The sequence below is a fragment of the Paraburkholderia caledonica genome (assembly GCF_000383275.1).
GTDB lineage: Bacteria > Pseudomonadota > Gammaproteobacteria > Burkholderiales > Burkholderiaceae > Paraburkholderia > Paraburkholderia caledonica.
The window spans coordinates 460,845-691,530 of sequence record NZ_KB911034.1 but is presented as its reverse complement, the minus strand read 5'-3'; the positions used below and the strand labels follow the sequence as shown (position 1 = coordinate 691,530).

Sequence of the window (230,686 nt, the reverse complement as noted above, 5' to 3'; positions counted from 1 at the left end):
ATCACGCTTTGCGGATGAATCAGCACGTCGATGCGCTCGCCCGGCAAGCCGAACAGCCAATGAGCCTCGATCACTTCGAGGCCCTTGTTCATCATCGTGGCGGAGTCGACCGAAATCTTGCGGCCCATGACCCAGTTAGGGTGCTTGCAGGCTTCTTCGGGTGTGACGCCAGCGAGCGTGGCGGGTTCGCGCGTACGGAACGGGCCGCCCGACGCGGTCAGAATGATCTTGGACACGCCGCCATGCAGCGCGGCTTCGCGCGGCAAGCACTGGAAAATAGCGTTGTGTTCGCTGTCGACAGGCAGCAGAACCGCGCCGTTGTCGTGGACCGCGTCCATGAAGATCGCGCCCGACATGACCAGCGCTTCCTTGTTGGCAAGCAGAATCCGTTTGCCGGCGCGCGCGGCGGCGAGGCTCGGCGCGAGGCCTGCCGCGCCCACGATGGCCGCCACGACTGTGTCGCAGCCGCTGGCCTTCGAAACGTCGACGAGCGCCTGAGCGCCGTAAGTCACTTCGGTCTTGCAGCCCGCCTCGCGCAACTTGGCCGCGACGCGCGCTGCCGTGTCGGCGTCGCCGACCACCGCGACTTCCGGCCGGAAGCGCAGGCATTGCTCGACGAGTTTGTCGCCGTTGCGGTGTGCAGTGAGCGCATAAACCGAAAAACGCTCCGGATGACGCGCGACGACGTCGAGCGTGCTGTCTCCAATCGAGCCCGTGGAACCGAGCAATGTCAGACGTTTTTGCATATCTCTTTCTCTAGCCGAGCAGCAGCATGGCAAGCGGCAGCACCGGCAACAATGCGTCGATGCGGTCGAGCACGCCACCGTGCCCCGGCAACAGGCCGCTCGAATCTTTCACGCCGGCCTGGCGCTTCATCATGGATTCAAAAAGGTCGCCCACCACGCTGAACACCACCAGCAGGGTCAGCGCAAGCAGCGCACGCGGGGCGCCCCAATGCGCCCACAAGCCGGAATACAGGGTCGGCTCGAACGCATGCAAAACGACCGCCGCCAGCGCGACAATCATGACGACGAGCCAGCCGCCGATCGCGCCCTCCCACGTCTTGCCCGGGCTGATGGCGGGCGCGAGCTTGTGCTTGCCGAACGCCTTCCCCGAGAAGTATGCGCCGATATCGGCGAGCCATACCAATAGCAGCAGTGACAGCACAAACGGCACACCCTGCATGCGCGCGGCGACGAGAGCATGCCAGCACGCGACGAATATCACAATCCCGGCGAGAAACAGGAAGTTACGCCACGCGCCCTGCGCGAGCGTCGGTTTGCGCAGCAGCACGAACGGGCCGGCGATCACCCAGAAAATGGCGGCCGCTTTGTAAAACGGCCGTGCATCGTCGACGCCGATGCCGAGACGCGTGCTGGCCACTAGCGCCACCGCCGCCACCAGCGCGTAAATGACGGGGCCCGCGCCGCCCAGCTTGAGCAGGCGCGCCCACTCCCACGCAGCGAAGACGACGACGAACGCAATCAGCGCGCCGAACGCGCCGACCGGCGCGAACAACGTGACGGGCAGGAACACCGCCAGGAGGACGACCGCCGTGATGACACGGGTTTTTAGCATGGAAGCGAATCGACGTTTTGCGATTGCGGCTCGAGTTGAGCACTGGTGCGGCCGAAACGGCGCTCGCGCTCAGCATATGACGCGATTGCGTGGCCGAGGGCGTCGGCGTCGAAATCCGGCCAGAAGATGTCGGTGAAGTAGAACTCGGTGTAAGCGAGCTGCCACAGCAGGAAATTGCTGACGCGCCGCTCGCCGCCCGTGCGGATGAAGAGATCGGGCTCGGGCGCATATGCCATGGACAGATGTTCGGCGAACGATTCCTCGTTCACCTCGACCGCCTTGCCTGCCAGCGCCGACTGCTCGGCGAGCTTGCGGGTGGCCTGCATAATGTCCCAGCGACCGCCGTAATTGGCTGCGATGGTCAGCGTGAGGCGCGTATTGCGCGCGGTCTTGGTCTCGGCGCGCCTGATCAGATCGCGGATGCGCGTATCGAAACGTTCGAGATCGCCGACCACCCGCAAACGGATGCCGTTCGCGTGCAGCTTGCCGATCTCGCGCTCGAGCGCGGTGACGAACAGGCGCATGAGGAACGACACTTCCTCGTTCGGCCGACGCCAGTTTTCGGAACTGAAGGCAAACAGCGTCAGATATTCGACGCCCTGACGGGCGCACGCCTCGACGGCTGCACGCACAGCGTCGACGCCGCGCGTATGACCGGCCACGCGCGGCAAGCGGCGCTGGGTGGCCCAACGGCCATTGCCGTCCATGATGATCGCGATGTGTCGCGGCACCGCAGCGACATCAGGCACGCGCACGGTTGAACTGGTGTAGGTCATGGCCGTCGGGACAATAACTGCAAATGAAGAAGTGCAAACCTTGAATTGGTGAATGCTCCCAGACCTGGCGCTGCATGACTGACATTTCGCGCCAGCCCCTGTAGGGGGCAGGAAAACCCGTGCCGGCTCCGTGTCTGCACGGAGCCGAGCAACATCACACCGTCATGATCTCTGCTTCTTTGGTCACGACGAGCTTGTCGATTTCAGCGACGAATTTGTCCGTCAGCTTCTGAATGTCGTCACCTGCACGGCGCTCGTCGTCTTCCGAAATTTCTTTGTCTTTGACGAGCTTTTTCAGTTGCTCGTTAGCGTCGCGGCGCAGATTTCGGACAGCGATCTTGGCCGTTTCGGCTTCGCTCTTGACCACTTTCGTCAGCTCGCGGCGGCGTTCTTCGGTCAGCGCGGGCATCGGTACGCGGATCACGTCGCCCTGCGTAGCCGGGTTCAGACCGAGGTCCGACTCGCGGATCGCCTTTTCGACGACTTGAACCATCTTCTTTTCCCACGGCTGAACGCCGATCGTGCGTGCGTCGATCAGCGTCAGGTTCGCGACCTGAGAAATAGGCACCGGCGAGCCGTAGTAGTCGCACTGGATGTGATCGAGCAGGCCCGTGTGCGCACGGCCCGTACGGATTTTCGACAGATCGTTCTTGAACGCGTCGATGGAACGCTGCATCTTTTGCTCAGCGCCCTTCCTGATATCAGCCACAGACATTTTTAAACCTCCGAACCTTCAAAACTGTGCGAGCCGGCCAGCACGCGCGATATGCGGCGGCCCGGGCCCGCGTCGAAGCCCACGTTATGTGAACGAGAGTTTACACGTGGACGAGGGTGCCCTCGTCCTCGCCGAGCACGATACGCTTGAGCGCGCCCGGCTTGACGATCGAAAACACGCGGATCGGCAGCTTCTGGTCGCGGCACAGCGCGAACGCGGTCGCGTCCATGACCTGCAGATTGCGGCCGATTGCCTCGTCGAAGCTGATCGTCGTGTAGCGCGTCGCGCTCGGATCTTTCTTCGGGTCGGCGGAGTAGACGCCGTCTACCTTGGTGGCTTTCAGCACGACTTCAGCGCCGATTTCCGAGCCGCGCAGCGCGGCGGCCGTGTCGGTCGTGAAGAACGGGTTGCCGGTTCCGGCCGCGAAAATCACGACTTTACCTTCTTCGAGCTGGCGAATCGCGCGCGGGCGGATATACGGCTCGACCACCTGGTCCATACGCAGCGCGGACTGCACACGCGCCTCGATGCCTGCATGCCGCATGGCGTCCTGCAGTGCCAGCGCGTTCATCATGGTGGCCAGCATGCCCATGTAGTCGGCCGTGGCGCGGTCCATACCGGCCGCGCCGCCTGCTACACCGCGAAAAATATTGCCGCCGCCGATCACCACGGCCAACTGCGTTCCAAGACGGACCACTTCGGCCACGTCCGCCACCATTCGTTCGATGGTCGCGCGATTGATGCCGAAGGCATCATCGCCCATCAGAGCTTCACCGGAGAGTTTGAGCAGAACGCGTTTGTAGGCAGTGGGCATAGGGGTATCCAGATCGCGCAGAACAGGGCAACAACAAGGGACTAATGTAGGGGTGAAATGCTGATTCGGGCAAGCGCCGCCAAATTGATCGACACATGAGGCTCGTCAATGGCGGCTGCACAGCGGGGGTCGACCCGCGCGCAGCCTTGCGGCGCTGCCGACCGCGGCACAGTCTTGCTCTGCCGCGGGTACAACGGTACTAGCTGAAGCTTAGGTGAAGCTTATTGTTGCTTTGCAGCAGCCACTTGAGCGGCGACTTCAGCAGCGAAGTCGTCCTGCTTCTTCTCAATGCCTTCGCCGACCACGAACAGCGCGAACTTCTGGACGCTCGCGTTGCCAGCCTTCAGCATCTGCTCGATCGTCTGCTTGTCGTTCTTAACGAACGTCTGGTTCAGCAGCGACACTTCCTTCAGGTACTTCTGCACGCTGCCGTCGACCATCTTGGCGACGATTTCAGCCGGCTTACCCGATTCGGCGGCCTTCTGCTCAGCGATGCTGCGTTCCTTGGCGATCAGATCCGCCGGCACGTCGTCCGACGACAGCGAGACCGGCTTCATTGCGGCGATGTGCATAGCCACGTCCTTGCCGACCTGCTCGTCTGCGCCCGCGTACTCGACCAGCACGCCGATGCGCGTGCCGTGCAGATACGCAGCCAGCTTGTTCGACGTCTCGAAACGCACAAAACGGCGGATCGACAGGTTTTCACCGATCTTGCCGACCAGCGCGAGACGCACTGCGTCGACGGTCTGGCCGTCGAGCGGCAGAGCCGACAACGCGGCGACGTCAGCCGGGTTTTGCGTTGCGACCAGCTCGGCGATCTTCTTCGAGAAAGCCAGGAAGTCGTCGTTCTTCGAGACGAAGTCGGTTTCGCAGTTCAGTTCGACCAGCGAACCCGCATTGCCGCCAATGAACGAGGCAACCACGCCTTCAGCCGTGACGCGCGATGCAGCCTTGCTCGCCTTGTTGCCCAGCTTCACGCGCAGCAGCTCTTCAGCGCGCGCCATGTCGCCGTCGGCTTCCGTCAGCGCTTTCTTGCATTCCATCATCGGCGCGTCGGTCTTTGCGCGCAGTTCTGCAACCATGCTTGCGGTAATTGCCGCCATCATTTGCTCCTTGAGTTCGATCTGTCACACGCCGCCCGGACTTCGATACCGGCGGCAAGAATTCGTTTCAGCGTTATGCGCATTTTTTACGGATAACGCGTCGGACACAGCCCCAGCCGGAGACAGCGCCCCACTACGGCGTCGCGGCTTAAAAAAAGGGGGCCTGTAGAAAGCCCCCTTTTTTGCCGGACACAGGGCAGCTTTACGCTTCCGCGTTGACCTCGACGAACTCGTCGCCGTCGTCGCCGCGTGCAGCCTGCACCACTTCGTTGACCGCATTGGCGCGGCCTTCGAGGATCGCGTCAGCCACGCCAGCCGCGTACAGAGCGACGGCCTTGCTGGCGTCGTCGTTACCCGGGATCACGTAGTCGATGCCTTCCGGCGAGTGGTTCGTATCGACCACTGCGATGACCGGCACGCCGAGCTTGTTAGCTTCGGTAACAGCGATCTTGTGATAGCCGACGTCGACCACGAAAATCGCGTCCGGAATGCCGCCCATGTCCTTCACGCCGCCAATCGACTTTTGCAGCTTGGCCATTTCGCGTTCGAACAGGAGCGCTTCCTTCTTGCTCATGCGTTCCGTTTCACCTGCTTCCAGCGCTGCTTCCATGTCCTTCAGGCGCTTGATCGAAACCTTCAGCGTCTTGAAGTTGGTCAGCATGCCGCCGAGCCAGCGTGCGTTGACGTACGGCATACCCGCGCGCTGCGCTTCCTGAGCGATCGTGTCGCGCGATTGACGCTTCGTGCCGACGAACAGGATCGTGCCGCGGTTTGCTGCCAGTTGACGCGCGTACTTCAGCGCGTCGTTGTACATCGGCAGGGTCTTTTCGAGGTTGATGATGTGAATCTTGTTGCGATGACCGAAAATGAAGGGGGCCATCTTCGGGTTCCAGAAGCGCGTTTGGTGACCGAAGTGGACACCGGCTTCCAGCATTTGACGCATGGTAACTGCCATGAAAATCTCCGCGAGGGTTGGGTCTTAAGCCGGCTGCCGTATCCGCCGCGCTGCCAGGTCAAGTCTTGCCTGGCTACGCGCCGCGGACACCCTGGGTGCGCCGGCTTGCGAGTCTGCTGCCCGGTACAGCTTTTCCCATGGCTCGGGCAGCCAGCGCCACGGGAAGCGTCGCTCACATCTGCCTGACACTGCTGACTGCCCAGACGGGTAGCCAGCGGCGACAAGAGAAGGACCGACTTAGCCAAAGATTATAGCATGCGACTATCGGCCGACTCAACCTGCCCGGTTGCCCGTCTTCGCTGCCGCCGGTTGCACCCGGACGCCTGCCGCCGCCTCGTGCCCTGCCGCGAGGCCATAAATGACGGGGCATCAATCCCGGCGCAAAAGCCGTCCGGCGACCGCCAAAACGCTGCGGCACCGGGAATATGGTGCGATAATCCCGGGATAAATCGCATTTCAGGCCCGACTCATGGCTATCACGCTAAAAAACGAACACGATATCGCGCAAATGCGCGTCGCCTGCAAACTGGCGAGCGAAGTGCTCGATTACATCACGCCGTTCGTCACCGCTGGCGTCACGACCGGCGAACTCGACCGCCTGTGTCACGAATACATGCTGAAGGAACAGGGCACGGTCCCCGCGCCGCTGAACTATCAGCCGCCCGGCTATCCGCCCTACCCCAAGGCCACCTGCATTTCTGTCAACGACGTGATCTGCCACGGCATTCCCGGCGACAAGACGCTCAAGAATGGCGACGCGCTGAACATCGACATCACGGTGATCAAGAACGGCTATTTTGGCGATACGAGCCGGATGTTCATCGTGGGCGAGGGTTCGATTCTTGCCAAACGGCTCGTTCAGACCACTTTCGAATGCATGTGGCTCGGCATCGACCAGGTGCGCCCGGGTGCGCATCTGGGTGACATCGGCTACGCAATCCAGAAACACGCCGAGGCGCAAGGCTACAGCGTGGTACGCGAGTATTGCGGCCACGGCATCGGCACGGTGTTCCATGAAGATCCGCAGATTCTGCACTATGGCCGTCCCGGCACAGGGCTCGAACTGCAAGCCGGCATGATTTTCACGATCGAGCCGATGATCAACGCCGGCCGCCGCGACATCCGCACCATGCCTGATCAGTGGACGGTCAAGACCAAAGACCGCAGCCTCTCGGCGCAATGGGAGCACACGGTGCTCGTGACGGAATCCGGCCACGACGTACTGACCGTTTCCGCCGGCACGCCCGCGCGCCCGCCGATGGTCGCCGCCACGGCCTGACCGATTTCGCTCCCCGACCTTCAGCCGCCCATGAGTAGTGTTCCAGCCGTCGCCCCGTCCCATGCCAAGTCGCTCAAGGCGGACTACAAAGTGGCCAAAGCCCAGTTGCTGGAACGCTTCAAGACCGCCACCAACGTGGAAGCGTTGATGGCGGCGCTTTCGCGCACCACCGACGACTCGCTGCGCGCCGCCTGGAACACCTGCGAACTGCCCTCGGATCTTGCGCTCCTCGCAGTGGGCGGTTATGGCCGTGGCGAACTCGCGCCGCACTCCGACATCGACATTCTGGTGCTGCTGCCCGATGCGCCGCTCGAGCACCTCGAAGCGCGTATCGAGCGTTTCATCAGCCTGGCATGGGATCTGGGACTGGAACTCGGCAGCAGCGTACGCAGCGTTTCGCAGTGTCTCGAAGAAGCCGCGAACGACGTGACCGTGCGCACGTCGCTGCTCGAAGCGCGGCGCATTACGGGCAGCGCGGCGCTGTTCGACGACTTCGCAAAGCGTTATCGCGAGGCGCTCGACCCGAAAGCGTTTTTCCAGGCCAAAGTACTGGAAATGCGCCAGCGCCACGCCAAATTTCAGGACACGCCTTACGCGCTCGAGCCGAACATCAAGGAAAGCCCGGGCGGGCTGCGGGATCTGCAGCTGATTCTATGGATCACCCAGGCGGCCGGGTTCGGCAGCAGTTGGCGCGAACTCGAAGCGCGCGGTCTCATTACAGAGCGCGAAGCGCAGGAACTGCGGCGCAACGAAGGCTTCCTGAAGTCGCTGCGCGCCCGGTTGCACGTCACCGCCGGCCGTCGTCAGGACATTCTGGTGTTCGACCTGCAAACTGCGGTGGCGGAAAGTTTCGGCTATAAGCCCACCGCCACCAAGCGCGCAAGCGAACAGCTGATGCGCCGCTATTACTGGGCCGCCAAGGCGGTCACGCAGCTTGCCACCATCCTGATCCAGAACATCGAGGCGCAGCTTTTCCCGAGCACGAGCGGCATTACCCGCGTGCTGTCGGACCGCTTCGTCGAAAAGCAGGGCATGCTCGAGATTGCGAGCGACGATGTGTTTCAGCGCGAGCCGAACGCGATTCTCGAAGCGTTCCTGCTGTACGAGCAGACGCCGGGTGTCAAAGGCCTGTCGGCGCGCACGCTGCGCGCCATCTACAACGCGCGCGAGGTGATGGACCAGCACTGGCGGCGCGATCCGGAAAACCGGCGGCTCTTCATGGACATCCTGAAGCAGCCGGCCGGCATCACGCACGCGTTGCGCCTGATGAACCAGACGAGCGTGCTCGGGCGCTATCTGCTCAACTTCCGGCGCATCGTCGGACAGATGCAGCACGACCTGTATCACGTCTACACGGTCGACCAGCACATTCTGATGGTGCTGCGCAATCTGCGGCGCTTCGCGGTCGCGGAACACGCGCATGAGTATCCGTTCTGCAGCCAGTTGATCGTCGGCTTCGACCGGCCATGGGTGCTGTACGTCGCGGCGCTGTTTCACGATATCGCCAAGGGCCGTGGCGGCGACCACTCCACGCTCGGCATGGCCGACGCGCGGCGTTTCTGCCGCAATCATGGCATCGAGGGCGAAGACGGCGACCTGGTGGTCTGGCTCGTGCAGCAGCACCTGACCATGAGCCAGGTCGCGCAGAAGCAGGACACGAGCGACCCGGAGGTCATCAAGCGTTTCGCCGAACTGGTCGGCAACGAACGCCGTTTGACCGCGCTGTATCTGCTGACCGTGGCCGACATCCGCGGGACCAGTCCTAAAGTCTGGAACACGTGGAAGGGCAAGCTGCTGGAAGACCTGTACCGCGCGACGCTCGCAGTGCTCGGCGGCGCGCGTCCGGACGCGCATTCGGAACTGGAGTCGCGTCAGGAAGAGGCGCTCGCGCTCCTGCGCCTCGAAACGGTGCCTGAAGGCGCGCAGAAAGCGCTGTGGGACAAGCTCGACGTCGGCTACTTCCTACGCCACGACGCGGCGGACATCGCATGGCAAACGCGCGTGCTCTACCGTTACGTCGAGACGCCCACGCCGATCGTTCGCGCCCGCCCCTCGCCGATCGGCGAAGCGCTTCAGGTGCTCGTGTATGTGAAGGACCAGCCGGATCTGTTCGCCGGCATTTGTGCGTATTTCGACCGCAACGGCCTGTCGGTGCTCGATGCCCGGGTCAGCACCACGCGTCACGGCTATGCGCTGGATAATTTCCTCGTCGCGCATACCGAAGAAGACGTGCATTATCGCGACATTGCCAATCTCGTCGAGCAGGAACTGACCGCGCGCCTAACCGGCGACGGCACCTGGCTCCCGGGGCCGTCGAAGGGCCGCTTGTCGCGGCTTTCGCGAACCTTCCCTGTTACACCGCGCGTCGATCTTCGGGCCGACGAGCGCGGCCAGTACTACATCCTGTCCGTGTCGGCGAACGACCGGCCAGGCCTTCTTTATTCGATCGCGCGCGTGCTGGCCGAACACCGGGTCGGCGTCGCGTCGGCGCGGATCAACACGCTCGGCGAACGCGTCGAGGACGTGTTTCTGCTGGACGGACACGGTCTGTCGGACAACCGCCTGCAAATTCAGGTCGAGACGGAACTGCTGCGCGCGATCGCAGTGTGAGATTTCATGCGAGACAAATTAACAGCCAAGCACCCGCGGCCGGCTTCGTCCGAACGCGCCCCTGTCCGTAGCGGCAGCACGTCGGCACGTAAGCCGACACGGCCGGCAGGACCGAAATCGTCAATGGCGGACCCGAGTGGCCCGCGAGGCGAAGGCGCGGGGACGTCGTCCGGTGGGAAGCGTCCGGCTGGCGCAGGCGCGCGCGGACCGCGTGCGCCCCGCCCGGAAGGCTCGTTCTCGCGCGAACGCGAAGCGGGCGGAGCCGGCGGCGCACGACGTGCGACGTCTGACCGGCCGCCGCGCAGCGAGAGTGCGGGCGCACCGGCGCGGCGTTTCGAAGGAAGCGGCGAGCGTGGTCCGCGGCGTGAGGGTGGTGAGCGCGCGCCGCGCAGGTTTGAAAATCGCGCGGCTGGCGACGAGCGGGCGCCGCGCGGCGCTGGCGGTGAACGCAGCGAGCGCGCACCGCGTCGGTTTGAGGATCGGACGGGTGGTGGCGAGCGTGCACCTCGTGGCCCTGGCGGTGAACGCGCGCCGCGCCGTTTTGAAAATCGCTCGGGCAGCACCGACCGTGCGCCCCGCCGCTTTGAAGACCGTGCTGGTAGCAGCGAGCGGCCGCCGCGTGGACCTGGTGCCGAACGCAGCGAACGCGCACCGCGCCGCTTTGAAGATCGCGCGGGCAGCACCGACCGTGCGCACCGCCGCTTCGAAGACCGTGCTGGTAACAGCGAACGGTCGCCCCGTGGCCCAAGTGCTGAACGCGGCGAACGCGCACCGCGCCGTTTCGAGGATCGCACGGGCGGCACTGACCGCGCGCCCCGCCGCTTTGAAGACCGTGCTGGTAGCAGCGAGCGGTCGCCCCGTGGCCCAAGTGCTGAACGCGGCGAACGCGCCCCACGCCGGTTCGAAGACCGCACCAGCAGCACCGACCGCGCGCCTCGCCGTTTCGAAGGAAACGCAGACCGCGGCGCCTCGCGCGGCTTCGACGGCGAACGCCGTCCGACCAGCGGCCCGCGGACGGGAGCAAGCCGTCCCGCGGAAGGCGGCCAGCGTGGCGAGCGTCCGACGCGTGGTGAACGCGACGCTTCCGACCGCCCCCGCTTCAGCGCAGACCGCGGCGCCTCGCAAGACCGCCGCGGCGGCGAGCGCAGCTTTGCCAAGCCCGTCAAGAGCGGCTATGGCGACCGCGCCGATCGTCCGGCCCGCGCAACTGGCGACGCACGAGGGGACCGGGGCGAACGAGGCGACCGCGCACCGGCTCGCCGCGAATTCGGTGACCGCGCCGCCCCGCGCACCGACCGTGCGGAACGCCCGGCACGCAGCTTCGACAAGGCGCCGGCGGCCGAACGCCGTTTCACCGACGAGCGCCCCGCGCGAGCCAGCAAGGCGCGCGGCGCCGCTCCGGCCGAACATCGCCCGCACGCTGAGGCTGCCCCGCGCACGCCGCGTCGGGATATCGAGGACGCGCCCGGCACCCTGCGCCTCTCCAAGCTCATGTCCGAACTGGGCCTGTGCTCGCGCCGCGAAGCCGACGAATGGATCGAGAAAGGCTGGGTGCTCGTCGACGGCGAGCGGATCGACACGTTAGGCACGAAGGTTCGCCCCGATCAGCGGGTCGAGATCGATCCTGCTGCCGAGGCCGTGCAAGCAAGCCAGGTCACCGTGCTGATCCATAAGACTGTCGGCTACGTGTCGGGCCAGGCGGAAGACGGCTACCAGCCGGCCATCACGCTCGTCACGCCGGAGAATCGCTGGGAGGGCGACCGCTCGGACATTCGCTTCTCGGTTGCGCATTTGCGGCAACTCGCGCCGGCCGGGCGTCTCGACATCGATTCGACAGGCTTGCTGGTGTTGACGCAGGACGGCCGCATCGCGAAGCAGCTGATCGGCGGCCATTCCGACATCGACAAGGAATATCTGGTGCGCGTCGCCTACGGCGAGCACACGGTCGACGTCGAAAGTCACTTCCCTCCGGAAAGCCTCGCGCTGTTGTGCCACGGTCTCTCGCTCGACGACGTTCCGCTCAAGCCGGCGCAAGTCAACTGGCAAAACGGTGAGCAGTTGCGCTTCGTGCTGCGCGAAGGAAAGAAGCGCCAGATTCGCCGGATGTGCGAACTGGTCGGCCTCGAGGTTCTTGGCCTGAAACGCGTGCGGATGGGCCGTGTGATGCTTGGCGCGCTACCGCCTGGCCAGTGGCGTTACCTCGCAGCGGACGAGTCGTTCTGACGTCATCCAGCAAGCTCAGAGGCTGCGAGATCGACCGCTTCGTGTGATCTTGAAGCGTAGCGAGCGCCGCAGCAGCCCAATAAAAAACCCACGCATTTGCGTGGGTTTTTTATTGTCAACGCGCGGCGCCGGCCAAGGGCCAAGGGCCAACGGCCAACGGGCCGCATCAATCGTCGCTATTCGGATCCATGTCCGGAAACAGCACTTCTGTAAAGCCAAACTTGGCGAAGTCGGTAATCCGCATTGGATACAGCTTGCCGATCAGGTGATCGCATTCGTGCTGTACGACGCGCGCATGAAAACCTTCGGCGACGCGGTCGATCGGCGTGCCGTACTGGTCGAAGCCGTGATACTTGATCATCGAAAAGCGGCTGACCGCGCCGCGCAGGCCCGGAACGGAAAGGCAACCCTCCCAGCCCTCTTCCATATCCAGCGAAACCGGCGTGATAGTCGGATTGATCAACACCGTTTCCGGCACCGGCGGTGCATCCGGATACCGTTCGTTGCTGCCGAACCCGAAGATCACCACCTGCAGATTGACGCCGATCTGCGGCGCGGCGAGCCCCGCTCCGTTCGCATGGTGCATGGTCTCGAACATGTCTTTCACGAGTTCATGCAATTGCGGCGTGTCGAAGTGATCGACCGGATCGGCAATGCGCAACAGGCGCGGATCGCCCATCTTGAGAATTTCGCGGATCATAACTGCCCCTCCAGGAGCTTACGCATACCATCTTCGTCGAGTACGGGAATGCCGAGTTCCTCGGCCTTCGCTAACTTGCTGCCTGCTTCGGCCCCCGCCACCACATAGTCTGTTTTCTTGGACACCGAGCCGGCCACTTTCGCGCCGGCCGCTTCGAGCATTTCCTTCGCCTCCTCGCGAGCGAGGTTCGGTAAGGTGCCCGTCAACACAACGGTCTTGCCGGCCAGCACGCCCTGCGGCGCCTTCGGCGCGGGCGGCCCTTCAGGCCACGTGACCTTGCCCGGCGCGCGCAGTTGCTCGATCACCGTGCGGTTATGCTCTTCGGCGAAAAACTGGTGAATGGATTCGGCGACGACCGGCCCGACGTCGTTGACCTCCAGCAATGCTTCCACCGAGGCCTCCATGATCGGATCAAGCGAGCCGAAGTGCTTCGCCAGATCTTTCGCCGTGGATTCGCCGACATGGCGGATGCCGAGCGCGTAAATAAAACGGGCAAGCGTAGTGTGCTTGGCCTTTTCGAGCGAGTCGAGCAGGTTCTGCGCGGACTTGTCTGCGAAACGGTCGAGCTCGGCGAGCGTCGAGAAGCCGAGGTTGAACAGATCGGCGGGCGTGCGCACCAGGTTCTGTTCTACCAGTTGGTCGATGATCTTCTCGCCCAGCCCGTCGATGTCCAACGCGCGCCGCTGCGCGAAGTGCCATAGCGCCTGCTTGCGCTGGGCCGGACAGAACAGACCGCCGGTGCAACGTGCAATCGCCTCGTCGGGTAGCCGCTCGATGTTCGAGCCGCACACCGGACAATGCGTAGGCATCACAAATTCATGCGCGTCAGGCGGGCGGCGGTCGATGAGCGCGCTCACCACTTCCGGAATGACATCGCCCGCGCGCCGCACGATCACCGTGTCGCCGATACGGATGTCCTTGCGACGCACTTCGTCTTCGTTATGCAGCGTGGCGTTCGTGACAGTCGCGCCGCCGACGAACACGGGCTCAAGGCGCGCCACGGGCGTGATCGCGCCGGTGCGCCCCACTTGCACGTCGATCGCGACCAGTTTGGTCAACGCTTCCTGCGCCGGGAACTTGTGCGCGAGAGCGAAACGGGGCGCACGCGACACGAAGCCGAGCGCGTCCTGCTCGTCGCGCCGGTTGACCTTGTACACGACGCCGTCGATGTCGTACGGTAACTTGTCGCGCTTCTCGCCGACCGCATGGAAAAACGCGAGCAGACCTTCGGCGCCCTTCACGACCGCGCGCTCCGCATTGACGGGCAAGCCGAGTTCCTTGTACCAGTCGAGCAGTTCGCTATGCGTCGCCGGCATCTCGACGCCTTCGAGCACGCCGATGCCATACGCAAAGAACGACAGCGGCCTTTGCGCGGTGATTTTCGAATCGAGCTGACGCAAGCTGCCCGCCGCGGCGTTGCGCGGATTGGCAAACTCCTTGTGACCCGCGGTGCGCTGACGTTCGTTCAGACGCTCGAAGTCGCGCTTGAACATCAGCACTTCGCCGCGCACGTCGAGTATGTGCGGCACGCGCTTGCCCTTCAGCTTGAGAGGAATAGAGCGGATCGTGCGGACGTTCTCCGTGACGTTCTCGCCAGTCGTGCCGTCGCCGCGCGTGGCGGCCTGCACGAAGACGCCGTCGACATAGCGCAGCGAGATCGCGAGGCCGTCGAACTTCAACTCGGCCGCGTAGTCGACCGGCACCGGCGGTTCCTTCGCATTGTTGCCGAGTGCGTCGCCCACGCGCTTGTCGAACGCTAGGATGTCTTCGTCTGCGAAACCGTTGTTCAGTGACAGCATGGGCTGGTCGTGAACGACCGGCTCGAACCCGCTTGCCGCCTCGCCACCAACGCGCTGCGTAGGCGAATCAGGGACGATCAGATCGGGATGCTCCGCCTCGATGCTCTCCAGTTCCTTGAACAGCTTGTCGTACTCCGCGTCCGGCAAGTCGGGCTGGTCGAGAACGTAGTACGCGTAATTGGCGCGTTCGAGTTCCGCGCGCAGCCACGCGGCCCGCTCGGCCGGGGCGCTGGTTGCTGGATCTGAGGCGGGAGTTCGAGCCATGCTGTAGGCGCTTCTTCAGTGAAATTGGACACTGGATTATCGCAGGAAGCGTGCCCCTTTACATCGGCCGAATGGCCAGCTTGCAGACCTGAGCGCGTGTATGCGAAAGTCGGCGGCGTCGCTCTTCAAAACGACAACGGCCGCGCATTGCGCGGCCGTTCGAGGCGTTTTGAAACGCGGCGGGTTATTGACTGAACAGACGCCGAGTGGCGGGCGATCCTGCCGGAATGCCGGCCTGTTCGAGCTTCGCGTAAAGCGTCATCAACTGCTTTTCGATTGCGAGCAAAGCGGTCTCCGGCAACGGGCGACGGCCGTCGTCCACCACCCGCCCGCCAATGCGCTCGGCCAGCGACTTCGCGTAGTCGCACATAAGGCGGAACGGCAAGATGTCTTCGTCGGCCACCGGCACGTCGAGCACCAGCGTGATCATCTGACCGCCCTTGTACGTGAGGTCGTCGCGCAGGAAGTTCGTGTCGCCGAATTGCAGCATGAACACCGGGCTCTGGCGCGCGTCGAGCTTGACGAAGCGCGTGCCGTCGCGCGAAAGCAGCAAGCCGTCTTGCGACGCCACCGCTTGCACGTAGTTGGCCGACCACGGCGCGCCGTCGGAGAGCACGTTGATCGACAACTGTGCGTCGCACTGCGCGGCGAAACCGTCGAGTTCACGCGCCATCGCGACTGTTTCGAGCATGTCGGGAAATTCCGGCGAGGCGTCGATTGCATCGGCGAACTGCTGTACACCCGTCACGAACTCGGAGAACTCAAGTTCGTTCAACGCACCGCTGCGATTGGCCAGCTGCGCGGCCGCGCGCAACTCTTCATAACGCGCGCCGTTTTGCAGCAACTCCCACGCGCCGCCCTCGAGTTTGCCTTCGATATGTACCGGCTTGCTGCCGGCGCGGCGCAGACGCTGCGCGAGCGGAATCACCTTGTCGCCCGCAACCGGTCCGTTCAGACGAATCGGCACGATGCAGTCGATGCGGCGATCGACGATAGCCGGCGGCGTGGACGAGATCGTCGTGGCAGCCGGCAGAATCGGCTCGATCTGTTCGTCCGCTTCGCGCGACGCGTTGCTCGCGGGTTGTTGACCCGCCGCCGCCGCGTCCTTGCCGGCGTCGGCACCGGAGCTCGCCTTTGCGCCACCCTCGGCCTCGGCATCATCGCCCTCCGACAGATAGCCATTCGGCGTGGTCGTCTCTGCCTGAATGTCGGCCGGCGTATCAAGCGGTGCCGCGCCTACCGGCGCGCCAAAAGTCGGTTCGACGCGGGCCGACGCCGTGTCGGCGGATGCCTCTGCGCCCACTACGGGCTCGCGACGCGTTGTGGGCCGAGCCGGTTCGATAAACGGGCTCTGTTCCTGATGGTCGTCGCGCGCGAAATTCTCCGCGGCGTCCGCGGGCATGGGCCGCGGCATCTTGCGGCGCACCTTGGCGCCCTGCCACGCGTTGTACACCACCACGCCCCCGACCACCACGGCACCCGCGCCGATCAAACCGAGTGTCAACTCGTCCATGCATGCTCCATCAGCAATTCTTTATCTGCGCGTCCTGACGCCCGCCCCACGTATCGCGCGGCGAGTGCCGCAGCGCTGAACGCGGGCGCCCGCGCTTCCTTGATTCAAACGAAAACTTAAACGATATTCTGGGCGAAACCCGCAGCCGTTTCCATGTCGACGGCAACGATGCGCGACACGCCCTGCTCCTGCATCGTCACGCCGATGAGTTGCTGCGCCATTTCCATCGCGATCTTGTTGTGCGAGATGAAAAGGAACTGGGTTTTGTCCGACATCGCGCGTACCAGATTGGCGAAACGTTCGGTGTTCGCGTCGTCTAGCGGCGCGTCCACTTCGTCGAGCAGACAGAACGGCGCCGGATTCAACTGGAACATCGCGAACACGAGCGCGGTTGCGGTCAGCGCTTTTTCGCCGCCCGACAACAGGTGGATCGTCGAATTTTTCTTGCCCGGAGGCTGCGCCATCACCTGTACGCCGGCGTCGAGAATCTCGTCGCCGGTCATGATCAGCTTCGCCTGGCCGCCGCCGAAGAGACGCGGGAACAGTTCGCCGAAATGACGGTTCACTTCGTCGAAGGTGCCTTGCAACAGCGTGCGCGTTTCCGCGTCGATCTTGCGGATTGCGTCTTCGAGCGTCTCGATCGCGCTCGTCAAATCGGCCGATTGCGAGTCGAGGAACGACTTGCGCTCGGTGGCCGCCTTGAGTTCGTCGAGCGCGGCCATGTTGACCGGACCAAGCGCGGTGATCGCGTTGTTGATGCGCGTGACTTCGCCCTGCAGATACGACGGCTTCATGTCCGGCGTGAGTTTGGCCTGCAGCTCCGCCTCGTCGACGCCCGCTGCCGCCAGTTGCTCGATGAACTGCTCGCCGTTCAGCCGCGCGGCCTGTTCTTTCAGTTGCAATTCGTTGATGCGGTCGCGCAGCGGTTGCAGCGCGCGCTCGGCGGTGAGACGCGTTTCGTCCGCGGCGCGCAGCTTCGCAGTCAGGTCGTCCAGTTCGAGACGCGCGGCGTGCAACGCCTCTTCCTTGACCGCGCGAATGTCGAGCGCGTCCTGCAAGCCCGTGTGAGCGGTCTGCTCGTTGATGGTTTCGAGTTCGGCGCGTGCATCTTCGAGCGACGCCTCGACCCGCTCGCTCTGCTCGTGCGCGACCTGAATGCTACGCTTCAATTCGTCGATGCGGTTCGCCATGTTGCGCGCGGCGAAGCGCGCGTCGGTCGCGGCGCGGTCAAGGTCGCGTGCCTCGCCGCGTGCAGCGGTAAGCGCTTCGTCGAGCGCCTCGAAAGCCAGTTGGTGATCTTCGAATCGCGCCTGCAATTCCGCGAGTTCGCCGTCGTAACGCTCGAAGTTCGCTTCGGATTCCGCACGCATCGCGCGCTGCTCTTCGATCTGTGCGTTGATCTCTTCGAGTTCTTCACGAATCTGCGTGCTGCGCTGCGTGTAACGCTCGTGCGCCTGCGTGAGTTTGAGCACGTCGAGTTGCAACGCGTGCACGCGCTGGGTCGCCCGCTCGGCCTGCTGACGCACGTCGGTCAGCGCCTGCGCCGCTTGCGTGTGCGCGGCTTCGGCGCGGATCGCGGCGGCCTTCGCTTCGTCGGCGAGCAGGGCTTGTGCGCGCACCTGACGCGCGAGATTTTCGATTTCCTGTTGACGGGCCAGCATGCCGGCCTGTTCCGAATCGGCGGCATACAACTGCACGCCGACGCGCGTCACCACGTGCCCCGCCTTCACGACGAACGAGCCGCCTTCGGGCAATTGCGAGCGCATGCTGAGCGCCTGCTGCAGATCGTCGGCGACGAACGCAAGGCCGAGCCAGTCGTTCAACACCGCGCGGATGCCCGCGTCGTCGATACGAACCAGCGACAGCAGCGGCCGAAGCGCGGACGACGCCGCGGCCGGCTGACCGGCGACGGGCGGTGCGTAAAACGCGAGCTTGGCGGGCGGCGCGTCGGTAGCGAACGCCTTGACCCAGTCGAGATTCGATACTTCCAGCGCGGCGAGCCGCTCGCGCAGCACGGCTTCGAGCGCGGCTTCCCAACCGGACTCGACGTGCAGCTTCTTCCAGAGTCGCGGCAGGCCGCCGAGTTCGTGCTTTTCGAGCCACGGCTGAATCTTGCCTTCGGTCTGGACGTTTTCCTGCAACTGCTTGAGCGCGGCAAGGCGTGCGTCGAGCTGATGAATCTGCGCGCTTTCCGCCTGCACGCGTTCCTGCGCGGCACGGCGCTCGGCGTCCAGACGCGGCAGGGTTTCCTGGGCATCGGCAAGACGCGTCTGCGCGTCGTGCAGAATCTCTTCGTGTTCCGCGAGTTGCATGCGCAGCTCTTCGAGCTGTGCTTCGTCGGGTGCGTCGAGGCCGCCTGCTTCCGCCTTCAGCCGCTCGTGACGCTGCTGCAACTGCTGCAATTGCTGATCGGCATTGCGCTGATGCGCGGCTTCGAGCTTGAGCGCCTGTTCGGTCTGCGCAATGCCGCCGCGCTCCGCATTCAGTTCGGCTTGCGCATCGCGCCAGCGCGCTTCGAGGGCGGGCATTGCGTCGTGCTTCGCGGCGGCTTCTTCTTCGGCGAGCGCCGCCTTTTCTTCGGCGACGGCGAGTTGCTCTTCGGCGTCTTCGAGATCGCCCTGCGCTTTTTCGGCTTGCGATTGCCACTGTTCACGCTGCGCGGTCAGCGCAGCGATTTGCGCCTGCACGCGGTTGCGCGATTCGACGATGAACTTGATTTCGGCTTCGAGCCGGCTCACTTCGGCGTTCGCTTCGTACAGCGCGCCTTGTGCGCCCTGCATCGCGTCGCTCGCCGAGTAATGCGCGACGCGCAGCGTTTCGAGTTGCGCTTCGACTTCGCGTAGCTTGGCTGTCTGCGCTTCGAGGTCGATTTGCGCCTGTTCGATGGCGCGCTGCTGACGTTCCTGCTCGCTGCCCGCCTCGTTCTTCCGCAGCAGCCACAACAGGCGTTGCTTCTCTTCGCCGTCGGTTTGCAGTTCCTTGTAGCGCGTGGCAACGACCGCTTGCGCTTCGAGCTTCTCGAGGTTCGTGCCCAGTTCCCGGACGATGTCCTCGACCCGCGTCAGATTCTCACGCGTGTCGTGCAGGCGGTTCTCCGTCTCGCGGCGGCGTTCCTTGTACTTGGAGACGCCCGCGGCTTCTTCGAGAAAGACGCGCAGTTCTTCGGGCTTCGCTTCGATCAGGCGCGCAATCATGCCTTGCCCGATGATCGCGTAGGCGCGCGGGCCAAGACCGGTGCCGAGGAAAATGTCCTGAATGTCGCGGCGACGCGCCGGCAGGTTGTTGATGTAGTAGCTAGATGTGCCGTCGCGCGTGAGCACGCGCTTCACGGCGATCTCGGCATACTGGCCCCACTGCCCGGCGGCACGCCCGTCGGCGTTGTCGAACACGAGTTCGACGCTGGCGCGGCTGCCCGGTTTGCGCGCAGTCGAGCCGTTGAAGATCACGTCCTGCATCGACTCGCCGCGCAGCTCCGAGGCGCGCGATTCGCCGAGCACCCAGCGCACAGCGTCGATGATGTTGGACTTGCCGCATCCGTTGGGTCCGACCACGCCGACTAGCTGGCCCGGAACCTGGAAATGCGTGGGATCGACGAATGACTTGAATCCAGCGAGTTTGATCGAGGTCAGACGCACGGCGATTTCGCTGTTTGAAAGGGAGAAAAAATAGGTGGCTCACGAAGGCCGCATGAGCCGTGTGCCGCTGCAGCGATGCGGCCCGCGCTCCTTGCCAGCCCTCGAGACATGGGCGCCGGCTGCACGCGCACTGCGCATGCGCCGGCTAATGAGGGGCAATCATACCATCGCGCGTGGGCGGTTCTTGCCGTCCTTAGGGTCGTCGCGCTGGTGGATGTCGGCCGAGCATGTGCTCGTGGCGCTCGTGGCGCCCGGGTCGTCGCCCGGGTCCTCGCCCGCATCCTGATTGGCGGGATCGGGCGGCATTGCCTTCGTCCGATGCATCCAGCTCGACAGCGCCGAAGCAAGCACGATGCACGCGCCGCCCGCCCATTCGCGCGGGCCGGGCGTCTCGCCGGCAAAGAGCCACGCGGACATTGCCGTGACCACGAGTTCGAACAGCATGATGATCGACGCCCGGTTGGCCGGCACGCGCGACAGCCCGTATTGCACGAGCATGTTGTTGGACGCGAGCAGAAAACCGAGGCCGAGCACCAGCCACGCGGCGGTAGCGAGATGTGCGCCGGTGGGCGGCGCGGGCATCGCTTCGAATAGCGACGCGCAAGCGCCGAAAATCGCCGCGCCGCCGAAGATGGTCGCGGTGCGCATCTCCGGTTTCATCTGCGGCAATACACGGCTGGTCTTCAGGATCAGCACGTTGCTCATTGCGAAACCCATGCCGCCCGCGAGGCCCGCCCATTCCGCGAGGTTGCCCGGCAGCGGAATGCCGAGTTGCGGCGACCACAGCATCGTCATCGCGCCGGCCAGCGACAGCGCGGCGAGACCCGCGCCGGCCCACGTCAGGCGTTCATGCAGGATGAAGTGCGCGAAGAGCGCCGTCCATGCAGGCGTCAGATAGAAGAGCAGAAGCACGCGCATCACCTGCCCGTGGATCGATCCCCACACGAAGCCAAGATTCGTGATGCCCGCGGCGAGTGCGAGCGCCGGCAGCAGCCAGTGCCAGCGCACGGTTTTCAGCGCCCGATGGCGCACCAGCAGCACGAACAGGCAACCGGCGCCGCTCGTGAGCGCGCTCGCGGCCGTGCCGGTCACGCCGAGCGCTGCGAGCATCCGCAGCGGATACCAGATCATTCCCCACACCGACGCACCCAGCATGATCGCGAGCGTCGGCCACCCTGTGCGAAGCCAGTTGGTCATGGCGACGCTCTCCGCGAGACGGTGCTGTTCGTGTCACGGACTGCGGCGTTTTCGCGCGCTCCTCGTCCGGACGTCTCCTCGATTGCTGCGTACATTGCTGCTCCTGCCTTGTTTCTGCGCGGACTGTTACGTTCCGCGTCGTTCCCGCTGCAGCGCATTAACTGCGCCGCCTGGCGGGTGGTGGTGCCCTGGTTGATGCCAGGTTACTTCTAGTTGAGGATTCGTTGGCGTCCGGTCGGCGTGGCCAATGCCCGCTTGCCGCAGGCTCAACCGTGGCCCACGCCCGCCAGCCGCCCAACGCCAGCCCTCGCGCACGCTATAATCCCCTGCTCGCCGCCGCTGCTATTTTCGCGCGGCGCGACCCAGCGCATGCGCCGTCGTGCATCTTTCCGCGCCCTCTTCGATCAGGCTCGATCCGCCCAGTGAATCCGCTACTCGACTCCCTCCAGCCCTATCCGTTCGAAAAGCTGCGCGCGCTTTTCAAAGACGTCGCGCCGGCCGCCGGCTTCCCGCATATCAGCTTCGGCATTGGCGAGCCGAAACATCCGACGCCCACGTTGATAACCGACGCCGTGATCGCTTCGCTCGGCGGTCTGTCCGCGTATCCGGCCACCGTAGGGTCGCTGCCGTTGCGCGAGTCGATCGCGAAGTGGGTTACGCAGCGCTACGGCCTGCCGCCGGTGGATCCCGCGACCCAGGTGCTGCCGGTCTCGGGTTCGCGCGAGGCGTTGTTTGCGCTCGCACAAACGGTCATCGACCCGAGGCGCAATGCGAAAGGCGAGCCTGCGATCGTACTCTGTCCGAACCCGTTCTACCAAATCTACGAAGGCGCGGCGATTCTCGCGGGCGCAGAGCCCTATTTCGTCAATAGCGACCCGGCGCGCAATTTCGCGTGCGATTACTCGGCGGTGCCGGCCGACGTGTGGGCTCGCACGCAACTGCTCTATGTCTGCTCGCCGGGCAACCCGACCGGCGCGGTGCTGACGCTCGAAGACTGGCGCGAACTCTTCGCGCTCTCGGACCGCCACGGCTTCGTGATCGCCTCCGACGAGTGCTACTCCGAGATCTATTTCGACGAAGCCAACGCGCCGCTCGGCGGCCTCGAAGCCGCGCACAAGCTCGGCCGCGGTTATGACAGACTCATCATGCTGTCGAGCCTGTCGAAGCGCTCGAATGTGCCCGGCATGCGCTCGGGCTTTGTCGCGGGCGACGCGGCGATCCTCAAGGACTTCCTGTTGTACCGGACGTACCACGGCGCGGCGTTGTCAACGGTGTTTCAAAGCGCGAGCATCGCAGCCTGGAACGACGAAGCGCACGTGCGCGAGAACCGCGCGAAATACGTGCAGAAGTTTTCCACAGTCACGCCGATGCTTGCCGCGGTGCTCGACGTGCGCCTGCCCGACGCCGCGTTCTATCTGTGGGCCGACGTCTCGCGCACCGGCCTCACGGACACGGAGTTCGCCCAGCGTCTTTACGCCGACTATAATGTGACGGTTCTGCCGGGCTCGTTCCTCGCGCGCACCGCGCATGGTGTGAACCCCGGCCGCAATTTCGTGCGCCTCGCGCTCGTCGCCGACGTCGACGAATGCACGCAGGGCGCGCAACGCATCGTCGATTTTTGCCGCGGGCTGGCGGGCTGAGTTTGCCGGGTTTCAGGCCGGCACGTCGTCAGATTCGTCGCGCGGCCTGCCGCTGATTGTTCCTGTTCCGTTTTCCCGGCGAACGCCTTGCGCACCGCCTCCCTTCTTCAGACTTCAACTCTTCAGAAAGCACGCATATGTCGCAACAACTTCAGCAAATCATCGACACCGCCTGGGACAACCGCGCCGATCTGTCGCCCAAAGCCGCGCCGGCCGACGTGCGTGAAGCCGTCGCCCACGCCATCGAGCAACTGGACAAGGGCGCGCTGCGCGTCGCCGAGAAGAAAGACGGCGAGTGGGTCGTCAATCAATGGCTGAAGAAAGCCGTGCTGCTGTCGTTCCGCCTCGAAGACAACGCGCCGATGCCCGCGGGCGGCTACAGCCAGTTCTACGACAAGGTGCCGTCGAAGTTCGCCAACTACACCGCTGAAGACTTCGCCGCCGGCGGCTTTCGCGTCGTGCCGCCCGCCATCGCGCGCCGCGGCTCGTTCATCGCGAAAAACGTCGTGCTGATGCCGTCGTACACCAACATCGGCGCCTATGTCGACGAAGGCTCGATGGTCGACACGTGGGCCACCGTCGGTTCCTGCGCGCAGATCGGCAAGAACGTGCACCTGTCGGGCGGCGTAGGCATCGGCGGCGTGCTGGAGCCGCTGCAGGCAAACCCGGTCATCATCGAAGACAACTGCTTTATCGGCGCGCGTTCGGAAGTGGTGGAAGGCGTGATCGTCGAAGAAAATTCGGTGATTTCGATGGGCGTGTACCTCGGCCAGAGCACCAAGATCTACGACCGCGAAACCGGCGAAGTCACATACGGCCGCATTCCGGCGGGCTCGGTCGTGGTGGCGGGCAATCTGCCGTCGAAGGACGGCTCGCACAGCCTCTATTGCGCCGTGATCGTCAAGAAGGTCGACGCAAAGACACGTGCGAAGGTCGGCCTGAATGAGCTCCTGCGAGGCGACTAATGGCGCGCGGCACCAAGACTGTCGTCTACGGAATTCCGAACTGCGACACCGTGAAGAAAGCGCGTGTGTGGCTCGAAGAGCACGGCGTGGAGTTCGAGTTTCATGACTTCAAGAAAGCCGGCGTGACCGAGCCGCTCGTGCAGGACTGGTTGAAAGACGTCAAGCTCGACGCATTGCTGAACCGCCGCGGCACGACGTGGCGCGGTCTGTCCGACGACATGAAGGCGGCGGCGGACACCCAGCCGGGCGCGATCGCGCTGATGATCCACAAGCCGTCGGTCATCAAGCGGCCCGTGCTGGTGATCAATGGGCGCGTGAAGTCGCTTGGTTTTTCGCCCGAAGAATATGCAACGCTGTTTGCGTGAGCATGGCGGCGTTCGCGTGAGCGCTCTGCCGCTTGCCCTGCCGCTGCATTGTGTTGCTTGAACGCGGCGTCGCCGCGTTGCGTCAAAGCTGTTGCCGGCTGCGGTGCGTCACCGCCAGCCGGCATTTTTTCATCCCAAAGTGGCTTGTATCGAATCCATGTCCGGCACCCTCGCCCTTACCGAACAACTGATCGCGCGCGCCTCCGTCACGCCCGACGATCAGCATTGCCAGCGCCTCCTGATCGAACGCCTGTCCGCGCTCGGCTTCGAGCACGAAACCATTGAATCCAACGGCGTGACGAACCTGTGGGCCGTCAAACGCGGCGTTGACGGCCGCGCGGGCAAGCTGCTCGCGTTTGCCGGTCACACCGACGTGGTGCCCACCGGCCCGCTGGAGCAATGGCAGTCCGCGCCGTTCGAACCGACGCATCGCGACGGCAAGCTGTACGGTCGCGGCGCAGCCGACATGAAAACCTCGATCGCCGGCTTCGTGGTCGCGAGCGAGGAGTTCGTCGCGGCGCACCCGCGGCATCGCGGCTCGATCGCGTTTCTGATCACGAGCGACGAAGAAGGCCCCGCCACCGACGGCACCGTCAAAGTCGTCGAGGCGCTGCAAGCTCGCGGCGAGCGCATGGACTATTGCATCGTCGGCGAACCGACTTCGAGCACGCAGTTCGGCGACACGGTGAAAAACGGCCGGCGCGGTTCGATGTCGGGCAAGCTCGTCGTCAAGGGCGTGCAAGGCCATATCGCTTATCCGCATCTGGCCAGAAATCCAGTGCATCTGCTCGCGCCCGCGCTCGCAGAACTCGTCGCCGAGCGCTGGGACGACGGCAACGAATACTTCCCGCCCACCACGTGGCAGGTGTCGAATATCCATAGCGGCACCGGCGCCACCAACGTGATTCCCGGCCACGCGGACGTCATGTTCAACTTCCGCTTCTCGACAGCCAGCACGGTGGAAGGTTTGCAGCAACGCGTGCATGCGATCCTCGACCGGCATGGCCTCGAATACGACCTGCAGTGGACCGTGAGCGGCCTGCCGTTCCTCACGCCCCACGGCGATCTGTCGAACGCGCTGGCCAAAGCGATCAAGGACGAAACCGGCGTGAGCACCGAACTGTCGACCACCGGCGGCACCTCGGACGGCCGCTTCATCGCGCGGATCTGCCAACAGGTGGTCGAGTTCGGCCCGCTGAACGCCAGCATTCATAAGATCGACGAACATATCGACGTCGCCCACATCGAGCCGCTCAAAAACGTGTACCGCCGCGTGCTCGAACAACTGATCGCTTAACCGGGATATATCCAAGGACTATTGCGATGACGCTGCCCTTTTCCACTGTCCGCGACCTGCTGCGTTTCGCGGTGTCGCGCTTTAACCAGTCCGGGCTCTCGTTCGGCCACGGCTCGGCCAATGCGTACGACGAAGCCGCCTATCTGGTGCTGCACACGCTGCATCTGCCGCTCGACCTGCTCGATCCGTTCATGGACGCACGCTTGAGCGCGGCTGAGATCGACGCGGTTCTCAACGTGATCGAACGTCGCGCTACCGAGCGGGTGCCGGCTGCGTACATCACCCAGGAAGCGTGGATGCACGGCTTTCGCTTCTACGTCGACGAACGCGCGATCGTGCCGCGTTCGTTCATCGGCGAGTTGCTGCAGGACGGGCTGCAACCTTACGTCGAAGATCCCGAACAGGTCAGCGCCGTGCTCGAACTTTGCACGGGCTCGGGCTGCCTCGCGATTCTTGCGGCGCATGCGTTTCCGAATGCCGATATCGACGCGGTCGACCTGTCCGCGCCGGCTCTCGAAGTCGCCGCGCGCAACGTGGACGACTACAAGCTCGACGAGCGCATCGCTCTCTTCGAAGGCGACCTGTATGCGCCGCTCGCGGAGCGCCGCTACGACGTGATCATCAGCAACCCTCCGTATGTGAACGCCGCGTCGATGCAGGAGTTGCCCGCCGAATATAAGCACGAGCCGGAAATGGCACTCGCGGGCGGCAGCGACGGCATGGACATCGTGCGGCGGATCATCGCCGAGGCGCGCAACTGGCTGACAGAAGACGGCGTGCTCGTGATCGAAATCGGCAACGAACGTCAGCATGTGGAAGCGGCATTCGGCGGGTTGAATCTCGTGTGGCTGTCCACGAGCGCCGGCGACGACAACGTGTTCCTGATCCAGGCCGCCGACCTGCCTGTCTGAACCGGGCAGACACCGGGCCGGAGTCGAGGCTTGGTTGTGCGTCGCAGTGAGTGCTTCCGCTGCTCACTGCGACTTCATGCAAAGTGCTTGCTCTAATCCGGTAGAGGCTCGGTCACAGCGGATGCCTGAGTCGTCGGTCACGGTTAGCTTCCCCGCAGTCGTTGCGACGCCGTGCAAGCACTTGCCGTCGTTTCAGGCAATACCCGACCCGCCCTCAACCCGCGCGCGTTCTGTAAGATGGGCGCCGTTAGGTCGTTAGCTCGTTAGTTCCTTAGCTTGTTAGCTTAGCTGCTGTGTTCGTCCAGCGAGCCGTGCAGCGCTTCGCCCATCCCTTCGCTTGCCTATGCAATTCGACCTGCTTCACGTCGGCACGCTGGTGGCCCTCGCCCACATACTCGGCGTGGTCGCGGCATGTCACGCGATTCTCAATACCCGCACGTCACAAGGCGCGATTGCGTGGGCCGTGTCGCTGGTCGCGATGCCGTATCTCACGCTCGTCCCATACCTCTTTCTCGGGCGCAGCAAGTTTGCGGGTTACGCCGACGCGCGCCGCGTCGAAAACGAATTGCTGCGCGCGCACGCGCATCCTCCAGAGTGGGACAGGCTCGCTTCCTCGGCGCAACTCCCCGCGCATGCACTTGGCGGCAGGCTCGTCCACTCGCTCACACGGTTGGGCGGCATGCCGTTTCTGCCGGGCAATTCCGTGCGCACGCTGGTGAACGGCACTGCGACATTCGAGGCAATTTTCCAGGCCATCGAAAACGCACGCCATTACGTGATCGTGCAGTTCTTCATCGTGCGCGACGATGCGCTCGGCGAAATGTTCAAAGACGCGCTGATAGCGAAAGCACAGCAAGGCGTGCGCGTGTATTTCCTCTACGACAGCATCGGCAGCTTCGATCTGCCGCACCGCTATGTCGCGTCGCTGCGCGCGGGCGGCGTGGACACGCATCCGTTCGCCACCAATCGGCGGTTCGTCAACCGGCTGCAACTGAACTTTCGCAACCATCGCAAGATCGTTTCGGTCGACGGCGAACGCGCGTTTGTCGGCGGCCACAACGTCGGCGTTGAATATCTGGGCGGCAAGCCGCCGCTCTCCCCGTGGCGCGACACTCATATCGAAGTGCGCGGACCGGCGGTCGCCAGCATCCAGTTCGTGTTCACCGAAGACTGGTACTGGGCAACGCAGCAGTTGCCTCAACTCCATCTGCCGACGGCGCCGTCGGACGAGGTCAACTCCGCGCACCCGGCAACGGGCCACGACATGCACTGCCTCGTCGTGCCGAGCGGCCCGGCCGACAAGCAGGAAACCTGCTCGCTCTTCTTCGTCGAAGCGATCAATGCCGCGCGCGAGCGCATCTGGATTACGACGCCCTACCTGGTGCCGGACGAAGCCGTGTTCTCGGCGCTACGGCTCGCAGCGCTGCGCGGCGTTGACGTCCGCATTCTGATTCCCAGCCGGCGCGATCACGTGGTGGTGTTCGAAGCGTCGAAACTGTATGCGTACGATTCGCTGCGCGCGGGCATCCGCATTTTTCGCTACGAGCCGGGCTTCCTGCATCAGAAGGTCGTGCTGATCGACAGCGTGGCGGCGGCGGTCGGCAGCGCCAATCTCGACAACCGTTCGTTTCGCCTGAACTTCGAGATCATGGTGATGACGGTCGACCGCGATTTTGCGAAAGAAGTCGAGGCAATGCTGCTCGCCGATTTCGCCGAATCTCGTGAGATAGATCGCAACGAGTACCGCCACGCGAGCGCATTACGGCGCGTGCTGATGCATGTGGCCCGATTGTTTTCGCCAATTCTGTGAGCCGTCGCGGCACGCGCCGCGTGGTTACAGCAGTTTTTCAATGTCTTCGACAATCGCCTCGGGCTTGGTCAAAGGCGCGTAGCGCTTGACCACGTTGCCGTCACGGCCGATAAGAAACTTCGTGAAGTTCCACTTGATCGCTTCGAGACCCAGCAGACCGGGCGCCTCGCCGGTCAGATAGCGGAACAGCGGATGCGCGTTGGCACCGTTCACGTCGACCTTGTCGAACATCGGGAAAGTCACGCCGTAGTTCTTTTCGCAGAAGCTGCCGATTTGCGCCGCGTCGCCCGGCTCCTGCTTGCCGAACTGATTGCATGGGAAGCCCAGCACCGCAAGCCCGCGCGCCGCATAGCCCTCATACAGCTTCTGCAAGCCCGCATATTGCGGCGTGAAACCGCATTCGCTCGCCGTATTGACGATCAGCAAGACCTTGCCTTCGTACTGCCCGAGGCTCACTTCCTCGCCGCCTAGCGTGCGGGCCGAAAAAGAATAAATCGATGTCATGTGCTCTCCCCAGGAAAGCCGTCAGTCTATGCCAAAAGCGCGGCGGATACAGTCGGCCGAATGGCTGATGCCGGCTGAGCGCCCGGTGTCATCCCCGGCAGTCTAAAATAGCGTTTTTCTCAAGCCGGCCTCTTCGTGATCCGCTTTAACCAGTTCAGCCTCGCGCGCGGCACCAAGCCGCTCTTCGACAACACCACGTTCACCCTGAATCCCGGCGAAAAGGCGGGCCTCGTGGGAGCAAACGGCGCTGGCAAGTCGACACTGTTTGCCGTGCTGCTCGGCGAACTGCATGCGGACGGCGGCGATTTTTCGATCCCGCCGACGTGGCAGATCGCGCACGTCGCGCAGGAAACACCCGCTGCGGACAAGACCGCCCTCGCCTATACGCTCGACGGCGACGCGGCATTGCGCGCAATCGAAGCGCAGATCGCGGCCGCCTCCGCCGCGCACGACGGCGCGGCCGAAGCCAACGCGCATGCAGCCTTTGCAGACGCCGACGGCTACACCGCGCCCGCGCGCGCCGAAGCGCTGCTGCTCGGCCTCGGTTTCACGCTCGACCAGACCCGCGAACCGGTGAGCAGCTTCTCGGGCGGCTGGCGCATGCGGCTCAATCTCGCGCAGGCGCTCATGTGCCGTTCGGATCTGCTGCTGCTCGACGAACCGACCAACCACCTGGATCTCGACGCAATCGTCTGGCTCGAAGACTGGCTGCACCGCTATCCGGGCACCTTGATCGTGATCTCGCACGACCGCGAATTTCTCGATTCGGTCTGCAACGTTACGCTGCATCTCGAACAGCAGCAGATCAAGCGTTACGGCGGCAACTACTCGCAGTTCGAAGTGCTGCGCGCGCAGCAGATCGCTTTGCAACAGAGCGCATACGAAAAGCAGCAGCGCACGGTCGAGCATCTGCAGAGCTACATCAACCGCTTCAAGGCACAGGCGACCAAGGCGCGCCAGGCGCAAAGCCGCGTGAAGGCGCTCGAGAAGATGGAACTGATCGCGCCGGCGCACGCTACGTCGCCGTTCACCTTCGAATTTCGCACGCCCGATTCCGCACCGAACCCAATGATGGTGATGGAAGACGTGCGCTGCGGCTATCACAGCGAAGAAGGCGTCGAAATTCCGATCGTCGAGCGCGTGATGCTGTCTATTCAGAACGGCCAGCGCATCGGGCTGCTCGGCGCAAACGGCCAAGGCAAGTCCACGCTGATCAAGACGCTGGCCGGGACGCTCGCGCCGCTCGGCGGGCACGTGCGCGAAGGCAAAGGTCTGCGCATCGGCTACTTCGCGCAGCATCAGCTCGAAACGCTGCGCGCGGACGACACGCCCTTGCAACACCTCGCGCGCCTTGCGCCGGATACGCGCGAGCAGGAATTGCGCGACTTCCTCGGCAGCTTCAACTTTTCCGGCGAAATGGCGACGTCGAAGATCGCTCCTTTCTCCGGCGGCGAAAAGGCGCGGCTCGCACTTGCGCTGATCATCTGGCAGAAGCCGAACCTGCTCCTGCTCGACGAGCCGACCAACCACCTGGATCTCGAAACCCGGCACGCGCTGACCATGGCGCTCGCTCAGTTCGAAGGCACGCTGATCCTCGTGTCGCACGACCGGCATTTGCTGCGCGCCACGACAGATCAGTTCATGCTGGTCGCAAAGCACCGCTTGCAGGAATTCGACGGCGATCTCGACGATTACCGCGACTGGCTGCTGCAACATGCGGCCGAGCAGCGCGCGGCGTTGAAAGCGGGCAATGCGGCGAACGGCGCGTTCAATGGCGACAACGGTGCGGACGGCGGCGTGAATCGCAAGGAACAGCGCCGGCTGGAAGCGGAAACCCGTCAGAAGCTAGCGCACCTGAAGAAGCCGCTGCAAAGCCGTATCACGAAGATCGAGAAGGAGATGGACGCGCTCAACGCGGAAAAGGCGACGCTGGACGCATTTGTCGCCGATCCTGCCAGCTACGAGCCGGCTCAAAAGAGCAAACTGACGGACGCAATTCGCCGTCAGGCAGACGTGAACGCGCGCCTTGAAGCACTCGAAGCCGAATGGCTCGAGACACACGAAGAACTCGAACAAATCGGCTAGCGGGACGCTGTCCGCGATCCGCGCCGGCATCGACGAGAGGTTGGCTTTGTCATCTGCGATGTCCTCCGCTGCATCTTCCGTTTCAGCCGCCGACTCCGCTTCCAACGCGGCGTCCGCCCCGCCTCCGTTAAGAGGCCTGCGCGTGCTCGACCTCACGCGTCTGTTGCCGGGCCCGGTCGCCGCGCTGCGGCTTGCCGAACTCGGCGCCGAAGTGCTGAAAATCGAAGCGCCCGGCGCCGGTGACCCGACGCGAACAATGATGCAATCGTCAAGCGACCGCGTGGCCGGACGGCCCGGCGCGTTTTACCGGCTGGTGAATCGCGGTAAGCGCGAGACGCGGCTCGACCTCAAGTCGGAAGCAGGACGCAATGTGCTGCGAGCGCTCGCGGCCGAAGCGGACGTGTTGATCGAAAGCTTCCGGCCGGGGGTGATGGATCGGCTCGGCGTGGGCTACGCGACGCTGCGCGCGGCCAATCCGCGGCTCGTGTACTGCGCGATCAGCGGTTACGGCGCACGCGGCCCGTTCGCCGATCATGCCGGGCACGATCTGAATTACATCGGCTACGCGGGCGTTCTCGACCAACTCACCGACCGCGACGGCGCGCCGATCGTGCCGAATTTCCAGATTGCCGACCTGCTCGGCGGCGCGCTCAGCGCGGTTACGCAGATCCTCGCCGCGTTATGGCATGTATCGCGGGGCGGCGAAGGCCGTTTCGTCGACGTTTCGATGACACACGCCACTCATGCGCACAACGTGATCGCGCAGGTCGCGCTCGCTAATGGCGATTCCGCGGGAAATGCCGCGAGAGATAGCGCGGCCAGCGCCGCCGGGAACACGGCGCGAAACGCAACGGAACAGACAGGGCCAGGCGCGGGCCTGCTGAACGGCGGCGTGCCCTGCTACAACTTGTACCGTACGCTGGATGGCCGCTGGCTCGCGGTGGGTGCGCTGGAACTCAAGTTCTGGGAAAGCCTGTGCATGGCGCTCGACCGCCCCGAATGGGCCACACGCCACTGGAGTCTCGGCCAGGCGATCGGCGGGCCGGACGCCGTTGCGCTCACACGGGAACTCGCCGACGTCATCGGCTCGCGTGCGCTCGATGAATGGGTCGCGTTGCTGGAGCCGCTCGATTGCTGCGTCTCGCCAGTCTTGACGGCGGCCGAAGCGGCCCAGCATCCATTGTTCAATCCGCAAGCGCAGGACGAGCACGACGAGCATGTCGAGCATGTCGTGCCGGATGAACTCATAAATGGATCTGAAGACCCGAAGCGACGCGCGCCCTAAAGCGCGACCGGAGCACGATTGAACCGCACTTCAATACCGGCGCGAAACGTGACTGGAGCGCCGGCAAAGCGCAATCGAAGCCCGAGCCAGGCGCAACGCTCTTCAACACCTCGCGCCAGCCGGCAGCTTCACCGGCGCGCCACCGTCTGCCGCGGCAACGTCTGACGCGGCGTCTTTTCGTCGTCGTACAGCAGATGCTTGCGGCCTTCCACATGGCGATTGATGGTGGCGCGCACCTCGGCGGCGGTCGCGTCGCCGGCTACCACGCGGCGCGAAATCTGCCCCGTTCTGTCGATCCACTCGACGATCCGGCAAGTGCCGCCCCACGGCTGATGAATGGGCGCTGAGACCCGGCAGCCGCGCACTTGTATCGGCCCTTCGGCGATGGTTTCATGTGAGTGTTTCAAGGCGCGATCCTTTTTCGGGCATCGGAAGGGATGCAATAGCTTTGCAGCTTAAGGAAAAAGAAAGGGCTTGTTGGTTACAACCAACCTGGAGATATTTACGGCGCATTACGGCGCGCGCGTGGCGCACCACGCGCGCTATCGGCTTCTATTCAAGGGTGCGGACCCGGTCGATAGCCTGTTCGATACGTTCGACCGCAACAACCTGTAAGCCTTCTATCGGCTGCTTGGGCGCGTTGGCCTTTGGAATGACGGCGACCGAGAAGCCGAGCTTGGCGGCTTCCTTCAAGCGCTCCTGGCCGCGCGGCGACGGCCGGATTTCGCCGGCAAGACCTACTTCGCCGAATACCACGAGCCCTTTCGGCAGCGGCTTGTTGCGCATCGACGAATGAATGGCCAGCAGCACCGCGAGATCCGCGGCCGGCTCGGTGATCTTCACGCCGCCCACTGCGTTCAGGAACACATCCTGATCGAAACATGCGATGCCCGCGTGCCGATGCAGCACGGCGAGCAGCATCGCGAGCCGGTTCTGCTCCAGGCCGACGGCGAGACGCCGGGGATTCGGCGCATTGGCGGAATCCACCAGCGCTTGAACCTCGACCAGCAGCGGCCGCGTACCTTCCTGCGTGACCAGCACGCACGAGCCCGGCACCGACTGCTCGTGCTGCGACAGAAAGAGCGCCGACGGGTTCGCGACGCCGCGCAAGCCGCGCTCGGTCATTGCGAACACGCCGAGTTCGTTGACCGCGCCGAAGCGGTTCTTGATCGCGCGTACGAGGCGAAACGACGAGTGCGTGTCGCCCTCGAAGTACAACACCGTATCGACAATGTGCTCCAGCACCCGCGGTCCGGCGAGGGCGCCTTCCTTGGTCACGTGGCCGACCATGATGATCGTGGTGCCCGACTGCTTTGCGATGCGTGTCAATTGCGCCGCGCACTCGCGCACCTGCGCGACCGAGCCCGGCGCCGACGTGAGCGCGTCGGAATAGACGGTCTGGATCGAGTCGATGACCGCGACGTCGGGCTGCTGCTCCGCAATCGTCGCCTGAATCTTCTCAAGCTGGATTTCGGCGAGCAATTGCAGTTCGCTCGCTTTGGAGCCGGGCTCCAGCAGCGACAACCGTTGCGCGCGCAACGCAATCTGCGCGGCCGACTCTTCACCGCTGATGTAAAGCGCGCGTTTGTCGGCGGCAATCTCGGCGAGCGACTGCAGCAGCAGCGTCGATTTGCCGATGCCCGGATCGCCGCCGATCAGCACTACGCCGCCCGGCACGAGGCCGCCGCCGAGCACCCGGTCGAACTCGCCCACTCCGGTGGAAAAGCGCGGCACGTCGGAGGCTTCGATATCGGCGAGACGCCGCACCGGCGCACTCTTTGCTAGCGACTGGAAACGATGGGTGGAAGGTGTTTCGACGACCGATTCGACGAGTGTGTTCCAGGCCTGACAGGACGGGCACTGGCCCGCCCATTTTGGCGTTTGACCGCCGCATTCACTGCATACGTACAACGTTTTTGCTTTTGCCACGCGTTCTTGCCTGGTTACTGTTATTTGATGTTCCTGTCTCGAGCGCGCCGTTCGATGAAGCAGCGCGCTCCGCTATTGCCCCGCGTCAATACGCGTTGCCGGACATTACTCGGCACGCACCGGCACGCGCGGCGCGACCGCGCACATCAGCTCGTAGCCGATCGTGCCGCAGGCGCGCGCAACGTCGTCAATCGGCAGCGACGCACCCCACAACTCGACGCGCGAGCCCACGTTCGCAGTGGGAACCGGCGTGAGGTCGACGGTGAGCATGTCCATGGACACGCGTCCCACGACCCGCGTGCGCACGCCCTCGACGATCACCGGCGTGCCTTCCGGCGCGACACGCGGATAACCGTCCGCGTAACCGCACGCCACCACGCCGATGCGCATCGGCCCGCGCGCCTTGAAGAGCGAACCGTAGCCGACCGTGTGGCCTTCCGCGATGTTCTGCACGGCGATCAGTTCGGACGTGAGCGTCATGGCGGGCTGCAAGCCGGTGCCCTGGATTGCCGCGGACATGCCCGAAGGCGACGCGCCGTACAGAATGATGCCCGGGCGCACCCAGTCGAAGTGCGATTGCGGATGCCACAGCGTGGCCGCCGAATTGGCAAGGCTGCGCATGCCGGCGATGCCCTGCGCACCGCGCTCGAACGCTTCCATCTGGTGAGCCACGCCACGCTCGCTGTCGGCGTCGGAAAAATGGGTCATTAGCGTGATCTGACCGACGCCCTGACAGGCGCGCGCCCGCTCCCACGCCGCGCGGAATTTTTCCGGCGTGTAGCCGAGCCGGTTCATGCCGCTATTCATCTTCAACTGGATGTTCACAGGCTTCGAAAGCCGCGCCATTTCCAGCATGCGCAACTGCTCGTCCGAGTGGAGCGCCGTGGTCAGGCTATAGCGGTCGATGACGTCGATATCCGTCGGACGAAAAAAGCCCTCGAGCAAAAGAATCGGGCCGGCCCAACCCAATTCACGCAACTTCACGGCTTCTTCGAGGTCCAGCAACCCAAAGCCGTCCGTTGCACGCAAACCTGGGAAAGCGCGCGCAAGGCCATGGCCGTACGCATTGGCCTTCACGACCGCCCAGATCTTCGATTTAGGCGCGTAGCGGCGCGCGACGGCGAGGTTATTGGCGAGGGCGGAGGTGTGAATCGTGGCTGAGAGGGGGCGCGGCATGGAGTATTTTCGTAAAGACGCTTGCGAATCAGCGGCTTACAGGGCGTTTTCAACGCGCGGCAGCCCGCTGGGCGGTGCGATCAAGGATTCTGCTAGTCTGAATGCAGCTATTTTCATGATATAAAGCCGTGCGCACAACCCATTTCGAACGGCATAAGCCCGGACGCATAACAAACGGCCGGGGCGGACAGACCGCAGCGAGGACAGCATCGCATCAGATGAAAAAAGGTTTTTACACCATCATGGCCGCGCAGTTTTTTTCGTCGCTGGCCGACAATGCGCTTCTGATCGCTGCTATCGCACTGCTGAAAGATCTACACGCCCCGAACTGGATGACGCCGCTGCTCAAGTTGTTCTTTGTGCTGTCGTACGTCGTTCTAGCCGCCTTCGTGGGCGCCTTCGCCGATTCGCGTCCCAAAGGACGCGTGATGTTCATCACGAACACTATCAAGGTGCTCGGCTGCATCACGATGCTCGTCGGCGCGCATCCGCTTCTTGCGTATGGAATCGTGGGTTTTGGCGCGGCTGCGTATTCGCCCGCCAAATACGGGATTCTCACCGAACTGCTGCCGCCTGACAGGCTCGTCGCCGCAAACGGCTGGATTGAAGGCACCACGGTCGGCTCGATCATTCTCGGTACGGTGCTCGGCGGCGCGCTGATCAGTCCGCATATTGCTGCGCCGATCCTGCGGCACCATATCCCCACGGTCAACACGCCCGCTGAAGCGGCGATGCTGGTCATCATGGTGATCTACGTCATTGCAGCGCTCTTCAATCTGCGCATTCCCGACACCGGCGCGCGCTACCCGAAGCAGGAACGCGGCCCGATCAAACTCGTCACCGATTTCGCCGACTGTTTTCTCGTGCTGTGGCGCGACAAGCTCGGGCAGATCTCGCTCGCGGTCACAACGCTGTTCTGGGGCGCGGGCGCGACGCTGCAATTCATCGTGCTGAAGTGGGCGGAAGTGTCGCTCAACATGTCGCTCTCCGAAGCGGCAATCCTGCAGGCGGTGGTGGCCGTCGGCGTCGCGGGCGGCGCGATCTTCGCGGCCTCGCGCGTGCCGCTGAAGAAGTCGCTGTCGGTGCTGCCGGTGGGCATCATGATGGGGCTTGCCGTCATGCTCATGGCTTTCTATACACGTAACCTGTTCCCTTCGCACTGGGGGCTGTACTTCGGCCGGATGCACGTGCCGGGTTATCTGATCGTCGCTTATGTCTTCCTGATGATCGTCGGCGGCCTGTCGGGCTTCTTCGTCGTACCGATGAATGCGCTGCTCCAGCATCGCGGCCACGTGTTGCTGTCGGCGGGTCACTCGATCGCCGTGCAGAACTTCAACGAGAACCTCTCCGTGCTCGTCATGCTGTGCCTGTACGCGGTGCTCGTCTGGCTCGACGTGCCGGTCACGGCGGTCATCGTGCTGTTCGGCACCTTCGTCTGCCTGATGATGTGGCTCGTGATGCGGCGTCACCAGGCGAACCAGCGTGCGTTCGACTCCGTCGCGCTGATCGGCGAAGTCAAGCACTAACGCGTCGGGGCGCGTCCGCTTCTGCTGCCGCCCTCGCGCCTTCATCCTCTACCGCTTTGCGATGACTCAACCGATTCCCAATGTGCTGACCATCGCCGGTTCCGATTCGGGCGGCGGCGCCGGCATTCAGGCCGATCTGAAGGCTTTCTCGGCGCTCGGCGCTTACGGCGCGAGCGTGATTACCGCGCTCACCGCGCAGAACACGCGCGGAGTCACCGCGATCCACGCGCCGGACGCGGGCTTCATCACCGCCCAAATGGACGCCGTGTTCGACGATATCCGCATCGACGCGGTAAAGATCGGCATGCTCGCCAACGCGTCGATTGTCCGTGCAGTTGCCGACGCGTTGCGGCGGCACAAGCCCACGTACATCGTGCTCGATACGGTGATGATTTCGAAGAGCAACCATGCGCTCTTGCTGCCGGATGCGGTCGCCGCATTGCGCGAAGAACTACTGCCGCTCGCCGATCTGCTGACGCCCAATCTTCCTGAAGCCGCCGCACTGCTCGACGGCGTGCAACCGGCTGCCGACGAAGCGGGCATGGTCGAGCAAGGCGAAGCGCTGCGCGCGCTCGGCGCCCGCGCGGTGCTGATGAAAGGCGGTCATTTGAGCGCAACCGACAGTCCGGACTGGCTGATCCAGGAAAGCGGCACGCTGCGGCTGGGTGGCCCACGTGTGCCGGTGAAGAACACGCATGGAACGGGCTGCACGCTGTCGTCGGCGATCGCAGCACTGATGCCGCAACGCGACGATCTGGCGAGCGCGGTCGCGGATGCCAAGGAGTACCTGACCGGCGCATTGCAGGCGAGCGATCGGCTCGACGTCGGCAACGGCGTCGGCCCCGTGCATCATTTCTATCGATGGTGGTAACGCGGCCGCGCTACTGCCTTGCGTAGGCCTGAGCCTGCTCAGGCCACTCGTCGGGTACGACAAAGCCACGCGAGCGTTCAACCAGGTTGCCCGCCGTGTCTTCTGCCAATGCGGCGATCATAGTCGGGCCGGTTTGCTGGGTGCTTCGAGCGGTGAGCGTTAGCGGATCGATCGAAGCCCTGCTGGCGGTCTGCTCCGCGTCTTGACCATAATGCCGGGGCGCCAGCCATTCGAGCCGCGGCAAGACGCGCCAATGCTGCGCATGCGCCGCTGCAAAGTCCGGCCACTCACTCCGTGTCACCCACCAGCCGCGGCCATGCGCGGGATCCAGTTCGGCCGCATCTGCCGGCGTTTCGCCATGCCGATAGAACAACCATCCTTTGACGAACATTTGGGGCGTCCACGGTCCCGGATAACCCGTCGATGCAAAATCTTCGCGCGCGCTCAAGGGCAATTGATGACTGAGCAGATGGGCGAGCTTGAGGTCGAAGCGGTCCTTGAGGTTCGGGCCGACATAGTCCGATAACTGCGATGACGTGAGCGATGATGCGGACGGTGATAGCGGCGCGGTTCGCGCGTCGACATTGCCGGCATGCAGATAGCATTTCACCGCAAGCTCCCAGTGAAGCCGCGCACCCTCTTGCGTGTGTAGCAGGAAATCGCATTCGCCCAGCGTGACCCCCGCACGCCGCAGCGGCACGCCCGCCGCGACCAGCCTGGCCGTGGGGCCATGTTGCAGGAACCAGCCGAGCAAGCGTTCGGCGTAGCGGCCGAGGCGAGTCATGCGCGTTGCGGCGAGATCGTCATGCAGCGGAGCGGGCGCTGCGTCGAGCGCGCACAGCCAGTCGACGATGTCGTCGAGTTGCCGCAAGGACGCGAATGGAGTAGCGAGTTCGCCCACCGGCGGTTGCGGACGCAACAAATCGGCGCTCAACAACAGCCAGGCGAGATCGCGAACTGCGCAGTCGCGCAGCCTGTCGAGCAATGTGGGAAGAACGGCCTGCGCGCTGGCGGCATCGGCTGGAACGGAATCTCCGTTCCCAACAGCCGCTCCGACCGAGTAAGCGCCGGCGACGGTTTTGCGCGCCGCCGGCTCATCCGCGCTCACTGTTTTGCCGCGTTCGACGCTGCGCCGCCGGCCGCACGCCACGTATCGCGCGCGAGACACAAATCGGCCCATGCTTTGGCCTTGTCCGGCAGGCTACGCAGCAGATAAGCCGGGTGATAGGTGACGATTACCGGCACACCCTCGTACTCGTGGACGCGGCCGCGCAACGACGAAATGCTCGCGTCGGTCTTGAGCAGGCTTTGCGCGGCGAAGCGACCGAGCGCTACGATGAGCTTCGGCTTTACGAGCCCCACCTGGCGTTGCAGATAGGGTTCGCAGCGCGCGACTTCATCAGGCTCGGGATTGCGGTTGCCGGGCGGCCGGCACTTGATGACGTTCGCGATATACACGTTCGCGTCGCGCGCCAGCGTGAGTGAGCGCAGCATGTTGTCGAGCAGCTTGCCGGCCTGGCCGACGAACGGCTCGCCCACGCGGTCTTCGTTCTCGCCGGGCGCTTCGCCGATCAGCATCCAGTCGGCGTTCCGATCGCCTACGCCGAAAACCGTCCTGGTGCGTTTCTCGCACAGCCGGCAACGCTCGCAGGTTGACACCCGCTCGCTCAGCGCGTCCCAGTCGAGCGTGTGGATCGCGGGAGGTTGAGGCGTGTCGCCGAGCGCATGCATCGGTGCGCCAGCGTCGCCCGGCGGATGAAGAGGGAGATCGTCGAACCAGGCGAAGTCGTCGGCGGGAGGAGCGTCGAATGACGACGACTCCGGCATATGCGGCTCGGTGCTGGCGCTTGCCGGATTGCGGCTTTCGGCGGCACGTGGCGCGCGCTGCTGCGTCGCCTCCGCGCCATTTGCCGATTGATCTGAGCGGCGCGAGGACTGTTCCGCACGCGCAGCCGGCTCTGCCTGCAGCGAATCATTCAGCTGCGCTTCCGGCTGGGACCGCTGTGTTTCGAGACCTCGCGCATCGTTTCCAATCCGCGTCTGCGTCGGCGTCTGCATCTGCTCGTTGTCGGCTTGTCGCGACGGCTCTGCCGCGCGCATAGCCGGCGTGAGCGACTTCTGCGGCGTCAATCCAACCGAAGAAGGCTCGCCCGCATCGAGCCGCGTGAGGTCGCTTGCACGGTGCGGGCGCGGCGCGTCGGCGCCCTGCTCCGCGCCGGGTTCGTCAGCGGCTTCCGGCGTCGCGGCCATCCCGCGACGCACCCAGCGCGGCGCGAGCCCGAACTCTTCCAGTACTGATTCATGCAGCGCCATCCGCGCCCTCCCTGACAAACGATAAACGCATCACGATGGCGTCCTCCCGGCTGCGATGCCGCGCCGGATAATAGTTTTTGCGCCGGCCGATCGACGCGAAGCCGAAACGCTCATAGAGCCGGATGGCGCGATGATTCGACGGCCTCACCTCCAGCAGCAAACCGTCGAGTTTCTCGGCGCGGGTAATGCGCACGGCTTCCCGCAGTAGCGCGAGTCCTGCGCCCGCCCCTTGAGCGGCGGGCGTCACGCACAGATTCAGCAGATGCATTTCGTCGACGACCGGCATCAGCACGCAATAGCCGATCAACGTACCCGTCACATGCCGCAGACAGACGCCGAAATAGCCGTTGCGCAGGGAGTCGCCGAAATTGACGCGGCTCCAGGGGAATTCATAGGCGAGCTTTTCAATGGCGGCCACTTCGTCGAGGTCGCCTTCGGTCATGGGCGACATGTAGCGGTCCGCCAGCAGCACGCCGCTCATTGCCGTCCCTCGCGAGGCTCGGCGTGATGAGCGAGCGCCGCGGCCTGCTCCGCCTTGGCGGCCTTTTCCGCGATGCGCTCGGCCGTGGTTTGCGCGACCTTGTTCCGGATGTACTCGGGCGCGGCCTGATCGGCCGGCACCGTGCGGCCCGCGTGGAACGCGCGCAATGCGGCGTACGCGAGCGGCAGCGCATGCGGCAATGCTTCATGATCGACGGTTCGGGCGGCTGCGAGCGCCGGCAGCCGCGCGCCGAAGGCCGCGGCGGCGTTGCCCGCGAGCGTGAACGGTTCGTCGGGTAACACGAGCCGCTCGGGCGTATCGAGCGAGGCGCGTTGAACGGTGCGCCATTCGCCGTCAACCTCGTTCCACGCGTAGTCGGCCCAGTAGATTTCGTCCATGCGGGCGTCGAGCGCCGCCAGCACGCGCGTAGCGGCCGGATCGCGGCGCCGCGCACTCTCCGCGCAAACCAGCAGCGTGCTAACCGGCACCACCGGCAGATCGAGGCCGAACGACAGCCCCTGCGCGGCGCCAGTCGCCGTGCGAAGGCCGGTGAACGAGCCGGGACCTGAACCGAACGCAATGGCGTTGCAGTCGGCGAGGGTCAGGCCGGCTTCGTCGAAAAGTTCGCGGATTGCGGGCAGCAGGCGGGTGCTGGACACGGCGCCCGTCTGCTCGTGACGGACCCACACACGCGACTCGGCGCGCGCGTGGCCCGCTGCACCGGCGTCGGCGGCAGACAGAAGCGCTACCGAGCAGAATTCGGTGGAAGTATCGAGGGCAAGAAGCACTGTTTGAGTCATGGACCGTATTGTAATCGGCGCCGCGCGCGCGGATGCGGTTTGGTCTCGGCTGCAACGCGCGTTGTGATCACGAGGTCCACGCGCCCCGCTCGCAGGCGCCTTGCGTTTGGAGTAAGCCCTCGGCCACGCCGTGGCATGCAATTGCTATGATCGTCGGCCACCTAACCATCCCGCCGGAGAGCACGACGATGACGGACCTCGACACGCAATTCACCCAAGCCCAGGAAGACGTCAAACAACTGCCGGAGCGTCCGGGCAACCTCACACTGCTGCGCCTTTACGCCCTCTACAAGCAAGCCAGCGAAGGCGACGTTCAAGGCGACAAGCCGGGCTTCACGGATATCGTCGGCAAATACAAGTACGACGCGTGGGCAGCGCTCAAGGGCACTGCGCAGGACGCCGCCAAGCAGCAGTACGTGGAACTGGTCGAATCGCTGAAGAGCGGCGCGTCCGCGTAAACTGCAATTGGCGCCGGAGCCGCTCGCAGCGGTGCGTCGCTCTATCTCAAGCGCCAGAGTCGCGCCAGGAAATGTCTTAACAGTGGCGCAGTGCAACAAATACCTATACAATGTTGCCTGCGCTTCACTGCTTTGCCCGGTTTTTCACTATCGGCCTTTGCGGCGCAGCGCCTCGTAGCGTTTAGCTCCAATCCAGTTTAGAACCTGTCCCCTCCTGCCTAGCCCCCTACGGGCGATCATGTCCCAGGCTGGCGGCAAGCCAATGTTGGCCTGTCGCATCCGATACAGCTTCTAACGAAAAACTCGCCTTTATTGTTGCGAGTTGCCCCCGTTTTTCGATTTGCTCGCTGCTTCTTTGCTCGCTGAATCCGACGACTTGGGTATGCCGATTGGCGCCGACGTTTTAATTCCCTGTGTTTCAAGGATTCTCATGACTTCGAGCAATACCCCCAGCAGCCCGTTGAACGCCATCGCCGACCAAGCCCTCGGTCTCGCCGACGCACCCGTGCAAGCCGCAGCCGTTGCTGCCGCGCCGGCCGTCGCCGCTGAAGCCGCCGCGCCCGCCGGTCCGACGTTCGCGTCGCTCGGCCTGTCCGCGGATGTCGTCTCCGCGCTGACCGCCGCTGGCTACCAGAACCCGACGCCGGTTCAGCAACGCGCAGTTCCGGCTGGCATCGCCGGCCGCGACCTGCTGGTTTCGAGCCCGACCGGTTCGGGCAAGACCGCTGCCTTCATGCTGCCCGCCATCGAACGTTTCTCGCAATTGCAGAAGGCGCAAGCCAGCCAGCCGCGCGAACCGCGTCCGGCTGACGGCGCACGTACGCGCCGCCCGCAACCGGTTGCCCGTCCGACCATGCTGGTGCTGACGCCGACTCGCGAACTCGCGATGCAGGTCACCACCGCCGCCGCTACGTACGGCAAACATCTGAAACGCCTGCGCACCGTCAGCATTCTGGGCGGCGTCGCTTATGGCCAGCAATTGATGCTGCTTGCAAAGAACCCGGAAATCCTGGTTGCCACGCCGGGCCGTCTGATCGACCACCTGGAACGCGGCCGTATCGACCTGTCGCAATTGCAGATTCTCGTGCTCGACGAAGCTGACCGCATGCTCGACATGGGCTTCATCGAAGACATCGAGACGATCGTCGCGGCCACGCCGGCCACGCGTCAGACCATGCTCTTCTCGGCCACGCTCGACGGCAAGATCGGTTCGCTGACCGGCCGCCTGTTGAAGGATCCGGAGCGTATCGAGATCGTCCAGCGCCTCGAACAGCGCACCAACATCGCGCAAACCGTTCATTACGTCGACGACCGCGATCACAAGGACCGTCTGCTCGACCATCTGCTGCGCGACGCGGGCCTCGACCAGGCTATCGTCTTCACGGCGACCAAGATGGACGCGGACCAACTGGCCGGCCGTCTTGCTGACGCTGGTTTCGAATCGGCAGCACTGCACGGCGATCTGCCGCAAGGCGCGCGTAATCGCACAATCAAGGCACTGCGCGAGCGTCGCGTTCGCGTGCTGGTCGCAACGGACGTCGCCGCTCGCGGTATCGACATTCCGGGCATCACGCACGTGTTCAACTACGACCTGCCGAAGTTCGCCGAAGACTACGTGCACCGTATCGGCCGCACTGGCCGTGCCGGTCGCTCGGGTATCGCCGTGAGCCTCGTGCATCACGCCGAACAGGGCGCACTGAAGCGCATCGAGCGCTTCGTCCGTACTCCGCTGCCGGTCAACGTCGTCGCTGGCTTCGAGCCGCGCAAGTCGGCTCCGTCTGGTAACGGCCGTCCTGGCTTTGGCGGCCGTGGCCGTCCGGGCGGCGGCAATGGCGGCGGACGCCGCTTTGGCAGCGGCTCGGGCAAGCCGGCCGGTAACGGCAGCAGCTCGCGCAGCGGCACCGGCGGCGGTTGGGCCGGCAAGTCGGCTGGCGGCGGTTCGCGTGACGGCGGCTTCGGCGGCGGTTCGCGTGAAGGCTACGGCGGCTCGCGTGACGGCGGCTACGGCGCACGCCGCAGCGACGGCCCGCGTACCGCGCGTCGCGGCAGCTAAAGCGCGCTAGCGCGCGCGGCCAGCAAGCTCCTTTGGCCGCTTCAATGCAACGGCCGCGCCTGACTGGCAGCAGCTAGACCTGGTTTTACAGACCCCGCAGCCTTGCGCTGTCGTCGGGTCAAACGAAAAACCGGTGCTCACGCACCGGTTTTTTTTCGCCCGTACTCCCATCACCTCCCAAATTTCACGATGTGCAAAAATTTTTTGCGTCGTAAAAAATCGTGCTGCACGGCACAACTTGGCAATTGCAAGATGGGAAAAATCGTTTCTTAATGTGGAACGAAATATGTAAGGCACTGATTTTTATCAGTAATAAATATCTGAAAATCGCGCGCAGGCCGCTGTTGTGTCTCCATGGATTTGCCTAGACTCTTATATAAGAGTTCGGGAAACGGAACGCCTTCAAGGCCAACCGCTTCGACGAAGACAGATTTGATCATCCATTTCAGGCAACCAAGGAGAACATTATGACGACGCGCGAAGAACAAGCCCGCCAACTTCAACAGCAATGGGAAACCGATCCGCGCTGGAAAGGCGTCAAGCGCAGCTACACCGCCGAGGACGTGATCCGTCTGCGCGGCTCGGTGCAGGTCGAGCACACGCTCGCCAAGCGCGGCGCGGAAAAGCTCTGGCATAGCGTGAATACGGAGCCGTTCGTCAATTCCCTCGGTGCGCTGACCGGCAACCAGGCAATGCAGCAGGTGAAGGCGGGTCTGAAAGCCATCTACCTGTCGGGCTGGCAGGTCGCGGGCGATGCCAACGTGGCCGGCGAAATGTACCCGGATCAGTCGCTTTACCCGGCGAACTCCGTGCCGCTCGTCGTCAAGCGCATCAACAACACGCTGACGCGCGCCGATCAGATCCAGTGGTCGGAAGGCAAGAACCCGGGCGACGAAGGCTACATCGACTACTTTGCGCCGATCGTCGCGGACGCCGAAGCCGGTTTCGGCGGCGTGCTGAACGCATTTGAACTGATGAAGGCGATGATCGAAGCCGGTGCCGCAGGTGTGCACTTCGAAGATCAGCTCGCGTCGGTCAAGAAGTGCGGTCACATGGGCGGCAAGGTGCTGGTGCCGACGCGCGAAAACGTCGCCAAACTGACAGCTGCGCGTCTCGCCGCGGACGTGTCGGGCGTGTCGACCGTGCTGCTCGCTCGCACTGACGCGGAAGCAGCCGACCTGATTACGTCGGACGTCGACGAGAACGACAAGCCGTTTCTGACCGGCGAGCGCACTGTCGAAGGTTTCTACCGCACGAAGCCGGGCCTCGAACAGGCGATTTCGCGTGGCCTCGCTTACGCTCCTTACGCCGACATGATCTGGTGCGAGACGGGCAAGCCGGATCTCGAGTTCGCGAAGAAATTCGCCGACGCCATCCACAAGGAGTATCCGGATCAACTCCTGTCGTACAACTGCTCGCCGTCGTTCAACTGGAAGAAGAACCTGGACGACGCGACCATCGCCAAGTTCCAGCGCGAACTGGGCGCGATGGGCTACAAGTTCCAGTTCATCACGCTGGCCGGCTTCCACGCGCTGAACTACTCGATGTTCAACCTCGCGCACGGCTATGCCCGCAATCAGATGACGGCGTTCGTCGAGATGCAGCAGGCCGAATTCGCGGCAGCGGAAAAGGGCTTTACCGCGGTCAAGCATCAGCGCGAAGTGGGCACCGGCTACTTCGACGCGGTCACGCAAACGGTCGAGCGCGAAGCATCGACCACCGCGTTGCACGGCTCGACGGAAGACGAACAGTTCTTCGACAAGAAAGTCGCGTAACGGCCTCGCGGCCCGATCGCGAAACGTAAGGCAGACAGACGGCGAAACAACGGCGAAGCGGTTTTGCCGGGGGTTCGCCGTCGACAGGGAGGAGTCTCGCCATCGCCGCATCAGCATATCAATGCGGGGCAATGGCGGGTTCTCGCATGGCGGGGGCTAGACAGAAAGCCAGCACAAAGCATTGTGCGGCGAATGGGACGACGCGCCGGCTGACTGCCGGCGCGTTTTCCGCTGGAGCTGGAAGCCGCAAGGTTGCGAAACCGTAGCGTCTCCGCAGTTCAGCGGTACACCAGCACCGGGATTTTGGTATGCGTGAGCACCCGTTGCGTTTCACTGCCGATCAGCAGGCTGCCGAGACCGCGACGTCCGTGTGAGGCCATGAAGATCACGTCGCATGCGCCCCGCTCCGCCGCTTCGATGATGCCGAGATAAGGCGCCGGATGCACGCTGGTGCGCCTGTCGACGACTACACCGACGCGGCTCGCGGCAAGCTCCACTTCGCGCAGATGTTGTTGCGCTTCGCGTTCGCTGCGTTCGAGAAACTCGGACGGCGGTTCGACAACGATGTCGGAGAACGGCGCATACGGATATTGCGGCAGACATGCGTAGGCGGTGATGCGCGCGCCGACCGCCTGCGCGAGGTCGATTGCGCCGGCCATCGCCTTGCGCGAGAGATCTGAACCATCGGTCGGAACGAGAATGTGCTTGAACATGTGCCCTCCGTATCCGTGTCCGGCTGCCCTCTCGCCTTCGTTCGGCGCGGCATTGCCACACTTTTCAGGCTCGTGAACGGCCTATGCGTCAGCGCCGGCCGAGGCTTTGCGTGCTGGCCTCAAAAGAATTGTAGGTCGTGGAGACCTGCCGCAAACCGTTATTGAGGGTCTGTCCGAGTATGGAAAACCCGTTGCGACGCGTCAGCCCCAGTACTCCGGAAGGCCATACGTATGCTTGAGAAAATCCAGGAAAAGCCGCACTCGCAACGGCAAATGGCGGCGCTGAGGAAACACCGCATGAATGCCGATGGGCGGCGCGGCGAACTCGTCGAGCACGCTCACGAGGCGCCCCGCCGCGATGTCCGCGCCCACTTCCCACCACGAACGCCATGCGAGGCCGTGGCCTTCGAGACACCACTCGTGCAATACGGCGCCGTCCGAGCATTCCATCGTGCCGGACACCTTGATCGATACGACCTTATCGGCCTGCTGGAACATCCAGCCGCGCTGCTGGTTGGCGCTTGCACCGAGCGCGAGACAATTGTGCCGAGCAAGATCCGCAAGGCTATGCGGCGCGCCGCGCCGGCTCAGATACGAAGGCGATGCCACGCACACACGCCGGTTCTCGCCGAGTTTGAGCGACACGAGCGAAGAATCGGGCAATTCGCCGAGCCGCACCGCGCAATCGAAACCTTCGTTGACCAGATCGACGAGCCGGTCCGACAGATCGAGCGTGATCGAAACATCCGGATGCGCGACCGTGAACGCTGGCACCAGCGGTGCGACGTGACGGCGCCCGAAACCGGCCGGCGCGGAGAGCCGCAAGTGGCCGCTCGCCTTGACGCCGCCCGCCGACACGCTTGCCTCGGCGTTCTGCATGTCATGAATGATGCGCTGACAATCTTCGAGAAATGCCGAGCCTTCGAAGGTCAGCGTGATCTTGCGTGTCGTGCGCACCAGCAATTTGACGCCGAGGCGTTCTTCGAGCGCATCGATTCGGCGTCCAATGATCGCGGGCGCCACGCCTTCGGCGAGCGCCGCGGCGGACAGGCTGCCTTTCGCGGCCACAGTGACGAAGGTCTCGATCTGCTTGAAACGGTCCATGGAAGGACGCCGCTAGCGCAGCGAAGTTGGCCGGAGCGCGTCAGATTAGGTGGATGAAAGTAAAAGATCAAGTGATCTTTGCCCTCTTTTTTAGCGCATAGCAGCGCTAATACAATCCGTCCTGACCTCTGACAGGAGCGCACGGCAATGTCGGCCACAACGACACTCTCTCCCAAAGCAGTGATTTTCGACGCCTACGGCACGCTTTTCGACGTGCATTCGGTGATCGCTGCCGCGGAGCAGTTGTTCCCCGGACACGGCGACGCACTCTCGCAGTTGTGGCGTCAGAAACAGATCGAATACACGCAGTTGCGCACGCTGGCCGATGCCGGCGGCGACGCTGCGCACTACCGGCCGTTCTGGGACATCACGCTCGACGCGCTGCGCTTCTCTGCGAAAAAACTTCAACTCACGCTCGGCCGTTCCGCAGAAAAGCGTCTGATGGATGAATACGCGTGCCTGTCCGCGTTCCCCGACGCGGTGCCAACGCTGCGTTTGCTAAGGGACTCGGCGTCTGCGTCTGCGTCCGGGGTTGCCGCCGGGCTGTCGCCGGCATCAGCTTCCCGAGCCTCACGCGGGCCGGCCTCTGCAGTAGGCACGTCAGGCGGTTCGCGCCCCGGCCTCGCGATTCTGTCGAACGGTAACCCTCAAATGCTCGACGTCGCGGTGAAGAGCGCGGGCATGAGCGGCCTGTTCGACCATGTGCTTTCCGTCGATGCCGTACGCGCATACAAACCCGCGCCCGCCGCCTATGCGCTCGGCACTCAGGCCTTCGACGTGCTTCCGCGCGAGATCGTCTTCGTGTCGTCGAATGGCTGGGACATCGCCGGCGCAACGTGGTTCGGCTTCACGACGTTCTGGCTCAACCGGCAAAACGCTCCGCTCGAAGAACTGGGCGTGACGCCGCACGGCACGGGCGCGGGCATGAACGATCTGTTGGCGTTCCTGAAGACCGTCACATCTGCCGGACGCGCCCACACCACAGCGAGCCGCATACGCCACAGCCCTGGCGCATGAAGCTCCCCTGTCGCAACTCATTGAATCAACTAATCAACCGAATCAACTACCGCTGCATTTCAACTTTGCATTTTGCAATCTGACCGACCAAGGAGAAAACATGGCGAATCCGCTGTCATCGTTGTCGCTGCCGCAGGGCATGGAAATCACCGCTGAAATCAAGCCGGGCTATGAAGCGATCCTCACGCGCGAAGCGCTCGAACTCGTCGCCGCACTGCATCGCACATTCGAGCCGCGTCGTCAGCAGTTGTTGCAGGCGCGGACGGAACGCACGAACCGGCTCGACGCCGGCGAGCGTCCCGACTTTCTCGCCGCGACGAAGAGCGTGCGCGACGGCGACTGGACCATTGCGCCGCTGCCTGAAGATCTGAAATGCCGCCGCGTGGAAATCACCGGTCCAGTCGAGCGCAAGATGATCATCAATGCGCTGAACTCGGGCGCGGATTCGTACATGACCGATTTCGAGGATTCGAACGCGCCCAGCTGGGACAACCAGATCACCGGCCATGTGAACCTGAAAGATGCCGTGCGCCGCACCATCTCGCTCGAGCAGAACGGCAAGAGCTATAAGTTGAACGACAAGGTTGCCACGCTGATCGTACGTCCGCGTGGCTGGCATCTCGACGAAAAGCACGTGAAGGTGGACGGCAAGCGCGTGTCGGGCGGCATCTTCGATTTCGCGCTCTTCATGGCGCACAACGCAAAGGAACTGGTCGCGCGCGGCTCGGGACCGTACTTCTATCTGCCGAAGATGGAGAGCCATCTCGAAGCGCGCCTGTGGAACGACATTTTCGTCGCGGCGCAGGAAGCGGTCGGCGTGCCGCGCGGCACGATTCGCGCGACGGTGCTGATCGAAACCATTCTTGCCGCGTTCGAGATGGACGAGATTCTGTACGAGCTGCGGGAACATAGCTCGGGGCTGAACGCAGGCCGCTGGGACTACATCTTCTCCGCGATCAAGAAGTTCAAGTCCGACCGCGATTTCTGTCTCGCAGACCGCTCGCAGATTACGATGACCGCGCCGTTCATGCGCGCGTATGCGCTGTTGCTGCTGAAGACGTGCCATCGCCGCAATGCGCCGGCCATTGGCGGCATGAGCGCGCTGATTCCGATCAAGAACGACCCGGCCGCGAACGACAAGGCAATGGCCGGCGTGCGCTCGGACAAGGCGCGCGATGCCGGCGACGGCTATGACGGCGGCTGGGTTGCGCACCCGGGCCTCGTGCCGATAGCAATGGAAGAATTCGTCAAGGTGCTCGGCGACAAGCCGAACCAGATCGGCAAGCAACGCGTCGACGTGCTCGTCACTGCCACGGACCTGATGGACTTCCGTCCGGAAGCGCCGATCACAGAAGCCGGCTTGCGCAACAACATCAACGTCGGCATTCACTACCTGGGCTCGTGGCTCGCGGGCAACGGCTGCGTGCCGATCCACAATCTGATGGAAGATGCCGCTACCGCGGAAATTTCGCGCTCGCAGGTATGGCAGTGGATTCGCTCGCCGAAGGGCACGCTCGACGATGGCCGCAAGGTAACGGCCGAGCTGGTGCGTGAACTGGCTGGGCACGAACTCGACAAGGTGAAGCAGGCCGTCGGCGGCGATACGAAACCGTACGAACGCGCGGCTCAGATCTTCGAAGAGATGTCGACGTCCGAGCAGTTCACCGACTTTCTGACGCTGCCGCTTTACGAAGAGATCTGAGCGCGAACGCCTGTCGTGTTGTAACGACGAGTGCGTGCAACGATTGTTCGAGCGAACGGCCCGTCAGGCGCATGCCTGGCGGGCCGTTTCTTATGCGCGGGAAGCGCATACGGGCGCATCAGCACATACGAGCGCGCGGCGGCCGCGTCAGCGCGTGGCGCGATACTCGACCCAATCGCCGGACTTGATTTCCGGTAGGCCCTTCACCGCCTGAGGCGTGACTGGATAGAAGCGACAGTTCACGACGTTGCCGTCCACTTTCACCATCACTTCCCGGGCCAGAAAGCGATCTTCGACGCCGGGATACACCGCTTCGATCTCGTCGAGCACCGCGACGAGTTCGTCGTCAATTTCGTAGACATCGCCGGTCACGTCTACGCCCTGTTCGTCGACAACGAGTCCCGGGTACGAACCGAAGTCGAACAGATGCCCGCGAACCGTGGCCGTGCCAAGCAGATTCGGCTCCGCTATTTCGTTGCGAGCCGCGGCTTCGCGGATGTCGTTCACTTCGCCCGCCCGCAGCGTGCCATATACAAAGACGGTTTGCATCGTGGTTGGTGCTCCTCGAATAGGTCGTCGGTCGATCGGACATTATGCAACGTCCAACACCATGCACGCTCTACAATGAGAATCCGCTCGGGTTCGGGCCTCGTACCCGCAGCGTTTTGTTCCGTGGATCGACTTTTGCCATGACTCCGTACGCCGGCTCGGACCGGTCCAGCTTCGTCAGCTTGACCGACACTCCGCCAGAGTTTCAGCCGAACGACACGCATCCCATTCGCGTGCGCTCGCGACCCATGCCGATGGGTTCTCACTTCGCGCGTCATACGCATGCGTGGGCACAGGTTGCGTATGCATCGCGCGGCGTGCTGCGGGTGGCGACAACAGGCACGACGTGGATGGTGCCGCCCTCTCGCGCGATCTGGGTGCCGCCGCATGTCACGCATGAAGTCGTGGCCGTCGAAGACGCGTTCCTGCGCACGTTGTACATCACCGAAAGCACGGCGCCTGCCGGGCTAGACGCCCCACGCGTGGTCGAAGTCTCGAACCTGCTGCGTGAAGTGATCGCCGCGCTCGACACGCCAGGCATCTCGCCCGCCCGCGAGCAGTTGCTTGGCGCGCTTGCGATAGATGAGCTAACCCGTTCAGAGCCACTGCCGCTATCGGTGCCGATGCCGAACGAAAAGCGGCTGCGCGCGCTATGCGAGGCGGTAATCGCGGATCCGACGCCGGGGGAATCACTCGAACAGTGGGCGGCGAGCGTAGGAGCGAGTACGCGGACGATCGCGCGTCTCTTTCGCCAGGAGCTCGGCGTGAGTTTCTCTCAATGGCGGCAACAGGCGATTCTCGCGCGGGCGATTCCGCTGCTGAGTCAGGGACGGCCACTGTCGCATGTCGCGCAGGAGTTGGGCTATCAGAGTCAGAGCGCCTTTTCCGCGATGTTCAGGCGGGCGTTTGGCGAAAGCCCGCGCGCGTTTATCGAGCGGGGATCGGAGCATCGACTGGAAAACGGAGGAGACCGCGACGATCCGCAAATCAACGACGTAGACGGTCCGGTCGCACGGAACCACGCGGACGCGGCGAGCGACGCGGATCGCTAAACCGTCGCCTGGCGGCTCAAACTCGCCGAGCGAGATGACGGATCGCGCCCAACTGGGCAAGCCGCGGGCCGGCCAACTTGTAGCCTTTGCGCTGATAGAGCCGCGCCGCGGGATTGTCGACGAACACACGCAATTGCAGTTCGCGCAGTCCGCGCTCGCGCGCCCATTGGTGCGACATATCCAGCAGATAGGTGCCCGCGCCGAGCCGCCGATATCCCTCGGCAATCTGCACGTCGCGGATATGAAGCGAATCGCCTTCCTGCGTGATGCGCAGCACGCCAATCGGCTTGCCATCCATTTCGAGGATGAAATTCTCCGACTCGCGCCAACTGCCCAGAAACAGATCGCCGCGCCAGACGAGATGATGGCGCTGATAATAGCCACCCATGTTGCTGTGAGTCAGCGCCTCGGCGAACTCGAAATCATCCATGCTGGCTTTACGCAGATGGAACGATGACGGAGCTTCGGTTGGATCGAACATGGCAGCACGGCGAAGAGAATTCGGATCAACGGTAAAACAGGCCGCGCACGCTGGCAATGGCTGTTTGTCCCGAGCATATCCAGGCGGGACCGTCAGCGGAAACAAAAAAGCCCACTTCTTACGAAGTGGGCTTTTTAAATCTGGCGGAGCGGACGGGACTCGAACCCGCGACCCCCGGCGTGACAGGCCGGTATTCTAACCAACTGAACTACCGCTCCAGATTTTGACACCAGGCAAACAAGCTGCGCTCGCTTACCGGCAGCACCGTTCAACTTCCAACCGAACGACGCCGATTTTCTGGCGTCCCCTAGGGGATTCGAACCCCTGTACTCACCGTGAAAGGGTGATGTCCTAGGCCTCTAGACGAAGGGGACAACGTACTCTTACACCTTTAATGAAAAAGCCCGTTCAAGTGTTTATGAACGGGCTTTGTCTGGCGGAGTGGACGGGACTCGAACCCGCGACCCCCGGCGTGACAGGCCGGTATTCTAACCGACTGAACTACCACTCCAGTCTTCACACCCTGGCTTGCGAGCGTCGGTTATTTCTCTGCAAGCTGCGCTGCTTTACTGCAAATCCGGGATTAACCCGGACACTAAAGCGACGCTGATGTTTGGCGTCCCCTAGGGGATTCGAACCCCTGTACTCACCGTGAAAGGGTGATGTCCTAGGCCTCTAGACGAAGGGGACATAATCTTTTCAGACATGTCTTTTACTCGCCGCTGATTCGGACTAAGTAGCGCAACGCTAACTGCTAGATAGTTGTTCCGTCAACTGCGAAGACCGCTATTTTAACTACGATACTGCTGCTTGTGAAGTCTTTTTTGCTACAGGTTCCATGCTTCGGAACGACTTCACTCTGCTCTTCTGCTCTGATGGTGGAGGTAAGCGGGATCGAACCGCTGACCTCTTGCATGCCATGCAAGCGCTCTCCCAGCTGAGCTATACCCCCTTGCAGAACAGAAACGAGATTCTAGAGGCCATTCTGCGCTTTGTAAATACCCTTTGAGCAATTGCATGCGACTTTTTTCCGAAGTCGCATGCAAACAATCTCAATGCGTCCGGGAATGCACTCAGGACCACTTGTTGGCCCTTCCTCGCCTCATGCCAACGCCTTTTCGATACGACCGACGACCACGTCGCGACCGAACAGCATCAGAACCATGTCAATCGACGGTGTATGCGTCGTGCCGGCCACTAGCAGTCGAACCGGCATTGCCAGTTGGGGCATCTTCAGCTTGTGCGTGCCGAGCGTCGTTTTGAGCGCAGCGGCGATCGCCTCCTTGGTCCACTCCACCGTCTTCAGCGCAGCGGCAAGGTCGGCGAGCGCCGGGCGCACTGCGTCAGTCACATGCTGCGCTAATGCGTCGGCGTCGGGAGCGGGCGTGCGATAGAACATCGCCGCGTTCTCCGCGATCTCCTTGACTGTCGACGCGCGGTCCTTCAACAAGCCCACGACTGCCGTCAGATCGGCGCCTTGAGCGATGGTGGCCTCGTCGATACCCAGTTCCGCGAGGAACGGCCGTGCGAGTCCGGCGAGGCGGCCGTTATCCGCTTCCTTGATGTAATGCGCGTTCAGCCAGTTCAGCTTGTCGTGGTCGTATTGCGCCGGCGACTTGCCCAGATGCTCGAGATCGAACCATTCGACGAACTGCTCGCGCGAGAAAATTTCCGCGTCGCCATGCGACCAGCCAAGGCGCGCCAGATAATTGACCACCGCCTCCGGCAGATAGCCGGCGTCGCGGTAACCCATCACGCTCATCGCGCCATGGCGCTTGCTCATCTTCTCGCCCTGCTCGTTGAGCACGGTCGGCAAGTGCGCGTACACCGGCGTTTCCCCGCCGAGCGCCCGCAGAATGTTGATCTGCCGCGGCGTGTTATTCACGTGGTCGTCGCCGCGAATCACATGCGTAATGCGCATGTCGAGATCGTCGACCACCACGCAGAAGTTATAGGTCGGCGTGCCGTCGGGCCGCGCGATGACGAGGTCGTCCAGCTCCTCGTTCGATATCTCGATGCGCCCTTTTACCGCATCGTCCCAGGCCACCACGCCAGTGAGCGGATTGCGGAAGCGCAGCACCGGCTGCACGCCGGCCGGCGGCTCAGGCAACACCTTGCCCGGCTCCGGGCGCCATGTGCCGTCGTAGCGCGGCTTTTCGCCGGCTTCGCGCTGACGCTCACGCAACGCGTCGAGTTCTTCCGTCGACATGTAGCACGGATAGACGAGCCCCGCGTCCTGCATCTGCTTCAGCACTTCGCGATAACGGTCCATGCGCTGCATCTGGTAGTACGGACCTTCGTCGAAATCGAGGCCGAGCCATTCCATGCCTTCGAGAATCGCATCCACGGATTCGGACGTTGAACGCTCCACGTCGGTGTCCTCGATCCGCAGCACGAAGGTCCCTTTCATCTTGCGCGCGAACGCCCACGGGTAGAGCGCGGAGCGAATGTTGCCGAGGTGAATGAAGCCGGTGGGACTCGGTGCGAAACGGGTACGAACGGAGGTGGTCATTAGCGGTTACTCGAAGACTGGCGCCGACGCAGGACAAGCATCGCCCGTAAAGCGCGGCAGCGAACCGCGCCCATACGGCAGGACAGCTGCCGTGCATGGACACGAAGGAATTGAAGCGAATGTCGAATTATACCTTTCGTGAGGGCGCGGCCCGCCCTCGTCCGAACGGGCTATTGACGGCCTCGGGCCTGGCTGTGCAACGTTTCATTACCGGTCGCCGCGCGCGCGCCGCTTTGATTTATGATGTGCGCGCGCTGGAGCGGAGACACCGCCATCCGCGCATTGAACCGCTATTTGCATTTGCCCTGACCTATGCCTGAGCGCGGCGAAAAGTGGCTACTCGCGCCGTACGCGCCCCACGTGCCCCACGCGCCGTTGCTGGAGAATTCGTTGAAACCTTCGTCGCCTCGTTACGGCCGTCGCAATTTTTCGCTTGCGGCCGCCTCCGCGGTACTCGCCGCCTGCACCACCGCGGGCAGCAAAATCGACGGCGTGTCATCGTCGAGCCCGGCCACGGCCACGCCTACCACGAACACGCCGCCGCTCGACAAGCCGCAGCGGCCCGTTCGGGTCGCCCTTGCGCTAGGCGGCGGCGCTGCGCGCGGCTTCGCGCATATCGGCGTGATCAAGGCGCTGGAGGCGCGCAATGTCCAGGTCGATCTGGTGGCCGGCACGAGCGCCGGGTCGGTGGTCGGCGCGCTCTACGCGTCAGGCATGAACGGGTTCGCGCTCAACAAACTGGCGCTGAACATGGACGAAGCCTCCATTAGCGACTGGGCCATGCCGTTTCGCACGCGCGGTTTTCTGCAAGGCATCGCGCTGCAAAATTATCTGAACACAACGCTCAACAATCGCCCGATCGAGAAGATGGCGAAGCCGCTCGGCGTAGTCGCGACCGACCTGAAAACCGGCCAGCCGATCCTCTTTCAGCGCGGCAATACCGGCGTCGCAGTGCGGGCGTCGTGCAGCGTGCCGTCGATCTTCGAGCCGGTCAGAATCGGCGGGCATGAGTATGTGGACGGCGGGTTGGTGAGCCCGGTGCCGGCGTCGTTCGCACGCAAGATGGGCGCGGACTTCGTGATCGCCGTGGATATCTCGCAGCGCCCCGAAAGCGGCCTGACGGCCAGCTCGTTCGACGTGCTCATGCAAACCTTCACGATCATGGGCCAGACCATCAAGGCGTATGAGCTCGATAAATACGCCGACATCGTCATCCGGCCGAATCTCGCGGCCATGAGCGGCAGCGACTTCTCGCAGCGCAATGCCGCAATTCTGGCCGGTGAGGAAGCCGTCTCCAAGATCATGCCGGAGTTGCAACGCAAGCTGGCCGCGAGCCGCGCGCAGGCTTAGGGTTACTCACGCGCAGTAAGCTCAGAGATCAGACCCGCCAAAACGCAAAAGCCTGCTTCAAACGAAGCAGGCTTTTTTGTTGTTGCCTGAAGCGCCGCTGCAACTAAATCAGTTGTTGCCGCCAAGCGTAGCATTCACACGTTTGCGCAGATCTTCGCCTTCCTGGTACGACGTCTCGATCCGGCGTGCACCGGTGAAACGCTTTTCCCAGTAGCCGCTATCCATGTCGTCCACGCGGATGGTGCTGCCCGTGGACGGCGAATGCACGAACTTGTTGTCGCCGATATAGATGCCGACATGCGAGAACGTGCGGCGCATGGTGTTGAAAAACACCAGATCGCCCGGCTTCAGGTCGCTCACGCGAACCTTTTCGCCCACACGGCTCATTTCCTCAGCGCGGCGCGGCAGCGCCATGCCCAGCGTGTCCTGGAACACGTAACGCACGAACCCGCTGCAGTCCAGCCCGGAGTCAGGCGTATTGCCGCCCCAGCGGTAGCGAACGCCGATCATGTTCAGCGCGCCGACAACCACGTCGCCTGCCTTGCCGGCCATGCCGGAAAGGAACGAACGGGCGCCGCCGTCAGTATTGCTGCTGAGCGTTTGCGAATTGGAGGAGGACGAGGAATTCGCCGGGTTGCCCGGCGAAAATGAGGCATTCTGATTGAAACTGCTGACTTCGTCGGCGAAAGCGCCGGGAGCTGCTGCGATCAAGACGCCAATGAACATCCCGGCGACGGCGCGCGTGCAAGCCTGGGTCAAATTTCTGTGCTGCATTGGTCGGTATTTTTTGCTAAAGAATCAGTGGGATACGGAAAAAAGTTTGGTCGATACTAGCCAGTAAGTATTCACGTGTCAAAACAAATAGAAAAATACAATCGAGACCCGCACCCAATTGGTGAAAGGGTGAAAAATCAGCGGTCCAATGCTGCTTTCAGGAGCTTTCGAGTGTAGGGGTGCTCGGGCGTCGCAAAGATTCTCTCAACCTCTCCACTTTCCACGATAGAACCGTTTTGCATCACCGCCACGCGGTGCGCCATCGCCCCGATCACCGCCAGATCGTGGCTGATGAAAACGAAGCCCAAGTTGTATTTCTGTTGCAACCCGGCGAGCAGTTTAAGCACTTGCTGCTGGATCGAAACGTCGAGTGCGCTGGTCGGTTCATCGAGGATCAGAATTTGCGGTTCGACCACGAGCGCCCGCGCGATGGCGATGCGCTGGCGCTGCCCGCCGGAAAACTCATGCGGATAGCGCAGCAGCGCGGTCCGGTCAATTCCGACCTCGCGCAGCACGGCAACCACTCTGTCGCGCCGCGCCTGCGGCGTCATTTGCGGCCGGTGCAACGCCAGCCCTTCGCCGACGATTCGCTCGATCGTCTGACGAGGTGAAAGCGAACTGAACGGGTCCTGAAACACAACCTGCATGTTCGAGCGCAACGCGGTCTGCTGCGCGCCGCGGTAGGTGGAGAGCGCCCTGCCCTGAAACTCGATCTCGCCGTGCGCGGTCCGCTGCAGCCCGAGCAAGGCCATGGCGAGCGTCGACTTGCCCGAACCCGATTCCCCAACGATGCCGAGCGTCTCGCCCTGACGCACCGAGACGCTCGCGTTTGCGACCGCGCGGAACCGCCCGGCCCGGAACCAGCCCGCAAATCCCGGCACCTTGGTTTTGAAATCGACGGAAACGTCGCGGGCCTGCAGCAGCACCGGCGAAATGGGCAGCACCGGCACAACCGAGCGCTGCGGCCGGCTTTCCAGCAGCCGTTGTGTGTAAGGATGTTGCGGCGACTCGAAAACCTGCTCGACCGGCCCGCTTTCCACGAGCACGCCCTTCTCCATCACCGCGATGCGCTGGGCGAAATGGCGCACGAGATTCAGGTCGTGCGTGATCAGCAGCACCGCCATGCCGCGCTTTTGCGCTTCGTCGCGTTGCAGTTCAAGGAGCAGCTCCACGATCTGCGCGCGAATCGTCACGTCGAGCGCGGTAGTCGGTTCGTCCGCGAGCAGCAGACGCGGACGGCACGCCAGCGCCATTGCGATCATCGCCCGCTGGCGCTGTCCGCCCGAAAGTTGGTGCGGGTAGCTGTTCACGCGCTTGCCCGGCTCGGGAATGCCCGTGCGGCCCAGCAGCGCGACCGCGCGCTTGCGGGCTTCCGCCGGCGACACGCCGTCGTGCACGACGATCGTCTCCGCGATCTGCGCGCCGACCGTGTAGAGCGGATTGAGCGCGGTCATCGGCTCCTGAAAGATCATCGCGATGTCCGAGCCGCGCATGCCGCGCATCTCACGCTCGCTTTTCGCAAGCAGATCCTCACCGTCGAACCGGATCGAGCCGCTGACCTGCGCGTCGCTCAGCAGACGCAAGATCGACAGCGCGGTGACGCTTTTTCCCGAGCCCGATTCGCCGACGAGCGCAACGCGTTCGCCGCGCTGGATCGCCAGCGTGACGTCGTTCACCGCCACCGTATCGCCGAAACTCACATGCAGATGATCGAGTTCCAGCAATGGCACGGCATTCGGTGCTTCGGCGCCGTCGTCCCCTCGCCCCTTGCGCTGTCCTGGCGCTTGCGTTTGAGCGGTCACTGATTGCCTCCAGCGCGCATTGCATCGGAGATGCGGGTATCGAGCGCATTACGCAGCGCGTCGCCCATGAACGTGAGCAGCAACAGCATCGCGACGAGCACGCCGAACGTAGACAACGAGATCCACCACGCGTCGAGATTCGCCTTGCCCTGCGCGAGCAGCTCGCCGAGACTCGGCGTCGGCGAAGGCACGCCGAGGCCGAGAAAGTCGAGACTGGTTAGCGCGAGAATCGCACCGCTCATGCGAAACGGAAGGAACGTGATTACCGGCGTAAGGCTGTTGGGCAAAAGATGCCGCCACATGATCTGCCAGTTCGACAGACCCATCGCCCTCGCCGCGCGCACGTAATCCTGCTGCCGGTTACGTAGAAATTCCGCCCGCACATAGTCGGATAAGCCGATCCAGCCGAACAGGGAAAGCAGCACGATCAGCAGAATGAAACCCGGTTCGAAGATCGACGAAAAAATGATCAGCAGATAGAGCTCCGGCAACGCGCTCCAGATTTCGATCAGACGTTGCCCCACGATATCGGTACGTCCTCCGAAATATCCTTGCACGGCGCCGGCAGCAATGCCGAGTATCGTTCCAATGAAAGTGAGCACGAGACCGAACTCCACTGAAACGCGAAAGCCGTACAGCAGTCGCGCGAAAACATCGCGGCCGCGGTCGTCGGTGCCGAGCCAGTTTTCACGCGAAGGCGGCGCCGGGTTCGGCGCCTTTGAGAAATAGTTCAGCGTGTCATAGTAGTAGTGGTTCGGCGGATACACGGCGAAGTTGCCCGGCGCGTCGAAACGCTGCTTGATGTACGGATCCAGATAGTCGGCAGGCGTGGGGAAATCGCCGCCGAACGTGCTCTCCGCGTAGGTCCTGAAGAGCGGGAAATAAAGGTGGCCGTCATAGCGCACCACGAGCGGCTTGTCGTTCGACCAGAGTGGGCCCGCAAGGCTCGCGGCAAAGGCCACCACGAAGATGATGAGGCTCCAGTAACCCAGACGTTGCTGGCGGAACCGCCGCCATACACGGCGCGCGGGCGAAGGCGAGACGAATGCACGCGCGGGTTCGACGCGCGCCGCTGCATCGGCTGAAAGGCGGGCTCGATTCATCAGCGCTCCAGTTGTTCGAATTGGATGCGGGGATCGACCCACACATAGCAAAGATCGGAAACCAGCTTCGTCGCGAGACCGATCAACGTGAACAGGTACAGCGTGCCGAGTACGACCGGGTAATCGCGCCGCACGACCGATTCATACGACAGCAAGCCGAGACCGTCGAGCGAAAAAAGCGTTTCGATCAGCAGACTGCCCGTGAAAAAAGCGCCGATGAACGCAGCCGGAAAGCCGACGATCAGCGGCAGCATAGCGTTGCGAAACACATGCTTCCACAGCACGCGTTTTTCGGAGAGACCCTTCGCCCGCGCGGTCAGCACGTACTGCTTGCGAATCTCGTCCAGAAACGCATTTTTCGTGAGCATCGTGATTACCGCAAAACTGCCGACTACCGATGCCGTGATCGGCAACGCGATATGCCATAAATAGTCGAGGATCTTGCCCACGACGCTCAGTTGCGCCCAGTTATCCGACGTGAGATTGCGCAACGGAAAAAGCTGCAGGAATGTGCCGCCGCCAAACAGCACGAGCAGCAACACGCCGAGCACAAAGCCCGGAATCGCGTAACCGATTAGCACCACGAGGCTCGTCGCGATGTCGAAGCGCGAGCCGTTGCGCACCGCTTTCGCGATGCCGAGCGGCACCGAGATCAGATACGTGAGAAAGAACGTCCATAAGCCGATGCTGATGGACACCGGCAGCTTCGATACGATCAGCGACCACACGCTCTGATGGCGGAAATAGCTCTGCCCAAGGTCGAACGTCGAGAAACGCTTGAGCATCAACACGTAGCGCTCGAGCGGCGGTTTGTCGAAACCGTATAAGGCTTTCAGTTGCGCGACCTGCTGCGCGTCGACGCCGTTATGCGCGCGCAGACCGAACGGCACAGCGCCCTCTGCGCCCTTGCGCAGTTCGTGCTGCATCTGTTCGACGGGGCCGCCGGGCACGAACTGGATCACGACGAACGTGAGCGTGAGCACGCCGAGCAGTGTCGGGATCATCAGCAGCAGGCGTTTGAGGATGTAGCTCCACATGGCGGGTGTTTCCGTTGCGAGGGCGAGGTACGAATAGCGATAGCCGGAACCGGATGACCAGATCGACCGGCTGCGTTACTGCGGTGGCGCCGGCGTTGCTGCTTGCGGTTGCGCGAACCACCACGTCGACGTAATCCAGCCTTCGGCTCCATAGTACAGGGGCAGCGTGGACGGCCACGCAAGCCCGCGCTTGAACGCCACGCGATGCGTCGCGCTGTACCAGTGCGGCACGACGTAGTAACCATGCATCAGAACGCGATCGAGCGCATGCGTCGCGTCGAGCAGTTGCTCGCGCGTCTGCGCCTGCACGAGGGCGCGCAGGATTGCGTCGACCGCGGGCGACTTCAGTCCGATCATGTTGTCAGAGCCGTTCGTGTCCGCCGCCTTGCTGCCGAAGCGCTCGATCTGCTCGGAGCCGGGCACCTGTACGTCGGGCATGCGGATCGTCGTCGTGTCGAAGTCGTATGCATCGAGCCGCTTCTGGTACACGGCATAATCGGCGACGCGAAATGTTGCGGTAATGCCGAGCTTTTTCAGGTTTCGAATGAACGTCGCGACGATCGGCTCCATTTGCGCGGCCGACCCCGAGTCGTCGAGTATCTCGAACTCGAACGGCTCGCCCTTTGCGTTGCGCAGCGCACCGTCGCGGTACGTCCATCCCGCTTGCTGCAACAATGCGCGGGCTTGCAGCAGATTCGCACGTAGAGAGCCAGGCGGGTCGGTGTCGGGCTGCTTCGGCGGCGGCCCGAAAACCGCCGGATCGAGCTTCGCACGCCACGGTTCGAGCAGCGCCAGTTCACCTGGCGAGGGCAGGCCCTTGGCCTGCAGATCGGTGTTGGCAAAGAAACTGTCGATACGTGTGTACTGATTGAAGAACAACTGCCGGTTCAGCCATTGGAAGTCGAGGGCGAGATCGAGCGCTTTGCGCACGCGCACGTCCTTGAACAACGGTCGCCGCGTGTTCAACATGAAGCCTTGCATGCCGGTGCCGTTGTGTTGCGCGAACACCTTCTTGATCAGCTCGCCGCTGTCGAACTTCTTGCCGACGTCACGCCGCACCCAGTTTCGTGCGACGTATTCGACGAGTGCATCGTATTCGCCGGCCTTGAACGCCTCCAGCCGCGCCACGTTATCGGAATACAGCTTGTAGACGATGCGATCGAAGTTGTATGTGCCCGCACGCACCGGCAGTGCCGCGCCCCAATACTCCGGGTTGCGCCGGTATGTGATCGTGCGTCCGTTGTCGTAGCGCTCAATTAGATACGGGCCGCTCGTGACCGGCTTTTCGAACGCCAACTGATCGAACGGGATATGGCTGCCGTCCGGCTTCATTCCCCACTTGCGCGAGAACACCGGCATGCCGCCGGCGAGCAACGGCAACTCGCGATTGCGGTGTTGAAACTCGAACCGCACGGTGTGCGGATCGACAACCACCGCGCGGACAATCTGGCCGAAGATCGACATGAATTGCGGCGCGGCCTGCGGGCTTTTCAGTGTGTCGAGCGAATACTTCACGTCGTCCGCGGTGACCGGGTCGCCGTTCGCGAACCGCGCGCGCGGATTGATATGGAACGTGGTCGACAAGCCGTCCGGCGCGACTTTGATATCGTCAGCGAGCAGCCCATACGCGGAAGCCACTTCGTCGCTGCTGCCGGTTGTCAGGCTCTCGAACAGCAGGTCGACGCCGGGCGCGGTGTTGCCGCGCAAAGTGAACGGATTGAATTTGTCGAAGCTGGTGAGGCGGCTCGGATTGGCCAGCACGAGTGTGCCGCCCTTCGGCGCATCCGGATTGACGTAGTCGAAATGCTTGAAGTCGGCTGGATATTTCGGCTCGCCGTACTGAGCGATCGCATACACCGCGTGCGCCTCTGGCGCTGCGAACCAGCCGGCAGCGGCCAGCGCGCCACACAGAATCGCGACACGGGCCCTGCGCAAAGAACGGGACGCGAGCGCGGGACCGACACACGAGGGCCTGAAAAACGTGCATTCAGATGCACGAGGCGATGAAACCCGTCGCGAGCCAGTTGTCATAAGCGCCTTGGTGATCAGTGGGCAATTGCGTTGTCACGGAATTCTACCCAATAAACCTCCGCAAACCGACGTCGCGACTGTCACCTTGAGCGACCGACGCGCGATTTGTGAATATGCCGCGATTTACTTCGCGACGGTATTTTTCCACGCAAGCACGACGCTTTCTCAGAGCGTCGTCTGATGCGCAGCGTTGTGCGCTTACGGCAACTCGGCAGATCCGGTCAAGCGATGCGCGCGAGCATGAAAAAACCGCCCATTGGGGCGGTTTCTGTTGTCACTGCTGTTCCTGCAGCGTTCAATGCCAGCCGCGACGATGATCGTAGTGATCGCGGCCGTAGTCGTAACGGCCGGGGGGATGATGACGATACCAGTCGTCGCGCGCCCAGTAGCGACGGCCGTCCCAGTAGCGGTCCCCGTGCCAGCCGATCACCACAGCCGGAGCGCCGTAATAGACGGGCGCGGGCTGATACACGACGGGCGGCGGAGGGGGCGGCGGCGGCGCATAGACAGGCGCCGGCGCTACATAAACCGGCGCGGGAATGCCGATATTGACCCCGATGTTGACCCCGCCGGCCATGGCGGCACTCGACGCGCCCAACGCGATAACCCCGATCACAAGTGGAACAAAACGAGCGGACTTCATGGATTACCCTTGGAAGAATGTGTTGTTGGCGGAAATATAACGCAAGCTCGCCAGCGGCGTATTTCAACTTTGTAATAACTGATGCATAAGATCGCAGCCACGGCACGACGTTACGTGTCGTTACATTCGAGACGCTTCTGAGCCGATAAAGGTCGAAATGTCCAAATGTCGGAAGCACAGAGCGCCCTCGCCCTTTGCCGCTTCCCGCCTTCTCTGCCGCACCAACGCGATAACCTGGCCGCGCGGCCAGAAATACATAGCAGAAAAACTTGGTTTGAAGCGAGACGACGTCTTACTAGACTGCACATCGTCTTGTAATAACAAGTTGAGCAATGTCGCAAACGACCCTCGTGCCGGTGCAAGCTGATTCGCCAACCTTATCTGCCGCGCCTCGTCCGCTTTACGCGCAGATCAAGGACGTGCTGCGCGAACGCATTCTCGACGGCAGCTATGCGCCGCATTCGCAGATGCCGTCGGAACACGAACTGTGCCGCATGTTCGACGTGAGCCGCATCACCGTGCGTCAGGCACTCGGCGATCTGCACAAGGAAGGCTTGCTGTTCAAGGTGCATGGCAAGGGCACGTTCGTCTCGAAGCCCAAGGCGTATCAGAACGTCGCTTCGCTGCAGGGTTTTGCGGAAGCCATGTCGTCGATGGGCCATGAAATCGTCAACCAGCTGCGCAGTTGCAGAACCGTCGAAGCCGGACGCCACATTGCCGCGCGCCTGAACATCGCGGAGGGCGCGCCGGTCACCGAGATCCATCGTGTCCGGCTGCTCAATCGCGAGCCCGTATCGCTCGAACTGACCTGGGTTCCGCTGACGCTCGGCAAGCGCCTCGCGAACGCGGACCTTACGACACGCGACATATTTCTGATCCTCGAAAACGACTGCGGTGTGCCGCTAGGTCATGCCGATGTGTCCATCGACGCAATACTTGCCCACGACGACATCGTCGATGCATTGCGCGTCGAAGAAGGCAGCCCCGTGTTGCGTATCGAGCGTCTCACGCATGACGCGTCGGGTCGGCCGGTCGATTTCGAATACCTGTACTTCCGCGGCGACGCCTTCCAGTACCGGCTGCGTATCGACCGCGCAAACGACCTGAAAAGAGATCTGAAAAAAGACCCGAAAAAGAGCAGCAAAAACGCAATGGAGGCTCGATGAACACACATGTACTCGACTATGACGTCGTAGTGGTCGGCGGTGGAACGGCGGGCCCGATGGCCGCGATCAAGGCGAAGGAGCGCGATCCGTCGTTAAAGGTTTTGCTGCTCGAGAAGGCCAACGTGAAGCGCAGCGGCGCAATCTCGATGGGCATGGACGGTCTGAACAACGCCGTGATTCCGGGCCATGCGACACCTGAACAGTACACACGCGAGATCACGATCGCAAACGACGGCATCGTGGATCAGGAAGCCGTGTACGCATATGCGCGCCATAGTTTCACGACGATCGAGGAACTGGACCGCTGGGGCGTCAAGTTCGAAAGGGACGGCAATGGCGACTATGCGGTGAAGAAAGTGCATCACATGGGTTCGTACGTGCTGCCGATGCCCGAGGGTCACGACATCAAGAAAGTGCTGTACAGGCAGCTTAAACGCGCACGCGTGGCGATCACCAACCGCATTGTCGCCACGCGGCTATTGACCGACTCGCAAGGGCGCGTTTGCGGCGTGCTGGGCTTCGATTGCCGCACGGCCGACTTCTACGTGGTGCGTGCCAAAGCCGTCATTCTGAGCTGCGGCGCCGCCGGAAGGCTCGGGCTGCCGGCATCGGGCTATCTGATGGGCACATACGAAAACCCGACGAATGCCGGCGACGGCTACGCCATGGCCTATCACGCAGGCGCCGCACTCGCGAACCTCGAGTGCTTCCAGATCAACCCGCTCATCAAGGACTATAACGGCCCCGCTTGCGCATATGTGACCGGCCCACTCGGCGGCTTCACCGCGAATGGCAAAGGCGAACGCTTTATCGAATGCGATTACTGGAGCGGCCAGATGATGTGGGAGTTCTATCAGGAACTGCAAAGCGGCAACGGGCCTGTGTTTCTGAAACTCGACCATCTCGCGGAAGAAACGATCCAGACGATCGAACAGATTCTGCACACGAACGAGCGTCCGAGCCGCGGCCGCTTTCATGAAGGACGAGGCACCGATTACCGCACACAGATGATCGAGATGCACATTTCGGAAATCGGCTTTTGCAGCGGACACAGCGCGTCGGGCGTGTACGTCAACGCGCGCGCGGAGACGACCGTGCCCGGCCTCTATGCAGCCGGCGACATGGCCGCAGTGCCGCACAACTACATGCTCGGTGCGTTTACCTACGGATGGTTCGCGGGCCACAACGCGGCAGAATACGTATTGGGCCGCGAACACGGCGCCGTCGACGAAGAACAGATCGACGCCGAACGCGCGCGCATTTATGCACCGCTCAAGCGCGAGAACGGTATTGCGCCCGCACAGGTCGAGTACAAGTTGCGCCGCATGGTCAACGATTACCTGCAACCGCCGAAAGTTACACGCAAGATGGAAATCGGCCTGCAACGCTTTGCAGAAATCACTGAGGGTATCGAATCGATATCGGCCACACATCCGCACGAACTGATGCGCGCGGCAGAAGTTCGCGCCATACGGGATTGCGCGGAAATGGCCGCACGTGCTTCGCTTTTTCGAACCGAGAGCCGCTGGGGTCTTTACCACCATCGCGTGGACTATCCACAGCGCGACGATGAGCAATGGTTCTGCCATACGCATCTGCGCAAGGACGCCAATGGCCGCATGACGAGCGAAAAGCGTGCGGTCGAGCCGTATATCGTCGCGCTCGACGAAAACGAACGCGACGCCTATCGCAGCCTGCGTATCGGCGAGCCCGCCCTCGACCCCGCAACCGCCTGACGGAGTAATCCGATGTCTTTTACGCCGCACGATATTTTCCAGCGCAGTTCAGCCCCCGTCACGATCGATGAAAGCAAGTGCATTGCTGAAAAAGGCTGCACTGTATGCGTCGATGTTTGCCCACTCGATCTGCTTGCAATCGACATGAAAAAGGGCAAGGCGTATATGCAGTTCGACGAGTGCTGGTACTGCATGCCTTGCGAACAGGATTGTCCGACGGGCGCCGTGAAAGTGTCCATTCCGTATCTTCTGCGTTGAGCGATGCGCGAAGTTCTTCCTCCTCATTCACGTCTATTCACGTTCATTCATGTCCCACGCGACCGGTCCAACCGACCCGAACCATCCGGGCGATCCACTGCACATTATCGCCGGAGAAGCAGCCGCCCTGCTGTCACGGCTCGCCGACAACGATGCCGTCGTGCGCCGCATTGCGCTGATCGAACTCGCCGATCTCGAGGATGCCTGCGTGATAGCGCCCATCGTCGCAGCATTGCAGCGCGACACCTCGCCCGAGGTGCGCGCCGAGGCGGCCCGTTTGCTTGCTTCATGGGAGCGCGACGACGTGGTGAACGCCCTATGCAACGCATTGCTCGATCGTGACACACAGGTTCGCGCGAGCGCCGCACAGAGCCTGTCGGAACTCAAGCAGGCGTCCTCTGGCGCGATACTGCTCGACTGGTTGAAGGAACCTGACCCATTCGTGCGATCGGCGTTGTTGCGCGCGCTGCGCGAACTTCGGGTGACGGACGCGCTTGCACCGGCGCTGCAGGCACTCGCCGACACGGACGCCAACGTGCGCGCCGAAGCCGTCGGCGTGTTGGGATGGTTGAAGAATTCCATTGCGCTTAGCCCGTTGGCATCCATTGCGACCGGCGACGCGGATGCATCGATCCGGCGCGCCGCGACAGCGGCGCTCGGCTTCGCGCCGCCGGCCCACGCTGAGACAACCGCAGCGCTCCTCACCGCCCTGCACGACGACGCCTGGCAGGTGCGCGAAGAAGCTGCCACGACGCTCGGCAAACTGCGTGCCGCAGAATCGCGCGATGCGCTTATCGAAGCACTCGACGACGCCTACTGGCAAGTCCGTTTACGAGCGCTGCGCGCGTTGGGTCAGATCGGCGACGCCGCGAGCGCGACGCACGTCGCCGCCCTGCTCTCTCATCCGATTAGCAACGTGCGCAAGGAAGCCGCGCTTGCGCTCGGTGAAATCGGCGAAATGAGCGATGCACAGATGCTCACCGCACTTGAAACCGCAGGAACCGACGCGGACCCGGAAGTACGCAAGGCAGTGCGTATCGCGCTGACCCAGATCGCCGGGCGCCGATGATGAACGCGCCTGAGCTGGTGGCAATCGACGCGGCTAGCGCGAGCTTGTCCATGCGCTGGCCGGACGGTGCGGTCTGCGAGTTGCCGTTTGCGTTGCTGCGCTCGGCATGTATGTGTGCACAGTGTCGCAAGCGCAAGCTCGATGGAGAGACGCCGTTATCGTCACCCTACGTGAAGCTGGTCGACGCGCGGCCGTCGGGCTACGGTCTGCAACTGGTGTTCGACGACGGACATGAGCGCGGAATCTTCCCGTGGATTTATCTGAAGCGGCTCGCAAGGGATCAGCAGACTGCGGCGGATCATCAGGAGTCGAGAACGCTATAGCGAGCGCACTCGGTTAAATGAGAATCCTCCCATTTTTGCGACGCACTCGCGCACAGATACTCGTCGATCAGACAGGCGCACCGGCGCACATAAAGACGAGACAGACAATGAAAGTTTTTTTGTTGAGCGACCTCGTCGCTCACGAACTGGTGTCCATGCAAATCGATCAAAAGTGGCTCTCGTTTGCGCATTTCACAGAGTCGGCGCAGCTTTGGCTCTCGCGTCATGCACCTGAACTTGAGTGTTCGGAAGCGTTGCTTCAGGAGATCGAACGTGAGGTTCTGCAGATTGCAACCCGACTCTCCGACAACCAGGCCGCTGCGGAAGACTACTTCCAATCACCACACCGATTCAACGATCTTCTGACAGCCAACTACACGCATCCTCTGGGCGAACAAGCGCTGTCCGCAACGCTTGCGGCGTGTCGCGAAAAGGGTTCCTGTGGTGCTCTATGTGCAGCATTGAGCGAACGCGCGCGCAGGCGTTGACTTGCCACCCGGCGCTTTGCGATTGGCCTGCAATGCGGCGACTTCGCTGAGCACGCTGAACTGCGCGGTCGTGGTGTATGGGAGAAAAGCCTCTCACACATCTATTTCGTAGGCGTGACGCATTTCCTGAAGGCGAGTCGCGTCCATGTCACTCCGCTATTGCGGTTTGTCGGTTGGATCGACGGAGTGGCAACACAAAGCACGGCTTGCAAACCCGCAACGCGTGCAAGCTCGATGGTTTCTTCTGGCGCCACGTCGAACATGCGTCGCCCGCGTGGAACGGGCCCATGACGCAGCGACATGATCAACACGCCATCGTCTCGCAGAAGAGAACTTACGTTGGGCATAGCGCGGCACCGCTGTTCATAATCGAGATGCATCCACACCGCGGTCAGCATTACCACGTCAAACGTTTCGTTCATCGAAGTAATAATGCGCAGATGGGGAAGACTGTCGTCAATCCATTCGATGCGCGATGACCGATGCAAATTGATGGCTGTAGTGCGCAGTTCGCCGACTGGTTCGACGGCTACCACCGTGTGCCCCATCGCCGCTAGCGCAGCCGCATCCGTTCCGATCCCCGCACCAATGTCGAGGACGCGCGACGGGGCGTCCGGCAACAGATGTACAACCTGAGAGTGCTGATCGGCGAACGAGATGCTCTGCCATCGCCGGATAAGACTTTCCGCTTCCTGCGCATAGCCTTCAGTGCCACTGACCTTGACGAGCATTGACAGTGCCTTGTTTCGACGGGTTTGCCGGATCGTCGGCCTTGCCTTTGTGCTGGATCCAAGCAGGCGCATCTAGCCAAAAGCGGCTTTTGGGCGCCGTATTCGCGCGGTTATATGACGTGGGGCTGGCAACGTGCCACGGGCGGCCGGGCGTTACACCGGCTGCTATGTCCGCGCCACTGTGTCGGGCGATTTCTCCGACCATACGCTGGCGAGTGATGCGGACCTTCACACCTGGAAAGCAGGCACCCGTGGGTGCTAATTTTGCGCTCTTCTCGCTGGCGTGGCATGCACGAGCTTGCGAAACGTTGGGACAACGCATACGGGCGCATCTCATGCGATAAGCCGCGCACTATGCGACCGACAAAACAAAAACCCCGTAAGTCTTCCGACTTACGGGGTTTCGCCACCATCACTGGCGGAGACGGAGGGATTCGAACCCTCGATCCAGGTTTTGGCCCAGATGCTCCCTTAGCAGGGGAGTGCCTTCGACCTCTCGGCCACGTCTCCCAAACTTTCGGTCGCGCAGGGAGTCAGCGCGACGAAGCCAAGATAATAGCGGGCCGAACAGCCAAGGTCAATGTCTGACGAACGCTTTTTGTGCCAATCTCGTCATTGAATTGCCATTTTGTTCGCGCAGCCGCGCAAACAGACATCAACGACCGTAGCGCTTCTGTACGCCCCGCCGTTTGCGTCGAATTACGCCTGATCCAGTTCGAACGCCTTATGCAGCGCGCGCACCGCGAGCTCCATATACTTCTCGTCGATCAGCACCGATATCTTGATTTCGGACGTAGAGATCATCTGGATATTGATGCCCTCTTCCGACAGCGTACGGAACATCGTGCTCGCGATGCCCACGTGCGAACGCATACCCACGCCCACCACCGAGACCTTCGACACCTTCGGATCGCCCAACACCTGCTCGGCCTGAACGTGACCCTTCACCTGGTTCGTGAGAATGTCCATGGCGCGCTGATAATCGCCGCGGCCCACCGTGAACGTGAAAGCCGTTTTGCCTTCGACGCTCTGGTTCTGGATGATCATGTCGACGTCGATGTTCGCGTCCGCCACCGGGCCGAGAATCTGATACGCAATGCCCGGCTTGTCGGGCACACCCATCACGGCGATGCGAGCTTCGTCGCGCTGAAACGCGATACCCGAGATGACTGCTTTTTCCATGGTCTCGTCTTCTTCAAAAGTAATCAGGGTGCCCGACTTCATTTCAGCGTCGAGCGGGATGAGCGGATCGGTCAGGCTCGACAGCACGCGCGTCTTGACCTGATATTTGCCGGCGAATTCCACCGAGCGGATCTGCAACACCTTGGAACCCAGGCTTGCCATTTCCAGCATTTCTTCGAACGTCACGCGGTCGAGGCGGCGCGCCTCTTCAACCACGCGCGGGTCGGTCGTGTACACGCCGTCGACGTCCGTATAAATCAGGCACTCGTCCGCCTTCAACGCAGCCGCAACCGCGACCGCCGAGGTGTCGGAACCGCCGCGGCCGAGCGTGGTGATGTTGCCGTCGGGATCGATACCCTGGAAGCCCGTGATCACCACCACCTTGCCCGCGTCGAGATCGCGCAGAACGCGTTCGCCGTCGATCTCGCTGATGCGCGCTTTAGTGAACGCACTGTCTGTCCTGACCGGCACTTGCCAGCCGGCGTAACTGACCGCGTCGACGCCGGCTTCCTGCAACGCGATGGCGAGCAGACCCGAACTGACCTGCTCACCCGTGGCGGCGATCATGTCGAGTTCGCGCGGGCTGGGCTGGGTCGTGATCTCTTTCGCGAGGCCGAGCAGACGGTTCGTTTCGCCGGACATTGCCGACGGCACGACTACCATCTTGTGACCGGCCTTATGCCATTTCGCGACGCGCTTGGCGACGTTCTTGATGCGCTCGACCGAGCCCATCGAAGTGCCGCCGTATTTATGTACGATGAGTGCCATTGTCGTTCTGAACTGGAGGAGAAACCGCGCTGGCGCGCTCGCGACGACCGCACAAAAGCACAGGGGCGCAACGTCTCGTGAACGGCGGCAAAGTGTGTGGCGGCGTAAATGCAGCGCGCGTGCAGCACGCGCGGATTTGCCCGTGATTGATCGCTAATGGCTTACCGGAAATTCGGATCACGATCGGAAAACCGACAAAAGCGACGGCAAAAGCGGGTCGGGCAAACAAGTTAACGTACCCGATCGTACGCAAAAAGACAAGCCGCACAGCCCGCGGCGAGGCCTGCAACGCCGCCGGCAAACGCATGCAGCACGCACCTCGGCACCTTTTTTCGTCGGCTCGTTCGAACCGGTACTCGCGCCCTATTTGAAGACTCAAAGTTGATAATCGTGCGACCGACCGGCCGGTCAGGCGATCAGCAGATCCTCGCGCCAGACGATCGTTACGCAGGGCTCGTCGGGCGGCACTGTTGACGGCAACGCGGCGCGATTCACGCCGAGCAACGGCACGAAGAGCAGTTCTTCGCCGATATAAAGCAGCGGCACTTCACGCTTCCATGCGGGAATGCCGCGTTCCTGGAACAGGTTTTTGAGCGTCCGACTGGGCGCGCCGGGCGCATCGCTCGTGCGCATGCGTTCGCCGCCGCTGCGCGCACGCGCGCTGAGCAACTCACGCTGTAAGACATTAACGGGAATCGCATCGGATAAAGCAGTGGTAGCCGATGAAGTCGCCTCTACCGCTTCGAACACGAACGTGCCGCGCCACTGTGGCAAACGCCACGTCGCTTCGCCGTGCCAGGCAAGTTCGCTAACCTCGCGTTCGACAAGCGCAGACTCGTCGGCGGGGTCGCCGCTATCGCCGGCTTCCCAGTACACGAGTCCTCGATAGCTGCGCAACGCGTGCCCTGCGTGGTCGATACGCAAGCGGTGCCCGTCGCCGCCCGCGCCTACTTCACGCAGTTGACGCAGCGCGTCGCCAAGACGCGCGCTCGATGCGGCGACGAAGCCCTGCGAGCGCATCCAGTAACGCATCAGGTTGAGCGCGCGGTCGTCGTCGAGCGCGATGAGCGCGTCGTGAGAGAGCGCACGGCCGTCGTCGCGCGAGACGATGTCGAGGTCGATACGCGCCAGTTCGTCGAGCAAGCGTTGCGCTGCAGCGGCGTGCGACGCGGTGCGGGCGAGCGCATCGCGGAAACCGGGAAAGTGCACGGCCAACGCAGGCGTGACGTGGTGGCGCAGCGCGTTGCGTGCATAGCGCGTGTCCGCGTTCGATTCGTCGTCGATCCAGCGCAGATGGCGTGCGCTCGCGTACTGTTCGAGTTGCGCACGCAGCAGATGAAGCAAAGGCCGCACGCGCACCGCCGCTGAACCCGAAGGCGAAGACTCCCGCGCCATGGCCGCCAGACCTGCGAGGCCGGCGCCGCGCAGCAGTTGCAGCAGCACGGTTTCAGCCTGATCGTCCGCGTGCTGCGCGAGCCATAGCGAATGAACGTCATGCTCTGCGCAAAGCGCGTCTAGCGCGCGATAGCGGGCCTCGCGCGCGGCGGCCTCCACGCTGACACCTGCATCGCGCGACACCTCGACGCGCCGCGCCGCGAACTCGACGCCGCGTTCGTGCGCGAAGGCATCGCAATGCGCAAGCCACGCATCGGCGTTAGCACTCAAGCCGTGATGCACATGGAGGGCCACGCAACGCGACGCGCCCGCAACACGCACGGCTGCATCGAGCAGCACGCTCGAATCGACGCCGCCGCTGAACGCGACCGCAATCCGGGCATGAGAAGGCAAAGTGGAAAGCGCAACGCTGATCGCCTCGAGAACGAGGCGATCAGCGGGCGATTCGGCGGGAGAAGTCACGTCGTTCAGCGCAGTATTAAAGCGTCATGCGCCGATGGACGAAGAGAGAACGCACGGGCTTAGGCGCCCGGCGTCGTCTCCTTGAACTTGCCGTATGACATCAGGCGTTCGAAACGGCGTTGACGCAGGTCGTTGATGCTCATGCCCTGGAACTGGCGCAGCGAATCGGCAAGCGCACGGCGCAGCATGGCAGCCATTCCCTTCGGGTCGCGATGCGCGCCGCCGAGCGGCTCGTTGACGATCTTGTCGATCAGGCCGAGCGCTTTCAGACGATGCGCGGTGAGGCCGAGCGCTTCCGCTGCTTCCGGCGCTTTCGCCGCGCTCTTCCACAGAATCGACGCGCAGCCTTCCGGCGAGATCACCGAATAGGTCGAGAATTGCAGCATCAGCACGCTGTCGCCGACCGCGATAGCAAGTGCGCCGCCCGAACCGCCTTCGCCAATGATCGTTGCGATCAGCGGCGTTTTCAGTTCTGCCATCACATACAGGTTGCGGCCGATGGCTTCCGACTGCCCGCGTTCCTCGGCACCGATGCCAGGATAAGCGCCCGGCGTATCAATGAAGGTGAAGATCGGCAGGCTGAATTTTTCGGCAAGACGCATCAGACGCTCGGCCTTGCGATAGCCTTCAGGACGCGGCATGCCGAAGTTGCGCAGCGCGCGCTCTTTCGTGTCGCGACCCTTCTGATGACCGATCACCATGCAGGCCTGGCCGTTGAAACGCGCGAGGCCGCCCACGATCGACAGGTCGTCCGCATAGTGGCGGTCGCCGTGCAGTTCGTGGAAATCGGTGAAGAGCTCGTTCACGTAGTCGAATGTGTACGGGCGTTGCGGATGTCGGGCGATTTGCGAAACCTGCCACGGCGTGAGGTTCGCGTACAGATCTTTGGTGAGCTGCTGACTCTTCTTGGACAGCCGCTCGATCTCTTCCGAAATATCGACGGCCGAATCGTCCTGCACGAAGCGCAATTCTTCGATCTTTGCTTCGAGTTCAGCGATCGGCTGTTCGAAATCCAGAAAGGTGGTCTTCATTGGTTTTAATCCTTGGACTTACCGGCAGCGCGTATTCTAACCGCGCTCGCCGATGTCTAAACCACTTCGCAACTATCAAAATCCAACAATTGATAGCTGCAAAGCGGCATCGCTTCTATTGTTTCAGTAGTCGACCGGCAATGGGTCAAGACTACGCCACATGTACCAGGTGGCGACGGTGCGCCACGGCTCCCAGTTCGCTGCGACCTCGCGCGCTTCACTGCGCGTGACGGGCTCGCCGCTAAAATAATTGACGCTGATCGCGCGAATCAGCCCGAGGTCGTCGAGCGGCAGCACGTCCGGGCGCGACAGGTTGAAGATCAGGAACATCTCCGCGGTCCAGCGGCCGATGCCGCGAATCTGCGTGAGTTCGGCGATCACCGCCTCGTCTTCCATCGACCTCCACTTGCCGACGTGCAGCGCACCGGAAACGAAGTGCTGCGCGAGATCGAGCACGTACTCCGCCTTGCGTCTCGACAAGCCGCAGGCGGTCAGCTTTTCCTGCCCCAGCTTGATGAACTGCTGCGGCACGAGCTTCGGACATGCGGCCGCGACTTTCGCCCATACGGCCTGGGCGGACGCCACCGAAATCTGCTGACCGACGACCGAGCGCGCGAGCGTGACGAACGGGTCGCCCCGACTCAGAAGATGCACCGGACCGAACTTCGGAATCAGCTTCTTCAAAATGCGGTCGCGCTTGACGAGATCGGCGCACGCCTTGTCCCAGTAGTCGGGACGCGTCACTTCGGGCGCGAGGCCGCCGATCTGCACCGGCACCGCAACTTCGCTTGCGCTCGCCGCTTCGCCGCCCGCAGCGGACGACGCACGCGTCTTGCGCACGATCTCGCCACCCTCACCCTCTTGCGCCTTCGCGACGCGCGCGATTTCCTGCACGTCGCCTGCAAGTTCTGCGGGCAACGCGCCGTTGCTGCTGCCGCTATTCGAGCGCGACGTTCTGCCGGACGATGCTTTACCGCGTTTCGCAACCGGCGCGTGCGCGGACGTGCCGTTGAGCGCACGCTTGACCGCGGTCTTTTTCGACGCACCGGCCGCGGTTTTCGCCGCCGCCCCCGCGCCTTTCGACGATGCCGCTTTCACCGCGCTGCTTGCCGTGCGAGCCGACGTTCGAGTCGACTTCGGTGCGGCTGCTGCGTTTGTTTGAGACGTGGCTCGTTTAGCCGGCGTCTTCGTGGCCGTTGCCATCCTGCCTCCTGCCTGGCGAGTCGTTCAGAGGGAAGTACGAGGTGCGCTCACACGCGCCGCCACTCGGTCAACCCGCCGGGTTTGTCTTCAAGTGCAACGCCGGCCTCGAGCAATTCGGCCCGGATCCGGTCTGCTGCCGCATAGTCTTTCGCCTGCTTGGCGGCCACGCGCTCGGCGATCTTCGCTTCGATCGCGGCGGGTTCCAGCGCGCCCTGTACCGCGGCGCCCGCTGCCTGCTGCAGGTACGCACGCGGCTCGCGCCCGAGCAACCCGAGCACCGCGCCGAGCGAGCGCAATTGACGGGCCAGCGCGGGGTCGCGCGTGCGATTTACTTCAGTTGCCAACTCGAACAACACCGACACTGCAACCGGCGTGTTGAAGTCGTCATTCATTGCTGCCTGGAAACGTTGGGCATGCATTTCGTTCCAGTCGAGCGCGGCGCCGTCCGGCGTGACGTCCTTGAGCGCGGTGTACAAACGGCCGAGGGCGTTGCGGGCGTCGTCGATATGCACGTCGCTGTAATTCAACGGCGAGCGGTAATGCGCGCGTGCGATGAAAAAACGCACGACTTCGGCATCGTACTGCGCCAATACTTCGCGAATCGTAAAGAAATTATTCAACGACTTCGACATCTTCTCATTGTCGATCTGCACGTAGCCGTTGTGCATCCAGTAATTCACGAAGGTCTGACCGGTAGCCGCTTCGCTTTGCGCGATTTCGTTTTCGTGGTGCGGAAACTGCAAGTCCTGCCCGCCGCCATGAATGTCGAAGCGCTCGCCAAGCAACGTGCAACCCATAGCCGAGCATTCGATATGCCAACCGGGTCGGCCACGGCCATACTTCGAATCCCAGCCGGTGTCGGCGGGTTCGCCGGCCTTCGACTGCTTCCACAACACGAAGTCGAGCGGATCTTCTTTCGCGTCGTTTGCGGCAACGCGCTCGCCCGCGCGCAAATCTTCCAGCGACTTGCCGGAAAGCTTGCCGTAGCCCGCAAACTTGCGCACCGCATAATTCACGTCGCCGTCGCTCGCCTGATACGCGTAGCCGTTCGCTTCGAGCTTCTCGATCATGCCGAGCATCTGAGGAATGAAGTCGGTGGCGCGTGGCTCGATGTCGGGCCGCTCGATGCCGAGCGCGTCCGCGTCTTCATGCAATGCATGGATGAAGCGGTCGGTCAGCGACTTGATCGTCTCGCCGTTTTCGACGGCGCGGCGAATGATCTTGTCGTCGATGTCCGTGATATTGCGCACGTACGTTACGTTGTAGCCGAGCGTGCGCAACCACCGCTGCACGATGTCGAATACGACCATCACGCGCGCATGACCGATGTGACAATAGTCGTACACGGTCATCCCGCAGACGTACATCCGCACGACGCCTGCTTGCAGGGGCACGAAAGTTTGCTTGTCACGCGCGAGCGTGTTGTAGATGCGCAGTGATTCCATAGAGAACGGTGCGTGGGCCGAAAGAAATCCGCAATGTGTTTCGTGCGTGCCGTCCCGCAAACACAAGACGGCCAGGACGAACTGTTGCCTGACTATTACCTGACTCCAAGCCGGGCTGTTGCTTGACTGTTGCTTGACTATTACCCGACTGAGTCTGGCTATGTCCGGCTGTCGCCCGACTGTTAAAACACGCACAGCAGCAAACCGGTGCACCTGGTGCGGCGGTCAGACTGCTATCAAGGCGGAGACGACCACGAGTGGCGAAAAGACAGCCGGCGGTTCGACGGAACGCGCAGACCTTTTGTTAGAATGGCTCGGAGTATAACATCCAGACCCGAGCCTATGAAACCTTCCAGCGGCCGCGCGCGCAGCGCTGCGACCCTTGCCGCGACGGCCTTCGAGAGCCCCGTGGGCAGCGCCCGCCGCGGCATTGCGCGTGACGTTGCACGCAGCCTCGCACGCGCCGTCACGCTGCGCTTTACCGTGGCTGTCGCCCTTGGCATCGTGCCGGGCGCCGCTGCCTTCGCGCAGAAAACGCCGACCGTGTCGCAAGGTCCCGCAGTGCGCGACAACACGCCGGAAATCGACGCATCCATCGCACAGAAAGACTGGCAAGCCTCGCTGACGCAGCTTGACGCGCGCATCGCCACGAACCCGCGCGACGCGCAGGCCAAGTTCAAACGCGCCACGGTGCTCGCGCATCTGAATCGCGACGAAGAAGCGATCACAGCCTTCACCGAGCTCACGCAGCTGTATCCCGAGTTGCCCGAGCCGTATAACAATCTCGCCGCGCTGTACGCGAAGCACGGCCGTTATGTGGAAGCACGCGCGGCGCTCGAAACCGCGACCAAGGTGAACCCTGGTTACGGCCTCGCTTATGAGAACCTGGGCGACCTCTACCTGCGCATGGCCAACGAAGCGTACCGGCGCGCGCAGAGCCTCGGCAAGGCAAGCGCCACGACCACGCAGCGCCTCGCCGACATCCAGAAGATCGTGTCGCCGCCCAAAACGGGCAAGTCGACCAAGCGAGCCGCTGCAGTGCAAGAGAACTACACGGAACGGGCCACCGCGAACATGACGCAAACGCCGAGCTTCCAGTACGGCGGCGCAAACGGCTCGCTCGCCATGCCGCCTTACATGGCGCCCTCGCAATGAAGCCGCCACCTTCGCGGCCATACGTTTTTTTCCAACCCTGAGGATCTTCATGAAATGGTTGATGTTGGCGCTCGGCAGCGCCGCCCTGATCGCAAACGCACCGGCGTCTGCGCAGTCCGGTTCGCAAGCCGCGCATCCGTCCGTCCTCCTCAAGACGTCGGAAGGCGATATTCGCGTCGAGTTGTATCCTGAGAAAGCGCCCAAGACAGTCGCTAACTTTCTCGACTATGTGAAGTCCGGTCAGTACAGCGGTACGATCTTTCATCGTGTCATTCGCGGCTTCATGATTCAGGGCGGCGGTTATACGCAAAGCTTCGCTGAAAAGCCCACGCGCGCGCCGATTCCGCTTGAAAGCCGCAACGGTCTGAAGAACATGGCAGGCACACTGGCCATGGCGCGCACCAGCGATCCGAATTCCGCCACTGCGCAGTTCTTCATCAACACGGTGGACAACGCCGGCCTCGACTACCCGAATCCGGATGGCAACGGCTACGCAGTGTTCGGCAAGGTCACGAGCGGCATGGACGTCGTGAAGAAGATCGAAGGCACGCCGACCACCACGCGCGGCCCAATGGGCGACGTACCCCAGAAGCCGGTGGTAATCGAATCGGCTAGCGTCGTCAGCAGCAAATAGCAGTACAACGACAGTACAACAGCACTAACGGAACACGGTACGCTCACGCAAGCGTCAGATCACGCCCCGGCGCGGCCCGCAGTCGAATGCATGAAGCGCACGCAAAACGCACCCAAGCGCATGAATGCACACGGCGGCTCACCGCGCCTCTTTCACCCACCCTGTTCATCAAAGGATTCCATCATGGTTGAACTGCATACGAACCACGGCGTCATCAAACTCGAACTGGACGCCGAGAAAGCGCCGAAGTCGGTTGAGAACTTCCTTAACTATGTGAAGGCCGGCCACTATGACAACACGGTGTTCCACCGCGTGATCGACGGCTTCATGATTCAGGGCGGCGGCTTCGAACCCGGCATGAAGCAGAAGCCGACGGCCGAGCCGATCAACAACGAGGCGAACAACGGTCTGAAGAACGTGAACGGTTCCGTCGCGATGGCTCGCACCAACGACCCGCATTCGGCAACCGCGCAATTCTTCATTAACGTGAACGACAACGACTTCCTGAACCACTCGTCGCCCACACCGCAAGGCTGGGGCTATGCCGTGTTCGGCAAGGTGGTCGAAGGCATGGACATCGTCGAGAAGATCAAGAAGGTCAAGACGGGTTCGAAGGGTTTTCATCAGGACGTGCCGGTTGACGACGTCGTGATCGAAAAGGCCGTGATCGTCGACTGATTGCCGGTCGCAGGCGCGCTCACACTATAAAGACCAGACTCAGGCACCTTCAATGCTGCAAGAAACGCCGCTGCGAAGCGTCGCCGCGGGCGTGCCTGGCGAGGGCAAACGCCCGCACGCCGCACGCCCGTTTTTGTTTCTCTCCGACATTCATTTGAGCGAGGCGATTCCGCGCACGGTCGCCGCGTTCGAACACTTCATTCGGGTCACAGCCGACCAGGCGGATTCCGTTTTCATTCTCGGCGATCTGTTCGAATACTGGATCGGCGACGACATGCTCGTCGAGCCGTTCGTCGCGCGCATGGCCGCTCTTTTGCACACGCTGACCGAGCGCGGTATTGCGCTTTACATCATGCATGGCAATCGCGATTTTCTGCTCGGCAAGCGCTTCATGAGAGCGGCTGGCGCAATCTGGCTACCCGATCCGTTCGTGATCACCGCATTCGGCACGCGCATCGCGCTCGCGCACGGCGATCGCCTGTGCACCGCCGATCGCGGTTATCAGATCTTCCGTGGCTTCGCGCGCAATCGTCTCGCGCAGATGCTGTTTCTCGCGTCGCCGTTTTCGTGGCGTCAGGCACTCGCGGAAAACATTCGCTCGAAAAGCGAGCATGGCCGCTCGCGGCCTGTCTCGCTGAAATACGACGTGACGCCGAAAGGCGTCGCGTCGTTATTCAAATGGTCGAAAGCGGCAACGATGATTCACGGGCATACGCACCGCCCTGCTCGTCATCGCGAGCCCGGCGGAATACGCTGGGTACTGCCGGACTGGGATCTGGATCATGGCGAACGGCGCGGCGGCTATCTGCGTATCGACGCCGAGGGAATTCGCGCGTTGCCGCTCGATTGAGCTCGATGCAAAGTAAGGCCGCCGCGCATTGCGCACAGCGGCGTCACTACTGATCCGTCACCGGTCGGATCAACGCCCCACCACTGCTCCATCCAGCTTGCCCGCAATGGCCGCGGACAGGCGCCGCAAATCCAGCAGTGCTGCGTCGGCGCCTTGCAGTCCTTCGAGACTGGTGCCGAGATGCTCGAGCGCCATGACGATTTCGTCGATGCGTTTCGCTTGCGTGGCCGCATGATCGATGAGCCCATGAATGGCAAGCGACACGGGATCGTCGGCATTCGGCGTGATCCCGTATGCGCAGAAGCCATTGCGCTCGACAGCGAGCTTGCCGCTCTCACGCGTTCTGTCATTCGCGGAAGCGGGTGCGTTCGTTGCAGGGTCGAGAGCCGCACTCGCGACGCCGTCGATAGGCGCATTCACAGCCACACTATCAACCCCGTTGCCCCCCGCACTGGCGGCCGCTTTTGCGACAACCGAAGCCGCTGCCGCCGCGGCAGCAGTTGAAGCCGCCGCCGGCACGATGACTCTCGCCGGATTGCCCACAGCGGTGCCGCCAGCCGGCACGGGCTTGGTCACCACTGCATTCGACCCGATCTTCGCGTCCGCGCCAATCGTAAAACCGCCGAGAACCTTCGCGCCCGCACCTACGATCACGCCGCGCTCAAGCGTGGGATGCCGTTTTGCGCCGCGCGTGAGCGATGTGCCGCCGAGCGTCACGCCTTGGTAGATCGTGCAATCGTCGCCGATCTGTGCGGTCTCGCCGATCACCACGCCCATGCCGTGATCGATGAACACACGACGCCCGACCGTCGCCCCCGGATGAATTTCGATGCCGGTCATGAAGCGCGCCATCTGCGAGACGAAACGCGCGAGCCAGCGGCGCCGCGCCTGCCAGCATGCGTGCGCAAGCCTGTGAAGCACCAGCGCGTGCAAGCCCGGATAACACGTGAGCACCTCCCAGGCACTGCGGGCAGCGGGATCGCGCTCGCGGATCGTGGCAATGTCTTCGCGAAGTCTCGTGAACATGGCAGGGACTGTGTTGTGTGGGATAGAGACCGCATGCGCTAACCGCATTGCGCGTGCAGGAGCGCCGCATAGCAGCGCGGCAGCTTTGCTTAGAACGTCTGGAGGATTGTAGGACGGTTCCCGAAAACCTGCCGGAAGTCCATGTAGCGCAAAAGGTCGTCGTGTTAGTCGAGCGCCGCCAACCTGCCGCTCGTACAGCTGGCGCGCCGCGCTACTGCGAGCCACCGTCCTTGTGGCCCGTCTTCAGGAGGATGTGTTTGGCGATGCCTCGCACGATATTGACTTCCTCCCGCTCAAGGCCCGAGCGCGCAAAGAGCCGCCGCAAGCGCGACATCAGCTTCTTCGGATTCGCGGGGTCGAGAAACTCGATTGCGACGAGCGCGCTTTCGAGGTGCGCAAACATGCTTTCAATTTCATTGCTCGCAGCACGCGCGCCTGCCGGCTCGGCAGATGCGGCCGACGTTTGCGGCGCACGCATGGCAGGCGCGGTTGTGTCGGCGCCGCTCGTCAGATAGATCATGCGCAACTCGTACGCCAACACCTGCACCGCTTGTGCGAGGTTGAGCGAACTGTAGGCGGGATTGGCGGGAATGTGGGCAAGCGCGCTGCATCGCTCGACGTCTTCATTCGATAAGCCAGTGCGCTCGTTGCCGAACACGAGCGCGATCTCGCCGTGCAACGCCTCGTCGCGCGCGAGACTTGCGGCTGCGCGGGGCGTCCATTGTGGAGGACCGTATTCGCGTTGCCGCGCGGTCAGCGCGATCGACCAATGCACCCCGGAGAGTGCATCGGCAAGCGTCGGCACGACATGGGCCGTGGCGAGCACGTCGTCGGCGCCGCTTGCCATTGCGATGGCTTCGGGATCGCTCTGCACATTCGGCACACGGGGCGAGACCAGGACGAGCCGCGAAAAACCCATGGTTTTGAGCGCCCGAGCGGCGGCGCCGACGTTGCCCGGATGGCTCGGCTCGACGAGCACGAAACGCGTGGAGGTGAAGCCGCCGCGCAAGTCGGCCACGGCGGGATCGGAGGAATGGTGGGTGTGGTCCACGGTGAAATTCTGCTAGCGAAAGAACGCGTATGGTAGCGCCAACGCAGGGATACACCGAAATACCTGCGATGTTGCACGCGATAGCACGTGATGGCACGCGCCGCGTTGCCCGTCATATGGCACGTCGCATCGCTTGTCACGTCCCACGCCGCTCGCCCATTGAAATGCGCACGACGGCCCTGCCCGCCTCGAACGCTGCCGCGACCTGCGGACTGAGGTAAAATATCGCGATTCGCGTCCGGCACAGTCAGTGCATGCAATGAGCAAAACCGGGCGCTTCGTTCTTATTCAATTCGTCTCCGTTGGCGGAATGCGTACCGGTCACGTGCCGGGCGAGCATTCCGTGCTGTTTCTGCGCCTCATCGAGGGCGCCAATTAGTGTGCGCGTAGCGCCATTCACCGGCAAGCAGCCGTGCTGCCCCGGCACAAGGATCAATCCATGCATCCCATGCTCAATATCGCTGTCAAGGCCGCGCGCCGCGCAGCTCAGATCATCAACCGCGCATCGCTCGACCTCGATCTGATTCAGGTCAGCAAGAAACAGCACAACGATTTCGTCACGGAGATCGACAAAGCGTCTGAAGCTGCAATCATCGACACGCTGAAGACCGCCTATCCCGATCACGCGATCCTCGCCGAAGAATCCGGCAAGTCGGACAACGAGTCCGAGTACCAGTGGATCATCGATCCGCTCGACGGCACCACCAACTTCATTCACGGCTTCCCGTACTACTGCGTGTCGATCGCGCTGGCTCACAAAGGCATCGTGACGCAGGCCGTGGTCTACGATCCGACCCGCAACGACCTCTTCACAGCTTCGCGTGGCCGCGGCGCGTTCCTGAACGACCGCCGCATTCGCGTCGCCAAGCGTGACCGGTTGGCCGACGGCCTGATCGGCACCGGCTTTCCGTTCCGCGAAACCGACGGCCTCGAAGCGTATGGCCGCCAGTTCGCGGAAATGACGCAAGCGTGCGCGGGCTTGCGCCGTCCGGGCGCGGCCGCGCTCGATCTCGCAAACGTCGCCGCGGGCCGCATGGACGGCTTCTTCGAGCAAGGCCTGAACCCGTGGGACGTCGCCGCGGGCAGCCTGCTGATTACGGAAGCCGGCGGCCTGGTGGGCAATTACACCGGCGACTCCGAGTTCCTGCACGTTGGCGAAATTGTCGCCGGCAATCCGAAGATCTACGCGCAGATGGTGCCAATCCTGTCGCGCTACAGCCGCACGCGCCAGCAAGCGGCTTAACAGCGCGTAGCGAGGCTCGGTCGTAGTCAGTTTCCCGACATACAGAGAACTGCAACCGGCTCGCCCGGTCCTTTCAATCTGCGTCAATGCAAGGAGAGAATCGAGCGAGTCAGGAATCGCAGCGAGCAGAATCACGACAAGCGGCTTCGGCCGCTTTTTCGTTGGCGCGCCTGCATCGTGCGAGCGTTCGTGCTACAAAGCGGGAAGCCGCGCCGGCGCACCTCTCTCGCCGGCTGCATTTCGCGTTCCACGCTGCGCCCGCATGCGCGCCTCGTTTGCGCCTTTCTCTGCGCCTAAGGCTAGCGCGCAGCTTCCCATCCGCTTCATGAAAAAAGGCTTCTACACAATTATCGCGGCGCAGTTCATTTCGTCGCTGGCGGACAATGCTCTGCTGATCGCCGCCATCGCATTGTTGTCGGTGATCCGGTCGGCCGCGTGGGTCACGCCGTTGCTGCAGATTTTTTTCACCGTCTCGTACGTGCTGCTCGCGCCCTTCGTCGGCGCGTTCGCGGACTCCATGCAAAAGCGCCACGTGATGTTCATCTCGAACGCGCTGAAGGCGAGCGGCTGTCTGATGATGATCGTGGGCGTGCATCCGATGATCGCCTATGGCGTGGTCGGCTTCGGCGCGGCCGCCTATTCGCCTGCGAAGTACGGCATTCTCACCGAGCTGCTGCCGGCCGAAAAACTCGTCAAGGCAAACGCATGGCTGGAATCGGCGACCGTGCTGTCGACGATCGTCGGTACGATGGTGGGTGGTGCGCTCATCAGCACATTTGCCGATAAATTCGTTGCACACGCTCATCTGCCGCTGATCCGCTCATCGGCCGATCTTGCGATGTTCGCCGTGATGCTCACCTACGCGATCGCCGCGGGCATCAACGTGTTCATTCCCGACACCGGCGCCCGTTATCCGAACCGCCTGTCAGAACCGACGAAGCTCGTCGGCGACTTCTATCATTGCTTCAACGTGCTGTGGGCCGACAAACTCGCACAGATCGCGTTATGGGTAACGACGCTCATGTGGGGCGGAGCCGTGACGCTGCAATTGCTCGTGCTGAAATGGGCCAATGTGAACCTCGGCTTGTCACTCTCGAAAGCGGCCGTCATGCAGGGCGTCACCGGTCTGGGCATTGCCGTCGGCGCGGCAGCGGCGGCCGCGCTGATTCCGCTGCGCCGTTCGCTCAAGGTGCTGCCGGTCGGCATCGTCACCGGCGCGGTGGCGATTGCAATGGCGTTCTACAACAAGAACCTGTTCCCCGCGGACGCCGGCGTCCACATCGGATCATATGTCGCACCGGCCTATATCCTGCTCGCCTATCCGCTGATGATCCTGCTCGGCGCGCTGTCCGGCTTTTTCATCGTGCCGATGAACGCGATCCTTCAGCATCGCGGCGCGACGCTGCTGTCTGCCGGCCATTCGATCGCGGTGCAGAACTTCAATCAGAACCTGGCCGTGCTGCTGATGCTCGGCGCGTACGCGCTGCTGCTCACCGCGAAGATGCCCGCGCAATGGATCATCGTCGTGTTCGGCGCGTTCATCACGTTCATGATGTGGCTCGCGAAACGGCGCAGCGCGGCGAACGAACGCACCGCCGATATGCGCGCGCTGCTCGAAGAGTGACGTCTGCACGAGCGGGAAGTTATCCGTGCACATCGCGGGACGTGTGCGCGAGTTTGCTGCGCCAGGGTGTGCTTGGGTGTGCCGGTGTGTGCCTAGTTGCCCGGAATATGCTTGCCTGTGCTCGCGGCCCGAGCAATCCGCTTGACAGCGTGGGTTGGCCATCCGGCCAGGGTCCGCTCGCCGCGTCGCCGGGTTAAACTCACGCCCTGAACAGCTAACGCAAAAAGATACCGAGGATGGGCACTCAAACCGCAGCGGCCAGCGACGTCGCACAACACACGCCAATGATGCAGCAGTATCTGCGCATCAAGGCGGAGCATCCGGGCACGCTGGTGTTCTACCGGATGGGCGACTTCTACGAACTCTTTTTCGAAGACGCGGAAAAAGCCGCACGTCTGCTCGATCTCACGCTCACGCAGCGCGGCGCGTCGGCAGGCAATCCGATCAAGATGGCGGGCGTGCCGCATCACGCGGTCGAACAGTATCTGGCGAAGCTGGTAAAGCTCGGCGAATCCGTCGCTATTTGTGAGCAGATCGGCGACCCGGCCACGTCTAAAGGTCCAGTCGAACGCAAGGTAGTGCGCGTCGTCACGCCGGGCACGCTAACGGACGCCGCGCTGCTGTCGGACAAAAGCGACGTCTTTCTGCTCGCCATGTGCGTCGCGCACAACCGTCGCGGCGTCGCGACGGGCGTCGGCCTCGCATGGCTGAATCTCGCGAGCGGCGCATTGCGGCTCGCGGAAGTCGCACCTGATCAGGTGGCAGCGGCGCTCGAACGGATCGGCCCTGCGGAAATTCTGGTTGCCGACACCGCTGCGGATTCCGCGAGCTGGACACCGCCCACCGGCGCGCGCGCACTGACTCGCGTGCCCGCATGGCATTTCGATGTCGCCTCAGGCACGCAACGTCTGTGCGATCAACTCGAAGTAGCGGGCCTCGACGGTTTTGGCGCGCATTCACTCACTTGCGCATGCGGCGCGGCCGGCGCGTTGCTGCTGTACGCGGCGGCCACGCAAGGTCAGCAACTGCGGCACGTGCGCAGCCTGAAGGTCGAATACGAGTCCGAATATATCGGCCTCGACCCCGCCACGCGGCGCAACCTGGAAATTACTCAGACGCTGCGCGGCACCGAGTCGCCCACGCTGTGCTCATTGCTCGACACGTGCTGCACGACCATGGGCAGCCGCTTGCTGCGGCACTGGCTGCATCATCCGCCGCGCGACCCGCTCGTCGCGCAGTCGCGTCAGCAGGCTATCGGCGCGTTGCTGGAGGCGCCCGCAGGTGCGGACGTCGACTCGCTGCGCAGCGCACTGCGACATATCTCGGACATCGAGCGAATCACCGGCCGTCTTGCGCTGTTTTGCGCGCGGCCCCGCGATCTGTCGAGCTTGCGCGATACCTTCGCCGCGCTGCCCGAGCTTCGCGCAAAGGTGGCGGCTGTTTCATCGAATGCGGATTCGCTCGCTCGCATCGACGCGTCGCTCGAACCGCCGCAAGCTTGCGTCGAGTTGCTCACGCGCGCTATCGCACCGGAGCCGGCCGCCATGGTGCGAGACGGCGGTGTCATCGCGCGCGGATACGATGCGGAGCTCGACGAGCTCAGGGATATTTCGGAGAACTGCGGGCAGTTCCTGATCGATCTCGAAACGCGTGAACGCGCGCGCACTGGCATCGGCAATCTGCGCGTCGAATACAACAAAGTGCACGGCTTCTATATCGAGGTCACGCGCGGCCAGACCGACAAGGTGCCGGACGACTATCGCCGCCGTCAGACGCTAAAGAACGCCGAGCGCTACATCACGCCGGAACTGAAAACGTTCGAAGACAAGGCGCTCTCCGCGCAGGAACGGGCACTCGCCCGCGAGCGTTCGCTTTACGACGCGCTGTTGCAGACGCTGCTGCCGTTCATTCCGGATTGCCAGCGCGTCGCCTCTGCACTCGCGGAACTCGATTTGCTGACCGCGTTTGCCGAACGTGCCCGCGCACTCGACTGGGTTGCGCCGAGCTTCTCGCCGAACGCAGGCATCGAAATCGAACAGGGGCGTCATCCGGTTGTCGAAGCGCAGGTCGAGCAATTCATCGCGAACGACTGCACGCTTACGCCCGAGCGCAAGCTGCTGCTGATCACCGGCCCCAACATGGGCGGTAAATCGACCTTCATGCGTCAGACGGCGCTGATCGCGTTGCTCGCGTATGTGGGCAGCTACGTGCCCGCGCGGCGCGCGGCGTTCGGCCCAATCGATCGCATTTTCACGCGCATCGGCGCAGCGGACGATCTCGCCGGCGGACGTTCGACGTTCATGGTGGAAATGACCGAAGCCGCCGCGATCCTGAACGACGCGACGCCGCAAAGCCTCGTGTTGATGGATGAGATCGGCCGCGGCACGTCTACCTTCGACGGTCTCGCGCTCGCATGGGCCATCGCACGGCATCTGCTTTCGCACAACGGCTGCCATACGCTTTTCGCGACACATTATTTCGAGCTGACGCAGCTGCCCGCCGAATTTCCGCAAGCGGCCAACGTGCACCTGTCGGCGGTCGAGCACGGACACGGCATCGTGTTCCTGCACGCCGTCAACGAAGGTCCGGCGAACCAGAGCTACGGCTTGCAGGTCGCGCAGCTCGCCGGCGTGCCGAACGCGGTGATTCGCGCGGCGCGCAAACATCTCGCGCACCTGGAACAGCAGTCGGCGGCGCAGCCCACTCCGCAACTCGATCTGTTCGCCGCGCCGTTGCCAATGTTGCTCGAAGATGCGGACGACGAACGTGCTGGCAGCGAAGCGCCTTCGCAATCGCCTGCAATGACAGCGCTCGTCGAGCGTCTGCGCGGCATCGACCCGAACGATCTGCGGCCACGAGAAGCGCTCGATCTGCTGTATGAACTGCACGAGCTGGCCGCAGCGCCGGATGCCGATCACTGACGCACGCGGCTGTCTTGCGCAACGTCCGCGCCGACCCGGCGCGGAATTGGCCACGGCCTTCACGCGAGCGTGCGGCCGGCGGTTCGCCGCCGTTTGGGCGTCTGTCCTTGGTTTATTGTTGCCCGCATCGGCGGCCTATGCGGCAGCGCCCAGCTACAGTTTCGCGGTCATCGCGAACACCATGCAGAGTCCCGCCGACGAAGCGCCGACCCAGCGGCTAATCGATGCAATCGGTCGGGAGCGCGGCCTGTCGTTCATCGTGTACGACGGCAATCTGAAGGGTCCGAAAGAAGCCTGCCGCGATGCGCTGTATGAACGCCGGCATGCAGTGCTGGAAACATCGCGGCCCGCGCTATTTTTCATTCCGGGTCAGCATGACTGGATCGATTGCGCGAGCGCGCAGGCAGGCGGTTTCGATCCGGTCGAACGGCTCGACCAGCTTCGCCAGACGCTCTTTAGCGACGCGAATTCGATGGGTCAGAACCCGATTGCATTGACGCGAGAGAGCGAGGTATCGCGCTTTCGTCCGTATCGGGAAAACGTGCGCTGGCAAGCAGGAGACACCGTGTTCGTCGGGCTCAATGCGCCGAGTCCGAACAATCATTATCTGACCGCCGGCGGTCGCAACGGCGAGTTCGAGGACCGGGTAATCGCCAATGCGTTCTGGCTCGAACATGCCGGCGAATTTGCGAAGCGACGCGACGCGCGCGCGATAGTCGTGTTCATTCAGGGCGATCCCGATCCCGAGCGCTATGAACGGCCCGAGCGTTTCGCCTGGCTGCGCTTCGGGCACAATCCGCGCCGCGACGGATTTCTGGAGTTCAAGCGCAGCCTCGTGAAGCTCGCGCAGATCTATCCCGGCCCGGTGCTCGTCATCCACACCGACGACGAACGCGCAAGCGCGGGCTTCGTGATCGATCAGCCGCTACGCAACGACAAGGGGAACCTGGTGACGAACCTCACGCGTGTCGCGCTTGCGCCGCATGATCGCCTCAACCAGTGGATTCAGATAGAAGCGGACTTGGGAAGAAAGCCGCCGTTTCGCGTGACTGTGCGCGACGTACCGCGGCAAATGCCGATGCCCACGGCGCAGCCTCCGTTGCTGCGGGACGAGCCCGCCGCCTCGATGCCGGCCGTGCCGTCGCTTGGACCGGCCTCGGACTTGCCGCCGCTGATTCAAACGCCCGGCCAGCCGCAACCGGACTTTCAGCAACTCGACCAGTTGCCGCGCATTCCAGCCGACCAAGGCAGCGGCGGATATGGACCCGCTACGTCGGTTCCGCCTGCGCAAACGGTGCCGTCCGCGCAGCCACGCATGCCGGGGGCTATGGGGGCGCCGGGTGCTTCAGGCACCCCCGGCACTCCCGGTGCGCCCGCAAGCTCAGTGCAGCGTGGGCCCTGACTTGCCGCCTTCGTCGTCTGCCTCGTCGTCTTCGTCGAGAACTTCGAGGCCGTCGGCGCCATGCGCGTGTTCATGCTGGATTTCATCTTCGGTCGCCGGACGCACGTCTTTGACCGTCAACGCAAAACGCAGCGCCATGCCGGCTAGCGGATGGTTGCCGTCGAGCACGACTTTGTCTTCCGCGACGTCGGTCACGACGTAGACAAGCGAGTCGAGGTCTTCGTCGCCCTCTTCCGGCGTGCCTTCGAACTGCATGCCGACCTCGAGCGGTTCCGGAAAGCGATTACGCGGCTCGATCTTCACGAGGTCCGGATCGTACTCACCGAATGCATCTTGCGGCTCGAGCTGGATCTGGGTCTCGAAGCCGGCCTCGTGGCCGTCGAGCTCTTCCTCGATCTTGGGGAACGTGCCATCATAGCCGCCGTGCAGATAGACCATCGGCTCGTCGCTCTCTTCAATCAGATTGCCCTGCGCATCCGACAGCTTGTAGGCGACCGACACGACGGTGTTCTTTGCGATTTTCATTCGATTCTCCAGAATACAACTCACATTATACGATGCCCAAGCGGCCCACTGACCACCCGGCCGAAGCAGCTTCGGCACGCAATTCGTCATCGGCTAAAAAGCCGGCTACCGCGATTCTTCCGCCTTCGCCCGACACACCCACGCCATTGCTCGGCAACCTTTCGCCGTCGCAATTCATGCGCCGGTACTGGCAGAAAAAGCCTCTATTGATCCGCCAGGCGATCCCCGATGTCGAGTCGCCGCTCTCGCGCGACGAATTCTTCGAACTGGCGGACCAGGATGAAGTCGAAGCGCGCCTCATCACGCACTTTCGCAATAAGTGGCAGCTTGAACATGGACCCTTCGCGCCGGACGAACTGCCGTCGCTGAAGCAGCGCGCGTGGACTCTGCTCGTGCAGGGCGTCGATCTCTACGACGATCGCGCGCGAGCCCTGCTGGACCGCTTCCGCTTCGTCCCCGATGCCCGTCTGGACGATCTCATGATTTCTTATGCGACAGACGGCGGCGGCGTAGGCCCGCACTTCGATTCCTACGATGTGTTTCTTTTGCAAGTAAAAGGCAAGCGGCGCTGGCGCATCAGTTCGCAGAAAGATCTGACGCTGCAGGCAGGACTGCCGTTGAAAGTTTTACAGAACTTCGAAGCGGAACAGGAGTGGGTGCTCGAGCCGGGCGACATGCTGTATTTGCCGCCTCACATTGCGCACGACGGCGTCGCCGAGGGCGAGTGCATGACGTGCTCGATCGGCTTTCGCGCGCCGTCAGCCGGTGAGCTGACGGCCCAGTTTCTCTACCATCTGGCCGAGCGCGGCGAAGAAAACGGTCAGGCGGGAGCGCTTTACCGCGACCCACAGCAACCTGCTGTGGACCGGCCGGCGGAACTGCCTGCCGCGCTGGTGGAACGCGTTGGCGCAATCCTTGCTGGCATCAAATGGAATGAGCAGGACATTGCGTCGTTCCTTGGTACGTACCTCAGCGAACCCAAGCCGAGTGTCGTCTTCGATCCGCCGCAAAGGCCGCTCAACGAAGCACGTTTCATTAGCCAGGCGTCGCGCTCAGGTGTGCGACTCGACCGCAAGACGAATATGTTGTACAACCGCCGTTTTTTCTTCGTAAATGGAGAGAAAATGTCGATCGACGGCGCGAAAAAATGGTTATTTGATCTCGCCGATCACCGGTGTATGAGTGCGAAACGCTTTGTAACACTCTCACACGATTCGTCGGTGACAGCACGGCTACACGAGTGGTATTGTGCGGGCTGGATACGGATGGGCGAGCTTGCCTAGCCTCGCGTGTCTGTTATACACAGTACATTGAAATTTTGTATGAGAAAGACAACGTATTGACCCCGGATTTATGGATTGTCAGTACGAAAGTGCATATAATTTCCGCCCAAGCCGTAGGGAAGATTCCTGCTCGTCAAAAGAGCGTCTCCACCAGCGGCCCAGGTCGGTGTTGGAGCACATTACCGGTATTATTTTGCGCTGTTGCTTACCTTTAACCATAAAAGGACGTGATCATGAAGAAATCCCTCCTCGTAGCATCCCTGTTGGCAGCTGTGGCACTGGCTGCATGCAACAAGAGCAACGACCAAGCCGCTGCCCCGGCTAGCGACGCAGCTGCCGCTTCGGCACCGGCTGCTGCTGCAGCTTCGGATTCGGCTGCTGCTGCTTCGGGTGCGGCTGCTGCTGCGAGCGACGCTGCTGCTTCGGCTACGACCGCTGCTTCGGACGCAGGCGCTGCTGCTTCGGCTGCTGCTCCGGCTTCGGGCGCAAGCCAGTAAGCTGTCGCGTAGGGTTCGCCTTAGGGCGAAAACTGCATCGGGAAATCGTCTCGGTTTCCCGAGCAGTAAAACAAAACGCCACGGGCTCACGTCCGTGGCGTTTTGTCATTCAGGCGCCGATTTCGTTAAAGCATTAGCGCAATCGAAGCCGGTTATCGCAACGACATTCGGCTTTGAAGCGCGGCTATTGAAGCGCGGCTATTGAGCAGCCTGGCCGCTCCCCTCGAAAAACTCACGCACCACCTCGATTTCACGTGTGCGCTTGAACGGCGGCAAGCTCTGCCAGATTCGGCGTCCATAAGGTTTATCAACAAGACGCGTGTCGCAGATCATCAAGACGCCACGGTCGGTTTCCGCGCGGATCAGTCGGCCGGCACCCTGCTTCAGCGTAATAACAGCCTGCGGCAGCTGATGAACCGCAAACGGGCTCAGACCTTTCTTCGTCAGCGCGTCGAGACGCGCCGACAGAACCGGATCGTCAGGCGGCGCAAACGGCAGCTTGTCGATGACGACGAGCGACAGCGCGTCGCCACGCACGTCGACACCCTCCCAGAAGCTCTGACTACCCACCAGAATCGCGTTGCCATAAGCACGGAAGCGGTCGAGCAATTCCGTGCGGCTTGCGTCGCCCTGCACGAGCAGCGGATAGTTCCAGCCGCGCGCTTCGATCACATCTCGCAGCTTGGCCGAGATTCGGTCCACGGCGCGCAGCGTCGTACACAACATGAACACGCCTCCACCCGACGCTTCGATCGCCGGCAAGGCTGCGTCGAACACAGCGTCGGTGAATGTCGGTGACGACGGTTGCGGCAAATTGCGCGGCACATACAGAAGCCCTTGCGACGGGTAGTCGAACGGGCTCGGCAGCGTCATAGAACGTTTGGCGTTGAGTCCCATTTGCGCGGCGTAGTGCGTGAAGTCGCCGCGCACCGACAACGTGGCCGACGTGAAGATCCACGCACGCGGCACACCTGCGCGCTGCTTGGCGAAGATCGGCGCGACCGAGAGCGGCGTTTCGTGCAACTGCACGGTATGCGCGAACACTTCGATCCAACGCACCTTCTCGTTGGGATCGGCACGCTCGCCCTTGCCTTCCGCGGAGCCGTTCTGAGCCGCATCGACCGTCTGACGTTCCAGCTCGGTAGGCGGCGTCGTCCAGCCGGCGAGCACGCCCTGCAGCTCGCGAGCGCGGCGCAGACACGCGCCGATCGACTCGGCGCGTTCGGCTTGCGTTGCGAGCGCGGAAGTCAGCGCGTCAAGTTCGGTTTCGAGCGCTACGAGCGCATCAAACAACGGATGATCGTCCGGCAACTGACCGATCGACAAACGCACCGAGTCTTCCTTGAACGCGAGCCGCACGTCACGCGCGGCGCGTTCCACCGTGGAGCCCAGTTTGACCCAGTCGACTGCGTCACGTGCATGACCCAAGCCCTCGGCGACGCAATCGCGTGCAAGTTCGAGAAACTGCGCGGTGGAAAGCGTCTCGCCGAAAAACAGCGTGGCGGTTTCGGGAAGCTGGTGCGCTTCGTCGAAGATGACCGTGTTGGCCGTGGGCAGCAATTCCGCCATGCCGGTATCGCGCAACATGATGTCGGCGAAAAAGAGGTGGTGATTGACCACCACGATGTCGGCCTGCTGCGCTTCGCGGCGCGCCTGCATTACGAAGCAGTCCTTGTAATGCGGACACTCCTGGCCGAGACAGTTATCTCGCGTGGACGTGACCATCGACCACACCGCCGCGGTTTCCGGCACGCTCGCGAGTTCAGCCTTATCGCCCGTGCGCGTGATCTTTGCAAACCGGACGATGTCCTGCAGATACGACGTTTCCTGTCGCGACGGCAAACGGCCGTTATCCGCCGTGCGCTGCAGATAGTAATGACACAGATAGTTCGCGCGGCCTTTGAGCATGGCGAGCGACACCGGCACCGCAAGCGCGTCGCGCACGGTCGGAATATCGCGCTGAAAGAGCTGGTCCTGCAGGTGCTTGGTGCCCGTCGAAACGATCACCTTGCCGCCCCACAACATGGCCGGCACAAGATACGCATAGGTTTTGCCGGTACCCGTGCCTGCCTCGACGATCAGCGTGTTCTCGCCGCCGTCCACGGCCTGCGCTTCGTCGGCTTCTACCGTTTCGGCTGCGGTCTCGGCGGCGCCCGTTTGCAGGCGCCGCGCCGGACGCTTTTGCGCCTCGAACATCGCGGGCTCGGGCATGGCGCGGCCCGATGCTTCCATCGCGGCCGCGACGGCGCGCGACATTTCGATCTGCGACGCGCGCGAGCGATAGCCGTCGATCTGCCTGGCCAATAAACCGTTATCGGCGAAGATCTCGTTGAGCTCTGCGGCGCGGCGTGGATTGAGCGACGCGCTCAGCGCGGACGCAGCGGGACGCGGCGCGGGTGTGCCGGTTTGTGATGCCTCGTCGGCGGCCGACGCGCGGCGGGAAGTTTCAAGCGGTGAATTCAAGGCAAGCGTTTCCTGCAAAATCCGGCTCGCGCGGCGCGCGCCCGGCGCCTGCCAGGCCGCGAACTCAGGCGCGTACGTCCGGTTCGAGCTGCAATTGCAGCAAGATGATGGTGTCCTTGACCTTGAGTTTGCGCTTTTTCAGGCGCTGCAACTCGAAGTCGTCGATGCCGGGCTCATCCGACATTCGGCCGATCAAACGGTCGAGCCCACTGTGCTCCGATTCCAGTTGCAGAATCCGGTCGCGAAGTGTGTCCGCGTTGATGACGTGATGTTGATCGCGCATGCTCGCCTCCGCTCGACTATTGCGTGGGCTGCATGTTCGCCATGTTCAGCCCGTTGCCTGAGGTTGCTGTCCGGCTTAAAACGCGCTACGACTACCTGCACCGATGCGTGCACTACTGCGATACTACAACCGCGCAGGCGCCCGCCACACGAGCGCTACGTCGCGCGCGGCTTACTGTTGCTGCTTCTGCTGCTCTTCGAGTTGCTTCTGCTGCTTCAACTGGTCCTGACGTTTCTGCTCCGCTTTTTCGGCTGCCTGCTTCTGGCGCGCCTCGACGTCGGCTTTGTGCTGAGCCGCTTCGGCCTGCTTTTTCTCGAAGCTCTGCTGCTTCTCTACGCGTTCCTGAGCCTTCTGCGCGCCCTGCTGACGAGCTTCGTCGAGCTTGCGTTGGAAGTCGGCCTGCTTCTGATCGTAAGCCTGCTGATTGGCCGCGGCCTTCGACGGGCTGATGCCGCGCTTCGCCTGGTCGATCGCGTGCTGGCGTTGCTTTTCCTCGTAGGCCTGCGCGTTGGCGGCGCGCTGCGGCGCCTCCGCATTGCGCTGTGCCTCGTTCAACTGATGTTGACGTTGCTTCTCTTCATAAGCCTGGGCGTTGCGCGCGTCTTCGGCGGCGCGCTGCGGCGCGCCAGCTTCCTCCTGCGCGCGCTTGAGCTCCGCCTGCTCGTCACGTTTGCGGGCGCGTTGCGCGCGCTCTTCGCCGTCCAACGCGAGCTGTTCCTTGCGGATCTGCGCCTGTACCGTGCGCATCTGATCGCGTGCCTCGTTCAAGCAGTGATTGACGAAGAACGTGCTGTAGCAATCATGCTCGGCGACGCCATAGCGGTAGTTGTTTTCGTCGCTGCGCTGGTTAAGCACCTTCTGTCGCGCGTCGAACTCGCTCTCTACAGATGTGGCGCTGTCGCCGCTCGCTGCGCTATCAGCTCCGGCATTCACTGAGCCATCCGCTTCGCCACTGACGCCATTGCCTTGATCCGCCGACGCTGCGCCTCGGGTTACCGAGCCCGCGGGCTTTCCGGCAGGCGCACTAGCGCCGCTTTCAGGCGCCACCGATTGCGCCGAAGCAGGCGCCGATAACGCGAGCGCGGCAGCCATCACACACGCCGCACACGACACCGCGAACGCTCTGCCCGAAACCAGCGCGCTCGCTTCGACGCCGCGCGTCACCCGTCCACGCAACGTGAACGGCCAGCGCACTGCGGACAGCGGCAAATGTGGCGTACGGGAGACCGGGTTCGAGCCCAGGCGGTTGAAAGAAAAGGAGATTGGCAACGTCGTAGAGGGGCAACGGAACATGCCCGAAATTCTATCACCCCCGGCGGTTGAGCCCTTTGGCATTTGTGGCAAAATGCCCCGCTCTAGCAACCTGGTCGCAGCGCGCACGCACTGCGTGCCCGGCGCCGCAAGGCGCCGCCGGCGCACGGCCCTTGACCGAGTCCGCAGGAAACCCAAGAGCTTATGACGGAAACCGTAGCACTCAAGATCGTACAGCGCATCGCCGCCGAACTGTCCGTACAGCCGCGCCAGGTCGCGGCCGCGGTGCAACTCCTCGACGAAGGAGCGACTGTTCCGTTCATCGCCCGCTACCGTAAGGAAGTGACCGACAATCTCGACGACACGCAGTTGCGTAATCTCGAAGAACGCCTGCTGTATCTGCGCGAACTGGAAGACCGGCGCGCGGCGATCGTCGCGAGCATCGACGAACAGGGCAAGCTCACCGACGAGCTGCGCAACGCGATCGAAGGCGCCGACAGCAAGCAGGTGCTCGAAGACCTGTATCTGCCGTATAAGCCGAAGCGGCGCACCCGCGCGCAGATCGCTCGCGAAGCCGGCCTGCAGCCGCTCGCCGACGCGCTGCTCGGCAATCCGCTGCTCGACCCGCAAACCGAAGCCACCGCGTACGTGGACGCGGAGAAAGGTGTCGCGGATGTGAAGGCCGCACTCGACGGCGCCCGCGACATCCTCTCCGAGCAATTTGGCGAAACCGCCGATCTGCTCGGCAAACTGCGCGATTACCTGTTCAACCAGGGCGTGGTGTCGTCGAAAGTGGTCGAAGGCAAGGAAACCGCTGAAGAAGAGAAATTTCGCGACTATTACGACTATGCGGAAACGATTCGCACGGTGCCGTCGCACCGTGCGCTCGCGCTTTTCCGCGGCCGCAATGCGGGCGTGCTGATGATCAAGCTGGGTCTCGGCGAAGAACTCGACGCACAGGTGCCCCATCCGGGCGAAGCGCTGATCGCACGTCACTTCGGTATTGCCAATCAGAACCGGCCGGCCGACAAGTGGCTTTCCGACGTTTGCCGCTGGTGCTGGCGCGTGAAGGTTCAGCCGCACATTGAAAACGAACTGCTGACCAACCTGCGCGACGAAGCCGAGCACGAAGCGATTCGCGTATTCGCGCGCAATCTCAAGGACCTGCTGCTGGCCGCACCCGCGGGACCGAAGGCCGTGATCGGCCTCGATCCAGGCATGCGCACCGGCGTGAAGGTCGCGGTGGTGGATCGAACCGGCAAGGTACTCGTCACCGACGTGATCTATCCGCACGAGCCGCGCCGCGACTGGGACGGCTCCATCGCGAAACTCGCGCGCATCTGCGCGCAGACGCAGGCCGAACTGATCAGCATCGGCAACGGCACGGCGTCGCGGGAAACGGACAAGCTCGCGAGCGAACTCATTGCACGCCATCCGGAGTTCAAGCTGCAGAAAATCGTCGTGTCCGAAGCCGGCGCGTCGGTGTACTCAGCTTCCGAACTGGCCGCGAAGGAATTCCCCGACATGGACGTATCGCTGCGCGGCGCGGTGTCGATCGCGCGGCGGCTGCAAGACCCGCTCGCCGAACTCGTGAAGATCGAGCCGAAGGCGATCGGCGTCGGGCAATACCAGCACGACGTGAATCAGCGCGAACTCGCGCGCTCGCTCGACGCGGTCGTCGAAGACTGCGTGAACGCCGTGGGTGTTGACGCGAACACGGCGTCGGTCGCCCTGCTCGCGCGCGTGTCCGGGCTGAACGCCACGCTGGCTCGCAACATCGTCGATTATCGCGATGCAAACGGTCCGTTCCCATCGCGCGACCATCTGCGCAAGGTGCCGCGTCTCGGTGACAAGACGTTCGAACAGGCTGCGGGTTTCCTGCGCATCAACAACGGCGAAAATCCGCTCGACCGCTCGTCGGTGCACCCGGAAGCTTACCCGGTCGTTGAACGGATCCTCGCGAAGATCAACAAGCACGTTGGTGAAGTGCTCGGCAATCGGGATGCGCTGCGCGGCTTGTCGCCAGGCGAATTCGTCGACGAACGTTTCGGTCTGCCGACCGTGCGCGACATTCTGCTCGAACTCGAAAAGCCGGGCCGCGATCCGCGCCCTGAGTTCAAGACGGCGACGTTCCGCGAAGGCGTCGAAAAAGTCAGCGATCTGACGCCGGGTATGGTGCTCGAGGGCGTCGTCACGAACGTCGCGGCGTTCGGTGCGTTCGTCGACATCGGCGTGCATCAGGATGGGCTCGTGCACGTGTCGGCAATGTCGACGAAGTTCATCAAGGACCCGCACGAGGTCGTCAAGGCCGGACAGATCGTCAAGGTCAAGGTGCTCGAAGTCGATGTGAAGCGTCAGCGTATCGCGCTCACCATGCGCCTCGACGACGAGTTCGGCGCGGCGGCGGCGCGCAGTGGCGGCGGTGCGCAGCAGGATCGCGGCAACTTTGGCCGCTCGGGTGGCAATGGACGCGGCGCGTCGCAACAGCGCTCACGCGAACCGGAAGCAGGCGGCGCAATGGCTGCGGCATTCGCGAAGTTGAAGCAAAAGTAAAAGTCTCTGTGTTCAGTGGACGAAGCGCTTATGCACCACTGAACACGCACCTTCTACCACGCGTCAGCCAATAAAAAACCCACGCATTTGCGTGGGTTTTTTGTTTCCGCAGAAGCATTCTGCGATGCAAACGGGCAAGGCACGCCCTGCGCCGTCATATCTCGATCTTCGTACCCAACTCCACTACGCGATTAGCCGGAATACTAAAGAAGTCCGTCGGCTTGGCGGCGTTCTGGTGCATCCATGCGAAAACACGCTCGCGCCACACCGACATGCCTGGCAATTGTGTCGGCACCACCGTTTCGCGCGCGAGGAAAAACGACGTATCCATCAACTCGAAGGTCATGTCGTGCGTACGGCCGATTTCGGTGAGCACTGCTTTCACGTCCGGCGTTTCGTTGAACCCGTATGCGGCCTTGACCAGATACAGACCACCGTCGATGTTCTTCACCGTCACCCGCTCGGCGTCGTTCACATACGGAATGTCGCGCGTGACGAAGGTCAGGAAGATCGTGCGTTCATGCAACACCTTGTTGTGCTTCAGATTGTGCAGCAGGCTGACCGGCACCAGCGAATCGCTGCCCGTCAGATAGATCGCCGTACCCGACACACGATGCGGCGGGTGCGCAAGCAGGCCCTGCAGGAACGGCATCAAAGGAATGCCGTCGGCGGCCGTGCGCTCCTTCACGATCATCCTGCCCTTGAACCATGTCATCAGCAGGAAGAACAGCAGCGCGCCGATGCCGAGCGGTAGCCAGCCGCCCTCTTCCACCTTCAGCAAGTTCGCACCGAAAAAGCCTAAGTCGATCGTAATGAACACAGCGATGATCAGCCCGACGAGGAACTTGTTCCAGTTCCACACCTTCACCATCACGACACAAGCGAGGATGGTCGTGATGACCATGGTCGCGGTCACCGCGATGCCGTATGCGGCCGCGAGATTGTCCGAGCTTTTGAACGCGATCACGATGCACAGAATGATGAACAGCAGCATCCAGTTCACCACCGGCACATAGATCTGGCCGATTGCGAGTTCGGATGTGTGCAGGATCTTCATACGCGGCACGTAGCCGAGCTGGATCGCCTGGCTCGTCAGCGAATACGCGCCTGAAATCACCGCCTGCGAAGCGATCACGGTCGCGACCGTCGACAGCACGACCAGCGGCAGCAACGCCCATTGCGGAGCGAGCAGGAAGAACGGATTCTCGATCGCTTTGGCGTCGTGCATCAGCAACGCGCCTTGGCCGAAATAGTTCAGCACCAGCGACGGCATGACCAGCACGTACCAGCCCATGCGGATCGGCTTGGCCCCGAAGTGGCCCATGTCCGCGTAGAGCGCCTCAGCGCCGGTCAGCACCAGCACCACCGAACCAAGCACGACATACGCTTGCAGTACATGCGCGGCCATGAAGGTGTACGCGTAATACGGGTTCAGCGCGCGGATCACGTTCGGCGATTGCACGATATGCCACAGCCCGAGCGCAGCAAGCACCACGAACCACACCAGCATGATCGGGCCGAACAACCGGCCAACCGTGGCCGTGCCGTGCCGCTGGATCCAGAACAGCAGCACAAGGATCACCATGGTCAGCGGCAATACGAGATGCGACAGATGAGGCGCCGCAATCTCCAGCCCCTCGACCGCGGAAATCACGGAAATGGCCGGCGTAATGACTGCGTCGCCATAAAACATGCAGGCGCCGAAGATGCCGAGCATCATCAGCAATCCGGCCATTTTCGATTTCTCGTCGAGCGAACGCAGCGCCAGCGCCATGAGCGCGAGCACGCCACCCTCGCCGTTGTTGTCCGCGCGCATCACGAACAATACGTACTTGATGCCCACCACGATCACGATGGCCCAGAACAGCAGCGAGATGACGCCCAGGATGGATTGATCGGTAAGCGGGATGCCATGCGACGGGCTGAAGGCTTCTTTCAGCGCATACAACGGGCTCGTGCCGATATCGCCGAACACCACCCCGATCGCGGCGACCGCGAGGGAAGGTAGTGGCTGTTTGTGCACGTGATTGTTATCTGTCATAAACGCGAGGAAATCCGTTCCCAGGGCGGAAAAAGCGACCGCTATTCTAAACCGCCTGTCTGAAGCCGCCCGGCTTGTTGTGGATACACCACGTGGATGGTCCGCGCAGTGTAGCACTGCGGTATGTGCGCGTCTGCTGTACGAATTGCTACGCGGCGCATGTCATCGCAGGCTGCGAAGCGTAGGTGCCGGTGACTGCGCGCACACAAAAAAACGGAGCCCAATTGGGCTCCGCTTCGGATGCGTTGCATAGCACGGTGCAGCACTGAGTGCCGCTAAACGTTGCGATGCCTGCTCAGTTTCCCGAGGACTCCTGCGCTTGCGCGACGCCGCGCTTGATCCACGCGCCGAGGTTATGCGGACGAACCGTGTCCCACTCCTCGAACGGCTGATGAATCCACGGATTCGTAGGCAGATACTGCACGTGATAATCGGGCTTCACTTTCGAGCAGCCTTTGTACCAGAGCACTGCGGAACGCACTGCCGTGATCGCCGGGTAGCGCTCTTTCAGATGCTGCTGAACCCGTGCGAGCGTGACGCCCGAATCGACGAGATCGTCGACGAGCAGCACGTTGCCGTGCAGTTCACCGCGCGTCATCGTGATGTATTGCGCGATGTCCAGTTCGCCCTGCTCCGTGCCGGCCGCTTCACGATACGAACTCGTGGCGAGAATAGCCAGCGGCAGATCGTAGATACGCGAAAGCTGGTCGCCCACGCGCAAACCGCCACGCGCGAGGCACAGGATCTTGTCGAACTTCCAGCCTGATTCATGCACGGCCATGGCGAGCAATTCGATCAGCCGGTGATATTCGTCCCAGCCGACCCACAGGTTCTTGTCGTCGTTGCGCGGATCTTTCATCGCAATCATGGGGAGACCTTGCACCATCGCTTAAGCCTTGAACGGATGACGAAGCAGAATGGTCTCGTCGCGATCCGGACCCGTGGACACCATGTCGATAGGAATGCCCGCCACTTCCTGAACGCGCGACAGATACGCACGTGCGTTCGCCGGGAGCTTGTCCCATTCCTTGATGCCGACGGTGCTTTCCTTCCAGCCCGCGAAGGTTTCGTACACCGGCTCGCAGCGCGCGACTTCCGACGCGCCGCGCGGCAGCAGATCGACGTTCTTGCCGTCCACCGTGTAGCCGACACAGAGCTTCACTTCTTCGAGACCGTCGAGCACGTCGAGCTTGGTCATGCACAGGCCCGACACGCCGTTGATCTGGATCGAGCGGCGCAGTGCTGCAACGTCGAGCCAGCCGGTGCGGCGCGGACGGCCGGTTACCGAGCCAAATTCCTTGCCGACGGTGGCGAGTTCCAGACCGATCGCTTCCTGACGCGCGGCGTTGTCCGCGTCGTACAGTTCGCTCGGGAACGGGCCCGAACCGACGCGTGTGCAGTACGCTTTGGTGATGCCGAGAATGTAGTTCAGCTTCTGCGGACCGACGCCCGCACCCGCAGTCGCTGCGCCCGCGACGCAATTGCTCGACGTGACAAACGGATAGGTACCGTGGTCGATATCGAGCAGCGTGCCTTGCGCGCCTTCGAACAGCAGGTTGCTGCCAGCGGCGTTCGCGTCGTACAAACGGCGCGACACATCCGTCACCATTGGCTTCAGACGGTCGGCATAGCCCAGCATCGTGTCGAGCGTTTGCTGGAAATCGACAGCGGCGACGCCCAGGTACTGCGTCAGCACGAAGTTGTGATAGTCCAGGTTTTCGCGCAGGCGTTCGGCGAAAGTCTCCGGCTCGAAGAGGTCCTGAACGCGCAAGCCGCGGCGCGCCACCTTGTCTTCGTATGCGGGGCCGATGCCACGGCCGGTCGTGCCGATTTTGCTCGCACCGCGGCGCGCTTCGCGGCCCTGGTCGATAGCAATGTGGTACGGCAGGATCAGCGTGGTGGCTTCGGAAATGAACAGGCGTTTCTGAACGTCGACGCCGGCGGCTTCGAGCTCGCCAATTTCCTTGAACAGCGCTTCCGGCGACAACACGACGCCATTGCCGATGTAGCACGCGACGCCGGGATGCATGATGCCCGACGGAATCAGACGCAAGATGGTTTTCTTGCCGCCGATGATAAGCGTGTGACCGGCATTGTGACCGCCCTGGAAGCGAACGACGCCGTGGGCGTGGTCCGTCAGCCAGTCGACGATCTTGCCCTTGCCTTCATCACCCCACTGGGTCCCCACGACGACGACGTTACGCCCGGGGTTCACATTCACTGCGCTGGCAGACATGTTGTTTCGTAAGCTGGTTAAAAACGTATTCTACCTAGGTTCGCGGAAGCATCCTGAATTTTTCCGTTTCCGCTCAACGGTATGCACGTTATGGTGGGTATTGCGAAGAAGCGCGGCTCGTATCGGAGCGCGCTCAGGAACGCGGTTCAACCGTCCATGCGCCGTTGCGCTCGACCAACACGCGGTCGAACGCGAATTCATCCAGGTCGTGCTCGTGGCCAGGCAGTGCCTGAATCACCACTTCGCCGGCATCGCGCAACGCGGCGACGCTCACACGCAGCGCGTCGTCGTGCTGCCACGGCGCAAGGATCGCGCTGCTGCGCGCTTCGACAGGCGAGATGCGCGCCACTTCGCGCAGATCGAGCGAAAAGCCCGTCGCCGCCCGTGCGCGCCCATAAGCCTGCCCGACATGGTCGTAACGGCCGCCGCGCGCCACGGCGTTCGGCACGCCGTCCACGTAGGCCGAGAACATGACGCCGCTGTGATACGCGTAGCCGCGCAGATCGGCGAGGTCGATCATGACTTCGGCGCCTTCCACCTGGCTCGCGAGGAAGGCGAGGTCGTCGAGCGCACGCGCGATAGCGGGAGCATTCGGCAAGCGGGCGCGTGCCTCCTCGAGCACCGAGGCGTCCCCGTAAAGCGAGGGCAGCGAGCGCAACGCATCGCGTGTCACGGCCGTGAGGTTCGCGGTCAATTCAACGAGCCGCGGCACGTCCTTGCCCGCCAGCGCGTCGTACAGCGATTGTCCCAGCTCGGCCGCCGCCGGTTCCGCTTCGATCAATGCGGCGAGCACGCCCGCGTGGCACAGGTCCAGACGAACCTTGGCGAGGCCCGCGAGACGCAGCGCATCGAGCATTAGCTGCTGGATTTCGAGATCGGCCTCGAGCCCCGCATGACCGTAGATTTCGGCGCCGATCTGAATCTGCTCGCGCGTCGCGTGCAAGCCGCGCGGCCGCGTGTGCGCGACATTTCCGGCATAGCAAAGACGCGTGACGCCCTGGCGGTTCAGCAGATGCGCGTCGATACGCGCGACCTGCGGCGTGATGTCGGCGCGCAGGCCGAGCGTGCGTCCCGACAACTGATCGACAAGCTTGAACGTGCGCAGATTGAGGTCGTGCCCGCCGCCCGTCAGCAGCGACTCGATGTATTCGAGCATCGGCGGCATCACCATCTCGTAGCCGTACGAGCGGAAACGGTCCAGCAGATGGCGCCGCAACTCTTCGATCTTGCGGGCTTCCGACGGCAGCACGTCGGCAATATTCTCGGGAAGTAACCAGGTCGACATCGATACAGTCCTACGACGTTGAACACGGCGGCTGAGTGCGCCGGTAAGTGAGAGTGTTTGGCGGGCCAGGGCTCGATTCTGGCGAGTTCGGCAGCTTTCCGGATGCGGCCCGTATTGCGTTGGACCGAAAGCGCAGGTTCCGCAGCGAGCCGCCGCGCAAATGTGCGACCTTGCTCACACCCGAACTCGCGCCGCACGCGGCATCGCGCTAACCGACCTGCTGTCTCAGGTCACGAAAAACAGCAGAATCAGCCCGAGCAGCATCACGATCAGCCCGCCGACACGAATCTGATGCGCCGGTCGTTCCGCTATTCTACGGAACGTGTCGCGCCAGGCGCTCGGAAAAACGAACGGGAACATCCCCTCGATAATCAGCATCAACGCGATCGCGAGCAGTAACGAGCCGACTATATCCATGCTAAAGAAGGGGGCCGCGATGCGAATGCCGCGGCGTTCCGGGTTATTAGTGTTTGCGCGGAGCCGCGGAAGCGTCCGGGGCGAGGCCGCCGGTCGAACTACGCATGAAGCGGAAGAACTCGTTGCTCGGATCGACCACGATTACGTCGCCTGGCTTGAAGGTCTTCCGGTACGCCTGCATGCTTTGGTAGAACTGATAGAACTCCGGGTCGCTGCCGTACGCTTGCGCGGCGATCTCGGCGGCGTTTGCGTCGCCCTCGCCCTTGATGGTTTGCGCCTGACGGTAACCGTCCGCGAGAATCGCCTGCTGTTGCGCGACCGCGTCCGCCCGGATCTTGTCGGCCTCGGCGGCACCCTTCGCGCGCTCGTCGGCCGCGGCCTGCTCGCGTTCGGCGATCATCCGCTTGTAGACCGAGTCAGCCATGGAGGCCGGAACATCGACCCGCGTCAACTGGACGTCCACGACCGACACGCCCAGCGACGCCGCACTCTTCGCCATCGCGGCGCGGGCTTCGTCGGCGAGTGCCTGCTGTTTGGCCAATGCGTCGGATAACGTGTACTTGCCGAACGCGTCGCCGAGCGCACTGCGCGCAACGAGGGCAATGCGGTCCGGCAGGCTCTGCACGTCGCCCTTCGTTTCGGTCAGCAGCTTCAGCGGATCGGTCACGCGATATTTGACGACAGGGTTTGCGAGCAGATCGTTCTTGTCCGACGTGACGTAGCGATCTTCGTCCGGCGCGTCGAGCGACTGGATGCGGTTATCGACAAGCGTCACCGTTTGCAACGGCGGCGGCAACTTCACGTGCAAGCCTGGACCGAGCAAGGTGGGAGCGGCGTCGCCACGCGGGGACAACACTGCCATATGACGCTGGTCGACAACGAACACCATCGACGAAGCGGCAAACAGCACGATGACAACGGCAATGACGAGCGCAATGATCTTGTTCATGATGTGCGCCCCTTATTGAACGTCGTCTTCACGCGTACGGCTGCGGAAGGAATCGCGTGAGCGCAGCGCGTCGCTGCTGGCCGCCGCCCGGCTGGCGGGTGTGGCGGCTGCGGCAGACGCAGACACTGCAGGCGCGGCCGCCGTCGATCCGCCTGCGGCGGGCGCATTGGAAGTCGCTACCTGCGGCGCGCTGGCGGCCACGCCGCCCGATGCCGCCGTGGCGGCTGCAGCAGAATCGGCCACCCGTTGACGAGTCTGCTCGACCAGCTTGTCGAGCGGCAGATACAGCACATTGTTGCCGCTCTTGCTGTCCACAAACACCTTCGTCGTATTCGAATAGATCTGCTGCATGGTTTCCAGATACATGCGCTCGCGAATGACCGCGGGCGCTTTCGAGTATTGCGCATAGACCTGCTTGAAGCGTTCGGCGTCGCCTTGCGCCTCAGCCACCGTTTTGTCGCTGTAGGTTTTCGCGTCGTCGATCTGGCGCGCCACATCGGCTTGCGCGCGCGGCAGCAGATCAGCGGCGTACGCCTGCGCGTCGCGCTTCGCACGCTCGTTCTCCTGACGGACCTTGGCAGCGTCGTCAAACGCGGCCTGCACCCTGTCGGGAACCTGCACGCCCTGGATCGTCACACCGGTGACAGCGAGGCCGGACTGATACTCATCGAGCGATTGCTGGATCGCCGCCATTAACTGCTGACGAATTACTTCGCGATCCTGACCAAGAATTTCGTCTGTGCTGCGCGCGCCGACGATGCCGCGCACCGCCGCCTGCGCGGCCTGCATCACGCCCTGATCGGGATCGACGCTGCGGAAAAGGTAATCGGTCGGCTTGCGAATCTGGTACTGCACCGCAAAGCGCACGTCGACGATGTCCGCGTCGTGCGTGAGCATGGACGCGTCTTTCACATTCGCGAGACGCACCACGTTATTGCGGCCGATTTCCACCTGGCGAACCTGGCCGATATTGACGAGCTCATGCGCTTCGAACGGATAAGGCAGGCGCCAGTGCACGCCTTGCCCCGCCGTGTAGCGATATTTGCCGAACTGCATCACAACGCCGGCCTGGCCGTCTTGCACGACGAACACACCACTGCCGAGATAGATTGCGATCAGCACGCCGATGACGATGCCCACGCCGATGCGCGCGCCACGGCCGTTGTCGGGACGGCCGCCGCCGACACCGCCGCCCTTGCGGCCGAACATGCGGCTCAGACGGCGGTTGAAATCCCGCCACATCTCGTCGAGATCGGGGGGACCTTCACCTTCCTTGGTCTGAGGACGCTTGGGCTCACCCGGCCGCTGACGCTCGCCATTGCCGTCGCCACGGCCCCAGCGGGGATCGTTCAGTGAAAACATGGCGCGCATGCGCAGCCAGATACTCCGCTCGTTGTAATCGTTCACCTGTGTTCGTTCACCAGAGTAGACAGCGGGTATGCAATTGGAACGGGTCAGTGCCCGAGTTCTGAGACCTTGCGCTCGTCGCGCGGTGCCGCCGACCGGTCTTCTTCCGAGGAGTCATGCGGCGTGTCGGACAGAGCTTCCGCAGTAGCGATCTCAGCGATGGCAGCGCGCAATGTATCCAGCCCCTGCCCCGTGCGCGCGCTCAAAAAGACGCGCGAAATATTACCATACTCGTCCCGCTCGACCGCGTCCCCGCGGGCCGCCAACTCCGGCACTGCGTCGATCTTGTTGAACACGAGCACCTGCCGGATCGTGTCCGCACCGATCGCGTGCAACACCTCGTTGACCTGATCAATCTGGTCGAGTCGCACCGCGCTCGACGCGTCGACGACATGCAGCAGCAGATCGGCGTGAATTGTTTCCTCGAGCGTGGCGCGAAACGCCGCAACCAGTTGGTGGGGCAGTTCGCGAATGAAGCCGACCGTGTCGGACACCACCACTTGCCCTGCTTCGTCGCCGAGATAAACGCGGCGGGAGGTCGTGTCGAGCGTGGCAAACAGCTGGTCGGCCGCATACGCCTGCGCCTTCGTGAGCGCGTTGAAGAGCGTGGACTTGCCCGCGTTCGTATAGCCGACCAGCGACACCGACATGGTCTGATTGCGCGAGCGCTGGCGGCGCTGCGTGCCATGCTGACGGCGCAGTTTTTCGAGCCGCGTCTTGAGCGCCTTGATACGCTCGCCGATCAGCCGGCGGTCGGTTTCGAGCTGCGTTTCGCCGGGACCGCGCAAGCCGATACCGCCTTTTTGCCGCTCGAGGTGGGTCCATGCGCGGATTAGCCGCGTCGACAGATACTGCAGTTGCGCGAGTTCCACCTGCAGCTTGCCTTCATGGCTGCGGGCGCGTTGCGCAAAAATATCGAGGATGAGACTCGTGCGGTCGACCACGCGCCGATTAAGCGCTTGCTCCAGATTGCGCTGCTGGGCAGGCGCAAGAGCGTGGTTGAAAATGACGAGTTCGATGTCGTTCGCCTCACACGCGAGACGCAGTTCTTCGGCCTTGCCGCTGCCGACGAACATCTTCGCATCGGGACTGGCCCGGCGCCCGGTGAGGGTGACTAGAGGATTCGCGCCCGCGCTTTGCGCGAGCAGGCTGAGTTCTTCGAGACTGGCTTCGAAATCGATCTTACCGAAGTCGATGCCGACAAGCGCTGCATTGATCAAATTGGAGGGTATCAAAATGAGGCGGCCGGAGGTGATCGCCAACGGGCGACGCTACGCCGGCCGCGACGGGGGTTTAGGACTGTTCAGAATCCGGGTGGAAATTCACCGGACGGGCTGGCACGACAGTCGAGATTGCGTGCTTGTAGACCATCTGGGTGACCGTATTCCGGAGCAACACGACGTACTGGTCGAACGATTCAATGTTCCCTTGAAGCTTGATGCCGTTGACCAGGTAGATCGACACCGGCACATGCTCTTTACGCAGTGCGTTCAAAAACGGGTCTTGTAACAATTGCCCTTTGTTGCTCATAGCAAACTCCGTATTTTTTTGCAGGTTGACTAAATTGACGACAGAAGAAAAAGGTATCCGCCGTCAACCGCTACACTATAGCCGATTTTCGTTTTCGCGCGGGCACCCTGCCCAAGCGGCCAAACCCAACGCACATGCGGGTTTCAGCCTTTGTCCGCGTAAGGGTTGGTCGACGATCTGAACTCTATTCGCAATGGAGTCCCGGTCAGCTTGAAAGTTTCACGGAAGCGGTTTTCAAGGTAGCGTTTGTACGTTTCGGTGATCGCATCGAGTGCGTTGCCATGAATCACAATGATCGGGGGATTCTGTCCACCCTGGTGCGCGTAACGCAATTTCGGCCGCACCGGACCACGGCGACGCGGCTGCTGAAACTCCACTGCATCGATCAGCGCACGCGTGAGCTTCGGCGTGGGCAACTTCGCCATTGCCGCGGCGTACGCGTCGTCCACCGAGCGCATCAGCGGACCGATACCTGTTTTTTCCGCTGCAGAAATGAAATGGAACTTGGCGAAGTCGAGGAATTTTAGTTTGCGTTCGAGATCCGCTTTGGTGCGCTCGCGCACATGCGAATCGAGCCCGTCCCACTTGTTTACGCCGACCACCAGAGCACGACCTTGCTCCACCACGAAGCCGGCGATATGCGCGTCCTGTTCCGAAATGTCCTGACGCGCGTCGAGCAGCAAAATCACGACATTCGCGTCCGAAATCGACTGCAGCGTTTTCACCACCGAGAACTTCTCGATCGCTTCGAACACCTTGCCGCGACGGCGCAAGCCCGCCGTATCGATCAGCGTGTACGGCTTGCCCTGGCGTTCAAAGTCGACGTAGATCGAATCGCGCGTAGTGCCCGGCATATCGAACGCGATCACGCGCTCTTCGCCGACCAGTGCATTGATCAACGTCGACTTGCCGACGTTCGGACGGCCGACGATCGCGATCTTGACGCCGCGCGCTTCCTTCTCGTCGTCGCTTTCCTCGGGCTGGCCCGCGTAAGCGACGCCGAGCGCCTCATTGATCATCTCCGTGACGCCGTCGCCGTGTGCAGCCGAAATTGCACGCGGATCGCCGAGACCGAGCTCGTAGAAGTCGGCGGCGACCGTGCTGTACTTCATCCCCTCGGCCTTGTTGACGACGAGGAAGATCGGCCGGCCGGTCTTGCGCAAGTAGTCGGCAATTGACTTGTCTTGCGGCGCAAGGCCATTGCGACCATCGACAATGAACACGACGATGTCCGATTCCTCCACCGCCTGGCGGGTCTGGCGCGCCATTTCATGGAGAATGCCGTCTTTCGCGACGGGCTCGAAACCGCCGGTATCGACGACCAGGTACGGCCGCTCGCCCGTACGCCCTTCGCCGTAGTGGCGATCGCGTGTGAGGCCGGGCAGATCGGCAACGAGCGCATCACGCGAACGCGTGAGACGATTGAAGAGTGTGGATTTCCCCACATTGGGGCGCCCTACGAGGGCAATAACGGGTTTCATCAGATCTTGTTCACAGTGAAACGCGGATCGGAATCGACCGTCCGCGTTGCGACGCCATTGCGCCGCTAGACGGCAGCGTTTGACGAAAATTATCACGAATTCGGCCAGCCCCGGCTGCGCTGTCCATATGCGCGCCGAGGCGGACGGGGGTTTGACTGTATGCGCAGCGCGGCGAGGCTACGAGGCTTCGTTTTGCTGCGGGCAGTTCGCTCGCGAATTGCGCTGCCCGTCTTGCAACGGCCAAGAACGGCGCCGCGAGCGGTGAACAAGCCACATTGGGCGTTTCTGTTGGCCCGTGTGCGTCACCGCTGTACGCTGCCACTGGTCGCCGCTTTGTTTGCCGCCTTCGCTGAGTGGCTTTCGCAGCTGGGTTTCTCGGCCGCGTTGGTCGGCCGCTGTTTTTCAGCCGCCGCTTGTAGCCGCTTCATTGGCCGTTTTCGTTGGCTGCTTTTGCCGGCCGTTGCCGTTGGCCGCTTTCATTGGCCGCTTTCATTGGCCACTTTCATTAGCCACTTCATTCAGCCGTTCTTGTCGGCCCGCCGACCCAGCCAGTGCGGCGGAATTCCATTTCCATACTGACTTGCAATGCCGCCTTGCGGGATAACACGTGCGCCGCCGAACGCAAAGAACACGGCACCTGCATCCACCGCCAACAGCGTTCGGCCGGCAAAGCCGGCCTGCCCGCTTGGGCGGCGTTCCCGCAAAATCAACGCGGACGATAACCGTACAGGTCGCCGTCGCGCGTTTGCACGACGAGCGTCTCGCCGGCCAGCACCGGTGCCGCCGAAATAGCGCTGCCGTCGGTCTTCATGCGTGCGACTAGCGTTCCGTCGTCGCGCGACAGGAAGTGCACGTAACCCTGGTAGTCGCCGACCACGGCCGCATGACCGAGGATGAACGGCACGCCCAGTTCGCGATTCTTAAGCTTGTCGTTCTTCCACAGCTGCGTGCCATTCGTGACGTCGAACGCGGATACGACTGACCAGTCGTCCGCTGCGACAACCGCGCGGTCGTCCTGCGCGAGACCGCTCGAACTCGAGAACGCCTTTTCCCACAGCGCACGGCCAGAGTTCGCATCGAAACAGCCGATCTGCCCTTGGAACGTCACCGCACAGGTTTCCGAGCCGACCAGCGTGGGCGGTCCGGTCACGTCGTTGATGCGCTCCACTTCGGTCACGCCCTTCGGATAAGAAACCGGCGTTTGCCAGTAGTTCTCACCCGTCTGCAGATTGATCGCGGCAAACGCACCGCCGGGGAACCCGGCCAGCACAGCCGCGTCGCCGGCGAAAGTCATACCCGACGACACGCGCAGGTTCAGCGGCACCGCGCGGTTGCGGTAGTTCCACTTCTGCTCGCCGGTTTGCGCATTGAATGCGACGATCTGTCCGTCCACCGTACGCACGACCACCAGACCGTTGCCGACGAGCGGCGGCGAAATGATTTCGCCCGGTGCCTTGGCCGTCCACAATTGCTTGCCGTCCGCGCCGAGCACATAGACGTCGCCCTTCAGGCCGCCGACCGCCGCCAGCGTGCCGTCGCTGCCAACACCTGCGGAAATGTCGTCGTGCAGCTTGACTCGCCAGATGTCTTTGCCGGTTTGTGCGTCGATCTTCGCGACCGAGCCGTTTTGGCCGGCCGCATAGACGGCGTCGCCGACCGCAACCGGCGAGAACAGATAACGACCTGCCTTACCGACGCTCGTCTTCCAGGCTTGCTGCACGTCGAGCACGGGTTTGAACTCGGTGAGCGGCGTCGGCACGCGGCGCTCGTCTTTCGTGGATGAGCATGCCGCGAGAGCGAGGACGGTCATCGCACAGACAACGGGCACAGCGTAACGTTTCAGCAGATTCATCGGTGGACGAAGCATTCAGGAAATAGGTTAAAGAAAGACCGGTTGGTCGTTGCACGCGGTGCACCGCACCCGGCGCTTAGCCGCCCAGCGCGTCGAGCTTGAACTGGATCAACTGACGTGCGGAGCTGTCATTCTTCGACAGCGATTCGAGCGCGAGCTTGTATGCCGCGCGCGCGTCGTCACGCTTGCCCTGAGCGGCGAGCAGATCGCCGCGGCCGTTTGCGACGATGCCTTTGAACGCATCGGACTGCGGCTCGGCGAGCAGTGCGAGACCCTGGTCGTAAGCCTTTTCGTCGAGCAGCAGCGAAGCAAGCCGCAACTTGGCGATCTGCTTGAACTCGTCGTCCTTCGCGTGATCGATGGTCCATTGCAGCTGGGCTTTTGCCGCGGCTTCGTCGCCTGCGGCATAGAGCGCCTTGGCGGCGCCAAGCGCGGTCATTTGCGCGTAGGCCGTGCGGCTGAACTTGTCTTCCATGTCTGCAGCGACCCGCGTGATCTTCGCCTTGTCGCCCGACGCCACAGCCTGCTGCACCTGGTCATACAACACAGCGGCTTCCGCTGCCTGACGCCGCTGCCAGAAATTCCAGCCGTTCCAGCCTGCCGAGACGACCAGCGCCACCAGCACGATCCATGTGGTGGCATTACCCCATTGCGCCCACCAAGTCTTCAGACCTTCAATCGATTCTTGTTCGTCGTGGTAACTCATTGCCCGGCGATTTCCTCTTTCTTGCTACGTGTGCGTGTCGAGCCTGATTGATCACCAACCGGCTCGACGACATCGCGATCAGTCGTCGCCGTCTTCGGCGGTTGCAACCATCGCATTGATTAGAAATTCGGTCAAGTCTTCGGCGGGCACGTTTTGTTGCTCGTTTTTACCGCCGCTCGCCTGCGTATCTCGCAGCGGTTTGACCCCGACCGTACCGTTCGCGATCTCATCTTCCCCGAGCACCACCGCGAACGCGGCGCCGCTTGCGTCGGCGCGCTTCATCTGCGATTTGAAGCTCGCCGACTGACCGTCAGCGCTGCAATGCAGGATCACGTCGAGGCCGGTGTCGCGCAGCCGCTCGGCGATGATGAAAGCCTGCTCGCGCGCGGCGTCGCCTTGATGGACTACGTAGACGTCGCAACCTTCGTCTTCAGGCACGAGCTTATCTTCCTTCAGCAACTCGAGAATTCGCTCGATGCCCATCGCCCAGCCGCACGCCGCCGTGGGCTTGCCGCCTAGCTGCTCGATCAGCGGATCGTAACGGCCACCGGCCGCGACGGTGCCCTGCGCGCCCAGCTTGTCCGTCACCCATTCGAACACGGTCAGATTGTAGTAATCGAGACCGCGCACGAGACGCGGATTGATCTTGAACGGAATGTTGTTCGCTTTGAGAATGCGCTGCAAACCTTCGAAGTGCGCGCGCGACTCCTCGCCCAGGAAATCGATCAGCTTCGGCGCGTTCTGCGCGACTTCCTGCAGCGCCGGATTCTTCGTGTCGAGCACGCGCAGTGGGTTCGTGTAGAGACGTCGCTTCGCGTCTTCGTCGAGCACGTCCATGTGCTTTTCGAGGTAAGCGATCAGTTCCACGCGATGCGCCGCGCGTTCTTCCGCGAGACCGAGCGAATTGATTTCGAGCTTGATGCCAGTCAAGCCCAGGTCGTCCCACAAGCGCTGGCACATCATGATGATTTCAGCGTCCGCGTCCGGACCGGCAAAGCCCAACGCTTCCACGCCGACCTGATGGAACTGGCGATAACGGCCGCGTTGCGGACGCTCGTGACGGAACATCGGGCCGATGTACCAGAGGCGCTTCGGGCCGTCGTACAGCATGTTGTGCTCGATCGCCGCGCGCACCACCGCCGCCGTATTTTCCGGGCGCATAGTCAGATTTTCACCGTTCAACGCGTCGGTGAAGCTGTACATCTCTTTCTCGACGATGTCGGTCACTTCGCCGATACCGCGCGTGAACAGCTGCGTATGTTCGACGATCGGCGTACGAATATTCTGGTATCCGTACGAACGCAACATCGACTTGACGGTGGTTTCGAAAAATTCCCACAGCCCGGTGTCCTGCGGAAGGATGTCGTTCATGCCCTTCACGCCCGACAGCTTTTCGAGCTTTTTCTTCTGTTCAGTCATCTGTATCCGATAGCCGATGTTTAGTTGAGCGCCTCGGCGCGGCCGTACCGGCGCTCGACGTAGTCACTCACGATTTGCTGGAATTCTTGCGCAATGTTTTCGCCGCGCAGCGTCTTTACCTTCTCGCCGTCGATGAACACCGGGGCCGCCGGATTCTCGCCCGAACCAGGCAGGCTGATACCGATGTTCGCCTGCTTCGACTCGCCCGGACCGTTGACGATGCAGCCCATCACCGCGACGTGCATTTTCTCGACGCCAGGATACTGATCGCGCCACACCGGCATCTGCGTGCGCAGATACGTCTGGATTTGCGACGCGAGTTCCTGGAACAGCGTGCTCGTCGTGCGGCCACAGCCGGGGCACGCGATCACCATAGGTGTGAATGAGCGCAGGCCCATGGTCTGCAAAATTTCCTGGCCGACGATGACCTCGCCGGTACGCGACGCGCCCGGCTCCGGGGTCAGCGAGATACGGATCGTGTCGCCGATGCCTTGCTGCAGCAGCACCGACAGCGCCGCCGTGGACGCGACGATGCCCTTGGAGCCCATGCCCGCTTCCGTCAACCCGAGGTGCAGCGCGAAATCGCAACGGCGCGCGAGTTCGCGGTACACCGCGATCAGGTCCTGCACGCCGCTCACCTTGCACGACAGAATGATCTTGTTGCGTGAAAGGCCGAGTTCGACCGCGCGCTCGGCCGAGCCGATGGCCGACTGAATCAGCGCTTCGTACATGACGCTTTGCGCTTCCCACGGCGTCGCGCGGGCAGCGTTTTCGTCCATCATTTTCGCGAGCAGATCCTGGTCCAGACTGCCCCAGTTGACGCCGATGCGCACCGGCTTGTCATACTTCGCCGCCGCTTCGATCATTTGGGCGAACTGGGTGTCGCGTTTCGCGCCGTGCCCAACGTTGCCAGGATTGATCCGGTATTTCGACAACGACTCCGCGCACGCGGGGTAGTCACGCAGCAGCAGGTGACCGTTGTAGTGGAAGTCGCCGACGAGCGGAACCGACACGCCCATGCGGTCGAGCTGCTCGCGCACCGCCGGCACGGCCGCGGCCGCCTCCGGCGTATTGACCGTGATACGCACCAGTTCCGAGCCGGCTTGCGCCAGCTCCTTGATCTGGATGGCCGTGCCAATCGCGTCGGCGGTGTCCGTGTTCGTCATCGACTGGACGCGCACGGGCGCATCGCCCCCGATGGTGACGAGCTGGCCACCCCAGCGGACGTCGACCGCGTGCGACTTGCGCCGCGCAGCCTGTCCGCCGAACACCGGCTCGTTTGACACGATCTTGCTACTGGATTGGGATTGAGCTTCGGATTGCATCGAAAAACCCATTTACGCCACGCGCGTCACACAAAGATGCGACGCCTCAATTGAAAAAGCGCCGCGGTCCGGTTGGCCGCGGCGCACACCGTCTATATCAAGGCAGCGCAAAGCGCGCCACATTGCCTTTCGCCGCCGCATATTTCGACGGATCGACCGGCTGACCGTCCAGCGTCAACGACTCAAGACCGGCCTTGTTGCCAACCGTGACCTTGAAAGGCGCCTCGCCCGTCACTTCCTTTGTATCGCCAGCATGCACGAGGCCGGAGAACACTTCTTTGCCGTCCTTGCCGCGCACACTGAACCAACTGTCTTTCGTCACGCGCAGCGCAATGATTGCGGACCCCGCGACCGGCGCCGATGCTGCCGCCGCCTTCGTCGAGTCACCGGCGACAACCGCCGGGGCGCTAGCAGCAGGCGCCGCCGTGACGGGCGGCGCGGAAGCCGGCGCGGTCCCGGCCGCAAGCGGCACGGGCATCGGCGTAGCCGACGCTCCGCTCTGGCCGGCAGCCTGCGCCTCGGACTCGGACGCGGCCTCTTGCGAAATTGCTTCGGAACCCGCTGCCGGACCTTGCGCGACAGTGCCCGACGCGCCCGTGGCGCCACCGCCCCCACCATTCGCGCTCGCCTTCAGGCGCGCGAGCCATGCTGTTGAATCGCCCCCATTGGTGTGCCACATGGCGAGCGAAATCACCGCGACGATCACCGCCGCCACGCCCCACAACCACGAGCGGCTTTTTTGTGCACCGCCGCCAAGCGACAGCGACACCCGGCCGCGCGGCAAGTCCTTACCTGAGGATGCGGGCATTGACAGGTCCGGCGCCGCCACACCCTTCTCGCGGCGCAATGCCTGCGTGAACGGAGCAGGATCGGCGCCGAGCATCTTGGCGTAGCTGCGCACCACGCCGAGAGCGAAAGTGGTGTCCGGCAAGTGGCTGATGTCGCCCGATTCGAGCGCGCGCAACTTGGCGGGCGCCACTTTCAACCGGGCCGACACGTCTTCGATCGACCAGCCCTTCGACTCGCGCAGTTGCGTCAAGCGCGCGCCAACCGCCGCAAGCGAGTCGAGGCCCGGCTGAGCAACAGGCTGTACGACAGGCTGCAGCGCCGCCCGCGAGGCAGATGCCGGGTGGCTCTCGTTCGTGTCTGTGTCCTGCGGCTGCGGGTGCTGCGGCTCACTCATCCCAAATCCTTTCGCGTCGATTCTTTTTCACTCGTGCGACCGGACCGGTCCAAACTTCATGTCCGAATCGCAGACCGTTTATAACAAAATGCGCGGCCTCATGTGCCGCTTCCGATCGATTCTGCAAACTTTCTTTTCAATCGCCGGCATGCCTGGCGCTTTAGAGTATTGACGGGCGTTTCGCGCCCTAATACCCGAAGGCGCCGCCCTTGCGACCTACACGGCACGAACTTCAATGATCTTCGCTGCCTTCCCGGTGCGCTCAGCAAGGCGCGTGCGGTCTTTCACCGCACCGGCCAACTGACCGCAGGCAGCGTCGATATCATCGCCGCGTGTTTTACGCACCGTGGTGACGACGCCCGCGTCCATCAACACTTGTGCAAACCGCTTGATCTGTTCCTGTTTCGAGCGCACGAGGCCCGACTCGGGGAACGGATTGAACGGAATAAGGTTGAACTTGCATGGCACGTCGCGTGTGAGCGCCAGCAACTCGCGCGCTTGCGCTTCGCTGTCGTTCACGCCGTCGAGCATGCAATATTCGAAAGTAATGAAATCGCGCGGCGCGACTTTCAGATAGCGCTGGCAAGCCGCCATCAATTCGCGCAGCGGATATTTTTTGTTCAGCGGCACCAGCATGTCGCGCAACGGATCGCTCGGCGCATGCAGCGAAACAGCCAGCGCAACGGGCAGATCGGCGCCAAGCCGGTCCATCATGGGCACGACGCCCGAGGTCGACAGCGTCACGCGCCGGCGCGACAAGCCGTACGCGTTGTCGTCGAGCATCAGGCGCATGGCAGGCACGACCGCGTCGTAGTTCAGGAGCGGCTCGCCCATGCCCATCATCACGACATTCGTGACGACGCGCTCACCTTTGCCGTCGCCACCCGAGGCGCGACCACCGTCCACCCCGCGCGATGCCCGCAGCGCGAACTCCGCCATGCGCAACTGGCCGATGATCTCGGCGGTCGTGAGATTGCGGGAGAAACCCTGCTTGCCGGTCGAACAGAAGCGGCAGTTCACCGCGCACCCCGCTTGCGACGACACGCATAGCGTGCCACGCGTTTCTTCGGGGATAAAAACGGTTTCGACTGCGTTGCTGTTGCCGACGTCGATCAGCCACTTACGTGTGCCGTCGGTCGAAATATGGTCGCTGACGATGCCCGGCATCGAGATCGTAGCGCGGCCCTTCAGCTTTTCGCGCAAGGACTTCGCAAGATCGGTCATGCCGTCGAAGTCTGCAGCGTTGTACTGGTGGATCCAGCGCTGCAATTGCTTGGCGCGAAACGGCTTCTCGCCCAGGCTGTCGCAATAGGCGACGAGCCCTTGGGCGTCGAGGTCGAGAAGGTTGACGGTGGAACTGCTCGTCATATCGAATCCTGCCATTTCAGTGCGAGACTGCGTTCATGCAACAAGCTGCATGAACGCAAAGCCGTTCGCGCCCATCCCTGCTGCTTTTACCTTACTACTTTGCCCAGCGATTCGTGTGACTAAACGAAACCGGCTGCACAACCGCCGGGGCAATCCAGCATTAGCGCGAGTAGACGTTCACTTGCGGGAAGAAAAATGCAATTTCAACTGCAGCCGTTTCAGCGGCGTCGGAGCCGTGCACTGCGTTTGCGTCGATGCTGTCAGCGAAGTCGGCGCGGATCGTGCCCTTTTCCGCCTTCTTCGGGTCCGTTGCACCCATCAGGTCACGGTGCTTCAGGATAGCGTTTTCGCCTTCCAGCACCTGAACGGCCACCGGGCCCGAAATCATGAATTCGACCAGGTCCTTGAAGAACGGACGTGCAGCGTGCACCGCGTAGAACTTCTCAGCGTCGGCGCGCGACAGATGAACCATGCGCGAAGCCACGATCTTCAGGCCAGCGTTTTCGAAACGGCTGTAGATCTGGCCGATCACGTTCTTGGCCACTGCGTCCGGCTTGATAATCGACAGGGTGCGTTCGATCGCCATAAAAACTCCAAAAAATTAAGAGGTTACAGATCCAAATGAATCCGCTATTGTAGCATGTTCCCGTGTATGATTGCGATTGAACCCTTACAGCATTGAAAGACTCAAAGCAGGAGTTTCTGAATACTGGTAGCGTAGGCCTCGTGAGCACTTTTTAATGCACTTTAAGTTGGTTGACGGCATTGAAACTCCCTGCTGCCGCACCGATCTTAGAAACGAGTAGTCCGCGACCGGGGCGAAAAGCTTCCGGCACGGCCCGCTGCAAGAGCGCTGGATAAACCGCTGATACCACCACGCAACACGCTTCTGACGTAAGGAGAGACCATGAACGATCATCCGTATAGCTTTGGCCGCACTGGCGCGGTCAGCACGGTGGAAACGCGTAACCGCGTGCTACGAAACACCTACTGGCTGCTCGCGCTGTCCATGATTCCGACAGTGCTTGGCGCGTGGGTAGGCTTGGCCACCGGGTTCTCGCTGTTCGCCGCCACAAGTCCTGCCATGAGCATGCTGGCGTTCTTCGCGATCGCCTTCGGCTTCATGTTCGCGATCGAGAAAACGAAGGAGAGCGCCGCCGGCGTATTCGTGCTGCTCGGCTTCACGTTCTTCATGGGCTTGATGCTGTCGCGCATTCTTGGCTTCGTGCTGGGATTCTCCAACGGCCCGTCGCTGATCATGCTCGCCTTCGGTGGCACCGGTGTGATTTTCGCGTCGATGGCAACCATTGCGACCGTCAGCAAGCGCGACTTCTCCGGTCTCGGCAAGTGGCTCTTCATGGGCGTGATCGTGCTGCTGCTGGCGTCCGTCGCGAACGTGTTCCTGCACCTGCCGGCGCTGATGCTCACGGTTTCCGTCATGGCCATCGTGATTTTCTCGGCGTACATGCTGTTCGACGTCCAACGCGTCGTGAACGGCGGTGAGACGAACTACATCACGGCAGCGCTCGCGATCTATCTCGATCTGTACAACGTGTTCGTGAACCTGCTTGCGCTGCTCGGCATCTTCGGCGGCAACCGCAACTAAGTTCTACGCGTCGAACTCAGGCGCGGCATTGCTTGGTCCCACCAGCCGCCGCGCCGTAGAAAAAGCCCATAACGATTGCTCGTTATGGGCTTTTTTCTTTGGGCAATACCGCGACGCTCACAAATCCAGCCACTCAAACCCTTCGGCCTGCGACGCCACTACGACGTCAGTCGGCGCCGCGCCCAACACGCTTGCCATGGCAGCCCGCGCCAGTTCCGGCAGATTATTCTGCTGACTTAAGTGTGCGGCCACCAGATGGCGCAGTTTGGAGCGATCGAGCGAGGCCAGAATTTCGGCTGCGGCGTCGTTGTTCAAATGCCCATGATTGCCGCCGATGCGTGCCTTCAGCGATTGCGGATAGCGGCTGCCGGCAAGCATTCGCACGTCGTGATTGCATTCGAGCACGAGCGCGTCGCAACCACTCAACACGGAACTGATATGCGGCGTGGAAGTGCCTACATCAGTCAGCACGCCAAGGCGGCTCGCGCCATTTGAGAACACGTATTGCAGCGGCTCGCGGGCGTCGTGAGGAACCGTGTACGGAAGAACGCTCAGGTCGCCGATCGCCACAGCCTCATCGCCCCACAGCACTTGCAGGTCGACATTGGCCTCGTCGGCGCCCACTGCGCGGGCGGTGCCCCAACTCATGTACAGCGGAATCGACCACTTGCGCGCCAGTGTCAGCGCGCTGCCGATGTGGTCGCTGTGTTCGTGAGTGATCAGGATGGCGTCGAGACCTTCGGCGCTACAGCCGAGCCGCGTCAGGCGCCGTTCGACTTCCTTGGCGGAAAAGCCGCAGTCGAGCAGCACGCGCGTGGTGGTCGCACCGCTTTGCGCTTCCACCAACAGTGCGTTGCCCTCACTGCCACTGCCAAGACTCGCGAATCGCACAGCCCGTTAGTTCAGTTGCGCGTGCAGGAGCGTCACGATGCGCTGCGCGTCGGATGAATTGTCGATCTGCCCGTTCGCGTCGAGCACTGCCACTTGCGTCACCGTGTCACCCTTAGGGCGCACGTTGACGAGGAACTCCTGCCCCGGCTTTTTCGACGAATTGCCGCTGTAGAACAGCTTGCCGAGGAGGCCTTCTTTCTTCAGTTCCTGCATCGAATCGGCGTAGCGCACGTAGTAAATGCCCTTCGCGCGATCCCGGTTGTCCACGGTGAAATTTGTGCGGTCGAGCGCGAGGCCGACGCGCAGCCATGCACGGTCGAACGATTCCTGAAGATCCAGCGTGGAAGTACCTGCGCTCTTGTCGAGCGTGGCCGGTGCCGTAGCCGGGTGCGCCTCCGTCAGCAGTTGCTTCGACTGCGCTTCGGTCAGGCCGAATTTCTGCATCAGCTTGGTCAGAAACAGCGCTTCCAGCGCCGGATCGCGCGGACGCTCTTCCCAACGCGACGATGTCTTGTCCTGCCCCGTCAACACCTCTTCCATTGCGCTATGCGTGACGGAAATGTCGGTGGTGTCTGACGGACCACGCGACACGAGCGTGCGGAAACTGTCGCGGGTGCCCGACGAATAAGCGAAGTCGATCACCTTGCCCACCGTACGGCGGAACCAGTCGTCGGGAATGTTGGCGCGATTTTCAGCCCAGTCGGTCACCATGATGCCGGTGGCCGGCGCGTCGGTCTTCAGCGCGAAGCCGTTCTCCTGCCAGAACTCCTGCAACTGCGGCCACAGTTGTTCCGGCGAACGGCCGTCGACGACCAGCCAGCGGCGGTCGCCGTCGCGCTCGATGTGCATGCCGTACGGGTCCTGCGCGGTCGGCTGACCTTCCGTGGAATTGCCGGCCGCCGTAACCGCGCGCTGCGTGGCGCCGCCCAGCGCCAGATTAGCCGGAGGTGCGACGTAGCGCTGGTCGGTCGGCGTGGTGGTCAGATCGCCGGGCACGGCGAGCGGCGGCGCACTGCCCGCGCCTTTGTAATTCACGCGATCGGAGGCAAACCAGTCGTTCAGGGTGTCACAGCCGGCGAGCGTCACCAGGGCAAGCGTCAGCGCCGCCATGCGGGTTGCGTGGAGGGAAAGTGCGGAACGTTTCATGAGGTCCTTCGTGATGCTGGAACGCGGTGCCTGGTTCTGTGTGCCGGGAACGTGGGCTGGATCGACGTCGGTTAAGGGAATGCCAGTGGACTGGGTGAGCGCCGAGGGTACGCGGACGGGCCGCCTAACCGAGCAGGCCCGCTTCGCGCAGCGCGCCGCGCACCACTTCATGGTATTGCGCGTCGAGCGGCGTAAGCGGCAAGCGGATTCCGCCCTGCACACGACCCAATTGCTGCAGTGCCCATTTCGCGGGAATCGGATTCGATTCAATGAACAGGTTCTTATGCAGCGACAGGAGCTTCAGATGAATCTCGCGGGCGGTCTTTGCGTCCGCAGCCAGCGCGGCCTTGCACAGTTCGCTCATGGCGCGCGGCGCGACGTTCGCGGTAACCGAGATATTGCCGTGACCGCCGAGCAGCATCAACGCGATTGCCGTGGGGTCGTCGCCGCTGTAGATGCCGAAGTGAGCCGGTGCCGACTTGATCAGATGCGCCGCCCGATCGATATTGCCCGTCGCCTCTTTCACGCCGATGATGCCCGGCACCTGCGCGCAACGCAGAATCGTCTCGTTGCTCATGTCCGCGACCGTGCGGCCCGGCACGTTATACAAAATCACCGGAAGGTCTACCGTTTCGGCGATTTTTGCGAAATGGCGATAGATGCCTTCCTGCGTCGGCTTGTTGTAGTACGGCACGACTTGCAGCGTGGCGTCGGCCCCCACTTCCTTCGCCTGGCGCGTGAGTTCGATGGCCTCAGCAGTCGAGTTGCCGCCCGAGCCCGCGATCACCGGAATCCGGCCCGCCGTGTGCTCCACCGCAGTCTTGACCATGAGCACATGTTCTTCGACCGACAACGTAGCCGACTCGCCGCTCGTGCCGACGACGACCAGCGCATTCGTGCCTTCCGCGACGTGCCAGTCGATCAGTTTGCGAAATGCCGGCAGATCGAGGCTGCCGTCTTCGAGCATCGGGGTGATGATGGCAGGAATGCTGCCGCGAATCTGAACGCCGTCGTTGCCGCGCGGGTTGCCGGATTGATTGCCGTTAGTCATGAAACGCCATGAATTTGATCAGGTAAACCGCGATTGTAGCGGATTAGCCGGGCAACTCGTAACAAGGCGGGGGCGCCGCCTGTGCGGAGTCGTCTGAGCAATCCGCCTCCAGAATTGCGCAAATGCGCTGGACGTAAGCCGGGCGTGGCTGCGCGACAAAACCGTCCTGAAAGGCCACCACTCGCAACCGGGCGCGCACCACGTCGAGCAGCTCGCCAGGCGCGAGCAGGAACGCCGGATTAGAGGGCTTGCCCACCCTTTCGTTTCCTTGCGCGAACGTCTCGTAAACCAGTACGCCGCCGGGCGCGAGTGAGCGAATCAACTGGGGAAAAAGCGGCCGGTGCAGATAGTTAGTGACGACCACTGCGGCGAACTGTGCGTCCGCTGCCAAAGGCCAAGGCGCGTTTTCGATGTCGGCCATGACCGTCGTGACGAGCGGCTCGTCGGCCAGCGCATTCAGCGCGGCCGCGTCGCGGTCGATTGCAGTCACCGGATGGCCGAGCGATGCAAAAAAGCGCGCGTGCCGTCCCGCGCCAGAAGCGACGTCGAGCACCGCACCGTGCGCCGCGACCAGATGCGCCCATTGACGCACCCAGCGCGACGGCTCGCCCAATCCATGCAAGACAGCGGTCGTGCTCATCGCTTTGACGCAGTCGTTCAGTTGTACGACAGGCCCATGGCCTCGCGCACGTCGCGCATCGTTTCCGTGGCGAAGCGGCGGGCCTTGTCACAACCGTCGGCGACGATCGCGCGCAGCAGCGACGGATCGTCCATGTACTTCTGCGCGCGTTCGAGCATCGGCTGCTGTTCGCGCAGGATGCCTTCGATCACCGGCTGCTTGCATTCGAGACAGCCAATGCCCGCCGAGCGGCAACCTTTCTGAACCCACTCGTGCGTGGCTTCGTCGGTATAGACCTGATGCAGTTGCCACACCGGGCACTTGTCCGGATCGCCCGGATCGGTGCGGCGCACGCGCGCCGGATCGGTCGGCATGGTGCGCACTTTTTTCGTGATGGTCTCGGCATCTTCGCGCAAACCGATCGTGTTGCCGTACGACTTCGACATCTTCTGACCGTCGAGGCCAGGCATACGCGACGCTTCGGTCAGCATGGCCTGCGGTTCGACCAGGATGATCTTGCGCGAACCTTCAAGGTAGCCGAACAGGCGCTCGCGGTCGTTCATCGACAGGCTCTGCGATTCTTGCAACATCGCGCGCGCCTGTTCGAGCGCTTCGTCGTCCCCATCCTGCTGATACGCGTTGCGCAGTTCGTGATAGAGCTTCGCGCGCTTGCCGCCGAGCTTCTTCGCAGCTTCGTTGGCTTTCTCTTCGAAGCCCGGTTCGCGGCCGTACAGGTAGTTGAAACGACGCGCGATTTCGCGCGTCATTTCGACGTGCGGCACCTGGTCTTCGCCCACCGGCACGAGCGAGCCGCGATACAGCAGAATGTCCGCCGCCATCAACACCGGATAGCCGAGGAAGCCGTACGTGGACAAATCTTTGTCCTTCAGCTTTTCCTGCTGCTCCTTGTAGGTCGGCACGCGCTCGAGCCAGCCGAGCGGCGTGCTCATGCCGAGCAGCAGCGCAAGCTCTGCATGCTCCGGCACCTTGCTCTGGATGAACAGCGTGGCCTGCGCCGGATCGATGCCCGAAGCGAGCCAGTCGATCAGTACGTCCCACACGTTCTTTTCGATCACCTCGGGCGTTTCGTAGTGGGTCGTCAGCGCGTGCCAGTCGACCACACAGAAGAAGCACGGGTACTCGGACTGCAGCCGCACCCAGTTTTTCAGCACGCCGTGATAGTGGCCGAGGTGCAGCGACCCGGTGGGCCGCATGCCGGAGAAGATACGGTCTGGGAACATGGTTATTTAGAAAAGCGAAACAAGTGGAGTCAGGATTGCGGTGATCGCGCTATAACCGAGGGTAACGAGCGGGCCGAGCCAGTATCGCGTCAGCGTGCCCGTCATGACCAGCGCCATGACGATGAAAAAGCCATACGGCTCGAGTCGCGACAACGTGATGGCCTGGCGCGGCGGCAATAACGCCATCAGCACGCGACCGCCGTCGAGCGGCGGCAGCGGAAACAGATTGAGCACGCCGAGCACGAGATTGACGCCGACGCCGGCGCCCGCCATGCGCGTGAAAAACGGTTCGTCGACGGCCATCACCGCGAGCGCTACGCCGAAGAGGCCCCAGATGAGCGCCTGCACGAAGTTGCACGCGGGACCGGCAGCGGCGACCCAGAGGCTCCCCCAGCGCGGATTGCGCAGGTTGCCGAAGGCAACGGGTACCGGCTTCGCGTAGCCGAACATGAACGCGCCGCTCGTCGCGAAGTAAAGCAGCAACGGAATCGCAATCGTGCCGAGCGGATCGATGTGCCGCATCGGATTGATGGAAACGCGGCCGAGCACATAGGCCGTGTTGTCGCCGAGCCAGCGCGCGACGTAGCCATGCGCGGCCTCGTGCAGCGTGATCGCGAAAATCACCGGCAACGCGTAGACCGCGATGGTTTGTATCAGGGAAGAATCCATAACTCGCTATTGTAACAATGCGATTGCGTGCGTCTGTCCGCTTTCGCTCATGCCGTCTCTTCGAGACCGAATGGCGCGAGAGAACCGCGCCCTGCCCGCACCAGCACCGGCTCGGCGCCGGTCAGATCGATCACCGTGGACGGCTCGCACACGCAGGCGCCGCCGTCGATCACGAGATCCAGTTGCTTTTCCAGCCGCTCGCGGATTTCCTCGGGATCGTTCAGCGGCGCGGATTCCCCCGGCATTATCAGCGTGGAGCCGAGCAGCGGCTGGCCGAGCTCTCCGAGAATCGCGAGCGTGATCGCATGATCCGGCACACGCAGGCCGATCGTCTTGCGCGACGGATGCGACAGGCGCCGCGGCACTTCCTTGGTCGCCTGCAGCACGAAAACGTAGGGTCCCGGCGTCACGGATTTGATCAGCCGGTATTGGCGGTTGTCCACCATCGCGAAGTTCGCCAGTTCCGACAGATCGCGCACGAGGAGCGACAGCAGCTGCTTTTCATCCAGCCCGCGAATCCGGCGCAGGCGTTCGACCGCGTCCTTGTCGTCGAGATGACAGGCAAGCGCGTAACTGGAATCGGTCGGCAACGCGACTACGCCGCCGTCGTTGATGATCTGCACCGCCTGTTTGACGAGGCGCGGCTGCGGATTGTCTGGATGAAGCCGAAAGTATTGGGACATGGCGGCTAACGATGGCTGAGGATCGACGGCAAATTATGGCGAATCGGCGGGACGCGCGCGCAGACGGCCGGCTCCCGCACGCGACGTGCCGCATGGGCACGGCGCGCGTTCACAGCCAGCGTTCCCAGACGGGTTTGAGATCGGAAGGAAGCTGCGGCAACGTGCCCAGTTCGACGCGGCCCTCACCGGGCGCGTGGAAGTCGGAGCCACGCGACGCCTCGAAGCCGAAGCGGCGGGCCACGTCGGCGTATTCGCGGTATTGGTCGGGCGTGTGGCTGCCCGTCACGACTTCGATCGCCTTGCCGCCCAAGTCGATGAATTCGGCGAAAAACGCGTCGAATTCGACCGGCGAGTACGCGTAACGCCCCGGATGCGCGATGATCGCCTCGCCGCCCGCGGCCTTGATCCAGCCGACCGCGTCCGCGAGCTTCGCCCAGCGGTGCGAAACATAGCCGGGCTTGCCGTCGCCGAGATAGCGGTTGAACACGTCTTGCGTGGAACTGGCGTAGCCGCTCTCGACCATGAAGCGCGCGAAATGGGTGCGCGAGATCATGTCCGGGTTCGACACGTATTTGAGCGCGCCCTGATAAGCGTCGGGAATGCCAAGCGTGGCCAGTTGCTCGCCGATGGCTTCCGCCCGGGCGGCCCGCCCGTTTCGCGTGCGAGCAAGGCCGTCGATCAGCACGGAACTCGTGGGATCGATGCCGAGCCCGACGATGTGCACCGTACGCGCCGCCCAGGTCACCGAAATTTCCACGCCGCTGACATAGCTCATGCCGAGTTCCGCGGCGGCTTCACGCGCTTCGCGCTGGCCGGCGAGTTCGTCGTGATCGGTCAGCGCCCACAAGGTCACGCCCCCCGCATGCGCACGGCGCGCGACATCGGCCGGCGCAAACTGGCCGTCGGAAACGGTGGAGTGACAGTGGAGGTCGGCGTTCATCATCGTCTGGAGAAGGTTCTGCAGTCCATTTTACTGCAACGCAGTAAGTGGACGCAGGGCAATCTCTCGTCGCCGCTTTCCGCTGGCTTGCGGCGCGCGCCCCGCTCTGCTTGCGCGCTACGCGCAGAATCCCTCGATCAGCGCCGCCACCTGCTCTGGCTGGTCGTGATGCACCATGTGCCCCGCCTCGTCGATGATCTTTTCGCGCCAGTCGGGAAACGCCTGGAAACGCGCCTTGAATTCATCAAGCGGAATTTCGCCGGCAATCGCGGCGAGCGTCGGCGAATGGGCGGCTTCGACGTGCAGCACTTTTGCGCTCACCTTGCGCCAGACGGCCATGACCTCGTCGAGCCGGTACAGCGTCGGGCCGCGCAGCTTGTGCGCCGGGTCGGCAAGCAGCATGAAACGCCCTTCACCGTCGGGCTTCGACCAATGCTTTGCAAGAAACTGCGCACGCGCGGCGGCCAGACGTGGATTGGTCCTGACGAGGCGGCCGGCTACTTCGTCGAGCGACGCATAGCGCTTGAGCTGCGGCGGATCGCGCAACTCGTCGAGCCAGTTTTGCAGACGTTTCGGCGCCTGCGCCGCATGCGACGGCGCAAGTCCAAAGCCCTCGAGGTCGACCACGCGACGCACCCGCTCCGGCCGCACGCCCGCGTAAAGGCAGACGATATTCGCGCCGAGGCTATGCCCGACCAGATTGACCTGGCCGGTCGGCGCATAGTGATCGAGCAATGCGTCGAGATCGGCAAGGTAATCGTGGAACCAGTAGTGACCGCCGCCGCTTTGCGCCACCGGCCAGTCCGACAGGCCGAAGCCGCGCATGTCCGGCGCAATGACCTGCCAGTCGCCGCCCATTGCATCGACGACGAACTGAAATGACGCCGCCACGTCCATCCAGCCGTGCAGCATGAATAGCGCCGGCGCGTCGGGGTTACCCCAACGCCGCACATGCAGACGGACGCCTCGCACGGCGACAAACTCGGAGCGGGAAGTGTTCATGATCGGTCACACAAAAAAGAATGATCGTTCGATTATAACGAGATAACCGTACGGCGGACCTGAGCCCGGGTCGAGACAAACCTCAGTCCGGGGTTCCCTGATCGGTCTGCGCGCCGCCTGCGTCGATGCCCGCCAACGCGGCCAGGTCGGCGAGCTCGGTGTCGTCGAAACCCGCGTCGCGGCGCGCCTCGAAATTGAACGGGCCGCGTAATTTCGGCGCGTGATACTGCTCGGCGAGGCGCGTGTAAGTGGCGTGCGGATCAAGACTGCCCTTGTCGCAGAGATAACGAAACCACCGGTTGCCGATCAGCACATGACCGATTTCGTCGCGCAGTATCACGTCCAGGATCGACGCCGACGCGTGATCGCCCGCCTGCTGCAAGCGCGCGCGGATAGGCGGCGAGGCGTCGAGCCCACGGGCTTCGAGCGTGCGGGGAACCAGCGCCATGCGCGCGAGCACGTCGCCACGGGTTCGCTCGCACATGTCCCATAGGCCGTCGTGCGCGGGAAAGTCGCCATAGGCATGGCCATACTCGGCGAGCCGCGCCGTGAGCAGCGAAAAGTGATACGCCTCTTCGGCTGCGACCTTCAACCAGTCTGTGTAGAAAGCGGCGGGCATGCCGGCGAAGCGCCAGACGGCGTCGAGCGCCAGGTTGATCGCGTTGAATTCGATGTGCGCGAGCGCGTGCAGCAGCACCGCTCGCCCTTGCGGCGATTGCATGCTGCGCCGCCCGAGCTTGCGCGGCTCGACAAGTTCAGGCCGGACGGGGCGGCCCGGAAGTTCGGGCGGTTCGGCCAGTTCGAGTTCGGCAGGGCATGGTGTGCTTCCGTCGAGTACGGCTGCATACAACGCGCGCGCCGCGGCCGCCTTGGTGACCGGATTGGCTTCGCGCAGCGCGGCGAGCGCGGCGCTGCGCGCACACAACGGCCGGCCGGTCGAGCCGGGCGCGGGCTCGTCCACCGAACTGGGCGGCGCAAAGGAAGCTGGCGGGACGGAGGAAATCATCAGATGTGAATCGGTGAAGAAATTGGGAATAGCGACGAAGACGTGATCCAGCAAGCGTGGAACGGCCTCGCGAGGCCTAAGCGTGACAACCACACAACCGTTTACAATACTCGATTCGACAATCGCGAGCGCCAGCCGCAACGACGAAGAGCCACCAGCCACGCATGGGCGCGGCCCCTTTTCGCCGCCGGCGTCCGGCGACCGATCCACGAGGAGACAACGTGACCATTTACAAGCTTGGCGACGCCGCACCGACCATCCACGAAAGCGTATTCGTCGCGGACTCCGCGACCATCATCGGCAATGTGACGCTCGCGGAAAATTCGAGCGTCTGGTTCGGCGCAACGCTACGCGGCGACAACGAGCCGATCACGTTGGGCGCGGGCAGCAACGTTCAGGAAAACGCGGTCTTACATACCGACCCCGGCTTTCCGCTGACCATCGAGCCGAACGTCACGATCGGCCACCAGGTAATGTTGCACGGCTGCACGATCAAGGAAGGCTCGCTGATCGGAATTCAGGCGGTGGTCTTGAATGGAGCAGTAATCGGCCGCAACTGTCTGGTCGGAGCGGGCGCCATCGTGACCGAAGGCAAGGTATTTCCCGATAATTCGCTGATTCTCGGCGCGCCCGCCAAGGTGGTGCGCGAATTGTCCGAGACGGATATCGCCAACATGCAGCGCGGCGCGGCAAGCTATGCCGAGCGCCGCGAGTATTTCAAGGCGCAGCTCGTACGCATCGGCTGACCGGCCGGGCGCGCAGCGCGCACGGCGCCGGCACGGCATATCGTCGTGGCGCGCCATTCGACTGAGGAAAAGTTGTGAGCGACCAGTTGCAAAAATTCATGTTCAGCGCGGCGCCGGTGCGCGGCGAAATCGTTTCGCTGCGCAATACGTGGCAGGAAGTGCTAACGCGCCGCGAGTACCCGGCGCCGGTGCGGACCATTCTCGGCGAGATGATGGCTGCGTGCGCGCTGCTGTCGGCGAATCTGAAGTTCGACGGGACGCTGATCATGCAGATTTTCGGCGACGGCCCGGCCAAGATGCTGGTGGTTCAATGCAGCTCGGATCTGTCGATGCGCGCTACCGCCAAGCTTTCCGGCGACGAAGGCACGATCGGCGACAGCGCTTCGCTGGTGGAGCTGCTCAACGCAAGCGGCCAAGGTCGCTGCGTGATCACGCTCGACCCGCGTGACAAGAAGCCTGGCCAGCAGCCGTATCAGAGCATCGTGCCGCTGTCGGGCGTCGACGGTCCGCTCAACTCTATGGCCGAAGTGCTCGAGCACTACATGCATCACTCCGAGCAGCTCGACACGCGCCTGTGGCTGGCGGCGAATTCCGAACGTGCGGTCGGCATGCTGCTGCAAAAGCTGCCGGGCGACGGCGGCATCGTCCCGCATCCGGGCGAGCTGGATGCGGACACCTGGGAGCGCGTCTGCACGTTGGGCGGCACGCTCTCGCAAGACGAGCTGCTGAAGGAAGAACCGGAAACGGTGTTCCGGCGGCTCTTCTGGCAGGAAAACGTTCAGCATTTCGAGCCCGCCGCCGCGCGTTTCGAGTGCACCTGCTCGCGCGAAAAAGTCGGCTCGATGCTGAAAATGCTCGGCCGGGAAGAGGTGGACAGCGTGCTTGAGGAGCGCGGCCACGTCGAGATTCATTGTGAGTTCTGCAACCAGCGGTACGAGTTCGACCCGGTCGACGTGGCGCAACTTTTTCTCGTGAACGCACTCTCACAAGGTGTGACGCCGGCTGCCGGGCAACGGCACTGAAGCGGCTGGCCGCCGCGAGCGCTTTGCGCGCTCGCGGCGGCGTCCCGGTTGAACTGAGCACGCTTTTCATTGCCATTGAATGCGCGCCCCGCCCGGGGCGGTTTTACAGGCACAGGCGGCGGAGTATCTTTGACATTGTGGGGCTGCACTGCTTGGTGCCGCTGTAGATCTGGCTGTACATGTTTTACTTAGGTATCCGACTGATCGAGACCGAACATGAGCATTTCTTTCTCGCTGCTACGTCCCGCGCGCACGCTCGCCACCTTGACGGCGCTGGCGGGCGTCACTGCGTTAGCCGGTTGCATGATGGACCCGCCGGGACCGTCGCCTATTTACAGCCGGCTGCCCGCCGACCAGTCGGGCATGGCCAGCACCGCGCAACCGCTCACGCCCGCTGAGCGCGAGCGTTACAACGCAATCGATCAGCAGGTCATGGCGGAGCAAAACCAGGCAATCGCTGCCGAAAACGCCGCGCAGGCGTGGTCGCGCTATTACAGTCCGCCAGTGCCGGTGAGCGTTTACGGTAGCTACTACGGCGGTGGATGGGGGCATGGCTGGGGCACCGGCGTGGGCATCGGCTACGGTCCTTGGGGCTGGTGATTGACCGAGCACGCTGAGTAGCGCTGGAAGCGCCGGCGATCAAAGCATTCTGGCCGCCGGTTTCGACTGTTGAATGCTCATCGATGTAAAAAAGGCGCGGGTCAATCGACACCGCGCCTTTTTTTCGCCTTCCCAACGAAGCGCCGTCAGCGCTCAGTGCGCGGGCTTTTTGTCTTTCGCTGCCTTGCCGCCGTGCTTGCGCTCTGGCTTAGCGCGCGACTCCGGATTCGGCACGACATGCAACGGTGCCGACGACACTTCGCCGCGAGTCGAGGTGGAAGCCGAAGGCGCGTTGGCCGTCGGCAAAGGTGCATTCGGCGAAACGAATTGCACGAACACTTCGCCGTCTTTGACCATGCCCATTTCGTAGCGGGCGCGTTCTTCGACGGCAGCGGTGCCGTTCTGCAAGTCCTGCACCTCGCCCTGAATCCGCTCGTTACGCAGTTTCGCGTCGGTATTCTTTTGCATCTGCTGCGCGAGCTGCTGCTGCAGTTCGTGCACGCGCAACCAGCCGCCATGGCCCCACCAAAGCGGATACTGGATCAACGCCAGCAGAACGATCAGTACAGCAGTGACGAGCCGCATGAAGTAAGCACAATAAATACGCGCCGCCCTGCGCTAAACGCAGGGCGGCGAGGTCAATCAGACACGAAGAAAAACCGGCTCATCGGTCAGCGCTAGAAACAGTCCAATCACAACGAATTAGCGCAGATTGTAGAACGCCGACTTGCCCGGATAGCTGGCGATATCACCGAGGTCTTCCTCGATGCGCAGCAACTGGTTGTATTTCGAGATGCGGTCCGAACGCGACAGCGAGCCCGTCTTGATCTGGCCGGCGTTCAGGCCGACGGCGATGTCCGCAATCGTCGAATCTTCCGTTTCGCCCGAACGATGCGAGATCACAGCCGTGTAGCCAGCCCGCTTCGCCATCTCGATCGCGGCGAAGGTTTCCGTCAGCGTGCCGATCTGGTTGATCTTGATGAGGATTGAGTTCGCGATGCCTTTCTCGATGCCTTCTTTCAGGATGCGCGTGTTGGTCACGAACAGGTCGTCGCCAACCAGCTGGATTTTCTTGCCGAGCTTGTCGGTCAGGAGCTTCCAGCCTTCCCAGTCGCTTTCGTGCATGCCGTCTTCGATCGAGACGATCGGGAACTTGTCAGCGAGCGTAGCGAGGTAGTCGGTGAATTCCGCCGACGACAGTTGCAGGCCTTCGCCCGCCAACTGGTACTTGCCGTCGTGGTAGAACTCGCTCGCCGCGCAGTCGAGCGCGAGCAGCACGTCTTCACCGGCACGATAGCCAGCTTTTTCAATTGCTTGCAGGATGGTCGACAGGCATTCGTCGTTGCTGCCGAAGTTCGGCGCGAAGCCGCCTTCGTCGCCCACCGCCGTGCTCATGCCGCGGTCCGACAGAATCTTCTTCAGCGCGTGAAACACTTCAGCGCCGCAGCGCAGTGCTTCGCGGAAGGTCGGCTGGCTGACCGGCACGATCATGAATTCCTGGATGTCCAGGCTGTTGTTCGCGTGCGCCCCGCCGTTGACGATGTTCATCATCGGCACCGGCAATTGCATTGCGCCCGAGCCGCCGAAGTAACGGTAGAGCGGCAGGCCGGCTTCTTCAGCGGCGGCCTTCGCGACGGCCATGGACACGGCCAGCATCGCGTTCGCGCCGAGGCGCGACTTGTTGTCCGTGCCGTCGAGTTCGAGAAGGGTCTTGTCGAGGAAAGCCTGCTCGGAAGCGTCGAGGCCCATGATCGCTTCGGAGATTTCGGTGTTGATGTGTTCGACTGCCTTCAGGACACCCTTGCCGCCGTAGCGGCCAGTTTCGCCGTCGCGCAGCTCGATCGCCTCGCGCGAACCGGTGGATGCGCCCGACGGCACTGCGGCGCGGCCCATGGTGCCCGACTCGAGCAGCACGTCGCATTCGACGGTGGGGTTGCCTCGCGAATCGAGAATCTCTCGACCGATGATATCTACGATAGCACTCATGGTTTCCTCAAGAAATGACGATAAATTCTTTACTGTGACACTGTATCTCGCAGGTCGATCGGAGTTAGCGGTTTAGCGCTCACCCCGTCTACAGAGCACACGAATGCGGAGCTGGCCTTCAGCGCTCGTTCCGGTCCATGCGGAGCATGGCCTCCCGACAGACAAGCTACGCGACGATACGTTCGACCACCATTGTGCACGTTCGCCGCGCACTCCCACTTGAATGGGCGGCTCAACACGCGAGCCAGCATGCGGCGAACGGCTGAATCAGTTGAAATCGCTTTCGAGGAACGGCGCGCGCTTGACGGCCTGATCGAGCGTGACAAGCGTCTCGAGCAGATCGGCCATGCGGTTGAGCGGCACCGCGTTCGGACCGTCCGATTTGGCCTGCGCCGGATTCGGGTGCGTCTCCATGAAAAGACCCGCGACGCCGACGGCGACCGCGGCACGCGCGAGCACCGGCACGAATTCACGTTGACCGCCCGAGCTCGTGCCCTGCCCGCCTGGCAACTGCACCGAATGCGTGGCGTCGAAAACAACCGGCGCATTCGTTTCACGCATGATGGCAAGCGAACGCATGTCGGACACGAGGTTGTTATAGCCGAACGACACGCCGCGCTCGCACGCCATGAAGCGGTCTTCCGACAGACCAGCCTCGCGTGCCGCGTCGCGAGCCTTGTCGATCACGTTTTTCATGTCGTGCGGCGCGAGAAACTGGCCCTTCTTGATATTGACCGGTTTACCCGACCGTGCGCACGCGTGAATAAAGTCAGTTTGACGGCACAGGAAAGCCGGCGTTTGCAGAACATCGACCACTGAGGCGACCTGTTCGATCTCGTGCTCCGCGTGAACGTCGGTCAGCACCGGCAGGCCGAGCTGACGCTTCACTTCCGACAGGATGCGCAGCCCTTCGTCCATGCCCAGACCGCGAAACGATTTGCCGCTACTACGGTTGGCTTTGTCGTACGACGATTTGTAGATGAACGGAATGTTCAGCTTCGCGCAGATTTCCTTCAGCCGGCCCGCCGTGTCGATCGTCATTTGCTCCGATTCAACGACACAGGTGCCCGCGATCAGGAAAAACGGCTTGTCGAGCCCGATTTCGAAATCGCCCAGTTTCATGCTTTCTCCCCGACTTCGTTCGTGACGCGCGACTGCTGACGCGCGAGCGCAGCCTCGACGAACGACTTGAAAAGCGGATGGCCGTCACGCGGTGTGGACGTGAATTCCGGGTGGAACTGCACGCCGACGAACCACGGGTGCATGCTGCGCGGCAGTTCCATCATTTCCGGCAGATCTTCGCTCGGAGTACGGGCGCTGATGATAAGACCGCCGGCTTCGAGTTGGGGCACGAAGCGGTTATTGACTTCATAACGGTGACGGTGACGCTCGTTCACGTCCTTGCCGTAGATCTCTTCGGCCATGGTGCCGGGCTTGATCGGGCAACGCTGCGAGCCGAGGCGCATGGTGCCGCCGAGATCCGATTCTTCAGTGCGTTTTTCGACACGGCCTTCGCGGTCGTACCACTCGGTGATCAGCGCGACCACGCGGTTTTCGGTTTCCTGATCGAACTCGGTGCTGTTCGCGTTCTTCAGCCCGACCACGTCGCGCGCAAACTCGATGACGGCCAGTTGCATGCCGAGGCAGATGCCGAGATACGGCACCTTCGCTTCCCGTGCATAGCGGATCGCCGCGATCTTGCCTTCGGTACCGCGACGGCCAAAGCCGCCAGGCACGAGCACCGCGTCGAGATGCTTGAGACTTTCGACGCCCTGCGTCTCGATCTCTTCAGAATCGATGTACTCGATGTTCACGCGCGTCGCCGTATGCATGGACGCGTGGCGCAGTGCTTCGATCAGCGACTTGTACGACTCGGTCAGATCGACATATTTGCCGACCATGCCGATGGTGACCTCGTGTTCCGGGTTCTGCAGCTTCTCAACGAGGTCCGCCCACATGGACAGATCGGCGGGCTTCGGCGTGAGCTTCAACTCTTCGCAGATGATCGCGTCGAGACCCTGATCGTGCAGCATCTGCGGAATCTTGTAGATGCTGTCCGCGTCCCACACCGAGATCACGGCGTCTTCCGGGACGTTGGAGAACATGGAAATTTTCGCGCGCTCGTCGTCCGGAATGCGGCGGTCGGCGCGGCACAGCAGCACGTGCGGCGAAATACCGATTTCGCGCAGCTTCTGCACGCTGTGCTGCGTGGGCTTGGTTTTCAGTTCGCCGGCCGTGGCAACCCAAGGCACCAGCGTGAGGTGCACGAAGCACGCGCTGTTGCGGCCCATGCGCAGGCTCATTTGACGCGCGGCTTCGAGGAACGGCAGCGATTCGATGTCGCCCACCGTGCCGCCCACTTCGACGATAGCGACGTCCGGCTCGCCGCAGGTGGCCGACGCCGCGCCACGCTCGATGAACGCCTGGATTTCATTCGTGATGTGCGGAATAACCTGCACCGTCTTGCCGAGATAATCGCCGCGGCGTTCCTTGCGGATTACCGATTCGTAGATCTGGCCCGTGGTGAAGTTATTGGCCTTGCGCATCTTCGTGCTGATGAAGCGCTCGTAGTGGCCGAGGTCGAGGTCGGTCTCCGCTCCGTCTTCCGTCACGAATACTTCACCGTGTTGAAACGGACTCATCGTGCCGGGGTCGACGTTGATGTAGGGATCGAGCTTGAGAAGGGTGACTTTAAGACCGCGCGATTCGAGGATCGCGGCGAGGGAAGCGGCGGCAATACCCTTGCCGAGGGAAGATACTACGCCGCCGGTGACGAAAACATATTTGGTCATCGCTGGATGCTCGCGGGAAAAACGGATTATACCGTAAAGCAGGGTCTCAACCCAGCAAAATGCGAGCGGCCCGGGCACGCATGCGCGCCGCGCAAACCACCGGTGACCGGCGCGCGCAGCGTCAGCCGCGCTGCTCCAGTTCGCGCAACATCCGCTGCACGGCACGCGCGGTTTCGATCGGCTTTTCCATCGGAAAGAGGTGGCTGCCCTCGATCCATTCCACATGGCCGCCGGTCGCACGGCGCGTGGCGCGCAAGCCGACCTGACGGATTTCTCGCGACCGGGTGCCGGCGATGAATCCGACCGGCACCGGTGCGCCGCGCGCGAGCCGCGCGCCGAGCGTATGCGGCAAGGTCCGGTAGATCTGATATTCGATACGGCGATCGAACGCGAGGCTGCGCGAGCCGTCGTGCGAAACCTGCGGAATGCCGAACTCGATGTAGTCGGACAGCATCCGCTCGTCCCAGCGCGCGAACGCTGGCTTCGAATGGAAATGACGCCATGCCTCTTCGCGGCTTGCCCAGTGAGTGCGGCGCTTGCGCGTGGCCGCTGCGGGCGAAAGCCGCTCGTCGAGCCCGGTCCATTGCGACACGCGCAAAATGCTGCTGCGCCAGCCTGCCACCACCGGAGAATCGAGCATCACGACGCCCCTCACCCACTGCGGTTTCTTCAAGGCCGCCATCAGCGACACATAGCCTCCGAGCGAATGTCCGACAAGCCACACCGGCTGCTCGTAGGTCCGTCCGATGTCGTCGAGCAACTGCTCGACGAGATGCGGCCAGTCCTGAGTCACCGGATAGCGCGGATCGTGTCCGATGCGTTCGATGTGCCGCACTTTCATAGTCGTCGGCGAGTTCCGCAAAAATCGTCCGGTAAATCGACGCTGGAAAACCGTTTGCGTGCGAGAAGTGAATGATGTTTTTCAACTGCGGCTATCTCCGTTCTGTTTATTCGCGGCGGGTGAAGCCTGGCGGTGTCTCGCGGTGCTGAGTGTTGCGGTGTGGCTGTGACGGTGCTCCGCTGTGAAGCTTGAGTACGATCCCGTTGAGCGGCTTCGCTTTGCCGCCCGCTCATTGCCTCTCTTCTACGGCGCTCTCCGAGTTGCCTTCAGCGCACTTCTTTTGCGGCTGCTCCTCTTGCGTAGCGTCAGCCGGCGATCGGTTCAGCGATCCATCCAGTAACGCCGGCGTGTGTCGCGATAACGCTCGATGGTCAGCGCGGTATCGCTTGCATGCGCACCTCGCCGCGTGGCGAAATCCGGGTCGATCAGGACGCGCACCGCGCCATCCGCATCGCTGCGTCCAAGTTCGATATGCCGCGCCGAATAACGCGCCAGCACGCCCGCACTGGGATGATGAAACCGGTTGCGATAGCCTACCTGAAATAGCGCGACGAGCGGGTCGATAGAATCGAGGAACGGCTCAGTCGACGACGTCTTGCTGCCGTGGTGTGGGACCACCAGCACCTGAGCACGCAGCATCTCGCGATCGCGCGACAACAGCACGCGTTCGGCAGGGGCCTCGATGTCGGCGGTCAGCAGCGCTGCAAGGCTCGTGGCTTGCGCGTGCGCGTTCGGCGCGTCAGCCGACGGGCGATTCGCCGCGCTTTCCGTTGTACTCTTCAGCGCACGATGCAATCTGCTGCCCGACGCATGCTCCGCCGCGCTGGCCGCGCCACCATTATTCACGCCACCTGCCGTACCCTCCGCAAGCGAAGCTTCTGCACTTCCCTCTCCCGGGCTCGCAACTGCACCCGGCGACGTGCTCACCCGCAGCACACAGCAATGCGCGTTCGGCTTGCCCTGTAGCGGCCCGGCGTCGGGCCAGAGCATCGAGAATTCGACGCCGTCCCACTGCCAGCGCTGTCCCGCCGCGCAGGGCAACGTCTGCGCGCCCCGTTGCCTCGCATCCGCCCATAGCGCATTGCCCGGTGCGAGAGCGGCGACCATCTGACGGACCTCGATCGCATCGAGCACGGCCGGCGCGCCTCCCGAGTGGTCTGAATCCGCGTGGCTAACAATCAGCGTGTCGAGGACGTTGACGCCGTGCGCCTGAAGATACGGCACGACGACTCGCTCACCGGCGTAGGTCGATTCCGGGCCCGGCCCCGTGTCGAACAGCAGCACGTGGTGCGCCGTCTCGACCAGCACCGACGTGCCCTGCCCAACGTCCAGCGCGGTCAGCCGGAAGCTACCGTGGGGCGGCCCGGACGGCGCCGGCGCAAGTAACGGCAACCACGCGAGCGGCGCCGCCCAGCGCAGCGGCCAGCCGCGCGGCGCGAGACACCACAGCACGCCGACCGCGGCCGCAGCGAGCGTCCATCCGTCCGGCTGCGGCAGCCACCACAGCGCCCATCTGGGTCCGGAAAGCCAATGCAATCCGGCCATCATCAGCTCGAGCAGCGCGTGCGCCGTACGAAACGCGTAGGCATCGAGCGGCGCGGGCAACACGACGCCTGCCAGCACCGAAGGCGTCACCAGCAGGCTTACCCACGGAATCGCAAACGAGTTCGCGAGCGGCCCGATCAACGGAATCTGAGCGAACCAGTAGACGGTCAACGGCGCGAGCGCGACGGTGACAGCAAGCTGAACATGCGCGGCGCCGCGCAGCCGTTCACCGAAAGCCTGAACGCGGCGCGCGGCGGCAGCACGCAGGCGCAACAACCATGACCATCGCAACAATCGGCCGGGCGCGCCGCCCTGTTCGACCGTCTCGTGCGTGCGCTGTTCGTGATTTTCCACGCGAGGCCGCCCCGACGTGGCAAAGAGAATCGCCGCCACTGCGCAGAACGACAACCAGAATCCCGCCGAGACAACCGCCCACGGATCGATCAGCAACACGAGCCCGAGCGCAGACGCGAGCACGGCCGAGCGCGGTACATTGCGCCCGCTCAGATACGCGAGCGCAACGACGCCGGCCATCCACAGCGCGCGCTGCACGGGCACGTTGAAGCCGGCCAACGCAGCATGCAACGCGGCGAAGAGCGCGCCGCCCGTTACCGCGACGAATTGCGCGGGAACGTGCAGCGGCCAGTTGCGGCCGATCAATCCCGAGCGTCGCCAGCACGCGCCGCAAAGCCATGCCGCGAGACCCGCGGCAAAGCCGATATGCAATCCCGAGATCGCCACCAGATGACTGGTGCCGGTGGCGCGCATCAATTGCCAGTCGGCGGCGCTCACTTCGTCCTGCGCGCCGATTGCCAGCGCGACGACGATGCCGCGATGCGGCGAGTCCGCCAGCACCGCGTCGATGCGCGCACGCAGCGCCGCGCGCCAGCGGTCCACCGTCACGCTCACGCCGCGCGCATCCGGGCGCAACCGCACGGCCTGCGTTGCCGCGCTCACGTAACCGGTGGCCCGCACGTTCCGCGCAAGCAAGCCGGCTTCCGCGTCACGCACGCCGAAGTTCGCATTGCCATGTGGCCGTTTCAGCCTCACACGCAGACGCCAGCGTTCACCGGGTTGAAGCGGCGGCGGCGGCGCTTCGTCCGCCATCCACGACAGTTGGACGACGCGCGGAAACCTGACCGGTTCGCCCGGTGCCGATTCAACGGCAGGCGCGTCGACCGACTCCACGTCGAAAAGAAAACGAACGCCTTTATCGTCGCGCGAGGGCAATCCTTTGATGTTGCCGGTCAGCTCGATGTCGCGGCCTTCCCACGCAAGCGGCAAGCTCGTTGCGAGCCGTGCTTCCGCACGCCATGCCGCGTAGCCGAAGCCGACGCACCATGCCGCGCATGAAAGCGCGCCCCAGCCGGCCAATGAGCGCACACGTCGAAGCGTCCAACTGGAAGGCGCGCTCTGCTCGCGATCCGCGATGTGCGAAGACCCACGCAAGGCCCACACTGCGGCGGCCGACGCCGCGCAGCCGAACAACACCAGCGCGCACCAACCGCCCCAACCAGGCAACGCCGCCTGCCGCTGAAGCCAGACGACGCCCAACCCGAATCCACACCACCATGTACGCATGCGCCCTCCGCCCGCCACTGGCCGTACCCGGGACGAGACGACGCAACGCACGGCGCAACGCGCAAGCATGCCGCCGGACGTGTGTCTCGCCCGGCGCAAACCACTCGAGAATCAACCGGACAAATTATGCAGAGGAAAGCGCGAGCCGCGGCAGCGCGGCGAGCGCGTTAGCCGTTGTGCCTAGGGCGGCTTCGTCCACCGCCATGCCACGCAACTGCGCGAGTCCGGCGCCGATGGCCGGAATCTGTTCGGGGGAGTTGCGCTGCTTGTAAATCCACGAAGGCGCGATGTCCGGCGCGTCGGTCTCGACCACGAGCGCGTCGAACGGCAACTGCTCGGCAAGGCGGCGAATCTGCCGCGCGCGCTCGAACGTCAGATTGCCGCCGAAGCCGAGATGCATACCCTGGTCGATATACGCCTGCGCCTGCTGGAAGCTGCCGTTGAATGCATGCGCGATGCCGCGATGAATCTGATGCCTGCGCAAGCCTTTGATTACCTGATCCTGCGATTTGCGCACATGGCAGATCACCGGCAGATCGAATTCCCGCGCGATTTGTAGTTGACCGTTGTAGAAGAATTGCTGCCGGGCGTCGTCGAGACCGTCGACGAAATAATCCAGCCCGATCTCGCCGATGCCGATGAAGCGCGGGTCGTCGAGGCTCGCCTTAATTTCCGCGCGCAGCAGGTCAAGATCGTGTTCCTGCGCGGATGGCGTGAAGAGCGGATGAATGCCGAGCGCATATGCGCCGCCGTCAAAGCGATGCGCCAGCTCGCGCACGGCCGCAAAGTTCTGCCGGCCGATGGCTGGAATGACGATACGCCCCACGCCCGCACTCTTCGCCGCCGCAGCGACGTGCTCGCGGTCGGCGTCGAATTCGGAGGCGTCGAGATGGCAGTGCGTATCGATCCACATGGTTTGCCTCGCTGACAAGTGGACTGAGTGGATTAAGCAGATCAGGCGGCCGGTGCGTCGAGCCATTTCCAGCTCTGTGCCGCCTCGCCACGCTTACACCGGAACCGGCGGCTCCTCGTGCAAAATCCCGTCGCGCAACCGCATGATGCGGTCGCACCGCCCGGCCAGTTCAGGGTCGTGCGTGACGATCACGAAACTCGTTTCGAGCGTTCGCGACAGTTCGAGCATCAGATTGAAGACCGTGTCCGCAGTGCCGCCGTCCAGATTGCCGGTTGGCTCGTCGGCAAGCACGCACGCCGGCCTCGTGACCAGCGCCCGCGCAATCGCCACACGCTGACGCTCGCCGCCCGACAGTTCGCCCGGCCGATGTTTCGCGCGATGCGCCATGCCGACGCGCTCCAGCACCGCGAGCGCTTCACGACGCGAGGCTTCGGTCGTCATGCGGCGAATCCGCAGCGGCATGGCGACGTTATCGAGCGCCGAAAACTCGGGCAGCAGATGATGGAACTGGTACACGAAACCGAGTGCGCGATTGCGCAAGTCGTTGCGTTCGCGTTCGGAGAGCTTCGTGAACGGCTTGCCCATCACCGAGACGTGGCCCGCACTCGGATCGTCAAGGCCGCCAAGCACATGCAGCAGCGTGCTCTTGCCCGAACCGGACGCGCCGACAATCGCGAGCTTCTCGCCGCGCCGCACGTTCAGTTCGGCGTTGTTGAGCACCTGTACATTCAGGCCGCCCTGCACGAACGACTTCGAAATGCCGGTTGCTTCCAGCACGTACGGATGGGGCGTCAGTTCCTGAGCGGCCATGGGTAGAGTTGCGGAACGGTCATTCATAGCGCAGCGCCTCCGCGGGACGGACTTTGGCACCGCGCCAGCTCGGGTAAAGCGTCGCCACCGCCGACATCAAGAACGCAATGATGCCGATTCGCGCGACGTCGGCGGGAATCAGTTCGGACGGCAGCTCGCTGATGAAATACACCGACGGCGGCAAGAACTGCACGCCGATCATATGTTCGATCATCGGCACGAGCCATGGAATGCTCCACGCGATCAGGCAGCCCAGCGCAACACCGGTTGCCGTGCCGATAAAGCCGATGGTCACGCCCTGCACGACGAAAATCTTCATGATCGAACCGGGCTGCGCGCCGAGCGTGCGCAGAATCGCGATGTCGGCCTGCTTGTTGGTCACCGTCATCACGAGCGACGACACGAGATTGAACGCCGCGACCGCAATGATGAGCGTGAGGATGATGAACATCATGCGTTTTTCGATCTGCACCGCCGAGAACCAGGTCTTGTTCTGCTGCGTCCAGTCGCGGATATACAGGTCGCCGGAGAGGCTGCGCGCAAGCTGATGCGCGACTTCCGGCGCGCGCTGCATGTCGGTGAGACGCAACCGCACGCCGGTCGGCGCGGGTAGCCGGAACAGCGCCTGAGCGTCCTTGATATTGATCAGCGCGAGCGTGCTGTCGTACTCGTAATGCCCCGACTCGAAGATACCCACCACCGTGAACTGCTTCAGACGCGGCAGCATGCCGGCCGGCGTAATGGTGCCTTCGGGCGCGACCAGCGTGATCTTGTCGTTGACGGTCACGCCGAGATTGGTCGCGAGGTCCGCACCCAGCACGATGCCGAAGTCGCCAGGCACGAGATCGGTGAGCTTGCCGCCTTTCATCTCCTTGCCGATGTCGGATACCTGCGGCTCGAGCGTCGGCTCGACGCCGCGCAACGCGACGCCGCTGACCGCATCCTGGCGCGTGAGCAGCGCCTGCGCTTCCACATAAGGCGCGGCGCCGATCACTTCCTTGTTCCGGCGCGCTTCGTCGGCCGTCAGTTGCCAGTTAGGCATCGAGCCGGTCGGCGAAAAGATTTCGACGTGCGCAAGCACCGACAGCATGCGGTCGCGCACTTCCTTCTGGAAGCCGTTCATGACCGAGAGGACCACGATCAGCGCGGCGACGCCAAGCGCGATGCCCGACATCGAAACCAGTGCGATGAAGGAGATAAAGCCGTTGCCGGTCGTGCGTTTGCCGGCGCGGGTATAGCGCCAGCCGATCTGCCATTCGTAGGGAAATTTCAAGCGAGTCCTTTTCTGCGTTCTTCGGCTACCCGGGCTGCGTGCGGCGTCTTGCGGCTGGCGACGCGTCTGGCGATGCGTCCGCGGATAAGCCCGCCGTTGCATCTGCCTTCGCGTCGCGAGTCCGGCCCGAGTGTCCTGATCATTGGTGTCGCGGCAATCCGGATGGTTCCTGCCGACGTCGCGGCGCAAACCCGCCCCGCATTGCCGATGCCGCCACCGTCAACCAAGCGCGAAGTTTGCCATACAATGCCGCGCCGCCGCATAAAGGGACTGCCGGTAGAGCGGCCGGCGGGACTGCTGGACAGCCCGCTGCGGGACCGCTGCGTGGATAGCTCGATGCAACTGCCGACGTGACGACGACCCATTGCCATCCCGCGCCAACCCGCCGAGCCTGTCGAAACCGCAGCGCGCTTTGCCCTACAATGCGCAGCATCATGCACGCCGACCGCCTCTATCTTCTGCTTCCTTTCGCGCTGCCCGCCGCAGCCGACGCCTCCACCGCCCTACACGACATTAGCAGCCCCGCGCTCGACCGGCTGGTCGCGCGCGCGACGCTCGTCGAGCGTGTGATCGGCGAGGATTTCCAGCGCACGCTGCCGCATGAACGGTGGATCGCGCGTCAGTTCGGCGCGCTATCCAACGCCTCCACCGCATCGACGGGCGCGGCGGCCGCCGACGAAGCCCCGCTCGCGCCCTACATGCTTCGCGCCGACGGCGGCGAGCCGGGCGACGCGACGTGGGCCTGCGTGCAGCCGGTGCACGTGCGCATCGCGCATGACCATCTGGTGCTGATCGACCCGGCGTCGCTCGATCTTTCCGATGACGAAGCGAGCGCGCTGCTCGAGGTGGCCCGGCCTTTGATCGAGGAACTCGGCGTGCGCATCGAGGCGCCGAAGCCCGCGCGCTGGTACCTGTCGGGCGACGGCTTCGGCACGCTGGCCGGTGCATCGCCGTTGCGCGCGAGCGGCCGTAACATCGAAATCTGGTTGCCGCACGAAGCGCATTCCGGCGAGCGTTCGCGGGCGTGGATGAAGCTGCAGAACGAAGTGCAGATGGCCTGGTTCGAGCACCCCGTGAACGAAGCCCGCGAGGCGCGCGGCCTGCCCGCCGTCAATTCGATCTGGTTTCACGCGCAAGGTGCGGCGCGGCCTGTGCGCAGCCCGTTCTCACGCGTCTTTTCAGACGCCGCAGCGACGCGCGGTCTCGCACTCACAGCCGGCGTGCCAGTTGGCGCTCCGCCCGCTTCGTTCGCGGCGCTGTCCTCGCTGGAGGACCGCGGCGGCACCAATGCAGGCGGCCAGGCAACCCGTTCGAGCGGGGCGAACGATGTGCACACCGCAGCACACGCACAAAACACCACCCTTGTGGAACTGGACCCGTTCTCGGCGCCGTACATCGAACAGGACTGGGCACGCTGGAACGAGGCCTTCGCGGCGCTCCAAGACGACTGGTTCGAACCGGCGCTCGAAGCGTTGCAATCGGGTGCACTTGCCGAACTCGGCCTGACCTTGTGCGGCGACACGGGGTCCGTCACGCTCAGCATCACGCGCGGCGATCTGCGCAAGTTCTGGCGACGGCGCCTGCTCGCCTCGCTTTTCATCGAATGATCGATTGCATGACCGACCCTACAGACGGCCTTTCAGAATGACCCGAATCGTTACGCGCGCCTGTTCTCCCGTCGACGCTGAAATTCTCGTGCGCCACGGCCTGCATCCGGTGCTCGCGCGTCTGTATGCGGCGCGCGGTGTGTGCCTGCCCGATGAAATCGAAACCGGACTTGCGCGCCTCGTGCCGCCCGCCGCGCTGAAAGGCTGCGAAGACGCCGCTGTGCTGCTCGCCGACGCGATCGGGCAAAAGCGCCGCATGCTGGTCGTGGCCGACTACGATTGCGACGGCGCCACCGCCTGCGCGGTCGCGGTGCGCGGGCTGCGCATGTTCGGCGCCCAGATCGATTATCTGGTGCCAAACCGCTTCGAATACGGCTATGGCCTCACGCCCGAAATCGTCGCGCTGGCCGCGCGCAACGCATCGGGCAAGCCGGACCTTCTGCTTACGGTCGACAACGGCATTGCGAGCGTGGACGGCGTCGAGGCAGCCAACGCTCTTGGCATCGACGTGCTCGTCACCGATCACCACCTGCCCGGCGACCAGTTGCCCGCCGCCCGCGCGATCGTCAATCCGAACCAGCCGGGCTGCGAGTTTCCGAGCAAGTGCATCGCGGGCGTCGGCGTGATGTTTTACGTGCTGCTCGCGTTGCGCGCCGAATTGCGCCGCCGCGGCGCATTCGGCGACGATTTCCCGGAGCCGCGCCTGGATGGCCTGCTGGATCTCGTTGCGCTCGGCACCGTCGCGGACGTCGTGAAACTCGACGGCAACAACCGCGTGCTGGTCGCGCAAGGTTTGCAACGCATCCGCAAGGGCAAGATGCAGCCGGGCATTGCCGCCCTCTTTCGCGCCGCCGCGCGCGACGCCCGCAGTGCGTCGGGCTTCGACCTCGGCTTCGCGCTCGGTCCGCGGCTGAATGCGGCGGGACGGCTGTCGGATATGTCGCTCGGTATCGAATGCCTGACGACCGACGACGTCGGCCGCGCGTGGGAACTCGCGCAACAACTCGATGCAATGAACCGCGAGCGCCGCGAAATCGAAGCGGGCATGCAGCAACAGGCGCTCGACGACCTCTCGTCGATCGACCCCGACGGCGCGGCCACCATCACGCTGTTCAATCCGGCCTGGCACCAGGGCGTGATCGGCATCGTGGCCGGACGGCTCAAGGAGAAATTTCACCGGCCTTCGTTCACGTTCGCACTCGCCGACGACAGCGGCCAGCTCGTCAAAGGCTCGGGCCGCTCGATCGCGGGCTTCCATCTGCGCGACGCGCTCGATCTGATTTCGAAGCGCGAGCCTGGCATGATCGTCAAATTCGGCGGCCACGCGATGGCGGCAGGCCTGACGCTCGCCGCCGCCGACGTGCCGCGCTTCACCGCCGCGTTTGAAGCGGTCGGCCGCGAGTGGCTCACCGAAGAAGCGCTTTCGCGCACCGTCGAAACCGACGGCGAACTGGAAGACGCGTACTTCACGCCGCAGTTCGTCGAAATGCTCGACGCCGCTGTCTGGGGCCAAGGTTTCCCGGCGCCGGTGTTTTCGGGCGAATTCGACGTCGCGTCGCAGGCGCTCGTGAAGGACAAGCACCTGAAGCTGCAACTGATGCGCGGCCGCCAGCGTTTCAACGCAATCTGGTTCAATCACACCGACACGCTGCCCGCACGCACCACGGTCGCGTACCGGCTTGCGAGCGACACGTGGAACGGCGTCTCGCGCGTGCAGTTGATCGTCGAGCACGCGGCGAGCTAGAGCGACTCCACCGGCGTCACCGGCGCCGCTGCGCGAACCCGCCGCGACGCAGAAAATCTCCGCAAAATCAATCCCAAACCCGCGCCGGATCGCTCGATCGACTCCGGCGCCCGGCGCCGATCGGCTATAATTTCCCCTTTTTACGAAGCTATAAAAGATCGACATGGAAGCGGAACGTCTCAACGCGATCGAAGCCTCTCTGGCGGACCTGCGCAAGCGCGCGGCCGACCTACGGGGGTATCTTTGACTACGACGACAAAGCACTGCGTCTAATCGAAGTCAACCGGGAACTCGAAGACCCGGACGTCTGGAACGACTCGAAACACGCCCAGGCCCTCGGCCGGGAGAAGAAACTGCTCGACGACACCGTCGGCAAACTCACGTCGCTCGACAACGACTTGCGCGACGCGCAAGACCTGTTCGACATGGCGCGTGAAGAAGGCGACGACGAAACGCTGATCGCCTGCGAAACGGACGCACAAGCGCTCGAACAGCGCGTCGCCGACATGGAATTTCGCCGCATGTTCGCGAATCCGGCCGACCCGAACAACGCGTTCCTGGATATACAGGCCGGCGCGGGCGGCACCGAGGCGTGCGACTGGGCGTCCATGCTGCTGCGTCAGTACCTGCGCTACTGCGAACGCAAGGGCTTCAAGACCGAAGTGCTGGAGCAGACCGACGGCGACGTCGCAGGCATCAAGAACGCCACAATCAAGATCGAAGGCGAATACGCTTACGGCTTCCTGCGCACCGAAACCGGCGTGCACCGCCTCGTGCGCAAGTCGCCGTTCGACTCGTCGGGCGGACGTCATACGTCGTTTTCTTCGGTGTTCGTGTATCCGGAAGTCGACGATTCAATTGAGGTGGACATCAACCCGGCCGATCTGCGGATCGACACGTACCGCGCGTCCGGTGCGGGCGGTCAGCACATCAACAAGACCGACTCCGCGGTGCGTATCACGCACATTCCGTCGGGTATCGTCGTGCAGTGTCAGAACGACCGCTCGCAGCACCGCAACCGCGCTGAAGCAATGGCCATGCTGAAATCGCGTCTGTACGAAGCGGAAATCCGCAAGCGTCAGGCCGAGCAGGACAAGCTCGAAGCGGGCAAGACGGACGTGGGTTGGGGTCACCAGATCCGCTCATACGTGCTGGACAACAGCCGTATCAAGGACCTGCGCACCAACGTCGAAATCAGCAATACGAAGAGCGTGCTCGACGGCGATCTCGATCCGTTCATCAGCGCGAGCCTGAAACAGGGCGTCTGAGTACGACCGGCGCGGCACGCAACGCCGCGCCGTATCTTTTTACCGCCTGAGGTCTGTCACCAACAGGCTGTCCGCAAGCCGGCCGCCGAATGCGGACCACCGAATGCGGACCACCGAATCCGGACCACCGATTGCGGACCACGAATACCAAACCATCATGAACGAACCGATCCAGCCTAATACGGCCCAGCCCGATGTGGCCCAGCCGAGCGTCGTGCCCGAGGTGGACGACAACAAGATCATCGCCGAACGCCGTGAAAAGCTGCGCGAGGTGCGTGAGCAAGGTATCGCCTATCCGAACGATTTCCGTCCCACGCATCATGCGGAAGATCTGCAGTCGCAGTTCGAGCACACCGACAAGGAAGCGCTCGAGGCAAACCCGCTCGAAGTCGCGATTGCCGGCCGCATGATGCTCAAGCGCGTGATGGGCAAGGCAAGCTTTGCGACCGTGCGCGACGGCTCGGGGCAGATCCAGTTCTTCATCACACCGGCCGACGTCGGTCAGCAAACGTACGACGCCTTCAAGAAGTGGGACATGGGCGACATCGTCGCGGCGCGCGGCGTGCTGTTTCGCACGAACAAGGGCGAGCTTTCCGTGCGTTGTACGGAACTGCGCCTGCTGTCGAAGTCGCTGCGTCCGCTGCCGGACAAGTTCCACGGCTTGTCGGACCAGGAGATGAAGTATCGCCAGCGCTACGTCGATCTGATCGTCACGCCGGAAACGCGCAAGACGTTCGTCGCGCGTACGAAGGCAATCTCGTCGATCCGCAAATTCATGGCCGACGCCGACTTCATGGAAGTCGAAACGCCCATGCTCCACCCTATTCCTGGCGGCGCGGCGGCCAAGCCGTTCACCACGCACCACAACGCGCTCGACATGCAGATGTTCCTGCGCATCGCGCCTGAGCTGTATCTGAAGCGGCTGGTGGTGGGCGGCTTCGAGCGCGTGTTCGAGATCAACCGTAACTTCCGCAATGAGGGCGTCTCCGTGCGCCACAACCCGGAATTCACGATGATCGAGTTCTACGCGGCGTACACCGATTACAAGTGGGTGATGGATTTCACCGAGCAGTTGATCCGCCAGGCCGCGATCGACGCATTGGGTACCGCGACGATCACGTATCAAGGGCGCGAACTCGATCTGGCAAAGCCGTTCCACCGTTTGACGATCACTCAGGCTATCCAGAAGTACGCGCCGCAATACACGAACGAGCAGCTTGCCGACAGCGCGTTCCTGCGTACGGAACTGAAGAAGTTCGGCGTGGACGCGTCGCAGCCGCAGTTCCTGAATGCGGGCGTGGGCTCGCTGCAACTCGCGCTGTTCGAAGAGACCGCCGAGTCGCAACTGTGGGAGCCGACGTACATCATCGACTATCCGATCGAGGTGTCGCCGCTCGCGCGCGCTTCGGACAAGGTGGAAGGCATCACCGAGCGTTTCGAGCTGTTCATTACCGGTCGCGAAATCGCCAATGGCTTTTCGGAATTGAACGATCCGGAAGATCAGGCGGCTCGCTTCAAGAAGCAGGTCGACCAGAAAGACGCCGGCGACGAAGAAGCCATGTTCTACGACGCCGACTATATCCGCGCGCTCGAATACGGCATGCCGCCAGCGGGTGGTTGCGGTATCGGCATCGACCGTCTGGTCATGATGCTCACTGACAGCCCGAGCATCCGCGACGTGATTCTGTTCCCGCACTTGCGGCGCGAAGACTGAGCATTACGCGCTTTGCCTTGAAAACGCCCGGCTCCGATGCCGGGCGTTTTGTTTTGTACGGAACGCCGAACACTGGCTGGACCATTCGGGCGTGTAACCATTGGTAAAAGCGCCCTTGGGTACGCGGGCGAAAGCGCGATTTTGGTCAAATCGTTACAATTGGAAACGTCAGGTGGATCGATTTCGCGGAGACTTGGTCTCACTACAAGTCACTCTGCCAAAGACGGAGGCGAAAATGGAAAGACCCAACACGCAACCCGCTACACCAGTCATGCAGAACTCGGCACCGCCGACATCCCAGCGGCGGCTCCATCCGCTCGTCGCGACCGCTGCGGGCGCTGTGATTATCGCGAGCCTCGTCGCGACGGCGGCGATGACGGGCATGTTCCCCAAGGCGTCCAGCACCGGCGAGCCCACCAGTCAGACGCAAGCGGCGCAGGTCTTGCCACAGACCGGCCAGCCAGCCGTGGTCGATTCGGCGGCGCCGGCCAACCCGTCGGCGCAGCAGAGTTCCGGTCAGATCGCCCAGCAAGCCGCGCAGCAGCAACCCGTACCGCAGCCGCAACGCGCGCCGGCACCTGCTCCCTCGCAGCAACAGTACGCACAACAGCAACAGGCACAGCCCGCGCCGCAATACGCTCAGCAGCAGTCGACGCAACCGGCCTACTGCGCGAGTTGCGGCACGGTCGTGGCCATTTCCGAAGCGCGTCAGGAAGGTCATGGAACCGGCATTGGCGCCGTCGGCGGCGCGGTGGCGGGCGGCGTGGTCGGCAACCAGTTCGGCAGCGGCAACGGGCGCACCGCAATGACACTGCTCGGCGCGCTCGGCGGCGGCCTTGCGGGCAATTCAGTCGAAAAACATATTCGCAGCACGACGTCCTATTCGGTGCGGGTGCGAATGGAAAATGGCAAGACGCGCTACTTCACGTATCACGAAGCGCCGCCGTTCCAGCAGGGACAACGCGTTCGCGTGCAGAACGGCGCGCTGGTGGCGGACTGACGCCGCGCATCGGAGCTAACGTGCATAAAAAAGGCGATTCCAATGGAATCGCCTTTTTCTTTACCGCAGCCGCATCAGCGCAAGCCGCTTCGCAAACTCAGTAATCCGCGTCTTCAATCCATGCAGCCTGGATCGCCTCGAGGATCTTTTCGTTCGACCGGTTGGGATCGTCGTCGAATCCTTCCAGTTCGGTGACCCAGCGGTGCAGGTCGGTGAAGCGCACTTGCTGCGGATCGACGTCCTGATGCTTGTCGGTCAGGGCCATCGCGATGTCTTGCGTATCGGTCCACTTCATGGCTGCGTCCTCCTGTTAGTGATTTTCCTTCGCGTGATTGATCGAGTAACGCGGGATTTCGACGACCAGGTCCTGCTCGGCTGGCACAATCGCCTGGCACGACAGACGCGAAGCCGGCTCGAGCCCCCACGCCTTGTCCAACAGATCGTCCTCGTCTTCCTCGGACGGCGTCAAGGCGGCGAAACCCTCACGCACGATCACGTGACAGGTCGTGCACGCGCACGACTTCTCGCAGGCATGCTCGATTTCGATTCCGTTATCGAGCAGGTTGTCGCAAATGCTCTTGCCGGGCACGGCTTCGATCACCGCGCCTTCCGGGCACAGTTCGACGTGAGGCAGCACAACGATTTGAGGCATACATTTTCCGTTTGGGTCTGAGGCGCGGCCTCAACCAGGTCCGCGCCATTTTACTGGCGACACGCGAAGTTTTTAAGTCCGCGCGACGCGCTTCAGTTCTTGCGGCGACGCCGCTTGCCGACACTTGCCGCCGCTGTCAAAGCAGCCGGGGCGAGCTTCAGATTTCGTCGAGCTTGCGGCCGGCCAGCGCGCGACGAATGCCCTTGTTCATGCGGCGGGCAGCGAATTCGTCGGTGCCCTCGGCAAGCTTTTTGGTGGCCGCTTCGATCGCGTCCACGTCGTCGCTCCCGGCGACATTACGCAGGCCGGTCAGCAGCGCGTCGAGTTCCGCGCGCTCGCTGTCGTCGAGCAGTTCGGCGTCGGCGGCGAGCGCCGCGTCGGTCGCTTCGACGAGACGCCGCGCTTCGACCTGCGCCTCACGCAGCGCGCGGGCGCGCATGTCGACTTCAGCGGTGGAGAAGCTGTCTTCGAGCATTCTGGCGATGTCGTTGTCGGCGAGACCGTAAGACGGCTTCACGACCACCGACGCCTCCACGCCCGAGCCGAGTTCGCGCGCAAACACGGACAACAGGCCGTCCGCGTCCACCTGATACGTCACGCGAATGCGCGCCGCGCCGGCCGCCATCGGCGGAATGCCGCGCAGCTCAAAACGGGCGAGCGAGCGGCAGTCGCTGACGAGCTCGCGCTCGCCTTGCACGACGTGGATCGCCATTGCCGTCTGGCCGTCCTTGAACGTGGTGAAATCCTGCGCGCGCGCCACCGGAATCGTCGAATTACGCGGGATGATCTTCTCGGTCAGACCGCCCATTGTCTCGACGCCGAGCGACAGCGGAATCACGTCGAGCAACAACCAGTCGTCGCCGTCCGCGCCGCGGTTGCCGGCGAGCAGGTCAGCCTGGATTGCGGCGCCCAGCGCGACGACCTGGTCGGGATCGAGATTGGTGAGCGGCGGCTGGCCGAAGAACGATTCGACCGCGCGGCGAATCACCGGCATGCGTGTCGCACCGCCCACCAGGACGACGCCCTTGATCTCTTTGGTCGTAACCTTGGCGTCGCGCAACGCTTTCTTGGTCGGGCCGAGCGTGCGTTGCACGAGCGCCTGAGTGATGGCCTCGAAAGTGGCCTCGTCGATCGTCAGATCGATCCTGGCGCCGTTGGAAAGCGTCACGGCGAGGGTTACCTCAGGCGCGTCCGACAACGCCTCCTTGGTCGTGCGAACGCTGTCGAGCAGCAGCCGCACGTCTTCGGGCGCGAGCGTTTTTGGCGCGATACCGGCCTGCTCCAGCACATGGCGATACAGCGCGTGGTCGAAATCGTCGCCGCCTAGCGCCGAGTCGCCGCCCGCCGCGAGCACTTCGAATACGCCTTTCGTGAGCTTGAGAATCGACAGGTCGAAGGTGCCGCCGCCAAGATCGTAGACGGCGTACAAGCCTTCCGAGCCGTTGTCGAGGCCGTAGGCAATCGCGGCCGCGGTCGGCTCGTTCAACAGGCGCAGCACGTTCAGGCCCGCCAGACGCGCGGCGTCCTTGGTCGCCTGGCGTTGGGCTTCGTCGAAGTAAGCGGGCACCGTGATCACTGCGCCGACCAGTTCGTCGCCAAGCGTGTCTTCGGCGCGCTGGCGCAGCGTCGCGAGAATCTCCGCCGATACCTCGACCGGGCTCTTCACACCGTCGACGGTACGGATCTGCACCATGCCGGGCGCGTCGATGAAATCGTAGGGCGCGTTTTCGGCACCTTCCACTTCCGCCTTGCCGCGTCCCATGAAACGCTTGACTGAGACGATCGTGTTGCGCGGATCGGTCGCCGCCTCGGCCTTGGCCGCGCGGCCGATGCGGCGGCCGCCCTTTTCCAGGTAGCGCACGACGGAGGGCAGCAGCACGTGGCCGTCTTCGTCGGGCAGCACATCGGGCACGCCGCTGCGCACGGCGGCGACGAGGGAATTGGTCGTGCCGAGGTCGATACCGACCGCCAGACGCCGCTGATGAGGCGCCGGCGCCATGCCGGGTTCGGAGATTTGCAGTAAGGCCATCTGGATCTTCTCGGAGCCGTCAGGCTCCGTCCTGAAATTGCGTTGCTGGATGTAATGCCAATGCCGCTTTGCATCGCTGCGATGCGATGCTGCAAAGGAGCCGCCTAATCCTCGAGCCGCTCGATCTGCGTGCCGATTTCCGCGGCCACCCGTTCGATAAACATCAACTGCCGCACCGCCTCGCCCGCCGCCTGATTTGCGCCGCTGTCGAGCAATGCGCCGAGCTTCTCGAAACGGATGCGTTCCTCGTCGCGCAATTCCGTGAGCAATGCGTCGAGCGCGTCGACGTTCTTTGCCGCGGCGGCGTCTTCAATGCCTTCGCGCCACTCCATCTGCTGCATCAGAAACGCCGGCTCCATGGCGGTGTTGTCATGCGCGCCGACGTCGATGCCACGCAGATGCAACAGGTAAGTCGCGCGCTTTAGCGGATCGCGAAGCGTTTGATACGCCTCGTTCGTGCGCGTGGCCCATTGCATCGCGATGCGCTTCTGCGCGTCGCCGGCCGCCGCGAAACGGTCCGGATGCACTTGCGCCTGCACCGTGCGATACGCGTGATCGAGCGCAGCCGGATCGAGCGCGAATTGCGCAGGAAGACCAAACAGGTCGAAGTGGCTATCGTTCAGCGAGACGTTCAGCGAAACCATCGAATCAAAAATTTCCGTCGAGAAAAGTGCATTGGAGCGGAGGTCGGGCGCATAGCCCGCTCAACCGGGCTGCCTCACGCGAAATCGCGGAGCAAACTAAAAAGGCGGCCCGCGCCGCCTTTGGTCCGCTGCACGCGGAAGTTTTCGAGTTACACGCGGAACGACTCGCCGCAGCCGCACTCGTCTTTCACATTCGGGTTATTGAACTTGAAGCCTTCGTTCAGCCCTTCGCGCGCAAAATCGAGTTCGGTTCCGTCGATATAGGCAAGGCTTTTCGGGTCGACAATGATCTTCACGCCATTGCACTCGAACACCTCGTCTTCGGGCGCGAGTTCGTCCACATACTCGAGCTTGTAAGCCAAGCCGGAGCAGCCGGTGGTGCGCACGCCGAGACGCAGGCCCACGCCTTTACCGCGACGGGTCAGATACTTCTGGACGTGCTGTGCTGCCTTCTGGGTCAACGTAATTGCCATAGCGTTTCTCATTGCGCGGTGCGTGCCGACACACCGCTACCCTGCCTGCATCAAATGTCGCTCATGCCTGACGGCGCGTGTTGTCGCGCCGCCCGCTTCCTTTCACCCGGTCGTTCCCGAACCAGAAGATTCAAGCGTGCTGCTTGTCGCTTTCTTCGACCGCTGCGCCGTGACGTTGCTTGTAGTCGGCGACCGCAGCCTTGATCGCGTCTTCCGCGAGAATCGAGCAGTGGATCTTTACCGGCGGCAACGCGAGTTCTTCCGCGATCTGCGTGTTCTTGATCGACATAGCCTGATCGAGCGTCTTGCCCTTCACCCATTCGGTGACGAGCGAGCTCGATGCGATCGCCGAACCGCAGCCGTACGTCTTGAACTTCGCGTCTTCGATGATGCCGTCTGCGCCCACGCGGATCTGCAGCTTCATGACGTCGCCGCAAGCAGGCGCGCCGACCATGCCGGTGCCGACCGTGTCGTCGTCTTTCGCAAACGAGCCGACGTTGCGCGGGTTTTCGTAGTGATCCAGAACCTTGTCGCTATAAGCCATGATTACACTCCTTAATTCGTTTCAATCTGCCAATCGGATAACAGCGCGATCAATTTCGACCAGCCGGCGCGTCAGTGCGCCGCCCACTGGATGGTCGAAATGTCGATGCCGTCCTGATGCATTTCCCACAGCGGCGACAGATCGCGCAGCTTCGAAATTTTCGTCTTCAGCAGATTGATCACGTAGTCGACGTCCTGCTCGGTCGTGAAGCGGCCCACCGTGAAGCGGATCGAGCTGTGCGCGAGTTCGTCGTTACGGCCGAGCGCGCGCAGCACATACGACGGTTCCAGCGAAGCCGACGTACACGCCGAGCCCGACGACACCGCCACGTCCTTCACCGCCATGATCAGCGATTCGCCTTCGACGAAATTGAAGCTGATGTTCAGGTTGTGCGGCACACGCTTTTCCATGTCGCCGTTCACATACACTTCTTCGATTTCCGACAGGCCGCGCAGCAAGCGGTCGCGCAGCATGCGAATGCGCTCGTTCTCCGTTGCCATTTCTTCGCGCGCGAGCCGGAATGCTTCGCCCATGCCGACAATCTGGTGCGTTGCCAGCGTGCCCGAACGCATGCCGCGCTCGTGACCGCCGCCGTGCATTTGCGCCTCGATACGCACACGCGGTTTGCGGCGCACGTACAACGCGCCGATGCCCTTCGGGCCATAAGTCTTGTGCGCCGAGAACGACATGAGGTCGACCTTCAGCTTCTGCAGATCGATCTCGATCTTGCCGGTGGCTTGCGCCGCGTCCACATGAAAAATGATGCCTTTTTCACGGGTGATCTCGCCGATTGCCTCGATGTCCTGAATCACGCCGATCTCGTTGTTCACGGACATGATCGACACGAGAATCGTGTCCGGGCGAATCGCCGCCTTGAACTTTTCGAGGTCGATCAGACCGTCGTCCTTCACATCCAGATACGTGACTTCGAAGCCTTCGCGCTCGAGTTCGCGGCAGGTGTCGAGCACGGCCTTGTGCTCGGTCTTCACCGTGATGATGTGCTTGCCTTTGCTCTTGTAGAAGTGCGCTGCACCCTTGATCGCGAGGTTGTCCGACTCGGTTGCGCCCGAGGTCCAGATGATTTCGCGCGGGTCGGCGTTGACGAGCGCCGCGACGTTCTCGCGCGCTTCTTCGACTGCACGCTCCGCCGTCCAGCCATACGAGTGGCTGCGCGATGCGGGGTTACCGAACTGCTCGCGCAGATACGGAATCATCTTGTCCACCACGCGCGGGTCGACCGGGGTCGTGGCGCTGTAGTCCATGTAAATGGGCAGGTGGGGAATGTCGTTGTTCATCTATCGCTCCGGGGACGTCGTGTGCTCTGGCTTCTGAATTCGCTATGGGCTGCGGTGATGTCGTGCCGCGCCTCAGGAACCGGCCATGTTGAAAACGGAATTGGGCCCTTTTGGCGCCACGCGCACCGGCTCGACCGCCGGCGCCTCGCTGCGCCTGTCGCGCAGGACAGCCGGGGCGCCTTCGCGCGAACGCTGCTGATCGACCAGATCTTTCAGGGAGACCGAATCCAGGTACTCGACCATTTTCTGGTTCAGCGTGGACCACAGCTCGTGGGTCATGCAGTGACCGTCGTGCTGTTTCGTGCCCTCGCACGAGCCCTTGCCGCCGCATTGCGTGGCGTCGAGCGGCTCGTCCACCGCGATGATGATGTCGGCCACGGTCACGTCTTCAGCACGGCGGGCAAGGTTATAGCCGCCGCCCGGTCCGCGCACGGACTCGACGATTTCATGGCGACGCAGCTTGCCAAAGAGCTGCTCGAGGTATGACAGGGAGATATGCTGGCGCTGGCTGATACCCGCAAGCGTCACCGGGCCCTGCTCCTGGCGCAACGCCAGGTCAATCATCGCCGTGACGGCGAAACGGCCTTTCGTGGTGAGTCTCATATGTATGGGGAACCGCTATTCTCGACAAGTTTTGTCAAGTATAAATACATGAGCGATTTAGTCAAGTATCCCTATCGCAATTTGGGTCATTCGCTTAATTGTCAGCGCGCCTCGCAGCCGACCGCCGGCGGATCTAGCCGATCAATTGGGGACGCAGCGCCGCGATAAGGCCTCGGCACGCCGCCTCGCATTGATCGAGAACCTGCTCGAAGCCTTCTGCGCCGCCGAAGTACGGATCGACAACTTCGCGTGCGCCGCCCCAGCGCGCGTCGGTTTCAGGCACGAACTCCATCAGCAGACGAATCTTGTCCCGCTGCTCCGGCGGGCAGACCTGGCGCAGCGCGGCCACGTTCTTGTCGTCCATTGCGATCAGAAGATCGAAGCGATCGAAGTCGATTCCGGCGATCTGCCGGCCGCGCAACGCGGCGAGATCGTAGCCCCGGCCACGCGCAGCGTGCTGCGCGCGCTCGTCCGGTGGCTGGCCGATGTGCCAATCGCCTGTTCCTGCCGAGTCGATCAGGATGCGCTCGCCAAGCTTCGCTTCTTCGACGAGACGGCGCATCACGCCTTCCGCGGTGGGAGAACGACAGATGTTGCCGAGGCAGACAAAGCAGATAGACACAGTTTTCATCAGCGGCTTCTTCTGACGCTTCACAGCGCACTAGTAGTACAACTCCGCGGCAACGGCACCGGCCCGCAAAACGTCGTCCACGCGGGCTCAGCAGATGAAACGCAGCGGCTACCGCACGGTGCCGCGATTATACAAAGCCCCGCCGAATCTCGCCCGCAGCCTAACGCTCGATCCGGCCGGTTGCTCGCCAGTTCAGGAGGCTTGCGGCAGCGGCGACGCCGTGACGGCGCGCAACGGCTTGGCCGGCAACGAAGATGTGTCGTCGATCATGCCGTACGAGACCGCGCGCGCGAGTTCCGCAGTCAGTTGGTCACCGGCAAGAGGCGCCTGCGAGGCACGCGAAGCGATGTCACCCCAGATTTGCATATACGCCAACCCCGCCAGCGCGAGGACGAGTGCGAGAGGCCAATACACCGCTATTGTCTTTTTCATGATGTCGTTCTTCCGAAGTGGCTCGCGAGTTCAATGCTCACTATGCCCATCACGAATCCTATAGAAAGAGGCAATCGAGAAAAACCCACCGTCGCGCGATACAGCGTTGCGTGTAATGGAACAGTGCAACGACGTGACTACTGGCAGCGCCATACGCCGTCGCGCCTGGCACGGAACTTAACTCCTTACAAAAGCATACAAAGCTGGCGAGACACACGGTCATAATTGCGGTCTCATAGACATGAAACCTCTTAGCTCGGGCTTGAAATGAAACGCTTTGCACCCCTCGGCGCTGTCGCTGTTGCCGCCCTTCTGGGCGGCTGCGCCGTGTATCCGGACGGCACTCCGATGTACAGCAACGGCTACAGCACCTACGACGGTTACGACGGCTACGGCGCGCCTGTCCCGCCACAAACCAACGTCTACATGGGTTACAGCAACTACTACGGCCCAGGTTATTACGACGGCCCCGGGCGCTACTACGGACCTGGACCGGGATATCGCGGCTATCCGGGACGTCCGTACCACGACGGCGACAACGGCAATCACGGCGGCAATGGCAATCACGGCGGCAACGGTGGATGGCACGGCCAGCCCGGCGGCGCATCGCCGCCGCAAGGGGCGGCCGCCGGTCCGCGTGGACCGAGTGGGTCGAATGCGCCGCGCCCGGCCGCCGCGCCTCCGCCGCCGGCACCGGCGCAACAGGCAGGGGGAGGAGGCGGAGGTGGAGGCGGCCATGGCAACGGCGGCCGAGCGGGCGAGGGAGGAGTTCCGAGTCACCGGTCGAGCGGGATGACAGAGCACTAAATGGCGTTTGAGCGCCCCCGGCGATGAGCAAGAAGCACGTACAGCGTACCTGGCAGGGACCTCGGTGCACGCTGATTCGCTGTAGCGCAGTTGACGCAGGCCTGCGGGAACGGGCGCCTCGGTGAGTCAGTGGCTCACTGACTCACTGACTCAGTGACTACGGCCACGATGGCTGCGCCCCGTTACCCGCGTTACAGCGGGACGCGAAGCGCGCTCACCACAATTAGCCGATATGACTGCGCTGCGCGGCGTATAACTCCCGGAATGTGCGCCCCACCGGTGCGGGCATGTCACGGGTGTCGGTCCAGCCGGCGCCGGCTAACGGCAACTTGGCGATCGACCGATTGCTTCCGCCGAGGCGCTCCAGCACGCGCACGGCGAGCTTCGTGACGAGCGCATACATCCCGGGATGCAGCGCCATAAAGCCCCACACGGCCAAGCCGGCGCGTTCCTTCCATGGACGCAGTCGCCGCTCCACCTGCTTCTCGCGCAGCTTTCGCAACAGATCGGACAAAGGAATCCCGACCGGGCACACGCTATTGCACTCGCCACATAGCGTGGCGGCCTGCGGCAGGTCCAGCGCCTTGTCGAGGCCGACGTAGCTCGGCGTCAGCACCGAGCCCATAGGTCCGGGATACACCCAGCCATACGCATGTCCGCCCACCTTCTGATACACGGGACAATGGTTCATGCACGCGCCGCAGCGAATGCAGCGAAGCATCTCCTGAAAATCGCCGCCGATCAGCCCCGTGCGTCCGCCATCGACGAGCACTACATACATGTGCTCCGGCCCGTCCTGATCGCCCTCGCCTCGCGGTCCGGTCAGGAGCGAAAAGTAATTCGACGTGGTCTGGCCGGTCGCCGAGCGCGGCAGCAGACGCATGGCCGTGGCGAGGTCTTCGAGTGTGGGCAACACCTTCTCGATGCCGGTTACGGCCACATGCACGCGCGGCATGACGGTGCACATGCCTTCGTTACCCTCGTTCGTGACGAGCACGACCGAACCGGTTTCCGCGATCACGAAATTGCCGCCCGTCACGCCCATGTCCGCGCTCAAGAAGTGCGGCCGCAGCACCTGCCGCGCTTCGAGCGTCATGTCGGGAATTTCGGTGAGGCGCGGCCGGCCATGTGTTTTGGCGAAGAGGTCGGCGATCTCGTCCTTATCCTTATGCACGACCGGCGCGATGATGTGGCTCGGTGGCTCATTGCCGTTGATCTGCAGGATGTATTCGCCGAGATCGGTTTCAATGGACTGCACGCCCATTTGCCCGAGCACTTCGTTCAGGCGCATTTCTTCGGTGACCATCGACTTCGTCTTGATCACCTTCTTCACATCGTGCCGGCGTGCAATGTCGCCGACGAGCCTCGCCGCCTCCTGAGTGGTCTCCGCGAAAAGCACCGTGACGCCGCGCCGGTTCGCCTCGCGCTCGAAGGTCTCCAGCCACACGTCGAGGTTTTCGAGCGCGCGATTGCGACGTTCCTTGAGCGCCGCGCGCGTGGCGGCGAAGTCGATTGCCGTCATCGCGACGGCGCGGGCGGAAACGAACTTGGTGGACAGCTTGGTCAGGTTCTGCTGCAACCGCTGGTCCGCGAGTTTCTGACCGGCGCGCGCCTTGAACTGCATGGACTGGACTTGCATGGCGATCCCCTTAAACGTCCCCGGCCAGCACTTGCGCGATGTGCAGCACGCGCGTCGCGGTATCGCCGGTACGCCTTAAACGCCCTTCAATATTGAGCATGCAGCCCAGGTCGCCTAGCACGACCGTGCCTGCACCGCTGTCTCGGATATTCGCGCATTTTTCGTCGACGATTGCCGTGGAAATGTCGCCGTACTTGACCGCAAACGTGCCGCCGAAGCCGCAGCAGTGCTCGCAGCCCTTCATTTCCGTCACCGCCACGCCCACTTGTGCGAGGAGCTCTCGCGGCTGCGCCTTGACGCCAAGCTCGCGCAGCCCGGAGCACGAGTCGTGATACGTAACCGGCCCTCCGAACTCGCCCGGTTGCAATTGCACGTGGGCAACATTCACGAGGAAATCGGTGAGCTCGAAGACCTTGGCGCGCAGCCGGCCGAAGCGGTTCATCAGTTCGGGATCGTCGGCGAAGAGGTCGCCGTAATGCGTGCGGATCATGCCGCCGCACGAACCCGAGGGCACCACCACGTAATCGAACTGTTCGAACTCCCGCAAGGTCTTTTCGGCGAGATCGCGGGCGATACGGCGCTCGCCCGAGTTGTACGCGGGCTGCCCGCAGCATGTCTGCGCCGGTGGGACTACGACTTCAAAACCAGCGCCCTCGATCAGCTTGATGACCGAAAAACCGATTTCGGGCCGCATCAGGTCGATGAGGCAGGTGACGAACAATCCGACTCGCATGAGCCCTCCTCCGGGAAAACGTCCCTGATTATCCGCTGTTTGGCGGACAATACCAACGCTCGGAAGGTGTAGGACGAAGGCCTCGCCGAATTCGAAGAGGTCTTCCAAGTGCGTTCGCTTTTTTCACGATACGAGATACAATCAATTTCCGCTGTTTGACGCGTCAACTGATTCTTCTTATGAGCGACACGAACCCGGATCCCAAAACTTCGATCCAGGTGATCGAACGCATGATGCGCCTGCTCGACGCACTCGCCGCGCATAGCGACCCGGTCAGCCTGAAAGAACTCGCCATCCGCACGCAGCTGCATCCGTCCACCGCGCATCGCATCCTGAACGACATGGTGATGTGCCGGCTGGTCGATCGGTCCGATCCCGGCACTTACCGGCTCGGCATGCGCCTGCTCGAACTCGGCAACCTGGTGAAAGCGCGCCTGTCCGTGCGCGACGCGGCGCTCACGCCGATGCGCGAACTGCATCGCGAGACGGGCCAGACGGTGAACCTGTCGGTGCGTCAGGGCGACGAGATCGTCTACATCGAACGCGCGTATTCGGAGCGTTCCGGTATGCAGGTGGTGCGGGCCATTGGGGGACGCGCGCCGCTGCATCTCACCTCGGTGGGCAAACTTTTTCTCGCCGCCGACGAATCGACGCGCGTGCGCGCCTACGCGACACGCACGGGCCTGTCCGGTCACACGCAGAACAGCATCACCGATCTCGCCAAGCTGGAGCGCGAACTGTCGCACGTTCGCCAGCAGGCTTGCGCGCGCGATAACGAAGAACTCGAACTCGGCGTGCGCTGCATCGCCGCGGGTATATACGACGATACGGGCAAGCTGGTCGCTGGCTTGTCGTTGTCCGCGCCGGCCGATCGCCTGCAAGACTCCTGGCTCGGCCAACTTAGCCAGACCGCGCTCGTGATTTCCGAGGCGCTCGGGTATCGGCCGCAAGCTTCCCAAGGTCATAACCACCATCCGGGCTCGCACGCGTAACGCGAAAACCGTCCGTCGAATGAAAAAAGCCCCGCAGAAGTGCGGGGCTTTTTAACTTCAAGCGGCTGGCCGGCAAGCCGGCCGTGCGCGAACAGCTCAGGTGCCGGGACCGCCGGCGTCAGCGCTCGTGATACGCGCCTGGTCGCCGCCGTTGTCGAGCCACGTGCGCAGCCGCGTCGCATCGGCGAAACGCGAGTACTTGCCCGACGAATCGAGCAGCACCAGTACCATCGGACGGCCATGAATGTTGGCTTGCATCACGAGGCATTCGCCTGCTTCGTTGATGAAACCCGTCTTCTGGAGACCGATGTCCCAGGTCGGGTTACGCACGAGTGCGTTAGTGCTGTTGTAGGCCAGCGTGCGCTTGCCGGTGTAGACCTCATAACTGTGATCCGTTGAGAACCTGCGGATCAGCGGATATTGATATGCCGCGTTGACCATCTTCACGAGATCGCGCGCGCTCGACACATTCTGGCTCGTCAAACCCGTCGGATTCTCGAAGTGCGTGTCGGTCATGCCGAGTTGCCGCGCCTTCGCGTTCATGGCCGCGAGAAACGCCGGGCGGCCACCGGGGAAGTAACGCGAAAGCGCTGCAGCCGCGCGGTTTTCCGACGCCATCAGCGCAATGTGCAGCATGTCTTCACGCGAGAGCACCGAGCCCACGGACAGGCGCGAGCCAGTGTTCTTTTCGTAGTCGCGGTCTTCGTCGGTGACTTCGAGCTGATCGGTCATCGGTTCTTTCGAATCGAGCACGACCATGGCCGTCATCAACTTGGTGATGGACGCAATCGGCACCACGGCGCGCGAATTCTTGTCGAAGAGCGGTTCGCCCGTGTTCTGATCGACCACGTACGCGACGCTCGAGCGCAGCATCAGCGCGTCCGGCGTTTCGTGCAGCCCGAATGCCTGGCCAACGGTAGGCTGCCGCGGCTCATATGCGACGCGCCGCACTACGGAGCGATGACGTCCGTTCGACGTATAAGTCACACGCTTGCGCTTGACGCTCGCGCGGGGCGCGTCGTCGTCGACGGCTGCGGTCTTCGCCACCGCGGCTTTGCCGGCTTTAGCCGACTTGCTGGACACCTTGGCGGTGGCAGCCGGCTTGGTCGCGGCTTTTGCGTGTTTCGAGGTTTTTGCAGATGCAGCTGGCGTAGCGGCAAAAGTGCTCACCGGGGCGCCAAGCGCGGCCGCGAGGACCATGGAGGCGGCCACCGACAGCGCGGTGCTGCGCGCCGCGCCGTGGATCACTTTTAGCGACGAAAACATGTCGGTTTTCATGGGTGTTCTATGAGGAGCGGCGAGAGATTTCCGCAAGTGTAGTAAAACAACGAAAATTTAGCAATTTGAAGCACTTATGGGCGCTCCTTAAACCGGCTTGTAAGCTCCGATCGCAAAAATACAAATAAGTGCCGCGCCTCGATCGAAAAAAACGATCGGGACGCCGAGCCCCGCCATCGCCGTTCCGCTCAAAAAGGGCGTGATCCTTGAAGCATAACGGCAATTTCGAGACAACCTTGATGAGGGGAAACACGAGCGCCGCGTAACCAACGCCGCAACGCCTCGCGCGACGCTTTGAATGCGCGGCGCCTGCGCGATGTTAAGTGTCCGCTGCAAATCGAAGGACGCGCATTCGACCGGCATCAACGATTAACGTTCCGTGACACTTTATGGTTTACATCGATTCGCTTGCGCGGCGATATTTTGTTAAATGACAACCCTGCGCTCCACCCGCTTTGCGACGCACAACTAGCGCATAAAAGCGGGCATTTTCCGGAACTAACTACCGAAAAATCGCCGCACCAGCTCAGTGCAACGGTCAATTCGACCGCATCACGCGCTTGTCATGCCCAGCGCATAACCTATTGTTTTCTAAGTGGTTTCTTAAAATTGTGCAATGCACAAAAACCGCTTGACATTCGCTGGCGGCATCTTAAAATAGGATCCATTGCTGCGATGCACAATTCATCGCGGTCCGGGCAGACGATCTGTGCGTCTCGCCACCACCCAATGCGGTCTGCAAAGATGGGCCGCGATCCAGGAGCGTAAACCATGACTTTGCTGACCCCCGAGCAATTCGCTGCAGCCCAGAAAGCTAATTTCGAAACGCTGTTCGGCCTGACGACCAAGGCATTCGAAGGCGTCGAAAAGCTGGTTGAACTGAACCTGCAAGTCGTGAAATCGACGCTCGCGGAAAGCCAGGAAAATGCCCAGCGCGCGCTGTCCGTCAAAGACGCGCAAGAACTGCTGGCACTGCAAGCAAGCCTCGCACAGCCGGTCGCTGAAAAGGCGCTGTCGTATGGCCGTCACGTGTACGAAATCGTCTCGGCAACGCAAGGCGAGTTCGCCCGCGTAGCCGAAGCGCAATTCGAAGAGCAGAACCGCAAGGTTCAGTCGCTCGTCGAAAACGTCGCGCGCAATGCACCGGCCGGTTCGGAAACCGCCGTCGCCGTGATCAAGTCGGCCATCACCGCCGCCAACACCACGTACGAAACGGTTCACAAGGCCACGAAGCAAGCTGTCGAAATCGCCGAAAGCAACTTCAACGCAGCCGCTACGGCCGCGTCGAAGGCAGCTTCGCAAGCCGCAGCGCAAGCATCGCGCTCGGCCAAGAAGCCGGTCTAACGTTCGGGCCTCGCTCCTCGGGCTTACCCGGGAGCGTGACTTGAAGGCGTTATTTGCGCCGGCTCAGCTCACCGCTGCGCCGGCGCTTCTGCAAGCAACAGCGTCGTGCCGTTGCCGCTCACACGGTTTGAATTGGCCGAACGCTCCGATACGTTGATTGACGTATCGTTTGCCCGGCGAAGCGCCGGGATTTTTTTGCGCGGCGTCACCATCCTGCTGGGGTGCGATCCGGCAGCAAACCTATCCCGCTCGCTGTCCCAAATCAAAACGGCGCGCCCCGCAAAGGGCGCGCCGTTTTTTTCCTCAGCACGATCCGCACGAATGCGGATGTACCGTGCGCATTACTTCTTTTTCTGCGGCGGCAAGTCCGTACACACGCCTTCGTAGAGTTCCGCGGCCATGCCGATCGATTCGCCGAGGGTGGGATGCGGGTGAATCGTCTTGCCAATGTCGGTGGCATCCGCGCCCATTTCGATCGCGAGACACACCTCGCTGATCAGGTCGCCTGCATTCAGACCGACAATTCCGCCGCCGATCACGCGATGCGTTTCCTCGTCGAACAGCAGCTTCGTGAAGCCCTCGTCGCGTCCGTTGGCAATCGCGCGGCCCGAAGCGGCCCACGGGAATACTGCCTTGCCGTACTTGACGCCTTCGGCCTTCAACTGGTCTTCCGTCTTGCCGGCCCAAGCGACTTCCGGGTCGGTGTAGGCCACCGAAGGAATCTGCAGCGCGTCGAAGTACGCCTTCTCGCCATGAGCCGCTTCGGCAGCAACGTGGCCTTCGTGCACCGCTTTATGCGCGAGCATCGGCTGGCCGACGATATCGCCGATCGCGAAGATGTGCGGCACATTCGTGCGCATCTGCTTGTCCACGTCGATGAAACCGCGGTCCGTCACCGTCACGCCCGCCTTGTCCGCACCGATCTTCTTGCCATTCGGCGAGCGGCCGACTGCCACCAGCACCAGGTCGTAGCGTTGTGCTTCGGGCGGGGCCTTCTCGCCTTCGAACGACACGTAGATGCCGTCGTCTTTGGCCTCTGCCGCGGTGGTCTTGGTCTTCAGCATGACGTTCGCGAAACGCTTGCTGTTGTACTTCTCCCAGACCTTGACGAGATCACGGTCGGCGCCTGCCATCAGACCGTCGAGCATTTCGACGACGTCGATTTTCGCGCCGAGCGTGGCGTACACGGTCGCCATTTCCAGGCCAATAATGCCGCCGCCGATCACCAGCATCCGCTGCGGAATCTGGCGCAGTTCGAGCGCGCCGGTCGAATCCACCACCCGCGGATCTTCCGGAATAAACGGCAGCTTCACCGCTTCCGAGCCCGCAGCGATGATCGCCTGCTTGAACTTCACAACCTTCTTGCCGCCTTCGGTCTGCACTTCCATGTGATTCGGATCGACAAAAGAGCCGGTCCCGGTCACGACTTCGACCTTGCGCATCTTGGCCATGCCAGCGAGGCCGCCCGTCAACTTTTTGACGACGCCCGACTTGAAGTCGCGCAGCTTGTCCAGATCGATCTGCGGCTTTGCGAACGTGATGCCATGAGCGCCGAGCGCTTCCGCTTCGTCGATCACGAGCGCGGTGTGCAGCAGCGCTTTGGACGGAATACAGCCGACGTTCAGACAAACGCCGCCAAGCGTTGCGTAGCGCTCGACGAGCACCGTTTTCATGCCGAGGTCGGCCGACCGGAACGCGGCGGAATAGCCGCCAGGGCCCGAGCCGAGCACGAGCATGTCGCATTCGATGTCCGCGCTGCCGGAGAAACTGCCGGCTTGCGGCGCGGGCGCGGCGGCTTGAGGCTTCGCTTCAGTCGGCGCCTTCTCGGGTTCCTTGGCCGGAGCCTTGGGCGCATCTTTCGCGGGCGCCGCGTCCGCCGACGTTTCGACGAGCGCGATGATCGTGCCTTGCGAAACTTTGTCGCCAGCCTTGACGCGGACTTCCTTGACGGTACCGGCTGTGTCACTCGGCACTTCAATGGAAGCCTTGTCGGACTCGAGCGTCATCAGCGCCTGTTCGTTCTCGATGACGTCGCCCGGTTTGATGTTGACTTCGATGACATCGACGTCTTTGAAGTCACCGATATCCGGCACTTTTACTTCGACGAGACTCATAGTGTCCCCTTCTCTTATTGACTGTGATGAACGAGGAACCTGCACCGTCAGGTGAAAACGCGCCATTCGTCTGGCTGCTTTTCTCTGAAATACGGAGGAAAGCAGGCGCCGCCCTGCACAAGGGCGACGCTAATGCACCGACGCGAAAGCAGGTTCTACAGGGAGACGCGGATCAAGGAAAAGACCAGCGCCTCGCGCAACATCACAATCAAAGAATCACACGCCGGAAATCGGCAAGAAGCGCCCCAAGATACGCATTGAAGCGCGCAGCTTCGGCCCCATCGATCACGCGGTGGTCGTAAGACAGCGACAGCGGCAGCATCAGCTTAGGTACGAACTGCTTGCCGTCCCACACCGGCTTCATCGCGCCACGCGACAAGCCGAGAATCGCAACTTCGGGCGCATTGATGATCGGCGTGAAGTTCGTGCCGCCAATACCGCCCAGCGACGAGATCGAGAAGCATCCGCCTTGCATCTGGTCCGGCTTCAGCTTGCCTTCGCGCGCCGCCTTCGACAGGTCGGTCATTTCCTTTGCGATTTCGACGAGACCCTTCTTGTCCGCGTCGCGAATCACCGGAACCACGAGACCGTTCGGCGTGTCGGCAGCAAAACCCACGTGGTAGTACTGCTTGAACACGAGGTTGTCGCCGTCGAGGCTCGCGTTGAACGTCGGGAATTTCTTCAGGGCCGACACGACAGCCTTGATCACGAACGCCAGCATCGTGATCTTCACGCCGGCCTTTTCGTTTTCCTTGTTCAACTGCACGCGCAGCGCTTCCAGTTCGGTGATGTCCGCTTCGTCGTTGTTCGTGACGTGCGGAATCATGACCCAGTTGCGATGCAGGTTCGCACCGGAAATCTTCTTGATGCGCGAGAGCGGCTTCGGGTCGACCGGACCGAACTTCGTGAAGTCGATCTTCGGCCACGGCAGCAGATTCAACTCGCCGCCGCCGGCCGCCGCGGGCGCGGCTGCACCGGCCGGCGCTGCGCGCTGGCCCGTCATGACGCCCTTGATGAACGCAGTCACGTCAGCTTGCGTAATGCGGCCTTTCGGACCCGTGCCCTGCACCTGCGTCACATCCACACCGAGTTCGCGCGCGAACTTGCGCACCGACGGCGAAGCGTGGCTCGGATGCCGTGCGCCGCCCTCGCCGGCCGGAATCACCGGCGCTTGTGCGAGTGCGGACGGCGAAGCCGGAGCGGGCGACGGCGTAACCGGCGCGTCCGACGGCTTTTCGGTTTGCTGCTTCGGTGCTGCTGCGGGTGCCGGAGCGGGTGCCGCGGCGGCGCCTTCGGCTTCCACCACGACGATGACCGAGCCTTCGGAGACGGTATCGCCGACCTTGACCTTCACTTCCTTGACGACGCCGGCGGCCGAGCTGGGCACGTCCATCGTCGCCTTGTCGGATTCGAGCGTGACGAGCGACTGCTCTTTCTCGACGCGATCGCCGACCTTCACCGCGACTTCGATCACGGGAATGTCTTTGTAGTCGCCGATATCGGGCACCTTGACATCCTGCAGGCCGCCGCCGGTAGCAGCGGGCGCTGCGGCCGGTGCAGGTGCGGGCGCAGGAGCGGCAGCAGGAGCCGCGGCGGGGGCAGGAGCCGCGGCGGGGGCAGGAGCAGCAGCGGGCGCCGGAGCAGCCGCGCCGCCTCCGGCGCCGTCCAGCACGACGATCAGCGAACCTTCCGACACGTTGTCGCCGACCTTGACCTTCACTTCCTTGACGACGCCGGCGGCCGAACTCGGCACGTCCATGGTCGCCTTGTCGGACTCCAGCGTGACGAGCGATTGCTCTTTTTCGACGGTATCACCCGCCTTGACCAGCACCTCGATCACAGGAATGTCCTTGTAATCGCCGATGTCCGGCACCTTGACTTCGATCGCTTGACTCATTGTTAGTGTCTCCTGGGCCGCGCACGCACCTGCCCCTGACGATCAGGAACAGGCGCGCACGCCGTGGCACACGGGGAATGATGCCTTAGACGGTCATCGGGTTGGGTTTGGCGGGATCAAGGTTGTATTTCTTGAGCGCCTCGGCGACGACCTTACGTTCGATCGTGCCCTCGTCTGCCAGTGCGTTCAACGCGGCCACCGTGACCCAGTAGCGGTCGACTTCGAAGAAGTGGCGCAGCTTTTCGCGCGTGTCCGAACGGCCGTAACCGTCCGTGCCCAGCACGACGAAACGTTGCGGCACGAATGCGCGAATCTGCTCGGTCAGCGCGCGCACGTAGTCGGTGGAGGCAATCACCGGACCAGGCGCGTCCTTCAGGAGCTTCTCGACGTGCGAGACTTTCTTCACTTCGGTCGGATGCAGCAGGTTCCAGCGCTGCACTTCGTGGCCTTCGCGCGCGAGTTCGGTGAAGCTCGGCACGCTCCACAGATCGGCGGCGACGCCCCAGTCGTTCTTCAGCAGGTCGGCGGCGGCGATCACTTCGTTGAAGATCGTGCCCGCGCCCATCAGCTGCACGCGCGGCGCCTTGCTGTCGGCTTCGGCCTTGCGGAACGCGTACATACCCTTGATGATGTCGGCCGCTACGCTCTCGCCCTGCGGGATCGCCGGGTGCTCGTAGTTCTCGTTCATCACCGTGATGTAGTAGTACACGTCTTCCTGATCAGCGACCATGCGGCGCAGGCCGTCCTGCATGATGACCGCCAGTTCGTAACCGAACGTCGGGTCGTAGCTGATGCAGTTCGGCACCGAAGCGGCCCACAGCAGCGAGTGGCCGTCTTCGTGTTGCAGACCTTCGCCGTTCAGCGTCGTGCGGCCCGCGGTTCCGCCCAGCAGGAAGCCGCGCGAGCGCATGTCGCCAGCGGCCCATGCGAGGTCGCCGATGCGCTGGAAGCCGAACATCGAATAGAAGATGTAGAACGGGATCATGATCTCGCCGTGCGTCGAGTACGACGTCGCGGCTGCGATCCAGTCCGACATGCCGCCGGCTTCGTTGATACCTTCCTGCAGAATCTGACCGGTTTCCGACTCGCGGTAGAACATCAGCTGGTCGGAATCTTCCGGAATGTACTTCTGGCCATCCTGATTCCAGATACCGATCTGACGGAACAGGCCTTCCATACCGAACGTACGCGACTCGTCGGGCACGATCGGCACGATGCGTTTGCCGAGCGCCTTGTCCTTCAGCAGGATGTTGAGAATGCGCACGAACGCCATCGTCGTGGAAATCTCGCGGCCTTCGCCCGTGCCCTTCAGCAGCGGCTCGAATGCCGACAGGTCCGGCACCGGCAGCGATTCGGCCTTCTGACGGCGCGCCGGCAGATAACCGCCGAGTTCCTGACGGCGGGCACGCATGTACTCGAGTTCCTTCGAACCTTCTTCGAACTTGAGGTACGGAACGTTCACCAGGTCTTCGTCGGCGATCGGCAGACGGAACTGGTCGCGGAATTTCTTCAGCTGCTCCACCTGCATTTTCTTCTGCTGGTGGGTGATGTTCATGGCCTGGCCGGCTTCGCCCATGCCGTAGCCCTTGATCGTCTTCGCAAGAATGACGGTCGGCTGGCCTTTCGTCTGGGTGGCTTCGGAAAACGCCGCGTAAATCTTGTGCGGGTCATGGCCGCCGCGGTTCAGATTCCACACGTCTTCGTCCGACCAGTCGGCGACCAGCGCCTTCAGTTCCGGCGTATTGAAGAAGTGCTCGCGGACGAACGCGCCCGACTCCGACTTGTACGTCTGATATTCGCCGTCCACGACTTCCATCATGCGGCGCATCAGCGCGCCCGACTTGTCGCGCTGGAACAGTGCGTCCCAACGGCTGCCCCACACGACCTTGATGACGTTCCAGCCCGCGCCGCGGAATTCGCTTTCCAGTTCCTGGATGATCTTGCCGTTACCGCGCACCGGACCGTCGAGGCGCTGCAGGTTGCAGTTGATCACGAACACGAGGTTGTCGAGCCGTTCGCGGCCGGCCATGCCGATCGCGCCGAGCGATTCCGGTTCGTCCGTTTCGCCGTCGCCGAGGAAAGCCCACACCTTGCGGCCTTCGGTCTTAGCGATGCCGCGCGCCTGCATGTACTTCATGAAGCGCGCCTGGTAGATCGCCATGATCGGGCCAAGGCCCATCGAAACGGTCGGGAATTGCCAGAAGTCGGGCATCAGCCACGGGTGCGGATACGACGAGATACCCTCGCCGCCCACTTCCTGGCGGAAGTTGTCGAGCTGCTGTTCGGTCAGACGGCCGAGCAGGAACGCGCGCGAGTACACACCCGGCGACGAGTGGCCCTGCACGAACACGAGATCGCCGCCGTGTTCGGGGGACGGCGCATGCCAGAAATGGTTGAAGCCGACGTCATACAGCGTGGCCGCCGACGCGAACGACGCGATGTGGCCGCCGACATTGGTGTCCTTGCCGGCGCGCAGCACCATGGCAATGGCGTTCCAGCGCGTGTACGAACGGATGCGGTGTTCGATGTCCTGGTCGCCGGGAATCTTCGCCTGACGCGTGACCGGAATCGTGTTGATGTACGGGGTGTTGGCGGAGAACGGCAGATGTTCGCCATGCACGCGGGCAAACTCGATCTGCTTCTCGATCAGGTAGTGGGCACGGTCGGGGCCAACAGCAGAAATCACGCCATCCAGCGCTTCGAGCCATTCGCCGGTTTCCTGGGGATCGTCGTCTTTCTCAGCGGCGACATATTTCATGACTTCGTCGGGTACAGCGGACATGCTCGTCTCCTGGATATAGAGGAACGCTCTTTGGACAGACGACGCGGACGAAGCACGGCCGCGGCAGCTTCGGCCGATTGTAATAAGGGTCCCGACGTCCACGCAACAAAATTTTCGAATTACGAGATCGATTCTCATAATGCGGAAAATTGTTGCGGCGCAACCTGATTTGACTGCCTTTTGACGGATACGCGAGCTAGTGTGCGCCGATTAACGGCACTTTCCGTGATTTTTTGCGCCATTTGGGAAGTACGCGCTGCGCTACAATGCCACGCATGTTGACCGAACGGCTTTTCGCTCGCTCGGCGCGCACCGCCGGTTCGCCGACGGATTCGACGCCGTCCTCCCGCTGGCACCATGGACCATGGTGGTCGAATTCCTATTTGCTGACGCCGCTCCTGTCGATCCTGGTTTTCCTGGTCGTCATGAGCCTGATTCTTTGGAGCCTGAACCGGCGCGAGCAGCAGCAACAGGAAGACACGCTCTACCGTAACGTTGCATGGGCCCAGCAACAGATCCGCCTGTCCATGACGGGCGCGCAAGAACAGATCCAGGCTCTCGCCCGCGACCTCGTGGCGGGTCACGCCGATCCGCAGTCGTTCCAGGTGTCCACCACGGACATCATGCAGGGGCATCCCGAGATCCTCTACATGAACTGGTACACGAGCCAGCAGCAGCCGCGCTGGCCCAGCACGGCGCTGCCGGTATTCGGCCAGCGGCTCGCGAAGCCTAACGACACCCAGATGGACGAGGCAGTGAAAGCCGCCTTTACCGAGGCGCGCAGCACGCGCCGCCAGGTCTACTCGCCGCTCATCTACGACGACCTCGGCAACGGCTACATCACGTTGCAAACACCGGTCTATCGCGACCGCGAATTTCTCGGCTCGATTGCCGCCGTGTTTTCGGTCGAAGGCATTCTGAAGCACGACATCCCGCCCGAGCTGTCGGCCAAGTACAAGATTTCGATCATCGACGCGAACAACCGCGAGCTGACCACCACGTCCACGCGCCCGCGCCTGCCGCGCGACATGTTCTACGACCTGCCGCTCGACCCGCCGGGCCAGGGTGTCTCGGTGCGCGTCTATGCGTTCCCGCAAATGACCAATTTCACCAACAACACACTCGTGTGGCTGGTGGCGGGTCTGTCGTGTTTCGTGCTGTGGAGTCTGTGGAGTTTGTGGAAACACACGCGGCAGCGTTTCGAGGCGCAACAGGCGCTTTACGCCGAAGCGTTTTTCCGTCGTGCGATGGAAAATTCCGTGCTGATCGGCATGCGGGTGCTCGACATGCACGGCCGCATCACACACGTGAATCCGGCGTTTTGCCGGATGACCGGCTGGGACGAAAGCGACCTGGTGGGCAAGACCGCACCGTTCGCTTACTGGCCGCGCGACGCTTATCCGGAGATGCAGCGTCAGCTCGACATGACGCTGCGCGGCAAGGCGCCCTCCTCGGGCTTCGAATTGCGCGTGCGCCGCAAAGACGGCTCCACGTTCCACGCGCGCCTCTACGTATCGCCGCTCATCGACAGTTCGGGCCGCCAGACCGGCTGGATGTCGTCGATGACCGACATCACCGAACCCAAGCGCGCGCGTGAAGAACTTGCCGCCGCACACGAGCGCTTCACGACCGTGCTGGAGAGCCTCGACGCCGCTGTCTCGGTGCTCGCCGCCGATGAAGCCGAACTGCTGTTCGCCAACCGCTACTACCGGCACCTGTTCGGGATCCGCCCGGACGGCCACCTGGAATTGGCGGGCGGCGGGTTCGATAGCGCACAGGCGTCGTCGGATTCGATCGATATGGTGGATACCTACGCCGGACTGCCTGCCGCCGCGTTGACGGAGAGCACGGCCGACGCGCAGGAAATCTATGTGCAAAGCATCCAGAAATGGTTCGAAGTGCGCCGCCAGTACATTCAATGGGTGGACGGCCACCTTGCGCAGATGCAGATCGCAACCGACATCACCACGCGCAAGCAGGCGCAGGAACTGTCGCGCCAGCAGGACGAAAAACTGCAGTTCACGAGCCGGCTGATGACCATGGGCGAAATGGCCTCGTCGCTCGCGCACGAACTGAATCAGCCGCTCGCCGCGATCAATAACTATTGCTCGGGAACCGTTGCACTGGTTAAATCCGGTCGGACGACGCCGGACAACCTGCTGCCCGTGCTCGAAAAGACCGCCCAGCAGGCGGTGCGCGCCGGCATGATCATCAAGCGGATTCGCGAGTTCGTGAAACGCAGCGAGCCCAAGCGTCAGGCTACGCGTGTGGCGGACATCGTCGCAGACGCGGTGGGCCTCGCGGAGATCGAGGTGCGCAAGCGGCGCATTCGCATCGTCACCGACATGCGCTCGCGGTTGCCCGTCATTTACGTCGACCCGGTGCTGATCGAGCAGGTGCTGGTCAACCTGCTCAAGAACGGCGCCGAGGCGATGGCCGAAGCGCGGCCCAATGCGGTCGATCCGGTGATCCGCGTGGTCGTGCGGCTGGAAAGCGGCTTTGTCTGCATCAGCGTCGTCGACCAGGGTCCGGGCGTCGACGAAGCAACGGCCGAGCGGCTGTTCGAACCGTTTTACAGCACCAAGTCCGATGGTATGGGCATGGGGCTGAACATTTGCCGTTCGATTATCGAATCGCACCGCGGCCGTCTGTGGGTGGTCAACAACGTCGAGTCAGACGGCCACATCACGGGCGCCACGTTCCATTGCAGTCTGCCTATTGGAGAGCCCGACGGCCCGAGCAACGGCGGGTCAGAGGCGCCGACACCACAAACCGTTACGGGAGAGCTATGAACAGCCCAGTCACCACACAGGAAACTGTCTTTGTCGTCGACGACGACGAGGCCGTGCGAGATTCGCTGCGCTGGCTGCTGGAGGCAAACGGCTACCGCGTGCAGTGCTTTTCGAGCGCCGAGCAATTCATCGACGCATGGCAGCCGCATCAGCATCCGGGCCAGATAGCCTGCCTGATTCTCGATGTGCGGATGTCCGGCATGAGCGGACTGGAACTGCAGGAGCGCCTGATCGCCGACAATGCGTCGCTGCCGATCATCTTCGTGACAGGTCATGGCGATGTGCCGATGGCAGTGTCCACGATGAAAAAAGGCGCGATGGACTTCATCGAAAAGCCGTTCGACGAAGCCGAGTTGCGCAAGCTCGTCGAGCGCATGCTCGACAAGGCGCGCAGCGAGAGCACGAGCGTGCAGCAGCAGCGCGCGGCCGCCGAGCGTCTCGGCAAGCTCACCGCCCGCGAACATCAGGTGCTGGAGCGGATCATTGCCGGCCGCCTGAACAAGCAGATCGCCGACGACCTCGGCATCAGCATCAAGACGGTGGAAGCGCACCGCGCGAACATCATGGAAAAGCTGAACGTCAACACGGTCGCCGATCTGTTGCGACTCGCGTTGTCGAACAAACCGCAGCAAGCGGCACAATAAGCGCCGGCGGCGTGCTTCAGGCGCGCCTGCTGCCGCGCTTAACGCGAACTGAAAGGCCGTCGCCCCGGCGGCCCGGTCGGCGCGGTCGGTCCAAACGGCCCCCAAGCGGCCGGACTACCCAGTCCGGCCTTTCGCCGGTTCTTCCTCGCTACTTCTTCGTCAAGGCAAGCGCTCGCGTCGATCGGACGTCATCGGCATGACCGCGCACGCCGGTATAATGACGGACTTTGCAGCGGCGCCTAGCTCCGATTGGCGTCACGTGCTTTTCTTGCGCCGACCCGTTCCCGCTGAAAAACGCCACGGTGCGCGGCACGCGCGCTGCTCCGCTTTCCATACTGTCCCTCTCGACCGACCATGACTGCCAAACTGATCGACGGCCTCGCCCTTTCCAAGACCCTGCGCGCCGACGTGGCCGCGCGCGCCGCCGCACTCACCGCTCGCGGCCATCAGCCGGGGCTTGCCGTCGTGCTGGTCGGCGACAATCCGGCAAGCGAAGTCTATGTGCGCAACAAGGTCAAGGCCTGCCACGACAACGGTCTCGGCTCATCGCTCGACCGCTATCCGGCCGATCTGCCGGAAGCCGAACTGCTCGAACGTATTGACGAACTGAACCGCGATCCGCGCATTCACGGCATTCTCGTGCAGCTTCCGCTGCCGCCGCATATCGATAGCCACAAGGTGATCGAGGCGATCGCGCCCGAGAAAGACGTGGACGGTTTCCACGTCGCCAATGCCGGCGCATTGCTGACCGGCCAGCCGCTGTTTCGCCCGTGCACGCCGTACGGCGTGATGAAGATGTTTGCGGCTTACGACATTCCGCTTCAGGGCGCGAACGCGGTGGTGATAGGACGCTCGAACATTGTGGGCAAGCCCATGGCGCTGTTGCTGCTCGAAGCGGGCGCCACGGTCACGATCTGTCACAGCAAAACGCGCGATCTGGCCGCGCATACGCGCAACGCCGACATCGTGGTGGCCGCCACCGGCCTGCGCAACATTCTCACCGCCGACATGGTGAAGCCGGGCGCGGCCGTAATCGACGTCGGCATGAATCGCGACGAAGCCGGCAAGCTGTGCGGTGACGTGGATTTTGCAGGCGTCAAGGAAGTGGCCGGCTACATCACGCCGGTGCCGGGCGGCGTCGGCCCGATGACAATTACGATGTTGCTCGTCAACACGATCGAAGCCGCGGAACGTGAGGCCGCGCGGCACGCTTGAGGTAAAAAAGAAAGCGCTGAGCGTTGCCCTGCCCCGCGCTTTCAACTCGCTTCGTACCCTACTCGGAGGTCGGCTCTCGCATCAGTTCGAGCCGACCTCCCGCTTCGCTTCCTGCCTTGCTTCCTGCCTCGCTTTCAGACTCACTTACTGCCACACTTCAAGACCACCCTCGCGTCGCTTCCAGCCGACGTCTCGTCATCTCCTCGCCCTGCTCCCCGCCCCGCTCATTTCGAATGTCTGTCTCACACGCATCGCGTCTCACGGCGTTGCCGTCGCAGTAAACGAAACCCGTCACTCCAAGCCTGGATTGACCGCCCCAAACATTCACCACACGCTCTAGCGCACAGCCTGCTCGCTCACCGGCACGCCGTCGGGACTCGGCGCCCGCCGGCGCGCGAGGCGCCCACGGCACCACATCAGCACCGGCCGCTCGACGCAGTGCCACGACAAAGCCGCGCAGAGCAGGATAAACGGCGCGGCGATCAGCACTGCCGTCACATGGCTCAACTGCGGAGCGATATTCGCGACGCATTGCTGCACCATGAAGCCATACAGATAAATTCCGTACGAGTAGTCATGGCGCGGCACGAACCGCCGCAACAGCGGCGTCGTCCCGATCCACAGTACGCCGTACACAAAAGCCAGATAGAACAGCGGCTGCGCGCCGGCCGTGTCGCGGAACACGAGGAACACCATGGTGAATGCGAGCGCTGTCAGGCCGTCGATACTGATCCGCTCCCGCAAGCCATAGAGCAGCATGCCAAGCATGAAGAACGGCTCCGGCCAGAACGAATAGCCGCCGGGCGTCTCGGTGAAGTCGCGCAGGCCAATCTGTACGAGCGGCAGCGAATGCGGCGTCAGATGCGGCGGTAAATGCACCCGCAGCACGAAAGCGGCAATGCCGAGCGCCGCCGCGAGCGTGACGCCGCGCGCGCTCGACAGCAACCCGAGTAAGCCGGTTGCGAGCACGATCAGGTAGCAGCGTACTTCGAGCGGCAGCGTCCACAGCGGGCCGCAGACATCGACGGGAAAGCGGTTGTGTTCGAACACGCCCGGCAGCGCCCAGCCGGTTTTCATCACGATGGTCGAGAAGTTGTCCAGATTCGCCCACGTCATGCCCGAACTGAAGTACTCACGCAGCGGCAGAGTCGTGAAAAGCGGCCCGACGATGAAGACCGTAACGAGCGATCCAAGCGCCACGGCCGGCCACAGGCGGGCAATCCGCAGCACGGCGAAGCGCGGCACCGAGCGTTGACGGTCGAAGCTCGCGGTCACCAGCATGCCGCTCAGCAAAAAAAACGCGTACACACCGAGCGCGCCGAAACCGTCGAAACCGAGCGCGTTTTCGACCCAGTCGGTCGTGCCGTCCGGGGACTGCAGCAGATACGAATGGCCATACACCACGGCCACGGCGGCCAGCAGCCGCACGAGGTCGAAATTGTTGCCTTTGCGCGATAAAGCGTGCGAAAGCGGGGTCATCGGTACCTCTCCTGCTGAAAAGCGTCGCAACGCGATAGACACGTCAGAATGCGGCGCGGCACCATTTGGCACCGTTCGTTTTCGCACAAAAGCGCTATGGGCGGCCGCATCTGCTAATTTGTGTGCCGGCGATTGGAATCGGCGCGCCCCGCCCCAATAATGCTGATGTGCGGTGTAATAACCGCCATGAGCCGCCACGAGCCGCCGCAGCGCGCACGCGGCTCAAGCACCGATTAAAGTACCGATTACCCGTTCACCCGCGTCAGACAGGAAGCCTCATGTCCACTACCGTCTCGAATCACGACAATCCGCTCCTCGATTTCTCCGACCTGCCGCGCTTTGGCGACATCCGCCCCGAACATGTCACGCCCGCACTCGACGTGCTGCTCGCCGATGCGGCCGCCGCCGTCGAGCGCGCCGCCCAGCCGATCACGCCCGCTTCGTGGGCCGATGTCGTCGAGCCCGTCGAGCGCGCGACCGAACCGATGTCGCGCGCCTGGAGCGTCGTGGGCCATCTGAACGCCGTCGCCGACACGCCCGAATTGCGCGCCGTGTATGGCGAAAATCTGCCGCGCGTGACCGAGTTCTGGTCGAGCGTCGGTCAGAATCTCGCGCTCTACGAGAAGTACAAGACGCTGAACGCGAGCGATGAATTCGCCTCGCTGACGAGCGAACGCAAGAAAATTCTTGGCAACGCGCTGCGCGATTTCCGTTTGTCCGGCGCGGAATTGCCCGAAGACCAGAAGCCGCATTTCGCCGAGTTGCAGGAACGTCAGGCAGCGTTGTCGAAAGCGTTTTCGGACCACGTGCTCGATGCGACCAACGCCTACGCGTATTTCGTCGAAGCCGGCAACGAGGCGGAACTGGCCGGCCTGCCGGAAGACGTGATCGAGGCCGCGAAGGAAGCAGCCGAGCGCGAAGGCAAGACCGGCTACAAATTCACGCTGCATTTCCCGTCGTACTTCCCGGTCATGCAGTACTCGGAAAACCGTCCGATGCGCGAAGCCATGTACCGCGCATATGTGACGCGCGCATCCGAATTGGGCCCGCAATACGGCAAGGGCAAGCCCGAATGGGACAACACGTCGGTGCTCGCCGACCAGTTGAAGCTGCGTGCCGAAGAAGCGCATATGCTCGGCTACAAGAATTTCGCCGAGGTATCGCTCGCGCCTAAAATGGCCGAATCGCCGGAACAGGTCATGGCTTTTCTCGAAGACCTCGCCACGCGTGCGCGACCGCATGCGGAACAGGACTGGAAGGAGTTGCGCGAATTCGCTTCGAGCGAACTCGGCTTGAGCGATCTGCAACCGTGGGACATGACGTTCGCCGCCGAACGTCTGCGTCAGAAGCGCTATTCGTTCTCAGAGAACGAGGTCAAACAGTATTTCCCTGAAGACGCCGTGTTCAAAGGCCTGTTCAAGGTGACGGAAACGCTCTTCGGCGTGCGCATCCGCCGCGACGAAGCAGCCGTCTGGCATCCGGACGTGCGCTTTTTCCGCGTCGAGAACCAGGACGGCGGCCTCGTCGCCCAGTTCTATCTCGACCTGTATGCGCGCGAAGGCAAACGCGGCGGCGCCTGGATGGACGACGCGCGCGGCCGTCACAAGCATACCCATGGCGGCGTGCAAACGCCGGTTGCTTATCTGACCTGCAACTTCTCTGCGCCGGTCGGCGGCAAGCCGGCCTGTTTCACGCACGACGAAGTCATCACGCTTTTCCACGAATTTGGGCATGGCCTGCATCACATGCTTACGCGTGTGGACGAGCTCGGCGTTTCGGGCATCAACGGCGTGGAATGGGACGCGGTCGAACTGCCGTCGCAATTCATGGAGAACTTCTGCTGGGAGTGGGATGTGCTCTCGGACATGACGTCGCACGTCGAAACCGCTCAGCCGCTGCCGCGTGAACTGTTCGACAAGATGCTGGCCGCGAAGAATTTCCAGAGCGGTCTCGGCACGTTGCGCCAGATCGTGTTTTCCATGTTCGACATGCAGTTGCATACCGGCTTCGACGCAGCAGGCACGAAGAACGCGACCGAACTTGCAAGCGAGATCAACGAGCGCTTTCATGTCGTGCCGCAGGCGCCGTTCTCGCGTTGGCCGAACACGTTCAGCCATATTTTTGCCGGCGGTTATGCGGCCGGCTACTACAGCTACAAGTGGGCCGAAGTGCTGTCCGCCGACGCCTACGCAGCATTCGAGGAAGCGGCGCAGGCAGCGAGCGGCAGCGTGCTCGACCAGACAACCGGCATGCGTTACCGCAAGGAGATTCTCGAAGTGGGCGGCAGCCGTCCGGCGATGGAATCGTTCAAGGCGTTCCGCGGACGTGAGCCGAACATCGACGCCTTGTTGCGACACAACGGCATGACGCCCGCCGCGGCGCATTGAAACGCCGCACGATGCGCGGAGGAAACCCTCGGCGCATCGATCAGTGCCGATGTAAAGAAGCCGGTGTTCCGCGCGAGCGGACACCGGCTTTTCTTTAGCTAAAACCTGCCGCGCTCAACCGCGATGCAGCTTGAAATCCACCTCTGCGGGACGCCCTTCGAGCGACAGCGCCGCGCGCACAGCCGGTGCACGGCTCACCACCTTGCCGCGGCTTACCACCGCCAGCCGCGCCGCGCGCAAACGGATCGCTTCGACGGGATCGCGCGCGTCGAGTAGCACGAGATTGGCCGCGCAGCCGGGCGCGACGCCATAGCCTTCCAGACCGAGAATGCGCGCTGCGTTCACCGTGACCGCGTCGAAACACGCGTGCATGCCTTCGACGCCTGTCATCTGCGCGACGTGCAAGCCCATGTGCGCGACTTCGAGCATGTCGCCCGAGCCCAGGCTGTACCACGGATCCATCACGCAATCGTGGCCGAAGGCGACGTTGATACCCGCCGCCATCATCTCCGGCACGCGCGTCATGCCGCGCCGCTTGGGATACGTGTCGCTGCGTCCCTGTAACGTGATGTTGATGAGCGGATTCGCGATGGCCGCCACGCCCGATTCGCGCATGAGCGGCAAGAGCTTGCTCACGTAGTAGTTGTCCATTGAATGCATCGACGTCAAATGCGAGCCGGTGACGCGCCCATGCAAGCCGAGACGCTGCGTCTCGGCCGCGAGCGTTTCGATGTGGCGCGACATGGGGTCGTCCGATTCATCGCAATGCATGTCCACGCGCAGGCCCTGCTCCGCCGCATACTCGCACAGCATGCGCACCGACTGCGCGCCGTCGGCCATGGTGCGTTCGAAATGCGGAATGCCGCCGACCACGTCGACGCCCATTGCGATCGACCGCTTCAGGTTCTCGAAAGCGCCTGGGCTGCGCAGCACGCCGTCCTGAGGAAATGCCACCAGTTGCAGATCGAGATAAGGCGCGACGCGGCGCTTCACTTCGACGAGCGCCTCGACAGCGAGCAGACGCGGATCGCACACATCGACGTGACTGCGGATTGCAAGCAGCCCGCGCGCGACAGCCCAGTCGCAGTACTGCATCGCGCGTTCGATCAACGCGTCCTGCGTAAGTTGCGGCTTCAGTTCGCCCCACAACGCAATGCCTTCGAGAAGCGTGCCCGACGCGTTCACGCGCGGCAAACCATACGAGAGCGTCGCGTCCATATGGAAATGCGGATCGACGAACGGCGGCGTGACGAGCGAGCCGGCAGCGTCGATTTCCTCGCGCGCGGCGGCGGCGAGATTCGGTTCCACGGCAACGATGCGCCCCGCTTCAATGCCGATGTCGAGCGGCTGCCCGGCTTGCGGCGCGATGCTTTTCGGCAGCATCGCGTGGCGGATGATCAGATCCATCTCTCCCTCCTTGTCTGTATGTCCGTGCGCTGTGGCTGATGACGATTCTATCGGCGCCAGAAAGTATGCGCAGGTTGTATCCGGCGTTTTATCTAGCGTCTCATCTGCGCTTATTCGGCGTTTAATCCGCTTGCCGTACCGGCGAGTGCCGCGAAATCCGTACCGGCTGCGGGCACCGCGGCGCACCTATACTCAGCTCAGTCATCAAGACGCAATGATCGGGAGCATGCAGATGAAGACGATAGGAGTGATTGGCGGAATGAGCTGGGAGTCGTCCGCCGAGTATTACAGGCTGCTCAACCGCCATGCGAAGGCGCGCCTGGGCGGCCATCACAACGCACGCAGCCTGATGCTGACCGTGGACTTTGCGCCGATCGAAGCAGATCAGCGCGCGGGCGACTGGAGCGCGCTCGGCGAGCGGATGGCCGACGCGGCGCGTCAACTGGAACGCGGCGGCGCCGAGCTGGTGATGCTCGCCACCAATACGATGCATCGCGTGTATGAATCGATCGAGCAGGCGATCAACGTACCGTTTCTGCATATCGCCGATCCGACCGGCACCGCGTTGCGCGCGGCGGGCGTCGCGCGCGTCGGCTTGCTCGGCACGCGCTATACGATGGAGCAGACGTTTTACACAGGCCGACTGCACGAGCGCTATGGACTCGAGACTTTGGTGCCCGAAGAAGCAGAACGCGCGGACATACACCGCATCATTTACGACGAGTTATGTCACGGCAACGTGAACAGCGAATCGCGCGCGGTGTATCAAAACGTGATCGAATCGCTGGCTTCGCGCGGTGCGCAAGCGGTGATTCTCGGATGCACCGAAATCACGTTGCTGATCAAGCCGGAAGATTCTGTTCTGCGCGTTTTCGATACCACGGCGTTGCATGCGCAAGCGGCGGTTGAGTGGGCGATTGGAACGCAGTAGTGCCGGACGACGCGCGATTGCATTTCAACGCAATCGCAGCGCCACAATTGCGGTGCTACAAGTTAAAAAGCCCGCTGGTTTGCGCCAGCGGGCTTTCAACAATGCTTGGTTGCGGGGACAGGATTTGAACCTGTGACCTTCGGGTTATGAGCCCGACGAGCTGCCAGACTGCTCCACCCCGCGTCAGAGAAAAAGGATTGTATAGAGATGTTAGCTATACGTCAAACGATCCCGCAACAATCGCATGATTCATTAGAGCGAAGCACGAACGAAAGCGCAAAAGGAGCATCTGTGACTCACAGATCCAGCACAGTCGCGCCCTCGATCTTGCCGTCGATGATATCCGCGCCGTACTGGCTCGCGCTGCGTTTGGCCACGCCGAAATCGGAGAACGTTGCAGGCAGCACGAGACGAAACACGCGGCTCGCCTTTGACCCGCTGATTGCGCCGGGACGACACACGCGCACCGCGACGTCATAGCCTTCAGCGTGCCGCTTGTGACCGTCGAACTTGTCGAACGCCCGCGAGAAAACCAGCGGATGCACTTCGAAGTCCTTATAAAGATCAGGATAAAGTTGAGCCATGATGCCCTCCGCTGCACGCCAGTGCCTGAGTAAGTCAAACTGTGAGTGTGATCCCCACTATACGCCGCGCGCGTCGCGCATCGGCTTTTTATTTTGGTTCGCTGCGCGTGGTTCGAGCCGCGCGAAAATCGTTTTGCCCCGTATGCGCTGGTAAGCTACGGCTCCTGCGCCATTCAGCTTGAGAATCTCCCGTGAAAATCGCCACCTGGAACGTCAACTCCCTCAAAGTCCGCCAACAGCATGTGATCGACTGGCTGGAAACCAGCGGCACCGACGTGCTGTGCCTTCAGGAACTGAAGCTGCCCGACGAGAAGTTCCCGCGCGCCGAACTCGAAGAGAAAGGCTACCGCAGCTGGTTCGCGGGCCAGAAGACGTACAACGGGGTCGGCATTCTCGTGCGCCAGGGTCTGAATGTGGACGAAAGCAGCATCGTGCGAAATATTCCCGGCTTTGAGGACTTGCAGCAGCGCGTGGTCGCGGCGACCGTCGAGGGCGTGCGTATCATCTCTGCGTACTTCCCGAACGGCCAGGCGCCCGGCACCGACAAATTCGCGTACAAGCTCCGCTGGCTCGCCGCGCTGCACAACTGGATCGCAAGCGAAATGGCGCTGTATCCGAAGCTCGCGCTGCTCGGCGACTACAACATCGCACCGGACGACCGCGACGTGCACGATCCCAAGGCGTGGGAAGGCCAGAACCTCGTTTCGCCGGAAGAACGCGCCGAGTTCGTGCGGCTGATCGAGCTGGGTCTCGTGGACGCATTCCGTCAATTCGAACAGCCCGAAAAAATCTATTCGTGGTGGGACTACCGGATGATGGCGTTTCGCCGCAACGCGGGCCTGCGCATCGACCATATCCTGCTTTCAAAGCCGCTCTCTGAAGCCTGCACGTCATGCGAAGTGGACAAAGTGCCGCGCAAGTGGGACCAGCCGTCGGACCATGCACCGGTCGTCGCGCAGATCGGGTGACAAACACGGGCAAGATCCGGCCGGGTCTGGCGATGCCTAACCCGGCTGGGAGACGCAAAGGCTCTCACGAAGCCTCTCCCAAAGCCTCAAGCGGAAGCGCTCAGCGTTCGCCATAGAAACTCGAAAACCATCGCATCGTGCTCGGCCTGCTCCAGTTCATCGGAGCCGCCGTGGCCTCCGTCCGTGTTTTCGCGGTACCACACGTTGTCGACGCCTAGCGCCTGCATGCGCGCGGCCATCTTTCGCGCATGGCCGGGATGCACGCGATCGTCGGCGGTGGATGTCGTGAACAGGACCGGCGGATACTTCACGCCGGCCGACACGTTGTGATAAGGGGAGTATGCGGCGAGTGCGCGCGCGTCGTCGGGGTCGTCGGGATCGCCGTATTCGTCGATCCATGACGCGCCCGCATGCAGCAGGTGATAGCGGCTCATGTCGAGCAGCGGCACTTCGCAGATCACCGCGCCGAAGAGTTCGGGGCGCTGGACCATGCACGCTGCCACCAGCAGGCCTCCGTTGCTGCCGCCCTGAATGCCGAGTTGCGCGGCGCTCGTCACGCCGCTCGCGACGAGCGTTTGCGCTACCGCAATGAAGTCGTCGAACGCACGCTGCCGTTCTTCGCCTTGCGCCGCCGTGTGCCAGCGAGTACCAAACTCGCCGCCGCCGCGAATGTGCGCGACCACGTACACGCCGCCACGCTCCAGCCAGCCGATGCCCTGCCCCGTCAGATAACTCGGCAGCAATGGAATCGCGAAGCCGCCGTAGCCGGTCAGCAGGCAGGGCCGCGACGATTGCAAGGCCGGCTGCTCTCCTGCCGGGTCGTTGCATTGCTGATCCCGCGCGGTCCGCGGTCCGACCACTGTGTACGGTATCCGCGTGCCGTCCGCGGAGACAGCATGCCCGCGCGTCACCATGAAGCGCGTCGCGTCAAACTGTGTCGGCCAGCGCTCGAGCAGTTCCCACTCGTTGAGATCGTCACGGGCAAGATCGGCGAGCCAGTACGCGGGAGGCTGCAGATAGTCGTCGGTATCGACGAACACCTCGTCGTTCAGCGTCGACTCCACCGGCGAGACGTCGGCTTGCCCGTCCGGGTGCGATGGAAAGACGCGCCGCTGCCACTGCCATGTCTGATCGGCGGCTTGCGACGTGGTGAACAACAAGGTCTTGTTCTGCACGTCTTCCAGATACGAGACGATGAGCTGGTTGCGCGTATGCGTCCATTCGCACGCGGAGGTCTGCGCAGTCGGCATGAAGAGCGGCGTCACGTCACGCATGCCGCGCAGGAACGCGGCTTCGCGAATCGCCAGCAACGCGCCGCCCGGATAGACGGCGCCGTTGCAGTGCCAGTCGAGGCGCGGTTCGAGCAGCAGCCAGCCCTGCCAGCCGCTCACTGCCACGTGCGACGGCACATCATAAAGACGCCAGGCGTCAGCGGGAGCGGAAGCGCCATCTACGCCGCTCGCGTCGTCCAGGTAGTACGTGTGCGAGTCGAAGAAATCGACGCTGCTCACCACCGTGTGCCGCTTTTCCACCGGATCGTAATGCGCTTCCACGCCGATATCGCTAAACGCACCCTTGAACACGACGGGTGCATCGGCGAGCGCCGTGCCGCGCGTCCAGCGCCGCACTTCGCGCGGATAGCCGGAGCGCGTCAGGCTCTTGCGACCATTGTCCCAACCCACGTAAAGCGTATTGCGGTCGATCCAGGACGCGGTGTGCTTGCCGGCCTTCGGGATCGCGAATCCGTCGTCGATAAAACGCCGCGTGTCGATGTCGAACTCGCGGACCACCAGCGCGTCCGAGCCGCCCGGCGACATCGTGATCAGCGCGCGATCGCCGTCGGGATAGAGAATGTCGAACTCCGAGCACACCCACGGCGTTCCTTCTGCTTCGCCGAGTGCATCGAAGTCGATCAGATTCTCCCATTCGGGCTTGCCGCCGCGCCATGCGGCCCAGGTCGTGCGCCGCCAGATGCCTTTGGGATTGCGCTCGTCCTGCCACAGGTCGTATGCCCATTCCTTCCAACGATCAGGAATCACCGGACGTTCGCGCGGCAAGTAGGCATCGGCGAGACGTTGCCTGAGCGTTTCGAACGGCGCGCCGCTGCACCATGCGGCGCGCGTGCGGGCATTTTGCCTCTCGACCCACGCGAGCGCTTCAGGGGCGTCGAGCGCCTCGAGCCAGAGAAACGGATCGGGAGAAAGCGGCCAGGAAAAGGAAACTGGGGAACCGGGAGAACTGGGAGAAACGGAAGAAGCAGAAGGCATCGTCGGCTGTCGAAGGAGAACAGCGTTGATTATGCCTTGCGACCGCGGAAGCCCGCTTCAATGGCTTCCGCGACTCGCGATGCGGGGTTGCCGGGCGCAACATCTCGCGATCGGCCAAGACGGGCGCCGTGCGCGCCATACCCTGAGCCGCCGCGCTCCGGTCAGTGGGAATGAACGCGCGTCAAGGCTCGAGATTGAGTTCCTGAATCTTGCGCGTAATCGTATTGCGCCCGATGCCCAGACGCTCCGCCGCCTCGACCTTGCGTCCGCGCGTGAAGTCGAGCGCCTCGCGGATCACTGCAGCTTCGAAGCGGCGCGCGAGTTCGTCCATCACATCGGCGGAGTTCTCGCGCAAGAGGCGTGCGACTTCCGTGCGCAGACCGCCTTCCCACGCGCTGACGGGCGTGGCGACCGGCATGCTGCCAGCCGCCGCCGAATGCGTGACCGGATTCATGCCGTTGATCGGCGCAGTACCCGTCAGGCTCGCGTCCGACGTGCCGAGCGCGGCGCCGCCACCGCCGGCAAGGTCGGTTGCACCGGCCTGCGCGGGACCGAGATCGGGCGGCAAGTCCTTGATCTCGATGGTCTGCGCGGGCGCCATCACCGTCAACCAGTTGGCGAGGTTTTCCAACTGCCGCACGTTGCCGGGAAACGGCAGCGACGCCAGATACGCGAGCGCCTCTTCCGACACCCGCTTGGACTCGACGCCAAGATCGCGCGCGCTTTTTTGCAGGAAGTGCCGCGTGAGCAAAGGAATGTCTTCGCTGCGCTCGCGCAATGCGGGCAAACGCAAGCGGATCACGTTGAGACGGTGATACAGATCCTCGCGGAACAAACCCTGACGAACGCGCGATTCGAGATTCTGATGCGTCGCCGCGATCACGCGCACATTGGCGCGCAGCGGGTTGTGTCCGCCGACACGGTAGAACTGACCATCCGACAGCACGCGCAACAGACGCGTCTGCAAATCGAATGGCATATCGCCGATTTCGTCCAGGAAGAGCGTGCCGTTCTCGGCCTGTTCGAAGCGGCCCTGGCGCATTGCCTGCGCGCCGGTGAACGCGCCGCGCTCGTGGCCGAATAGTTCGGATTCCAACAGATCCTTTGGGATCGCGGCGGTGTTGAGCGCAATGAAGGGACCGTTCGCGCGTGGGCTATGTCGGTGCAGCGCACGCGCGACCAGTTCCTTTCCGGTGCCCGATTCGCCGGTAATGAGCACGGTTGCCGCGGAATGGGACAAACGTCCGATCGCGCGAAACATGTCTTGCATTGCCGGTGCCTGGCCGAGCATTTCCGGTGCATCGGCAACGCGCTCGTCCCACGTCTGTTCGCCGCGCATGCTCTCGTCCACGGCGCGGCGGATCAGTTCGACAGCCTTGTCGACGTCGAACGGCTTTGCGAGATATTCGAACGCGCCGCCCTGGAATGCGGCCACCGCGCTGTCGAGGTCCGAGAACGCCGTCATGATGATGACGGGCAGGCCCGGCACCTTGTCACGCACGGTTTGCAGCAATTCGAGGCCGGAGCCTCCGGGCATCCTGATGTCCGACACCAGCACCTGCGGGCTGTCGTGATCGAGCGCCGCCGACGCCTCGCGTACATTCGCGAAGCTGCGAGTCGCGAAGTTTTCGCGAGCGAGGGCTTTTTCGAGCACCCAGCGAATCGATTGATCGTCGTCTACTATCCAGATCGGCTTCATATAGGTCTGTCAGAAGTCTTGAGATGCCTGCAGTGTGCAGATGCGGTGTTAGCAGTCGAGCGGCAGCAGAATCTGAAACTCGGTGTGGCCAGGCCGGCTTTCCACTTCGATCAAACCGTCGTGTTGTTGCACGAACGTCTGCGCGAGCGTCAGGCCGAGACCGCTGCCATCCTCGCGCCCCGATACGAGCGGATAGAAGATGCGGTCACGGATTTCCTCGGGAATGCCGGGGCCGTTGTCGATGATATGCAAGTCCAGTGCCAGCTTACATAAGCGTTTCGACACCGTAATCTTGCGTGCGATGCGCGTGCGCAATTCGATGCGCGCGTCGCCTTGCGAAATGCGTTCGCGCAAAGCTTCGGCCGCGTTACGCACGATGTTCAGCAGCGCCTGGATCAATTGCTCCTTGTCGCCGCGCAGGTCCGGCACGCTCACGTCGTAATCGCGCTCGATGGTGAGCCCGCGCGGAAACTCCGCGAGAATCACCTGACGCACGCGCTCGCACACTTCGTGAATATTCACGTCCCCGACGATATGCGGATGACGGTGCGGCTCGAGCAACCGGTCCACGAGCGTCTGCAAGCGGTCCGATTCCTTGATGATGACCTGCGTGTATTCGCGCAACTCGTCGCGTTGACGCTCGCCGAGTTCGAATTCGAGCAATTGCGCCGCGCCGCGAATGCCGCCGAGCGGATTCTTGATTTCGTGCGCGAGATTGCGGATCAGCTGTTTATTGACGGCCGTCAGGTCGTTGATGCGCTCCTCGCGGTCGGTGCGCAAATGCCGCTCGTTCTCGAACAGTTCGAGCAACACGTAGTCTTGCGCGCTTTCCAGGAAGCCGACGATCGCGTGCACATGCAGCGGCTCGTGACCGGGCCGCTCGAGCACAGCATCCAGATGCGTCGCGTGGAAACGGTTCGCGGCGATCGAGGTGATGGTCGCGACCAGCTCGTCCGCGTTCGAGAAAATGTCCGGCCACGCCATCTGCGTCAACTGCTTGCGCGAAAGCTCGAGCATCGACTCGGCCGACGGATTCGCAAACGCGACGCGCAGCGTGCGCTTCTCGAGTATCAGCACGACGGTGGGCAGTGCCTCGAAGCCCTGCAGCAAACCGGAAGCGACGAGTTGAGCGTCATCCGACAGCGTCTGCTCGTGCCCTTTGCGCGCCTTGATCAGATTTTTCAGAACCATCTTGCAGTCTGGCCGATAGGAGATGGTGGCAAATCACTGCGGCCGGTCCAACGAAAAAGGGACGGCGCCGCCGTCCCTTCGTGACCGATCGCGAGCGTCGGACAAAACGCTTCGCCGTTCGAAGGGCGAAGCGCCATTGCCGCTTACAGCGAGTAGTACATTTCGAACTCGATCGGGTGCACCGACTGACGATAACGTTGCAGCTCGTTCGTCTTCAGTTCGATGTACGCATCGAGCATCGAATCCGTGAACACGCCACCGCGCGTCAGGAATTCGCGGTCGCCGTCCAGCGCGTCCAGAGCCTGGTCGAGGCCGGCACACACGGTCGGGATCTTTGCATCCTCTTCCGGCGGCAGGTCGTACAGGTTCTTGTCGGCGGCTTCACCCGGATGAATCTTGTTCTGCACGCCGTCCAGACCCGCCATCATCAGCGCGGAGAAGCACAGGTACGGATTCGCCATCGGATCGGGGAAGCGCGTTTCGATACGGCGGCCCTTCGGGTTCGACACGTGCGGAATACGGATCGACGCCGAACGGTTGCGAGCCGAGTAAGCCAGCTTAACCGGTGCTTCGAAGTGCGGCACGAGACGCTTGTACGAGTTCGTCGACGGGTTCGTGATCGCGTTCAGCGCGCGAGCATGCTTGATGATGCCGCCGATGTAGAACAGCGCGAATTCCGACAGACCTGCGTAGCCGTTGCCTGCGAACAGGTTCTGGCCGTCCTTCCAGATCGATTGGTGAACGTGCATGCCCGAACCGTTATCGCCGACGATCGGCTTCGGCATGAACGTAGCCGTCTTGCCGTACGTGTGCGCGACGTTCTGGATGATGTACTTCATTTGCTGCAGCCAGTCGGCGCGTTGCACCAGCGTCGAGAACTTGGTGCCGATTTCATTCTGACCCTGGCCCGCGACTTCGTGGTGATGCACTTCGACCGGAATGCCGATCTGTTCGAGCAGCAGGCACATTTCCGAACGGATGTCCTGGAACGTGTCGACCGGAGCGACCGGGAAGTAGCCGCCCTTTGTGCCCGGACGGTGGCCGGTGTTGCCGCCTTCGAATTCCTTCGACGACGACCACGGTGCTTCTTCCGAGCCGATCTTGACGAAGCAGCCCGACTGATCCGTGTTCCACTGAACCGAGTCGAAGATGAAGAATTCCGGTTCCGGACCGAAGAAGGCCGTGTCGCCCAGGCCCGAGCTCTTCAGATAGGCTTCAGCGCGCTTGGCGAGCGAGCGCGGGTCGCGCTCGTAGCCCTTGCCGTCCGCCGGTTCGACGACGTCGCAGGTCAGCACGAGCGTGGACTCTTCGTAGAACGGGTCGATGAAGGCCGTGTTCGCGTCCGGGACCAGCAACATATCCGATGCTTCGATGCCCTTCCAACCGGCAATCGACGAACCGTCAAACGCATGGCCGCTTTCGAACTTGTCTTCATCGAATGCCGACACCGGCACCGAAACGTGTTGCTCTTTGCCGCGCGTGTCGGTGAAACGGAAGTCGACAAACTTGACGTCTTCGTCTTTGACGAGTTGAACGACGTCGGCCACGGATTTACTCATAACCTATCTCCTGATTAACGAATTCGGCGGATTTCAGCCGCCGCCCAATCTAGCTGACCCGTCCCGGCGCGTCCACCCCTCAATGATGAAGAGTAAAAGTCGAAATTAGCCGCGGCAGATCGATCGGGACGGTTAAAGCAGCAACTGTGCCATGTATGCGCCAACAAGGCGCGAACGCACGTGCTGCGCGCGTTTCCGGGGAATTCGCGCACCGCGTGACGTGCGCCCTCAAGTTCTTGTCTCAGCGTCAAGCACCGTATTGGGGCAATTTTCGTTGAGCGCTATCCGCGTCGTTTTATTTTGGTGCATTAGCAGAAATTTGCACCAAACATGGGCGGTTAAATCCGCCGGATGGCGTGGTGTTCGACGCAGCATCTGGACCCCGCGTCACGCCTGGAGGCCGCGATAGAATGGTCTTTTGGTCAAGGAGACTGACTCATGAGCACATTAGAACAGCTGTATTCACAGGCGGACAAACGCCGCACCGAAAACCAGTTGCCGTACGCTGGCGCGCTCTCGCCTGCCGAGGCGTTCGAACTGCTGCAGCTCGATCCGCGCACGCGTCTCGTGGATGTGCGCACGCGCGCGGAACTCGACTGGGTCGGCCGGCCGGTGATTGGCGACGGGCAGTATGCGCACGTCGAATGGACGCGCTATCCGGGGGCAGTGCCGAATCAGGAGTTCCTGCATCAGTTGAGCGACGTTGCGTCGCCGGATACGCCGGTGCTTTTTCTGTGCCGCAGCGCCGCGCGTTCGAAGCTCGCTGCCATCGCGGCCGCGCAAGCTGGCTTTACGAAGGCTTATGACCTGCTGGAAGGCTTCGAAGGCGACAAGGACGGCCAGGGGCACCGCAAGACCGTCTCGGGCTGGTGTTTTCGCGGGTTGCCGTGGATCGGCGCTTGAGAGGGATTGCGTGAGGGCGATTGCGTGAGGGCGATCACATAAGGGCGATTACGCACCGCCCAATGCGAATCCGCGCGGCAAGCGCGGTCGCAAATTCCACTAGCTCAGGCGAAGCTCAGGCGCGGGGCTTCGCCGCTGCCGCCTCGTGCTCGACGATGTCACCGCCCAGCAGGTGCACGCCTTCTCGCAGCTTCACGAACGCCGCCGCAACCGCCTCCGGCTCGCCCTTCACGCCCAGGTCGATGTGATGACGCGCATAAACACCCCCGCGCTCGGCGTCGCCGACACTCGGCAGACTGAACACGCGCACGCCAGGAAAATCGTGTTCGATTTTTTCCATTAGCGGCGTGACGCGCGACTCGGGTAGCTCGAACACCAGCAAGGACTTTTCCGCGTGCGGCATGGCGTGATGCAGATGCGCGTAGTGGGTGTCCAGCACCCATTCGATCATCGGCCAGGCCATGACTGGAAAGCCCGGCACGAAATAGTGCTCGCGGATCGAGAAGCCCGGAATCTTGTTGTAGCCGTTCGGAATAATCTCCGCGCCCTGCGGGTACGTGCCCATATTCAGACGATGCAGATTCTCGGGCGAATTCAGGTCCAGCGGCGTCGCTGCGGTGGCCGGATACATGTCGCGAATGCGCTCCTGAATCAGCTTCTGCGCTTGCGGATGCAATTCCAGCGGCACGCCGAGCGCAGCCGCCGCGCATTGACGCGTATGGTCGTCCGGTGTCGCGCCGATACCGCCCGTCGAAAACACGATATCGCCGGAGTCGAAAGTGCGCCGCAGCGTCGCGGTAATGCGTTGCGGGTCGTCGCCGATATATTCCGCCCAGCCGAGCGACAAGCCACGCGCGCCCAGCAGTTCGATGACTTTCGGCAAATGCTTGTCGACGCGCCTGCCCGACAGAATTTCATCGCCGATGATGATGACGCCAAATGCCATTGCCGCCTCTTTGGTTATGTCGTTTGTTGATCAATAAGGAACCGGCGCAGTCTGCCGCACGCCCCCTGCCTCGTCCGCGCGCATGCGTTGCAGTGCCCGCAAACAGTAGTAGCCGAACCACAGCGCCGAAAACACGAGGATGAATGCATAAATCCAGATGGTCACCGCGGTGATAACCGGAAATAGCACGATCAGCCACACCGACGATGCCCACAACAGCGTCGGCAACGAACCCAGCAAACCGCTCGCGACGCCGATCAACAGCAGCGGCAAGCGGAAACGCCGAACCAGCGCACGCCGTTCGTCGCGGGTCGCGTGCAGAGCGAGCGCGTCGTAGGTCATCACGCGATAGGTCAGCCAGCCCCACAGCAGCGGCGGAATCAACGCGAAAAACGGGGGCACCAGCCACAGCGGCAGCGTGACGATCAGCAGCACGAGACATACCAGCGTCGTCCACAGCGCCTGGCCGACGCTGCCGTACCACGTTCCGCCGCGACGCATTTCGAGGCCTGGGAACTGGCGAGTCGACAGGAAGCGGATCACGGCCGGCATCGACAGCGTGGCGATCAGCAGCAATACCGTGACGACGATCAGCGGGATCGTCATGGCAATCACGAGGAACGGCGCGATGGCCGCGTGCAGTCCGGAAAAGCCAAGCGAGTCGAACAGATGGTAGAGCGTGACGGTGAACGACCAGCTTTCGAGCCAGCCGCGCGTCGCGCCGATCAGCGTCTGCCACGAGAACCACAGGATCACGCCCCACCCGACTGTTGCCGCGAGGAACGGCAGGAAGGTCAGCCAGAGCATGCGCGGGTGGAGCGCGCTTGCGAGCGCGCGCCCGAACGAGCGCAACAGATCATTCATGCGAGCCAGTGCCGGTGAATGCAACGATGAAATGGAGGAAGCGGCGCGCCGTCACAGAATGCGGACCTTGAGCGCGAACGTGGACAGCATAAACCACGTGACGCGCCGCCGGGGAAACCGGCGGCGGGCGGAGAAACGAACCGTCAGGCTCAGACTGCGGTCGCACCGCCCTGATTGCGCCGCCGTGCCGACAGACGCCGGCCGATGCGCGCGAAGGCGAGCCAGTGCTGCGCCCAGAAACCTTCGCCGTAGACGCGGCCCTGAAGCTGGTCGCTGATACCGGTCGGCTCCATCTCGCGGCTCCACGACACGCTCCGGAACAGCATGTCCCACCACGGGAACAGCACGCCGAAATTGCAGCCGTATTTAAGACCTTCGTGACCGTAGCCAATAGCATGATGGCGCCGATGGAACGTCGGGCTGACCAGCAGACGCTCTCCGAGCCAGCCGAAGTACAGGCGAATGTTGGCGTGCTGGACGCTTTGCGCGAGATTCGTGATGGCCACGAGCACGACGAATTGCGACGGCGGCACGCCGATCACGAGCGCGATCACTGCGAAGAACGACGCCTGCAGCAGGTCGTCGAGCAGATGATTGCGGTCGTCGGCCCACAGCGACATTTGCTGCTGGCTGTGATGCACCGCATGCAACTCCCACCAGACGCCGACGCGGTGCTGCCAGCGGTGATACCAGTAACCCGCGAAATCGAGCACCAGAAGGTACATGACAAAAGTGACGAGCGGCTGCGTAGTCACGCCGGGCCACAGATTGTCGAACTCGATATTCGAGATGTCATGCAGACGCAACCACGCCTGCACATGGTCGAAAAACGGCTGCAGCGCAAAAAAGAAGAACAGGTTGAGAATGCCCAGCTTGGCGATCCACGTGTAGATCACGTCGACGCGCACCGCTTTGCGGTTCTCCCACTGCTCGACCGGACGCAGCGCTTCCAGCGGCCGCAAGATCGCGTACATGGCCAGCACTTCGAGGACGCCCACGATCACCCAGTAAAGGCTGTCGTACGTGTCCTCGTCGTAGTCCATCAGATTGAAGTGGAACAGCAGCGGCTGCACCACGTCGACATACAGCAACGTCTGCAACGCGGAGACGAAGCTGTCGAGGGAAGACGAAATCAGATGGAACATGGCGCTGGTCGGGTTACTTCGATCGTTGCGGCTCGCTGAAAAGCGGCTTGGATAGCAGCATTATCACGCGCCATTCGGCGCCGTGACCGGCGCACGATTAAAGAAATAGATGCCATGCGGCGAACGGCCCACCGCAATGGTCTGAATCAGCTTGCGCGTGTTCAGGTCGATGACGCCGACGTGCTTCGCGAAGCGGAACGTTACCCACAGATACCGTTTGTCGGCGGAAAGTTCCATGTCGTCCGGACCCGGCAGCAAACCGGTGATGTCGCCGACATTGGTAAGCGAATCTTCGTCGATAATGCTGATCGTGCTTGCCACCCGGTTGGACACCGCGACGTGCTTGCCGTCGGCGAGCGAGCGGAAGTTGTGCGCGCCGTTGCCCGTGTGAATGGTCTTCACGATCTTCTGCGTATGCCAGTCGACGACGGCCACGTAGTCGGCGCCGGTCATGCCGACGAGCAGATACTTTTCCCCCGGCGTCATCCAGAGCCCTGCGGGGACCTTGCCGACCTTCATTTTCCACTTGACGGTTTGCGTAGCCAGGTCGATCGCGGCGAGTTCGCCGGAGACCTGCAGGGTGACAAACACCGTTTTGCTGTCGTTCGTGAACGCCATGTGGCTCGGCATGACCGCGAGCGGCAGACGCGACGCGAGCGTCATCTGGTTCTTCTGGCCGTCGTAGTGATAGATATCGAGGCGGTCGAGGCGCAGACCGGTTGTAACCAGCCACTTGCGATCAGGCGAAAAGCCGATCTGGTACGGGTCTTCTATGTTTTCGACCCAGCGCTGCACCTGGCCCGACTTGGGGTCGACGAACATCAGGTTGTTCGACACCGAGTTCGCCACGATCAGCGACGAGTTGTCCGGCGTCGCCATCAGGTGATGCGGTTCCTTGCCGGTCGGTACAGTGCCGACTACCTGGCGAGTCGTCTCGTCGATAAGGCTCAGCGTGGCTTCGGCGGAATTCAGCACGATCACGTTGTTGGCATGGGCCGCCGGAGAAAAAACGCCTGCGGCGGCTACGAGAGCCATGCCCGCGGCGAACGTGGCTGTCACGCCAGAAAGAAAAAATTTACGCATGAAAACTCACTTCGGAGAACGACCGTCATTGTAGAACGTTTGCCCGGGCCTGCGGTTGACGCAGATCGGGGTGTCGCTCACGGAAAATGAGGGGCCGGATGGGACGCTTGCTGAGCGTTTGAATCTGCTTCCGGATGCAGCGGTGCGAGAAACGTCAGTCTCATTTGGGCGCGGACGAGATAAGACAATCTCCGCTCAGCATTATTAAAACTCGGAATAATCACGACTACTCTCTATTCCGCCTCACTTTACAACCAAATTAATCGATCGATTTAAGAGCGCTGAATTTGTTTCGCATATTTTCGGATTTCGCTTATTTCCGCCGTTCGCAGCGCGCTCCGACAATCTCGCGTGCTCATCGTCCAACCCTCAATCCCGTGGACGTTTCGAGTGTGACGCAGATAATCCGGGCGTGGGCAACCACACGAAAGCAACAGCCAGATAATTGGCAGCAAGCAGGCTCGCGTTAATAGCCGATATTTTCCGCACGCAACCTGATTAATGGGCGATGACGCCCTCTCCGATTATTTCGTCCACTCCGGCCACGACACAACTGCGCGGAGTTTAAAGACAAGTGAATAAAATCCATCAATCAATCTGGTGCGAAGCGACGGCAACCTGGGTAGCGACGCCCGAAACGTCAACGGCGAAGACCAAGCGCGGCTCTACGCGCACGAAGCTTGTCGTACTGGCGGTTGTCGCGGCGGCTGCGGCATTGGGCGGGGCGAATGCAATGGCGGCAGGCGTCAATTCCACGGCCGCGGGGCCTTTCGCAGTCGCCGCCGGAGATAACTCCGTGGCGCTCGGACTGAACGCGACGGCATCGGGTACGAGTTCCATTGCGGAAGGTGCGGGCGCCGCCGCGGCGGCAGACAACTCGATCGCAGTGGGCTCAGGGGCAACAGCCTCCGGGTTAAATTCGATCGCACAAGGTGCGGGTTCCAGTGCTTCAGCCGACGGTTCGACAGCGTTGGGCATGAGTGCGCGTGCAGAGGGTTTCCGGTCGATTGCAGCAGGAACTGGCGCCGTGGCGTCGGGCGCCGATTCAGTCGCAACAGGGACCGCAGCCGTTGCCACTGGTGATCACGCGGTTGCCACGGGAGTGCTGGCAAGTGCAAACGGCATCGACTCGATCGCGGCCGGGTCAGGAGCGCTCGCAGACAAGGATGGCAGCGCCGCCTTAGGCAGTGGCGCAGCCGCAACCGGAACGCAGTCGACCGCCCTTGGCTACGGCGCGAAGTCCAGCGCGATTCGCAGTGTCGCACTCGGCTATGCGGCCACGGCGTCGGGCAATAACGCGTTTGCCGGTGGACCCTCGGCTACTGCCTCAGGCGAGAACTCCACGGCGCTCGGCTACGCGGCCCTGGTTACAGGCTTGAACTCGGTCGCCATTGGTTACGGTGCCGCAGCCTCCACTGACAACAGCGTGGCGCTCGGCGCTCAATCCGCAACGGGCGCGGACCTCAGCAAACCCGCGTATGTACCCGCTGGCGCCGATCCCACGACCGTTGCGGCTACGGTCGCAAAAGGCGAAGTATCGATCGGCTCTCAAGACAACGAGCGCCGCCTGACGCATGTCGCGGCTGGAGCGGACGCAACCGACGCTGTCAACGTCAGTCAGTTGCAAGCCGCTACCGCAAGCGCGTCGCGTTACTTCAAGGCAAACGGCAACGGCCTGAACGACGGCACGGACGACGCATCGGCGACCGGGGCCAATGCGGTCGCCATCGGCAGTTCGGCACTTGCCGCAGGCGATGCAAGCTTGGCCGTCGGCACGAGTTCGCAGGCACAGGGCGGCTACAGTACCGCCGTTGGGGGTTTTGCTAATGCGTCAGGCGACGGTTCGACTGCGCTCGGCTATGAGGCAAGCGCTGTCGCGGCTAATTCGGTTGCGCTCGGGTATCAGGCTAGCGCTGTCGCGGCCAACTCGGTCGCCTTGGGCTATCAGGCAAGCGCTGTCGCCGCCAACTCCGTCGCGCTCGGTCAAGGTTCCATCGCCGATCGCGCAGGAACGGTCTCGGTCGGCTCGGCCGGCAGCGAACGCCAGATCACCAACGTCGCTGCCGGCACCCAGGCAACCGACGCCGTCAACCTGAGCCAGTTACAAACGGTCAGTGCGAACGCGGCGCGCTACTTCAAGGCAAACGGCCTGAATGACGGCACCGACGACGCATCGGCGACCGGGGCCAATGCGGTCGCCATCGGCAGCTCGGCGCTTGCTGCCGGCGATGCGAGCTTGGCCGCCGGCACCAGTTCTCAGGCGCAGGGTGGCTACAGCACCGCCGTTGGAGGCTTTGCTAGTGCGTCAGGCGACGGCTCGACTGCCCTCGGTTATCAGGCAGGCGCGGCGGGGCTCAACTCCCTTGCCGTCGGCTATCAGGCAAGCGCGGCGGCTTCCAACTCCGTCGCGCTCGGCTATCAGGCAAGCGCCGTCGCCGCGAACTCCGTTGCGCTCGGTCAAGGTTCCATCGCTGATCGCACAGGAACGGTCTCGGTCGGCTCGGCCGGTAACCAGCGGCAGGTCACGAACGTCGCAGCCGGCACAGCCGATACCGACGCCGTCAACGTCGCACAGTTGAAAGCTGTCAGTGACCAGGGCGCCGCTAACGCCGCGAAGCTCGACGGTGCGGTGATGTACGACCAGGACGCCAATGGCAACGTCGACAAAAACAGCGTCACGCTGGGTGGCAATGCCGCTAGCGGCGGCACCACGATCCATAACGTCGCGGCAGGCGTCGACGCTTCCGATGCCGTCAACGTCGGTCAACTGAACGCTGCGATCACCGGCGCCGTCAACAACGCCGTGGTCAACGCAGCGAATCCGTTCTTCAGCGGCGAAGGTAGTCGCGACACCGAAGGTGCCGTGTCGTCGGGCGTGCACTCGGTCGCGGGCGGCGCGAACGCGCAGGCCACCGGCGTGAACGCCACCGCAATCGGCGCGAATTCCATCGCAGGCGGCAACAACGCGACTGCGCTCGGCTCGGCTGCCACTGCTAGCGGCACAAATTCCGTCGCCTTGGGCCAAGGCTCGGTCGCGGATCGCGCGAATACGGTGTCCGTCGGCGCCGCAGGTCAGGAGCGCCAGATCGCCAATGTCGCAGCCGGCGTGCAAGGCACGGACGCAGTCAACGTCAATCAGTTGCAGCAGAGCGCGAGCGGCGCGGTCGGCGAGGCGCGCAACTACACCGACGACCAGATCCGCTCAGCTCGACGCGACTCGTACGGCGGCACCGCATCCGCTCTAGCCATGGTCGGTCTGCCGCAAGCTGTGCTGCCCGGTCACGGCATGGTCGCGATGGCCGGCGGCACCTATGGCGGCCAGTCAGCGCTTGCCATCGGCGTGTCGCAGTTGTCGGAGACGGGCAAGTGGGTCTACAAGCTGCAAGGCAGCACGGACTCGCGCGGCCAGATCGGCGCATCGATCGGCGCGGGTATGCACTGGTAAGCGAGTGTTGCCGGACTGGGGCGCTGGCGTCCAGTCCGGCAGCGCGCCGTGCGTCGCGGCGCTAAAAATATGGAGTCAGCCGGGTCGGCGCAGGTCCGGCGCCGGATTGCGCCTGTTCGCGCGTGACACCCGTCCTCCCATAAGGAACGAGTGTCACGCGCCTCTTTTGTTCAGCGCGGTTGAAGGCGAGGAAAGCGCAGGAAGCGCTCGGCATGCGCAGCGGCCCCCAAACGCCCGAGCCACCGCCAAGCACTACGCCCCCCCACGACTCACCGCTGCATCGAATCCCACACCTTGTAAAGCCGCTTGACCGACACAGGCATCGGCGTGCGCAACTCCTGGGCGAACAGCGAAACGCGCAGCTCTTCGAGCAGCCAGCGGAACTCGGACAGACGTGCATCGGGCACGCCGCCGCGCTGCGCGACCGCTCGCTGATAGTTCTGCAGCAGTGGCTGGAATTCCGCGAACTGCCGTGCGTCGCGCGCGGGATCAGCCTTCAATTTGTCGATCCGCAACGCGATACCCTTCAGATAACGCGGAAAATGCGTGAGCTGCGAGTACGGGGTGTCCACCACGAATCGCTTGCCGATCAAAGCGTCGAGCTGATTCTGCATGTCCGCGTGCGCAGCGGTGAACGACTTGGCCTGCACCAGCTTCTTCAGTACCGACGCATATTCGCCGAGAATCTGTCCAACCAGTCGCGCAATTTCCTGCGCCAGCAACGTCAGCCGGCTACGTCCTTCATCGCGGCGCGTGTGGAAACTGACATCGTCGTCGGGCAGCGGGTCCTGCAGGCAGGCGCGATCGAGCGCGGTGTCGATCAGTTGATCGCGCAACTCCTCCTGTGTACCGCGCGTCATGAACTGCATCGCCATTTCGCGCAAGCCCGGCAGATTTTTCTCCAGATACTTGATCGGCTCCTTCAACTGCAAAGCGAATAGCCGACGCAGGCCCGCCCGATGAATACGCGCGGCCTCATCCGGCGAATCGAACACCTCGACGTCGCAATGCGTGCCGCGATCCACGAGAGCCGGGTAGCCGAATAATGTCTGCCCGCCGCGACGGATTTCGAGCAACTCCGGCAGCTTTCCGAAATTCCACGTGGTGAGGTTTTCGTACAACGCCGTGCCGCCCGCACTACCCGCACTACCTGCGCTACCCGCGCCACCCTGCGACGGCGTCTGCGGCGCCGGCGCAGCCGCGCCCTTCCCTCGCTGTGCCTGACCGCTCGATGCAGGCGCCGTCCGCGGCGCTCCACCAACTCCTGCTCCGTCCGTCCGCGAACCGGCCGCGTCCGCCAACGCCGCGCCTGCCGCGCTCGATGCGATCTTCTGGAAGTGCTGCTGGGCCTGGCCGCCCAGTTCCGCCCGTAGCTGCGACAGGTTGCGCCCCATCGCGAGCTGCCGCCCGTGTTCGTCCACGACCTTGAAGTTCATGAACAGATGCGGCGGCAACGTCTCAAGCTTGAAGTCGGACTGTTTCAGCATGAGCTGCTTCTGCTCGCGAATATCGGCGATCAGCGCTTCGAGCAAACCGCCGGCACCAAAACGCGGCGGCCCATGCCGGTCGACGAAACCGGCCGCATATTCCGGCAGCGGCACGCAGTGACGCCGGAGCTTCTGCGGCAGCGACTTGAGCAGCAGTTGCGTCTTCTCCTTCAGCATGCCGGGCACGAGCCATTCGCAGCGCCGCGCGTCGACCTGGTTGAGCGCATACAGCGGCACGGCGAGCGTGACGCCGTCGCGCGGAGAACCCGGCTCGAAGTGATAGGTGAGCGCCATTTCGACGCCCGCCATCGTCATCCGTTTCGGGAACAGATCGGTCGTCACGCCGGCAGCTTCGTGCCGCATCAGATCGTCGCGCGACAGATACAGCAGGCGCAACTTGTCCTCGGGCTGACCGCTTTTCTTCAGTTCATCGCGATACCAGCGCTCGAACGACGCGCCGGTGTAAATGCCCTTGGGCAGCGCCTGGTCGTAGAACGCGAAAATCAGTTCGTCGTCGACGAGCACATCCTGACGGCGCGACTTGTGTTCCAGTTGCTCGATGTCGGCAAGCAGCTTGCGGTTGTGCGCGAAAAATCCGAGCTTGGTGTCGAACTCACCTTCGACGAGCGCGCCGCGAATGAACAGTTCGCGCGCTCGCGCAGGGTCCTGTTTGCCGAAGCTCACGCGCCGCCGGTGATAGATCGGCAGCCCGTACAAAACCGCCCGTTCAAAGGCCGACACCTGTGCCGCGCGCTTCTCCCAATGCGGTTCTGACAGCGACTTCTTCAGCAAATGCGAGCCGATTTTTTCGATCCATTCAGGCTCGATCTTCGCAATGCAGCGGGCGTACAAACGGCTCGTCTCGACGAGTTCCGCGGCCATGACCCACTTGCCCGCTTTCTTGACGAGCGCGGAGCCCGGCCACAGATAGAACTTGATGCCGCGTGCGCCGAGGTAGTACGGCTCGTCGTCGGCTTTCAGTCCGATGTTGCCCAGGAGACCGGTCAGCAGCGCGAGGTGAATCTGCTCGAAAGTCGCTTCAGCTTCGTTCAGACGCCAGCCGTGTTCGCGCACCACCGTCAGCAGTTGCGAATGCACGTCGCGCCATTCGCGCAGACGCAATTGCGACAGAAAATTCTTCCGGCATTCCTCGTGCAACTGCTTGTTCGATTTCTTGTGCGCGATCGCTTCTTCGAACCAGTTCCAGATTTTGAGCCACTGCAGAAATTCCGAGCGTTCGTCGGCAAACCGGCGATGCGCCTGGTCGGCCTGTTCCTGCGCTTCGATCGGCCGGTCGCGCGGATCTTGCACCGACAACGCGCTCGCGATGATCAACACTTCCTTCAGCGATTGCTGATCGCGCGCGGCGAGAATCATCCGGCCGACGCGCGGATCGAGCGGCAAACGCGCGAGTTCGCGGCCGAGCGGCGTCAACTGATTGTCGTCGTCGACGGCGCCGAGTTCGTTCAGCAGCTGATAGCCGTCGGCGATCGCACGGCCCGGCGGCGGTTCGATGAACGGGAACGTCTCGATCGCCGTCAGATGCAGCGACTTCATCCGCAGAATTACCGACGCGAGCGACGACCGCAGAATCTCCGGATCGGTGAAGCGCACGCGGCTCTGGTAATCGCTCTCGTCATACAGGCGAATGCAGATGCCGTCGGCCACCCGCCCGCAGCGCCCTGCCCGCTGATTCGCGGCGGCCTGCGAAATCGGCTCGACCTGCAACTGCTCGACCTTGTTGCGATACGAATAGCGCTTCACGCGCGCGAGTCCCGTATCGACCACGTAGCGAATGCCCGGCACCGTGAGCGACGTCTCCGCCACGTTCGTCGCGAGGACGATGCGCCGTGCGTTGGAGGTGCGGAACACGCGTTCCTGATCGGCGGCGGAGAGGCGCGCGAACAGCGGCAGGATTTCCGTGTGCGGCGGATGATGCTTGCGCAGCGCCTCGGCGGCGTCGCGGATTTCACGCTCGCCAGGCAAAAACACCAGCACGTCGCCGGGGCCTTCGCGGCACAGTTCGTCGACGGCGTCGACGATCGCTTCCATCAGATCGCGGTCGCGCTCCTTGCCCGTCTCTCGCGGAGTCTTTGCACGTTCACGCGACGCCGGACCGCCCGATGTGCCTGACGTGCCCTGCGCCGCTTTCACGGCGGGGCTGTCCTCTTCGATCGGACGGTAGCGCACCTCGACCGGGTAAAGCCGCCCGCTCACTTCGATTACTGGCGCGGGCTTTTCCTCGCTGCCGAAGTGGCGCGCGAACCGGTCGGCGTCGATCGTCGCCGACGTCACGATCAGCTTCAGATCGGGGCGCCTGGCGAGAATTTCCTTCAGGTAGCCGAGCAGAAAGTCGATGTTCAGACTGCGCTCGTGCGCCTCGTCGATGATCAGCGTGTCATACGCTTTGAGCAGCGGATCAGTCTGTGTTTCGGCGAGGAGAATACCGTCCGTCATCAGCTTGACGGATGCACCCGGCGACAGATTGTCGGTGAAGCGCACCTTGTAGCCGACCACTTCGCCGAACGGCGTGCCAAGCTCCTCGGCGATGCGCCGGCCCGTCGCCGAAGCGGCAATGCGGCGCGGCTGTGTGTGGCCGATCAAGCCCGAGCCGCCCGCGCCGAGGCCGCGCCCTAACGCGAGGCAGATTTTCGGCAACTGCGTGGTCTTGCCCGAGCCGGTTTCGCCCGACACGATCACTACCTGGTTTTCCGCGATCGCCTTGGCGATTTCGTCGCGGCGGCCCGAGACCGGCAGCGCTTCGGGGAAGGTGATCGGCGGAACCGGATTCGGCTGCACCACGCGCGCCTCACGTGGGGCGCGCGGCTCACGGAGCGGTTGCTGGCGCGATGGCTTTCCAGCCTCCGGCTGCCCGCGCTGGTCGCGCTGGCCACTCTGAGCGCTCTGCCCGCGTTGTTCGCCGCGTTGTTCGCCGCGTTGTTCGCCGCGTTGTTTGCGTTGTTCGCCCCGTTCACGCGATTCAGGTGCGCTACGCGTCTCGCCAGGCGGCTCAGCGCGCTCGACATCCTTCGCTGTGCGTGACGGATTCTTGTGGTTGGAAGACGCCTGCGCGCGTTCGCCGGCACGATGCGGCTCGCGCGCCTTGCGAGGCGCGTCCGGGTTGCTTCGGTTCGCGTCCTTTTCGGGGCGGCGCTGCGCGTCGCCGGAGTTCGCCTGATCGGCGGCCGGCGCCGCATTCTCGTTCGCCGCGGCGGGACTTTTGGGTACATTCGACATGGGGGCGCATTATAATCCCCGGCATGAATTCCCAAACCGACCTCGTCCCCGCGCCCGCGAGCGTTCCGGCCCCCGCCGGAGCAACGGAAAACCTCGCACAGCACGCGCAATTCGTCGACTGGATGCGCTCAGTCGCCCCTTATATCCACGCGTTCCGGAATAAGACGTTTGTTGTCGGTTTCGGCGGCGAAGTGGTGCATCAGGGGCTCCTGAATGCGCTCGTGTCCGACATCGCGCTGCTGCAGGCCATGGGCATCCAGATCGTTCTCGTGCACGGCTCCCGGCCGCAGGTCGAAGAACAGATGAGTCTGCACGGCGTCGAGTCGGAGTTTTCGCACGGCATGCGCATTACCGACGCCCGCGCGCTCGAGTCCGCGAAAGAAGCCGCGGGCGAAGTGCGTCTGGATATCGAGGCCGCCATCAGCCAGGGCTTGCCGAACACGCCCATGGCGCACGCGCACATCAGCGTCGTTTCCGGCAACTTCGTGACGGCGCGCCCAGTCGGCATTCTGGACGGCGTCGACTTCGCGCACACAGGCGTGGTGCGCAAGATCGACGCGGATTCGATCCGCCATTCGCTCGCAAGCCGCAAGCTGGTGCTGTTGTCGCCGCTCGGCTTTTCGCCCACCGGCGAGGCGTTCAACCTCGCAATGGAAGACGTCGCCTCGGCTGCCGCCATAGCCTTGCGCGCCGACAAGATCGTGTTCCTGACCGAAACGCCCGGCCTCATGCAGGCCGGCGAAGACGGCACCGAACTGATCCGCGAACTGTCGCTCGACGACGCGTACAAGCTGCACGAAAGCGGCGAAGTCACCGGCGACGCGGGCTTCTATCTGAAGCATTCGATCCGCGCATGCCGCGGCGGCGTTGCGCGGGCGCACATCATCCCTTACGCGCTCGACGGCAGTCTGCTGCTCGAACTGTTCCTGCACGACGGCGTGGGCACGATGATCTCGTACGAGAATCTGGAAAGTCTGCGCGAAGCCACGCCGGACGACGTCGGCGGCATTCTCGCGCTGATCGAGCCGCTCGAATCGGACGGCACACTGGTGCGGCGCGGCCGCCATCAGATCGAGCGCGACATCGACCATTTCTCGGTGATCGAGCACGATGGTGTGCTGTTCGGCTGCGCGGCGTTGTATCCGTACACGCAGGAGCGCATCGGCGAAATGGCTTGCCTGACAGTCGCGCCCGAAGCGCAGGGTACCGGCGACGGCGAGCGCCTGCTCAAACGCATCGAGCAACGCGCGCGGGCCCGCGGGCTCACGCGCATTTTCGTGCTCACCACGCGCACCGAGCACTGGTTCCTCAAGCGCGGCTTCGTCAAGGTCACAGTCGACGACCTGCCCGAAGACCGCCGCCGACTGTACAACTGGCAGCGCAAATCGCTCGTGCTGATGAAACAGCTCTGAGCGGCCCCATATAAAGCGACCGCCCGTCCTCGTATCGATTACGGTAATTATTTTTTATGGGACTGGAGTGAGTGCCGAAGCATTCACTCCGGTCGACACAGGAGAAGCACAGCATGACTCGTATGGTTCAATGCGCGAAGCTCGGCAAGGAAGCCGAAGGCCTCGATTTCCCGCCGCTGCCGGGCGAACTCGGCAAGCGGATCTACGAAAGCATTTCCAAGGAAGCGTGGCAAGCCTGGTTGAAGCAGCAAACCATGCTGATCAACGAAAACCGTCTGAACATGGCCGACCCGCGCGCGCGACAGTATCTGATGAAGCAGACCGAAAAGTTTTTCTTCGGCGAAGGCGCAGATACGGCGCAAGGTTACGTGCCGCCGCCGGCTGAGTGAGCGCGAATCGAGTGCTCCACACTCGCAGCAGTAGCGACGAAATCCGCGCCAGGTGCGCGGATTTTTTTCGTCCCTCGCCTGCCGCGCAAACTCTCCAAACGGTACATTTCGTGCTCTTCCAGACGTCTTTTCGAGACCGTCTCGATCGCCGGAATCTCCCGCCCCGCAAGGGATCGAGCGCCTTCGCCAGACCGCGGGTCCAAAACCGGGTTTGCACGATCCTCTGTCATCGTGCTAACATGTGCGTCGTTCCAACAGCAATTCACCTACATTCGCGTTCTCTGACCTTGCGACCCGCCATGTGCCTGCACTGCGTGAGTCCATCGCGATGGAACAGTTTTTATACAAGAAGGCTTGTCGGTCGTATCGCGGTTTGAAGTCGCCCTTCGGTCATCCAAGGGTCATTCAGGCGGCGAATAAAGCACCGGCCTTTTTCGTTTCAAGCCTTCCAGTGGCGTAGGTCCGGCCTCCAGCCGTCTGCGTCCTCATGCATCTGCCCCCCTCCACGGCCACGCAGGTGCAACAGTCAACACAATTTAATCGAGTGTTTTTTCGCGACCTGGCTCGCGAGGCACGGGCGTTTGCTGCTATTGCCGCGCTTTCGCGTTTCTTTTCCGACGCGCGCCCACTCTTCCGCCTTCGCGGCGCAAGAACGCCATCGCCCCGTTTGCGAAACTGCACTTCCCAGCAACCGTGGCGGAACGCATCATGAGTTTCGTCGCAGTCATCGGAGTTTTACCTTGACCGCTTCCAGCAACGGCTTCTGGCGACATCACAAACAAGAACAGCGCCTTTCTCTCGACGACATCACCGTCGTCGACAACTCGCTCCTCAAACGTGCCGTCGGCGCCATGGCGCTCGGCAACGCAATGGAATGGTTCGATTTCGGCGTGTACAGCTACATTGCTGTCACGCTCGGCAAAGTGTTCTTCCCGTCGTCGAGCCCTTCCGCGCAGTTGATCGCCACGTTCGGCACGTTTGCCGCCGCATTTCTCGTGCGCCCGGTCGGCGGCATGGTGTTCGGGCCGCTCGGCGACCGCATCGGCCGTCAGCGCGTACTCGCAATGACCATGATCATGATGGCGATCGGCACGTTCGCGATCGGGCTGATCCCGAGCTATGGCTCGATCGGCATCCTCGCGCCGGCGCTGCTGCTCGTAGCGCGTCTGGTGCAAGGCTTTTCGACCGGCGGCGAATACGGCGGAGCAGCCACCTTCATCGCCGAATTTTCGACCGACAAGCGGCGCGGCTTCATGGGCAGCTTCCTTGAGTTCGGTACGCTGATCGGCTACGTGCTCGGCGCAGGCACGGTTGCGGTGCTGACCGCGACGCTGTCGAACGACGCGCTGCTGTCGTGGGGATGGCGTGTGCCGTTCCTGATCGCCGGTCCGCTGGGCCTGGTCGGTCTTTATATCCGGATGAAGCTCGAAGAAACGCCCGCGTTCAAGAAGCAGGCCGAACAACGCGAAGCCGAAGACAAGGCGGTGCCGAAGCAGTCGCTGCGCAATCTGCTCATGCAGCAATGGAAGCCGTTGCTGCTGTGCGTCGGCCTCGTGCTGATCTTCAACGTGACCGACTACATGGCGCTCTCGTACCTGCCGAGCTACCTGTCGGCCACCCTGCACTTCAACGAATCGCACGGTCTTTTCATCGTGCTGCTCGTGATGGTACTGATGATGCCGATGACGCTCGCAGCCGGCCGTCTGTCCGACACGATCGGCCGTAAGCCGGTGATGCTGTTCGGCTGCGTGGGTCTGTTCGCGCTGTCGATCCCTGCCCTGCTGCTGATCCGCATGGGCACGCTGGTGCCCGTGTTCGGCGGCCTGATGATTCTCGGCGTGCTGCTGTCGTGCTTCACGGGCGTGATGCCGTCGGCACTGCCGGCGCTGTTCCCGACCAAGATCCGCTACGGCGCGCTGGCCATCGGCTTCAATATCTCGGTGTCGCTGTTCGGCGGTACGACGCCGTTGGTGACCGCATGGCTCGTCGACCGCACCGGCAATCTGATGATGCCTGCGTACTACCTGATGGGCGCGTCGCTGATCGGTATCGTCTCCGTGATGGCGCTTCGCGAAACCGCCCGCAAGCCGCTGCTCGGCTCGGGCCCTTGCGTGGCGACGCGCGCCGAAGCGCACGCAGTGCTGCGCGGCGAACGTGAAGCCGAAGAGATGGACGAACGCTACGCAGCCACTGCTACGGCGCGTGCGTGATTGACTGCGGCGCGGTAGCCGCGGTGACGCGACACGATTCCTTCGGGAGTCGCCGCTAACCGCGGTATCAGGCTTGATTGCGGTAATCGCGCTAGCGAAGGCGACTCACCGCGCGGCATTCCAGTTACATCGAAAGTAGACGTACGACGGGCCGGCAGATTTGCCGGCCCGTTTTCATTTCAGCAGCAGATCGAATCTCGCCTGCGCGCGCGATCCTTCGACCGTCAGGATGCCCGCCGACACCGGCAGCTTGAAGCGCCGCGGCCCCGCACTGCCGGGGTTGATGAACAGCACGCCGTCGCGCTCGGTGATCGACGGCTTATGCGAATGGCCGGTCACCACCACGCCGATACCGTCGTTGCGCGGATCGGCCGGCACGTCGGCGATGTCATGCACGACAAGAATCGCGACCTGCTGGACGTTGAGCGTCGCATGCGTAGGCAACGACGCGGCCCACTCGCCGGTGTCGTTATTGCCACGCACGACGGTGAGCGGCGCGATCTGACGGAGCACCTCGAGCACAGCCTCGTTACAGATGTCGCCCGCGTGAATGATGGCGTCGCAGCCCGCGAGGTATTCGAGCGCTTCGGGGCGCACGAGGTTGTGCGTGTCGGAGATGAGACCGATGCGGCTCGACGGCGCGCGGCGAGTAGATGAAGTCATGACGACAGTATCCGTGAAGCTCGGGTCTGGTCGCAATCAGGCTCGTTGCACGCAGACTAGCTGCGCAAGGGCGATCGCCCGCAAGCACCGGCAAAAATCAATCCACCGTCTGCTGCAACGATGTCTCGCTTGACACCACTTGCAGCGGCCGCCTCGAATCCAGCATGCGCCGCGTCGCGCCCTGCACGACGACGGAAATCGCCGACGCACACGCAAAGCTCAGCCACACGCCATAGCGCGGCAACATCGCTGCTGTGACCGCGAAGAACGCCGCAAACGAGCCGCGCCCGATCACCATGCCGCGCATCAGCAACGCAACGAAGCCGGGGCCGTGTTCACGTTGCGCCGACACGGCGAGCACAATGCCGAGCAACGGAAACACCGATAGCAGGCCGCTCCACGTCGCGCCCATCGACGCGGACAGGCTCGTAACAGCGAGCGTCAGCAGCGCACCGGCAAGCATGCGCACGGCAAGGTCGGCCGCGCCCAGGCGTCCCGCCGGCACGTGCGCTGACACGCGCGGCAAAGCGCTCTGCGAAACCGCGACCGCCACGCAAGCCGCGCCCACCGCCCAGGCGAGCGAGTGGCGCAGATGAACGAGCAACACCGCCGCTGTCAGCCACCCGCTCATGCCCGCAGCCAACGCGAGCGGCCAGGGCCACCGGCGGCAACTCCACGCATATGTGAAATTGAATGCTTCCGACGCGGCAATCGCCGCAATCGAGGCGACCGACGCCTGCGCTGCGAACGACGGTCCGCGCTCCAGCGCGAGCAGCAGCACGATCGGTCCCGCGACGACCGGCAGGCCCGCGAGCCATCCCGCGACCGACGGTCCCCACAAGCGTCCCGCGATCGTCAGCGCGGCGAGAAACGCCGGCACGAGCGCGAGCTTCAGCGCCAGCACGCTCAGGCTTCCATCACATGCTCGATGCGCCGGTCCGGCACGAGCCACCATGCCGCAGCAAGCGCGTAGAGCGCCGCCGAAATCCACGGTGCGACGAACGCGAGCGCAATGCCCGCCAGATAAATTGCCACCGACACTTTCCCTTTGATGTCGTTGCCCACCGCTTTTGCGAGCGTCGAGTCATGACCGTGCGCACGGATCAGCGTGCGCGTCAGGATGAAGTACGCGATGGCCGACATGAACAGCACGACGCCGTACATGGCAGTCGGCCACGAGGCCAGATGATTTTCGCCGACCCAATGCGTGACCGCGGGAAGCAGCGACAGCCAGAAGAGAAGATGCAGATTGGCCCACAGCACGCCGCCGTTGACCCTTTGCACCGCATGGAACATGTGATGATGATTGTTCCAGTAAATGCCCACGTAGATGAAGCTCAGCACATAGGCGGCGAATACCGGCACGAGCGGAGTCAGTGCGGCGAGATCGAAGCCTTCCGGTACCTTGATTTCCAGCACCATGATCGTGATGATGATGGCGATCACGCCATCGCTGAAGGCTTCGACACGTCCCTTGCCCATCGGCTGTTCCTCGAATGAATGCGATTGAATGCGATTGAATGCGGGGCGATTATCCGCGATGGCGCGACGCTTTGTCGATGCGCGCCGCGCTCGCGTTACTTCAGCGGCTTCAGACCGTCGAGCAAGGTCGGCACCAGTTCGCTGATGGTCGGGTGAATGTGCATCGCGTATTGCAAGGTGGGATACGGCGCGCCCGCCGTCATGATGTCGATGATGGTATGGATCGCCTCGTCGCCTTCTATACCGTGGATCGCCGCGCCGAGAATCTGCCGGGTGTGCGGGTCGGCAAGCACCTTCATGAAACCGTCGGTCTCGCCGCGCTCGCGAGCGCGGCCCACGCGCGACATCGGCATGGTCGCGATCAACGCGTCGCGGCCGCTCTTGCGCACGTCGTCTTCGGAAAGGCCCACGCGCGCGAGCGGCGGGTCGACGAACACCGCGTACGCCATGATCCGTTTGTCGACAGTGCGCGTGCCGCCATCGAACAGATTGGCCGCGACGATCTGGTAATCGTCGTAAGACGTATGCGTGAACGCGCCTCGCCCGTTGATGTCGCCGATCGCCCATACGCCCGGCACATTGGTGCGCAACTGGCCGTCCACGGGAATCGTGCCATGCCGGTCGGTTTCGATGCCGGCTGCGGCAAGACCGAGATCGTCGGTATTCGGTTTGCGGCCGGTTGCGAACAGCAGATGCGACGCCTCCAGCGCCGGAACATTCTGCTCGAAGCCGATACACACTTCATTCTCGCGATGCGGATGCGGCTCCACGCGCGAAGGCTGCACTCCGAAACGGAACTCCACGCCCTCACGCGCCAGCACGCTCTGCACTGACTCCGCAAAGTCGGCGTCCTCGCGCGTGAGCACACGATCGCCGCGCACCAGCACCGTCACTTCGCTACCGAAGCGGCGAAACACCTGCGCAAATTCGAGCGCGATATAACTGCCCCCAACAATCACGAGCCGGCTTGGCAACTCCGTGATCTCAAGCAGACTCGAGTTGGTGTAATAGCGGGCTCGCTCGATGCCTTCAAGAGGCGGCACCACGGCGCGCGTGCCCGTATTGAGGAAAATCTCGTCCGCGCTCAGTTCGTGCAGCACAGCTCCGTCCGGCCCGCTGACGGCAAGTGTGTGCGGCCCGGTGAAGCGCGCATGGCCGGTGAACACCGTGAGGTTCCTGGCGCCCCGCAGCCAGGCCTCCACGCCGTCGTGCGACTGGCCCACGATCTTGTCCTTGCGCGCCTTGACCGCTGCCATATCCACGCCGACCGCGCCGCCGATATGCACGCCAAGCCTCGCCGCATGGCGCGCCACATGCGCCGCGCGGGCGCTCGCCACATACGCCTTGGTCGGCGTGCAGCCGACGTTCACACAGGTCCCGCCGAACGCCGCGCGTTCAATGACCGCCGTGCGGCGGCCGCTTTTGCCAAGACGCACGGCGAGCGGCGCGCCGCCCTGTCCCGTGCCGATCACAACCGCGTCGAAGTGCTGTGCCATCGCAAGTCTCCTGGGGCTCAGATGCAGGTCGTTGCATCTTACGCCCAGTCTTCAGCGCGGTTATGTCACGCTGCCGATCCTCGCGGATTGAGAACCCTCGCGACATACGCCAACGCGGCGAGCGGATCACGTCGCCGCATACACATCCGCCAACGCGCGTGCATACGCGCTCGCTCCCACTGGCCGGCTGTACAGATAACCCTGCTGTTTGTCGCAATCGATCGAACGGAGGAATGCGGCCTGCTCGGGCGTCTCCACGCCTTCCGCGGTGACGTTCATACCGAGCGAGTGCGCCATGGCCACCACGGCCTGGGTGATCGCGATCGAATCGCGATGATCGGGCAAGCCCGCCACGAACGACCGGTCTATCTTCAGGTTGTGCAACGGAAAGCGTTTCAGATACGACAGCGACGAATAGCCGGTGCCGAAGTCGTCGACGGAAATACGCACGCCCGTCGCGCTCAACGCGAGCAGCATGGGCAGCACGGTGTCGCTGTCGCTCATCAGAAGCCGCTCGGTGATTTCCAGTTCGAGCGCCGCCGGCTCGAGCCCGGAGTGGTCCAGACAGCGCCTGATCCGCTCCACCAGACCGTCGTTGAACTGGCGCGGCGACAGATTCACCGCGACGATCAGATCCGGCGCGAGCGTGCGCCGCCATTGCGCCGCCTGCTCGCAGGCACGGGCGAGCACCCAGTCGCCGATCTCGACGATCAGTCCCGCGTCTTCCGCAACCGGAATGAACTCGGCCGGCGAGACATTGCCAAGCTCGCTGTTGTACCAGCGCAGCAGTGCCTCGGCGCCGATGGTCCGGCCGGCGTGACTATCGACGATCGGCTGATACACGAGACTGAGTTCGTGGGCGGCGAGCGCGCGGCGCAGCGACTGCTCGATCAGGAACCGGCGTTGCAGTTGCTGATTGAGTTCGGCCGTGAAGAACTGGAAGTTGTTGCGGCCGCGCTGTTTCGCGTTATACATCGCCGAGTCGGCGTTGCGCATCAGCGTAGGAGCGTCCTGGCCGTCTTCGGGAAAGCGGCTGATGCCAATCGACGCGCCCAGGTAGTACTCGTTGTCCGCCACCGCGAACGGCACCGCGATTTCCCCGAGGATGCGACGCGCCAGGCCGACTATCTGCTCGTTGCATTCGCAGGCGCTCACGACGATCACGAACTCGTCGCCGCCCACGCGCGCGAGTGTGTCGTCCGGGCCGACGCAGCCGGCAAGCCGCTCGGCGACCCGTTTCAGCAACGCGTCGCCGGCCTCATGACCGGCCGTGTCGTTGACCTTCTTGAATCCGTCGAGATCGACGAAGAGCACGGCAACGCTCGTGAGCTCGCCGCTGTAATTCGGGTTGCCGGGCGCGAACAGGCTGTTCATGCGCTCCGTCAGATAGGCCCGGTTGTAGAGCCCGGTGAGGGAATCGCGCGTCGCGAGAAATTTCAACTGGCGCTGCGCCTCGCGCACCGGGCCGATGTCGGTAAACGAGATCAGTACGGAGTCGGGCTTGCTCTCGCCGGGCTTCAGAATCGGCACGACGTTCTCGGTGACCCAGATCACTTCGCCGTTCACCAGTTCGAGCGCCAGTGTGACGCCGAGCATCGGCTTGCCGCTCGCAAGCACCTGCGCGACAGGCCGCTCATGCTCGGCCACGGGCGAGCCGTCCTCGTGAAAGCCACGCACCATCACCGTGCGGATACTGCGCCCGACGATCTGCGGACCGGTGCGCAACATGCGTTGCGCGCTCGGATTGCAGGCCAGCACGACGCCCGAGCGAGACTGCACGACAATGCCCTCGATCAGATGATCGACGACCAGCCGGTGGTGCTCCTCGCTGTTCGCAAGCCGCTGCGCCATCGCGTCCTGATGCACGGCAAGCCCGACGCTGCGGCTGATGTCGCGCAGCATAGTCTCTTCCTGCGCGGTAGGACGGCGCGGCTCGCGATGATAGACGGCGAACGCGCCCAGCACGGCGCCGGCGTCGTTCTCGAACGGCACCGACCAGCACGCGCGCAAGCCGTGCGGCAACGCAAGCGCGCGGAAGTCCGCCCATAGCGAATCCGTCTCGATGTCCTCGACCACCACCAGCCGCCGCTCGTACATCGCGGTGCCGCAAGAGCCCGCGCTCGGACCGATCGGCACGCCGTCGATCGCCGTGCTGAATTCCGCCGGCAACGACGGCGCGGCGCCCATCTTCACGTGGACGCCGTCGTCGTCGAGCAGCAGGATCGAGCACGACGCGCCCCCGCCCAGCAGCGCTTCCGCGCGGTGGCAGACTTCTTCCAGCAATTCCGGCAACGGCGTATTGCGCGTGATCAGCCGCAACACGCTACGCTCCGACGCCAACACCTCTTCGGCCAGATCCGGCCGGTAATGGCCGGCATCGGGCGTCGCTCCTACGTCCATGCGTGATGTCGCTTCGCGGTTCATATATGCGCCCCCCAACCCAACATCGGCAAGAAAGCGTAAGCAGCGCATCAGGGTATACCCGCCAAACGTGAAGATGTCCGCCGGGCGTGCTTCCGTTTGTGCTGCATTGCGCGATCGGGAGTGTCGGGCGGACCCGCGCGAGGCAACATCTGGTAATCACTCGCGGTAAGTGCCGCGTTTTTCCGGCGTCTCGATCGCACGGGATCGGACGATCATCGGTTGCATGAAAAACCATGCATCGCGGGAATCGTCATGAAAATCGTCCGCTCCGTTCTGATCGCCGCGCTGCTGATCGCGCATTCGCCCGTTCAGGCCGCAAGTTTCAACTGCACGAAGGGCCGCTCCTTCACCGAGAAGATGATCTGCAGCGACACGGCGTTGTCGCGTCTGGACGACACGCTTGGGCAGCTCTACTGGAAAGCGCGCCGACGAGCGCCGGATTGGCGCGGCTTTGTCGCCGACAGCGACAGCAAATGGGCCTGGCGCGAGGCCAATTGCCGGGACGCGGCGTGTCTCGGCACGTGGTACGCAACACGTATCGACGAGCTTCAGCAGTTGCTGGCGAGCCTCCCGACGGGCGCGCCGCCTGCGCTCGCCCAACCCCTGGAACCTGCCGATGCGTACAAACCCGTGCTCAAGCCCGCGCCCCCGGGGCGCTCACGCAAGCCGTCCGTGCCTGCGAGTCCCACCGTCGAAACGGCAATGCACCAATGCACGGCCGCGAATCTGGGAATCGCGATCGGCGAGCAGTGCCCGAGCGTCATCAAGCAGAACGACGGCCGGTGGAAATACCGGCCGCATGGCGGCGACTGGTTCTGCGGCATCGCGATGCTGGAGCGGAGCTAACGGCTATTCCAGAACCTGCGCTGCACGTCCATTACCTCGGACTCGACTTCGGCGACCGGGCCGATCACTTCGACGCGCTTCTGACAGTGATCGAAGACATACCGGCAATCGACGCTCATGGTCGGATTCTCGGCGTGATCTCCGGTCGCCTCCAGCAGGCGCTTCTCCGTCATGCCGAACACCACCCGGCCGATGTTCGCCCAATACATCGTGCCCGCGCACATGCAACACGGCTCGACCGACGTGTACAGCGTGCAGCTCCACAAGTAAGCGGGTGTGAAGTTGAGCGCCGCCACGCGAGCGAGCACCGACTCCGCATGGTTCACGGTGTCGACGTTGCCCTGCTCCATCAACACGGTTTCCTGGTCCGGGCCGACCAGCACCGCGCCGAACGGGTGATGCCCGAGCAGCGTCGCGCGCTCGGCGATCCGGCTCGAATGCCGCAGATGCCGCACGATCTGCTCGTGCGTGGGCGTCAAGCCCTGCGGCGGAAAGCCAGCCGCATCGGCGCCGGCCGTTGCGCTCATCTCCGCGCTCGGAACAGTCAGACTCACGGGTGTACTCCTTCTTTACTGTCGGTAGTCTGGGAGGCTCGATGCAGTTCGCGTTACTTCGGCAGCGAGCCGTCGACGCCCTGCACGAACCAGTTCAAACGCAGCAGCTCCGCGTCGCTCAGCGACTTGCCCGCCGCAACCTTCACCGCACCTGACTGATCCACGATCGGCCCGGCGAACGGATTGAACTTGCCCGAGATGATGTCGTCGCGCTTCTGGCTCAACGCCTTCTGCGCAGTCGGCGACACCGCTTCGGTGTTGATATCGGCGAGATCGATCGCCTTCTCTTTCAGGCCCCACCACACCGGCGCGTTGTTCCATGTGCCCGCCATGACCTGCTGCACCAGATACGTGTAATACACGCCCCAGTTGCTCACGCACGCGCCCAGTTGCGCGTTGGGCCCGAACTTCTTCATGTTCGAATCCCAGCCGAACGCGTGCACCTTCTTCTGCTCGGCGGTCTGCATGGTGGCCGTCGAATCCGTGTTCTGGATGAGAACGTCCGCGCCCTGGCCGATCAGCGTTTCGGCGGCCTGCTTCTCGCGGCCCGGATCGAACCAGCTATTGATCCACACGACCTTGACGCGCACCTTCGGGTTCACGGAGCGCGCGCCCATCGTGAAAGCGTTGATGTTGCGCACCACTTCCGGCACCGGCACCGAGCCCACGAAGCCAAGCGTGTTCGACTTCGTCGTGTAACCGGCGACGAGCCCGGCGAGATAGGCGCTCTGGTAGGTGCGCACGTCGTACGTCGCGAAGTTGGCCGCTTTCTTGTAGCCGGTCGCGTGTTCGAACACCGTATCCGGAAAGTCTTTGGCGACCTTCAGTTCGAAGTCCTGGAAGCCGAAGCTCGAACCCACCACGATCTTGTTGCCCTTCGACGCGAGATCGCGGAACACGCGCTCCGAGTCTGCGGACTCGGGCACGTTCTCGATGCGCGTCACCTTGATCTTGTCGCCAAACTTTGCCTCGACCTCTTTTACGCCCTGTTCGTGCGCATAGGTCCAACCGGCGTCGCCGGGATTGCCGAGGTAGACAAACGCAATGCCGACGGGCTGCGCGGTGGCCGCCGACGCTGCCGTCGCAGCAAAACCGAGGCTGAGGCCGACGGTTGCGGCACATGCCGCAACGAGCGCGGTCCGGGCAGTCTTGATACGCAATGATCGATGCAGCGCTCGCGCCAGCGTTGTTTTCATGAATTCTCCGAAATCGATTAAGGGGTTCGCCTGGCGCCCGTTGGTGCGGGCAGGCCTCCAGCATAGGGGGCCATATTCCGAGGTCAATTTAAGAGGAAAAATTATTCGCTGTTATCCCGTGTATAACGGAACCGGTATTGCGCGCGGCGCGATTAACTAGTGAAGGCTCGGCGGCGACGTGTCGTCGGGGTCGGGCGCCTCGTCGTCGCCCGCGGCACCGCTCTCGCCGAACAGCTCCGCGCACACTTCCCGGCCGCTGTCGCTCAGACGCGCGGTGCCGGCGCCCTCTTCGTCGAAAGTCGTCTCCACCAGACCGCTGTCGACGAGCACCGTCAACTGCCGCCGAAGCGCGCTCATCGGCACGTTGGCCTGCTTGGAGAGCCGTGCTAACGACCACGCGCCGCTGCGCATCTCGCGGCGAGGCCTCGCGTCTCCCAAGCTTTCTCGATGCGCGCGCCAAAGCTGCCCCAGCACGGCGATCAGCACCGGATCGATTTCATCGTCATCCATTCGTGTCTCCTTCTTACTGTTTTTGTCTGTCAAGCTCCGCTGCATCAACTCGTGCAAGCGCTTCACGCCATCTGCGTCACCAGTTCGCCCAGTGTCTTCAACGCCGCCTCCGTTTGCGCAGTCCAGGGGTAGCTGTAATTGAGCCGGATGAAATGGCGAAAATCGTTGCGCGTCGAAAACATCATGCCCGGGCCGACCGTAATGCTGCGCGCGAGGGCCGCCTGATAAAGCCGCATCGAGTCGACACGCTCGGGCAACTCAACCCACAACACATAGCCGCCTTGCGGCGTCGAGATACGGGTGCCGGCCGGAAAGAAACGCCGCACCAGCGCGGTCATGATGCTCGCCTGCTGCCGGTAGACCTTGCGAACATGCCGCAGATGCCGGTCGTATGCATCCTGCCGCAGATAATCGGCGACCGCGACTTGCGGCACGGAAGGCGTCGTGAGCGTGTTCAAAAACTTCAGCTTCTCGACCTGCGCACGATAACGCCCCGGCAACGCCCAGCCTATCCGGTACGACGCCGTGAGGCTCTTCGAAAACGACGCGCAATGCAGCACGAGCCCTTGCGTGTCGAAGCTTTTCAATGCCGACGGCCGCGTCTCGCCGAAATACAACTCCTGATAAACGTCGTTCTCGATCACCGGAATCTGATGCGCGGCGAGCAATTCGACGAGTTGCCGCTTGCGCGCATCCGGCATCTGGAAACCGAGCGGATTCTGGAAATTCGGCATCACCATGCAGGCGGCGATCTTCTGCCGCTCGATGACCTGTGCGAGTGCGTCGATGTCGATGCCGTCGACCGGATGCGTCGCTACCTCGATAGCGCGCATACCGAGACGCTCGATCGCGTGCAGCATCGCGTAGTAAGTCGGCGATTCGACGGCCACTGTGTCGCCCGGCTTGGCGACCGCTTGCAGGCTCAAGTTGATCGCCTCGGTGGCGCCGAGCGTGATGACGATCTCGTCCGGATCGACCGGCATGCCGTTCTCGGTATAGCGCCGGGCGATCTGCCGGATCAGTTCCGGGTTGCCGGGCGGCAGATCGTCGATCAGGTTCCAGCTCGCCTGACGGCGCGCGATCGCGTTCGCATACTGATTGATGCGCCGCCACGGAAATAGCGATGGATCGGGATACGGCGAGCCAAACGGTATGGCGTCGTGCGCGCGGATGCTGCGAAGCGTCGACAGAACGAGGCGGCTCACGTCGACTTCCGCGGCAACGGGCGCGACCAGCGCGGCAGGCTTGCCGCCCGCCCGCCGGGTCTCGGGCCGAAACGCGTGCAGCGCGGCTTCGCGCACGAAGTATCCCGACTGCGGACGCGTCTCGACGATACCGCGGCTCTCCAGCAACGCGTACGCGTGCAGCACCGTCTTGATGCTGACGCCATGCTGCTGGCTCGCCTGCCGCACCGACGGAATCCGCTCACCGGCGGCGAACACGCCCCGGCGCACGGCTTCGGTAATTTCATCGGCGAGCTTTTCGTACAGTTTCAAAGACGTGGCTCAAGGAACTAGATGGTTTGAGACGCCAGTCTATGACAAATCGCAAGCAACTGTATCCCTACCCTTTTTGATTTTCTGTATGCTGCAGTGCGATTGGAACACAGTAGTCTTGGAACATCGGCCCGAAAAGCCATGACAAGACCACGCGCGGCAACATCATGAAAAAAACCGACACACGCAGCGAATCCGGCAGCGAACCTCGCATCGAGCCATACAAGCACCCGGCAGCGGGCTGGGGCGCGCTCAAGTACGTCGCCATCAACCTGATCAAGGAAAAGGTGACGGGCGGCAACTACCGCACGCTGCTCAAACAGAATCAGCCGGACGGCTTCGACTGCCCCGGCTGTGCATGGCCCGACCGTGAGCACGCATCCACGTTCGAGTTTTGCGAGAACGGCGTAAAAGCGGTGGCCGCCGAGGCAACCAGCAAGCGCGTGACGCCCGCGTTCTTCGCGGAGCACACCGTCGCCGAACTGATGACGCAGTCGGACTTCGAGTTGGAGCAGCACGGGCGCCTGACCGACCCGCTCGTCTATGACGCGATGCGCGACCGGTACGTGCCGATCGGCTGGGACGAAGCGTTCGATCTGATTGCGAGCCATCTGAAGCGTCTCGACGATCCGAATGAGGCCGCGTTCTATACGTCCGGCCGCGCGAGCAACGAAGCAGCGTTCCTGTACCAGTTGTTCGTCCGGATGTACGGCACCAACAATTTCCCCGATTGCTCGAACATGTGCCACGAAGCGACGAGCCGCGGCTTGCCTCACACCGTGGGCATCGGCAAGGGCACGGTGACGCTCGACGACTTCGAACATGCCGACACGCTGCTGATCTTCGGCCAGAACCCCGCGACCAACCATCCGCGGATGCTCGGTGAACTGCGCGAGTGCGCAAAGCGCGGCGCGACGATCGTGTCGATCAATCCGCTGAAAGAACGCGGTCTCGAGCGTTTTGCGAGCCCGCAGCATCCAGTGGAAATGCTGACGATGGGCAGCACGAAGATCAGCTCCGTGTTCATCCGTCCGAAGGTCGGCGGCGACTTCGCGCTCATCAAGGGCGTGGCCAAGCGCGTGATCGAACTGGACGACGAGGCTCAGGCTTCCGGGCTGGAACGCGTGCTCGACGTCGCGTTCATCGCCGAACATACGGTCGGCTTCGAGGCCTTCGCCGAAGATCTGCGCGCGGAAAGCTGGGAGACCATCGTCGCCGAAGCAGGCGTGCCGTTCGAGGACGTGCTGAAGCTCGCCGACATCTACGTGAAGGGCCGCGCGGTAATCTCGACGTGGGGCATGGGCCTCACACAGCACAAGAACTCGGTGCCGACGGTACAGCTGCTGTCGAACCTGATGATGATGCGCGGCAATATCGGCCGGCGCGGCGCGGGCCTGTGCCCGGTGCGTGGACACTCGAACGTACAGGGCGACCGCACCGTGGGCATCGAAGAGAAGCCGACGCAGGCGTTTCTCGACCGGCTCGGCGAGGCCTACCGTTTCGAGCCGCCGCGCGAGCATGGGCTCGACGTGGTCAATACGATTCAGGCGATGCTCGATGGCAAGGTCAAGGTGTTCATCGGCCTTGGCGGCAACTTTTCGATTGCGACGCCCGACACGCCGCGCACATGGGAAGCCATGCGCTCGTGCGATCTGACCGTGCATATCACGACGAAGCTCAACCGCAGCCATCTCGTGCATGGCCGCGACGCGCTGATTCTGCCGACGCTCGGCCGCACCGAGATCGACTTGCAGAACGGCGTTGCGCAAGGCGTGAGCGTCGAAGATTCGATGAGTATGGTGCACATCTCGTACGGCATGAACAAACCGGCGTCGGAGAACCTGCTGTCGGAAATTGCGATCGTCGCGCGCATGGCGCATGCGACGCTCGGCAGCGACAAGGTCGATTGGCTCGCGCACGCCGCGGATTACTCGCTGATTCGCGACGGCATCGAGAAAGTAATCGACGGCTTTCACGATTACAACGAGCGGCTCAAGCGCCCGGGCGGCTTCCACCTGGGCGTCGCATCGCGCGAGCGGATCTGGAAAACGCCCAGCGGCAAGGCGCAGTTTCTCGTGCATCCCATCGCGCTCGACACGCCGATTCATCGCGCACGAGAACAGCACGGCGAGCGCCTGATGACGTTGATGACGACCCGCTCACACGATCAGTACAACACGACGATCTACGGCCTCGACGACCGTTATCGCGGCGTATATGGACAGCGGCGCGTGCTGTTCGCCAACAAGGACGACATCGCGATGCTGGGGTTTGCCGCCGGACAGCGCGTGGACATGACGAGCGTGTGGGCCGATGGTATCGAACGTCACGCAGATGGCTTTCTGCTAGTCGAATACGACATTCCGCGCGGTTGCCTCGGCGCTTACTACCCGGAGACGAATCCGCTCGTGCCGCTGTCGTCGGTCGCGGATGGTGCGGGTACGCCCACATCAAAGTCCATTCCGGTGTTGCTGAAGGCGTCGGCTGTCGAAATGGCTGAAGCGGTCGCCGCCTGAGAAGGCCATGACGTGCCGCGTGTTTTCGTTTGGATAAACCGCGGCACGTATCAAGCCTGACTCTTCGCCGACTCGCGATGGGTCAGGTAAAGCCGCAGGTCGAATTCGATCTGGTGGTAACCCGGCTGCATGAACTCGCAGAGGCGGTAGAACGCCTTGTTGTGGTCGCTCTCTTTCAGATGCGCGAGTTCGTGCACGACGATCATTTTCAGAAACTCCGGCGCCGCGGTTTTGAATAGCGACGCAATGCGGATTTCCTTCTTTGCCTTGAGCTTGCCACCCTGCACGCGCGAAATGCTGGTATGCAGGCCCAGCGCGTGACGCACTACGTCGAGTTTGCTGTCGTAAGTGACTTTGTCGATCTGCTCCGCGCTGCGCAGATGCTCACGCTTCAATTCCGCGCAGTACGTGTAGAGCGCACGGTCCGTCTGGACTTCGTGCGAGTTCGGATAGCGCGCGGCGAGATAGGCGCCGAGCTGGTCGTCGGCAATCAGCTTTTTGACTTTCTCCAGCAATGCCGGTGGATAGCCGCTCAGGTATTTCAATTGATGCATGGTCGTGGCTTTGCGTGGGCGCCGCTTGAAAATGCGGAGCGCTGAACGCCAAGTTTACACGGCCAGGCCAGCAACGCGCTCAAGGGCGCCAAACGGGACCGTTAGGAAAGTCATGCTGGTCGAGCGAGGCCGCGTGCATTTCAATGCTGTAGCCCGGTCGCTGCGGCGGCATATAACGGCCATTGCGGATCACGACAGGATCGACGAAATGCTCATGCAAGTGGTCCACATATTCGAGCACCCGGTTTTCGAGCGACGCCGACACGCAGATATAGTCGAACAGCGAAATATGCTGCACGTACTCGCATAAGCCGACGCCGCCCGCGTGCGGACAGACGGGCACGCCGAACTTCGCCGCCATCAGCAGTACGACGATTACTTCGTTCAACCCGCCCAAACGGCAACTGTCCACCTGACAGAAATCGATTGCGTGCGCCTGCAGCAACTGCTTGAACATAACGCGATTTTGGCAATGCTCGCCCGTCGCTACACCGATTGGCGCAAGGCGGCGGCGGATCGCCGCATGACCGAGAATGTCGTCGGGGCTCGTGGGCTCTTCGATCCACCACGGGTCGAACTGCGCGAGATGCCGCATGTTCGCGATGGCTTCGTCCACATCCCACACCTGATTCGCGTCCATCATCAGCTTGCGGTCCTGGCCGATCTCTCCGCGCAGGATGCGAGCGCGGCGCATGTCCTCGTCGAGATTGCCGCCGACCTTCTGCTTGAAATGCGTCCAGCCTTGAGCGACGCCTTCGCGCGCGAGCCGGCGAATCTTGTCGTCGTCATAGCCGAGCCAACCTGCCGACGTCGTGTACGCAGGATAGCCGTGCGCGAGCATTTCGTTTTCGCGCTCGCTTCTGGTGGCTGCGTGACGATGCAGCATCGCGATGGCTTCATGCGGCGTGATCGCGTCCGTCACATAGCGGAAGTCCAGGCACCGCACCAGTTCTTCCGGGCTCATGTCGACAAGCAGTTTCCAAACCGGCTTGCCTTCTGCTTTTGCCCACAGGTCCCACGCCGCGTTGACGACCGCAGCCGTGCCGAGATGGATCGCGCCCTTGTCCGGACCGATCCAGCGCAACTGGCTGTCCGAGGTCAGCATGCGCCAGAAAGCGCCCATGTCCGAAGCAATCTCTTCGAGCGTTTTACCGACGACGAGCGGAGCGAGCGCCTCCACCGCCCTCACGCAGATCTCGTTGCCGCGGCCGATCGTGAATGTCAGCCCATGGCCGGTAAGCGCGTGCGGCGCATCCGTTTCAAGGGTCACGTAGGTGGCCGAATAATCGGGCGCGGCGTTCATCGCATCGGAGCCGTCGAGCGAGCGCGAAGTCGGAAACCGGATGTCTCTGACGGACAGCGTGGTAATCGTGGTCATGTGAGCACGCTCCTCGACGGCAGTTCGTTAAGCGACGATCTATCAATCGTAGAGCACTGCGGCGATTTTCGGATCGTTCATGTTGCTCTTGTCGTACCAGTAAAACCCAGTGTCGACTTTCTTCGGCAGCTTCTCGCCCTTGAGCGCTTTCACTGCGGAATCGACGACGCATTTACCGATCCCGATCGGGTTCTGCGTGATCGCGCCGGCCATCAACCCGGAGTTGATGTCGTCTTTCTGCTCCTTGCCGGAGTCGTAGCCGATCAGCACTAGCTTCTTGCCCGATTCCTTGACGCCGATAGCCGCGCCTTCCGCCGAACCCTCATTGGCACCGAAAATGCCCTTGATATTCGGATTCGCCTGGATCATCGCCTTGGCGATTTCGGCGGACTTCAGATGGTCCCCGCCGCCGTACTGCACCGAGACGATCTTGACGTTCGGATGCTTGCTTTTCATTTCGTTGAGGAAACCGTCGCGGCGGTCAATGCCCGTGCGACTCGTCTGATCGTGCACGATGACGCCCACTTCCCCTGCATTGCCGATCGCCTCGGCCATCTTGTCGGCGGCGAGCGCGGCGGCCGCGAGATTGTCGGTCGAGCAGGTCGTGAGCGGAATGTCGCTGTCTACGCCGGAGTCGAATGCAATAACCGGAATCTTCGCGGCCTGCGCTCTTCGCAGCAGCGGGATGGCCGCCTTGCTGTCGAGCGCGGCGATGCCGAGCGCCTGCGGTTTTTTCGCGAGCGCGGCCGACAGCATGTCTATCTGCTTGTCGACCATGGCTTCCGTCTCCGGTCCTTCGAAGGTGATTCTGACCTTGTGTTCTTTCGCGCCCTGTTCGGCGCCTGCCTTGACCGCCTGCCAGAACTGGTGCTGGAAGCCCTTGGAAATCAGCGGAATGTAGACCTCGTCCGCGTGTGCGAGATTCGCGCCGCCGACGAGCGCGCCGACGCCTATGACGACGCCGAATAGTTTGCGATTCAACATGAAATATCTCCTCCTGAGGTGTGGACCCTTCTTCTTCAGCTGTGCAGGAAGCCTTGTGGCGCCTCCCGTTGTTGATATTGTCGCGAGCGTCAGCTCTTCCTGCGTCGCAAGATGTCCGCGTAGACCGCGAGAATGATGATGAGGCCAGTCACCACGATCTGCCATTCCTGAGCAACGGACATGATGCGCAAGCCGTTGGTCAGCACGCTCATAATGAATGCGCCGATGATGGTGCCGAGTATCGTGCCCGAGCCGCCCGAAAGCGAGGTCCCGCCGATCACTACGGCCGCAATCGCTTCGAGCTCGTAACCCTGGCCGAGCGCCGGCTGCGCCGAATTCAGCCGCGACGCGATCAGCAACCCCGCAATACCGCAAATTGCGCCGCCCAGGCCGTAAATGGCGATCTTCCACCTGTCGACGTTCACGCCCGAAAGCCGCACCGCTTCTTCGTTGCTGCCGAGCGCGAACGTGTAGCGGCCAAGCGCGGTGCGATTGAGCGTGACGGAACTCACGATCGCGAGAAAGAACAGAATCAGCACTGCGTTGGGAATCGGCAGGCTCGGCACCAGATAACCGATCAACGAGTCCTGCGAAATCATGTAGAAGTTTTCGGTGTCGGTGAAATAGATCGGCTTGTCGGCCGACACGACAAGCGAGAGCCCCTTGAGCAGCAGCATCATGCCGAGCGTCGCGATGAACGGCGGTATCTTCATCTTCGCGGTGAGCGTGCCCGAAATGGTGCCGCAGATCGCGCCCGTGCCGATCGCGGCAATCACGCCGAGCCACATCGGCAAATGCCAGTACGTGAGAAACACGCCGCAAATGACTGCGGTGAAGGTCATCAGCGTGCCGACGGACAGATCGATGCCGCCGGTGATGATGACGAACGTGGAGGCAATCGCGAGGACGCCGTTGACCGCCGTCGCCTGCAGAATGCCGAGGATGTTGTCCATCTGCATGAAAGCGGGCGACGCGAAGCTGAAAAACACCAGCAACAGGATCAGGCTTGCGAAGGCGAGCAGCTTCTGCAAAGCAGTCGGCGAGAAGATGCGGGCTCTCAGGCCGGTTAAGCGCCGCTGGCCGGTCAGCGCGGAAGAATCGGGTTGCATTGTCATAGCGTCCTCTCGCGGCTCACGCCGCTTTCAGTGTTTGGCGCTGCGTGGCCAGATGCATGATGCGCTCCTGGGTCGCCTGCTCCGCCGGGAGTTCGCCGGTGATACGGCCCTCGCACATCACGACGACACGGTCGCTCATGCGCAATATCTCCGGCAGTTCCGACGAAATCATCACGATCGCCTTGCCCTCGTCCGCGAGCGAGCGCAGCAGCTTGTAGATTTCGCTCTTTGCGCCGACGTCGATGCCGCGCGTCGGTTCGTCGAAGAACAGTACGTCGCAGTCGCGCTCCAGCCACTTCGCAATCACGATCTTCTGCTGGTTGCCGCCCGACAGCAGCCGCACTTGCTGCGCGGCGGACGGCGTGCGAATCGCGAGCAGATTGATGAAATGGGACGCGCGGCGGCGCATTCGCGCGCGGCGCAGAAAAAAGTTGAGCGACAGGAAATTGCGCAGATTCGACATGACGATGTTCGATTCCACATCCATGCCGGTGGCGAGCCCGAAACGCTTACGGTCCTCCGACAGATAGCCGATGCCATGCGCGACGGCGTCGCTCGGCGTTCTGATCGAGGCCTTCGCGCCTTTCACGAAGATCTCGCCGGACTCGACCGGATCGGCGCCGAACACGGCTCGCGCGACCTCCGTGCGGCCCGCGCCCATCAGGCCGGCAAAGCCTAATATCTCGCCTTTGCGCAGCGTAAAACTCACGTCCCGCACAAGCGGGCCGGCGTGGAGGTTTCTGACTTCGAGCGCGATCTCGCCTTGCGACGCAGCGCGCCCGGCGGGCGCAACGTCGCTCAAGGTGCGCCCAACCATCATGCCGATGATCGCCTCGACGCTCGTGTCGGCGGCGGCGACGGTGGCCACGTACTCTCCGTCGCGCAGTACGGTGACGCGATCGGCGATCTGCTTGAGCTCGTCCATCTTGTGCGAGATATAGACGACGCCGACGCCACGCTGCTTCAACTCACGGATGATGCGAAAAAGCTCGGCGATTTCGGCGTCGTTGAGCGCTGACGTAGGCTCGTCCATGATGAGCACGCGCGAGTCGAACGACAAAGCCTTGGCGATTTCGACCATCTGCTGGCTCGCAACCGTGAGGTTGCCGACCATGGCGCGCGGGTCGATATTCACATGCATGCGCGAGAGGATTTCGCGCGCCTTCGCATTGAGCTTGTCTTCGTCGAGAAAGAGGCCAAGCCGCCCGCGAGGCTCGCGGCCGATGAAGATGTTCTGGGCGACCGTCAGGTGATTCATCAGTTGGAGTTCCTGATGAATGATGCCGATGCCCGCGGCTTGCGCGTCACGCGGGCTCTGCAACTCCACCGGCTGTCCTCCGAGGAGAATCTCGCCGGAATCGCGGGTGTAGACGCCGGCGAGGATTTTCATCAGCGTCGATTTGCCGGCGCCGTTTTCGCCCATCAGCGCGTGAACTTCGCCCTCGACCAGGTCGAACTGAACGTCGTGAAGCGCCCGCACGCCGGGAAAGCTCTTGCTGAGCTTTTTGACGGAGATCAACGGGGTCATGGCGCGAAGCCGATGGCGAGCGAGCGGCGAACGCCCGCATCAACCCGGGAGACGGGTCGCGAAAGCGCCGGGCGGCCCGGCATTATTCGAATGAAATCGCAACGAGAAGCCAGGCACATTGCTGGACCCCCAAACCGATGTGCGACGATTCTACGACGCGCGACGGGAGCGGCTCAAGTTCAGGCATTCCCCAGTGTGTGCAGTGCTTACGTGGGTGGGTTTGTGCACAGTTTGGGATTGGGGGCGGGCGGCGGCGGCGGATACCGCCACCAGCAGGGAAAGCAGATGAATCAGGTCGACATGCAAACCCACGGCGTCCGCGGAGCGACATCGCAAGAAGCGGGAGCCACGTTACGACTCACGCATCATCTTTGGAAGCGCACGGCGGCTCCGAAGAAGGGGGATTCGTGGTCACCTTCCGGGATATTCCGGAGGCCATTACCTGGAGCAATGCCCTTGATGAGGCTCGCTCCATGGCCGCTGAGGCGTTGCTCTCGGCAATGGATTCTTATTTCGAAGATTAGCGGCCGGTTCCGGCGCCGTCCAAGGCAAAAGAAAGGCGAGGAGTTGATCAACCTTCTCGCGATCGAGTCGGCGAAGGTACTTTTTGCGAGCACATCGACCTTGCTGACGTAGAAAGTGACTAGTAAAACCAGCTCAAAACTTGGCTACCTCCGCGTCTATCTCTCTCCCTACATCCGCTGCAGATGGATGTCCGTCGCGCGACTTGGGGCGTTTACCTTTGCTGTAAAATTCGCCGACCCGTTTTTGCGCCCCGCGATGTCCACAGAGGTAACAAAAGAGAATGACAGGAAAATTCACGAACTTGCTCCCGGGTGTGCCCAGCGTCGAGAGCCCGTTTTTCAAGCAGATTTTTGCGGCCCCGTCGGTCGACGCCGAAACGCTTAGGGTCGCCACTGATTTGAATCGCGACGGCTACGCAATTATCAAGTTTCCCGACGACGACTTTGACGCGATTGCAGCAGCCATCAAGTCAAATCTTTACGATCAGTACGACTGGGCCACGTGGCGGGAAAAGTGGTACGACGCCAAAGTCGGCCTGCGAGTCCTTGATGCATGGAAGACCGACGAAAACGTTCGTCGAATTGCCACGAACGCGAAGGTGATCGACTTGCTGTCCAAGCTTTTCGGACGGCAAGCGTGGCCGTTTCAAACCCTGAATTTCCCTGTCGGCACGCAGCAGCATGTCCACTCTGACTCGATTCACTTCAGCTCAGTGCCGGAGCGCTTCATGTGCGGCGTATGGACGGCTCTCGAAGACATTGGTGAAGATGCCGGCCCGCTCCTGTACTATCCCGGCTCACACAAATGGCCCGTCTACACGAACGAACACATCGGCTACTGCGCCACAGAGCCAGTCACAGAAACAAACAAGATGGACTACGAGACGATGTGGGACGCATTGATCGAAGCCCATGGAGCAAAGCCGGCCATCTTCACACCAAAAAAAGGCGAGAGCGTCATCTGGCTATCCAACTTGTTGCATGGCGGTCTTGAGCACAAGAACAAAGAAAAGACTCGCTGGTCGCAAGTGACACACTATTACTTCGAAGGCTGCGCGTACTATCGTCCGTTCAGATCCGACCCGTTCTATGGCTCGATCTATTTTTCGAAAATGAACGACATGATCACCGGCGAGCCGGTGAAACACCAATACAGCGGCTTCAATATTCCTGACAGCTTCATAGACTCGTCTTTCAATAATTGCAGCGCACAAAAAGCGGTGATTCCTGCGGACTTTGACCCGCAGCAGTACCTGCTAGCTAATCCCGACGTCTTTGAGGCCGGAGAAGATCCAGTCTTGCACTACCGCCTGCACGGTTGGCGCGAAGGACGGCGACTCAGGCCAGAATGACCGGTGGCCGATGCATATTGAACGCCGGTGGCGGATGCCCCGGTCGTTGTCTTCCTATGCCGCATACGCGGTGATCGGGGCTGAGGAAGGAAGAACGTTCCCTCTGGCGTCGAGGGCGAGCGGGTTCCGTCGATGACTGTATTTGGTGAGCGCGCATTGCTGACGCGCGCTCAGACGTTGGAAACTGTTGGAATACCCACCAAAACTGTTGACGAGCAGCGCACGCGTCAACTCATAGCTGCACAATCCGCAAGCAACGGGATCACAATGAAAACGAAAACAGCGCTGGCAGCACTGACCATGCTCGCCGCATGCACCACCATATCCGACATCACGCCGGCTGGCGACGGCCGCTACACAGTCACCACGCAGGTCCGAGGCGGCATGACCGCATGGGGCGAGGTCAAGGCGTCGAGCCTGCAACGGGCGGACGCATACTGTCGGCAGCAGGGCAAGCTGATGCATCAAGTCGATATGCAGACGCACGGCGTCCGTGGATGGACGCCCCAGGAGGCAGAGCTGACGTTCTCGTGCACGACCAGTTGATGCCGTCCTGGACAGCACTATGATCAAGCAATCAACGTAGTTTCGGTGGACATTTGCAGCGTAGTTGATCCTCGGTGCGGACGCCTATGCCCGTGGTGGTCATTACCGCTGCGGCCGCAGATGCAATTCACTCGGGACACTCGTCTTGCTCGGAATCATTGCCTTAGCATGCGTTGGAGGCGCCACGTTAAACCGCCCCATTTCGACCGATACGGCAATCCGCGCCCCTGCGTCGGTTGCGAGCACTTCGGCGGAGTATCGCACCGGCGGCTCGATCGTTCTTTGCATGTACGGCGGTCGCGCCCGAGTCAACGCGCAGCCGGAACCGGGCTGTGTGCGTTGGTTTCGCTCCATTGGCCCAGACGACTAACAGAAGGCAAAGCGACGGGTATAGAAGTCAGCAAGCCAGCAGCGCAACCAGACATACGACTGCCAAAGTGAAAAACACGCTGCCTGCGACTAAGTCGTACGGATATTTCATGCGATCCCCCGATTTCTCAGCCAGCAAGAATACGGTGGACCGAAATGGCGCACTGTTAAGGATGGTTAGAGATGAACAACGAGCGCGCGGCGCGCTTGTGGAAGCTGTCGGCACCGGGGCGTGATCTTGCCCGGCAGGCAAAGTACATCTCGTCTTCTGGCCGCGCACTGTAGACGGAGCAGCGCTCTTTTCACCCAATTCCCTGAGGTATTCAACCACCGGGAAAGACTCGCTGCGTCGCTCGACGTTCTTGAACACTTCCTTTCACTTGCGCATGTGCCTGAAGCTAATCGCATCACCCCAGTACTTCTTCCCGTCCTTTTCCATCGACCATGGATCCGAATGTTCACGATGACTGCGTTCGACGTAGTCCTCACCTTGGGAGCTTAGCCGCGCGCGTTCTTCGCGCCGATGTCAGCGGTGCCATTTTGCTTTCTCGGGCGCCTCGGTCTCAGCGGTCGTGTTACCGAGAATTGGATTCTTCCGTTTGCTACGACTCATCGCCGACCTCCTGAAACCAGCGGTGCTCGCAGATGGAGAGACGGTCCTTTTGATGGCGCCGCGGATTGCCGCACATCCAGCAGCTGCAAGGGGTGGGAGTGTCGATCAGGCGGCCGATTTGTACGTCAGTTTTCTTCGGCTTCCCGGCCCACCAGTCCCTACGTTTATGTTTGAGTCGCGCCCGATCCGCCCGGCGCCGCGCTGTACCTGCCATTTCACACCTCAGTTTTAAATGCTGAATGTGCGAAAGCCCGCTCGCGGCGGGCATGATGGGCGGTGTTCAATTCGGTGAGAGTGGCGTTTGAGTATGGTACCTCACACACTGCCGGGGTGGCTACGATTGCCGCGTCTACAGAGGAGCCGATCAATGATGAACTGTGCGATTTCCACGCCTGCCGGAGCGCCGCTGACTTACTACACAGCCGACATTGCGCCGACGCTTGAGTCGATGCTCTCGGCCATCAAGAAGGACACATGACCACTATGCGAATTTTCCCTGATGAGTTGTTCCTTCCCATTGCGACAGGGCGGCATCCAACTTAACCTCAAGCTTTTATCGACGCTTCCGTTAGTCTTCGCATGGACTCCAACATCATCACCCAAGCAAGAGCATTCTTCGAGTCGGCGAGCATTGCAGCCGAAGCCAGCGTTGTCGCGCGATACGGGCAGTTCGACATCTTCAAGGAGAAGCACTGTGCTGCATACGACGCCGCATTGTTTCCGCTGCTCGTGGAGTACTTTGGCGACATGACGATCGAGGAGGTGATAAGCATCGTCGGGTGAGCTCAACGATGGTGGCTCGTCATCGAGATTGTAGTGTCGCTACACCTTCCGCCGAATGATCGCGTTCATGATGTCACACAGTTCGGGCGCGGAGCCCGATGCCGAAAGATCAACTTCAGCGCAAGTCGCGCACGGATGTCGCCTTTTGTAGGCTTTCTCGCCGGCTTCGCAGCGCGCGCAGCGACATCCGTCCCGGCATCAGCGCGTGGGAGCATTTTTGACGCCCCTCATGTGAATTCTGCCCCCAGCGATGCCCCCACTTCCTGTGGGTGCCAATGGGAAACAATGGACAACGGCAGCAAAGCGAAACGCTGCAAACCCCGGACTTAGGGTTTTTGACCAATATGGCGAACGTTGGGAGACAGCGTGGTGCCGGGGACCGGACTTGAACCGGCAAGCCGTTAGGCGGCGGATTTTAAGTCCGCTATGTTTACCAATTTCATCACCCCGGCGAGGGTGGTCAAAATGCGTGGACGCGCATTCTACCATTGGCCGCCTGGCCGGCCAAACCTGCGCAGCGCCGCCGATCGAACCGGCAACGCCAACACACCCGCACCGCACTTCACCGCCCCCGCTCGACTTCAAACGAAACAATCCGCAACCGAAACAGAAGTCATCGCCAAGTCACAAACCTTTCCGATAATCCGCTCCTGAAAACGTTTACAACCGAGCGGAAATCATGACCCCGACAATCAAGGACGTCGCTGCGCACGCGGGCTTTTCCATCGCGACGGTCTCGCGCGCGATCAACGCGCCGCACACCGTCAATCCGGTCACGCTCGACAAGGTGCGCCAGTCCATCGACGCGCTCAACTTCCGCCCCAGCCCGCTCGGCCGTCAACTGCGCGGCGAGCGCACGCGCCTGATCGGCGTGATCGTGCCCACGCTTGCCAACCCTGTGTTCGCGGAGTGCCTGCAAGGCATCGACGAACTCGCGGCCGCGCAAGGCTACCGGCTCATGCTGATGACCACCCAGTACGACGCCGAACGCGAACGCCGCGCCATCCAAACGCTGCGCGAGCATCGCGTGGAAGGCCTGATCCTGACGGTCGCCGACGCCGACACGCATCCCCTTCTCGACGAGCTCGACCGTGACGGTCTGCTCTATGTGCTGATGCACAACGACACGGTGCGCCGTCCGTCGGTGTCCGTGGACAA

187 protein-coding genes, 8 tRNA genes and 1 pseudogene (2 of these 196 only partly in view) are annotated in these 230,686 nt (G+C 62.7%); 67 read left to right on the top strand and 129 right to left on the bottom strand.

Translation table 11 applies throughout. The features are described 5' to 3' along the window. The 7 genes from H281_RS0103155 to rpsB all read right to left on the bottom strand — a co-directional run. Positions 1-746: the 5' portion of a 1-deoxy-D-xylulose-5-phosphate reductoisomerase gene (locus H281_RS0103155; protein WP_020065632.1), read on the bottom strand. Its footprint begins 460 nt before the window's first position; 746 of the gene's 1,206 nt are visible here — the first part of the coding sequence; it begins with the start codon at positions 744-746; its stop codon lies beyond the left edge, outside the window. Between the two features lie 10 nt (positions 747-756). After that, the gene (locus H281_RS0103150; RefSeq protein ID WP_020065631.1) at positions 757-1,578 is read right to left on the bottom strand and encodes a phosphatidate cytidylyltransferase; all 822 of its coding nucleotides are present in this window, start codon (positions 1,576-1,578) and stop codon (positions 757-759) included. Next, on the bottom strand, positions 1,572-2,354 hold the full coding sequence (gene uppS, locus H281_RS0103145; protein ID WP_020065630.1) for a polyprenyl diphosphate synthase: 783 nt from the start codon (positions 2,352-2,354) through the stop codon (positions 1,572-1,574). Before uppS ends, H281_RS0103150 begins: the two co-directional genes overlap by 7 nt. 154 nt (positions 2,355-2,508) lie before the next feature. Continuing rightward, positions 2,509-3,069: a ribosome recycling factor gene (gene frr, locus H281_RS0103140; RefSeq protein ID WP_027775328.1), complete on the bottom strand. Its 561-nt coding sequence runs from the start codon at positions 3,067-3,069 to the stop codon at positions 2,509-2,511. 100 nt (positions 3,070-3,169) lie between these two features. Further along, positions 3,170-3,883 (bottom strand): UMP kinase, encoded by a 714-nt coding sequence (pyrH, locus tag H281_RS0103135; RefSeq protein WP_006048674.1) that lies wholly within the window; start codon positions 3,881-3,883, stop codon positions 3,170-3,172. Positions 3,884-4,104: 221 nt separating this feature from the next. Continuing rightward, on the bottom strand, positions 4,105-4,986 hold the full coding sequence (tsf, locus tag H281_RS0103130; RefSeq protein ID WP_020065628.1) for a translation elongation factor Ts: 882 nt from the start codon (positions 4,984-4,986) through the stop codon (positions 4,105-4,107). Between the two features lie 202 nt (positions 4,987-5,188). Further along, complete coding sequence (gene rpsB, locus H281_RS0103125) at positions 5,189-5,941, bottom strand: 30S ribosomal protein S2 (protein ID WP_006048672.1); 753 nt, start codon at positions 5,939-5,941, stop codon at positions 5,189-5,191. Between the two features lie 469 nt (positions 5,942-6,410). On the opposite strand from rpsB, the gene map reads away from it, so the two are divergent. The 3 genes from map (at position 6,411) to H281_RS37605 (ending at position 12,053) form a co-directional block, all read left to right on the top strand. Continuing rightward, complete coding sequence (map, locus tag H281_RS0103120; protein ID WP_020065627.1) at positions 6,411-7,220, top strand: type I methionyl aminopeptidase; 810 nt, start codon at positions 6,411-6,413, stop codon at positions 7,218-7,220. A gap of 30 nt (positions 7,221-7,250) precedes the next feature. Continuing rightward, the gene (locus H281_RS0103115) at positions 7,251-9,830 is read left to right on the top strand and encodes a [protein-PII] uridylyltransferase (protein WP_027804249.1); all 2,580 of its coding nucleotides are present in this window, start codon (positions 7,251-7,253) and stop codon (positions 9,828-9,830) included. 123 nt (positions 9,831-9,953) lie between these two features. Then, complete coding sequence (locus H281_RS37605) at positions 9,954-12,053, top strand: pseudouridine synthase (protein ID WP_020065625.1); 2,100 nt, start codon at positions 9,954-9,956, stop codon at positions 12,051-12,053. A gap of 166 nt (positions 12,054-12,219) precedes the next feature. Here the strand turns inward: H281_RS37605 and def are convergent, their stop codons facing one another. The 5 genes from def to H281_RS0103085 all read right to left on the bottom strand — a co-directional run bounded on the left by def (position 12,220) and on the right by H281_RS0103085 (position 21,161). Then, positions 12,220-12,753 carry a peptide deformylase gene (gene def, locus H281_RS0103105; RefSeq protein ID WP_020065624.1) on the bottom strand — a complete coding sequence of 178 codons (534 nt, stop codon included), beginning with the start codon at positions 12,751-12,753 and terminating at the stop codon, positions 12,220-12,222. Further along, positions 12,750-14,816, bottom strand: a complete 2,067-nt coding sequence (gene ligA / locus H281_RS0103100) for an NAD-dependent DNA ligase LigA (protein ID WP_020065623.1) — start codon at positions 14,814-14,816, stop codon at positions 12,750-12,752. The genes def and ligA overlap by 4 nt, the downstream gene beginning before the upstream one ends. Before the next feature lie 184 nt (positions 14,817-15,000). Further along, a complete protein-coding gene (locus H281_RS0103095; RefSeq protein ID WP_020065622.1) occupies positions 15,001-16,329 on the bottom strand; it encodes a cell division protein ZipA C-terminal FtsZ-binding domain-containing protein in 1,329 nt (442 codons plus the stop codon). A gap of 116 nt (positions 16,330-16,445) precedes the next feature. Then, positions 16,446-19,964, bottom strand: a complete 3,519-nt coding sequence (gene smc, locus H281_RS0103090; RefSeq protein ID WP_020065621.1) for a chromosome segregation protein SMC — start codon at positions 19,962-19,964, stop codon at positions 16,446-16,448. 159 nt (positions 19,965-20,123) lie between these two features. Further along, positions 20,124-21,161, bottom strand: coding sequence for a DMT family transporter (locus H281_RS0103085; protein WP_020065620.1), 1,038 nt, complete (start codon positions 21,159-21,161; stop codon positions 20,124-20,126). A gap of 422 nt (positions 21,162-21,583) precedes the next feature. Between H281_RS0103085 and dapC the strand changes: the two genes are divergently transcribed. From dapC to cls, 6 genes are all read left to right on the top strand, one after another. After that, positions 21,584-22,801 (top strand): succinyldiaminopimelate transaminase, encoded by a 1,218-nt coding sequence (gene dapC / locus H281_RS0103080; protein WP_020065619.1) that lies wholly within the window; start codon positions 21,584-21,586, stop codon positions 22,799-22,801. A gap of 137 nt (positions 22,802-22,938) precedes the next feature. After that, positions 22,939-23,766 carry a 2,3,4,5-tetrahydropyridine-2,6-dicarboxylate N-succinyltransferase gene (dapD, locus tag H281_RS0103075; RefSeq protein ID WP_020065618.1) on the top strand — a complete coding sequence of 276 codons (828 nt, stop codon included), beginning with the start codon at positions 22,939-22,941 and terminating at the stop codon, positions 23,764-23,766. Beyond that, on the top strand, positions 23,766-24,131 hold the full coding sequence (locus H281_RS0103070; protein WP_020065617.1) for an ArsC family reductase: 366 nt from the start codon (positions 23,766-23,768) through the stop codon (positions 24,129-24,131). Before dapD ends, H281_RS0103070 begins: the two co-directional genes overlap by 1 nt. 157 nt (positions 24,132-24,288) lie before the next feature. Beyond that, a complete protein-coding gene (gene dapE / locus H281_RS0103065; RefSeq protein WP_020065616.1) occupies positions 24,289-25,428 on the top strand; it encodes a succinyl-diaminopimelate desuccinylase in 1,140 nt (379 codons plus the stop codon). Positions 25,429-25,454: 26 nt separating this feature from the next. After that, positions 25,455-26,339: a 50S ribosomal protein L3 N(5)-glutamine methyltransferase gene (gene prmB, locus H281_RS0103060; protein ID WP_020065615.1), complete on the top strand. Its 885-nt coding sequence runs from the start codon at positions 25,455-25,457 to the stop codon at positions 26,337-26,339. A gap of 343 nt (positions 26,340-26,682) precedes the next feature. Then, positions 26,683-28,149 carry a cardiolipin synthase gene (cls, locus tag H281_RS0103055; protein ID WP_020065614.1) on the top strand — a complete coding sequence of 489 codons (1,467 nt, stop codon included), beginning with the start codon at positions 26,683-26,685 and terminating at the stop codon, positions 28,147-28,149. A gap of 24 nt (positions 28,150-28,173) precedes the next feature. Here cls and H281_RS0103050 read toward each other — a convergent pair whose 3' ends face one another. Continuing rightward, positions 28,174-28,653 (bottom strand): glutathione peroxidase, encoded by a 480-nt coding sequence (locus H281_RS0103050; protein ID WP_020065613.1) that lies wholly within the window; start codon positions 28,651-28,653, stop codon positions 28,174-28,176. Between the two features lie 135 nt (positions 28,654-28,788). Between H281_RS0103050 and H281_RS0103045 the strand changes: the two genes are divergently transcribed. After that, a complete protein-coding gene (locus tag H281_RS0103045; protein WP_020065612.1) occupies positions 28,789-30,738 on the top strand; it encodes an ATP-binding cassette domain-containing protein in 1,950 nt (649 codons plus the stop codon). 58 nt (positions 30,739-30,796) lie between these two features. After that, positions 30,797-32,023: a CaiB/BaiF CoA transferase family protein gene (locus tag H281_RS0103040; protein ID WP_277394728.1), complete on the top strand. Its 1,227-nt coding sequence runs from the start codon at positions 30,797-30,799 to the stop codon at positions 32,021-32,023. A gap of 128 nt (positions 32,024-32,151) precedes the next feature. Here H281_RS0103040 and H281_RS0103035 read toward each other — a convergent pair whose 3' ends face one another. The 3 genes from H281_RS0103035 to alr form a co-directional block, all read right to left on the bottom strand. Beyond that, the gene (locus H281_RS0103035) at positions 32,152-32,430 is read right to left on the bottom strand and encodes a DUF2866 domain-containing protein (protein WP_020065610.1); all 279 of its coding nucleotides are present in this window, start codon (positions 32,428-32,430) and stop codon (positions 32,152-32,154) included. Positions 32,431-32,575: 145 nt separating this feature from the next. Further along, complete coding sequence (radA, locus tag H281_RS0103030) at positions 32,576-33,952, bottom strand: DNA repair protein RadA (protein WP_020065609.1); 1,377 nt, start codon at positions 33,950-33,952, stop codon at positions 32,576-32,578. A 105-nt stretch (positions 33,953-34,057) separates the two neighbouring features. Beyond that, on the bottom strand, positions 34,058-35,128 hold the full coding sequence (gene alr, locus H281_RS0103025) for an alanine racemase (RefSeq protein ID WP_020065608.1): 1,071 nt from the start codon (positions 35,126-35,128) through the stop codon (positions 34,058-34,060). Positions 35,129-35,346: 218 nt separating this feature from the next. Here alr and lplT (H281_RS0103020) point away from each other — a divergent pair, with 218 nt between their 5' ends. After that, a complete protein-coding gene (lplT, locus tag H281_RS0103020; protein ID WP_020065607.1) occupies positions 35,347-36,654 on the top strand; it encodes a lysophospholipid transporter LplT in 1,308 nt (435 codons plus the stop codon). 61 nt (positions 36,655-36,715) lie between these two features. Next, positions 36,716-37,525 (top strand): bifunctional hydroxymethylpyrimidine kinase/phosphomethylpyrimidine kinase, encoded by an 810-nt coding sequence (gene thiD / locus H281_RS0103015; protein ID WP_020065606.1) that lies wholly within the window; start codon positions 36,716-36,718, stop codon positions 37,523-37,525. A gap of 10 nt (positions 37,526-37,535) precedes the next feature. Here thiD and H281_RS0103010 read toward each other — a convergent pair whose 3' ends face one another. Genes H281_RS0103010 through tsaB form a run of 4 tightly spaced genes read right to left on the bottom strand, consistent with a single transcriptional unit; the run spans position 37,536 to position 41,119 of the window. After that, positions 37,536-38,675 (bottom strand): DUF1853 family protein, encoded by a 1,140-nt coding sequence (locus H281_RS0103010; RefSeq protein ID WP_020065605.1) that lies wholly within the window; start codon positions 38,673-38,675, stop codon positions 37,536-37,538. Continuing rightward, entirely contained in the window at positions 38,630-39,838 is a 1,209-nt protein-coding gene (locus tag H281_RS0103005; protein ID WP_020065604.1) for a uracil-DNA glycosylase, read from the bottom strand. Before H281_RS0103005 ends, H281_RS0103010 begins: the two co-directional genes overlap by 46 nt. Beyond that, positions 39,825-40,319, bottom strand: a complete 495-nt coding sequence (gene rimI / locus H281_RS0103000) for a ribosomal protein S18-alanine N-acetyltransferase (RefSeq protein WP_020065603.1) — start codon at positions 40,317-40,319, stop codon at positions 39,825-39,827. Before rimI ends, H281_RS0103005 begins: the two co-directional genes overlap by 14 nt. Then, positions 40,316-41,119, bottom strand: a complete 804-nt coding sequence (gene tsaB, locus H281_RS0102995) for a tRNA (adenosine(37)-N6)-threonylcarbamoyltransferase complex dimerization subunit type 1 TsaB (RefSeq protein WP_020065602.1) — start codon at positions 41,117-41,119, stop codon at positions 40,316-40,318. The genes rimI and tsaB overlap by 4 nt, the downstream gene beginning before the upstream one ends. Positions 41,120-41,307: 188 nt before the next feature. On the opposite strand from tsaB, the gene H281_RS0102990 reads away from it, so the two are divergent. From H281_RS0102990 to aceA, 3 genes are all read left to right on the top strand, one after another. Continuing rightward, positions 41,308-41,577, top strand: a complete 270-nt coding sequence (locus tag H281_RS0102990; protein ID WP_027775355.1) for an acyl-CoA-binding protein — start codon at positions 41,308-41,310, stop codon at positions 41,575-41,577. A 430-nt stretch (positions 41,578-42,007) separates the two neighbouring features. Next, positions 42,008-43,630: a DEAD/DEAH box helicase gene (locus H281_RS0102985; RefSeq protein ID WP_020065600.1), complete on the top strand. Its 1,623-nt coding sequence runs from the start codon at positions 42,008-42,010 to the stop codon at positions 43,628-43,630. A 467-nt stretch (positions 43,631-44,097) separates the two neighbouring features. Further along, positions 44,098-45,405, top strand: a complete 1,308-nt coding sequence (gene aceA, locus H281_RS0102980) for an isocitrate lyase (RefSeq protein WP_020065599.1) — start codon at positions 44,098-44,100, stop codon at positions 45,403-45,405. A 278-nt stretch (positions 45,406-45,683) separates the two neighbouring features. On the opposite strand, the gene H281_RS0102975 is transcribed toward aceA, so the two are convergent. Then, positions 45,684-46,118: a universal stress protein gene (locus H281_RS0102975; RefSeq protein ID WP_020065598.1), complete on the bottom strand. Its 435-nt coding sequence runs from the start codon at positions 46,116-46,118 to the stop codon at positions 45,684-45,686. Between the two features lie 201 nt (positions 46,119-46,319). Further along, the gene (locus tag H281_RS0102970) at positions 46,320-47,222 is read right to left on the bottom strand and encodes a LysR family transcriptional regulator (protein ID WP_020065597.1); all 903 of its coding nucleotides are present in this window, start codon (positions 47,220-47,222) and stop codon (positions 46,320-46,322) included. Positions 47,223-47,369: 147 nt separating this feature from the next. On the opposite strand from H281_RS0102970, the gene H281_RS0102965 reads away from it, so the two are divergent. Both H281_RS0102965 and aceB read left to right on the top strand, forming a co-directional pair. After that, entirely contained in the window at positions 47,370-48,239 is an 870-nt protein-coding gene (locus tag H281_RS0102965; RefSeq protein ID WP_020065596.1) for a (S)-2-haloacid dehalogenase, read from the top strand. Positions 48,240-48,339: 100 nt separating this feature from the next. Beyond that, positions 48,340-49,941: a malate synthase A gene (aceB, locus tag H281_RS0102960; RefSeq protein WP_020065595.1), complete on the top strand. Its 1,602-nt coding sequence runs from the start codon at positions 48,340-48,342 to the stop codon at positions 49,939-49,941. 147 nt (positions 49,942-50,088) lie between these two features. Here aceB and H281_RS0102955 read toward each other — a convergent pair whose 3' ends face one another. Further along, entirely contained in the window at positions 50,089-50,490 is a 402-nt protein-coding gene (locus tag H281_RS0102955) for a gamma-glutamylcyclotransferase family protein (protein ID WP_020065594.1), read from the bottom strand. A 140-nt stretch (positions 50,491-50,630) separates the two neighbouring features. On the opposite strand from H281_RS0102955, the gene H281_RS0102950 reads away from it, so the two are divergent. Beyond that, a complete protein-coding gene (locus H281_RS0102950; protein WP_020065593.1) occupies positions 50,631-51,542 on the top strand; it encodes an AraC family transcriptional regulator in 912 nt (303 codons plus the stop codon). A 16-nt stretch (positions 51,543-51,558) separates the two neighbouring features. Here the strand turns inward: H281_RS0102950 and H281_RS0102945 are convergent, their stop codons facing one another. From H281_RS0102945 to gltX, 7 genes are all read right to left on the bottom strand, one after another. Further along, positions 51,559-52,023 carry a GNAT family N-acetyltransferase gene (locus tag H281_RS0102945; protein ID WP_020065592.1) on the bottom strand — a complete coding sequence of 155 codons (465 nt, stop codon included), beginning with the start codon at positions 52,021-52,023 and terminating at the stop codon, positions 51,559-51,561. 141 nt (positions 52,024-52,164) lie between these two features. Next, positions 52,165-52,241: transfer RNA gene (locus tag H281_RS0102940), tRNA-Asp, on the bottom strand. A gap of 80 nt (positions 52,242-52,321) precedes the next feature. Continuing rightward, positions 52,322-52,397 (bottom strand) — tRNA-Glu (locus H281_RS0102935). A 60-nt stretch (positions 52,398-52,457) separates the two neighbouring features. Continuing rightward, a tRNA-Asp gene (locus tag H281_RS0102930) sits at positions 52,458-52,534 on the bottom strand. Positions 52,535-52,637: 103 nt separating this feature from the next. Then, a tRNA-Glu gene (locus H281_RS0102925) sits at positions 52,638-52,713 on the bottom strand. Between the two features lie 186 nt (positions 52,714-52,899). Beyond that, a tRNA-Ala gene (locus H281_RS0102920) sits at positions 52,900-52,975 on the bottom strand. A gap of 150 nt (positions 52,976-53,125) precedes the next feature. Beyond that, on the bottom strand, positions 53,126-54,535 hold the full coding sequence (gene gltX, locus H281_RS0102915; protein WP_020065591.1) for a glutamate--tRNA ligase: 1,410 nt from the start codon (positions 54,533-54,535) through the stop codon (positions 53,126-53,128). A gap of 95 nt (positions 54,536-54,630) precedes the next feature. On the opposite strand from gltX, the gene H281_RS0102910 reads away from it, so the two are divergent. Both H281_RS0102910 and H281_RS0102905 read left to right on the top strand, forming a co-directional pair. Then, positions 54,631-54,855 carry a hypothetical protein gene (locus H281_RS0102910; protein WP_020065590.1) on the top strand — a complete coding sequence of 75 codons (225 nt, stop codon included), beginning with the start codon at positions 54,631-54,633 and terminating at the stop codon, positions 54,853-54,855. A 70-nt stretch (positions 54,856-54,925) separates the two neighbouring features. Further along, on the top strand, positions 54,926-55,885 hold the full coding sequence (locus tag H281_RS0102905) for a patatin-like phospholipase family protein (protein WP_027804246.1): 960 nt from the start codon (positions 54,926-54,928) through the stop codon (positions 55,883-55,885). A gap of 108 nt (positions 55,886-55,993) precedes the next feature. On the opposite strand, the gene H281_RS0102900 is transcribed toward H281_RS0102905, so the two are convergent. The 6 genes from H281_RS0102900 to H281_RS0102875 all read right to left on the bottom strand — a co-directional run bounded on the left by H281_RS0102900 (position 55,994) and on the right by H281_RS0102875 (position 63,275). Beyond that, the gene (locus H281_RS0102900; protein WP_027804245.1) at positions 55,994-56,659 is read right to left on the bottom strand and encodes a C40 family peptidase; all 666 of its coding nucleotides are present in this window, start codon (positions 56,657-56,659) and stop codon (positions 55,994-55,996) included. Positions 56,660-56,796: 137 nt separating this feature from the next. After that, positions 56,797-58,389: an ABC transporter ATP-binding protein gene (locus H281_RS0102895; protein WP_027804244.1), complete on the bottom strand. Its 1,593-nt coding sequence runs from the start codon at positions 58,387-58,389 to the stop codon at positions 56,797-56,799. Between the two features lie 68 nt (positions 58,390-58,457). Beyond that, a complete protein-coding gene (locus H281_RS0102890; RefSeq protein ID WP_020065586.1) occupies positions 58,458-59,564 on the bottom strand; it encodes an ABC transporter permease in 1,107 nt (368 codons plus the stop codon). Then, entirely contained in the window at positions 59,564-60,601 is a 1,038-nt protein-coding gene (locus H281_RS0102885) for a microcin C ABC transporter permease YejB (protein ID WP_020065585.1), read from the bottom strand. The genes H281_RS0102890 and H281_RS0102885 overlap by 1 nt, the downstream gene beginning before the upstream one ends. A 75-nt stretch (positions 60,602-60,676) precedes the next feature. Continuing rightward, on the bottom strand, positions 60,677-62,632 hold the full coding sequence (locus H281_RS0102880; RefSeq protein ID WP_084690006.1) for an extracellular solute-binding protein: 1,956 nt from the start codon (positions 62,630-62,632) through the stop codon (positions 60,677-60,679). A 295-nt stretch (positions 62,633-62,927) separates the two neighbouring features. Beyond that, positions 62,928-63,275 carry a hypothetical protein gene (locus tag H281_RS0102875; RefSeq protein WP_027775371.1) on the bottom strand — a complete coding sequence of 116 codons (348 nt, stop codon included), beginning with the start codon at positions 63,273-63,275 and terminating at the stop codon, positions 62,928-62,930. A 332-nt stretch (positions 63,276-63,607) separates the two neighbouring features. Here H281_RS0102875 and H281_RS0102870 point away from each other — a divergent pair, with 332 nt between their 5' ends. The 6 genes from H281_RS0102870 to H281_RS0102845 all read left to right on the top strand — a co-directional run bounded on the left by H281_RS0102870 (position 63,608) and on the right by H281_RS0102845 (position 68,315). Then, entirely contained in the window at positions 63,608-64,441 is an 834-nt protein-coding gene (locus H281_RS0102870) for a GntR family transcriptional regulator (protein ID WP_020065582.1), read from the top strand. Further along, positions 64,438-66,177, top strand: coding sequence for a fumarate reductase/succinate dehydrogenase flavoprotein subunit (locus H281_RS0102865; RefSeq protein ID WP_020065581.1), 1,740 nt, complete (start codon positions 64,438-64,440; stop codon positions 66,175-66,177). The genes H281_RS0102870 and H281_RS0102865 overlap by 4 nt, the downstream gene beginning before the upstream one ends. Before the next feature lie 12 nt (positions 66,178-66,189). Further along, positions 66,190-66,435, top strand: a complete 246-nt coding sequence (locus tag H281_RS0102860) for a 4Fe-4S dicluster domain-containing protein (protein ID WP_020065580.1) — start codon at positions 66,190-66,192, stop codon at positions 66,433-66,435. Positions 66,436-66,484: 49 nt separating this feature from the next. After that, positions 66,485-67,504 carry a HEAT repeat domain-containing protein gene (locus tag H281_RS0102855; RefSeq protein WP_020065579.1) on the top strand — a complete coding sequence of 340 codons (1,020 nt, stop codon included), beginning with the start codon at positions 66,485-66,487 and terminating at the stop codon, positions 67,502-67,504. Beyond that, positions 67,504-67,827, top strand: coding sequence for a gamma-butyrobetaine hydroxylase-like domain-containing protein (locus H281_RS0102850; protein WP_020065578.1), 324 nt, complete (start codon positions 67,504-67,506; stop codon positions 67,825-67,827). Before H281_RS0102855 ends, H281_RS0102850 begins: the two co-directional genes overlap by 1 nt. 155 nt (positions 67,828-67,982) lie before the next feature. Beyond that, the gene (locus H281_RS0102845; RefSeq protein ID WP_164701816.1) at positions 67,983-68,315 is read left to right on the top strand and encodes a hypothetical protein; all 333 of its coding nucleotides are present in this window, start codon (positions 67,983-67,985) and stop codon (positions 68,313-68,315) included. 101 nt (positions 68,316-68,416) lie between these two features. Here H281_RS0102845 and H281_RS0102840 read toward each other — a convergent pair whose 3' ends face one another. The 7 genes from H281_RS0102840 to cysS all read right to left on the bottom strand — a co-directional run bounded on the left by H281_RS0102840 (position 68,417) and on the right by cysS (position 76,532). Beyond that, positions 68,417-69,046 carry a class I SAM-dependent methyltransferase gene (locus H281_RS0102840; RefSeq protein WP_020065576.1) on the bottom strand — a complete coding sequence of 210 codons (630 nt, stop codon included), beginning with the start codon at positions 69,044-69,046 and terminating at the stop codon, positions 68,417-68,419. Positions 69,047-69,462: 416 nt separating this feature from the next. Then, positions 69,463-69,556 (bottom strand) — tRNA-Ser (locus H281_RS0102835). A gap of 189 nt (positions 69,557-69,745) precedes the next feature. Further along, positions 69,746-70,996 carry an aspartate kinase gene (locus H281_RS0102830; RefSeq protein WP_020065575.1) on the bottom strand — a complete coding sequence of 417 codons (1,251 nt, stop codon included), beginning with the start codon at positions 70,994-70,996 and terminating at the stop codon, positions 69,746-69,748. A gap of 408 nt (positions 70,997-71,404) precedes the next feature. Further along, positions 71,405-72,853 (bottom strand): tRNA lysidine(34) synthetase TilS, encoded by a 1,449-nt coding sequence (tilS, locus tag H281_RS0102825; RefSeq protein WP_020065574.1) that lies wholly within the window; start codon positions 72,851-72,853, stop codon positions 71,405-71,407. Positions 72,854-72,912: 59 nt separating this feature from the next. After that, positions 72,913-73,884 (bottom strand): acetyl-CoA carboxylase carboxyltransferase subunit alpha, encoded by a 972-nt coding sequence (locus H281_RS0102820; RefSeq protein ID WP_020065573.1) that lies wholly within the window; start codon positions 73,882-73,884, stop codon positions 72,913-72,915. Between the two features lie 123 nt (positions 73,885-74,007). After that, positions 74,008-75,087: a DNA-3-methyladenine glycosylase family protein gene (locus tag H281_RS0102815; protein WP_020065572.1), complete on the bottom strand. Its 1,080-nt coding sequence runs from the start codon at positions 75,085-75,087 to the stop codon at positions 74,008-74,010. 47 nt (positions 75,088-75,134) lie between these two features. Beyond that, positions 75,135-76,532: a cysteine--tRNA ligase gene (cysS, locus tag H281_RS0102810; RefSeq protein WP_020065571.1), complete on the bottom strand. Its 1,398-nt coding sequence runs from the start codon at positions 76,530-76,532 to the stop codon at positions 75,135-75,137. Between the two features lie 342 nt (positions 76,533-76,874). On the opposite strand from cysS, the gene H281_RS0102805 reads away from it, so the two are divergent. From H281_RS0102805 to H281_RS0102790, 4 genes are all read left to right on the top strand, one after another. Next, positions 76,875-77,687, top strand: coding sequence for a tetratricopeptide repeat protein (locus H281_RS0102805; protein WP_020065570.1), 813 nt, complete (start codon positions 76,875-76,877; stop codon positions 77,685-77,687). Positions 77,688-77,736: 49 nt separating this feature from the next. Then, positions 77,737-78,321 (top strand): peptidylprolyl isomerase, encoded by a 585-nt coding sequence (locus tag H281_RS0102800; protein ID WP_027804241.1) that lies wholly within the window; start codon positions 77,737-77,739, stop codon positions 78,319-78,321. Positions 78,322-78,504: 183 nt separating this feature from the next. After that, positions 78,505-78,999: a peptidylprolyl isomerase gene (locus tag H281_RS0102795; protein WP_020065568.1), complete on the top strand. Its 495-nt coding sequence runs from the start codon at positions 78,505-78,507 to the stop codon at positions 78,997-78,999. A gap of 52 nt (positions 79,000-79,051) precedes the next feature. Further along, positions 79,052-79,849, top strand: coding sequence for a UDP-2,3-diacylglucosamine diphosphatase (locus H281_RS0102790; protein ID WP_020065567.1), 798 nt, complete (start codon positions 79,052-79,054; stop codon positions 79,847-79,849). A 69-nt stretch (positions 79,850-79,918) separates the two neighbouring features. Here the strand turns inward: H281_RS0102790 and cysE are convergent, their stop codons facing one another. Further along, positions 79,919-80,875: a serine O-acetyltransferase gene (cysE, locus tag H281_RS0102785; protein ID WP_020065566.1), complete on the bottom strand. Its 957-nt coding sequence runs from the start codon at positions 80,873-80,875 to the stop codon at positions 79,919-79,921. A gap of 211 nt (positions 80,876-81,086) precedes the next feature. Continuing rightward, positions 81,087-81,926, bottom strand: a complete 840-nt coding sequence (locus tag H281_RS0102780) for an RNA methyltransferase (RefSeq protein ID WP_027804240.1) — start codon at positions 81,924-81,926, stop codon at positions 81,087-81,089. A gap of 439 nt (positions 81,927-82,365) precedes the next feature. On the opposite strand from H281_RS0102780, the gene H281_RS0102770 reads away from it, so the two are divergent. From H281_RS0102770 to H281_RS0102755, 4 genes are all read left to right on the top strand, one after another. Continuing rightward, complete coding sequence (locus H281_RS0102770) at positions 82,366-83,169, top strand: inositol monophosphatase family protein (RefSeq protein WP_020065563.1); 804 nt, start codon at positions 82,366-82,368, stop codon at positions 83,167-83,169. A gap of 325 nt (positions 83,170-83,494) precedes the next feature. Then, positions 83,495-84,793 (top strand): lysophospholipid transporter LplT, encoded by a 1,299-nt coding sequence (lplT, locus tag H281_RS0102765; RefSeq protein ID WP_027804239.1) that lies wholly within the window; start codon positions 83,495-83,497, stop codon positions 84,791-84,793. A gap of 236 nt (positions 84,794-85,029) precedes the next feature. Then, on the top strand, positions 85,030-87,714 hold the full coding sequence (mutS, locus tag H281_RS0102760; protein WP_020065561.1) for a DNA mismatch repair protein MutS: 2,685 nt from the start codon (positions 85,030-85,032) through the stop codon (positions 87,712-87,714). After that, a complete protein-coding gene (locus H281_RS0102755) occupies positions 87,701-89,116 on the top strand; it encodes a hypothetical protein (protein WP_027804238.1) in 1,416 nt (471 codons plus the stop codon). The genes mutS and H281_RS0102755 overlap by 14 nt, the downstream gene beginning before the upstream one ends. Here the strand turns inward: H281_RS0102755 and H281_RS0102750 are convergent. Continuing rightward, the gene (locus tag H281_RS0102750) at positions 89,096-89,641 is read right to left on the bottom strand and encodes an FKBP-type peptidyl-prolyl cis-trans isomerase (RefSeq protein ID WP_020065559.1); all 546 of its coding nucleotides are present in this window, start codon (positions 89,639-89,641) and stop codon (positions 89,096-89,098) included. The two genes, H281_RS0102755 and H281_RS0102750, sit on opposite strands and share 21 nt — an antisense overlap. Before the next feature lie 32 nt (positions 89,642-89,673). Between H281_RS0102750 and H281_RS0102745 the strand changes: the two genes are divergently transcribed. Both H281_RS0102745 and H281_RS37185 read left to right on the top strand, forming a co-directional pair. Continuing rightward, positions 89,674-90,924, top strand: a complete 1,251-nt coding sequence (locus tag H281_RS0102745; RefSeq protein ID WP_020065558.1) for a cupin domain-containing protein — start codon at positions 89,674-89,676, stop codon at positions 90,922-90,924. Between the two features lie 233 nt (positions 90,925-91,157). Beyond that, the gene (locus tag H281_RS37185) at positions 91,158-91,421 is read left to right on the top strand and encodes a hypothetical protein (RefSeq protein ID WP_084166713.1); all 264 of its coding nucleotides are present in this window, start codon (positions 91,158-91,160) and stop codon (positions 91,419-91,421) included. A gap of 198 nt (positions 91,422-91,619) precedes the next feature. On the opposite strand, the gene H281_RS0102740 is transcribed toward H281_RS37185, so the two are convergent. The 3 genes from H281_RS0102740 to H281_RS0102730 all read right to left on the bottom strand — a co-directional run bounded on the left by H281_RS0102740 (position 91,620) and on the right by H281_RS0102730 (position 95,376). Next, positions 91,620-93,884 carry an ATP-dependent DNA helicase gene (locus tag H281_RS0102740; protein ID WP_020065557.1) on the bottom strand — a complete coding sequence of 755 codons (2,265 nt, stop codon included), beginning with the start codon at positions 93,882-93,884 and terminating at the stop codon, positions 91,620-91,622. A gap of 64 nt (positions 93,885-93,948) precedes the next feature. Further along, positions 93,949-94,167: a DUF465 domain-containing protein gene (locus H281_RS0102735; RefSeq protein ID WP_020065556.1), complete on the bottom strand. Its 219-nt coding sequence runs from the start codon at positions 94,165-94,167 to the stop codon at positions 93,949-93,951. A gap of 171 nt (positions 94,168-94,338) precedes the next feature. Continuing rightward, positions 94,339-95,376 carry a hypothetical protein gene (locus H281_RS0102730; protein WP_020065555.1) on the bottom strand — a complete coding sequence of 346 codons (1,038 nt, stop codon included), beginning with the start codon at positions 95,374-95,376 and terminating at the stop codon, positions 94,339-94,341. Between the two features lie 246 nt (positions 95,377-95,622). Between H281_RS0102730 and H281_RS0102725 the strand changes: the two genes are divergently transcribed. Beyond that, a complete protein-coding gene (locus H281_RS0102725) occupies positions 95,623-97,971 on the top strand; it encodes a Tex family protein (protein ID WP_020065554.1) in 2,349 nt (782 codons plus the stop codon). Between the two features lie 154 nt (positions 97,972-98,125). Here H281_RS0102725 and H281_RS0102720 read toward each other — a convergent pair whose 3' ends face one another. The 17 genes from H281_RS0102720 to ndk form a co-directional block, all read right to left on the bottom strand. Further along, positions 98,126-100,012, bottom strand: coding sequence for a potassium transporter Kup (locus H281_RS0102720; RefSeq protein ID WP_027804236.1), 1,887 nt, complete (start codon positions 100,010-100,012; stop codon positions 98,126-98,128). Positions 100,013-100,307: 295 nt separating this feature from the next. Continuing rightward, positions 100,308-100,898: a phosphoribosyltransferase gene (locus tag H281_RS0102715; RefSeq protein WP_020065552.1), complete on the bottom strand. Its 591-nt coding sequence runs from the start codon at positions 100,896-100,898 to the stop codon at positions 100,308-100,310. Between the two features lie 3 nt (positions 100,899-100,901). Further along, complete coding sequence (locus tag H281_RS0102710; RefSeq protein ID WP_020065551.1) at positions 100,902-102,248, bottom strand: adenylosuccinate synthase; 1,347 nt, start codon at positions 102,246-102,248, stop codon at positions 100,902-100,904. Between the two features lie 133 nt (positions 102,249-102,381). Next, positions 102,382-103,533, bottom strand: a complete 1,152-nt coding sequence (locus H281_RS0102705) for an ATP phosphoribosyltransferase regulatory subunit (protein ID WP_020065550.1) — start codon at positions 103,531-103,533, stop codon at positions 102,382-102,384. Positions 103,534-103,758: 225 nt separating this feature from the next. Then, the gene (locus H281_RS0102700; RefSeq protein ID WP_020065549.1) at positions 103,759-103,950 is read right to left on the bottom strand and encodes a DUF2065 domain-containing protein; all 192 of its coding nucleotides are present in this window, start codon (positions 103,948-103,950) and stop codon (positions 103,759-103,761) included. A 46-nt stretch (positions 103,951-103,996) separates the two neighbouring features. Beyond that, the gene (gene hflC / locus H281_RS0102695) at positions 103,997-104,899 is read right to left on the bottom strand and encodes a protease modulator HflC (protein ID WP_020065548.1); all 903 of its coding nucleotides are present in this window, start codon (positions 104,897-104,899) and stop codon (positions 103,997-103,999) included. A gap of 12 nt (positions 104,900-104,911) precedes the next feature. Beyond that, entirely contained in the window at positions 104,912-106,306 is a 1,395-nt protein-coding gene (hflK, locus tag H281_RS0102690) for an FtsH protease activity modulator HflK (RefSeq protein WP_020065547.1), read from the bottom strand. 47 nt (positions 106,307-106,353) lie between these two features. Beyond that, positions 106,354-107,526: a GTPase HflX gene (hflX, locus tag H281_RS0102685; protein ID WP_033379419.1), complete on the bottom strand. Its 1,173-nt coding sequence runs from the start codon at positions 107,524-107,526 to the stop codon at positions 106,354-106,356. Between the two features lie 73 nt (positions 107,527-107,599). Next, a complete protein-coding gene (hfq, locus tag H281_RS0102680) occupies positions 107,600-107,836 on the bottom strand; it encodes an RNA chaperone Hfq (RefSeq protein WP_006051315.1) in 237 nt (78 codons plus the stop codon). Between the two features lie 143 nt (positions 107,837-107,979). Further along, positions 107,980-109,317 carry a ribosome biogenesis GTPase Der gene (der, locus tag H281_RS0102675; protein ID WP_027775398.1) on the bottom strand — a complete coding sequence of 446 codons (1,338 nt, stop codon included), beginning with the start codon at positions 109,315-109,317 and terminating at the stop codon, positions 107,980-107,982. Between the two features lie 706 nt (positions 109,318-110,023). Further along, positions 110,024-111,169 (bottom strand): outer membrane protein assembly factor BamB, encoded by a 1,146-nt coding sequence (gene bamB, locus H281_RS0102665; RefSeq protein ID WP_020065543.1) that lies wholly within the window; start codon positions 111,167-111,169, stop codon positions 110,024-110,026. A gap of 76 nt (positions 111,170-111,245) precedes the next feature. Continuing rightward, complete coding sequence (locus tag H281_RS0102660) at positions 111,246-111,875, bottom strand: YfgM family protein (RefSeq protein ID WP_020065542.1); 630 nt, start codon at positions 111,873-111,875, stop codon at positions 111,246-111,248. A 78-nt stretch (positions 111,876-111,953) separates the two neighbouring features. Beyond that, the gene (hisS, locus tag H281_RS0102655) at positions 111,954-113,294 is read right to left on the bottom strand and encodes a histidine--tRNA ligase (RefSeq protein WP_020065541.1); all 1,341 of its coding nucleotides are present in this window, start codon (positions 113,292-113,294) and stop codon (positions 111,954-111,956) included. A gap of 20 nt (positions 113,295-113,314) precedes the next feature. Further along, on the bottom strand, positions 113,315-114,631 hold the full coding sequence (gene ispG, locus H281_RS0102650) for a flavodoxin-dependent (E)-4-hydroxy-3-methylbut-2-enyl-diphosphate synthase (RefSeq protein WP_020065540.1): 1,317 nt from the start codon (positions 114,629-114,631) through the stop codon (positions 113,315-113,317). An 85-nt stretch (positions 114,632-114,716) separates the two neighbouring features. Continuing rightward, positions 114,717-115,802 carry a helix-turn-helix domain-containing protein gene (locus H281_RS0102645; RefSeq protein ID WP_020065539.1) on the bottom strand — a complete coding sequence of 362 codons (1,086 nt, stop codon included), beginning with the start codon at positions 115,800-115,802 and terminating at the stop codon, positions 114,717-114,719. Between the two features lie 216 nt (positions 115,803-116,018). After that, positions 116,019-117,170, bottom strand: coding sequence for a 23S rRNA (adenine(2503)-C(2))-methyltransferase RlmN (rlmN, locus tag H281_RS0102635; protein ID WP_027804235.1), 1,152 nt, complete (start codon positions 117,168-117,170; stop codon positions 116,019-116,021). Positions 117,171-117,330: 160 nt separating this feature from the next. Continuing rightward, a complete protein-coding gene (gene ndk / locus H281_RS0102630; RefSeq protein ID WP_020065537.1) occupies positions 117,331-117,756 on the bottom strand; it encodes a nucleoside-diphosphate kinase in 426 nt (141 codons plus the stop codon). A 321-nt stretch (positions 117,757-118,077) separates the two neighbouring features. On the opposite strand from ndk, the gene H281_RS0102625 reads away from it, so the two are divergent. Continuing rightward, positions 118,078-118,776, top strand: a complete 699-nt coding sequence (locus H281_RS0102625; protein ID WP_020065536.1) for a Bax inhibitor-1/YccA family protein — start codon at positions 118,078-118,080, stop codon at positions 118,774-118,776. 117 nt (positions 118,777-118,893) lie between these two features. Here H281_RS0102625 and H281_RS0102620 read toward each other — a convergent pair whose 3' ends face one another. From H281_RS0102620 to H281_RS34250, 10 genes are all read right to left on the bottom strand, one after another. Beyond that, the gene (locus H281_RS0102620) at positions 118,894-119,667 is read right to left on the bottom strand and encodes an MBL fold metallo-hydrolase (RefSeq protein ID WP_020065535.1); all 774 of its coding nucleotides are present in this window, start codon (positions 119,665-119,667) and stop codon (positions 118,894-118,896) included. Positions 119,668-119,673: 6 nt separating this feature from the next. After that, a complete protein-coding gene (gene bamC, locus H281_RS0102615; RefSeq protein ID WP_027804234.1) occupies positions 119,674-120,813 on the bottom strand; it encodes an outer membrane protein assembly factor BamC in 1,140 nt (379 codons plus the stop codon). Positions 120,814-120,937: 124 nt separating this feature from the next. After that, on the bottom strand, positions 120,938-121,864 hold the full coding sequence (gene dapA / locus H281_RS0102610) for a 4-hydroxy-tetrahydrodipicolinate synthase (protein WP_020065533.1): 927 nt from the start codon (positions 121,862-121,864) through the stop codon (positions 120,938-120,940). A gap of 43 nt (positions 121,865-121,907) precedes the next feature. Next, the gene (locus tag H281_RS0102605) at positions 121,908-122,504 is read right to left on the bottom strand and encodes a class I SAM-dependent methyltransferase (RefSeq protein ID WP_020065532.1); all 597 of its coding nucleotides are present in this window, start codon (positions 122,502-122,504) and stop codon (positions 121,908-121,910) included. A gap of 17 nt (positions 122,505-122,521) precedes the next feature. Beyond that, on the bottom strand, positions 122,522-123,724 hold the full coding sequence (locus H281_RS0102600; RefSeq protein WP_027775408.1) for a tryptophan--tRNA ligase: 1,203 nt from the start codon (positions 123,722-123,724) through the stop codon (positions 122,522-122,524). Between the two features lie 6 nt (positions 123,725-123,730). Next, entirely contained in the window at positions 123,731-124,393 is a 663-nt protein-coding gene (locus H281_RS0102595; RefSeq protein WP_020065530.1) for a site-2 protease family protein, read from the bottom strand. A gap of 47 nt (positions 124,394-124,440) precedes the next feature. Beyond that, on the bottom strand, positions 124,441-125,076 hold the full coding sequence (locus tag H281_RS0102590; RefSeq protein WP_020065529.1) for an L-threonylcarbamoyladenylate synthase: 636 nt from the start codon (positions 125,074-125,076) through the stop codon (positions 124,441-124,443). 109 nt (positions 125,077-125,185) lie between these two features. Next, positions 125,186-126,016: a 3',5'-nucleoside bisphosphate phosphatase gene (locus tag H281_RS0102585; RefSeq protein ID WP_027804233.1), complete on the bottom strand. Its 831-nt coding sequence runs from the start codon at positions 126,014-126,016 to the stop codon at positions 125,186-125,188. A 117-nt stretch (positions 126,017-126,133) separates the two neighbouring features. Next, the gene (locus tag H281_RS0102580) at positions 126,134-127,018 is read right to left on the bottom strand and encodes an alpha/beta fold hydrolase (protein ID WP_020065527.1); all 885 of its coding nucleotides are present in this window, start codon (positions 127,016-127,018) and stop codon (positions 126,134-126,136) included. Positions 127,019-127,100: 82 nt separating this feature from the next. Then, complete coding sequence (locus tag H281_RS34250; RefSeq protein ID WP_051120889.1) at positions 127,101-128,024, bottom strand: ferritin-like domain-containing protein; 924 nt, start codon at positions 128,022-128,024, stop codon at positions 127,101-127,103. A 221-nt stretch (positions 128,025-128,245) separates the two neighbouring features. Here H281_RS34250 and H281_RS0102570 point away from each other — a divergent pair, with 221 nt between their 5' ends. The 3 genes from H281_RS0102570 (at position 128,246) to H281_RS0102560 (ending at position 130,392) form a co-directional block, all read left to right on the top strand. Next, positions 128,246-128,770, top strand: a complete 525-nt coding sequence (locus tag H281_RS0102570; RefSeq protein ID WP_020065525.1) for a gamma carbonic anhydrase family protein — start codon at positions 128,246-128,248, stop codon at positions 128,768-128,770. A gap of 74 nt (positions 128,771-128,844) precedes the next feature. Then, a complete protein-coding gene (gene hslO / locus H281_RS0102565) occupies positions 128,845-129,792 on the top strand; it encodes an Hsp33 family molecular chaperone HslO (RefSeq protein WP_020065524.1) in 948 nt (315 codons plus the stop codon). A gap of 216 nt (positions 129,793-130,008) precedes the next feature. After that, complete coding sequence (locus tag H281_RS0102560) at positions 130,009-130,392, top strand: hypothetical protein (protein WP_020065523.1); 384 nt, start codon at positions 130,009-130,011, stop codon at positions 130,390-130,392. A 153-nt stretch (positions 130,393-130,545) separates the two neighbouring features. Here H281_RS0102560 and ftsB read toward each other — a convergent pair whose 3' ends face one another. From ftsB to H281_RS0102515, 9 genes and pseudogenes are all read right to left on the bottom strand, one after another. Further along, positions 130,546-130,977 carry a cell division protein FtsB gene (ftsB, locus tag H281_RS0102555; RefSeq protein ID WP_020065522.1) on the bottom strand — a complete coding sequence of 144 codons (432 nt, stop codon included), beginning with the start codon at positions 130,975-130,977 and terminating at the stop codon, positions 130,546-130,548. 117 nt (positions 130,978-131,094) lie between these two features. Next, the gene (gene eno, locus H281_RS0102550) at positions 131,095-132,378 is read right to left on the bottom strand and encodes a phosphopyruvate hydratase (protein WP_020065521.1); all 1,284 of its coding nucleotides are present in this window, start codon (positions 132,376-132,378) and stop codon (positions 131,095-131,097) included. Positions 132,379-132,645: 267 nt separating this feature from the next. Then, positions 132,646-133,500 carry a 3-deoxy-8-phosphooctulonate synthase gene (gene kdsA, locus H281_RS0102545; protein WP_020065520.1) on the bottom strand — a complete coding sequence of 285 codons (855 nt, stop codon included), beginning with the start codon at positions 133,498-133,500 and terminating at the stop codon, positions 132,646-132,648. Then, positions 133,497-135,170 (bottom strand): CTP synthase, encoded by a 1,674-nt coding sequence (locus H281_RS0102540; RefSeq protein ID WP_020065519.1) that lies wholly within the window; start codon positions 135,168-135,170, stop codon positions 133,497-133,499. Before H281_RS0102540 ends, kdsA begins: the two co-directional genes overlap by 4 nt. Before the next feature lie 121 nt (positions 135,171-135,291). Next, a pseudogene (locus H281_RS35370) lies at positions 135,292-136,096 on the bottom strand (alpha/beta fold hydrolase). Between the two features lie 236 nt (positions 136,097-136,332). Beyond that, the gene (locus tag H281_RS0102530; protein ID WP_027804232.1) at positions 136,333-139,137 is read right to left on the bottom strand and encodes a DNA internalization-related competence protein ComEC/Rec2; all 2,805 of its coding nucleotides are present in this window, start codon (positions 139,135-139,137) and stop codon (positions 136,333-136,335) included. Positions 139,138-139,261: 124 nt separating this feature from the next. Further along, positions 139,262-140,050: a TatD family hydrolase gene (locus H281_RS0102525; protein ID WP_020065516.1), complete on the bottom strand. Its 789-nt coding sequence runs from the start codon at positions 140,048-140,050 to the stop codon at positions 139,262-139,264. Between the two features lie 93 nt (positions 140,051-140,143). Then, complete coding sequence (lolD, locus tag H281_RS0102520; protein ID WP_027804231.1) at positions 140,144-140,887, bottom strand: lipoprotein-releasing ABC transporter ATP-binding protein LolD; 744 nt, start codon at positions 140,885-140,887, stop codon at positions 140,144-140,146. Beyond that, positions 140,880-142,133 carry a lipoprotein-releasing ABC transporter permease subunit gene (locus H281_RS0102515; RefSeq protein WP_020065514.1) on the bottom strand — a complete coding sequence of 418 codons (1,254 nt, stop codon included), beginning with the start codon at positions 142,131-142,133 and terminating at the stop codon, positions 140,880-140,882. The genes lolD and H281_RS0102515 overlap by 8 nt, the downstream gene beginning before the upstream one ends. Positions 142,134-142,555: 422 nt before the next feature. Between H281_RS0102515 and H281_RS0102505 the strand changes: the two genes are divergently transcribed. The 5 genes from H281_RS0102505 (at position 142,556) to H281_RS0102485 (ending at position 149,466) form a co-directional block, all read left to right on the top strand. Beyond that, positions 142,556-143,740 (top strand): hypothetical protein, encoded by a 1,185-nt coding sequence (locus H281_RS0102505; protein WP_020065512.1) that lies wholly within the window; start codon positions 142,556-142,558, stop codon positions 143,738-143,740. Positions 143,741-143,777: 37 nt separating this feature from the next. Further along, positions 143,778-145,484: a single-stranded-DNA-specific exonuclease RecJ gene (recJ, locus tag H281_RS0102500; RefSeq protein WP_020065511.1), complete on the top strand. Its 1,707-nt coding sequence runs from the start codon at positions 143,778-143,780 to the stop codon at positions 145,482-145,484. A gap of 163 nt (positions 145,485-145,647) precedes the next feature. Further along, a protein-coding gene (gene prfB, locus H281_RS35825; protein ID WP_123282627.1) for a peptide chain release factor 2 occupies positions 145,648-146,752 on the top strand; the annotation gives its coding sequence in 2 pieces (ribosomal slippage) (positions 145,648-145,728 and positions 145,730-146,752; 1,104 coding nt in all). A gap of 157 nt (positions 146,753-146,909) precedes the next feature. Continuing rightward, positions 146,910-148,466 carry a lysine--tRNA ligase gene (lysS, locus tag H281_RS0102490; protein WP_027804229.1) on the top strand — a complete coding sequence of 519 codons (1,557 nt, stop codon included), beginning with the start codon at positions 146,910-146,912 and terminating at the stop codon, positions 148,464-148,466. Positions 148,467-148,701: 235 nt separating this feature from the next. After that, on the top strand, positions 148,702-149,466 hold the full coding sequence (locus H281_RS0102485; RefSeq protein ID WP_027804228.1) for a glycine zipper 2TM domain-containing protein: 765 nt from the start codon (positions 148,702-148,704) through the stop codon (positions 149,464-149,466). Positions 149,467-149,563: 97 nt separating this feature from the next. On the opposite strand, the gene iscX is transcribed toward H281_RS0102485, so the two are convergent. The 10 genes from iscX to H281_RS0102435 form a co-directional block, all read right to left on the bottom strand. Further along, on the bottom strand, positions 149,564-149,761 hold the full coding sequence (gene iscX / locus H281_RS0102480; protein ID WP_013588918.1) for a Fe-S cluster assembly protein IscX: 198 nt from the start codon (positions 149,759-149,761) through the stop codon (positions 149,564-149,566). A gap of 15 nt (positions 149,762-149,776) precedes the next feature. Beyond that, a complete protein-coding gene (gene fdx, locus H281_RS0102475) occupies positions 149,777-150,118 on the bottom strand; it encodes an ISC system 2Fe-2S type ferredoxin (protein WP_006051275.1) in 342 nt (113 codons plus the stop codon). A 157-nt stretch (positions 150,119-150,275) separates the two neighbouring features. After that, complete coding sequence (gene hscA / locus H281_RS0102470) at positions 150,276-152,147, bottom strand: Fe-S protein assembly chaperone HscA (RefSeq protein WP_020065508.1); 1,872 nt, start codon at positions 152,145-152,147, stop codon at positions 150,276-150,278. Positions 152,148-152,251: 104 nt separating this feature from the next. Beyond that, positions 152,252-152,791, bottom strand: a complete 540-nt coding sequence (hscB, locus tag H281_RS0102465) for a Fe-S protein assembly co-chaperone HscB (protein ID WP_020065507.1) — start codon at positions 152,789-152,791, stop codon at positions 152,252-152,254. 149 nt (positions 152,792-152,940) lie between these two features. Further along, positions 152,941-153,264 carry an iron-sulfur cluster assembly protein IscA gene (gene iscA / locus H281_RS0102460; protein ID WP_020065506.1) on the bottom strand — a complete coding sequence of 108 codons (324 nt, stop codon included), beginning with the start codon at positions 153,262-153,264 and terminating at the stop codon, positions 152,941-152,943. 130 nt (positions 153,265-153,394) lie between these two features. Beyond that, entirely contained in the window at positions 153,395-153,808 is a 414-nt protein-coding gene (iscU, locus tag H281_RS0102455; protein ID WP_020065505.1) for a Fe-S cluster assembly scaffold IscU, read from the bottom strand. A gap of 71 nt (positions 153,809-153,879) precedes the next feature. Beyond that, on the bottom strand, positions 153,880-155,103 hold the full coding sequence (locus tag H281_RS0102450; protein ID WP_020065504.1) for an IscS subfamily cysteine desulfurase: 1,224 nt from the start codon (positions 155,101-155,103) through the stop codon (positions 153,880-153,882). Between the two features lie 72 nt (positions 155,104-155,175). Then, on the bottom strand, positions 155,176-155,706 hold the full coding sequence (gene iscR / locus H281_RS0102445) for a Fe-S cluster assembly transcriptional regulator IscR (protein WP_006051269.1): 531 nt from the start codon (positions 155,704-155,706) through the stop codon (positions 155,176-155,178). Between the two features lie 133 nt (positions 155,707-155,839). Next, positions 155,840-156,337 (bottom strand): low molecular weight protein-tyrosine-phosphatase, encoded by a 498-nt coding sequence (locus tag H281_RS0102440; protein ID WP_027804227.1) that lies wholly within the window; start codon positions 156,335-156,337, stop codon positions 155,840-155,842. A gap of 192 nt (positions 156,338-156,529) precedes the next feature. Further along, complete coding sequence (locus H281_RS0102435; protein WP_020065502.1) at positions 156,530-156,769, bottom strand: hypothetical protein; 240 nt, start codon at positions 156,767-156,769, stop codon at positions 156,530-156,532. 267 nt (positions 156,770-157,036) lie between these two features. On the opposite strand from H281_RS0102435, the gene H281_RS0102430 reads away from it, so the two are divergent. Beyond that, a complete protein-coding gene (locus tag H281_RS0102430) occupies positions 157,037-157,576 on the top strand; it encodes a hypothetical protein (RefSeq protein ID WP_020065501.1) in 540 nt (179 codons plus the stop codon). Between the two features lie 223 nt (positions 157,577-157,799). Here the strand turns inward: H281_RS0102430 and H281_RS0102425 are convergent, their stop codons facing one another. Together H281_RS0102425 and H281_RS0102420 are read right to left on the bottom strand one after the other, a co-directional pair. Next, the gene (locus tag H281_RS0102425; protein ID WP_027804226.1) at positions 157,800-159,215 is read right to left on the bottom strand and encodes a LutB/LldF family L-lactate oxidation iron-sulfur protein; all 1,416 of its coding nucleotides are present in this window, start codon (positions 159,213-159,215) and stop codon (positions 157,800-157,802) included. Positions 159,216-159,225: 10 nt separating this feature from the next. Further along, the gene (locus H281_RS0102420; protein WP_020065499.1) at positions 159,226-159,948 is read right to left on the bottom strand and encodes a (Fe-S)-binding protein; all 723 of its coding nucleotides are present in this window, start codon (positions 159,946-159,948) and stop codon (positions 159,226-159,228) included. 179 nt (positions 159,949-160,127) lie between these two features. Here H281_RS0102420 and H281_RS0102415 point away from each other — a divergent pair, with 179 nt between their 5' ends. Further along, on the top strand, positions 160,128-160,940 hold the full coding sequence (locus tag H281_RS0102415; RefSeq protein WP_027775436.1) for an IclR family transcriptional regulator: 813 nt from the start codon (positions 160,128-160,130) through the stop codon (positions 160,938-160,940). 96 nt (positions 160,941-161,036) lie between these two features. On the opposite strand, the gene pbpG is transcribed toward H281_RS0102415, so the two are convergent. Further along, the gene (gene pbpG, locus H281_RS0102410) at positions 161,037-162,218 is read right to left on the bottom strand and encodes a D-alanyl-D-alanine endopeptidase (RefSeq protein ID WP_020065497.1); all 1,182 of its coding nucleotides are present in this window, start codon (positions 162,216-162,218) and stop codon (positions 161,037-161,039) included. A 771-nt stretch (positions 162,219-162,989) separates the two neighbouring features. Between pbpG and H281_RS0102400 the strand changes: the two genes are divergently transcribed. Beyond that, entirely contained in the window at positions 162,990-163,562 is a 573-nt protein-coding gene (locus H281_RS0102400; protein ID WP_020065495.1) for a phasin family protein, read from the top strand. Between the two features lie 341 nt (positions 163,563-163,903). Here the strand turns inward: H281_RS0102400 and lpdA are convergent, their stop codons facing one another. The 3 genes from lpdA to aceE form a co-directional block, all read right to left on the bottom strand. Then, complete coding sequence (gene lpdA, locus H281_RS0102390; RefSeq protein WP_020065493.1) at positions 163,904-165,676, bottom strand: dihydrolipoyl dehydrogenase; 1,773 nt, start codon at positions 165,674-165,676, stop codon at positions 163,904-163,906. 208 nt (positions 165,677-165,884) lie between these two features. Continuing rightward, a complete protein-coding gene (gene aceF / locus H281_RS0102385) occupies positions 165,885-167,573 on the bottom strand; it encodes a dihydrolipoyllysine-residue acetyltransferase (RefSeq protein WP_020065492.1) in 1,689 nt (562 codons plus the stop codon). 85 nt (positions 167,574-167,658) lie between these two features. Further along, the gene (gene aceE / locus H281_RS0102380; protein ID WP_020065491.1) at positions 167,659-170,355 is read right to left on the bottom strand and encodes a pyruvate dehydrogenase (acetyl-transferring), homodimeric type; all 2,697 of its coding nucleotides are present in this window, start codon (positions 170,353-170,355) and stop codon (positions 167,659-167,661) included. A gap of 275 nt (positions 170,356-170,630) precedes the next feature. Here aceE and fixL point away from each other — a divergent pair, with 275 nt between their 5' ends. The 3 genes from fixL (at position 170,631) to folD (ending at position 175,006) form a co-directional block, all read left to right on the top strand. Next, a complete protein-coding gene (fixL, locus tag H281_RS0102375; protein WP_033379390.1) occupies positions 170,631-173,147 on the top strand; it encodes an oxygen sensor histidine kinase FixL in 2,517 nt (838 codons plus the stop codon). Beyond that, positions 173,144-173,791, top strand: a complete 648-nt coding sequence (gene fixJ / locus H281_RS0102370; RefSeq protein ID WP_020065489.1) for an oxygen response regulator transcription factor FixJ — start codon at positions 173,144-173,146, stop codon at positions 173,789-173,791. Before fixL ends, fixJ begins: the two co-directional genes overlap by 4 nt. 354 nt (positions 173,792-174,145) lie before the next feature. Beyond that, positions 174,146-175,006: a bifunctional methylenetetrahydrofolate dehydrogenase/methenyltetrahydrofolate cyclohydrolase FolD gene (gene folD / locus H281_RS0102360; RefSeq protein ID WP_020065487.1), complete on the top strand. Its 861-nt coding sequence runs from the start codon at positions 174,146-174,148 to the stop codon at positions 175,004-175,006. A gap of 336 nt (positions 175,007-175,342) precedes the next feature. Here folD and H281_RS0102355 read toward each other — a convergent pair whose 3' ends face one another. Continuing rightward, positions 175,343-176,485 carry an acyltransferase family protein gene (locus tag H281_RS0102355; RefSeq protein WP_020065486.1) on the bottom strand — a complete coding sequence of 381 codons (1,143 nt, stop codon included), beginning with the start codon at positions 176,483-176,485 and terminating at the stop codon, positions 175,343-175,345. A 278-nt stretch (positions 176,486-176,763) separates the two neighbouring features. Here H281_RS0102355 and H281_RS0102350 point away from each other — a divergent pair, with 278 nt between their 5' ends. After that, positions 176,764-178,872, top strand: a complete 2,109-nt coding sequence (locus tag H281_RS0102350) for a M3 family metallopeptidase (RefSeq protein ID WP_020065485.1) — start codon at positions 176,764-176,766, stop codon at positions 178,870-178,872. A gap of 114 nt (positions 178,873-178,986) precedes the next feature. Here the strand turns inward: H281_RS0102350 and H281_RS0102345 are convergent, their stop codons facing one another. Then, the gene (locus H281_RS0102345; protein WP_020065484.1) at positions 178,987-180,279 is read right to left on the bottom strand and encodes an amidohydrolase family protein; all 1,293 of its coding nucleotides are present in this window, start codon (positions 180,277-180,279) and stop codon (positions 178,987-178,989) included. Positions 180,280-180,511: 232 nt separating this feature from the next. Between H281_RS0102345 and H281_RS0102340 the strand changes: the two genes are divergently transcribed. Further along, positions 180,512-181,210 (top strand): aspartate/glutamate racemase family protein, encoded by a 699-nt coding sequence (locus H281_RS0102340; protein ID WP_027804225.1) that lies wholly within the window; start codon positions 180,512-180,514, stop codon positions 181,208-181,210. A 106-nt stretch (positions 181,211-181,316) separates the two neighbouring features. Here the strand turns inward: H281_RS0102340 and H281_RS0102335 are convergent. After that, a tRNA-Met gene (locus tag H281_RS0102335) sits at positions 181,317-181,393 on the bottom strand. 113 nt (positions 181,394-181,506) lie between these two features. Then, positions 181,507-181,794: a hypothetical protein gene (locus H281_RS0102330; protein WP_020065482.1), complete on the bottom strand. Its 288-nt coding sequence runs from the start codon at positions 181,792-181,794 to the stop codon at positions 181,507-181,509. A gap of 191 nt (positions 181,795-181,985) precedes the next feature. Between H281_RS0102330 and xth the strand changes: the two genes are divergently transcribed. Further along, the gene (gene xth, locus H281_RS0102325) at positions 181,986-182,762 is read left to right on the top strand and encodes an exodeoxyribonuclease III (protein WP_020065481.1); all 777 of its coding nucleotides are present in this window, start codon (positions 181,986-181,988) and stop codon (positions 182,760-182,762) included. 86 nt (positions 182,763-182,848) lie between these two features. Here xth and H281_RS0102320 read toward each other — a convergent pair whose 3' ends face one another. From H281_RS0102320 to glnA, 4 genes are all read right to left on the bottom strand, one after another. Beyond that, on the bottom strand, positions 182,849-185,029 hold the full coding sequence (locus H281_RS0102320; protein WP_020065480.1) for a prolyl oligopeptidase family serine peptidase: 2,181 nt from the start codon (positions 185,027-185,029) through the stop codon (positions 182,849-182,851). A 181-nt stretch (positions 185,030-185,210) separates the two neighbouring features. After that, entirely contained in the window at positions 185,211-186,728 is a 1,518-nt protein-coding gene (ntrC, locus tag H281_RS0102315) for a nitrogen regulation protein NR(I) (RefSeq protein WP_020065479.1), read from the bottom strand. Positions 186,729-186,776: 48 nt separating this feature from the next. Then, positions 186,777-187,919 carry a nitrogen regulation protein NR(II) gene (gene glnL, locus H281_RS0102310; RefSeq protein WP_020065478.1) on the bottom strand — a complete coding sequence of 381 codons (1,143 nt, stop codon included), beginning with the start codon at positions 187,917-187,919 and terminating at the stop codon, positions 186,777-186,779. A gap of 143 nt (positions 187,920-188,062) precedes the next feature. Further along, positions 188,063-189,478 carry a type I glutamate--ammonia ligase gene (glnA, locus tag H281_RS0102305; RefSeq protein ID WP_020065477.1) on the bottom strand — a complete coding sequence of 472 codons (1,416 nt, stop codon included), beginning with the start codon at positions 189,476-189,478 and terminating at the stop codon, positions 188,063-188,065. 438 nt (positions 189,479-189,916) lie between these two features. Here glnA and H281_RS0102300 point away from each other — a divergent pair, with 438 nt between their 5' ends. Continuing rightward, the gene (locus H281_RS0102300; protein WP_020065476.1) at positions 189,917-190,381 is read left to right on the top strand and encodes a rhodanese-like domain-containing protein; all 465 of its coding nucleotides are present in this window, start codon (positions 189,917-189,919) and stop codon (positions 190,379-190,381) included. A 115-nt stretch (positions 190,382-190,496) separates the two neighbouring features. On the opposite strand, the gene H281_RS0102295 is transcribed toward H281_RS0102300, so the two are convergent. The 4 genes from H281_RS0102295 to H281_RS0102280 all read right to left on the bottom strand — a co-directional run bounded on the left by H281_RS0102295 (position 190,497) and on the right by H281_RS0102280 (position 194,419). Next, a complete protein-coding gene (locus H281_RS0102295) occupies positions 190,497-191,327 on the bottom strand; it encodes a competence/damage-inducible protein A (RefSeq protein WP_020065475.1) in 831 nt (276 codons plus the stop codon). A 30-nt stretch (positions 191,328-191,357) separates the two neighbouring features. Further along, positions 191,358-192,191 (bottom strand): EI24 domain-containing protein, encoded by an 834-nt coding sequence (locus tag H281_RS0102290; protein ID WP_020065474.1) that lies wholly within the window; start codon positions 192,189-192,191, stop codon positions 191,358-191,360. Positions 192,192-192,340: 149 nt separating this feature from the next. Further along, the gene (locus H281_RS0102285) at positions 192,341-193,336 is read right to left on the bottom strand and encodes a sterol desaturase family protein (protein WP_020065473.1); all 996 of its coding nucleotides are present in this window, start codon (positions 193,334-193,336) and stop codon (positions 192,341-192,343) included. 63 nt (positions 193,337-193,399) lie between these two features. Further along, positions 193,400-194,419 carry a YVTN family beta-propeller repeat protein gene (locus H281_RS0102280; RefSeq protein ID WP_020065472.1) on the bottom strand — a complete coding sequence of 340 codons (1,020 nt, stop codon included), beginning with the start codon at positions 194,417-194,419 and terminating at the stop codon, positions 193,400-193,402. Positions 194,420-194,993: 574 nt separating this feature from the next. Here H281_RS0102280 and H281_RS0102275 point away from each other — a divergent pair. Then, on the top strand, positions 194,994-197,864 hold the full coding sequence (locus H281_RS0102275) for a YadA-like family protein (protein WP_020065471.1): 2,871 nt from the start codon (positions 194,994-194,996) through the stop codon (positions 197,862-197,864). A 269-nt stretch (positions 197,865-198,133) separates the two neighbouring features. Here H281_RS0102275 and hrpA read toward each other — a convergent pair whose 3' ends face one another. Then, positions 198,134-202,588, bottom strand: coding sequence for an ATP-dependent RNA helicase HrpA (gene hrpA, locus H281_RS0102270; RefSeq protein ID WP_020065470.1), 4,455 nt, complete (start codon positions 202,586-202,588; stop codon positions 198,134-198,136). 23 nt (positions 202,589-202,611) lie between these two features. Between hrpA and argA the strand changes: the two genes are divergently transcribed. The 3 genes from argA to proP all read left to right on the top strand — a co-directional run bounded on the left by argA (position 202,612) and on the right by proP (position 206,599). Then, positions 202,612-204,000 (top strand): amino-acid N-acetyltransferase, encoded by a 1,389-nt coding sequence (argA, locus tag H281_RS0102265; protein ID WP_020065469.1) that lies wholly within the window; start codon positions 202,612-202,614, stop codon positions 203,998-204,000. Between the two features lie 113 nt (positions 204,001-204,113). Beyond that, on the top strand, positions 204,114-204,389 hold the full coding sequence (locus H281_RS0102260) for an oxidative damage protection protein (protein ID WP_027775455.1): 276 nt from the start codon (positions 204,114-204,116) through the stop codon (positions 204,387-204,389). Between the two features lie 740 nt (positions 204,390-205,129). Then, positions 205,130-206,599 (top strand): glycine betaine/L-proline transporter ProP, encoded by a 1,470-nt coding sequence (gene proP / locus H281_RS0102255; protein ID WP_020065467.1) that lies wholly within the window; start codon positions 205,130-205,132, stop codon positions 206,597-206,599. Positions 206,600-206,773: 174 nt separating this feature from the next. Here the strand turns inward: proP and H281_RS0102250 are convergent, their stop codons facing one another. The 5 genes from H281_RS0102250 to H281_RS0102230 all read right to left on the bottom strand — a co-directional run bounded on the left by H281_RS0102250 (position 206,774) and on the right by H281_RS0102230 (position 212,664). Further along, entirely contained in the window at positions 206,774-207,262 is a 489-nt protein-coding gene (locus tag H281_RS0102250; protein WP_020065466.1) for a metallophosphoesterase family protein, read from the bottom strand. A 97-nt stretch (positions 207,263-207,359) separates the two neighbouring features. Then, positions 207,360-208,166, bottom strand: coding sequence for a hypothetical protein (locus H281_RS0102245; protein ID WP_020065465.1), 807 nt, complete (start codon positions 208,164-208,166; stop codon positions 207,360-207,362). 2 nt (positions 208,167-208,168) lie between these two features. Next, the gene (locus H281_RS0102240; RefSeq protein WP_020065464.1) at positions 208,169-208,744 is read right to left on the bottom strand and encodes a TMEM175 family protein; all 576 of its coding nucleotides are present in this window, start codon (positions 208,742-208,744) and stop codon (positions 208,169-208,171) included. A 95-nt stretch (positions 208,745-208,839) separates the two neighbouring features. Next, on the bottom strand, positions 208,840-210,240 hold the full coding sequence (locus H281_RS0102235; RefSeq protein ID WP_020065463.1) for an FAD-containing oxidoreductase: 1,401 nt from the start codon (positions 210,238-210,240) through the stop codon (positions 208,840-208,842). Between the two features lie 126 nt (positions 210,241-210,366). Next, positions 210,367-212,664 (bottom strand): putative bifunctional diguanylate cyclase/phosphodiesterase, encoded by a 2,298-nt coding sequence (locus H281_RS0102230; RefSeq protein WP_027804224.1) that lies wholly within the window; start codon positions 212,662-212,664, stop codon positions 210,367-210,369. A gap of 252 nt (positions 212,665-212,916) precedes the next feature. Between H281_RS0102230 and H281_RS0102220 the strand changes: the two genes are divergently transcribed. Further along, the gene (locus H281_RS0102220) at positions 212,917-213,510 is read left to right on the top strand and encodes a lysozyme inhibitor LprI family protein (protein WP_020065461.1); all 594 of its coding nucleotides are present in this window, start codon (positions 212,917-212,919) and stop codon (positions 213,508-213,510) included. On the opposite strand, the gene H281_RS0102215 is transcribed toward H281_RS0102220, so the two are convergent. The 4 genes from H281_RS0102215 to H281_RS0102200 form a co-directional block, all read right to left on the bottom strand. After that, positions 213,507-214,037, bottom strand: coding sequence for a nucleoside deaminase (locus tag H281_RS0102215; protein ID WP_020065460.1), 531 nt, complete (start codon positions 214,035-214,037; stop codon positions 213,507-213,509). The two genes, H281_RS0102220 and H281_RS0102215, sit on opposite strands and share 4 nt — an antisense overlap. 80 nt (positions 214,038-214,117) lie before the next feature. Then, positions 214,118-215,260: a BMP family ABC transporter substrate-binding protein gene (locus H281_RS0102210; RefSeq protein ID WP_020065459.1), complete on the bottom strand. Its 1,143-nt coding sequence runs from the start codon at positions 215,258-215,260 to the stop codon at positions 214,118-214,120. A gap of 156 nt (positions 215,261-215,416) precedes the next feature. Continuing rightward, on the bottom strand, positions 215,417-215,770 hold the full coding sequence (locus H281_RS0102205; protein WP_020065458.1) for a hypothetical protein: 354 nt from the start codon (positions 215,768-215,770) through the stop codon (positions 215,417-215,419). A gap of 62 nt (positions 215,771-215,832) precedes the next feature. Further along, the gene (locus H281_RS0102200) at positions 215,833-217,266 is read right to left on the bottom strand and encodes an aminotransferase-like domain-containing protein (RefSeq protein ID WP_020065457.1); all 1,434 of its coding nucleotides are present in this window, start codon (positions 217,264-217,266) and stop codon (positions 215,833-215,835) included. A 167-nt stretch (positions 217,267-217,433) separates the two neighbouring features. Between H281_RS0102200 and H281_RS0102195 the strand changes: the two genes are divergently transcribed. Beyond that, positions 217,434-219,782: an FdhF/YdeP family oxidoreductase gene (locus H281_RS0102195; protein ID WP_020065456.1), complete on the top strand. Its 2,349-nt coding sequence runs from the start codon at positions 217,434-217,436 to the stop codon at positions 219,780-219,782. A gap of 50 nt (positions 219,783-219,832) precedes the next feature. Here H281_RS0102195 and H281_RS0102190 read toward each other — a convergent pair whose 3' ends face one another. The 5 genes from H281_RS0102190 to H281_RS0102170 form a co-directional block, all read right to left on the bottom strand. Then, positions 219,833-220,336, bottom strand: a complete 504-nt coding sequence (locus tag H281_RS0102190) for a M48 metallopeptidase family protein (RefSeq protein WP_020065455.1) — start codon at positions 220,334-220,336, stop codon at positions 219,833-219,835. A gap of 79 nt (positions 220,337-220,415) precedes the next feature. Then, entirely contained in the window at positions 220,416-221,714 is a 1,299-nt protein-coding gene (locus H281_RS0102185; protein ID WP_020065454.1) for an L-fuconate dehydratase, read from the bottom strand. 42 nt (positions 221,715-221,756) lie between these two features. Next, on the bottom strand, positions 221,757-222,698 hold the full coding sequence (locus H281_RS0102180; protein ID WP_020065453.1) for an ABC transporter substrate-binding protein: 942 nt from the start codon (positions 222,696-222,698) through the stop codon (positions 221,757-221,759). Between the two features lie 89 nt (positions 222,699-222,787). Further along, a complete protein-coding gene (locus tag H281_RS0102175) occupies positions 222,788-223,813 on the bottom strand; it encodes an ABC transporter permease (protein ID WP_020065452.1) in 1,026 nt (341 codons plus the stop codon). A 16-nt stretch (positions 223,814-223,829) separates the two neighbouring features. Beyond that, positions 223,830-225,341: a sugar ABC transporter ATP-binding protein gene (locus H281_RS0102170; protein WP_020065451.1), complete on the bottom strand. Its 1,512-nt coding sequence runs from the start codon at positions 225,339-225,341 to the stop codon at positions 223,830-223,832. 805 nt (positions 225,342-226,146) lie between these two features. Between H281_RS0102170 and H281_RS0102160 the strand changes: the two genes are divergently transcribed. The 3 genes from H281_RS0102160 (at position 226,147) to H281_RS0102145 (ending at position 229,528) form a co-directional block, all read left to right on the top strand. Next, the gene (locus H281_RS0102160) at positions 226,147-227,217 is read left to right on the top strand and encodes a phytanoyl-CoA dioxygenase family protein (protein WP_020065449.1); all 1,071 of its coding nucleotides are present in this window, start codon (positions 226,147-226,149) and stop codon (positions 227,215-227,217) included. A gap of 267 nt (positions 227,218-227,484) precedes the next feature. Further along, positions 227,485-227,763, top strand: coding sequence for a hypothetical protein (locus H281_RS0102155; protein ID WP_033379416.1), 279 nt, complete (start codon positions 227,485-227,487; stop codon positions 227,761-227,763). Positions 227,764-229,324: 1,561 nt separating this feature from the next. Further along, the gene (locus tag H281_RS0102145; protein WP_020065446.1) at positions 229,325-229,528 is read left to right on the top strand and encodes a hypothetical protein; all 204 of its coding nucleotides are present in this window, start codon (positions 229,325-229,327) and stop codon (positions 229,526-229,528) included. 367 nt (positions 229,529-229,895) lie between these two features. On the opposite strand, the gene H281_RS0102140 is transcribed toward H281_RS0102145, so the two are convergent. Then, positions 229,896-229,980: transfer RNA gene (locus H281_RS0102140), tRNA-Leu, on the bottom strand. Between the two features lie 227 nt (positions 229,981-230,207). Between H281_RS0102140 and H281_RS0102135 the strand changes: the two genes are divergently transcribed. Then, on the top strand, positions 230,208-230,686 hold the 5' portion of the coding sequence (locus H281_RS0102135) for a LacI family DNA-binding transcriptional regulator (protein ID WP_020065445.1). It continues 589 nt past the right edge of the window; 479 of the gene's 1,068 nt are visible here — the first part of the coding sequence; the start codon lies at positions 230,208-230,210; its stop codon lies off the right edge, out of view.

Excerpts from the sequence above, each read along its gene's own strand:
- H281_RS0102985 (WP_020065600.1), top strand. The coding sequence starts at position 42,008 with ATGACTTCGAGCAATACCCCCAGCAGCCCGTTGAACGCCATCGCCGAC.
- H281_RS0102795 (WP_020065568.1), top strand. The coding sequence starts at position 78,505 with ATGGTTGAACTGCATACGAACCACGGCGTCATCAAACTCGAACTGGAC.
- H281_RS0102820 (WP_020065573.1), bottom strand. The coding sequence starts at position 73,884 with ATGAAGACCACCTTTCTGGATTTCGAACAGCCGATCGCTGAACTCGAA.
- dapE (WP_020065616.1), top strand. The coding sequence starts at position 24,289 with ATGTCCGGCACCCTCGCCCTTACCGAACAACTGATCGCGCGCGCCTCC.
- rpsB (WP_006048672.1), bottom strand. The coding sequence starts at position 5,941 with ATGGCAGTTACCATGCGTCAAATGCTGGAAGCCGGTGTCCACTTCGGT.
- H281_RS0102505 (WP_020065512.1), top strand. The coding sequence starts at position 142,556 with ATGCGCAGCATCATGCACGCCGACCGCCTCTATCTTCTGCTTCCTTTC.
- ndk (WP_020065537.1), bottom strand. The coding sequence starts at position 117,756 with ATGGCGATCGAACGCACCCTGTCGATTATCAAGCCGGACGCAGTGGCC.
- H281_RS0102210 (WP_020065459.1), bottom strand. The coding sequence starts at position 215,260 with ATGAAAACAACGCTGGCGCGAGCGCTGCATCGATCATTGCGTATCAAG.
- H281_RS0102240 (WP_020065464.1), bottom strand. The coding sequence starts at position 208,744 with ATGGGCAAGGGACGTGTCGAAGCCTTCAGCGATGGCGTGATCGCCATC.
- H281_RS0102955 (WP_020065594.1), bottom strand. The coding sequence starts at position 50,490 with ATGCAAACCGTCTTTGTATATGGCACGCTGCGGGCGGGCGAAGTGAAC.
- H281_RS0102190 (WP_020065455.1), bottom strand. The coding sequence starts at position 220,336 with ATGCATCAATTGAAATACCTGAGCGGCTATCCACCGGCATTGCTGGAG.
- lpdA (WP_020065493.1), bottom strand. The coding sequence starts at position 165,676 with ATGAGTCTCGTCGAAGTAAAAGTGCCGGATATCGGTGACTTCAAAGAC.
- H281_RS0103040 (WP_277394728.1), top strand. The coding sequence starts at position 30,797 with ATGTCCTCCGCTGCATCTTCCGTTTCAGCCGCCGACTCCGCTTCCAAC.
- H281_RS0102870 (WP_020065582.1), top strand. The coding sequence starts at position 63,608 with ATGTCGCAAACGACCCTCGTGCCGGTGCAAGCTGATTCGCCAACCTTA.
- H281_RS0102195 (WP_020065456.1), top strand. The coding sequence starts at position 217,434 with ATGAAAAAAACCGACACACGCAGCGAATCCGGCAGCGAACCTCGCATC.
- H281_RS0102580 (WP_020065527.1), bottom strand. The coding sequence starts at position 127,018 with ATGAACACTTCCCGCTCCGAGTTTGTCGCCGTGCGAGGCGTCCGTCTG.
- aceB (WP_020065595.1), top strand. The coding sequence starts at position 48,340 with ATGGCGAATCCGCTGTCATCGTTGTCGCTGCCGCAGGGCATGGAAATC.
- kdsA (WP_020065520.1), bottom strand. The coding sequence starts at position 133,500 with ATGAAACTGGGCGATTTCGAAATCGGGCTCGACAAGCCGTTTTTCCTG.
- cls (WP_020065614.1), top strand. The coding sequence starts at position 26,683 with ATGCAATTCGACCTGCTTCACGTCGGCACGCTGGTGGCCCTCGCCCAC.
- H281_RS0102660 (WP_020065542.1), bottom strand. The coding sequence starts at position 111,875 with ATGAGTTACCACGACGAACAAGAATCGATTGAAGGTCTGAAGACTTGG.
- H281_RS0102990 (WP_027775355.1), top strand. The coding sequence starts at position 41,308 with ATGACGGACCTCGACACGCAATTCACCCAAGCCCAGGAAGACGTCAAA.
- frr (WP_027775328.1), bottom strand. The coding sequence starts at position 3,069 with ATGTCTGTGGCTGATATCAGGAAGGGCGCTGAGCAAAAGATGCAGCGT.
- fdx (WP_006051275.1), bottom strand. The coding sequence starts at position 150,118 with ATGCCTCAAATCGTTGTGCTGCCTCACGTCGAACTGTGCCCGGAAGGC.
- H281_RS0102350 (WP_020065485.1), top strand. The coding sequence starts at position 176,764 with ATGTCCACTACCGTCTCGAATCACGACAATCCGCTCCTCGATTTCTCC.
- H281_RS0102945 (WP_020065592.1), bottom strand. The coding sequence starts at position 52,023 with ATGTTCGATCCAACCGAAGCTCCGTCATCGTTCCATCTGCGTAAAGCC.
- aceE (WP_020065491.1), bottom strand. The coding sequence starts at position 170,355 with ATGTCCGCTGTACCCGACGAAGTCATGAAATATGTCGCCGCTGAGAAA.
- H281_RS0102180 (WP_020065453.1), bottom strand. The coding sequence starts at position 222,698 with ATGTTGAATCGCAAACTATTCGGCGTCGTCATAGGCGTCGGCGCGCTC.
- H281_RS0102910 (WP_020065590.1), top strand. The coding sequence starts at position 54,631 with ATGGACACGAAGGAATTGAAGCGAATGTCGAATTATACCTTTCGTGAG.
- argA (WP_020065469.1), top strand. The coding sequence starts at position 202,612 with ATGAATTCCCAAACCGACCTCGTCCCCGCGCCCGCGAGCGTTCCGGCC.
- H281_RS0102230 (WP_027804224.1), bottom strand. The coding sequence starts at position 212,664 with ATGAACCGCGAAGCGACATCACGCATGGACGTAGGAGCGACGCCCGAT.
- H281_RS0102720 (WP_027804236.1), bottom strand. The coding sequence starts at position 100,012 with ATGACAGATAACAATCACGTGCACAAACAGCCACTACCTTCCCTCGCG.
- H281_RS0102215 (WP_020065460.1), bottom strand. The coding sequence starts at position 214,037 with ATGAGCGCAACGGCCGGCGCCGATGCGGCTGGCTTTCCGCCGCAGGGC.
- H281_RS0102340 (WP_027804225.1), top strand. The coding sequence starts at position 180,512 with ATGAAGACGATAGGAGTGATTGGCGGAATGAGCTGGGAGTCGTCCGCC.
- fixJ (WP_020065489.1), top strand. The coding sequence starts at position 173,144 with ATGAACAGCCCAGTCACCACACAGGAAACTGTCTTTGTCGTCGACGAC.
- hscB (WP_020065507.1), bottom strand. The coding sequence starts at position 152,791 with ATGGTTTCGCTGAACGTCTCGCTGAACGATAGCCACTTCGACCTGTTT.
- H281_RS0102800 (WP_027804241.1), top strand. The coding sequence starts at position 77,737 with ATGAAATGGTTGATGTTGGCGCTCGGCAGCGCCGCCCTGATCGCAAAC.
- H281_RS0102435 (WP_020065502.1), bottom strand. The coding sequence starts at position 156,769 with ATGAAAAAGACAATAGCGGTGTATTGGCCTCTCGCACTCGTCCTCGCG.
- H281_RS0102850 (WP_020065578.1), top strand. The coding sequence starts at position 67,504 with ATGAACGCGCCTGAGCTGGTGGCAATCGACGCGGCTAGCGCGAGCTTG.
- hscA (WP_020065508.1), bottom strand. The coding sequence starts at position 152,147 with ATGGCCTTACTGCAAATCTCCGAACCCGGCATGGCGCCGGCGCCTCAT.
- hisS (WP_020065541.1), bottom strand. The coding sequence starts at position 113,294 with ATGACTGAACAGAAGAAAAAGCTCGAAAAGCTGTCGGGCGTGAAGGGC.
- lplT (WP_027804239.1), top strand. The coding sequence starts at position 83,495 with ATGAAAAAAGGCTTCTACACAATTATCGCGGCGCAGTTCATTTCGTCG.
- H281_RS0102750 (WP_020065559.1), bottom strand. The coding sequence starts at position 89,641 with ATGAAAATCGCAAAGAACACCGTCGTGTCGGTCGCCTACAAGCTGTCG.
- H281_RS0102285 (WP_020065473.1), bottom strand. The coding sequence starts at position 193,336 with ATGTTCCATCTGATTTCGTCTTCCCTCGACAGCTTCGTCTCCGCGTTG.
- H281_RS0102970 (WP_020065597.1), bottom strand. The coding sequence starts at position 47,222 with ATGGACCGTTTCAAGCAGATCGAGACCTTCGTCACTGTGGCCGCGAAA.
- H281_RS0102295 (WP_020065475.1), bottom strand. The coding sequence starts at position 191,327 with ATGGCATTTGGCGTCATCATCATCGGCGATGAAATTCTGTCGGGCAGG.
- H281_RS0102745 (WP_020065558.1), top strand. The coding sequence starts at position 89,674 with ATGCCCAAGCGGCCCACTGACCACCCGGCCGAAGCAGCTTCGGCACGC.
- H281_RS0102890 (WP_020065586.1), bottom strand. The coding sequence starts at position 59,564 with ATGAATCGAGCCCGCCTTTCAGCCGATGCAGCGGCGCGCGTCGAACCC.
- ftsB (WP_020065522.1), bottom strand. The coding sequence starts at position 130,977 with ATGCGGCTCGTCACTGCTGTACTGATCGTTCTGCTGGCGTTGATCCAG.
- tsaB (WP_020065602.1), bottom strand. The coding sequence starts at position 41,119 with ATGACTCAAACAGTGCTTCTTGCCCTCGATACTTCCACCGAATTCTGC.
- iscA (WP_020065506.1), bottom strand. The coding sequence starts at position 153,264 with ATGGCAATTACGTTGACCCAGAAGGCAGCACAGCACGTCCAGAAGTAT.
- glnA (WP_020065477.1), bottom strand. The coding sequence starts at position 189,478 with ATGAGTAAATCCGTGGCCGACGTCGTTCAACTCGTCAAAGACGAAGAC.
- H281_RS0102425 (WP_027804226.1), bottom strand. The coding sequence starts at position 159,215 with ATGCAAGTCCAGTCCATGCAGTTCAAGGCGCGCGCCGGTCAGAAACTC.
- H281_RS0102300 (WP_020065476.1), top strand. The coding sequence starts at position 189,917 with ATGAGCACATTAGAACAGCTGTATTCACAGGCGGACAAACGCCGCACC.
- lolD (WP_027804231.1), bottom strand. The coding sequence starts at position 140,887 with ATGAATGACCGTTCCGCAACTCTACCCATGGCCGCTCAGGAACTGACG.
- H281_RS0102595 (WP_020065530.1), bottom strand. The coding sequence starts at position 124,393 with ATGGATTCTTCCCTGATACAAACCATCGCGGTCTACGCGTTGCCGGTG.
- H281_RS0103070 (WP_020065617.1), top strand. The coding sequence starts at position 23,766 with ATGGCGCGCGGCACCAAGACTGTCGTCTACGGAATTCCGAACTGCGAC.
- hflC (WP_020065548.1), bottom strand. The coding sequence starts at position 104,899 with ATGAACAAGATCATTGCGCTCGTCATTGCCGTTGTCATCGTGCTGTTT.
- H281_RS0102880 (WP_084690006.1), bottom strand. The coding sequence starts at position 62,632 with ATGACAACTGGCTCGCGACGGGTTTCATCGCCTCGTGCATCTGAATGC.
- H281_RS0102415 (WP_027775436.1), top strand. The coding sequence starts at position 160,128 with ATGAGCGACACGAACCCGGATCCCAAAACTTCGATCCAGGTGATCGAA.
- H281_RS0102330 (WP_020065482.1), bottom strand. The coding sequence starts at position 181,794 with ATGGCTCAACTTTATCCTGATCTTTATAAGGACTTCGAAGTGCATCCG.
- recJ (WP_020065511.1), top strand. The coding sequence starts at position 143,778 with ATGACCCGAATCGTTACGCGCGCCTGTTCTCCCGTCGACGCTGAAATT.
- H281_RS0102700 (WP_020065549.1), bottom strand. The coding sequence starts at position 103,950 with ATGGATATAGTCGGCTCGTTACTGCTCGCGATCGCGTTGATGCTGATT.
- H281_RS0102155 (WP_033379416.1), top strand. The coding sequence starts at position 227,485 with ATGAAAACGAAAACAGCGCTGGCAGCACTGACCATGCTCGCCGCATGC.
- H281_RS0102250 (WP_020065466.1), bottom strand. The coding sequence starts at position 207,262 with ATGACTTCATCTACTCGCCGCGCGCCGTCGAGCCGCATCGGTCTCATC.
- H281_RS37605 (WP_020065625.1), top strand. The coding sequence starts at position 9,954 with ATGGCGGACCCGAGTGGCCCGCGAGGCGAAGGCGCGGGGACGTCGTCC.
- lysS (WP_027804229.1), top strand. The coding sequence starts at position 146,910 with ATGAACGAACCGATCCAGCCTAATACGGCCCAGCCCGATGTGGCCCAG.
- aceF (WP_020065492.1), bottom strand. The coding sequence starts at position 167,573 with ATGAGTCAAGCGATCGAAGTCAAGGTGCCGGACATCGGCGATTACAAG.
- ntrC (WP_020065479.1), bottom strand. The coding sequence starts at position 186,728 with ATGAAGCCGATCTGGATAGTAGACGACGATCAATCGATTCGCTGGGTG.
- H281_RS0102790 (WP_020065567.1), top strand. The coding sequence starts at position 79,052 with ATGCTGCAAGAAACGCCGCTGCGAAGCGTCGCCGCGGGCGTGCCTGGC.
- H281_RS0102950 (WP_020065593.1), top strand. The coding sequence starts at position 50,631 with ATGACTCCGTACGCCGGCTCGGACCGGTCCAGCTTCGTCAGCTTGACC.
- gltX (WP_020065591.1), bottom strand. The coding sequence starts at position 54,535 with ATGACCACCTCCGTTCGTACCCGTTTCGCACCGAGTCCCACCGGCTTC.
- H281_RS0102625 (WP_020065536.1), top strand. The coding sequence starts at position 118,078 with ATGAACGATCATCCGTATAGCTTTGGCCGCACTGGCGCGGTCAGCACG.
- H281_RS0102280 (WP_020065472.1), bottom strand. The coding sequence starts at position 194,419 with ATGCGTAAATTTTTTCTTTCTGGCGTGACAGCCACGTTCGCCGCGGGC.
- H281_RS0102600 (WP_027775408.1), bottom strand. The coding sequence starts at position 123,724 with ATGTTCCCAGACCGTATCTTCTCCGGCATGCGGCCCACCGGGTCGCTG.
- iscU (WP_020065505.1), bottom strand. The coding sequence starts at position 153,808 with ATGGCTTATAGCGACAAGGTTCTGGATCACTACGAAAACCCGCGCAAC.
- H281_RS0103095 (WP_020065622.1), bottom strand. The coding sequence starts at position 16,329 with ATGGACGAGTTGACACTCGGTTTGATCGGCGCGGGTGCCGTGGTGGTC.
- uppS (WP_020065630.1), bottom strand. The coding sequence starts at position 2,354 with ATGACCTACACCAGTTCAACCGTGCGCGTGCCTGATGTCGCTGCGGTG.
- H281_RS0102235 (WP_020065463.1), bottom strand. The coding sequence starts at position 210,240 with ATGGCACAGCACTTCGACGCGGTTGTGATCGGCACGGGACAGGGCGGC.
- H281_RS0102900 (WP_027804245.1), bottom strand. The coding sequence starts at position 56,659 with ATGCAGCACAGAAATTTGACCCAGGCTTGCACGCGCGCCGTCGCCGGG.
- H281_RS0102590 (WP_020065529.1), bottom strand. The coding sequence starts at position 125,076 with ATGTCCCAATACTTTCGGCTTCATCCAGACAATCCGCAGCCGCGCCTC.
- H281_RS0102815 (WP_020065572.1), bottom strand. The coding sequence starts at position 75,087 with ATGGCAACGGCCACGAAGACGCCGGCTAAACGAGCCACGTCTCAAACA.
- tsf (WP_020065628.1), bottom strand. The coding sequence starts at position 4,986 with ATGGCGGCAATTACCGCAAGCATGGTTGCAGAACTGCGCGCAAAGACC.
- H281_RS0102585 (WP_027804233.1), bottom strand. The coding sequence starts at position 126,016 with ATGAACGCCGACCTCCACTGTCACTCCACCGTTTCCGACGGCCAGTTT.
- H281_RS0102830 (WP_020065575.1), bottom strand. The coding sequence starts at position 70,996 with ATGGCACTCATCGTACATAAATACGGCGGCACTTCGATGGGCTCGGTC.
- H281_RS0102875 (WP_027775371.1), bottom strand. The coding sequence starts at position 63,275 with ATGAAGTCCGCTCGTTTTGTTCCACTTGTGATCGGGGTTATCGCGTTG.
- prmB (WP_020065615.1), top strand. The coding sequence starts at position 25,455 with ATGACGCTGCCCTTTTCCACTGTCCGCGACCTGCTGCGTTTCGCGGTG.
- H281_RS0102865 (WP_020065581.1), top strand. The coding sequence starts at position 64,438 with ATGAACACACATGTACTCGACTATGACGTCGTAGTGGTCGGCGGTGGA.
- H281_RS0102345 (WP_020065484.1), bottom strand. The coding sequence starts at position 180,279 with ATGGATCTGATCATCCGCCACGCGATGCTGCCGAAAAGCATCGCGCCG.
- bamB (WP_020065543.1), bottom strand. The coding sequence starts at position 111,169 with ATGAATCTGCTGAAACGTTACGCTGTGCCCGTTGTCTGTGCGATGACC.
- H281_RS0102855 (WP_020065579.1), top strand. The coding sequence starts at position 66,485 with ATGTCCCACGCGACCGGTCCAACCGACCCGAACCATCCGGGCGATCCA.
- def (WP_020065624.1), bottom strand. The coding sequence starts at position 12,753 with ATGATCCGCGAAATTCTCAAGATGGGCGATCCGCGCCTGTTGCGCATT.
- H281_RS0102860 (WP_020065580.1), top strand. The coding sequence starts at position 66,190 with ATGTCTTTTACGCCGCACGATATTTTCCAGCGCAGTTCAGCCCCCGTC.
- H281_RS0102220 (WP_020065461.1), top strand. The coding sequence starts at position 212,917 with ATGAAAATCGTCCGCTCCGTTCTGATCGCCGCGCTGCTGATCGCGCAT.
- folD (WP_020065487.1), top strand. The coding sequence starts at position 174,146 with ATGACTGCCAAACTGATCGACGGCCTCGCCCTTTCCAAGACCCTGCGC.
- H281_RS34250 (WP_051120889.1), bottom strand. The coding sequence starts at position 128,024 with ATGATTTCCTCCGTCCCGCCAGCTTCCTTTGCGCCGCCCAGTTCGGTG.
- H281_RS0102175 (WP_020065452.1), bottom strand. The coding sequence starts at position 223,813 with ATGACAATGCAACCCGATTCTTCCGCGCTGACCGGCCAGCGGCGCTTA.
- H281_RS0102485 (WP_027804228.1), top strand. The coding sequence starts at position 148,702 with ATGGAAAGACCCAACACGCAACCCGCTACACCAGTCATGCAGAACTCG.
- H281_RS0103050 (WP_020065613.1), bottom strand. The coding sequence starts at position 28,653 with ATGACATCGATTTATTCTTTTTCGGCCCGCACGCTAGGCGGCGAGGAA.
- H281_RS0102420 (WP_020065499.1), bottom strand. The coding sequence starts at position 159,948 with ATGCGAGTCGGATTGTTCGTCACCTGCCTCATCGACCTGATGCGGCCC.
- H281_RS0102725 (WP_020065554.1), top strand. The coding sequence starts at position 95,623 with ATGACGGAAACCGTAGCACTCAAGATCGTACAGCGCATCGCCGCCGAA.
- hfq (WP_006051315.1), bottom strand. The coding sequence starts at position 107,836 with ATGAGCAACAAAGGGCAATTGTTACAAGACCCGTTTTTGAACGCACTG.
- eno (WP_020065521.1), bottom strand. The coding sequence starts at position 132,378 with ATGAGTGCTATCGTAGATATCATCGGTCGAGAGATTCTCGATTCGCGA.
- H281_RS0103005 (WP_020065604.1), bottom strand. The coding sequence starts at position 39,838 with ATGGCGCTGCATGAATCAGTACTGGAAGAGTTCGGGCTCGCGCCGCGC.
- H281_RS0102540 (WP_020065519.1), bottom strand. The coding sequence starts at position 135,170 with ATGACCAAATATGTTTTCGTCACCGGCGGCGTAGTATCTTCCCTCGGC.
- iscX (WP_013588918.1), bottom strand. The coding sequence starts at position 149,761 with ATGAAGTGGACCGATACGCAAGACATCGCGATGGCCCTGACCGACAAG.
- H281_RS0102975 (WP_020065598.1), bottom strand. The coding sequence starts at position 46,118 with ATGTTCAAGCACATTCTCGTTCCGACCGATGGTTCAGATCTCTCGCGC.
- H281_RS0102715 (WP_020065552.1), bottom strand. The coding sequence starts at position 100,898 with ATGGTGCAAGGTCTCCCCATGATTGCGATGAAAGATCCGCGCAACGAC.
- ligA (WP_020065623.1), bottom strand. The coding sequence starts at position 14,816 with ATGGCTCGAACTCCCGCCTCAGATCCAGCAACCAGCGCCCCGGCCGAG.
- H281_RS0102805 (WP_020065570.1), top strand. The coding sequence starts at position 76,875 with ATGAAACCTTCCAGCGGCCGCGCGCGCAGCGCTGCGACCCTTGCCGCG.
- H281_RS0102735 (WP_020065556.1), bottom strand. The coding sequence starts at position 94,167 with ATGCGCGATCAACATCACGTCATCAACGCGGACACACTTCGCGACCGG.
- H281_RS0102840 (WP_020065576.1), bottom strand. The coding sequence starts at position 69,046 with ATGCTCGTCAAGGTCAGTGGCACTGAAGGCTATGCGCAGGAAGCGGAA.
- pbpG (WP_020065497.1), bottom strand. The coding sequence starts at position 162,218 with ATGAAAACCGACATGTTTTCGTCGCTAAAAGTGATCCACGGCGCGGCG.
- H281_RS0102260 (WP_027775455.1), top strand. The coding sequence starts at position 204,114 with ATGACTCGTATGGTTCAATGCGCGAAGCTCGGCAAGGAAGCCGAAGGC.
- H281_RS0102770 (WP_020065563.1), top strand. The coding sequence starts at position 82,366 with ATGCATCCCATGCTCAATATCGCTGTCAAGGCCGCGCGCCGCGCAGCT.
- H281_RS0102170 (WP_020065451.1), bottom strand. The coding sequence starts at position 225,341 with ATGACCCCGTTGATCTCCGTCAAAAAGCTCAGCAAGAGCTTTCCCGGC.
- glnL (WP_020065478.1), bottom strand. The coding sequence starts at position 187,919 with ATGGTTCTGAAAAATCTGATCAAGGCGCGCAAAGGGCACGAGCAGACG.
- H281_RS0102605 (WP_020065532.1), bottom strand. The coding sequence starts at position 122,504 with ATGAGCACGACCGCTGTCTTGCATGGATTGGGCGAGCCGTCGCGCTGG.
- dapD (WP_020065618.1), top strand. The coding sequence starts at position 22,939 with ATGTCGCAACAACTTCAGCAAATCATCGACACCGCCTGGGACAACCGC.
- H281_RS0102710 (WP_020065551.1), bottom strand. The coding sequence starts at position 102,248 with ATGTCTGCCAGCGCAGTGAATGTGAACCCCGGGCGTAACGTCGTCGTC.
- H281_RS0102965 (WP_020065596.1), top strand. The coding sequence starts at position 47,370 with ATGTCGGCCACAACGACACTCTCTCCCAAAGCAGTGATTTTCGACGCC.
- H281_RS0103150 (WP_020065631.1), bottom strand. The coding sequence starts at position 1,578 with ATGCTAAAAACCCGTGTCATCACGGCGGTCGTCCTCCTGGCGGTGTTC.
- H281_RS0102355 (WP_020065486.1), bottom strand. The coding sequence starts at position 176,485 with ATGACCCCGCTTTCGCACGCTTTATCGCGCAAAGGCAACAATTTCGAC.
- H281_RS0102845 (WP_164701816.1), top strand. The coding sequence starts at position 67,983 with ATGCAAATCGATCAAAAGTGGCTCTCGTTTGCGCATTTCACAGAGTCG.
- H281_RS0102440 (WP_027804227.1), bottom strand. The coding sequence starts at position 156,337 with ATGAAAACTGTGTCTATCTGCTTTGTCTGCCTCGGCAACATCTGTCGT.
- der (WP_027775398.1), bottom strand. The coding sequence starts at position 109,317 with ATGAAACCCGTTATTGCCCTCGTAGGGCGCCCCAATGTGGGGAAATCC.
- dapA (WP_020065533.1), bottom strand. The coding sequence starts at position 121,864 with ATGACTAACGGCAATCAATCCGGCAACCCGCGCGGCAACGACGGCGTT.
- thiD (WP_020065606.1), top strand. The coding sequence starts at position 36,716 with ATGACTCAACCGATTCCCAATGTGCTGACCATCGCCGGTTCCGATTCG.
- fixL (WP_033379390.1), top strand. The coding sequence starts at position 170,631 with ATGTTGACCGAACGGCTTTTCGCTCGCTCGGCGCGCACCGCCGGTTCG.
- aceA (WP_020065599.1), top strand. The coding sequence starts at position 44,098 with ATGACGACGCGCGAAGAACAAGCCCGCCAACTTCAACAGCAATGGGAA.
- H281_RS0102185 (WP_020065454.1), bottom strand. The coding sequence starts at position 221,714 with ATGACCACGATTACCACGCTGTCCGTCAGAGACATCCGGTTTCCGACT.
- H281_RS0102145 (WP_020065446.1), top strand. The coding sequence starts at position 229,325 with ATGGACTCCAACATCATCACCCAAGCAAGAGCATTCTTCGAGTCGGCG.
- H281_RS0102645 (WP_020065539.1), bottom strand. The coding sequence starts at position 115,802 with ATGAGTGAGCCGCAGCACCCGCAGCCGCAGGACACAGACACGAACGAG.
- H281_RS0102525 (WP_020065516.1), bottom strand. The coding sequence starts at position 140,050 with ATGTGGATCGATACGCACTGCCATCTCGACGCCTCCGAATTCGACGCC.
- cysE (WP_020065566.1), bottom strand. The coding sequence starts at position 80,875 with ATGTTCACGAGACTTCGCGAAGACATTGCCACGATCCGCGAGCGCGAT.
- H281_RS0102530 (WP_027804232.1), bottom strand. The coding sequence starts at position 139,137 with ATGCGTACATGGTGGTGTGGATTCGGGTTGGGCGTCGTCTGGCTTCAG.
- cysS (WP_020065571.1), bottom strand. The coding sequence starts at position 76,532 with ATGGAATCACTGCGCATCTACAACACGCTCGCGCGTGACAAGCAAACT.
- ispG (WP_020065540.1), bottom strand. The coding sequence starts at position 114,631 with ATGGGTTTTTCGATGCAATCCGAAGCTCAATCCCAATCCAGTAGCAAG.
- H281_RS37185 (WP_084166713.1), top strand. The coding sequence starts at position 91,158 with ATGAAGAAATCCCTCCTCGTAGCATCCCTGTTGGCAGCTGTGGCACTG.
- bamC (WP_027804234.1), bottom strand. The coding sequence starts at position 120,813 with ATGAAACGTTCCGCACTTTCCCTCCACGCAACCCGCATGGCGGCGCTG.
- H281_RS0102160 (WP_020065449.1), top strand. The coding sequence starts at position 226,147 with ATGACAGGAAAATTCACGAACTTGCTCCCGGGTGTGCCCAGCGTCGAG.
- H281_RS0102430 (WP_020065501.1), top strand. The coding sequence starts at position 157,037 with ATGAAACGCTTTGCACCCCTCGGCGCTGTCGCTGTTGCCGCCCTTCTG.
- pyrH (WP_006048674.1), bottom strand. The coding sequence starts at position 3,883 with ATGCCCACTGCCTACAAACGCGTTCTGCTCAAACTCTCCGGTGAAGCT.
- rlmN (WP_027804235.1), bottom strand. The coding sequence starts at position 117,170 with ATGACGAGCAGTTCCACCGTCAACCTTCTCGACCTCGACGCCCAAGGG.
- H281_RS0102450 (WP_020065504.1), bottom strand. The coding sequence starts at position 155,103 with ATGAACAACGACATTCCCCACCTGCCCATTTACATGGACTACAGCGCC.
- hrpA (WP_020065470.1), bottom strand. The coding sequence starts at position 202,588 with ATGTCGAATGTACCCAAAAGTCCCGCCGCGGCGAACGAGAATGCGGCG.
- mutS (WP_020065561.1), top strand. The coding sequence starts at position 85,030 with ATGGGCACTCAAACCGCAGCGGCCAGCGACGTCGCACAACACACGCCA.
- H281_RS0103085 (WP_020065620.1), bottom strand. The coding sequence starts at position 21,161 with ATGACCAACTGGCTTCGCACAGGGTGGCCGACGCTCGCGATCATGCTG.
- H281_RS0102205 (WP_020065458.1), bottom strand. The coding sequence starts at position 215,770 with ATGGATGACGATGAAATCGATCCGGTGCTGATCGCCGTGCTGGGGCAG.
- H281_RS0102400 (WP_020065495.1), top strand. The coding sequence starts at position 162,990 with ATGACTTTGCTGACCCCCGAGCAATTCGCTGCAGCCCAGAAAGCTAAT.
- H281_RS0102705 (WP_020065550.1), bottom strand. The coding sequence starts at position 103,533 with ATGTCGACCTGGTTACTTCCCGAGAATATTGCCGACGTGCTGCCGTCG.
- H281_RS0102755 (WP_027804238.1), top strand. The coding sequence starts at position 87,701 with ATGCCGATCACTGACGCACGCGGCTGTCTTGCGCAACGTCCGCGCCGA.
- rimI (WP_020065603.1), bottom strand. The coding sequence starts at position 40,319 with ATGAGCGGCGTGCTGCTGGCGGACCGCTACATGTCGCCCATGACCGAA.
- iscR (WP_006051269.1), bottom strand. The coding sequence starts at position 155,706 with ATGAGACTCACCACGAAAGGCCGTTTCGCCGTCACGGCGATGATTGAC.
- alr (WP_020065608.1), bottom strand. The coding sequence starts at position 35,128 with ATGCCGCGCCCCCTCTCAGCCACGATTCACACCTCCGCCCTCGCCAAT.
- H281_RS0102290 (WP_020065474.1), bottom strand. The coding sequence starts at position 192,191 with ATGAATGATCTGTTGCGCTCGTTCGGGCGCGCGCTCGCAAGCGCGCTC.
- lplT (WP_020065607.1), top strand. The coding sequence starts at position 35,347 with ATGAAAAAAGGTTTTTACACCATCATGGCCGCGCAGTTTTTTTCGTCG.
- map (WP_020065627.1), top strand. The coding sequence starts at position 6,411 with ATGGCTATCACGCTAAAAAACGAACACGATATCGCGCAAATGCGCGTC.
- H281_RS0102885 (WP_020065585.1), bottom strand. The coding sequence starts at position 60,601 with ATGTGGAGCTACATCCTCAAACGCCTGCTGCTGATGATCCCGACACTG.
- H281_RS0102320 (WP_020065480.1), bottom strand. The coding sequence starts at position 185,029 with ATGCCTTCTGCTTCTTCCGTTTCTCCCAGTTCTCCCGGTTCCCCAGTT.
- H281_RS0103115 (WP_027804249.1), top strand. The coding sequence starts at position 7,251 with ATGAGTAGTGTTCCAGCCGTCGCCCCGTCCCATGCCAAGTCGCTCAAG.
- H281_RS0102560 (WP_020065523.1), top strand. The coding sequence starts at position 130,009 with ATGAGCATTTCTTTCTCGCTGCTACGTCCCGCGCGCACGCTCGCCACC.